Annotated in this window: 208 protein-coding genes, 3 tRNA genes, 3 rRNA genes and 1 pseudogene (2 of these 215 running past the window's edge); 137 read left to right on the plus strand and 78 right to left on the minus strand. The window is 54.9% G+C overall.

The annotated features are described in order from the left end of the window. The 6 genes from hrpB to fhuB all read left to right on the plus strand — a co-directional run. Positions 1-1,527: the 3' portion of an ATP-dependent helicase HrpB gene (gene hrpB / locus AC07WB_RS03630; protein WP_494940051.1), read on the plus strand. It extends 948 nt beyond the left edge of the window; 1,527 of the gene's 2,475 nt are visible here — the last part of the coding sequence; its start codon lies beyond the left edge, outside the window; it ends in the stop codon at positions 1,525-1,527. 98 nt (positions 1,528-1,625) lie between these two features. Further along, positions 1,626-4,163 (plus strand): bifunctional glycosyl transferase/transpeptidase, encoded by a 2,538-nt coding sequence (gene mrcB / locus AC07WB_RS03635; RefSeq protein WP_400457972.1) that lies wholly within the window; start codon positions 1,626-1,628, stop codon positions 4,161-4,163. Between the two features lie 214 nt (positions 4,164-4,377). Further along, positions 4,378-6,594 carry a ferrichrome porin FhuA gene (gene fhuA / locus AC07WB_RS03640; protein ID WP_345827248.1) on the plus strand — a complete coding sequence of 739 codons (2,217 nt, stop codon included), beginning with the start codon at positions 4,378-4,380 and terminating at the stop codon, positions 6,592-6,594. An 88-nt stretch (positions 6,595-6,682) separates the two neighbouring features. Further along, positions 6,683-7,477, plus strand: a complete 795-nt coding sequence (gene fhuC, locus AC07WB_RS03645; protein ID WP_097094888.1) for a Fe3+-hydroxamate ABC transporter ATP-binding protein FhuC — start codon at positions 6,683-6,685, stop codon at positions 7,475-7,477. 8 nt (positions 7,478-7,485) lie between these two features. Next, positions 7,486-8,364: a Fe(3+)-hydroxamate ABC transporter substrate-binding protein FhuD gene (gene fhuD, locus AC07WB_RS03650; protein WP_494940052.1), complete on the plus strand. Its 879-nt coding sequence runs from the start codon at positions 7,486-7,488 to the stop codon at positions 8,362-8,364. Then, positions 8,364-10,340: a Fe(3+)-hydroxamate ABC transporter permease FhuB gene (gene fhuB, locus AC07WB_RS03655; protein ID WP_494941051.1), complete on the plus strand. Its 1,977-nt coding sequence runs from the start codon at positions 8,364-8,366 to the stop codon at positions 10,338-10,340. The genes fhuD and fhuB overlap by 1 nt, the downstream gene beginning before the upstream one ends. A 30-nt stretch (positions 10,341-10,370) precedes the next feature. Here the strand turns inward: fhuB and hemL are convergent, their stop codons facing one another. Continuing rightward, on the minus strand, positions 10,371-11,651 hold the full coding sequence (gene hemL, locus AC07WB_RS03660) for a glutamate-1-semialdehyde 2,1-aminomutase (protein WP_494940053.1): 1,281 nt from the start codon (positions 11,649-11,651) through the stop codon (positions 10,371-10,373). A gap of 200 nt (positions 11,652-11,851) precedes the next feature. On the opposite strand from hemL, the gene erpA reads away from it, so the two are divergent. Continuing rightward, positions 11,852-12,199 carry an iron-sulfur cluster insertion protein ErpA gene (erpA, locus tag AC07WB_RS03665; RefSeq protein WP_013507930.1) on the plus strand — a complete coding sequence of 116 codons (348 nt, stop codon included), beginning with the start codon at positions 11,852-11,854 and terminating at the stop codon, positions 12,197-12,199. Positions 12,200-12,234: 35 nt separating this feature from the next. On the opposite strand, the gene AC07WB_RS03670 is transcribed toward erpA, so the two are convergent. The 3 genes from AC07WB_RS03670 to mtnN all read right to left on the minus strand — a co-directional run bounded on the left by AC07WB_RS03670 (position 12,235) and on the right by mtnN (position 14,093). Next, a complete protein-coding gene (locus tag AC07WB_RS03670; RefSeq protein WP_345827244.1) occupies positions 12,235-12,486 on the minus strand; it encodes a hypothetical protein in 252 nt (83 codons plus the stop codon). A gap of 106 nt (positions 12,487-12,592) precedes the next feature. Then, entirely contained in the window at positions 12,593-13,402 is an 810-nt protein-coding gene (gene btuF, locus AC07WB_RS03675) for a vitamin B12 ABC transporter substrate-binding protein BtuF (RefSeq protein ID WP_494940054.1), read from the minus strand. Further along, positions 13,395-14,093, minus strand: coding sequence for a 5'-methylthioadenosine/S-adenosylhomocysteine nucleosidase (mtnN, locus tag AC07WB_RS03680; protein WP_494940055.1), 699 nt, complete (start codon positions 14,091-14,093; stop codon positions 13,395-13,397). The genes btuF and mtnN overlap by 8 nt, the downstream gene beginning before the upstream one ends. Positions 14,094-14,190: 97 nt before the next feature. Here mtnN and dgt point away from each other — a divergent pair, with 97 nt between their 5' ends. From dgt to AC07WB_RS03700, 4 genes are all read left to right on the plus strand, one after another. Then, on the plus strand, positions 14,191-15,684 hold the full coding sequence (gene dgt / locus AC07WB_RS03685) for a dGTPase (RefSeq protein WP_345827241.1): 1,494 nt from the start codon (positions 14,191-14,193) through the stop codon (positions 15,682-15,684). A 135-nt stretch (positions 15,685-15,819) separates the two neighbouring features. Next, on the plus strand, positions 15,820-17,262 hold the full coding sequence (gene degP, locus AC07WB_RS03690; protein ID WP_097094881.1) for a serine endoprotease DegP: 1,443 nt from the start codon (positions 15,820-15,822) through the stop codon (positions 17,260-17,262). 184 nt (positions 17,263-17,446) lie between these two features. Beyond that, positions 17,447-18,604 (plus strand): CdaR family transcriptional regulator, encoded by a 1,158-nt coding sequence (locus AC07WB_RS03695; RefSeq protein ID WP_097094880.1) that lies wholly within the window; start codon positions 17,447-17,449, stop codon positions 18,602-18,604. Then, positions 18,604-19,836 (plus strand): alginate lyase family protein, encoded by a 1,233-nt coding sequence (locus AC07WB_RS03700; RefSeq protein ID WP_494940056.1) that lies wholly within the window; start codon positions 18,604-18,606, stop codon positions 19,834-19,836. Before AC07WB_RS03695 ends, AC07WB_RS03700 begins: the two co-directional genes overlap by 1 nt. A gap of 42 nt (positions 19,837-19,878) precedes the next feature. Here AC07WB_RS03700 and AC07WB_RS03705 read toward each other — a convergent pair whose 3' ends face one another. The 4 genes from AC07WB_RS03705 to map all read right to left on the minus strand — a co-directional run bounded on the left by AC07WB_RS03705 (position 19,879) and on the right by map (position 25,101). Continuing rightward, a complete protein-coding gene (locus tag AC07WB_RS03705; protein WP_097094878.1) occupies positions 19,879-20,271 on the minus strand; it encodes a DUF3461 family protein in 393 nt (130 codons plus the stop codon). Between the two features lie 293 nt (positions 20,272-20,564). Continuing rightward, entirely contained in the window at positions 20,565-21,389 is an 825-nt protein-coding gene (dapD, locus tag AC07WB_RS03710) for a 2,3,4,5-tetrahydropyridine-2,6-dicarboxylate N-succinyltransferase (RefSeq protein ID WP_049851491.1), read from the minus strand. A gap of 187 nt (positions 21,390-21,576) precedes the next feature. Then, positions 21,577-24,231, minus strand: coding sequence for a bifunctional uridylyltransferase/uridylyl-removing protein GlnD (gene glnD / locus AC07WB_RS03715; RefSeq protein ID WP_097097593.1), 2,655 nt, complete (start codon positions 24,229-24,231; stop codon positions 21,577-21,579). Positions 24,232-24,306: 75 nt separating this feature from the next. Then, positions 24,307-25,101 (minus strand): type I methionyl aminopeptidase, encoded by a 795-nt coding sequence (map, locus tag AC07WB_RS03720; protein WP_097094877.1) that lies wholly within the window; start codon positions 25,099-25,101, stop codon positions 24,307-24,309. 319 nt (positions 25,102-25,420) lie between these two features. Here map and rpsB point away from each other — a divergent pair, with 319 nt between their 5' ends. The 21 genes from rpsB (at position 25,421) to AC07WB_RS03825 (ending at position 49,577) form a co-directional block, all read left to right on the plus strand. After that, on the plus strand, positions 25,421-26,140 hold the full coding sequence (gene rpsB / locus AC07WB_RS03725; RefSeq protein WP_007893898.1) for a 30S ribosomal protein S2: 720 nt from the start codon (positions 25,421-25,423) through the stop codon (positions 26,138-26,140). A 179-nt stretch (positions 26,141-26,319) separates the two neighbouring features. Further along, positions 26,320-27,171, plus strand: coding sequence for a translation elongation factor Ts (tsf, locus tag AC07WB_RS03730; RefSeq protein ID WP_097094876.1), 852 nt, complete (start codon positions 26,320-26,322; stop codon positions 27,169-27,171). A gap of 154 nt (positions 27,172-27,325) precedes the next feature. Further along, positions 27,326-28,051 carry a UMP kinase gene (gene pyrH, locus AC07WB_RS03735; RefSeq protein WP_007893903.1) on the plus strand — a complete coding sequence of 242 codons (726 nt, stop codon included), beginning with the start codon at positions 27,326-27,328 and terminating at the stop codon, positions 28,049-28,051. 143 nt (positions 28,052-28,194) lie between these two features. Then, positions 28,195-28,752, plus strand: a complete 558-nt coding sequence (gene frr, locus AC07WB_RS03740; protein WP_097097592.1) for a ribosome recycling factor — start codon at positions 28,195-28,197, stop codon at positions 28,750-28,752. A gap of 120 nt (positions 28,753-28,872) precedes the next feature. Further along, positions 28,873-30,075 carry a 1-deoxy-D-xylulose-5-phosphate reductoisomerase gene (gene ispC / locus AC07WB_RS03745; protein ID WP_176519198.1) on the plus strand — a complete coding sequence of 401 codons (1,203 nt, stop codon included), beginning with the start codon at positions 28,873-28,875 and terminating at the stop codon, positions 30,073-30,075. Between the two features lie 166 nt (positions 30,076-30,241). After that, positions 30,242-30,994 (plus strand): (2E,6E)-farnesyl-diphosphate-specific ditrans,polycis-undecaprenyl-diphosphate synthase, encoded by a 753-nt coding sequence (gene ispU / locus AC07WB_RS03750; protein WP_097094874.1) that lies wholly within the window; start codon positions 30,242-30,244, stop codon positions 30,992-30,994. An 18-nt stretch (positions 30,995-31,012) separates the two neighbouring features. Further along, complete coding sequence (gene cdsA, locus AC07WB_RS03755; protein ID WP_097094873.1) at positions 31,013-31,870, plus strand: phosphatidate cytidylyltransferase; 858 nt, start codon at positions 31,013-31,015, stop codon at positions 31,868-31,870. A 12-nt stretch (positions 31,871-31,882) separates the two neighbouring features. Then, on the plus strand, positions 31,883-33,232 hold the full coding sequence (gene rseP / locus AC07WB_RS03760) for a sigma E protease regulator RseP (RefSeq protein WP_345827236.1): 1,350 nt from the start codon (positions 31,883-31,885) through the stop codon (positions 33,230-33,232). Between the two features lie 51 nt (positions 33,233-33,283). Next, a complete protein-coding gene (gene bamA, locus AC07WB_RS03765; RefSeq protein WP_345829928.1) occupies positions 33,284-35,695 on the plus strand; it encodes an outer membrane protein assembly factor BamA in 2,412 nt (803 codons plus the stop codon). Between the two features lie 95 nt (positions 35,696-35,790). Then, the gene (locus AC07WB_RS03770) at positions 35,791-36,291 is read left to right on the plus strand and encodes an OmpH family outer membrane protein (RefSeq protein ID WP_097094870.1); all 501 of its coding nucleotides are present in this window, start codon (positions 35,791-35,793) and stop codon (positions 36,289-36,291) included. Positions 36,292-36,294: 3 nt separating this feature from the next. After that, complete coding sequence (lpxD, locus tag AC07WB_RS03775; RefSeq protein ID WP_097094869.1) at positions 36,295-37,320, plus strand: UDP-3-O-(3-hydroxymyristoyl)glucosamine N-acyltransferase; 1,026 nt, start codon at positions 36,295-36,297, stop codon at positions 37,318-37,320. Between the two features lie 192 nt (positions 37,321-37,512). Then, the gene (gene fabZ, locus AC07WB_RS03780) at positions 37,513-37,968 is read left to right on the plus strand and encodes a 3-hydroxyacyl-ACP dehydratase FabZ (RefSeq protein ID WP_007893924.1); all 456 of its coding nucleotides are present in this window, start codon (positions 37,513-37,515) and stop codon (positions 37,966-37,968) included. Positions 37,969-37,971: 3 nt separating this feature from the next. Continuing rightward, a complete protein-coding gene (gene lpxA / locus AC07WB_RS03785) occupies positions 37,972-38,760 on the plus strand; it encodes an acyl-ACP--UDP-N-acetylglucosamine O-acyltransferase (RefSeq protein ID WP_097094868.1) in 789 nt (262 codons plus the stop codon). A gap of 3 nt (positions 38,761-38,763) precedes the next feature. Then, the gene (lpxB, locus tag AC07WB_RS03790; RefSeq protein ID WP_097094867.1) at positions 38,764-39,912 is read left to right on the plus strand and encodes a lipid-A-disaccharide synthase; all 1,149 of its coding nucleotides are present in this window, start codon (positions 38,764-38,766) and stop codon (positions 39,910-39,912) included. Further along, the gene (rnhB, locus tag AC07WB_RS03795) at positions 39,905-40,531 is read left to right on the plus strand and encodes a ribonuclease HII (RefSeq protein ID WP_097094866.1); all 627 of its coding nucleotides are present in this window, start codon (positions 39,905-39,907) and stop codon (positions 40,529-40,531) included. The genes lpxB and rnhB overlap by 8 nt, the downstream gene beginning before the upstream one ends. A gap of 31 nt (positions 40,532-40,562) precedes the next feature. Further along, positions 40,563-44,045 carry a DNA polymerase III subunit alpha gene (dnaE, locus tag AC07WB_RS03800; protein WP_097094865.1) on the plus strand — a complete coding sequence of 1,161 codons (3,483 nt, stop codon included), beginning with the start codon at positions 40,563-40,565 and terminating at the stop codon, positions 44,043-44,045. Between the two features lie 12 nt (positions 44,046-44,057). Further along, positions 44,058-45,017, plus strand: a complete 960-nt coding sequence (accA, locus tag AC07WB_RS03805; RefSeq protein ID WP_097094864.1) for an acetyl-CoA carboxylase carboxyl transferase subunit alpha — start codon at positions 44,058-44,060, stop codon at positions 45,015-45,017. A gap of 265 nt (positions 45,018-45,282) precedes the next feature. Continuing rightward, entirely contained in the window at positions 45,283-47,433 is a 2,151-nt protein-coding gene (locus AC07WB_RS03810; protein ID WP_400457965.1) for a lysine decarboxylase LdcC, read from the plus strand. A gap of 75 nt (positions 47,434-47,508) precedes the next feature. After that, on the plus strand, positions 47,509-47,898 hold the full coding sequence (locus AC07WB_RS03815; RefSeq protein ID WP_097094862.1) for a VOC family protein: 390 nt from the start codon (positions 47,509-47,511) through the stop codon (positions 47,896-47,898). A 54-nt stretch (positions 47,899-47,952) separates the two neighbouring features. Beyond that, positions 47,953-49,254, plus strand: coding sequence for a tRNA lysidine(34) synthetase TilS (gene tilS / locus AC07WB_RS03820; protein WP_494940057.1), 1,302 nt, complete (start codon positions 47,953-47,955; stop codon positions 49,252-49,254). A 14-nt stretch (positions 49,255-49,268) separates the two neighbouring features. Continuing rightward, a complete protein-coding gene (locus AC07WB_RS03825) occupies positions 49,269-49,577 on the plus strand; it encodes a c-type cytochrome (RefSeq protein WP_097094860.1) in 309 nt (102 codons plus the stop codon). 39 nt (positions 49,578-49,616) lie between these two features. Here AC07WB_RS03825 and rof read toward each other — a convergent pair whose 3' ends face one another. Next, positions 49,617-49,877 carry a Rho-binding antiterminator gene (gene rof, locus AC07WB_RS03830; protein ID WP_097094859.1) on the minus strand — a complete coding sequence of 87 codons (261 nt, stop codon included), beginning with the start codon at positions 49,875-49,877 and terminating at the stop codon, positions 49,617-49,619. Next, positions 49,864-50,064, minus strand: coding sequence for a YaeP family protein (locus AC07WB_RS03835; protein ID WP_036622231.1), 201 nt, complete (start codon positions 50,062-50,064; stop codon positions 49,864-49,866). Before AC07WB_RS03835 ends, rof begins: the two co-directional genes overlap by 14 nt. Before the next feature lie 215 nt (positions 50,065-50,279). Between AC07WB_RS03835 and arfB the strand changes: the two genes are divergently transcribed. Further along, a complete protein-coding gene (gene arfB / locus AC07WB_RS03840) occupies positions 50,280-50,690 on the plus strand; it encodes an alternative ribosome rescue aminoacyl-tRNA hydrolase ArfB (RefSeq protein WP_007893949.1) in 411 nt (136 codons plus the stop codon). A 30-nt stretch (positions 50,691-50,720) separates the two neighbouring features. Here the strand turns inward: arfB and proS are convergent, their stop codons facing one another. The 6 genes from proS to metN form a co-directional block, all read right to left on the minus strand. Further along, the gene (proS, locus tag AC07WB_RS03845; RefSeq protein WP_494940058.1) at positions 50,721-52,439 is read right to left on the minus strand and encodes a proline--tRNA ligase; all 1,719 of its coding nucleotides are present in this window, start codon (positions 52,437-52,439) and stop codon (positions 50,721-50,723) included. An 89-nt stretch (positions 52,440-52,528) separates the two neighbouring features. Next, complete coding sequence (gene tsaA / locus AC07WB_RS03850) at positions 52,529-53,236, minus strand: tRNA (N6-threonylcarbamoyladenosine(37)-N6)-methyltransferase TrmO (protein ID WP_345827233.1); 708 nt, start codon at positions 53,234-53,236, stop codon at positions 52,529-52,531. Further along, positions 53,233-53,634, minus strand: coding sequence for an Rcs stress response system protein RcsF (gene rcsF, locus AC07WB_RS03855; protein WP_494940059.1), 402 nt, complete (start codon positions 53,632-53,634; stop codon positions 53,233-53,235). The genes tsaA and rcsF overlap by 4 nt, the downstream gene beginning before the upstream one ends. A 128-nt stretch (positions 53,635-53,762) precedes the next feature. Next, positions 53,763-54,578: a MetQ/NlpA family lipoprotein gene (locus tag AC07WB_RS03860; RefSeq protein ID WP_097094855.1), complete on the minus strand. Its 816-nt coding sequence runs from the start codon at positions 54,576-54,578 to the stop codon at positions 53,763-53,765. Positions 54,579-54,615: 37 nt separating this feature from the next. After that, the gene (locus tag AC07WB_RS03865) at positions 54,616-55,269 is read right to left on the minus strand and encodes a methionine ABC transporter permease MetI (RefSeq protein WP_007893963.1); all 654 of its coding nucleotides are present in this window, start codon (positions 55,267-55,269) and stop codon (positions 54,616-54,618) included. Further along, entirely contained in the window at positions 55,262-56,293 is a 1,032-nt protein-coding gene (gene metN, locus AC07WB_RS03870) for a methionine ABC transporter ATP-binding protein MetN (protein ID WP_097094854.1), read from the minus strand. Before metN ends, AC07WB_RS03865 begins: the two co-directional genes overlap by 8 nt. Positions 56,294-56,481: 188 nt before the next feature. Between metN and gmhB the strand changes: the two genes are divergently transcribed. From gmhB to dkgB, 7 genes are all read left to right on the plus strand, one after another. Continuing rightward, a complete protein-coding gene (gmhB, locus tag AC07WB_RS03875) occupies positions 56,482-57,042 on the plus strand; it encodes a D-glycero-beta-D-manno-heptose 1,7-bisphosphate 7-phosphatase (RefSeq protein WP_097094853.1) in 561 nt (186 codons plus the stop codon). Positions 57,043-57,450: 408 nt separating this feature from the next. After that, positions 57,451-58,991 (plus strand): 16S ribosomal RNA (locus tag AC07WB_RS03880). Between the two features lie 89 nt (positions 58,992-59,080). Then, a tRNA-Glu gene (locus tag AC07WB_RS03885) sits at positions 59,081-59,155 on the plus strand. Positions 59,156-59,369: 214 nt separating this feature from the next. Continuing rightward, a 23S ribosomal RNA gene (locus AC07WB_RS03890) occupies positions 59,370-62,275 on the plus strand. Positions 62,276-62,377: 102 nt separating this feature from the next. Beyond that, positions 62,378-62,493, plus strand: a 5S ribosomal RNA gene (gene rrf, locus AC07WB_RS03895). Together the 16S, 23S and 5S rRNA genes with 2 tRNA genes alongside form the textbook arrangement of a ribosomal RNA operon. A gap of 102 nt (positions 62,494-62,595) precedes the next feature. After that, a tRNA-Asp gene (locus tag AC07WB_RS03900) sits at positions 62,596-62,672 on the plus strand. A 168-nt stretch (positions 62,673-62,840) separates the two neighbouring features. Further along, positions 62,841-63,644 carry a 2,5-didehydrogluconate reductase DkgB gene (dkgB, locus tag AC07WB_RS03905; RefSeq protein ID WP_494940060.1) on the plus strand — a complete coding sequence of 268 codons (804 nt, stop codon included), beginning with the start codon at positions 62,841-62,843 and terminating at the stop codon, positions 63,642-63,644. A gap of 12 nt (positions 63,645-63,656) precedes the next feature. On the opposite strand, the gene yafC is transcribed toward dkgB, so the two are convergent. Further along, positions 63,657-64,565, minus strand: coding sequence for a DNA-binding transcriptional regulator YafC (yafC, locus tag AC07WB_RS03910; RefSeq protein ID WP_494940061.1), 909 nt, complete (start codon positions 64,563-64,565; stop codon positions 63,657-63,659). Between the two features lie 100 nt (positions 64,566-64,665). On the opposite strand from yafC, the gene AC07WB_RS03915 reads away from it, so the two are divergent. Further along, a complete protein-coding gene (locus tag AC07WB_RS03915; protein ID WP_494940062.1) occupies positions 64,666-65,844 on the plus strand; it encodes an MFS transporter in 1,179 nt (392 codons plus the stop codon). 148 nt (positions 65,845-65,992) lie between these two features. Next, positions 65,993-66,796, plus strand: coding sequence for an endonuclease/exonuclease/phosphatase family protein (locus AC07WB_RS03920; protein WP_097094849.1), 804 nt, complete (start codon positions 65,993-65,995; stop codon positions 66,794-66,796). Positions 66,797-66,951: 155 nt separating this feature from the next. Here the strand turns inward: AC07WB_RS03920 and mltD are convergent, their stop codons facing one another. After that, positions 66,952-68,325 (minus strand): murein transglycosylase D, encoded by a 1,374-nt coding sequence (gene mltD, locus AC07WB_RS03925; RefSeq protein WP_097094848.1) that lies wholly within the window; start codon positions 68,323-68,325, stop codon positions 66,952-66,954. Positions 68,326-68,396: 71 nt separating this feature from the next. Next, positions 68,397-69,152 carry a hydroxyacylglutathione hydrolase gene (gene gloB, locus AC07WB_RS03930; RefSeq protein ID WP_097094847.1) on the minus strand — a complete coding sequence of 252 codons (756 nt, stop codon included), beginning with the start codon at positions 69,150-69,152 and terminating at the stop codon, positions 68,397-68,399. A 40-nt stretch (positions 69,153-69,192) separates the two neighbouring features. Between gloB and AC07WB_RS03935 the strand changes: the two genes are divergently transcribed. Further along, positions 69,193-69,927, plus strand: a complete 735-nt coding sequence (locus tag AC07WB_RS03935) for a class I SAM-dependent methyltransferase (RefSeq protein WP_097094846.1) — start codon at positions 69,193-69,195, stop codon at positions 69,925-69,927. On the opposite strand, the pseudogene rnhA reads toward AC07WB_RS03935, so the two are convergent. Then, positions 69,912-70,479 (minus strand): annotated as a pseudogene (gene rnhA, locus AC07WB_RS03940) (ribonuclease HI). The gene AC07WB_RS03935 and the pseudogene rnhA overlap by 16 nt on opposite strands. Between rnhA and dnaQ the strand changes: the two are divergent. Both dnaQ and AC07WB_RS03950 read left to right on the plus strand, forming a co-directional pair. Beyond that, positions 70,433-71,164: a DNA polymerase III subunit epsilon gene (gene dnaQ, locus AC07WB_RS03945; RefSeq protein WP_097094845.1), complete on the plus strand. Its 732-nt coding sequence runs from the start codon at positions 70,433-70,435 to the stop codon at positions 71,162-71,164. The pseudogene rnhA and the gene dnaQ sit on opposite strands and share 47 nt — an antisense overlap. A 134-nt stretch (positions 71,165-71,298) precedes the next feature. Further along, positions 71,299-71,375: transfer RNA gene (locus AC07WB_RS03950), tRNA-Asp, on the plus strand. Between the two features lie 116 nt (positions 71,376-71,491). On the opposite strand, the gene AC07WB_RS03955 is transcribed toward AC07WB_RS03950, so the two are convergent. Next, entirely contained in the window at positions 71,492-72,979 is a 1,488-nt protein-coding gene (locus AC07WB_RS03955; RefSeq protein WP_097094844.1) for an NCS1 family nucleobase:cation symporter-1, read from the minus strand. 145 nt (positions 72,980-73,124) lie between these two features. Here AC07WB_RS03955 and AC07WB_RS03960 point away from each other — a divergent pair, with 145 nt between their 5' ends. From AC07WB_RS03960 to puuE, 3 genes are read left to right on the plus strand one after another with little or no spacing between them, the layout of a single operon-like run. Next, entirely contained in the window at positions 73,125-73,847 is a 723-nt protein-coding gene (locus AC07WB_RS03960; RefSeq protein WP_494940063.1) for a GntR family transcriptional regulator, read from the plus strand. After that, positions 73,844-74,575 (plus strand): allantoin racemase, encoded by a 732-nt coding sequence (hpxA, locus tag AC07WB_RS03965; protein WP_097094842.1) that lies wholly within the window; start codon positions 73,844-73,846, stop codon positions 74,573-74,575. Before AC07WB_RS03960 ends, hpxA begins: the two co-directional genes overlap by 4 nt. 35 nt (positions 74,576-74,610) lie before the next feature. Then, positions 74,611-75,570 (plus strand): allantoinase PuuE, encoded by a 960-nt coding sequence (gene puuE, locus AC07WB_RS03970; RefSeq protein ID WP_345827225.1) that lies wholly within the window; start codon positions 74,611-74,613, stop codon positions 75,568-75,570. Between the two features lie 717 nt (positions 75,571-76,287). On the opposite strand, the gene hpxZ is transcribed toward puuE, so the two are convergent. Genes hpxZ through AC07WB_RS03990 form a run of 4 tightly spaced genes read right to left on the minus strand, consistent with a single transcriptional unit; the run spans position 76,288 to position 79,852 of the window. Then, a complete protein-coding gene (gene hpxZ / locus AC07WB_RS03975) occupies positions 76,288-76,671 on the minus strand; it encodes an oxalurate catabolism protein HpxZ (protein ID WP_494940064.1) in 384 nt (127 codons plus the stop codon). 2 nt (positions 76,672-76,673) lie between these two features. Then, a complete protein-coding gene (locus AC07WB_RS03980; protein WP_097094839.1) occupies positions 76,674-78,071 on the minus strand; it encodes an AtzE family amidohydrolase in 1,398 nt (465 codons plus the stop codon). Continuing rightward, entirely contained in the window at positions 78,068-78,253 is a 186-nt protein-coding gene (gene hpxX / locus AC07WB_RS03985) for an oxalurate catabolism protein HpxX (RefSeq protein ID WP_097094838.1), read from the minus strand. The genes AC07WB_RS03980 and hpxX overlap by 4 nt, the downstream gene beginning before the upstream one ends. 12 nt (positions 78,254-78,265) lie before the next feature. Continuing rightward, on the minus strand, positions 78,266-79,852 hold the full coding sequence (locus AC07WB_RS03990) for a gamma-glutamyltransferase family protein (RefSeq protein WP_400454668.1): 1,587 nt from the start codon (positions 79,850-79,852) through the stop codon (positions 78,266-78,268). Positions 79,853-80,148: 296 nt separating this feature from the next. On the opposite strand from AC07WB_RS03990, the gene hpxU reads away from it, so the two are divergent. The 10 genes from hpxU to katG all read left to right on the plus strand — a co-directional run bounded on the left by hpxU (position 80,149) and on the right by katG (position 89,904). After that, the gene (gene hpxU, locus AC07WB_RS03995; RefSeq protein WP_345827221.1) at positions 80,149-80,988 is read left to right on the plus strand and encodes a MurR/RpiR family transcriptional regulator HpxU; all 840 of its coding nucleotides are present in this window, start codon (positions 80,149-80,151) and stop codon (positions 80,986-80,988) included. Between the two features lie 192 nt (positions 80,989-81,180). Continuing rightward, positions 81,181-81,966 (plus strand): transporter substrate-binding domain-containing protein, encoded by a 786-nt coding sequence (locus AC07WB_RS04000; RefSeq protein WP_494940065.1) that lies wholly within the window; start codon positions 81,181-81,183, stop codon positions 81,964-81,966. Positions 81,967-81,969: 3 nt separating this feature from the next. Next, the gene (locus AC07WB_RS04005) at positions 81,970-82,635 is read left to right on the plus strand and encodes an amino acid ABC transporter permease (protein ID WP_400454674.1); all 666 of its coding nucleotides are present in this window, start codon (positions 81,970-81,972) and stop codon (positions 82,633-82,635) included. Further along, positions 82,632-83,288, plus strand: coding sequence for an amino acid ABC transporter permease (locus AC07WB_RS04010; protein ID WP_007887184.1), 657 nt, complete (start codon positions 82,632-82,634; stop codon positions 83,286-83,288). Before AC07WB_RS04005 ends, AC07WB_RS04010 begins: the two co-directional genes overlap by 4 nt. After that, positions 83,269-84,000 carry an amino acid ABC transporter ATP-binding protein gene (locus tag AC07WB_RS04015; protein WP_064740345.1) on the plus strand — a complete coding sequence of 244 codons (732 nt, stop codon included), beginning with the start codon at positions 83,269-83,271 and terminating at the stop codon, positions 83,998-84,000. The genes AC07WB_RS04010 and AC07WB_RS04015 overlap by 20 nt, the downstream gene beginning before the upstream one ends. A 21-nt stretch (positions 84,001-84,021) precedes the next feature. After that, positions 84,022-85,257, plus strand: a complete 1,236-nt coding sequence (locus AC07WB_RS04020; RefSeq protein ID WP_345827219.1) for a pyridoxal-phosphate-dependent aminotransferase family protein — start codon at positions 84,022-84,024, stop codon at positions 85,255-85,257. Beyond that, positions 85,254-86,513 (plus strand): allantoate amidohydrolase, encoded by a 1,260-nt coding sequence (hpxK, locus tag AC07WB_RS04025; protein WP_400454677.1) that lies wholly within the window; start codon positions 85,254-85,256, stop codon positions 86,511-86,513. The genes AC07WB_RS04020 and hpxK overlap by 4 nt, the downstream gene beginning before the upstream one ends. Positions 86,514-86,523: 10 nt before the next feature. Continuing rightward, complete coding sequence (gene uraD, locus AC07WB_RS04030; RefSeq protein WP_097094833.1) at positions 86,524-87,018, plus strand: 2-oxo-4-hydroxy-4-carboxy-5-ureidoimidazoline decarboxylase; 495 nt, start codon at positions 86,524-86,526, stop codon at positions 87,016-87,018. After that, positions 87,015-87,350, plus strand: a complete 336-nt coding sequence (gene uraH, locus AC07WB_RS04035) for a hydroxyisourate hydrolase (protein WP_097094832.1) — start codon at positions 87,015-87,017, stop codon at positions 87,348-87,350. The genes uraD and uraH overlap by 4 nt, the downstream gene beginning before the upstream one ends. A 355-nt stretch (positions 87,351-87,705) precedes the next feature. Further along, positions 87,706-89,904, plus strand: coding sequence for a catalase/peroxidase HPI (gene katG / locus AC07WB_RS04040; protein WP_097094831.1), 2,199 nt, complete (start codon positions 87,706-87,708; stop codon positions 89,902-89,904). Positions 89,905-89,947: 43 nt separating this feature from the next. Here the strand turns inward: katG and AC07WB_RS04045 are convergent, their stop codons facing one another. Further along, entirely contained in the window at positions 89,948-90,718 is a 771-nt protein-coding gene (locus AC07WB_RS04045; RefSeq protein ID WP_097094830.1) for an amidohydrolase, read from the minus strand. Further along, positions 90,706-91,851 (minus strand): pyridoxal phosphate-dependent aminotransferase, encoded by a 1,146-nt coding sequence (locus tag AC07WB_RS04050; protein WP_176519197.1) that lies wholly within the window; start codon positions 91,849-91,851, stop codon positions 90,706-90,708. Before AC07WB_RS04050 ends, AC07WB_RS04045 begins: the two co-directional genes overlap by 13 nt. Positions 91,852-91,996: 145 nt before the next feature. Between AC07WB_RS04050 and AC07WB_RS04055 the strand changes: the two genes are divergently transcribed. The 3 genes from AC07WB_RS04055 to AC07WB_RS04065 are packed head-to-tail and all read left to right on the plus strand — an operon-like array spanning position 91,997 to position 93,835. After that, a complete protein-coding gene (locus AC07WB_RS04055) occupies positions 91,997-92,611 on the plus strand; it encodes a methylthioribulose 1-phosphate dehydratase (RefSeq protein ID WP_494940066.1) in 615 nt (204 codons plus the stop codon). Beyond that, positions 92,608-93,291, plus strand: coding sequence for an acireductone synthase (mtnC, locus tag AC07WB_RS04060; protein ID WP_097094827.1), 684 nt, complete (start codon positions 92,608-92,610; stop codon positions 93,289-93,291). The genes AC07WB_RS04055 and mtnC overlap by 4 nt, the downstream gene beginning before the upstream one ends. Position 93,292: 1 nt before the next feature. After that, entirely contained in the window at positions 93,293-93,835 is a 543-nt protein-coding gene (locus AC07WB_RS04065) for a 1,2-dihydroxy-3-keto-5-methylthiopentene dioxygenase (RefSeq protein ID WP_097094826.1), read from the plus strand. A gap of 88 nt (positions 93,836-93,923) precedes the next feature. On the opposite strand, the gene mtnA is transcribed toward AC07WB_RS04065, so the two are convergent. Further along, positions 93,924-94,943 carry an S-methyl-5-thioribose-1-phosphate isomerase gene (gene mtnA, locus AC07WB_RS04070; protein WP_494940067.1) on the minus strand — a complete coding sequence of 340 codons (1,020 nt, stop codon included), beginning with the start codon at positions 94,941-94,943 and terminating at the stop codon, positions 93,924-93,926. A gap of 105 nt (positions 94,944-95,048) precedes the next feature. Between mtnA and mtnK the strand changes: the two genes are divergently transcribed. Then, on the plus strand, positions 95,049-96,248 hold the full coding sequence (gene mtnK, locus AC07WB_RS04075; protein WP_097094824.1) for an S-methyl-5-thioribose kinase: 1,200 nt from the start codon (positions 95,049-95,051) through the stop codon (positions 96,246-96,248). 42 nt (positions 96,249-96,290) lie between these two features. On the opposite strand, the gene fadE is transcribed toward mtnK, so the two are convergent. Then, on the minus strand, positions 96,291-98,735 hold the full coding sequence (gene fadE, locus AC07WB_RS04080; protein WP_494940068.1) for an acyl-CoA dehydrogenase FadE: 2,445 nt from the start codon (positions 98,733-98,735) through the stop codon (positions 96,291-96,293). Between the two features lie 243 nt (positions 98,736-98,978). Between fadE and lpcA the strand changes: the two genes are divergently transcribed. Both lpcA and AC07WB_RS04090 read left to right on the plus strand, forming a co-directional pair. Next, positions 98,979-99,557, plus strand: a complete 579-nt coding sequence (gene lpcA, locus AC07WB_RS04085) for a D-sedoheptulose 7-phosphate isomerase (RefSeq protein ID WP_097094822.1) — start codon at positions 98,979-98,981, stop codon at positions 99,555-99,557. A gap of 51 nt (positions 99,558-99,608) precedes the next feature. Further along, positions 99,609-100,376, plus strand: a complete 768-nt coding sequence (locus AC07WB_RS04090) for a class II glutamine amidotransferase (RefSeq protein WP_097094821.1) — start codon at positions 99,609-99,611, stop codon at positions 100,374-100,376. On the opposite strand, the gene dpaA is transcribed toward AC07WB_RS04090, so the two are convergent. After that, positions 100,347-101,090, minus strand: a complete 744-nt coding sequence (gene dpaA / locus AC07WB_RS04095) for a peptidoglycan meso-diaminopimelic acid protein amidase (protein ID WP_097094820.1) — start codon at positions 101,088-101,090, stop codon at positions 100,347-100,349. The two genes, AC07WB_RS04090 and dpaA, sit on opposite strands and share 30 nt — an antisense overlap. A 312-nt stretch (positions 101,091-101,402) precedes the next feature. Here dpaA and AC07WB_RS04100 point away from each other — a divergent pair, with 312 nt between their 5' ends. Next, a complete protein-coding gene (locus AC07WB_RS04100) occupies positions 101,403-102,194 on the plus strand; it encodes an FkbM family methyltransferase (RefSeq protein WP_400454702.1) in 792 nt (263 codons plus the stop codon). A gap of 98 nt (positions 102,195-102,292) precedes the next feature. Next, entirely contained in the window at positions 102,293-103,345 is a 1,053-nt protein-coding gene (dinB, locus tag AC07WB_RS04105; protein ID WP_494940069.1) for a DNA polymerase IV, read from the plus strand. Between the two features lie 32 nt (positions 103,346-103,377). Here dinB and AC07WB_RS04110 read toward each other — a convergent pair whose 3' ends face one another. The 4 genes from AC07WB_RS04110 to pepD all read right to left on the minus strand — a co-directional run bounded on the left by AC07WB_RS04110 (position 103,378) and on the right by pepD (position 108,716). Next, positions 103,378-104,448 (minus strand): sugar ABC transporter substrate-binding protein, encoded by a 1,071-nt coding sequence (locus AC07WB_RS04110; RefSeq protein WP_097094817.1) that lies wholly within the window; start codon positions 104,446-104,448, stop codon positions 103,378-103,380. A 27-nt stretch (positions 104,449-104,475) separates the two neighbouring features. Then, a complete protein-coding gene (locus tag AC07WB_RS04115) occupies positions 104,476-105,474 on the minus strand; it encodes an ABC transporter permease (protein ID WP_494940070.1) in 999 nt (332 codons plus the stop codon). Continuing rightward, positions 105,471-106,976 carry a sugar ABC transporter ATP-binding protein gene (locus tag AC07WB_RS04120; protein WP_494940071.1) on the minus strand — a complete coding sequence of 502 codons (1,506 nt, stop codon included), beginning with the start codon at positions 106,974-106,976 and terminating at the stop codon, positions 105,471-105,473. The genes AC07WB_RS04115 and AC07WB_RS04120 overlap by 4 nt, the downstream gene beginning before the upstream one ends. A 279-nt stretch (positions 106,977-107,255) precedes the next feature. Then, entirely contained in the window at positions 107,256-108,716 is a 1,461-nt protein-coding gene (gene pepD, locus AC07WB_RS04125) for a beta-Ala-His dipeptidase (protein WP_176519196.1), read from the minus strand. Positions 108,717-108,971: 255 nt separating this feature from the next. Here pepD and gpt point away from each other — a divergent pair, with 255 nt between their 5' ends. The 3 genes from gpt (at position 108,972) to crl (ending at position 111,310) form a co-directional block, all read left to right on the plus strand. Further along, the gene (gpt, locus tag AC07WB_RS04130; protein WP_007887137.1) at positions 108,972-109,430 is read left to right on the plus strand and encodes a xanthine phosphoribosyltransferase; all 459 of its coding nucleotides are present in this window, start codon (positions 108,972-108,974) and stop codon (positions 109,428-109,430) included. Positions 109,431-109,551: 121 nt separating this feature from the next. Beyond that, a complete protein-coding gene (gene frsA, locus AC07WB_RS04135; protein WP_345827210.1) occupies positions 109,552-110,799 on the plus strand; it encodes an esterase FrsA in 1,248 nt (415 codons plus the stop codon). A 109-nt stretch (positions 110,800-110,908) separates the two neighbouring features. Further along, the gene (crl, locus tag AC07WB_RS04140; RefSeq protein WP_097094812.1) at positions 110,909-111,310 is read left to right on the plus strand and encodes a sigma factor-binding protein Crl; all 402 of its coding nucleotides are present in this window, start codon (positions 110,909-110,911) and stop codon (positions 111,308-111,310) included. An 81-nt stretch (positions 111,311-111,391) separates the two neighbouring features. Here the strand turns inward: crl and ompC are convergent, their stop codons facing one another. Continuing rightward, positions 111,392-112,483: a porin OmpC gene (gene ompC / locus AC07WB_RS04145; RefSeq protein ID WP_097094811.1), complete on the minus strand. Its 1,092-nt coding sequence runs from the start codon at positions 112,481-112,483 to the stop codon at positions 111,392-111,394. Between the two features lie 246 nt (positions 112,484-112,729). Between ompC and proB the strand changes: the two genes are divergently transcribed. The 8 genes from proB (at position 112,730) to AC07WB_RS04185 (ending at position 120,114) form a co-directional block, all read left to right on the plus strand. Continuing rightward, positions 112,730-113,833 (plus strand): glutamate 5-kinase, encoded by a 1,104-nt coding sequence (proB, locus tag AC07WB_RS04150; protein WP_097094810.1) that lies wholly within the window; start codon positions 112,730-112,732, stop codon positions 113,831-113,833. Positions 113,834-113,843: 10 nt separating this feature from the next. After that, positions 113,844-115,097: a glutamate-5-semialdehyde dehydrogenase gene (proA, locus tag AC07WB_RS04155; protein WP_494940072.1), complete on the plus strand. Its 1,254-nt coding sequence runs from the start codon at positions 113,844-113,846 to the stop codon at positions 115,095-115,097. Between the two features lie 353 nt (positions 115,098-115,450). Continuing rightward, positions 115,451-116,182 carry a S24 family peptidase gene (locus AC07WB_RS04160; protein WP_097094808.1) on the plus strand — a complete coding sequence of 244 codons (732 nt, stop codon included), beginning with the start codon at positions 115,451-115,453 and terminating at the stop codon, positions 116,180-116,182. Positions 116,183-116,597: 415 nt separating this feature from the next. Beyond that, on the plus strand, positions 116,598-116,876 hold the full coding sequence (locus AC07WB_RS04165) for a transcriptional antitermination N peptide (protein WP_097094807.1): 279 nt from the start codon (positions 116,598-116,600) through the stop codon (positions 116,874-116,876). Between the two features lie 185 nt (positions 116,877-117,061). Further along, positions 117,062-117,529 (plus strand): lysozyme family protein, encoded by a 468-nt coding sequence (locus AC07WB_RS04170; RefSeq protein WP_097094806.1) that lies wholly within the window; start codon positions 117,062-117,064, stop codon positions 117,527-117,529. Next, on the plus strand, positions 117,526-117,876 hold the full coding sequence (locus tag AC07WB_RS04175) for a DUF7940 domain-containing protein (protein ID WP_097094805.1): 351 nt from the start codon (positions 117,526-117,528) through the stop codon (positions 117,874-117,876). The genes AC07WB_RS04170 and AC07WB_RS04175 overlap by 4 nt, the downstream gene beginning before the upstream one ends. Next, positions 117,873-118,166 (plus strand): hypothetical protein, encoded by a 294-nt coding sequence (locus AC07WB_RS04180; RefSeq protein ID WP_494940073.1) that lies wholly within the window; start codon positions 117,873-117,875, stop codon positions 118,164-118,166. Before AC07WB_RS04175 ends, AC07WB_RS04180 begins: the two co-directional genes overlap by 4 nt. A 202-nt stretch (positions 118,167-118,368) precedes the next feature. Beyond that, entirely contained in the window at positions 118,369-120,114 is a 1,746-nt protein-coding gene (locus AC07WB_RS04185) for a putative phage tail protein (protein ID WP_494940074.1), read from the plus strand. 126 nt (positions 120,115-120,240) lie between these two features. Here AC07WB_RS04185 and AC07WB_RS04190 read toward each other — a convergent pair whose 3' ends face one another. The 6 genes from AC07WB_RS04190 to AC07WB_RS04215 all read right to left on the minus strand — a co-directional run bounded on the left by AC07WB_RS04190 (position 120,241) and on the right by AC07WB_RS04215 (position 130,582). Continuing rightward, positions 120,241-123,753: an autotransporter outer membrane beta-barrel domain-containing protein gene (locus AC07WB_RS04190; protein ID WP_494940075.1), complete on the minus strand. Its 3,513-nt coding sequence runs from the start codon at positions 123,751-123,753 to the stop codon at positions 120,241-120,243. A 311-nt stretch (positions 123,754-124,064) separates the two neighbouring features. Beyond that, the gene (locus tag AC07WB_RS04195) at positions 124,065-125,135 is read right to left on the minus strand and encodes an ABC transporter ATP-binding protein (protein WP_097094802.1); all 1,071 of its coding nucleotides are present in this window, start codon (positions 125,133-125,135) and stop codon (positions 124,065-124,067) included. Beyond that, positions 125,128-126,897, minus strand: coding sequence for an ABC transporter permease (locus AC07WB_RS04200; RefSeq protein WP_494940076.1), 1,770 nt, complete (start codon positions 126,895-126,897; stop codon positions 125,128-125,130). The genes AC07WB_RS04195 and AC07WB_RS04200 overlap by 8 nt, the downstream gene beginning before the upstream one ends. A gap of 74 nt (positions 126,898-126,971) precedes the next feature. Beyond that, a complete protein-coding gene (locus AC07WB_RS04205; RefSeq protein WP_494940077.1) occupies positions 126,972-128,060 on the minus strand; it encodes an ABC transporter substrate-binding protein in 1,089 nt (362 codons plus the stop codon). 175 nt (positions 128,061-128,235) lie between these two features. Next, positions 128,236-128,937, minus strand: a complete 702-nt coding sequence (locus tag AC07WB_RS04210) for a response regulator (protein ID WP_345827206.1) — start codon at positions 128,935-128,937, stop codon at positions 128,236-128,238. Further along, positions 128,930-130,582, minus strand: a complete 1,653-nt coding sequence (locus tag AC07WB_RS04215; RefSeq protein WP_494940078.1) for an ATP-binding protein — start codon at positions 130,580-130,582, stop codon at positions 128,930-128,932. The genes AC07WB_RS04210 and AC07WB_RS04215 overlap by 8 nt, the downstream gene beginning before the upstream one ends. A 1,031-nt stretch (positions 130,583-131,613) precedes the next feature. Between AC07WB_RS04215 and AC07WB_RS04220 the strand changes: the two genes are divergently transcribed. From AC07WB_RS04220 to AC07WB_RS04235, 4 genes are all read left to right on the plus strand, one after another. Next, positions 131,614-132,591, plus strand: a complete 978-nt coding sequence (locus tag AC07WB_RS04220; RefSeq protein ID WP_345827203.1) for a glycosyltransferase family 2 protein — start codon at positions 131,614-131,616, stop codon at positions 132,589-132,591. A 16-nt stretch (positions 132,592-132,607) separates the two neighbouring features. Continuing rightward, positions 132,608-133,915, plus strand: coding sequence for an oligosaccharide flippase family protein (locus AC07WB_RS04225; RefSeq protein WP_494940079.1), 1,308 nt, complete (start codon positions 132,608-132,610; stop codon positions 133,913-133,915). Further along, positions 133,912-134,907: a glycosyltransferase family 2 protein gene (locus AC07WB_RS04230; RefSeq protein WP_345827201.1), complete on the plus strand. Its 996-nt coding sequence runs from the start codon at positions 133,912-133,914 to the stop codon at positions 134,905-134,907. The genes AC07WB_RS04225 and AC07WB_RS04230 overlap by 4 nt, the downstream gene beginning before the upstream one ends. Positions 134,908-135,364: 457 nt before the next feature. Next, positions 135,365-136,648 (plus strand): HAAAP family serine/threonine permease, encoded by a 1,284-nt coding sequence (locus AC07WB_RS04235; protein WP_494940080.1) that lies wholly within the window; start codon positions 135,365-135,367, stop codon positions 136,646-136,648. Between the two features lie 79 nt (positions 136,649-136,727). Here AC07WB_RS04235 and AC07WB_RS04240 read toward each other — a convergent pair whose 3' ends face one another. The 3 genes from AC07WB_RS04240 to dbpA form a co-directional block, all read right to left on the minus strand. Then, entirely contained in the window at positions 136,728-138,284 is a 1,557-nt protein-coding gene (locus AC07WB_RS04240) for a methyl-accepting chemotaxis protein (RefSeq protein ID WP_494940081.1), read from the minus strand. Between the two features lie 320 nt (positions 138,285-138,604). Further along, positions 138,605-139,567 carry a chemotaxis protein gene (locus AC07WB_RS04245; RefSeq protein WP_345829924.1) on the minus strand — a complete coding sequence of 321 codons (963 nt, stop codon included), beginning with the start codon at positions 139,565-139,567 and terminating at the stop codon, positions 138,605-138,607. A gap of 128 nt (positions 139,568-139,695) precedes the next feature. Further along, positions 139,696-141,075 (minus strand): ATP-dependent RNA helicase DbpA, encoded by a 1,380-nt coding sequence (gene dbpA / locus AC07WB_RS04250; RefSeq protein WP_400454740.1) that lies wholly within the window; start codon positions 141,073-141,075, stop codon positions 139,696-139,698. A 401-nt stretch (positions 141,076-141,476) separates the two neighbouring features. On the opposite strand from dbpA, the gene AC07WB_RS04255 reads away from it, so the two are divergent. After that, entirely contained in the window at positions 141,477-141,674 is a 198-nt protein-coding gene (locus tag AC07WB_RS04255; protein WP_039333073.1) for a hypothetical protein, read from the plus strand. Positions 141,675-141,746: 72 nt separating this feature from the next. Beyond that, complete coding sequence (locus AC07WB_RS04260) at positions 141,747-141,944, plus strand: hypothetical protein (protein ID WP_494940082.1); 198 nt, start codon at positions 141,747-141,749, stop codon at positions 141,942-141,944. Between the two features lie 28 nt (positions 141,945-141,972). Here AC07WB_RS04260 and AC07WB_RS04265 read toward each other — a convergent pair whose 3' ends face one another. After that, positions 141,973-143,334 (minus strand): amidohydrolase family protein, encoded by a 1,362-nt coding sequence (locus AC07WB_RS04265; RefSeq protein ID WP_400454742.1) that lies wholly within the window; start codon positions 143,332-143,334, stop codon positions 141,973-141,975. Between the two features lie 87 nt (positions 143,335-143,421). Next, on the minus strand, positions 143,422-144,282 hold the full coding sequence (locus tag AC07WB_RS04270; protein ID WP_494940083.1) for a LysR family transcriptional regulator: 861 nt from the start codon (positions 144,280-144,282) through the stop codon (positions 143,422-143,424). Positions 144,283-144,369: 87 nt separating this feature from the next. On the opposite strand from AC07WB_RS04270, the gene AC07WB_RS04275 reads away from it, so the two are divergent. The 6 genes from AC07WB_RS04275 to yniD all read left to right on the plus strand — a co-directional run bounded on the left by AC07WB_RS04275 (position 144,370) and on the right by yniD (position 150,066). After that, positions 144,370-145,530 (plus strand): cyanate transporter, encoded by a 1,161-nt coding sequence (locus AC07WB_RS04275; RefSeq protein WP_097094789.1) that lies wholly within the window; start codon positions 144,370-144,372, stop codon positions 145,528-145,530. A gap of 237 nt (positions 145,531-145,767) precedes the next feature. After that, positions 145,768-147,414 carry an L-lactate permease gene (lldP, locus tag AC07WB_RS04280; RefSeq protein ID WP_097094788.1) on the plus strand — a complete coding sequence of 549 codons (1,647 nt, stop codon included), beginning with the start codon at positions 145,768-145,770 and terminating at the stop codon, positions 147,412-147,414. Continuing rightward, positions 147,411-148,199, plus strand: a complete 789-nt coding sequence (gene lldR, locus AC07WB_RS04285; protein ID WP_345827195.1) for a transcriptional regulator LldR — start codon at positions 147,411-147,413, stop codon at positions 148,197-148,199. The genes lldP and lldR overlap by 4 nt, the downstream gene beginning before the upstream one ends. After that, entirely contained in the window at positions 148,196-149,386 is a 1,191-nt protein-coding gene (lldD, locus tag AC07WB_RS04290) for an FMN-dependent L-lactate dehydrogenase LldD (RefSeq protein WP_097094786.1), read from the plus strand. The genes lldR and lldD overlap by 4 nt, the downstream gene beginning before the upstream one ends. 64 nt (positions 149,387-149,450) lie before the next feature. After that, positions 149,451-149,879: an OsmC family protein gene (locus tag AC07WB_RS04295; RefSeq protein ID WP_097094785.1), complete on the plus strand. Its 429-nt coding sequence runs from the start codon at positions 149,451-149,453 to the stop codon at positions 149,877-149,879. Between the two features lie 79 nt (positions 149,880-149,958). Next, a complete protein-coding gene (yniD, locus tag AC07WB_RS04300) occupies positions 149,959-150,066 on the plus strand; it encodes a small membrane protein YniD (protein ID WP_097094784.1) in 108 nt (35 codons plus the stop codon). A gap of 114 nt (positions 150,067-150,180) precedes the next feature. On the opposite strand, the gene AC07WB_RS04305 is transcribed toward yniD, so the two are convergent. After that, complete coding sequence (locus AC07WB_RS04305) at positions 150,181-150,414, minus strand: hypothetical protein (RefSeq protein WP_064740385.1); 234 nt, start codon at positions 150,412-150,414, stop codon at positions 150,181-150,183. A gap of 111 nt (positions 150,415-150,525) precedes the next feature. Continuing rightward, positions 150,526-150,696: a hypothetical protein gene (locus AC07WB_RS04310; RefSeq protein WP_007887091.1), complete on the minus strand. Its 171-nt coding sequence runs from the start codon at positions 150,694-150,696 to the stop codon at positions 150,526-150,528. Between the two features lie 213 nt (positions 150,697-150,909). Between AC07WB_RS04310 and AC07WB_RS04315 the strand changes: the two genes are divergently transcribed. Beyond that, a complete protein-coding gene (locus AC07WB_RS04315; protein WP_176519132.1) occupies positions 150,910-151,077 on the plus strand; it encodes a hypothetical protein in 168 nt (55 codons plus the stop codon). A 141-nt stretch (positions 151,078-151,218) separates the two neighbouring features. Here AC07WB_RS04315 and AC07WB_RS04320 read toward each other — a convergent pair whose 3' ends face one another. After that, entirely contained in the window at positions 151,219-151,599 is a 381-nt protein-coding gene (locus AC07WB_RS04320) for a winged helix-turn-helix transcriptional regulator (RefSeq protein ID WP_097094782.1), read from the minus strand. A gap of 98 nt (positions 151,600-151,697) precedes the next feature. Here AC07WB_RS04320 and AC07WB_RS04325 point away from each other — a divergent pair, with 98 nt between their 5' ends. After that, positions 151,698-152,429 carry an SDR family NAD(P)-dependent oxidoreductase gene (locus tag AC07WB_RS04325; RefSeq protein ID WP_494940084.1) on the plus strand — a complete coding sequence of 244 codons (732 nt, stop codon included), beginning with the start codon at positions 151,698-151,700 and terminating at the stop codon, positions 152,427-152,429. A 36-nt stretch (positions 152,430-152,465) separates the two neighbouring features. Here AC07WB_RS04325 and AC07WB_RS04330 read toward each other — a convergent pair whose 3' ends face one another. Beyond that, positions 152,466-153,113, minus strand: a complete 648-nt coding sequence (locus AC07WB_RS04330) for a CPBP family intramembrane glutamic endopeptidase (protein WP_097094780.1) — start codon at positions 153,111-153,113, stop codon at positions 152,466-152,468. A 217-nt stretch (positions 153,114-153,330) separates the two neighbouring features. Here AC07WB_RS04330 and AC07WB_RS04335 point away from each other — a divergent pair, with 217 nt between their 5' ends. The 3 genes from AC07WB_RS04335 (at position 153,331) to AC07WB_RS04345 (ending at position 157,017) form a co-directional block, all read left to right on the plus strand. Then, positions 153,331-155,916, plus strand: coding sequence for a bifunctional diguanylate cyclase/phosphodiesterase (locus AC07WB_RS04335; RefSeq protein ID WP_494940085.1), 2,586 nt, complete (start codon positions 153,331-153,333; stop codon positions 155,914-155,916). A gap of 311 nt (positions 155,917-156,227) precedes the next feature. After that, positions 156,228-156,527, plus strand: coding sequence for an I78 family peptidase inhibitor (locus AC07WB_RS04340; RefSeq protein WP_097094778.1), 300 nt, complete (start codon positions 156,228-156,230; stop codon positions 156,525-156,527). A gap of 172 nt (positions 156,528-156,699) precedes the next feature. After that, positions 156,700-157,017: a hypothetical protein gene (locus tag AC07WB_RS04345; RefSeq protein ID WP_494940086.1), complete on the plus strand. Its 318-nt coding sequence runs from the start codon at positions 156,700-156,702 to the stop codon at positions 157,015-157,017. Between the two features lie 12 nt (positions 157,018-157,029). On the opposite strand, the gene AC07WB_RS04350 is transcribed toward AC07WB_RS04345, so the two are convergent. Further along, positions 157,030-157,281, minus strand: a complete 252-nt coding sequence (locus tag AC07WB_RS04350) for a biofilm development regulator YmgB/AriR family protein (RefSeq protein WP_097094776.1) — start codon at positions 157,279-157,281, stop codon at positions 157,030-157,032. Between the two features lie 392 nt (positions 157,282-157,673). On the opposite strand from AC07WB_RS04350, the gene AC07WB_RS04355 reads away from it, so the two are divergent. Next, positions 157,674-158,978 carry a multidrug efflux MFS transporter gene (locus AC07WB_RS04355; protein WP_345827190.1) on the plus strand — a complete coding sequence of 435 codons (1,305 nt, stop codon included), beginning with the start codon at positions 157,674-157,676 and terminating at the stop codon, positions 158,976-158,978. On the opposite strand, the gene AC07WB_RS04360 is transcribed toward AC07WB_RS04355, so the two are convergent. Next, the gene (locus AC07WB_RS04360; protein ID WP_494940087.1) at positions 158,917-161,997 is read right to left on the minus strand and encodes a beta-galactosidase; all 3,081 of its coding nucleotides are present in this window, start codon (positions 161,995-161,997) and stop codon (positions 158,917-158,919) included. The genes AC07WB_RS04355 and AC07WB_RS04360 overlap by 62 nt on opposite strands. Positions 161,998-162,259: 262 nt before the next feature. Here AC07WB_RS04360 and AC07WB_RS04365 point away from each other — a divergent pair, with 262 nt between their 5' ends. The 7 genes from AC07WB_RS04365 (at position 162,260) to AC07WB_RS04395 (ending at position 168,681) form a co-directional block, all read left to right on the plus strand. Next, the gene (locus tag AC07WB_RS04365; protein ID WP_345829948.1) at positions 162,260-162,394 is read left to right on the plus strand and encodes a hypothetical protein; all 135 of its coding nucleotides are present in this window, start codon (positions 162,260-162,262) and stop codon (positions 162,392-162,394) included. Between the two features lie 207 nt (positions 162,395-162,601). Continuing rightward, complete coding sequence (gene iraP / locus AC07WB_RS04370; RefSeq protein ID WP_097094773.1) at positions 162,602-162,856, plus strand: anti-adapter protein IraP; 255 nt, start codon at positions 162,602-162,604, stop codon at positions 162,854-162,856. Positions 162,857-162,959: 103 nt separating this feature from the next. Continuing rightward, a complete protein-coding gene (locus AC07WB_RS04375) occupies positions 162,960-163,262 on the plus strand; it encodes a PsiF family protein (protein WP_097097587.1) in 303 nt (100 codons plus the stop codon). Between the two features lie 289 nt (positions 163,263-163,551). Further along, entirely contained in the window at positions 163,552-165,075 is a 1,524-nt protein-coding gene (locus AC07WB_RS04380) for a sodium:solute symporter family protein (RefSeq protein ID WP_345827188.1), read from the plus strand. Between the two features lies 1 nt (position 165,076). After that, entirely contained in the window at positions 165,077-165,850 is a 774-nt protein-coding gene (locus AC07WB_RS04385) for a 6-phosphogluconolactonase (protein ID WP_494940088.1), read from the plus strand. Beyond that, on the plus strand, positions 165,843-167,009 hold the full coding sequence (locus AC07WB_RS04390; RefSeq protein ID WP_494940089.1) for an N-acetylglucosamine-6-phosphate deacetylase: 1,167 nt from the start codon (positions 165,843-165,845) through the stop codon (positions 167,007-167,009). The genes AC07WB_RS04385 and AC07WB_RS04390 overlap by 8 nt, the downstream gene beginning before the upstream one ends. A gap of 145 nt (positions 167,010-167,154) precedes the next feature. Next, positions 167,155-168,681, plus strand: a complete 1,527-nt coding sequence (locus AC07WB_RS04395; protein WP_345827185.1) for an FAD-dependent oxidoreductase — start codon at positions 167,155-167,157, stop codon at positions 168,679-168,681. A gap of 170 nt (positions 168,682-168,851) precedes the next feature. Here the strand turns inward: AC07WB_RS04395 and proC are convergent, their stop codons facing one another. Beyond that, the gene (gene proC, locus AC07WB_RS04400; protein ID WP_097094768.1) at positions 168,852-169,664 is read right to left on the minus strand and encodes a pyrroline-5-carboxylate reductase; all 813 of its coding nucleotides are present in this window, start codon (positions 169,662-169,664) and stop codon (positions 168,852-168,854) included. Positions 169,665-169,812: 148 nt separating this feature from the next. On the opposite strand from proC, the gene AC07WB_RS04405 reads away from it, so the two are divergent. Further along, entirely contained in the window at positions 169,813-170,256 is a 444-nt protein-coding gene (locus tag AC07WB_RS04405; RefSeq protein ID WP_097094767.1) for a YaiI/YqxD family protein, read from the plus strand. Here AC07WB_RS04405 and AC07WB_RS04410 read toward each other — a convergent pair whose 3' ends face one another. Beyond that, the gene (locus AC07WB_RS04410) at positions 170,257-170,958 is read right to left on the minus strand and encodes a DUF2076 domain-containing protein (protein WP_494940090.1); all 702 of its coding nucleotides are present in this window, start codon (positions 170,956-170,958) and stop codon (positions 170,257-170,259) included. It lies immediately after the preceding gene. Positions 170,959-171,243: 285 nt separating this feature from the next. On the opposite strand from AC07WB_RS04410, the gene aroL reads away from it, so the two are divergent. The 7 genes from aroL to ppnP all read left to right on the plus strand — a co-directional run bounded on the left by aroL (position 171,244) and on the right by ppnP (position 176,896). Continuing rightward, the gene (aroL, locus tag AC07WB_RS04415) at positions 171,244-171,768 is read left to right on the plus strand and encodes a shikimate kinase AroL (RefSeq protein ID WP_097094765.1); all 525 of its coding nucleotides are present in this window, start codon (positions 171,244-171,246) and stop codon (positions 171,766-171,768) included. 108 nt (positions 171,769-171,876) lie between these two features. Further along, positions 171,877-172,068 carry a YaiA family protein gene (locus AC07WB_RS04420; RefSeq protein ID WP_097094764.1) on the plus strand — a complete coding sequence of 64 codons (192 nt, stop codon included), beginning with the start codon at positions 171,877-171,879 and terminating at the stop codon, positions 172,066-172,068. Between the two features lie 309 nt (positions 172,069-172,377). Then, complete coding sequence (locus AC07WB_RS04425; RefSeq protein WP_494940091.1) at positions 172,378-173,130, plus strand: IclR family transcriptional regulator; 753 nt, start codon at positions 172,378-172,380, stop codon at positions 173,128-173,130. A gap of 189 nt (positions 173,131-173,319) precedes the next feature. Continuing rightward, on the plus strand, positions 173,320-174,879 hold the full coding sequence (locus AC07WB_RS04430; RefSeq protein WP_345827181.1) for an OPT/YSL family transporter: 1,560 nt from the start codon (positions 173,320-173,322) through the stop codon (positions 174,877-174,879). A gap of 15 nt (positions 174,880-174,894) precedes the next feature. Then, complete coding sequence (locus AC07WB_RS04435; RefSeq protein ID WP_345827180.1) at positions 174,895-175,827, plus strand: DUF1177 domain-containing protein; 933 nt, start codon at positions 174,895-174,897, stop codon at positions 175,825-175,827. 2 nt (positions 175,828-175,829) lie between these two features. Further along, complete coding sequence (locus AC07WB_RS04440) at positions 175,830-176,507, plus strand: AroM family protein (RefSeq protein ID WP_494940092.1); 678 nt, start codon at positions 175,830-175,832, stop codon at positions 176,505-176,507. A 104-nt stretch (positions 176,508-176,611) separates the two neighbouring features. Then, positions 176,612-176,896 carry a pyrimidine/purine nucleoside phosphorylase gene (gene ppnP / locus AC07WB_RS04445; RefSeq protein ID WP_007887052.1) on the plus strand — a complete coding sequence of 95 codons (285 nt, stop codon included), beginning with the start codon at positions 176,612-176,614 and terminating at the stop codon, positions 176,894-176,896. Between the two features lie 32 nt (positions 176,897-176,928). On the opposite strand, the gene AC07WB_RS04450 is transcribed toward ppnP, so the two are convergent. Together AC07WB_RS04450 and rdgC are read right to left on the minus strand one after the other, a co-directional pair. Next, entirely contained in the window at positions 176,929-178,323 is a 1,395-nt protein-coding gene (locus AC07WB_RS04450; RefSeq protein WP_494940093.1) for a hypothetical protein, read from the minus strand. 88 nt (positions 178,324-178,411) lie between these two features. Further along, a complete protein-coding gene (gene rdgC / locus AC07WB_RS04455) occupies positions 178,412-179,323 on the minus strand; it encodes a recombination-associated protein RdgC (RefSeq protein WP_494940094.1) in 912 nt (303 codons plus the stop codon). A gap of 145 nt (positions 179,324-179,468) precedes the next feature. Between rdgC and mak the strand changes: the two genes are divergently transcribed. Then, on the plus strand, positions 179,469-180,380 hold the full coding sequence (mak, locus tag AC07WB_RS04460; protein ID WP_097094757.1) for a fructokinase: 912 nt from the start codon (positions 179,469-179,471) through the stop codon (positions 180,378-180,380). 76 nt (positions 180,381-180,456) lie between these two features. Here the strand turns inward: mak and eat are convergent, their stop codons facing one another. Then, complete coding sequence (gene eat / locus AC07WB_RS04465; protein ID WP_097097586.1) at positions 180,457-181,821, minus strand: ethanolamine permease; 1,365 nt, start codon at positions 181,819-181,821, stop codon at positions 180,457-180,459. Between the two features lie 260 nt (positions 181,822-182,081). On the opposite strand from eat, the gene AC07WB_RS04470 reads away from it, so the two are divergent. Then, positions 182,082-183,086, plus strand: coding sequence for a phosphotransferase enzyme family protein (locus AC07WB_RS04470; RefSeq protein ID WP_097094756.1), 1,005 nt, complete (start codon positions 182,082-182,084; stop codon positions 183,084-183,086). A gap of 151 nt (positions 183,087-183,237) precedes the next feature. Further along, positions 183,238-184,299 carry an AraC-like transcriptional regulator QhpR gene (gene qhpR / locus AC07WB_RS04475; protein ID WP_097094755.1) on the plus strand — a complete coding sequence of 354 codons (1,062 nt, stop codon included), beginning with the start codon at positions 183,238-183,240 and terminating at the stop codon, positions 184,297-184,299. Here the strand turns inward: qhpR and AC07WB_RS04480 are convergent. After that, the gene (locus AC07WB_RS04480; protein WP_097094754.1) at positions 184,259-184,678 is read right to left on the minus strand and encodes a cell envelope integrity TolA family protein; all 420 of its coding nucleotides are present in this window, start codon (positions 184,676-184,678) and stop codon (positions 184,259-184,261) included. The two genes, qhpR and AC07WB_RS04480, sit on opposite strands and share 41 nt — an antisense overlap. Positions 184,679-184,831: 153 nt before the next feature. On the opposite strand from AC07WB_RS04480, the gene AC07WB_RS04485 reads away from it, so the two are divergent. Genes AC07WB_RS04485 through AC07WB_RS04495 form a run of 3 tightly spaced genes read left to right on the plus strand, consistent with a single transcriptional unit; the run spans position 184,832 to position 186,533 of the window. Further along, positions 184,832-185,509, plus strand: a complete 678-nt coding sequence (locus AC07WB_RS04485; RefSeq protein WP_097094753.1) for a CsgG/HfaB family protein — start codon at positions 184,832-184,834, stop codon at positions 185,507-185,509. 11 nt (positions 185,510-185,520) lie between these two features. After that, positions 185,521-185,880 (plus strand): DUF4810 domain-containing protein, encoded by a 360-nt coding sequence (locus tag AC07WB_RS04490; protein ID WP_494940095.1) that lies wholly within the window; start codon positions 185,521-185,523, stop codon positions 185,878-185,880. Beyond that, positions 185,877-186,533, plus strand: a complete 657-nt coding sequence (locus tag AC07WB_RS04495; RefSeq protein ID WP_097094751.1) for a DUF799 domain-containing protein — start codon at positions 185,877-185,879, stop codon at positions 186,531-186,533. The genes AC07WB_RS04490 and AC07WB_RS04495 overlap by 4 nt, the downstream gene beginning before the upstream one ends. 206 nt (positions 186,534-186,739) lie before the next feature. Here the strand turns inward: AC07WB_RS04495 and AC07WB_RS04500 are convergent, their stop codons facing one another. Further along, positions 186,740-190,417, minus strand: coding sequence for an AAA family ATPase (locus AC07WB_RS04500; protein ID WP_494940096.1), 3,678 nt, complete (start codon positions 190,415-190,417; stop codon positions 186,740-186,742). After that, positions 190,414-191,631: an exonuclease subunit SbcD gene (gene sbcD, locus AC07WB_RS04505; RefSeq protein WP_400454795.1), complete on the minus strand. Its 1,218-nt coding sequence runs from the start codon at positions 191,629-191,631 to the stop codon at positions 190,414-190,416. Before sbcD ends, AC07WB_RS04500 begins: the two co-directional genes overlap by 4 nt. Positions 191,632-191,828: 197 nt before the next feature. Between sbcD and phoB the strand changes: the two genes are divergently transcribed. The 6 genes from phoB to proY all read left to right on the plus strand — a co-directional run bounded on the left by phoB (position 191,829) and on the right by proY (position 199,368). Beyond that, positions 191,829-192,518, plus strand: coding sequence for a phosphate response regulator transcription factor PhoB (phoB, locus tag AC07WB_RS04510; RefSeq protein ID WP_007887040.1), 690 nt, complete (start codon positions 191,829-191,831; stop codon positions 192,516-192,518). A gap of 14 nt (positions 192,519-192,532) precedes the next feature. Then, a complete protein-coding gene (gene phoR / locus AC07WB_RS04515; RefSeq protein ID WP_494940097.1) occupies positions 192,533-193,846 on the plus strand; it encodes a phosphate regulon sensor histidine kinase PhoR in 1,314 nt (437 codons plus the stop codon). A gap of 178 nt (positions 193,847-194,024) precedes the next feature. Next, entirely contained in the window at positions 194,025-194,951 is a 927-nt protein-coding gene (locus tag AC07WB_RS04520) for a PstS family phosphate ABC transporter substrate-binding protein (protein ID WP_494940098.1), read from the plus strand. 168 nt (positions 194,952-195,119) lie between these two features. Further along, on the plus strand, positions 195,120-196,223 hold the full coding sequence (locus AC07WB_RS04525; protein WP_494940099.1) for a cobalamin-independent methionine synthase II family protein: 1,104 nt from the start codon (positions 195,120-195,122) through the stop codon (positions 196,221-196,223). Between the two features lie 402 nt (positions 196,224-196,625). Next, entirely contained in the window at positions 196,626-197,945 is a 1,320-nt protein-coding gene (brnQ, locus tag AC07WB_RS04530; protein ID WP_097094745.1) for a branched-chain amino acid transporter carrier protein BrnQ, read from the plus strand. Between the two features lie 67 nt (positions 197,946-198,012). Further along, a complete protein-coding gene (proY, locus tag AC07WB_RS04535) occupies positions 198,013-199,368 on the plus strand; it encodes a proline-specific permease ProY (RefSeq protein ID WP_097094744.1) in 1,356 nt (451 codons plus the stop codon). 83 nt (positions 199,369-199,451) lie between these two features. On the opposite strand, the gene AC07WB_RS04540 is transcribed toward proY, so the two are convergent. The 4 genes from AC07WB_RS04540 to AC07WB_RS04555 all read right to left on the minus strand — a co-directional run bounded on the left by AC07WB_RS04540 (position 199,452) and on the right by AC07WB_RS04555 (position 202,997). Beyond that, positions 199,452-199,877 carry an acyltransferase family protein gene (locus AC07WB_RS04540; RefSeq protein WP_494940100.1) on the minus strand — a complete coding sequence of 142 codons (426 nt, stop codon included), beginning with the start codon at positions 199,875-199,877 and terminating at the stop codon, positions 199,452-199,454. Between the two features lie 292 nt (positions 199,878-200,169). Then, the gene (locus AC07WB_RS04545; RefSeq protein WP_494940101.1) at positions 200,170-201,411 is read right to left on the minus strand and encodes a histidine-type phosphatase; all 1,242 of its coding nucleotides are present in this window, start codon (positions 201,409-201,411) and stop codon (positions 200,170-200,172) included. Continuing rightward, positions 201,411-202,220, minus strand: coding sequence for an inositol monophosphatase family protein (locus AC07WB_RS04550; RefSeq protein ID WP_494940102.1), 810 nt, complete (start codon positions 202,218-202,220; stop codon positions 201,411-201,413). The genes AC07WB_RS04545 and AC07WB_RS04550 overlap by 1 nt, the downstream gene beginning before the upstream one ends. Positions 202,221-202,415: 195 nt before the next feature. Further along, entirely contained in the window at positions 202,416-202,997 is a 582-nt protein-coding gene (locus AC07WB_RS04555; protein WP_494940103.1) for an acyl carrier protein phosphodiesterase, read from the minus strand. A gap of 182 nt (positions 202,998-203,179) precedes the next feature. Between AC07WB_RS04555 and queA the strand changes: the two genes are divergently transcribed. From queA to secF, 5 genes are read left to right on the plus strand one after another with little or no spacing between them, the layout of a single operon-like run. Further along, positions 203,180-204,250 (plus strand): tRNA preQ1(34) S-adenosylmethionine ribosyltransferase-isomerase QueA, encoded by a 1,071-nt coding sequence (queA, locus tag AC07WB_RS04560; RefSeq protein ID WP_494940104.1) that lies wholly within the window; start codon positions 203,180-203,182, stop codon positions 204,248-204,250. Positions 204,251-204,281: 31 nt separating this feature from the next. Next, positions 204,282-205,406 (plus strand): tRNA guanosine(34) transglycosylase Tgt, encoded by a 1,125-nt coding sequence (gene tgt, locus AC07WB_RS04565; RefSeq protein ID WP_097094739.1) that lies wholly within the window; start codon positions 204,282-204,284, stop codon positions 205,404-205,406. A gap of 24 nt (positions 205,407-205,430) precedes the next feature. Further along, positions 205,431-205,763: a preprotein translocase subunit YajC gene (gene yajC / locus AC07WB_RS04570; protein WP_064740429.1), complete on the plus strand. Its 333-nt coding sequence runs from the start codon at positions 205,431-205,433 to the stop codon at positions 205,761-205,763. Positions 205,764-205,788: 25 nt separating this feature from the next. Then, positions 205,789-207,636, plus strand: a complete 1,848-nt coding sequence (gene secD, locus AC07WB_RS04575) for a protein translocase subunit SecD (RefSeq protein WP_494940105.1) — start codon at positions 205,789-205,791, stop codon at positions 207,634-207,636. A 10-nt stretch (positions 207,637-207,646) separates the two neighbouring features. Continuing rightward, complete coding sequence (gene secF, locus AC07WB_RS04580) at positions 207,647-208,615, plus strand: protein translocase subunit SecF (RefSeq protein WP_097094737.1); 969 nt, start codon at positions 207,647-207,649, stop codon at positions 208,613-208,615. Between the two features lie 57 nt (positions 208,616-208,672). On the opposite strand, the gene AC07WB_RS04585 is transcribed toward secF, so the two are convergent. Both AC07WB_RS04585 and lysM read right to left on the minus strand, forming a co-directional pair. Continuing rightward, a complete protein-coding gene (locus AC07WB_RS04585) occupies positions 208,673-209,236 on the minus strand; it encodes a SadB/YajI family lipoprotein (protein WP_494940106.1) in 564 nt (187 codons plus the stop codon). 14 nt (positions 209,237-209,250) lie between these two features. Then, a complete protein-coding gene (gene lysM / locus AC07WB_RS04590; protein WP_097094735.1) occupies positions 209,251-209,688 on the minus strand; it encodes a peptidoglycan-binding protein LysM in 438 nt (145 codons plus the stop codon). 174 nt (positions 209,689-209,862) lie between these two features. On the opposite strand from lysM, the gene nrdR reads away from it, so the two are divergent. From nrdR to pgpA, 6 genes are all read left to right on the plus strand, one after another. Further along, positions 209,863-210,312 carry a transcriptional regulator NrdR gene (gene nrdR, locus AC07WB_RS04595; RefSeq protein ID WP_008103978.1) on the plus strand — a complete coding sequence of 150 codons (450 nt, stop codon included), beginning with the start codon at positions 209,863-209,865 and terminating at the stop codon, positions 210,310-210,312. 3 nt (positions 210,313-210,315) lie between these two features. After that, positions 210,316-211,419: a bifunctional diaminohydroxyphosphoribosylaminopyrimidine deaminase/5-amino-6-(5-phosphoribosylamino)uracil reductase RibD gene (gene ribD / locus AC07WB_RS04600; protein WP_345827164.1), complete on the plus strand. Its 1,104-nt coding sequence runs from the start codon at positions 210,316-210,318 to the stop codon at positions 211,417-211,419. 90 nt (positions 211,420-211,509) lie between these two features. Continuing rightward, a complete protein-coding gene (gene ribH / locus AC07WB_RS04605; protein ID WP_097094733.1) occupies positions 211,510-211,980 on the plus strand; it encodes a 6,7-dimethyl-8-ribityllumazine synthase in 471 nt (156 codons plus the stop codon). 19 nt (positions 211,981-211,999) lie between these two features. Beyond that, complete coding sequence (gene nusB, locus AC07WB_RS04610; protein ID WP_007887007.1) at positions 212,000-212,419, plus strand: transcription antitermination factor NusB; 420 nt, start codon at positions 212,000-212,002, stop codon at positions 212,417-212,419. Positions 212,420-212,465: 46 nt separating this feature from the next. Further along, positions 212,466-213,443 (plus strand): thiamine-phosphate kinase, encoded by a 978-nt coding sequence (thiL, locus tag AC07WB_RS04615; protein WP_097094732.1) that lies wholly within the window; start codon positions 212,466-212,468, stop codon positions 213,441-213,443. Next, positions 213,430-213,921: a phosphatidylglycerophosphatase A gene (pgpA, locus tag AC07WB_RS04620; RefSeq protein ID WP_097094731.1), complete on the plus strand. Its 492-nt coding sequence runs from the start codon at positions 213,430-213,432 to the stop codon at positions 213,919-213,921. Before thiL ends, pgpA begins: the two co-directional genes overlap by 14 nt. Positions 213,922-213,966: 45 nt before the next feature. On the opposite strand, the gene AC07WB_RS04625 is transcribed toward pgpA, so the two are convergent. The 4 genes from AC07WB_RS04625 to xseB all read right to left on the minus strand — a co-directional run bounded on the left by AC07WB_RS04625 (position 213,967) and on the right by xseB (position 218,058). Beyond that, on the minus strand, positions 213,967-214,941 hold the full coding sequence (locus tag AC07WB_RS04625) for an aldo/keto reductase (RefSeq protein WP_494940107.1): 975 nt from the start codon (positions 214,939-214,941) through the stop codon (positions 213,967-213,969). Positions 214,942-215,031: 90 nt separating this feature from the next. Further along, positions 215,032-216,897 (minus strand): 1-deoxy-D-xylulose-5-phosphate synthase, encoded by a 1,866-nt coding sequence (gene dxs, locus AC07WB_RS04630; RefSeq protein ID WP_097094729.1) that lies wholly within the window; start codon positions 216,895-216,897, stop codon positions 215,032-215,034. Positions 216,898-216,916: 19 nt separating this feature from the next. Then, positions 216,917-217,816, minus strand: a complete 900-nt coding sequence (ispA, locus tag AC07WB_RS04635) for a (2E,6E)-farnesyl diphosphate synthase (RefSeq protein WP_494940108.1) — start codon at positions 217,814-217,816, stop codon at positions 216,917-216,919. Beyond that, on the minus strand, positions 217,816-218,058 hold the full coding sequence (gene xseB / locus AC07WB_RS04640; protein WP_097094727.1) for an exodeoxyribonuclease VII small subunit: 243 nt from the start codon (positions 218,056-218,058) through the stop codon (positions 217,816-217,818). Before xseB ends, ispA begins: the two co-directional genes overlap by 1 nt. A 236-nt stretch (positions 218,059-218,294) precedes the next feature. Here xseB and thiI point away from each other — a divergent pair, with 236 nt between their 5' ends. Continuing rightward, positions 218,295-219,743 carry a tRNA uracil 4-sulfurtransferase ThiI gene (gene thiI, locus AC07WB_RS04645; RefSeq protein WP_494940109.1) on the plus strand — a complete coding sequence of 483 codons (1,449 nt, stop codon included), beginning with the start codon at positions 218,295-218,297 and terminating at the stop codon, positions 219,741-219,743. 198 nt (positions 219,744-219,941) lie between these two features. Here thiI and yajL read toward each other — a convergent pair whose 3' ends face one another. Both yajL and panE read right to left on the minus strand, forming a co-directional pair. Further along, positions 219,942-220,550 carry a protein deglycase YajL gene (gene yajL / locus AC07WB_RS04650; RefSeq protein WP_097094725.1) on the minus strand — a complete coding sequence of 203 codons (609 nt, stop codon included), beginning with the start codon at positions 220,548-220,550 and terminating at the stop codon, positions 219,942-219,944. Then, positions 220,504-221,424, minus strand: coding sequence for a 2-dehydropantoate 2-reductase (gene panE, locus AC07WB_RS04655; RefSeq protein ID WP_494940110.1), 921 nt, complete (start codon positions 221,422-221,424; stop codon positions 220,504-220,506). The genes yajL and panE overlap by 47 nt, the downstream gene beginning before the upstream one ends. 125 nt (positions 221,425-221,549) lie before the next feature. Between panE and AC07WB_RS04660 the strand changes: the two genes are divergently transcribed. Beyond that, positions 221,550-222,041 carry a YajQ family cyclic di-GMP-binding protein gene (locus AC07WB_RS04660; RefSeq protein ID WP_097094723.1) on the plus strand — a complete coding sequence of 164 codons (492 nt, stop codon included), beginning with the start codon at positions 221,550-221,552 and terminating at the stop codon, positions 222,039-222,041. Here AC07WB_RS04660 and AC07WB_RS04665 read toward each other — a convergent pair. Continuing rightward, a complete protein-coding gene (locus tag AC07WB_RS04665; protein ID WP_345827159.1) occupies positions 222,038-223,810 on the minus strand; it encodes a sigma-54-dependent Fis family transcriptional regulator in 1,773 nt (590 codons plus the stop codon). The two genes, AC07WB_RS04660 and AC07WB_RS04665, sit on opposite strands and share 4 nt — an antisense overlap. A gap of 289 nt (positions 223,811-224,099) precedes the next feature. Between AC07WB_RS04665 and exaC the strand changes: the two genes are divergently transcribed. Both exaC and adhP read left to right on the plus strand, forming a co-directional pair. Continuing rightward, positions 224,100-225,620 carry an acetaldehyde dehydrogenase ExaC gene (gene exaC / locus AC07WB_RS04670; protein ID WP_345827158.1) on the plus strand — a complete coding sequence of 507 codons (1,521 nt, stop codon included), beginning with the start codon at positions 224,100-224,102 and terminating at the stop codon, positions 225,618-225,620. A 36-nt stretch (positions 225,621-225,656) separates the two neighbouring features. Next, positions 225,657-226,691: an alcohol dehydrogenase AdhP gene (gene adhP / locus AC07WB_RS04675; protein WP_494941052.1), complete on the plus strand. Its 1,035-nt coding sequence runs from the start codon at positions 225,657-225,659 to the stop codon at positions 226,689-226,691. 33 nt (positions 226,692-226,724) lie between these two features. Here adhP and AC07WB_RS04680 read toward each other — a convergent pair whose 3' ends face one another. The 5 genes from AC07WB_RS04680 to cyoB all read right to left on the minus strand — a co-directional run. Beyond that, entirely contained in the window at positions 226,725-228,089 is a 1,365-nt protein-coding gene (locus AC07WB_RS04680) for an MFS transporter (protein ID WP_494940111.1), read from the minus strand. A 131-nt stretch (positions 228,090-228,220) separates the two neighbouring features. Next, a complete protein-coding gene (gene cyoE / locus AC07WB_RS04685) occupies positions 228,221-229,108 on the minus strand; it encodes a heme o synthase (protein ID WP_008103945.1) in 888 nt (295 codons plus the stop codon). 11 nt (positions 229,109-229,119) lie between these two features. Continuing rightward, the gene (locus tag AC07WB_RS04690) at positions 229,120-229,449 is read right to left on the minus strand and encodes a cytochrome o ubiquinol oxidase subunit IV (protein WP_007886986.1); all 330 of its coding nucleotides are present in this window, start codon (positions 229,447-229,449) and stop codon (positions 229,120-229,122) included. Continuing rightward, complete coding sequence (locus tag AC07WB_RS04695; protein WP_007886985.1) at positions 229,449-230,063, minus strand: cytochrome o ubiquinol oxidase subunit III; 615 nt, start codon at positions 230,061-230,063, stop codon at positions 229,449-229,451. Before AC07WB_RS04695 ends, AC07WB_RS04690 begins: the two co-directional genes overlap by 1 nt. Further along, a protein-coding gene (cyoB, locus tag AC07WB_RS04700; protein WP_097094718.1) for a cytochrome o ubiquinol oxidase subunit I crosses the window boundary here: on the minus strand, positions 230,063-230,686 show its 3' portion. Its footprint extends 1,359 nt past the window's final position; the window shows 624 of its 1,983 coding nt (coding positions 1,360-1,983); the start codon falls outside the window, past its right edge; the stop codon is at positions 230,063-230,065. The genes AC07WB_RS04695 and cyoB overlap by 1 nt, the downstream gene beginning before the upstream one ends.

The following is a 230,686-nucleotide window of genomic DNA, read 5'->3' on the forward strand; positions in this document are numbered from 1 at the left end:
GTAACGCGGCTGCAAACGCAGCGCATTAGCCAGGCGTCGATGACGCAGCGCGCCGGTCGCGCCGGGCGTCTTGAACCCGGAATCTGCCTGCATTTACTGCCGCAGGAACAGGCACTGCGTGCCGCGGCGCAGAGCGAACCGGAGATCCTTAACAGCGATCTGACGTCGCTGCAGATCGACTTGCTGCAATGGGGCTGCCAGGAGGCGGCGCAGCTCAGCTGGCTCGACGCACCACCGCCGCGTAATTTGCGCGCAGCGTGCGAACAATTAACCCGCTTAGGCGCGCTGAAAAATCACCAGCTCAACGCGCGCGGTCGCAAAATGGCTGCGCTGGGTAGCGATCCGCGTCTGAGTGCCATTCTGGTTGCTGCCGGGCAAGACAACAACGCCATTGCCAGCGCCGCGCTGCTGGTGGCGATTCTGGAAGATCCCCCGCGCAGCGGCAGCGTCGATCTGCGCGATGCGCTCAACCATCCGCAATCGCATTGGCAACGCCGTGCGCGTCAGTGGCAAAAACGCCTTAACGCCAGCGGCGGCAACATCAATCCCGATCTGTTTCCGCAACTGCTGGCTGCTGGTTTTGCCGATCGTCTGGCGCAGCGCCGTGGCGACAGCGCGCGCTATCAGCTGGCGAACGGCATTGGCGCAATGCTCAACGAGCAGGATGGGTTGAGTCGCTATGAATGGCTGATCGCGCCGGTGCTGTTGCAGGGCGCGAGCGCGGCGGATGCGCGCATGCTGCTGGCGCTGCCGGTGAACATCGACGCGCTAAGCCGCGAGTGCCCAACGCTGATTGAGCAACGCACCGACGTGGAGTGGGATGAGGAGAAAGGCACGTTACGCGCCTGGAAACGCGAACTCATCGGTGCGCTGGTGCTAAAAGCGCAGCCGCAGGCGCGTCCGGAAGCCGAAATATTGCATCCGGCGATGCTGCGCTGGATCCGTGAAAAAGGCTTAGCGGTACTGGGCTGGCAACCGGAGTCCGAACAGCTACGCTTGCGGGTGCAGTGTGCAGCACAGTGGCTGCCGGAAGAGGCATGGCCGCAGCTGGACGATGACAGTTTGCTCGATACGCTGGAAAGCTGGTTATTACCAGAGATGAGCACGGTGCGCGATTTGAAGGGATTGCAGGGCATCAACCTTGTCAGCGCATTATTACATTTGCTGACATGGTCACAACGCCAGCGGCTGGATAGTGTGCTGCCAACTCATTACACTGTGCCGACCGGAAGCCGCCTGCCGATCCGCTACGATGCTGAGAAGCCACCTGCGCTGGCGGTGCGGATGCAGGAGATGTTTGGCGAAGCGCAGAATCCGGCGGTGGCGGATGGCCGCATACCGCTGGTGTTGGAGCTGCTCTCACCTGCACACCGTCCGCTACAGATCACCCGCGATCTGGCAGCCTTCTGGCGCGGTGCCTATCTGGACGTGCAGAAAGAGATGAAAGGGCGCTATCCGAAGCATCCGTGGCCGGACGATCCGGCCAACGCCTTACCCACAAGGCGGACCAAGAAATTTTCATCGTGAAGCGCTTTGGATCGAATTCAGAGGGTTCTGCCATGCGCAGCACGAGAAAGCAGTTAGAGTAACGGCCGCCGCCGTAGCAATGCCTGGAGAATAAAAGCATGTCTGGGAACGATCGCGAACCTATTGGGCGTAAAGGAAAAACGCCAAAGCCACCGCGCAGCACTGCGCGTCGGGGTCGCCGCAGGGAGCTGGATGATGATATCGATCAGGACGATTTTGACGAAGAAGATGAGGAGAGTGGACCAGTGCCACCAAAAGGTAAAGGTAAAGGAAAACGACCGCCACGCGGCAAACGTCGTTGGTTAGGCTGGTTGATTAAACTCTTCCTGGTGTTTGTTGTGGTGATGGCCGCCTGGGGCGTCTATCTCGACTCGGAAATTCGCAGTCGCATCGACGGCAAAGTGTGGCAACTGCCCGCGGCCGTTTATGGTCGCATGGTGAGCCTTGAACCGGGCATGTCCTACGACAAAAAAGAGATGATTGCGCTGCTGGAAGGCACGCAGTATCGCGAAGTGTCGCGCATCACGCGTCCGGGTGAGTTCAGCGTTAAGGGCAACACCATTGATCTGCTGCGTCGTCCGTTTGATTTCCCGGACAGCAAAGAAGGGCAGATTAACGCCCGTCTGACGTTTAGCAAAAATGAGCTGAGCGAGATTAAAAACCTCGACACCGGCCGCGATTTTGGCTTTTTCCGCCTCGATCCGCGTCTGATCACCATGCTGCAGTCGCCAAACGGTGAACAACGTCTCTTCGTGCCGCGCGCCGGTTTCCCGGACCTGTTGGTCAGCACGTTGATCGCCACCGAAGACCGCCACTTCTACGAGCACGATGGCATTAGCCCGTACTCGATTGGTCGCGCGTTCCTCGCCAACCTGACTGCCGGTAAAGCGGTGCAGGGCGGCAGTACGCTGACGCAGCAGCTGGTGAAAAACCTGTTCCTCACCAACGAGCGTTCGCTGTGGCGTAAAGCGCGTGAAGCCTACATGGCGGTGATCATGGATGCGCGCTACAGCAAAGATCGCATCCTCGAGCTCTACCTCAACGAGGTGTATCTCGGCCAGACCGGTAACGATCAGATCCGCGGCTTCCCGCTGGCGAGTTTGTACTACTTTGGTCGTCCGGTGGATGAGCTGAGCCTCGATCAGCAGGCGATGCTGGTCGGCATGGTGAAAGGCGCGTCGCTGTATAACCCGTGGCGTAATCCGAAACTGGCACTGGAGCGACGTAATCTGGTGTTGCGTCTGCTGCAGCAGCAGAACGTCATCGATCAGGAGCTTTACGACATGCTGTCGGCGCGTCCGCTTGGCGTGCAGCCGAAAGGCGGTGTCATCACGCCGCAGCCGGCATTTATGCAGATGGTGCGGAATGAGCTGCAGGCTAAGCTCGGCGACAAAATGAAAGATCTCTCTGGCGTGAAAATTTTCACCACGCTGGATGCGATTTCACAGGATGCCGCCGAGAAAGCGGTGGTGGAAGGGATTCCAACGCTGAAAAAACAGCGTGGCCTGAAGGATCTGGAAACCGCGATGGTGGTGGTTGACCGCTTTAGCGGTGAAGTGCGCGCCATGGTAGGCGGTGCCGATCCGCAGTTTGCCGGTTATAACCGTGCGCTGCAGGCGCGTCGTTCAATTGGTTCGCTGGCGAAACCGGCTACCTATTTAACCGCACTGAGCCAGCCGAACAGCTATCGCCTTAACAGTTGGATCGCTGATGAGCCGATTGCGCTGAAACAGCCGAACGGCACCATCTGGAAACCGATGAATGACGATCGTCGCTTCAGCGGCAAAGTGATGCTGGTGGATGCATTAACCAACTCGATGAACGTACCGACGGTTAACCTTGGTATGACGTTGGGTCTGGATGCGGTCGTGGATACCTGGACCAAGCTGGGCGTGCCGAAAGATCAGCTGCATCCGGTGCCGTCCATGCTGCTGGGGGCATTGAACCTGACGCCGATTGAAGTGGCGCAGGCGTTCCAGTCGATTGCCAGTGGAGGGAACCGCGCGGAGCTTTCGGCTGTGCGCTCGGTGATTGCTGAAGATGGTACCGTGCTGTATCAGAGCTACCCGCAGGCGCAGCGCGTGGAGCCGGCGCAGGCCGCTTATCTCACGCTCTACACCATGCAGCAGGTGGCAGATCATGGTACCGCGCGTGCGCTGGGTGCGCGTTACCCGAATGCCCATCTGGCCGGCAAAACCGGTACCACCAATGACCTGATCGACAGCTGGTTCGCCGGTGTTGATGGCAAAGAGGTGGCGATTACCTGGGTAGGCCGCGACAACAACCAGACATCGAAGCTGTACGGTGCGAGCGGGGCGATGCAACTCTATCGCCGCTATCTCGATAATCAGGCGCCGATGCCGCTGGTGCTGACGCCACCGGAAGATATCACGCAGATGAACGTCGATTCTGCCGGTAACTTTATCTGTGGTAGCGGCAGCAGCACATGGCGTTCTCTGCCGGTGTGGTCGCTGGATCCGAATGCGCTGTGTCAGCAGCAGCAAGAGCAGGTGCAGCAACAGCAGCAGCAGTTGCAGCAGCAAGAACAACAGCAGCAGCAACAGCAGCCGCAAAACGAGCAGAAAGATTCAGACGGCGTGGCTGGCTGGATTAAGGATATGTTCGGCAGCAAATAGCATGCTGAGAAAACAGAGGGCGCTACGGCGCCCTTTTTTCATGCCTGCAACTTTGTTAATCGCGATCATGGATATGCGCGATCTGGTCGCTAACCCCGCGCAATAAGCCATTACAAGTTGCGAATATTGGCGTATTTCGCCTATTATCCGTGCGTCATAATAATCATTCTCGTTTGTATTCGCCTGCATCGACTTTTTTCGAGAGATCTCACTTATGAATACGCGAAGCACTAATCCTTGTTTTTTACGCCCGAGTTCACCCCGTCGACCGCTGGCCTGGCTTATTTCATTGACTCTGGGCACGCTCAGCGCGCAGGCGCTGGCAGAAGATACTGTCGTTGTCAGCGCGGATGGCGGCAGTGCCGTTGCGCAGGAGAGCGCGTGGGGACCGTCACCTACCATCGCCGCCAAGCGTAGCGCTACCGGTACTAAAACCGATACTCCGATTGAGAAGACCCCGCAGTCGATCTCTGTGGTCACGCAGGAAGAGATGGCGATGAAAAACGTCACCAGCGTGAAAGGGGCTTTCAACTATACGCCTGGCGTGTTGACCGGCAACCGCGGCAGTTCCAATGTCATTGATGCCCTGTCGATTCGTGGTTTCAGCGAAACGAATACCAACCAATATCTTGATGGCCTGAAACTGCAGGGTGATAACTACTCAGAGTTTGCGATCGATCCCTATTTCCTGGAACGCGCCGAACTGCTGCGCGGTCCGGTTTCGGTGCTGTATGGCAAGAGCAATCCAGGCGGCGTTGTATCGCTGGTGAGCAAACGTCCAACGCAGGAGACGCTGCGTGAAGTGCAGTTCCAAATGGGCACTGACAACCTCTTCTCCACCGGTTTCGACTTCGGCGGCTCGATTGATGATGACGGCGTGTACAGTTATCGCCTCACCGGTCTGGCGCATAGCGCTGACGCCCAGCAAGATATGAACAAAGAGAAGCGCTATACCATTGCGCCATCATTCAGCTGGCGTCCAGATGAAAATACCCGTTTCGATCTGCTGACCTATTTCCAGAACGAACCGGAAACCGGCTATTACGGTTGGCTGCCGCGTCAGGGAACCGTTGTAGGCATTAAACGTCCTGATGGCAGCGAATACAAATTGCCGACCAACTTTGATGAAGGCGAAGACAGCAACAAGATCTCGCGTAACACCAAGATGGTGGGCTACAACTTTGAGCACAGCTTCAACGATACCTGGACGGTGCGGCAGAATCTGCGCTATGCCGATCTGCGTACCGATTATCGCAGTATTTATGGCAGCAACTTTAATCCGGCCACTTTAGAGATCATTCGCGGCTCTGCCGTTTCCAATGAAAAGCTGAATCAGTTTGCGGTGGATAACCAGGCGCAAGCCAAATTTGCGACGGGCCAGGTTGATCATACACTGCTGCTGGGTGTTGATTTCCAGCGAACCCGCAACGACATTGATGCGCAGTTTGGTACCGCATCACCGCTGAGTGCAGTCAATCCACAATATGGCGACGATAGCGTAACGCCGTTTGATGATCCGTATCAGCATCTTAACAAGCAGCGCCAAACCGGCTTGTACGCGCAGGATCAGATGGAATGGAACCGTTGGGTGTTAACCCTGGGCGGACGCTACGATTACGCCATGAACTCGGTTTACGATCGCGTGACGGATAAGGTTGATCGCCAGAACGATCAGGCCTTCACCTGGCGCGGTGGCCTGAACTACGTGTTCGATAATGGGATCGCGCCATACTTCAGCTATAGCGAAGCCTTCATTCCGAACTCGGGTTCAACCTGGGATGGCCAGGCATTTGATCCTTCCCGCGCTAAACAGTATGAAGCGGGCGTGAAATACGTACCAAAAGATCGTCCTGTTGTCCTCACGGCTGCGGTTTATCAACTGACGAAGACCAAGAATCTGACGGCCGATCCGGATACGGTTAACCACCCGTTTGCCAGTATTCAGAGTGGTGAAATTCGCTCACGCGGCGTTGAGCTGGAAGCTAAAGCGGCTCTGAATGCCAACATCAACATGACGGCGTCTTATACCTACACCGATGCGGAGTATACCGAAGACACCAACCTGAAGGGCAAAACGCCAAATCAGGTGCCGAAGCATATGGCATCGCTGTGGACCGATTACACCTTCCATGAAACGGCGCTTTCAGGCGTAACGGTGGGCGCAGGCGTGCGTTATGTCGGTGAAAGTAAAGGTATCTACAGCCCCAATGACGCGGCTAACGTTAACCAAAACTTTGACGTAGCCGGTTACACCACCGTTGATGCCGCGCTGAAATACGATCTTGCCCGTTTCGGCCTGCCGGGCTCTTCGATTGGCGTGAACGTGAATAACCTGTTCGATCGTGAATACGTTGCCAGTTGCTACCGCGAATACGCCTGCTATTGGGGCGCTGAGCGGCAGATTGTCGGAACCGCGACTTTCCGCTTCTAACGCGTTTGTAGGGTGCGCATTTATGCGCACCTGAGTTTCTGGTCGCCATTAATGGCGACCTTACAATGCCCATTAACCAGGGATTATCATGCAGCATCCGCATCACGCAGAAACCACTTTCAGGCTCGATAACGTTAGTTTTCGGGTGCCTGGCCGCACGCTCCTTCATCCGCTGTCTCTCACCTTTGCGCCCGGCAAAGTCACGGCGCTGATCGGTCACAACGGCTCCGGCAAATCTACGCTGCTGAAAATGCTCGGCCGTCACCATGCGGCGAGTGAAGGGCGTGTACTGCTGAATGAAGATGCGGTGGAAAACTGGGGCAGTAAAGATTTTGCGCGCCAGGTCGCGTATCTGCCGCAGCAGCTGCCAGCGGCAGAGGGGATGACGGTGCGTGAACTGGTGGCGATTGGTCGCTATCCGTGGCACGGCGCGCTGGGGCGTTATGGTCAGGAAGATCGCGATCGGGTGGACGAAGCGATTACGCTGGTGGGATTAAAACCCTTTGCCGGACGTCTGGTGGATAGCCTTTCCGGCGGTGAGCGGCAGCGCGCGTGGCTGGCGATGCTGGTGGCGCAAAACAGCCGCTGTCTGCTGCTGGATGAACCCACGTCAGCGCTGGATATCGCCCATCAGGTTGATGTGCTGGCGCTGATCCAACGACTCAGCCGCGAGCGCGGGCTAACGGTGATTGCGGTACTGCACGATCTCAACATGGCGGCACGCTATTGCGATCGTTTAGTGGCGCTGCGTGGCGGTGAAGTGATTGCCGCAGGCGGCCCCGAAGTGATCATGCAGGCTGATGTGCTGGGCAACATCTACGGTATTCCAATGGGGATTTTGCCTCATCCGCAGGGCGGCGCGCCCGTCAGTTTCGTGTACTGAGGCGCACTATGTTAGACATCTCTCGCCGCCGCCTACTGACGGCGCTGGCGCTCTCACCCTTCATGTCCGCGCTATCGCTGCGAGCGGCATTGCCGGATGCACAACGCATTCTGGCGCTGGAGTGGCTGCCGGTGGAGCTGCTGATGGCGCTCGGCGTGGTGCCACTCGGCGTGGCTGATATGCACAACTACAACGTGTGGGTGGGCGATCCACCACTGCCATCCCGCGTGATTGACTTGGGGTTACGCACCGAACCTAATCTTGAGCTAATGACCCAGCTCGAACCTTCACTGATTCTGCACTCCAATGGTTACGGCCCGGCGCTGGATAAGTTGCAGCGCATTGCGCCAACCATGGGTTTTGACCTCAATAGCGGCGATGGCAAACCGTTAACCACCGCGCGCCACTCGTTACATGCGCTGGGAGCAAGGATTGGGCGAGAAGCGCAGGCAGCTGCGCATCTACAGTATGTGGATGCGCAGCTGGCGGCAGCGCGTGATCGCCTTAAGCCGTGGGCCAATCGCCCGGTGCTCTTGATGTCGCTAATGGATAGTCGCCATGCCATCACCTTCGGTAAAAACAGCCTGTTTCTCGAAGTGATGGAGATCCTCGGGTTGCGGAATGCCTGGCAGGGCGAAACCAACTTTTGGGGCAGCGCGGTCGTCGGGCTGGAGCGGTTGGCGGAGGTCGGTGATGTACAGGTGATTTGCTTCGATCACGACAACGAGCGCGATATGCAGCAAGTCATGAAAACCGCGTTGTGGCAGGCGCTGCCGTTTGTGCGCGGCGGACGTTTCCAGCGCGTTCCGGCGGTGTGGTATTACGGTGCGACCTATTCGGCGCTGAAATTTGTTAGCGTGCTGGAACACGCGCTGGAGTCGCAATGATGCGCAATCGTCTTTTTCCCGTCGCGCTGCTGAGTACGCTATGTCTGCTGGCGCTGGCGCTAACGTTTATTAACTTACGTAACGCATTGCCGATCGAACAGTGGCCGCAGGGATTTTTTGCGCCCGATATTAACAACATCCAGCAAGTGGTCTTTCATCACAGCATGTTGTCGCGTTTGGCGCTGGCGCTGCTGGTCGGTGCGGGCTTGGGATTGGCCGGCTTGCTGTTCCAGCAGGTACTGCGCAATCCGTTGGCAGAACCCACTACGCTCGGCGTATCGTCCGGTGCGCAGCTTGGTATTACCGTGGCAACGCTGTGGCAGCTGCCGGGTGGCGAGCTGACACAGCAGTTTGCAGCGATGGGTGGCGCGGTGATGGTCGGGGTTTTGGTCTTTGGGGTTGCCTGGGGCAAACGTCTTTCGCCGGTGACGCTGATTCTTGCCGGTTTGGTGCTGAGTCTGTATGCCGGTTCGGTGAACCAGATCTTCGCTATCTTCAATCACGATCAGCTGCAGAACATGTTCCTGTGGAGTACCGGTGCGCTCAATCAGCTTGATGGGCACAACGTGGCGCAGCTATGGCCGCGTCTGCTGCTGGCGTTTGTGGTGGCGCTGGCGCTGCTGCGTCCGCTGACGCTAATGGGGCTGGACGATGGTGTAGCGAAAAACCTCGGTCTGGCGCTATCGGCGGCGCGAATTGCCGCATTAGCGCTGGCAATTTTGCTTAGCGCGCAGCTGGTCAATGTGGCGGGTATTATCGGCTTTATCGGCCTGTTTGCGCCGCTGCTGGCGAAGATGCTCGGCGGACGTCGCTTATTTAGCCGCATGCTGCTGGCCCCGCTGATTGGTGCGCTGCTACTGTGGCTGGCGGATCAAGCCGTGCTGTGGCTGACCGGCCACTGGCGTGAAGTCTCTACCGGCACGGCGACTGCGCTGATTGGCGTGCCAATTCTGCTGTGGCTGCTACCGCGACTGCGCACGGGCTCGGTGCCACCTGCGCTCAATCAGGGTGACAATGTGCCTGCCGAGCGGCAGAACGTGTTGCGCTGGTGCCTGACTGGCTTACTGATTCTGGCGCTGTTGAGCTGGATTGGCATCACTTTTGGGCGTGACGCGCAAGGCTTTAGCTGGGTGAGCGGCGATATGCTGCAACAGCTGCTGCCGTGGCGCGTTCCGCGCGTACTGGCCGCGCTGGTGGTCGGGATGATGCTTGGTGTAGCGGGAGCGCTGATTCAGCGGCTGACCGGTAACCCCATGGCAAGCCCGGAAGTGCTGGGCATCAGCTCGGGGGCCGCATGCGGCGTCGTGGTGATGATGTTCTTCGTTCCGGGCGATGCCGTGGCATGGCTGCTGCCCGCCGGCGCGCTCGGTGCGGCCCTGACGCTGCTGGTGATTATGCTGGTGGCGAGTCGCGGCGGGTTCTCGCCAGAACGCATGTTGCTGGCGGGTATGGCGCTCAACAGCGCCTTCGTGACGTTATTGATGGTGCTGTTGGCGAGTGGCGATCCGCGCATGGGCGGCTTACTGAGCTGGATTTCTGGCTCGACCTACAACATCAATATGCAGCAGGCCGTTCAAAGTGCAGTGGTTGGCATAGTGCTGATTGCCCTGGCGCCGCTGGCGAGCCGCTGGCTGACATTGCTACCACTTGGCAGCGCCACTGCGCGTTCGGCAGGCATGGCGCTGACCACATCACGGCTCTGTTTGCTGCTGCTGGCGGCAGCGCTAACCGCCACAGCAACCTTAACCATTGGGCCGCTGAGTTTTGTCGGCCTGATGGCACCTCACATTGTAAGAATGCTCGGCTTCCGCCGCGCGTTACCGCAGGTGCTGATGGCAGGTTTACTGGGCGGCGGATTGATGATCTTCGCCGACTGGTGCGGCAGGATGCTGGCGTTCCCGGATCAGATTCCAGCAGGGCTGATGGCCACCTTCTTCGGCGCGCCGTATTTTATCTGGCTGCTGAGAAGGGCATAGCAGAAGGGCGCCATGTGGCGCCCTTGTCATTTACAGCTGCGCGAAGCTGCGGCGCGCCGCATCGATGGTGCGCTGAATATCTTCCTTACTGTGCGCCAGCGACATAAAGCCCGCTTCGAACGCTGATGGTGCGAGGTAGACGCCTTCTTCCAGCATCAGGTGGAAGAAGCGCTTAAAGCGCTCAACGTCGCACTGCGTTACGTCTTGATAGCACGTCACTTCTTGCGCATCGGTGAAGAAAATACCAAACATGCCGCCAACGTGGTTGATCACCAGCGGGATGTTTTCGGCTTTCGCCGCTGCCAGCAGACCTTCTGCTAACTGCGTGGTCAGATCGGTCAGCGTGCTGTGCGTGCCCGGTTGTGCAATCTGCGTCAGGCAGGCAAAGCCCGCCGCCATCGCAATCGGGTTACCGGACAATGTACCGGCCTGATAAACCGGACCGGTGGGTGCCAGCGCATCCATGACATCACGACGACCGCCAAACGCGCCTACTGGCATACCGCCGCCGATGATTTTGCCCAGGCAGGTGAGATCGGGCGTGACGTCGTAATAAGCCTGAGCACCGCCCAATGCCACGCGGAAGCCGGTCATCACTTCGTCAATGATCAGCAGCGCACCAAATTCGTCGCATAACGCACGCAGGCCCGGCAGGAAGTCTGGCTGCGGTGGAATGCAGTTCATGTTGCCTGCCACCGGTTCCACGATGATACAGGCGATATCCTCAGGATATTGCTCGAACGCGACACGTACGGTGCTGAGATCGTTATAGGTGCAGGTCAGCGTGTGTTTGGCGAAATCGGCCGGTACACCCGGCGAGTTTGGCTGGCCAAGGGTCAGCGCGCCAGAACCGGCTTTCACCAGCAGGCAATCGGCGTGACCGTGGTAGCAGCCTTCGAATTTGATGATTTTGTCGCGATGGGTGAAGCCGCGCGCCAGGCGAATGGCGCTCATGGTGGCTTCGGTGCCGGAGTTCACCATACGTACCATGTCCATGCTTGGCACCAGTTCGCACACCAGCTCGGCCATTTTGACTTCAATCTCGGTCGGTGCGCCGAAGCTCAAACCGCGCGCGGCTGCTTCAATCACCGCATTGCGGATGTTGGCGTTGTTATGCCCCAGCACCATCGGGCCCCAGGAACCGACATAATCGATATAGCCTTTGCCGTCGGCATCATAAAGATAGGCACCGTCAGCGCGTTCGATGAACAGCGGCACACCGCCCACACCGGTAAAGGCACGTACCGGGGAGTTCACACCGCCGGGGATCAGGCGTTGCGCTGCGGCATACAGGTTTTCTGACTTACTCATGGTTCTGCTCCTGCTGTTCGGGAAAAAATCTGGCGCCATTCTACGGGAAGAACGGCTTGCGCTAAAGTTTAGGGTATATACTTTCATGCGCATGCTGCGGCACACAGTGCCAAGCTTGAGACTTGATTGCACTGGACGGCTGGCAGATAATAGCGAAATTAAGGTCGTTTTCTGACCTGGACGTTTACCCGGAGTAAAAGATGAGTGACGACGTAGCAGCGCTGCCTTTGCAATTCACTGATGCAGCAGCTAAAAAAGTAAAAAACCTGATTGCTGATGAAGAGAATCCTGAGCTGAAATTGCGCGTTTACATCACCGGCGGCGGTTGCAGCGGTTTCCAGTACGGCTTCACCTTTGACGATCAAATGAACGACGGCGACATGACCATCGAGAAACAAGGTGTGGCGCTGGTGGTTGACCCGATGAGCCTGCAATATCTGGTTGGCGGCTCGGTGGATTACACCGAAGGCCTGGAAGGTTCACGTTTTATCGTCACTAACCCTAACGCCAAAACCACCTGCGGCTGCGGTTCTTCCTTCAGCATCTAATGCTGCTTCTGGCTGCCGTCCCGGTAGCCAGATCTTTACCACTCAATAGTGACTAAGCGTGCCGATTCACGGCGCTTGGCGTCGCGTTTTAATACGCGTTCGGTGATACGCGGCTGCGCGCTAAAGTGACGACCACAATCAATAGTCGGCAGCGTGTGTTCATTCTGGCGCGAGATGTCGCAACGCGAGAATAGCGTCAACGCGACGGCAATAGAGCCGGTGGACGTTGCTGCACTCAGTGGCGCAGCAATCATAAGCCCTATGGCCAGCAGCAGAGCTCTGGTCATGGTTAGTTCCTGGTGAAGACAAAATTGCGCTACGCGCTAAAGGGGCACAGAGCATACGTGGCTGCAGTGCCTTGTATTCTGATTTTCGACAATTTTTGCCGAATCTTTACTCTTTTTCGGTATTTTTTTTCGTCGGATGTAAAGCTGTACACAGCTGTTTTGCTGCCAGCAGCATACGTGGACCGGGGCGACTTAACCAATCATCATTGATGGCGATCACCGGCACATTGAGCTGGGGCTGCCAGAATCTGGCAATGCTGACGGCGTGTGCAGCGTCTCCCCCCATCACAATCACCTGCGGATGGCGCATCAGCACCTGTTCACGGCTCACCTGCGGCCAGCTCACGCTGCTATCGGCAAAAATATTCTTCCCACCACACAGCTCAATGACCTGATTTTGCAGAGTATTACGTGAAGCCGTAAACAGCGGCTGCTGGCCAAACTGCAGAAACAGCGGAACTGGCGTGCTTTGCTGATACTGCTGTCGTAATTCCGCTTCCTGTTTCCGCAACGCTTGCGCCGCATCAATGGCCTGCTGCGGCCGCGGACTCCACTGCTGTAACGCCGCCAGCGCATCAATCATTTGATCGATGGTCTGCGGATCGATCCACTCAACTTTAATGCCGAAACGTTGCAGCTGTTCGATTTGCCGCTGTGGATTGCCACCGCGCCACGCCAGCACCACGTCCGGCTTGAGTTGCAGAATGCGCTCCACCTTGATGCCTTGCCAGTTCGCCACCTGCTCCAGCCCGTTGGCCTGGGCGGGATAATCAGAGTAGGCGCTGACCGCTACCGGCGTAATGCCAGCGGCGAAGGCCAACTCGGTAAGATGCGGTGAAAGGGTGACAACCCGCGGCGCAGCGGCAAGCAGGCTATTGCACAGCAGCAATAGCCCCAGCAGCACATATTTAGCCACGCGCCAGTTGAACCAGCAGGTTTTCTACCATCAGGGAGGATTGTTTCGCCGCAACGCTGAGAAACTCGTCGAAGCTCAGGTGTGACTCCTGATCGGCAACGTCAGAAATGGCTCGCACTACCACAAATGGTACCTTGAACTGATGGCAAACGTGGCCAATCGCAGTCGCTTCCATTTCCACGGCAATTGCCTGCGGGAAGGTAGTACGAATGCGCGCCAGTGGGTCAGCCCCGTTGATAAACGCATCACCACTCACCACTAAGCCACGCACCGCGTTGAGGTCGAGTTGCTTTATTACTTGCTCAGCGGCGGTAATCAGTTTGCTATCCGCGACGAACGCTGCCGGACAGCCGGCCATCTGGCCAGGCTCGTAACCGAAGGCGGTAACATCAGCATCGTGGTAGCGCACTTCATCTGAAACCACGATATCGCCTACTTTCAGCGTCGGCGCTAATCCGCCTGCGGAACCGGTATTGATCACGACATTCGGCTTGCACAGTTCAAGCAGCAGGGTGGTACCCAGCGCGGCAGCGACTTTACCAATGCCTGATTTCAGCAGTGCCACTTCAACACCGTTCAGCGTGCCGGTGTAAATTTCGCAGCCAGCCAGCGTCAGCGTCTGACGGTTTTCAATTTTGTCACGCAGCAGGGTAACTTCCTGCTCCATCGCTCCAATAATGCCTACTTTCATAACAATCTCGCTAATTTAATGGATGTAGCCCGCAAAAGTGAGGCATAGTCTAACATGGCTGATTGAGGAAGAATTCACGAAAAAATAAGGGGTAATTATGGCGACGATCAATTTCAGGAAGAAGATCAGTTTCACCCGCCCTTATACCAGCCGCAAAGATCCCGAAGGGGAATACTTTATTACGCGCCACTTTGAAAGCGATCGCGGGCGCATTATTAACTCCGCTGCGATTCGGCGTCTGCAACAGAAAACCCAGGTTTTCCCGCTTGAAAGGAATGCCGCGGTACGTTCGCGTCTGACACACTCGTTGGAAGTGCAGCAAACCGGACGCTATATCACCAAAGAGATTCTGCAAGCGCTGAAAACGCAGGGCGGCGGGCTGGCCAATTATGGGTTGGATGAGTTTGAAGGGGCATTTGAAAGCCTGATTGAGATGGCTTGTCTGCTGCACGATGTCGGCAATCCGCCATTTGGACATTTTGGTGAAGCAGCGATCAATGACTGGTTCGACGATAATTTGTCTGCCGAGCTCGTCGACCCGCTGGTGGCGGGCGTTGCCGATGAAGCCGAGCGCTCAGCGTTTGACCAATTAAATGCCATGATTCGTCAGGATTTGTGCCATTTTGAAGGCAATGCGCAAGCCATTCGTCTGGTGCATACGCTGCTGCAGCTTAATCTTAGCTATGCACAGGTCGCCTGTATTCTAAAATACACCGCGCCTGCCTGGTGGCAGGGAGATAAACCTGAGGCATTCAGCGTTCTAATGAAAAAGCCGGGTTTCTACTTATCAGAGCGGGAATATGTAGCTGAGCTGCGTGAGGCGACGAATATTAAAGAACATCACCGTTTTCCGCTGACCTGGATAATGGAAGCCGCTGATGACATCTCTTATTGTATTGCCGACCTGGATGACGCCGTAGAAAAAGATATTTTCCATGTTGAAACATTGTATAAGCATCTCATTGAGGCGTGGGGGCCGGTAAAAAATGGCGATGTATTCAGCCGCACCATTGGTGATGCCTGGAAAGAAGCTAATCAGAAAAAGCGTCGCAGCATTAGCGATCAATTCTTTATGTCGCTACGGGTTAATGTGCAAAACGTATTAGTGAGCCATGCGGTACGTCGTTTTATCGATAACCTTCCTGCGATTTATGAAGGGGATTTTAATCACGCATTGCTGGAAGATGATGGTGAAGAAGGGCGTTTGCTTAAATTATTTAAGACCGTCGCGCGCCAGCACGTATTTAATCATCCGGAAGTTGAGCAGTTAGAATTACAGGGTTATCGCGTAATTAAAGGATTGCTTGAGATATATCAATCTTTGCTGCTACTGGATTATGAACAATTCACCACCCTGATGAACGAGGATTTTCTGGCAAAGCATCCTATTGAAACGCGGTTGTTTCATAAGCTCTCTGGAAAACATCGCAAAGCGTATCAACAGCACATGCGTGCATTAATTGTTGAGCATAAATATGAGCGTTTGTTGTGGGAACGCTATTATCGTGCACGCCTGATTCAGGATTACATTAGTGGAATGACGGACAATTATGCATGGGATGAATATCGCCGTTTAATGGCGGTTGAATAAGCGGAGTTTTGTAAAGATGAAGAACAATTTTTTACCTTTCCCTAAAACTTTATTAGGAACTTCGCGCTACAAACTTAATCTCATCATCACGGCCACAGCAATGGTCTGCCCTAAATCTTAGAGAGACAGAGAAAAATGAAAAAAAGCACCTTAATGTTAAGTGCGCTGGCGCTGAGTCTTGGCATGGCATTGAGCCCTGTGAGTGCGTTCGCGGCGGAGACGGCGTCTTCCTCGAGCCAACAGTTGCCAAGCCTGGCACCGATGCTGGAAAAAGTCATGCCTTCCGTAGTGAGTATCAGCGTTGAAGGCAGCACCACGGTGAAAACGCCGCGCATGCCGCAGCAGTTCCAGCAATTCTTTGGTGATAATTCACCCTTCTGCCAGGACGGCTCACCTTTCCAGAGTTCGCCCATGTGCCAGAACGGCGGGGGTGACGGTGGCGCCGATGGCGGGGCTAACGCGCAGAAACAGCAATTCCGCGCGCTGGGTTCTGGCGTCGTGATCAACGCCGACAAAGGCTATGTGGTGACTAACAACCACGTTGTGGATAACGCCACCAAAATTCAGGTTCAGCTGAGCGATGGTCGTCGCTACGACGCCAAAGTGATCGGCAAAGATCCGCAGTCTGATATCGCACTGATTCAGCTGCAGGACGCCAAAAATCTTACGGCGATTAAGATTGCCAATTCTGACGATCTGCGTGTCGGAGATTACACCGTCGCGATTGGTAACCCTTACGGCCTCGGCGAAACCGTCACGTCGGGGATTGTTTCAGCGCTGGGCCGTAGCGGCCTGAACGTTGAGAATTATGAGAACTTTATCCAGACCGATGCGGCCATTAACCGCGGCAACTCCGGTGGCGCACTGGTTAACCTTAATGGTGAACTGATCGGTATTAATACCGCGATTCTGGCGCCGGACGGTGGCAACATCGGCATCGGCTTTGCTATCCCAAGCTCAATGGTGAAAAACCTGACGGCGCAGATGGTGGAATATGGCCAGGTGAAACGTGGCGAGCTGGGCATTATGGGTACCGAGCTGAATTCCGAACTGGCGAAAGCGATGAAAGTCGACGCACAGCGCGGTGCCTTCGTTAGTCAGGTGCTGCCAAACTCAGCCGCCGCTAAAGCGGGTGTGAAAGCCGGCGACGTCGTGGTGTCAATGAATGGCAAAGCATTGACCAGCTTCGCCGCGCTGCGTGCGGAAGTTGGTTCGCTGCCGGTAGGCACCAAGTTGCAATTGGGCCTGCTGCGTGAGGGGAAACCTGTGAGCGTTACGGTTGAACTGCAGCAGAGCTCGCAGGACAAAGTACAGTCCGCCACCATTTACACCGGCATTGAAGGTGCCGATCTCAGCAACATCGACAGCAACGGCCAGAAAGGCGTGCGCGTTGATAACGTGAAGGCGGGAAGTGCAGCGGCGCGTATTGGTCTGAAAAAAGGTGACGTGATTTTAGGCGTGAACCAGCAAGCGGTGGCCAATCTTGGCGAGCTGCGCAAAGTTCTCGACACTAAACCTTCCGTACTGGCACTGAATGTACAGCGTGGTGATAGTAGCCTGTATCTGCTGATGCAGTAAGTTTCAGGCAGTAAATGAGAGGCGAGCTTCGGCTCGCCTTTTTAATGCCTGTGCAAATGCCCGGTACTGAATGTGACGGCCGCCGCATATTCGGCATTCTCCCTTCGGCTATGGGCAGTTGCACAATGTCAGCGCGATTACGGATGCGTATTCTGTCCGTTCGTCCTTATCTTCGGAGTGATTGATGGCCACCTATCATCTCGATGCGCGACTGGCTCAGGATATTGTTGCGCGCACGATGCAAATTATTGATAGCAACGTCAACGTGATGGATGCGCGTGGTCGTATTATCGGCAGTGGCGATCGTGAGCGTATTGGCGAATTGCACGAAGGGGCACTGCTGGTGCTGTCACAAGGACGCGTGGTGGACATCGACGAAGCCGTAGCAAAACACCTGCACGGGGTACGTCCCGGTATTAATTTACCGCTGCGGATTGATGGCGAAATCGTTGGCGTTATCGGTTTAACCGGGCAGCCAGCAACGCTGCGTCACTACGGTGAATTGGTGTGCATGACCGCTGAAATGATGCTCGAGCAGGCTCGCTTACTGCATATGCTGGCGCAAGATAGTCGACTACGTGAAGAGCTGGTCCTGAATCTGGTGCGCAGTGAAACCCTTTCACCGGCACTGAGTGAATGGGCACAGCGGCTTGGCATCGATCTCAATCAGCCGCGTGTGGTGGCGGTGGTTGAGGTCGATAGCGGCCAGCTTGGCGTGGATAGCGCCATGTCAGAATTGCAGCAACTGCAAACCTTGCTGACGACGCCTGAGCGCGACAATCTGATTGCCATTGTCTCACTCACCGAAATGGTGGTGCTGAAACCGGCGCTCAATGCGCATGGTCGCTACGATCAGGACGACCATCGACGTCGCGTTGATCAACTGCTGCAACGTATGAAAGAGAGTGGCCAGGTGCGCATGCGTATTGCGCTCGGTAACTATTTCACCGGCCCTGGCAGTATTGCGCGTTCGTATCGCACGGCGCGTACCACCATGATGGTGGGGAAGCAGCGTATGCCGGAGCAGCGCAGTTATTTTTATCAGGATCTGGTGCTGCCGGTACTGCTCGACAGTTTGCGCGGCGGCTGGCAAGCCAACGAACTGGCACGCCCGCTGGCTAAACTAAAAAGCATGGATAACAATGGCTTGCTGCGACGTACGCTGGTGGCATGGTTCAGTCATAATGTACAGCCCAGCGCGACGGCGCGCGCGCTGTTTATTCACCGCAATACGCTGGAGTATCGTCTCAATCGTATCTCCGAACTGACCGGACTCGATCTGGGCAACTTTGACGATCGTTTGCTGCTGTACGTGGCGTTACAACTGGATGAGCAAAGTTGATGAAGAACGCCTGGGTTCTGCTGTTGTGGGTTTGTAGTGCACTAAGTTTTGCCAACGATCCGGCTTTCCTCTCCTTATCCGATCTTCAGCGGGTGAAGCAGCAGCTCGCACAACACCAGGCTGCGCCGCCCACGCTCGATAGCTGGCAGCAACTGCAACAGCAGGCGGATAAGGCGCTGAAGCACCCTAATCCCAGCGTTATCGATAAGGGTATGCTGCCACCCAGCGGTTCAAAGCAGGATTATTTAAGTTTAAGCGCCTACTGGTGGCCAGACGCCAGCAAGGCGGATGGCCTGCCTTGGCAGCGCCGCGATGGTGAAGTCAATCCCGCCAGTAAAAACGCGCAAAGCGATGGCGTGCGCCTGGCGCGTTTTACCGCTGACTTCCAGGCGTTGACGCTGGCCTGGTACTTCTCCGGCGAGCGACGCTATGCCGATAAAGCGCTGGCGATGATGCGCCGCTGGTTTATCGAGCCCGCTAGCCGGATGAATCCCAATCTTAATTTTGCGCAAGGCATACCAGGCCGGTCCGCTGGTCGTCATGATGGCGTACTGGATGGGCGCTATTTTGCCACGCGTGTGGTGGATGCATTGACGCTGTTGCGCGCCGCGCCGGGCTGGCAGCCAGCAGATGAAAAGGCGATGCGGCAGTGGTTTACTGATTATCTGCATTGGCTACAGCACAGCCCGCTGGCGCTTGAGGAAGCGGCGGCGGAAAATAACCATGGCAGCTGGTATAGCACGCAGGTGGCCGGGATCGCGTGGTATCTGGACGATCGTGCAACGGTAACCGCGATGGTGCGGCTGGCGCGCAGCAAAATGGCCACGCAAATTCGTGCTGATGGTAGCCAGCCAGCCGAGCTGGCACGTACGCGATCGTTCCATTACAGCTATTTTAATTTGCAGGCGCTGACCGCAATGGCGCAGTTGGCCAGCAAAGCGGGGCTGGGTGATTTATGGCATAGCCGCCAGCAAAGCGGATCGTTGCTGGATGCGCTGGATGCTATAGCGCCGTATAGCGATGAGCAAAAAGCCTGGCCGTGGAAAAACCGCGATCGGGTGAGCCAGCGGCTGATCCCATTACTGTCTATCGCCGACAACAGTTTGCAGCAGCCCCGTTATCAGCAGTGGATCGCGCAGGCGCACTGGTCGACAGATAAAAAGAGCAGGGGAGCGGTGATGCAGGCGCAGCGCGATACCTGGCTGCTTTCGCTGCCTTTTCAGCAGCCATAAAAAAGGCCAGCATCGGCTGGCCTCTTATCAAACACGCTAAAATCAACGACCGTTGCGAGTCAGCTGGTCGAGGTCAGATTCGATCTCCGCGATCTTATTTGACACGACGCTTTCCAGATGACGCAGATCCGCCAGAATTTTACGTTTCAGATCCACTTCAACCTGATCGCGCTGGCAAATCTGGTCCAGCTCATCAATCACATAACGCAGGTTCGGGCTGATTTCCTGCACTTCTTTGTAACCCTGGCTGGTGTGATCGGCGACGACGGTTTTGCGCTGACGCGGATATTTGAATTTCACGCTTTTCGCGAAGAATTCACCTTTGTCTTTGCGGAAGTAGATTTTAAGAATGTCGTTGTTAGCTTCCTGACGCAGGCTGTAACGGTCGATGTCGTCAGGGTTGCTGATACCTAAGCTTTTCAGGTTGTCGTACATAGCGTTTATATTCCATCTAAGAGTGGGTGAGCGCGCAGGACTATCATCATCATTCGGGATGCTGCAGAAACGCGGCAACCGGAACGCTTACGGCATACTTAATCAACTGTAGACACAAAAACCGGGATGAACAGTGCGCGACCGGAGTTAACTTGGCGCGGATTATGAACTGTTTGAAAAATAAACGCACGGGTTAATTCGCGGCGCGAAACAGGTAATTCAGGTGGGAGTGTAAACAAATAATTACGGGCCTGAATACAGGCCCGTTAGGAAGATTTTAAGGCAGGATAAACTTAATCGATGCTGCGCAGCAGTTCGTTAATGCCTGTTTTGCTGAGGGTTTTAGCATCCACTTTCTTCACAATGACTGCGCAGTACAGGCTATAGCTACCATCTTTCGATGGCAGATTGCCGGAAACCACCACCGAACCCGCCGGTACGCGGCCGTAATGCACTTCGCCGGTTTCGCGGTCAAAGATTTTAGTACTCTGGCCGATGTAAACACCCATTGAAATCACTGAACCTTCTTCAACGATCACGCCTTCAACGATTTCTGAGCGTGCGCCAATGAAGCAGTTATCTTCGATGATGGTTGGATTTGCCTGCAACGGCTCCAGTACGCCACCGATGCCTACGCCGCCAGACAGGTGAACATTTTTACCGATCTGCGCACATGAACCCACGGTTGCCCAGGTATCTACCATGGTGCCTTCATCGACGTACGCACCGATGTTGACGTAAGACGGCATCAGCACGGTGTTACGTGCGATGAATGCGCCCTGACGCACGGCAGCCGGTGGTACAACGCGGAAACCGGCGTTTTTGAAGCGCGCTTCGTCCCAGCCGGCAAATTTCATCGGCACTTTGTCGTAGAAACGGGTTTCAGAACCTTCCATCACCTGATTATCGTTAATGCGGAACGACAACAGCACTGCTTTCTTCAGCCACTGATGCGTTACCCACTCACCGTTGATCTTTTCAGACACGCGCAGTTCACCGCTATCCAGCAGGCCGATAACCTGGTTGATAGCATCACGGGTTGCACCGTCTACGCTAGATGGCGTGATGTCGGCGCGGCGCTCAAAGGCAGATTCGATAACGCTCTGTAACTGTTGCATATTTATTTCCTGATTCTGTCATAGCGGAATGCACGCCAGATCGCGTACATAGTAAAATTACCTGGCAAACATCATTCATGATGCAGGAAGGCGGCGACGCAGCGAATCCCCGGGAGCATACATCAGTATGTGACCGGGGTGAGCGAGGAAAGCCAACGCACCTGCAACGTGAATGATATTTGCCAGGTCAGAGTTTATCGTTTGGATTAAGGGCTTCTGTCAACCTCTGTTGCAACACATCGCGCATTTCGACCCCCAGCGCACGCCGCTCGCTATCGGCCAGGATGAAAAGATCCTCAACCCGCTCACCAATTGTACTGATGCGCGCACCGTGCAGCGATACACCCAAATCGGCGAACACTTCTCCCACGCGCGCCAGCAAGCCAGGCTGATCGAGTGCGACTAACTCCAGATAGCTGCGGCGATCGGTATGCGTCGGCAGGAAATTGACCTCGGTATCCACGCTGAAATGCTTGAGACGTGCTGACTGACGGCGCGTACGCGGCGGCACCCACTCAGTTTGCGTAATGGCCTGCTCCAGCGCGTGAATGATCATTGGATGACGGTCAGCGGCCAGTGGGCTGCCATCGGGCTCCAGCACGATAAAGGTATCCATCGCCATGCCGTCGCGGCTGGTAAAGATTTGCGCATCATGCACGCTGAGATTACGACGATCCAATTCGCCTGCCACCGCCGCAAACAGGTGCGGGCGATCCGGGCTCCAGATAAAGATTTCGGTGCCGCCGCGCGTGGCCTGCGGACTCACCAGCACCAGCGGCTTGTTGAGATCGTGATGAATTAAATGACGCGCGTGCCAGGCGAGCTGATTCGGCGTGTGGCGCAGGAAATAGTCGGCGCGGCAGCGGCTCCAGATATGGTGCAGGCGCTCTTCGTCGAGGTTCTCCATGCGCAGCAGCGCCAGCGCTTGCAGCCGATGGTGACGTACCCGCTCGCGCAGATCCGGGCTATTTTCCATACCGCGACGCAGCTGTTTTTCGGTGGCAAAGAACAGCTCGCGCAACAGGCTCTGTTTCCAGCTGTTCCACAAGCTTTCATTGGTGGCGCAGATATCAGACACCGTCAGGCATGCCAGATAACGCAGACGGTTTTCGTTTTGCATCACTTCGGCGAACTGCTGAATTACGGTTGGATCCTGAATGTCGCGACGCTGTGCGGTGACCGACATCAACAGATGATGGCGTACCAGCCAGGCAACCAGCTGCGTTTCACGGGAGTTCAGGCCATGTAATTCGGCGAAATCCAGCGCATCCTGCGCGCCGAGAATCGAGTGATCGCCATTGCGGCCTTTGGCAATATCATGCAGCAGCGCGGCCATCAGCAGCAGTTCCGGCTGTGGCAGACGCGGCCAGAGTTCTACGCACAGCGGATGCATCGGTCGCGTGGCTTCATCGGCAAAGCTCTCCAGCTTCTGCAGCACGCGAATGGTGTGTTCATCAACGGTGTAAGCGTGGAACAAATCGAACTGCATCTGGCCGACGATATTGCCCCACAGCGGCGTATAGGCCCACAGTACGCTATGACGATGCATCGGCACCAGTGCGCGCTTGACTGCGCCGGGATGACGCAATATCGCCATAAAGGTTTCACGCGCTTCAGGAATATGGCACAGCGGCTGTTTCAGATGGCGACGCGCATAGCGCAGCTGGCGCAGGGTGGTGGAGTAAATGCCTTTGATGTTTTCGTTACGCACCATCACGTAAAACATGCGCAGGATGGCTTGCGGTTCGCGCTCAAACAGCGAGGGATCGCGCAGATCGATTAAGTCACCGCGAATCTGGAAGTCATCATCAAGGTTGCGTGGTTTCTCGGTGGTCGATAGCGCCAAAATGGCCTCATCAAACAGCTGCAGCAGCATTTGATTGAGTTCGCCGATGCGGCGCGTAACGCGGTAAAAGTCCTTCATCATGCGCTCAACCGGCTCGTTGACTTCGCCCAGGTAGTTGAGACGTTGAGCTACGGTTAGCTGGCGATCGAACAGCAGGCGATTGTCATAGCGCGGCAGCGTTAAGTGCAGCGCAAAACGAATGCGCCACAGGAACTCCTGACACTCATTGATTTCATTGCGTTCCGCTTCGGTGATAAAGCCGAAACCAACCATCTCATCCATGGTGGTGGCACCAAAGTGACGACGCGCCACCCATTGCAGCGTGTGAATGTCGCGCAGGCCGCCCGGGCTGCTTTTGATGTCGGGTTCGAGGTTATAGCTGGTGCCGTGATAGCGCTGGTGGCGTTCCTGCTGCTCTTCAATTTTGGCAGCGAAAAAGCGCGACGATGGCCAGAAACCATCGCTAAAGATATTCTTTTGCAGCTCGAGAAACAGCGCCACGTCGCCCGTCAGCATGCGCGATTCGATCAGATTAGTGGCGACGGTGAGATCGGATAATCCTTCCAGCAAGCACTCTTCTAACGTGCGCACACTGTGGCCAACTTCCAGCTTCAAATCCCACATCAGCGTTAACAGTTCACTGGTGCGCTGTGCCGCAGCGTCGTCCAGCGGTTGACGACTGAGGATCAGCACATCAATGTCAGAGAGCGGATGCAATTCACCGCGGCCATAACCGCCTACGGCAACCAGCGCGATCTCTTTCAGCCGATCAAAACCAAAGAAGCGCCATAGGCGACGGAGTAAGCGGTCAATAAACAGGGTGCGCGCATCGATCAGGGATTCGATATCGGTGCCCGCATCAAACGCGCTACCGAGATGCTGGTGGAATTGCTCAAGATACTGTTTGAGCTTGTCGCGCGTCAGGGCTTCATCGGGCCAGCTGGCGGGGGAATCGGTCAGGCCTTTGTGTACTGCTTCGGTCACGCTACCACTCATCAACATGCCTCTTCATTACGCGTCAAACATAAAAAAGGCCGGCTATGAGCCGGCCTGGTACTGTCAGGGAGATGATTACGCGACGTTTTCGAGCACCGCTGGAATGGTGTCGTCTTCACGCAGCGTCAGAATCTCACAGCCGTTTTCTGTGACCACAATAGTATGCTCATACTGCGCGGACAAGCTGCGATCTTTGGTTTTCACGGTCCAGCCATCCTTCATGGTGCGGATGCGGTAATCACCGGCATTGACCATCGGTTCGATGGTGAAGGTCATACCTGCTTGCAGCACCACGCCGCTGTCGTCCGCATCGTAATGCAGCACCTGCGGCTCTTCATGGAAGCCTTTGCCGATACCGTGACCGCAATATTCGCGCACCACCGAGAAATCCTGTGCTTCCACATACTGCTGAATGGCACGACCGAGCTCGCGCAGGCGAATCCCCGGTTTTACCAAACGCAGCGCGATATACAGACTTTCCTGCGTGACGCGACACAGGCGCTCGCCCTGAATGGTCGGTTTACCGACGATAAACATCTTTGAGGTGTCGCCGTGATATTCATCTTTGATCACCGTGACATCGACGTTCACGACATCGCCATCTTTCAGCACGCGATCGTCACTCGGAATACCGTGACAGACCACTTCATTCACGGAGATACAGACTGATTTCGGGAAGCCGTGATAACCCAGGCAAGCGGAAATGGCCTGTTGCTTCTGCGTAATATGTTCGTGGCAGAGGCGGTCAAGTTCACCGGTGGTAACACCAGGCACCACGTGCGGCGCAATCATCTCAAGCACTTCAGCGGCAAGACGGCCCGCGACGCGCATTTTTTCGATTTCTTCAGGGGTTTTAATTGAAATAGCCATTAAATTAATCCGCAATCGTCGAAATTTTCGACAATAATGAGTTCTGTGGCAAACATGTTAGCAGCCAGCAAATGGGCTGCCAAATGGGGATTGTCTGCGCCTCTCGCCGCTAACTACTATTGGCGTATTACTGCGCATTGTGGTATAAAGCGCGCCGACGATTCTCTGTCGCCAGGTTATTGGCTGGCAGGAAACGCATAAAACTCATTATGTGTACTAAAACACACATGTATCGACACATACGCCGGGGTGCCTTGAAAGAGGTCGGTCGTATGGGATACATGGAGGCCCAACCCCAAATCAAACTTTAGAGGTAATCATGGCAACTGTTTCAATGCGCGACATGCTCAAGGCTGGTGTTCACTTTGGTCACCAGACCCGTTACTGGAACCCGAAAATGAAGCCATTCATCTTCGGCGCACGTAACAAGGTTCACATCATCAACCTCGAGCAGACTGTGCCAATGTTCAACGACGCGCTGGCTGAGTTGAAAAAGATCTCTTCCCGTAAAGGTAAGATCCTGATCGTTGGTACTAAGCGCGCTGCTGCCGAAGCGGTAAAAGAGTCAGCTCTGAGCTGCGACCAGTTCTTCGTAAACCATCGCTGGTTGGGTGGCATGCTGACTAACTGGAAAACCGTTCGTCAGTCAATCAAACGCCTGAAAGATCTTGAGTCTCAGTCTCAGGACGGTACTTTCGACAAACTGACCAAGAAAGAAGCGCTGATGCGCACTCGCGAACTGGCCAAGCTGGAAAACAGCCTGGGCGGTATCAAAGACATGGGCGGTCTGCCGGATGCACTGTTCGTTGTTGACGCTGATCACGAGCATATCGCTATCAAAGAAGCAAACAACCTGGGTATCCCAGTATTTGCTATCGTTGATACCAACTCTGATCCAGACGGCGTTGACTTCGTTATCCCAGGTAACGACGATGCGATCCGTGCTGTAAGCCTGTACCTGACTGCCGTTGCCACTACCGTGCGCGAAGGCCGTTCACAGGATCTGGCTGAGCAGGCTGAAGAAGCTGCTGAAGCTTAATAAGGTTCGCTCTTTCTAAGAGCCCTTAGACATCAGATGTTATCTGTTAAGGGGGCCGTTCAGGCCCCTTTATTTTATCTAAGTCTGTCACGCTCACATTTGAGAGCGGGGCAGAGTAAATTTCCGCAACAAGTTTCTGACAGTGTGTGAACACACAGAGACGAATCGAGGATTCTGGAATGGCTGATATTACCGCTGCATTGGTAAAAGAACTGCGTGAGCGTACTGGCGCAGGCATGATGGACTGCAAAAAAGCGCTGACTGAAGCGAACGGCGACATCGAGCTGGCAATTGAGAACATGCGCAAATCTGGCGCAATCAAAGCTGCTAAGAAAGCAGGCAACGTGGCTGCTGATGGCGTGATCAAAACTAAAATCGCTGACGGCTACGCGGTGATTCTGGAAGTAAACTGCCAGACTGACTTCGTTGCTAAAGATGGCGGTTTCCAGGCATTTGCTGACAAAGTTCTGGATGCAGCAACTGCTGGCAAAGTTACCGATGTGGAAGCTCTGAAAGCGCAGTTCGAAGAAGAACGCGTAGCGCTGGTTGCGAAAATCGGTGAGAACATCAACATCCGTCGTGTTGCTATCCTTGAAGGTGCTGAGCTGAACAGCTATCAGCACGGCGCACGCATCGGTGTCGTTGTTTCTACTACCGGCGCTAACGAAGAGTTGAGCAAGCAAGTCGCAATGCACATCGCTGCAAGCAAGCCAGAATTCGTTAAGCCAGAAGACGTGTCTGCTGATGTGGTTGAGAAAGAGTACCAGGTTCAGCTGGACATCGCCATGCAGTCTGGCAAGCCAAAAGAGATCGCAGAGAAAATGGTTGAAGGCCGCATGAAGAAATTCACCGGCGAAGTTTCTCTGACCGGTCAGGCTTTCGTTATCGACCCAAGCAAAACTGTTGGCCAGGCGTTGAAAGAGAAAAACGCTGACGTCATCAACTTCATCCGCTTCGAAGTGGGCGAAGGCATTGAGAAAGTTGAATCTGACTTCGCAGCAGAAGTTGCTGCAATGTCCAAACAGTCTTAATGGTCTGAAAGAACCGCCAAAAGGCGGTTCTTTTTTGCCTGCAATTTAGTACAGCACTTTCAGTCTCATCCCAATAGCTTTTCTCGCGTGCTTTACGGATGATCGACCAGATTTTATTTCTCCTTTTCATCATATCTTCCAGGAAGAATCGACCATGGCGACCAACGCAAAACCTGTATATCAACGTATCCTGCTAAAACTGAGTGGCGAAGCACTGCAAGGTGCCGAAGGTTTTGGTATCGACGCGAGCGTGCTTGACCGCATGGCGCAAGAGGTGAAAGAGCTGGTTGAACTGGGCATCCAGGTGGGTGTGGTTATTGGTGGCGGTAACCTGTTCCGTGGCGCAGGTCTGGCACAGGCCGGGATGAACCGTGTGGTCGGCGACCATATGGGCATGCTGGCAACGGTAATGAATGGCCTGGCAATGCGTGATGCGCTGCACCGTGCGTATGTCAATGCGCGTTTGATGTCGGCGATTCCACTGAATGGCGTGTGCGACAACTACAGCTGGGCAGAAGCGATCAGCCTGCTGCGTAATAACCGCGTCGTTATCTTTGCGGCCGGTACCGGTAACCCGTTCTTTACCACTGACTCTGCAGCCTGCCTGCGCGGTATCGAAATCGAAGCCGACGTGGTACTGAAAGCCACCAAAGTAGACGGCGTCTACTCTGAAGATCCGGTAAAAAATCCGGATGCAACGCTGTACGATCAGCTGAGCTATGCAGAAGTGTTGGATAAAGAGCTTAAAGTGATGGATCTCGCGGCGTTTACGCTGGCGCGTGACCATAAACTGCCTATCCGCGTCTTCAACATGAACAAGCCTGGTGCGCTGCGCCGCGTAGTGATGGGTGAAAAAGAAGGCACCCTGATTACGCATTAATACCCGACGCAGGTTAAAATAAGGTATATTCTTTTGCCGCGATGCTCTGTCATCGCGCAGCAATTAGGATGATCGATGTTTATCGATACCGCTTCCGGTTAGCCCGGAAATGGCCAGGTCAAACCGAATCCAAGGGTTTCAACGTGATTAACGACATTAAAAAAGATGCAGACACGCGCATGGAAAAGTGTGTGGATGCATTCAAAAACACCATCAGCAAAGTGCGCACCGGTCGTGCTTCGCCTTCACTGCTCGACGGCATTATGGTGCCTTACTACGGTACACCTACGCCGCTGCGTCAGGTGGCTAGCGTCACGGTAGAGGATTCACGTACGTTGAAAATCAACGTATTTGATCGCTCGCTGAGCGCCGCGGTAGAGAAAGCCATCATGTCTTCTGATCTGGGCCTGAATCCAAGCTCGGCCGGTAGCGACATTCGTGTGCCGCTGCCAGCGCTGACGGAAGAGCGTCGTAAAGATATGATCAAGATCGTCCGTGGCGAAGCTGAGCAGGGTCGTGTATCTGTCCGTAACGTCCGCCGCGACGCGAACGATAAGATCAAAGCGCTGCTGAAAGACAAAGAGATCAGCGAAGACGACGAACGTCGTTCGCAGGACGAGATCCAGAAAATGACCGATGCGCACATCAAAAGTGTGGATGCGGCATTGGCCGAAAAAGAAAAGGAACTGATGGATTTCTAACGCCATCATCTTCTTTTTAAAAACGCCGTTCAGAGACGAGATGTATTCGACTCTGGCGGCGTTTTACATTGTGTCCGGCGCTGTTGCGGTCACAGTCCACGACTTCACAGGGATAGCATGATGAAGCGATTAACTTTGCTGGGATCGACCGGCTCAATTGGCACCAGCACGCTGGCAGTGGTTGCCGCGAATCCTGAGCTGTATCAGGTGACTGCGCTGGTAGCTGGCCAAAATGTGGCGTTGATGGCTGAACAGTGCCAGCAATTCCAGCCACGCTATGCCGCGATGTCTGATGAGGCGTCCGCACAGGCGCTGCGTGAGCGACTGAAAGCACTCAACGTGAATACCGAAGTGCTCTCCGGCGTTCAGGCCGCGTGCGAACTGGCTGCGCTAGATGAGGTGGATCAGGTGATGGCGGCGATTGTTGGCGCCTCGGGTCTGCAACCTACCCTGGCGGCGATTCGCGCCGGTAAAACCGTGCTGCTCGCCAACAAAGAATCGCTTGTCACATGCGGCCGCCTGTTTATGGAGGCGGTGCGCCAACATCAGGCGCAGTTGCTGCCGGTGGATAGCGAGCACAATGCCATTTTTCAGAGTTTACCCGCTTCCATACAGCATCAGTTGGGGTACGCTGATCTGCGGGGGAATGGCATCGAGTCGATTCTCCTTACGGGATCGGGTGGTCCTTTTCGTGACACGCCATTAGCGGATTTAGCCGCGATGTCGCCAGATCAGGCATGTGCGCATCCGAACTGGTCAATGGGACGAAAAATCTCCGTTGATTCGGCCACCATGATGAATAAAGGTCTTGAATACATTGAAGCCCGCTGGCTATTTAATGCAACTGACGCGCAGATGGAGGTCATCCTGCATCCGCAGTCCGTTATCCATTCGATGGTGCGTTATTGCGACGGCAGTGTACTGGCGCAACTCGGTTCACCGGATATGCGAACGCCAATAGCGCACAGCATGGCTTGGCCAGCACGTATCTCTGCGGGTGTAACGCCGCTCGACTTCACTCGAATGAAGTCGCTGACGTTTGCCGAACCGGACTACGAGCGCTATCCCTGCCTGAAGCTCGCGATTGATGCCTGTGCCACAGGTCAGGCCGCTACGACGACGCTGAATGCAGCGAATGAAGTGGCGGTTGCGGCTTTTCTGCAGCACCAGATTCGCTTTACCGACATTGCCGCCATCAACAGCGAAGTGCTGGCATCCCTGACGTGTCAGGAGCCTGGCAGCATCGACGAGGTGATGGAGATTGATCGGTTAGCGCGCGCGCGTGCCAATGAATTGTTACCGCGCTTTCGTTTAGCAGGTTGATAGTTCCCGCTATTTGTTCGCTCTGGGTGAAAATGGTATAGTCGCTCGCTCGCGTTTCACAGCCCGACATTGTTTCGATGTCATCCGGTGTGTTTACCGGAGTTTGCTGCAGGCGCAATGTATTCAGAAACCACAGCATTTCTGATGAAAGGAATTATTACGCGTTATGTCGTCCAACAATCACAATACAATCGATGACGAGTCGTACTGCACGCCACGTCACGTGGCCATCATTATGGATGGTAATGGTCGCTGGGCAAAAAATCAGGGCAAACTGCGTATTTCAGGCCATAAAGCCGGGGTAAAATCAGTGCGTCGGGCTGTTAGCTTCGCGGTCAGTCATAAACTGGAAGCGCTTACGCTGTATGCGTTCAGCAGTGAAAACTGGAGCCGTCCGGTTCAGGAAGTGACAGCGTTAATGGAGCTGTTTGTTTGGGCGCTCGACAGCGAAGTCAAAAGCCTGCACAAACACAATGTGCGTCTACGCATTATTGGTGATATCAGCCGTTTCAATAACCGTATTCAGGAACGCATTCGCCGCGCCGAGGAACTGACTCAGCAAAATAATGGACTAACTCTTAACATTGCTGCCAATTATGGCGGCCGTTGGGATATTATCCAGGGTGCCAGAAAACTGGCTGAACAGGTGCAGGAAGGTTTGCTGCGGCCTGACCAGATTACCGAAGAAAGCCTGGCTCCGTATCTATGCATGCAGGAGCTGGCGCCAGTGGATTTAGTGATAAGGACCGGGGGAGAGCATCGGATTAGCAACTTCCTGCTGTGGCAAATCGCCTATGCTGAGTTTTGGTTTACCGATGTTCTTTGGCCTGATTTTGATGAACACGTTTTTGAAGGTGCACTGAATGCATTCTCTACGCGGGAGCGACGCTATGGCGGTACTGCACCAGGCGGCGCCTAAGCAATTTGGGGGTAACCTTTGCTGAAGTCTCGTCTGATCACCGCGTTAATTTTGATTCCGCTGGTGATCGCTGCACTGTTCTGGTTACCGCTGTACGGTTTTGCGATCACCACCATCATCATCTGTATGCTTGCTGCCTGGGAATGGGGGCAGCTGGCGGGTATGAAGACGCGCCAGCAGCGTATCTGGCTGGCCGTGCTATGCGGCCTGTTGTTGTCCGCAATGCTCTTTAGCCTGCAACCCTACCAACGCAATCTGCACCAATTCCAGATGGAAGGCTCGCTTTGGGCCGCGCTGGGATGGTGGATTGTCGCGCTATTTTTAGTGCTGTTCTATCCCTCCTCTGCGGCGCTGTGGCGCTCATCGCGTCCGCTGCGTCTGCTATTTGGTCTCCTCACCGTGATCCCCTTCTTCTGGGGAATGATGGCGCTGCGTCAGTATCATTACGATACCGATCACTTCGCCGGTGCATGGTGGCTGCTGTTCGTTATGTTCATTGTCTGGGGCGCCGACTCCGGTGCTTATATGTTCGGTCGTTTGTTTGGCAAACATAAACTGGCACCTAAAGTCTCACCGGGTAAAACCTGGGAAGGTTTCTTTGGTGGCCTCCTGTCGTCTGCTCTTATTGCCTGGCTGTTTGCGCTATTAGCGCCACTGTCGATCGCGCCAGGCACGCTGATTATCTGCGCCGTGATTGCCACGCTGGCTTCGGTACTGGGCGACCTTACGGAAAGCATGTTCAAACGTGAAGCGGGCATTAAAGACAGCGGTAACTTGATCCCGGGGCACGGTGGTATCCTCGATCGTATTGATAGCCTGACTGCTGCGGTGCCGGTATTTGCCTGCCTGCTGCTGTTGGTGTTTCGCACCCTCTGAGGATAACAGGCGATGTTGAGTATACTCTGGAGTTTTGCCGCCTTTATCGTGGCGCTGGGCGTGCTAATTACGGTGCACGAATTTGGCCATTTTTGGGTCGCGCGCCGTTGCGGCGTCAAGGTTGAACGTTTCTCGATTGGCTTTGGTAAGGCGCTGTGGCGTCGCACCGATCGTCAGGGCACTGAATATGTTATCGCGCTGATCCCCCTTGGCGGCTACGTCAAAATGCTGGATGAACGCGTTGAGAGCGTCCCCGCTGAACTTCGTCATCAAGCCTTCAACAACAAAACGGTGCTGCAGCGCGCTTCTATCATCGCAGCCGGTCCTATCGCTAACTTCATTTTTGCCATTTTCGCTTATTGGGTCGTTTTCATCCACGGCGTGCCGGGTGTACGCCCAGTGGTAGGTGAAATTCTGAACGGTTCCGTTGCCGCTGAAGCGCAAATTACCTCTGGCATGGAACTTAAAGCGGTAGATGGTATCGAAACGCCTGATTGGGATGCTGTGCGTATGGCGCTGATCGGCAAAATCGGTGACAGCGACGCCACGCTTACGGTCTCGCAATTTGGTGAAGAAGCTACGCAGCAAAAGCAATTAGATTTACGCGAATGGCAGTTTGAACCAGATAAACAGGATCCGGTGGTTGCTTTAGGTATTCGTCCACGTGGGCCGCAGATCGAAACGACCTTAGCTGAAGTTCAGGCAAACTCACCGGCAAGCAACGCTGGTTTGCAAGCGGGCGATAGGATCGTTAAAGTCGATGGTCAGCCATTGTCACAGTGGCAGGCTTTTGCGGCACAGGTGCGGGATAACCCGGGCAAAAACATGGCGCTAGATATTGAGCGCAACGGTGAACCTGTGGCGTTGACGCTGACGCCGGAAGCGAAACCGGGCAAAGAAGCGGAAGGATTTGCGGGAGTTATACCGCGCGTGATTCCGCTGCCCGATGAGTACAAAACGGTAAGGCAGTATGGACCTTTTGCGGCGATCGGCGAAGCCAGTGTAAAAACCTGGCAGCTGATGAAGCTGACAGTTTCCATGCTGGGCAAGTTGATAATCGGGGATGTGAAGCTGAATAATCTGAGCGGGCCAATTTCGATTGCGCAAGGTGCCGGGTTATCAGCAGAGTACGGGGTGATTTATTACCTGATGTTCCTGGCGCTCATCAGCGTCAATCTGGGCATCATTAACCTGTTCCCTCTGCCGGTTTTAGATGGTGGTCATCTGCTCTTTCTGGCGATCGAAAAGATCAAAGGTGGACCGGTGTCCGAGCGAGTTCAGGACTTTAGTTATCGCATTGGCTCAATTTTGCTGGTGCTGTTAATGGGGCTTGCACTTTTCAATGATTTCTCTCGTTTGTAATAGCTGGAACGCATACAGGCGCGGGATGTGTTAGGAAAACGCATAACAACGATGGCGATGAAAAAGTTGCTCATAGCGTCGCTGCTGTTTAGCAGCGCCACCGTTTACGGTGCAGACGATTTCGTAGTGAAGGACATTCATTTCGAAGGTCTACAACGAGTCGCCGTCGGCGCGGCTCTGCTCAGCATGCCGGTACGCGTCGGTGATACGGTGAATGACGATGATGTCAGAAATACCATTCGCTCACTGTTCGCCACCGGTAACTTTGAAGATGTGCAGGTTCTGCGTGATGGTACAACCCTGATTGTTCAGGTGAAAGAACGTCCAACCATTGCCAACATCACTTTCTCCGGCAACAAAGCGGTGAAAGAAGATCAGCTGAAACAGAATCTTGAGGCTTCTGGCGTTCGCGTCGGCGAAGCGCTGGACCGCACCACGCTCTCTTCTATCGAGAAGGGGCTGGAAGATTTCTATTACAGCGTCGGTAAATACACCGCCAGCGTCAAAGCGATTGCCACGCCGCTGCCGCGCAACCGCGTTGATCTGAAATTCGTCTTCCAGGAAGGCGTTTCAGCGCAGATCCAGCAGATCAACATCGTGGGTAATAAAGCGTTTAGCTCTGACGAACTGATCTCGCGCTTCTCACTGCGCGATGAAGTGCCGTGGTGGAACGTGGTGGGCGATCGTAAATATCAGAAGCAGAAGTTAGCAGGCGATCTCGAAACCCTGCGCAGCTTCTATCTGGATCGCGGTTATGCGCGTTTCAACATCGATTCTACCCAAGTGAGCCTGACGCCAGATAAAAAAGGCATCTACATCACCGTCAACATCAACGAAGGCGATCAGTACAAAATTGCCGGCGTGATCGTGAACGGCAGCATGGCAGGGCACTCGGCGGAAATCGAACAGATGACCAAAATTCCATCGGGCGAGCTGTATAACGGCACCAAAGTCACCCAGATGGAAGATGACATTAAGAAATTGCTGGGTCGCTACGGTTACGCCTATCCGCGTGTCGTGACGCAGCCAGAAATTAACGATGCTGATAAAACCGTCAAGCTGCATATTAACGTGGATGCGGGCAACCGTTACTACGTGCGTAAAGTGCGCTTCGAAGGTAACGACACCTCAAAAGATTCCGTACTGCGCCGTGAAATGCGTCAAATGGAAGGTGCCTGGTTGGGCAGCGACCTTGTTGATCAGGGTAAAGAGCGTCTGAACCGGACGGGTTACTTCGAAACCGTCGATGTGGATACGCAACGCGTGCCGGGTGCGCCCGATCAGGTTGACGTGGTCTACAAGGTGAAAGAGCGTAATACCGGTACCTTTAACTTTGGTGTCGGTTACGGTACTGAAAGCGGGGTGAGCTTCCAGGTGGGTGTGACCCAGGAAAACTGGCTCGGCACCGGTAACACCGTGGGCATCAGCGGTACTAAGAACGATTACCAGACCTATGCTGAATTCTCGCTGACCGATCCGTACTTTACGGTCGATGGCGTGAGTCTTGGCGGTCGCCTGTTCTATAACGACTTCAAAGCGGATGACGCCGATCTTTCTGACTATACCAATAAAAGTTATGGTCTTGACGGGACGCTGGGCTTCCCGGTCAACGAAAACAATACGCTGCGCGTTGGTTTAGGCTATGTACATAACGACCTGTCCAATATGCGTCCTCAGATCGCAATGTGGCGTTATCTTGATTCAGTAGGTCGTCATCAGGGCTTGAATGATGACGGTGATTTCTCTGCAGATGACTTCACCTTCAACTACGGTTGGACGTACAACACCTTAGACCGCGGCTTCTTCCCTACGCGCGGTAACCGTACCAACCTGAACGGTAAAGTGACCATTCCTGGCTCCGATAACGCGTTCTACAAAGCGACATTGGACAGCCAGCAATATGTGCCGCTTAACCGCGATGGCACATGGGTGGTGTTAGGCCGTGGTCGTGTTGGATATGGTGACGGACTCGGTGGAAAAGAGATGCCGTTCTATGAGAACTTCTACGGCGGTGGTTCGAGCACGGTTCGTGGCTTCCAGTCCAATACCATTGGTCCTAAAGCAGCGTACCTGAACGATCATTCTTCTACCTGTAATCTGACTGACCCGAACGGCGTTTGTAAGTCGGATGATGCGGTAGGGGGTAACGCGATGGCGATTGCCAGCCTTGAGCTGATTACGCCAACGCCGTTCCTGAGCGAGAAGTATGCGAACTCTGTGCGTACCTCGGTGTTTATGGATGCCGGTACCGTTTGGGATACCAAATGGCAGAACACCGCAGAAACACGTGCTGCGGGTGTGCCAGACTACAGCGATCCAAACAACATTCGTGTCTCTGCCGGTGTGGCACTGCAGTGGATGTCGCCGTTGGGACCGCTGGTCTTCTCGTACGCCCAGCCAATGAAGAAAGTCGAGGGAGACAAGTCAGAGCAGTTCCAGTTTAACATTGGTAAAACCTGGTAAAGCTCTGAGCAGGGAAGTGAAAATACCGTCTTGCAGGCGTGTCGCTTAATAAGATGACACGCTGCAAACACACACGTTGAGGTAAGGAGTTTATAGTGAAAAAGTTGTTCTGTGCCGCTGCTCTGGGTGTTGCATTAGCTGCTTCTGCGGGTGCCCAAGCGGCTGATAAAGTTGCTGTTGTTAACCTGAGCCAGGTCTTCCAGCAGTCTCCACAGCGTGCCGCTGTTGCTAAGCAACTTGAGGGTGAATTCCAGAGCCGCGCCTCTGACCTCCAGTCGCAGCAGCAAAAGATCCAGCAAGAGATTCAGGATCTGCAGCGTAACGCATCGACCATGAAAGCAAGCGATCGTACGAAGAAAGAGAAGCAAATTTCTTCTGAGCGTGCTGCCTTTGAACAAAAAGCGCAGGCTTTTGACAAAGACAACCAGACTCGTCAGATGCAAGAACGTAACAAGCTGCTGGCTAAAATCCAGACAGCCGTTCAGTCTGTAGCGAAAAGCGGAGGATACGATCTGGTGCTGGACTCTCAGGCCGTTCTGTACTCTTCATCTGATGCTAAAGACATCACTGCTGACGTTGTTAAACAGGTTAAATAATTGATGTCATCAATTCGACTGGCTGATTTAGCCCAGCAGTTGGATGCAGAATTGCACGGAGATGGCGATATCGTCATCTCCGGCATTGCTTCTATGCAATCCGCCACAACTGGCCAAATCACTTTTCTTGCAAACAGCCGCTACCGCGAGCAGCTCGCTACTATTCAGGCTTCAGCCGTGGTGCTGACGGAAGCGGATCTGGAGTGGTGTAAAACGGCCGCCCTGGTGGTAAAAAATCCTTACTTAACTTATGCCCGCATGGCACAACTGCTGGACACAACGCCGCAGCCCGCGCAGAATATCGCGCCCAGTGCGGTGATCGATGCAACTGCTAAGCTGGGTAGAAATGTTTCGGTGGGTGCGAATGCGGTGATCGAGTCCGGCGTTGAGCTGGGTGACGACGTCGTTATTGGCGCAGGATGTTTTGTGGGTAAGCAGACGCGTATCGGTCGTGGTTCACGCTTGTGGGCTAACGTCACCCTTTATCACGAAATCCAGATCGGTCAGGATTGTCTGATTCAGTCCGGCACGGTCATCGGTGCCGATGGTTTCGGGTATGCTAACGATCGCGGTAACTGGGTGAAAATTCCGCAGCTGGGTACCGTAGTGATTGGTGATCGGGTGGAAATTGGCGCCTGTACCACCATTGATCGCGGCGCACTGGATAACACTCTGATCGGCAATGGTGTTATCATAGACAACCAGTGTCAGATTGCGCACAACGTTGTGATTGGTGATAACACCGCGGTTGCTGGTGGTGTGATCATGGCGGGTAGTCTGAAGATTGGACGTTACTGTATGATTGGCGGCGCCAGCGTCATTAACGGCCATATGGAAATCTGTGACAAAGTGACCGTAACGGGCATGGGCATGGTAATGCGCCCCATCACAGAACCAGGGGTATACTCGTCGGGTATTCCACTGCAACCCAACAAAAGCTGGCGTAAAACAGCAGCGCTGGTGATGAATATCGATGACATAAGCAAACGCTTAAAAGCCATCGAACGTAAGGTCGGCAAAGACGACTAAACGCATCCCACGCTATTCGCTTTCATAATAAAAAGCGTACTTTCTTTCCGCTCAGGGCAACCCGAGCGCGGCAGCAGGTATCTTAGGTAAGCGAAACGCCCCCGAACTGATTTGCGGCCTGCGGAAGATCATTTTGATCGGTGCAGGCCGTGTTATTGTTGCCATCAGATTTTTTAGGACAGGAAGAGTATTTTGACTACTGAAACGCATACTCTGAAAATTGAAGAGATTTTAGAACTGCTGCCACACCGCTATCCTTTCTTGCTGGTTGATCGCGTGCTGGATTTTGAAGAGCATAAATATCTGCGCGCGGTGAAGAACGTTTCTGTTAACGAACCGTTTTTCCAGGGACATTTCCCTGGTAAGCCGATTTTCCCAGGCGTTCTGATCCTGGAAGCGATGGCGCAAGCGACCGGTATTCTGGCGTTCAAAAGCGTTGGCAAACTGGAACCCGGCGAACTCTATTACTTCGCCGGTATCGATGAAGCCCGTTTCAAACGTCCGGTTGTCCCGGGCGATCAGATGATCATGGAAGTGACATTCGAGAAAACCCGTCGTGGCCTGACGCGCTTTAAAGGCGTGGCAACCGTTGATGGCAAAATTGTCTGTGAAGCGACCATGATGTGTGCCCGTAGCCGGGAGGCATAATAAGTGATTGATTCAACCGCCAATATCCATCCCAGTTCTGTCATTGAAGAAGGTGCCGTCATCGGTGCCAATGTTCATATCGGCCCGTTTTGTTTTATCGGCGCTCATGTGGAAATTGGTGAAGGGACAGTACTTAAATCGCACGTAGTCGTAAACGGCCATACGCGAATCGGTAAAGACAATCAGATCTATCAGTTTGCTTCCATTGGTGAAGTGAATCAGGATCTGAAATATGCCGGTGAACCCACGCGCGTTGAAATTGGCGACCGCAACCGCATCCGCGAAAGCGTCACGGTTCATCGTGGCACGACTCAGGGCGGTAATGTGACGAAGATTGGCAGCGATAATCTGCTGATGGTGAATGCTCACATCGCGCATGATTGCGTGATTGGCAACCGCTGCATCTTTGCTAACAATGCTACGCTGGGTGGGCACGTTACCGTTGATGATTTCGCTATTATTGGCGGCATGACAGCGGTTCACCAGTGGTGCACCATTGGTGCTCACGTGATGGTTGGCGGTTGTTCAGGCGTCGCGCAGGATGTACCACCGTACGTCATTGCGCAGGGCAATCACGCAACGCCGTTTGGGATCAATATCGAAGGTCTGAAGCGTCGCGGCTTTAGCAAAGAAGCGCTGCATGCCATTCGCAATGCTTACAAGCTGCTGTACCGCAGCGGCAAAACGTTGGATGAAGTGAAGCCAGAGATTGAAGAGCTGGCGAAACAACACAGCGAAGTGCAACCTTTCTATGACTTCTTTGCTCGTTCAACGCGTGGATTGATTCGTTAATCCATGTCATCGCGTCCTCTAACGATTGCCCTGGTCGCCGGAGAAACCTCCGGCGATATTCTTGGTGCAGGCCTCATCCGTGCGTTAAAAGCACGCCATCCCGATGCTCGCTTTGTTGGCGTGGCCGGCCCGCTGATGCAAGCCGAAGGCTGCGAAGCCTGGTATGAGATGGAAGAGCTGGCGGTGATGGGCATTGTCGAAGTATTGGGGCGCCTGCGCCGCTTGCTAAAAATTCGCCGCGATCTAACGCAGCGCTTTAGTGAACTCAAGCCCGATGTTTTCGTCGGCATTGATGCGCCGGATTTCAATATTACGTTGGAAGGCAATCTCAAGCGCGCGGGCATTCGCACGATTCATTACGTCAGTCCTTCCGTATGGGCGTGGCGTCAAAAGCGCGTGTTTAAAATTGGCCGCAACACCAATCTGGTGCTGGCCTTTTTGCCGTTTGAAAAAGCTTTCTATGACCGCTTTAACGTACCGTGCCGCTTTATTGGCCACACCATGGCCGATGCGATGCCGTTGCAGCCTGATAAGCTGGCGGCACGCCGCGAATTAGGCATCGCGGATGACGCGATTTGCCTTGGTTTGCTGCCGGGCAGCCGCGGTGCTGAAGTTGAAATGCTCAGCGCCGATTTTCTGCGCGCCGCACAGCTGCTTCGCCAGCGTTATCCGACGCTGGAAATCGTCGTGCCGCTGGTGAACGTCAAGCGCCGCGAACAGTTCGAGCAGATTAAAGCGGAGGTTGCACCTGAACTGCCGATGCATCTGCTGGATGGTAAAGGTCGTCAGGCGATGCTGGCCAGTGATGCCGCTATTCTTGCCTCCGGGACTGCCGCGCTAGAGTGCATGCTGGCAAAATGCCCAATGGTGGTCGGCTATCGCATGAAACCGTTTACCTTTTGGCTGGCAAAACGCCTGGTGAAAACACCGTATGTTTCGCTGCCTAATTTGCTGGCGGGCCGCGAACTGGTGAAAGAGCTGCTGCAAGATGAATGCCAGCCTGAAGCCCTGGCTGCAGCGCTGGAGCCGTTGCTGCATGCCGGACCTGAACGCGAAGCGCTGCTGAACACGTTCACCGAACTGCATCAACAGATTCGCTGGAATGCCGACGAGCAGGCGGCGGATGCGGTGCTGGAGATCATCAATGGCTGAATTTATCTATCCCAACGCCCAGCTCATTGCAGGCGTTGATGAAGTCGGGCGCGGCCCACTGGTGGGTGCCGTCGTAACGGCTGCGGTGATTCTCGATCCCGCCAACCCAATTGTAGGGCTGGCGGACTCAAAAAAGCTCTCCGAGAAGCGCCGTTTAGCGCTGTATGACGAGATCAAAGAGAAGGCGCTGGCATGGAGTCTTGGCCGTGCTGAACCTGAAGAGATCGATCGGCTCAATATTTTGCACGCTACCATGTTAGCGATGCAGCGCGCGGTGGCGGGTTTACCCATCGTGCCGGATTTTGTGCTGATTGATGGCAACCGCTGTCCGGCATTATCCATGCCATCGCAGGCGGTGGTGAAGGGCGATAGTCTGGTGCAAGAGATTAGCGCGGCTTCGATTATCGCCAAAGTCACGCGCGATCGGGAAATGGCCGAGCTGGATCTGCTGTTCCCTCAATATGGTTTTGCGCAGCACAAAGGTTATCCTACTGCGCTGCACATGGAAAAGCTGACACAGCATGGCGCCACACCTCACCATCGTCGCAGCTTTGCGCCGGTGCGTAATGCCCTGATTGATGCCGACGTGCTGGCCGCGCGCCAGCCAACTACGCTTTAATAGCCTGACGCTGTTTTAACCGGAAACTGATATGGCTGAACCTCGTTTTATACATCTGCGCGTCCATAGCGATTACTCCATGGTTGATGGTCTGGCGAAAACCGGACCTTTGGTCAAGAAGGCGGCTGCGCTGGGTATGCCGGCAATCGCGATTACCGATTACATCAACCTCTGTGGGCTGGTGCGTTTTTACGGCAGCGCGCACGGCGCGGGGATCAAGCCGATTGTTGGTGCTGACTTCCACGTCGCCAGTGAATTAATGGGCGACGAGCTGACGCAGCTAACCGTGCTGGCAGCGAATAATACCGGTTATCAAAATCTCACCCTGCTGATTTCGCGCGCTTATCAGCGCGGTTATGGTATTGCAGGGCCGATTATCGATCGTGACTGGCTGATTGAGTTAGGCGAAGGTTTGATCCTCCTGTCCGGCGGACGCCGTGGTGATGTCGGTCGTAGCTTGCTGCGCGGCAACAGTGCCATGGTGGCGCAGTGCCTGAGCTTCTATCAGGAACACTTCCCCAATCGCTATTACCTTGAGCTGATACGCACCGGCCGCGCCGATGAAGAAGCCTATCTGCACGCTGCCGTGGAGCTGGCGATTGCCGAAGGCGTGCCGGTCGTTGCCACCAATGAAGTCTGTTTCCTGAATGAAGAAGATTTTGATGCGCATGAAATCCGCGTAGCGATTCATGACGGCTATACGTTGGACGATCCGAAACGTCCGCGTCATTACAGTCCTCAGCAATATATGCGCAGTGAAGAGGAGATGTGCGAGCTGTTTTCGGACATCCCGGAAGCGCTGGAAAATAGCGTAGAGATTGCTAAGCGCTGTAACGTGACGGTGCGCCTCGGTGAATATTTCCTGCCGCAGTTCCCCACCGGAGAGATGAGCACCGAAGATTTCCTGGTGGCGAAATCGCGTGAAGGGTTGGAAGAGCGACTGGAATTTCTCTTCCCCGATGCCGCAGTACGCGCCGAGAAACGCGTGGAATATGACGAACGTCTGGAAATTGAACTTACCGTTATCAACCAGATGGGGTTCCCCGGTTACTTCTTGATCGTGATGGAGTTTATCCAGTGGTCGAAGGACAACGGCATTCCCGTTGGCCCAGGCCGCGGCTCGGGTGCGGGTTCGTTAGTGGCGTATGCGCTGAAGATTACCGATATCGATCCGCTGGAGTTTGACCTGCTGTTCGAACGCTTCCTTAACCCGGAACGTGTGTCGATGCCCGACTTCGACGTCGACTTCTGCATGGAGAAGCGCGATCAGGTTATCGATCACGTTGCCGAGATGTACGGACGTGAAGCGGTATCGCAGATCATCACCTTTGGTACCATGGCGGCGAAAGCGGTAATCCGCGATGTTGGACGCGTGCTGGGTCATCCGTATGGTTTCGTCGATCGTATCTCCAAGTTGATCCCGCCGGATCCGGGCATGACGCTGGAAAAAGCCTTCCTGGCTGAACCGCAGCTGCCGGAGATTTACGAGGCAGACGAGGAGGTTAAAGCGCTGATTGACATGGCGCGCAAACTGGAAGGTGTCACGCGTAACGCCGGTAAACATGCCGGTGGTGTGGTGATTTCGCCGACTAAGATTACCGATTTTGCCCCGCTGTACTGCGATGAGAACGGACAGTTCCCGGTTACCCAGTTTGATAAGAATGACGTGGAGTACGCCGGGCTGGTGAAGTTTGACTTCCTCGGCCTGCGTACGCTCACCATCATCGACTGGGCGCTGAAGATGATTAACCCGCGCCGTGAAAAGCAGGGATTGCCGCCGATCGATATCGCCGCCATCCCGCTGGATGACAAGAAAAGCTTCGACATGCTGCAACGCTCGGAAACCACTGCGGTGTTCCAGCTTGAATCGCGCGGCATGAAAGATCTGATCAAACGTCTGAAGCCTGACTGCTTCGAAGACATGATCGCACTGGTGGCGCTGTTCCGTCCGGGTCCGCTGCAATCCGGCATGGTCGATAACTTCATCGACCGTAAGCACGGCCGCGAAGAGATCTCTTATCCGGATATTCAGTGGCAGCACGAAACCCTGAAGCCGGTGCTGGAGCCGACCTACGGCATCATTCTGTACCAGGAACAGGTGATGCAGATCGCACAGGTGTTGTCCGGCTATACGCTGGGTGGCGCAGATATGTTGCGTCGTGCGATGGGTAAAAAGAAACCGGAAGAGATGGCGAAGCAGCGTTCGGTGTTCCAGGACGGGGCGGAGAAGATGGGCGTCGACGGCGAACTGTCGATGAAAATCTTCGATCTGGTAGAGAAGTTTGCAGGTTATGGCTTCAACAAGTCACACTCCGCGGCTTACGCACTGGTTTCCTACCAAACGCTGTGGCTGAAAGCGCACTATCCGGCAGAGTTTATGGCAGCGGTAATGACCGCCGATATGGATAACACCGAGAAAGTGGTCGGTTTGGTGGATGAGTGCTGGCGCATGGGCCTTAAAGTGCTGCCACCTGACATCAACTCAGGCCTCTATCCGTTCCACGTTAATGATGAAGGTGAGATCGTTTACGGCATCGGCGCGATCAAAGGCGTGGGCGAAGGCCCGATTGAAGCGATCATTGATGCGCGTAACGAAGGCGGCTACTTCAAAGAGCTGTTCGATCTCTGTGCGCGCACTGACACCAAGAAGATCAACCGTCGCGTGATGGAAAAACTGATCATGTCGGGGGCGTTTGATCGTCTGGGGCCGCATCGTGCGGCGTTGATGAGTGCGCTTGGCGATGCGTTAAAAGCCGCCGATCAGCACGCCAAAGCCGAAGCCATCGGCCAGGCCGATATGTTTGGTGTGCTGGCAGAAGAGCCGGAGCAGGTGGAGAAATCCTACGCCAGCATCACGCCCTGGCCAGAGCAGGTTCAGTTGGATGGCGAACGTGAGACGCTCGGTTTGTATCTTACCGGCCATCCGATTAATCAGTATTTGAAAGAAATTGAGCGTTACGTCGGCGGCATGCGGCTGAAAGACATGCATCCGACAGATCGTGGTAAAGTAACCGTCGCAGCGGGGCTGGTGATTGCCGCCCGGGTGATGGTGACTAAGCGCGGCAACCGAATTGGTATTTGTACGATTGACGATCGTTCTGGTCGTCTTGAAGTGATGTTATTTACCGATGCGTTAGATAAATACCAGCAGTTGCTGGAGAAGGACCGTATCCTGATCGTCAGTGGACAGGTCAGCTTTGATGACTTTAGCGGTGGCCTTAAAATGACCGCCAGAGAAGTTATGGACATCGACGAAGCGCGGGAAAAATACGCGCGCGGACTTGCTATCTCGCTGACGGACAGGCAAATTGATGACCAGCTTTTAAACCGTCTCCGCCAGTCTCTGGAGCCTCATCGCTCCGGGACCATTCCGGTGCATCTCTACTATCAGAGAGCCGATGCGCGGGCGAAGCTGCGCTTTGGTGCAGCGTGGCGAATTTCGCCCAGCGATCGTTTACTCAACGATTTGCGGTCGTTAGTAGGATCGGAGCAGGTGGAACTGGAGTTTGACTAAAACAGGAACATTATGAGTCTTAATTACCTGGATTTTGAACAGCCAATCGCAGAGCTTGAAGCGAAAATCGACTCGTTAACATCGATTGGTCGTTCGGATGAAAAACACGATATTAATTTGGATGAAGAAGTGCAGCGTCTGCGCGAAAAAAGCGTCGAGCTGACCCGTAAAATCTTCTCTGATTTAGGCGCCTGGCAAGTGGCGCAGCTTGCGCGTCATCCGCTGCGTCCTTATACACTGGACTATATCCGCAACGCGTTTGATGATTTCGACGAACTGGCTGGCGATCGTGCTTACGCCGATGATAAAGCGATTGTCGGCGGTATTGCGCGCTTAGACGGTCGTCCAGTGATGGTCATTGGTCACCAGAAAGGTCGCGAAACTAAAGAGAAAATCCGCCGTAATTTCGGTATGCCAGCACCAGAAGGTTACCGTAAAGCGCTGCGTCTGATGGAAATGGCTGAACGCTTCAAGATGCCGCTGATCACCTTCATCGACACGCCGGGTGCGTATCCGGGCGTGGGCGCAGAAGAGCGCGGCCAGTCTGAAGCGATTGCCCGTAACCTGCGCGAAATGTCTGGCCTGAAAATTCCGGTGATTTGTACCGTCATCGGTGAAGGCGGTTCCGGTGGTGCGTTGGCCATCGGCGTGGGTGACAAGGTGAACATGCTGCAGTACAGCACTTATTCGGTGATTTCACCGGAAGGCTGTGCGTCAATTCTGTGGAAAAGCGCCGATAAAGCGCCGTTAGCTGCAGAAGCGATGGGCATCACCGCTGAGCGCTTAAAAGAGTTGAAACTGATCGATTCCATCATTCCAGAACCGCTGGGTGGTGCGCATCGTCATCCGCTGGACATCGCTGCCAGCCTCAAGCAGCAGCTGTTAGCGGATCTGGCCGATCTTGATGTGCTGAGCACCGAAGAGTTGCTCAACCGTCGTTATCAGCGCCTGATGAATTACGGCTACGCTTGATACATTAGGCTTAGCAAGAAGCGGACCTCGGTCCGCTTTTTTTATGCCTTCGATACGCCTGATTTTGAATCGGTCGTCATAAATGGCGCCCCCTGCAAAACCGCACCGCCTTCCGTAGGGGCGTCATTTATGACGACCTTTTATACGCCCACATCATTAACGTTAGGATAAAAGGATAACCGGGTAACAGCAGAGCATTCCAGGTCCATCCTTGTCCGCTTTTCGCTATCCTTATTCAGTGCCACAACACCACAGGAGGTGAGCAGTGAATATTATTGCGATCATGGGACCGCACGGCGCTTTCTACAAAGATGAGCCTATTCGCGAACTGGATGCCGCACTGAAACAGCAGGGCTTCCAAACCGTTTATCCCAATAATGCCAGCGACCTGGTGAAACTGATCGAACACAATCCGCGCATCTGCGGCGTGATTTTCGACTGGGACGAATACAGTCTGGCGCTATGTAGCGACATCAATCAGCTCAACGAATATCTGCCGCTGTACGCCTTCATCAACACCCATTCACAAATGGATGTCAGCATCAACGAGATGCGTATGGCGCTGCACTTCTTTGAGTACGCCTTAAGCGCAGCCGACGACATCGCATTGCATATCCGTCAGTACACCGATGAGTACATCGATAACATTACGCCGCCGCTGACGAAAGCCCTCTTCACCTACGTCAAAGAGGGCAAATACACTTTCTGCACGCCTGGTCATATGGGCGGTAGTGCCTTCCAGAAAAGTCCGGTCGGCAGCCTGTTCTATGATTTCTTTGGCTCGAACACCTTAAAAGCCGATGTTTCGATTTCGGTAACAGAATTAGGTTCGTTACTCGACCACACCGGTCCGCATCTGGAAGCGGAAGAGTATGTCGCGCGCACCTTTGGTGCTGAGCAAAGCTACATGGTGACCAACGGCACCTCGACCTCAAACAAAATCGTCGGCATGTACGCGGCTCCCGCCGGCAGCACGGTATTGATTGACCGTAACTGCCATAAATCGCTGACCCATTTACTGATGATGAGCGATATTATCCCGATCTGGCTCAAGCCGACGCGTAACGCGCTAGGCATTCTTGGTGGTATCCCGCAGCGTGAATTTACGCGCGACAGCATTCAGCAAAAGGTCAACGCCACGCCGCGCGCCAGTTGGCCTGTGCATGCGGTGATCACCAACTCAACTTACGATGGCCTGCTGTATAACACGCAGTTCATCAAGCAAACGTTGGATGTGCCGTCGATTCATTTCGATTCAGCATGGGTGCCGTACACCAATTTCCATCCGATCTATGCGGGAAAAAGCGGCATGAGCGGCGATCGTATTCCCGGCAAAGTGATCTATGAAACGCAATCGACGCACAAACTGTTGGCGGCGTTCTCGCAAGCTTCGCTGATTCACATCAAAGGCGATTACGACGAGCACACTTTCAACGAAGCCTACATGATGCACACCACCACATCGCCGAGCTACGCGATCGTGTCATCGATTGAAACGGCGGCCGCGATGCTGCGCGGCAATCCGGGCAAGCGGCTGATCAATCGGTCTGTTGAGCGCGCGCTGCATTTTCGCCGTGAGATTCAGCGCTTACGCGAAGAATCCGATGGCTGGTTCTTTGATATCTGGCAGCCCGAGCGGGTCGATCAAGCTGAATGCTGGCCGATCCAGCCGGGCGAAGAAGACTGGCACGGCTTCACCAACGCCGACCGCGATCACATGTATCTCGATCCGATCAAAGTCACCATCCTGACGCCGGGCATGAGTGAGCTCGGAAAGATGGCGGAAGAGGGCATTCCCGCCGCGCTGGTGGCGAAATTCCTCGACCAGCGCGGCATCGTGGTGGAGAAAACCGGACCCTACAATTTGCTGTTCCTGTTCAGCATCGGTATTGATAAAACCAAGGCGATGAGCGTGCTGCGTGGTCTTACCGAATTTAAGCGCGCCTACGATCTCAATCTGCGGGTAAAAAACATGCTGCCGGATCTCTACGCTGAAGATCCCGATTTCTATCGCAATATGCGTATTCAAACGCTGGCGCAGGGGATTCATCAGCTGATTCTGCAACACGATCTGCCGCGTCTGATGCTGAAGGCATTTGACGTGCTGCCTGAGATGAAAATGACACCGCATCAGGCCTTTCAGCGTCAGGTAAAAGGCCAGGTTGAAACCGTTGATATTGGCGAGCTGGTGGGACGTATCTCGGCCAACATGATTTTGCCATACCCACCAGGCGTGCCGGTCGTGATGCCGGGCGAGATGATCACCGAAGAGAGCCGTTCAGTGCTCGATTTTCTGCTGATGCTCTGTACCATCGGGCGCCATTATCCCGGCTTCGAAACCGATATCCACGGCGCAACGCTGACCGAAGATGGCCGCTATCTGGTGCGCGTATTGCGTGAAGAAGACGATCGCTAACTTAGGATAATCCCCTCTTTCCATTGCCGCTTTTGCCACGTAGGGTAAGCGGCTGATGTGACAACCGGAGCCGCTATGCTACAGATTAAACAGATCCACCACATTGCCATTATTGCCACCGATTACCAGCGCAGTAAGGCGTTTTACTGTGACGTGCTGGGCTTTGAACTTTTGGGTGAATATTATCGCGCCGAGCGCGACTCCTGGAAAGGCGACCTCGGCCTGAATGGGGTGTACACCATTGAGCTTTTCTCATTCCCATCACCACCTCCGCGCGTCAGCGGGCCGGAAGCCTGCGGCCTGCGCCATTTAGCATTCTGCGTGGATGATGTTGAGCAGTCGATTGCCGCGCTGGCGGAGAAAGGCGTGATGTGCGAACCGATTCGTATCGATGCGCTAACGGGCAAAGCCTGCACCTTTTTCCCCGATCCGGACGGTTTGCCGCTGGAGCTGTATCAGGCGTAAACTAGCGTCCGCCGCGAGCCGCAATTCGGTGGCTCGCCTGGACGGAACGCACTCATGTCTTTATCTCATCTTGCTTCGCTACTGACACCCGACGCCCGCTGTGTGCTGGCGTTCAGTGGCGGACTCGATTCAACCGTGCTGCTGCATCAGTTGGTCTGCTGGCAACGTCAGCAGCCGCAGCTGCGCGTGCGTGCGTTACATGTTCATCATGGCTTAAGCCCCAATGCTGATAGCTGGGCGCAACATTGCCAGCAGATTTGCCAGCAGTGGCAGATTCCTTGTGAGATTCTGCGTGTACAGGTTGATGGCCGCCACAATGGCATTGAAGCGGCAGCACGCGAGGCGCGCTACCAGGCGCTGTTTCAGCAGCTACAACCCGGTGAGCACTTACTTACTGCACAGCACCTCGACGATCAGGCTGAAACGCTGCTGCTGGCGTTAAAACGCGGCAGTGGACCGGCCGGTTTGGCGGCGATGCCGTCGCAGCGCAGCGTTGGCGATCGCGTGCACCTGCGCCCGTTGCTCGATATCCCTCGGCAGCAGCTGGAAGCCTACGCCGCGGAACATCATCTGCGCTGGATTGAAGATGAAAGTAACGCTGATAGCCGCTATGACCGCAACTTCCTGCGCCAGCAGATTTTGCCGCTGCTGCAGGCGCGCTGGCCACATTTCAGTGCCGCCAGCGCACGTAGTGCCGCACTCTGTGGCGAGCAGGAGCAGCTGTTGGATGAGCTACTGGCGGAACAGTTGGTGCAGCTTACCGATGGGCGCGGTGCCCTGCATTTCCCGCCGTTGGTTACCATGAGTGAAGCGCGGCGCCATGCGCTGTTACGCCGCTGGATTGCCCAGCAGGGCGGCGCAATGCCCTCGCGCGAAGCGCTCAAACGTATCACCGATGAAGTCATCAACAGCCGTGAAGATGCCAGACCCTGTCTGCGTTTTGGCGCTTTTGAACTGCGCCGCTATCGCCAGCAACTCTACTGGCTAAGGCCGCAGCCATCGCTGAGTCAGCACTCGCTAACCTGGCAAGACCGCACGCAGCCGCTGGTTTTACCGGCAGATTTAGGCGCGCTACAGGCGAACGGAGACGTTGCCGCGTTACGACAGCCTGATGCGGATGAAGAGATCACTATTCGCTTCAAGGCACAAGGCTATTATCACCTGCTGGGTCGCGCGGGTGGCCGCGAGATCAAAAAGCTGTGGCAAGAGTTGGGCGTTGCGCCCTGGCAACGCGAACGTATCCCCTTGATTTACTACAACCAGACGCTCATTTGCGCGCCGGGACTGTTTATTACGCGCGAAGGCGCAGCCAGTAATAAGCAAGGCTGGCAGGCGATCTGGTTACCACAACAATAAAATGGAGAGCAATGATGAAGTATTTGATTGCTGCGCTTTTATGCGCTGCGACGCTGCCGGCGTTTGCCGAGGGCGATGTCAATGCTGGTGCGCAAAAAGCGGCAAGCTGTATGGCATGTCACGGCGCGGAGGGCAATAGTGCAGTGCCGCTTTATCCGAACCTGGCGGGGCAACATGCGCCTTATCTGCTGCACTCGCTGCAGGCCTACAAAAAAGGCGAACGCAGCGGCGGCCAGGCGGAAGTAATGAAAGCCTTTGTAGCGGGATTGAGCGATCAGGATATGGAAGATTTGTCGGCGTATTACAGTTCGTTAAAGCCTTAAGCGAGGTGGGCGGGATAGGATTCCCGCCCTGAGAGAGGTTTACTCTTCGCTAACGACGACGGTGCCCAGCTCCGGATGGGTGAAGCTGGCGATGTGGTCGAGCCGCACTTCGCGGGTCTCGCCGGAGAGATCGACGGCAAGGTACTCGACGTTTTTACGTGAGACCATGTCCACGGCTTTCGCCTTGATCTGATCGCCGTTTTTTAACTCCAGCGACAGCGTCCAGTTTTTTTGGCAGGCGAGTTCGAGGTTGTCGTAGTCATCGCAGTTGATGGGTTTGTAGGCTTCATTCGTCAACATAGTCGCTCACCAATAAGTTTGCAGCGGCATACGCTGCTTGTTCCCTGAGAGAAGAGTTTAGCGCAGAATCAGCGGCAATATCATTGAGAGCCTTTAACGCACAACCTATCGCGTCTGGCACATACCCAAGGTCGCCGCTACCAATTTCGGCATACTTCTGGCGAACTAACTCACAATACTTTTGCACATACACCTCCTCAGCAGAGCTTGATACTCTGGATGATAGGCGACTATATCACAGGGAATTCATGGAAATCAGCCCGGTCGTCACGGGAATGATGCAAACAGCAGGACAAAAGTGACACATTGCGCTGGTCTTACACGCTCTGCATGCGCACAAAAGGTTAAGTTGATGAACAGGTTATTACGCGTCATAGCGTCGAAACAAACGGTAGGTGACAGATGATTGTGCTGTCTCGTTCGGTTTCACTGGCCGATAATGAAGTGGAACTCAGTGCCATCCGGGCACAAGGTGCCGGCGGGCAGCATGTGAATAAAACCTCAACGGCTATTCACCTGCGGTTTGATATTAATGCGTCGTCGCTGCCGCCATTTTACAAAGAGCGGCTGCTGGCGGCGAGCCACCATTTGATCACGGCGGAAGGTGTGGTGATCATCAAAGCGCAGGAGCACCGCAGTCAGGAAATGAATCGCGAAGCGGCTGTGCAGCGTCTGATCAACCTGATTCAGGAGTTAACCACGGTGGAAAAAGTCCGGCGCGCCACGAAACCGACGCACGGTTCTAAAGTGAGGCGACTGGAAGGCAAAACGCGGCGCAGTAACGTGAAGGCGATGCGCGGAAAAGTGCAATAAAAAACGCCTCCGTTTGGAGGCGTTTCAGTGTTACTTGTTGAGCGCTTGCACAAGGAAGTCGACGATGTCGTGCTGCTTAATCATCTGCTTCTCGCTGGCGGTACGCGCCTTGTACTCAATTTCCTGGTTATCGAGATTACGATCGCCAATCACGATAGTGTGCGGTACGCCGATCAGCTCCATATCCGCAAACATCACGCCTGGACGCTCTTTACGGTCATCCAGAATTACGTCGATGCCTTTTGCACGCAGCGTGTTGTACAGCTCTTCTGCCAGCTCTTGCACGCGGAAAGATTTGTGCATGTTCATCGGCAAAATGGCGACTTCGAACGGTGCCAGCGCTGCAGGCCAGATGATGCCGCGCTCATCGTTGTTCTGCTCAATTGCCGCTGCCACCACGCGCGTGATACCGATGCCGTAGCAACCCATGGTCATCACCTGGTTACGGCCATCTTCGCCCTGTACCGCCGCTTTCATCGCTTCCGAGTACTTGGTTCCCAGCTGGAAGATGTGACCGACTTCAATACCGCGTTTAATCTGCAGCGTGCCTTTACCGTCCGGGCTAGGGTCACCTTCAACCACGTTACGGATATCTTCCACGCGGGGTTCTGGCAGATCGCGACCCCAGTTGATGCCGCTCAAATGCTTGCCATCGATGTTCGCGCCGGCGCAGAAGTCGCTGGTTTTCGCCACGGTACGATCGGCAATCACGGGCATGGTCAAACCAACCGGACCGAGTGAGCCCGGGCCTGCGCCTAACAATGCGCGAATCTCTTCTTCGCTGGCCATTTCCAGCGGTGCTGCCACGATATCCAGCTTTTCAGCTTTGATTTCGTTTAGCTGATGATCGCCGCGCAGCAGCAGGGCAACCAGCGTGTGGCCGCTCTCTTCGGTCGCTTTTACGAACAGAGTTTTAACGGTTTTTTCAATCGGCAGCTGATGTTGCTCAACCAGCTCGGCGATAGTCTTGGCATTTGGCGTATCGAACTGCGTCATCGCCTGTGTTGCCTGCGGACGCTCGCCAGCCGGCGCTAAGGCTTCAGCCTTCTCAATGTTGGCCGCGTAATCAGACTCACTCGAGAAGATCACATCGTCTTCACCGCTCAACGCCAGGACCTGGAACTCGTGCGATGCGCTACCGCCGATCGAACCGGTATCCGCCTGTACCGCGCGGAAATCCAGACCCATACGGCTAAAGCTCTGGCTATAGGCGCGGTACATCGCGTCGTAGGTTTCCTGCAGCGATTCCTGCGTAGTGTGGAACGAGTAAGCATCTTTCATGATGAACTCACGTGAACGCATCACACCAAAACGCGGGCGCACTTCATCACGGAATTTGGTCTGGATCTGATACAGGTTAAGCGGTAACTGCTTATAAGAGCTCAGCTCGTTGCGGATCAGATCGGTTACGACTTCTTCATGGGTTGGACCCAATACGAAAGGACGCTCATGGCGATCTTTAACGCGCAGCAGCTCCGGGCCGTACTGCTCCCAGCGGCCACTCTCTTCCCACAAATCGGCAGGCTGAACCACCGGCATGGAGATCTCAATCGCACCGGCGTTATTCATCTCTTCACGCACGATATTTTCAACTTTTCGCAATACGCGAATACCGGTTGGCAGCCAGGTATAGAGACCGGAAGCCAGTTTGCGGATCATGCCGGCGCGCAGCATCAGCTGGTGGCTGATCACTTCTGCATCGGAAGGTGTCTCCTTCAGAGTGGAGAGCAGATATTGAGTAGTACGCATTGATTACGATTCCAGTTATACGGAAGGAAACTGACAAAATTTTTCTGGCGGCTAGTGTACCAGTGAGATCAATCACTCAAAAGCGCGTTTTAGCGTGGATCGAGGGCGATCACCTCGGTTCCTGCCTCATCAATGCGCCAGCGCACGTTAAAGTCGAGTAGCCATGCGGCATATTCACGATCCTGCGTTTCACCTTTACGGTAGGCGGGACGTGGATCCTGCGCCAGTACGTCGGTGATAAAACGTGCCAGCTGCGGGTATGTTTTCAGGTGCTGCTCAAGCTGGCTCTGCGCCAGCGGCGAAAAGCGTACCGGCATAGTGGCATCCGGAGCGGCCTGGGCAAAACCGGCGCGCGCATCAGGTAGCGCTTCGGCAAACGGCAGGTAGGGTTTGATGTCCACCACCGGCGTGCCATCGACTAAGTCGAGGCTGCCAAGCTGTAAAATGACCTGCTGCTTCTCACAGCGAATGCCTTTTAGCTCAACCAGCGACATGCCAATAGGATTGGGGCGGAAGGTCGAGCGGGTGGCGAACACGCCCATGCGCGCATTGCCGCCGAGACGCGGTGGGCGCACCGTCGGACGCCAGCCACCTTCCATGGTTTGATGAAAGATAAACAGAATCCACAGATGGCTGAAATCTTCCAGCCCGCGTACCGCTTCCGGCTGGTTGTAAGGCGGTAAGAGATGCAACTCGCCGCCGCCATCCTGCACCAGACCGGGCTGGCGCGGGACGGCAAACTTCTCTTTCCACGGTGAACGAATCACGCCGATTTGCGCGCAGGCAAACTCACTCATTGATTCGAAACTTTAAGTGCGGAACCCTGGCAAATGGCCTGGCGATAACAGCCGGGCGTACTCGAGACAATTTCACATTTATGCAGCAGCACGGCGTTAGCTTTCATGCCAGCCGCTTTGATCTGCAGACGCTTACGTGCGGTGTTAATGTTCGGGGGGGAATCCTGGTTGCTGCTTTGGCAATCTTCGCCAGAAACTTCACCTAAATCGCGAAACGGGTTGCTAACCAGGTCGGTCGCATCGGTGTAGATCTTTACCGGTGCGGGACGTGCCGCAGGCTTGCGTTCTGGTAGGTTGGATGCCTGTTGCGGTCGAGATGGAGCACTGCTTATCGGGTGATATTCACGCACACACCCAGTTAGCATCAATGCCAACAAGCAGAGCGGTAAAAAACGCATGGCAACATCCTCAAGTAATAAAAAGTGGCGTTATTGAAACAAGGACGACAATAAATAACAAGTCAGGTGCAATTTATGGCAAAAGAAAGGGCGGCCGAAGCCGCCCTGCAAGGCATGAAAGGTGAAAATTACCAGCCTTTCACGGCACCACCGTTGAAGATCTTGTTGGCCGCTTCAGACACTTCGTCTGACTGGTAGGCCTGAACAAACTTCTTCACGTTCTCAGCGTCTTTGTTGTCTTCACGGCTCACAATCAGATTCACATACGGTGAATCTTTGTCTTCCACGAAGATGCCATCTTTGGCTGGCGTCAAGCCAATCTGGCTGGCGTAAGTGGTGTTGATCACCGCCAGTGCAATCTGCTGATCGTCCAGTGAACGTGGCAACTGCGGCGCTTCCAGCTCAACAATCTTCAGGTTTTTCGGGTTTTCTGTGATATCCAGAGAGGTTGGCAGCAGACCAACGCCATCTTTCAATTTAATCAGGCCTACTTTTTGCAGCAGCAGCAGGGAGCGGCCAAGGTTAGTCGGATCGTTCGGGATAGCGACCTGAGAACCATTCTGCAACTCATCCAGCGATTTGATTTTCTTGGAATAACCTGCAATTGGGTAAACGAAGGTGTTGGCAACAACGGCCAGCTTGTAGCCACGGTCTTTGATCTGTTGATCCAGATACGGCTTATGCTGGAAGGCGTTCACGTCGATATCACCCTTGCTCAGCGCTTCATTCGGCAGCACGTAATCGTTAAAGGTCACCAGCTCAACATCGAGGCCATATTTCTCTTTAGCGACTTTCACTGCAGTTTCAGCAACCTGCTGCTCAGCACCGACGATTACACCCACTTTGATATGGTTTGGATCTTTTGCTTTCTGATCGCATCCTGCCAGCGCAATCACGCCAATCAGAGCACCCACAGCGGCAATCTTTTTAAATGTAAAAGACATATCCCTTCCTTAATAGAGGACTATTGATGTTGCTTGCTTACTTATGGGACACAGCACGCACGATGCGGTCGCCACAGAATTGGATTAAATACACCAGAACGACCAGTAGGATCAGTACGGTGTTCATGACGGTGGCGTTATAGCCGATGTAACCATATTGATAGCCAATCTGGCCCAGACCGCCAGCACCCACTGCGCCACCCATTGCAGAGTAGCCGACCAGCGTAATCAGCGTAATTGTAGCGGCATTCACCAGACCCGGCAGGGCTTCTGGCAGCAGGACTTTACGCACAATCTGCAGCGGCGTTGCGCCCATGGCGCGCGAGGCTTCAATCAAACCGGTTGGCAGCTCCAGCAGTGCGTTCTCGACCATACGTGCAATAAATGGCGCGGCCCCCACGGTCAGCGGCACGATGGCGGCTTGCAAACCAATGGACGTGCCGACGATGGCGCGCGTGAAGGGAATCATCCACACCAATAAGATAATGAATGGGATCGAACGGAAGATATTCACCAGCGCTGACAGCACGCGATAAAGCGCATTGTTGGCCAGAATCTGACCCGGACGCGTCACATACAGCAGCACGCCAACTGGAAGACCGAGGACAAAACCAAAGAAACCGGAGACAAAGGTCATCATCAGCGTTTCCCAGACGCCGCGCGTCAGTAACCACATCATCGCTTCAGACATAACCCAACACCTCTACTTTCACATGATTTTCTTTCAGCCAGGCAATTGCGGCTTGTGTATCTGTTTCACTGCCATCCATTTCGGCCAACATGATGCCGAACTTCACGCCACCGGCGTAATCCATCTGCGCACTGATAATGTTGTTGTTAACGTTAAAGCGGCGTGCCGCTTCGGAGAGCAGCGGGGCATCAACCGATTTACCGGTGAATTCCAGACGCAGCAACGGCACACTCTCGGCTGTTGCCTGTGGCACCATGCGTTGCTGGTAGTCGTCGGGAATATCAAGATGCAAAGTAGATTGAATAAATTGCTGCGCCAGCGGTGTTTTTGGATGTGAGAACACTTCGCTAACGCTGTCTTTCTCGATCAGCTCACCATTGCTGATTACCGCAACCTGATCGCAGATACGCTTCACCACATCCATTTCGTGAGTGATCAATAGAATGGTAATACCGAGACGGCGATTAATGTCTTTCAGCAGCTCCAGAATGGAACGTGTCGTAGCGGGATCCAATGCACTGGTGGCTTCATCGCACAGTAAAACCTTGGGATTACTTGCCAGCGCTCGGGCAATAGCCACACGCTGTTTTTGTCCGCCAGAGAGATTTGCCGGCCAGCTATCGTGCTTGTCGGATAAGCCCACCAGTTCGAGCAGCTCGGTGACGCGCTTTTTAATTTGCTCGCGCGAAAGATTACCTAGCTCCAGGGGCAGTGCCACATTGCCGGAAACGGTACGTGAGTTCATCAGATTAAAGTGCTGGAAGATCATGCCAATCTGACGGCGCGCCAGTGTCAACTGACCTGATGAAAGTGTGGTTAGCTCTTGATCATCAACCAGAACACGACCAGAGGTTGGACGCTCCAGCAAATTGACGCAGCGAATAAGGGTACTTTTACCGGCACCGGATGAACCGATGACGCCGTAAATCTGCCCAGCAGGCACGTGCAGGCTGACATTTGACAGCGCCTGAATAGTGCGTGAGCCCTGCTGGAACACTTTGGTTATATTCTCAAGTTTAATCATTAGGTTATTTATTATCGTGTTGCATGGTCCGTGGTGTGTCAGGATTCACTCAGCCGGGCTGAACGAAATTTGGATGGATGTTAAGGCATCCAGACGGCTAAATCAATCGTAGTCATTCAATCTGCCATTCTCTCGCTGCACGCAATCATGCGATACTTAGCAGCTCTATTTGCAGCAGGAGTTTCTACGTGGCGAACAAAGTCCCGGCTATTTTCCTTGATCGTGATGGCACCTTGAATGTCGATCACGGCTATGTCCATGAAATCGATAATTTTGAATTTATTGATGGCACCATCGAAGCGCTGCAGGCGCTGAAGAAGATGGGCTATGCGCTGGTGTTGGTGACGAATCAGTCGGGCATTGCGCGTGGCATGTTTACTGAAGATCAGTTTATGCAGCTTACCGAATGGATGGATTGGTCGCTGGCCGATCGTGATGTTGATTTGGATGGCATCTATTTCTGCCCGCATTTACCTGATGCTCCGGTAGAAGCCTATCGCCAAAACTGTGATTGCCGTAAACCGCAGCCGGGTATGTTGCTCTCCGCACAGCAGCATCTGGATATCGATATGGCTGCTTCTTATATGGTAGGCGACAAAATAGAAGATATGCAGGCGGCGCAAGCGGCAGGCGTGGGTACTAAAGTGCTGGTGCGTAGCGGTAAGCCGGTAACGGCAGAAGGCGAAGCTGCAGCAGATTGGGTTATTAATAGCCTGGCAGAGCTGCCTGCGCGCATCAAAAAGGCCTAAAAGCGGGCTCTTTGTGCAAATTTCAAGCGAACGGCAAAAAAGTTGAAATTTGCACTTGTCAGCTCCGAATAACTCCCTATAATGCGCCACCACTGAGACGGCAAAGCGGCAACGCAGGCGGCTCAGCAGGGAGTGAAGAAATTCATCCCGCCGGATGAAAACGCTGAAAAAAGTGTTTGACTCTGAAGAGGGAAAGCGTAATATACGCCACCTCGCGACAGGCGGTTAACCCGCTGCTCGCAACGCTCTTTAACAATTTATCAGACAATCTGTGTGGGCACTCGCAGGATTGATATCAGCGTCTTTGGACGCAACAAAATATCAAGTCTCACGAGTGAACACATAATGAAATTCATTATGACGTTTTACAGATGAGCATCGCTTAACTTGTTTAAGCAAATCAAACTTAAATTGAAGAGTTTGATCATGGCTCAGATTGAACGCTGGCGGCAGGCCTAACACATGCAAGTCGGACGGTAGCACAGAGAGCTTGCTCTCGGGTGACGAGTGGCGGACGGGTGAGTAATGTCTGGGAAACTGCCCGATGGAGGGGGATAACTACTGGAAACGGTAGCTAATACCGCATAACGTCGCAAGACCAAAGTGGGGGACCTTCGGGCCTCACACCATCGGATGTGCCCAGATGGGATTAGCTAGTAGGTGGGGTAATGGCTCACCTAGGCGACGATCCCTAGCTGGTCTGAGAGGATGACCAGCCACACTGGAACTGAGACACGGTCCAGACTCCTACGGGAGGCAGCAGTGGGGAATATTGCACAATGGGCGCAAGCCTGATGCAGCCATGCCGCGTGTATGAAGAAGGCCTTCGGGTTGTAAAGTACTTTCAGCGGGGAGGAAGGCGGTAAGGTTAATAACCTTACCGATTGACGTTACCCGCAGAAGAAGCACCGGCTAACTCCGTGCCAGCAGCCGCGGTAATACGGAGGGTGCAAGCGTTAATCGGAATTACTGGGCGTAAAGCGCACGCAGGCGGTCTGTCAAGTCGGATGTGAAATCCCCGGGCTTAACCTGGGAACTGCATTCGAAACTGGCAGGCTAGAGTCTTGTAGAGGGGGGTAGAATTCCAGGTGTAGCGGTGAAATGCGTAGAGATCTGGAGGAATACCGGTGGCGAAGGCGGCCCCCTGGACAAAGACTGACGCTCAGGTGCGAAAGCGTGGGGAGCAAACAGGATTAGATACCCTGGTAGTCCACGCCGTAAACGATGTCGACTTGGAGGTTGTTCCCTTGAGGAGTGGCTTCCGGAGCTAACGCGTTAAGTCGACCGCCTGGGGAGTACGGCCGCAAGGTTAAAACTCAAATGAATTGACGGGGGCCCGCACAAGCGGTGGAGCATGTGGTTTAATTCGATGCAACGCGAAGAACCTTACCTACTCTTGACATCCACGGAACTTGGCAGAGATGCTTTGGTGCCTTCGGGAACCGTGAGACAGGTGCTGCATGGCTGTCGTCAGCTCGTGTTGTGAAATGTTGGGTTAAGTCCCGCAACGAGCGCAACCCTTATCCTTTGTTGCCAGCGGGTAATGCCGGGAACTCAAAGGAGACTGCCAGTGATAAACTGGAGGAAGGTGGGGATGACGTCAAGTCATCATGGCCCTTACGAGTAGGGCTACACACGTGCTACAATGGCGCATACAAAGAGAAGCGACCTCGCGAGAGCAAGCGGACCTCATAAAGTGCGTCGTAGTCCGGATCGGAGTCTGCAACTCGACTCCGTGAAGTCGGAATCGCTAGTAATCGTAGATCAGAATGCTACGGTGAATACGTTCCCGGGCCTTGTACACACCGCCCGTCACACCATGGGAGTGGGTTGCAAAAGAAGTAGGTAGCTTAACCTTCGGGAGGGCGCTTACCACTTTGTGATTCATGACTGGGGTGAAGTCGTAACAAGGTAACCGTAGGGGAACCTGCGGTTGGATCACCTCCTTACCTGAAGATACCTTCCCGCGAAGTGCTCACACAGATTGTCTGATAGAAAAGTAATGAGCAAGACGGCTGCGAAGTCGTGACACTACCGTGTCCCCTTCGTCTAGCGGTTAGGACTCCGCCCTTTCACGGCGGCAACAGGGGTTCGAATCCCCTAGGGGACGCCACTTGCTTGGTGACAGGTGAAAGGTGTCTCCACGACGTATCTCAAAACTGACGTAACCGTCATGTTTGAGATACTGCTCTTTAACAATCCGGAACAAGCTGAAAATTGAAACGACGTGTTGGTTCATTTCTCCGTAATAAGAAATGAATAACAACATGTTCGAGTCTCTCAAATGCTTACAGTCTGCAGCGTTGCAAAACGCCTGTGGGTTGTGAGGTTAAGCGACTAAGCGTACACGGTGGATGCCCTGGCAGTCAGAGGCGATGAAGGACGTGCTAATCTGCGTAAAGCGTCGGTAAGGTGATATGAACCGCTACAGCCGACGATGTCCGAATGGGGAAACCCGGTGCACCCAGTGCATCATCGCAACATGAATACATAGTGTTGCGAGGCGAACCCGGGGAACTGAAACATCTAAGTACCCGGAGGAAAAGAAATCAACCGAGATTCCCCCAGTAGCGGCGAGCGAACGGGGAGCAGCCCAGAACCTGAATCAGTTTGTGCATTAGTGGAAGCGTCTGGAAAGTCGCACGACACCGGGTGATAGTCCCGTACACGAAAGTGCACATTCTGTGAGTTCGAAGAGTAGGGCGGGACACGTGGTATCCTGTCTGAATATGGGGGGACCATCCTCCAAGGCTAAATACTCCTGACTGACCGATAGTGAACCAGTACCGTGAGGGAAAGGCGAAAAGAACCCCGGCGAGGGGAGTGAAACAGAACCTGAAACCGTGTACGTACAAGCAGTGGGAGCCTCTTTATGGGGTGACTGCGTACCTTTTGTATAATGGGTCAGCGACTTATATTCTGTAGCAAGGTTAACCGTATAGGGGAGCCGCAGGGAAACCGAGTCTTAACTGGGCGTTAAGTTGCAGGGTATAGACCCGAAACCCGGTGATCTAGCCATGGGCAGGTTGAAGGTTGGGTAACACTAACTGGAGGACCGAACCGACTAATGTTGAAAAATTAGCGGATGACTTGTGGCTGGGGGTGAAAGGCCAATCAAACCGGGAGATAGCTGGTTCTCCCCGAAAGCTATTTAGGTAGCGCCTCGTGAACTCATCCTCGGGGGTAGAGCACTGTTTCGGCTAGGGGGCCATCCCGGCTTACCAACCCGATGCAAACTGCGAATACCGAGGAATGTTATCACGGGAGACACACGGCGGGTGCTAACGTCCGTCGTGAAGAGGGAAACAACCCAGACCGCCAGCTAAGGTCCCAAAGTCATGGTTAAGTGGGAAACGATGTGGGAAGGCACAGACAGCCAGGATGTTGGCTTAGAAGCAGCCATCATTTAAAGAAAGCGTAATAGCTCACTGGTCGAGTCGGCCTGCGCGGAAGATGTAACGGGGCTAAACCATGCACCGAAGCTGCGGCAGCGACGCGTATGCGTTGTTGGGTAGGGGAGCGTTCTGTAAGCCGTTGAAGGTGGCCTGTGAGGGTTGCTGGAGGTATCAGAAGTGCGAATGCTGACATAAGTAACGATAAAGCGGGTGAAAAGCCCGCTCGCCGGAAGACCAAGGGTTCCTGTTCAACGTTAATCGGAGCAGGGTGAGTCGACCCCTAAGGCGAGGCTGAAAAGCGTAGTCGATGGGAAGCAGGTTAATATTCCTGCACTTGGTGTTACTGCGAAGGGGGGACGGAGAAGGCTAGGTTATCCGGGCGACGGTTGTCCCGGTTTAAGCGTGTAGGCTGACACCTTTGGTAAATCCGGGGTGTCTTAAGGCTGAGGCGTGACGACGAGCCACCACGGTGGTGAAGTAACTGATGCCCTGCTTCCAGGAAAAGCCTCTAAGCTCCAGGTAACACGAAATCGTACCCCAAACCGACACAGGTGGTCAGGTAGAGAATACCAAGGCGCTTGAGAGAACTCGGGTGAAGGAACTAGGCAAAATGGTGCCGTAACTTCGGGAGAAGGCACGCTGGCGCGTAGGTGAAGGGACTTGCTCCCGGAGCTGAAGCCAGTCGAAGATACCAGCTGGCTGCAACTGTTTATTAAAAACACAGCACTGTGCAAACACGAAAGTGGACGTATACGGTGTGACGCCTGCCCGGTGCCGGAAGGTTAATTGATGGGGTTATCCGCAAGGAGAAGCTCTTGATCGAAGCCCCGGTAAACGGCGGCCGTAACTATAACGGTCCTAAGGTAGCGAAATTCCTTGTCGGGTAAGTTCCGACCTGCACGAATGGCGTAATGATGGCCAGGCTGTCTCCACCCGAGACTCAGTGAAATTGAAATCGCTGTGAAGATGCAGTGTACCCGCGGCAAGACGGAAAGACCCCGTGAACCTTTACTATAGCTTGACACTGAACATTGAGCCTTGATGTGTAGGATAGGTGGGAGGCTTTGAAGCGTGGACGCCAGTCTGCGTGGAGCCAACCTTGAAATACCACCCTTTAATGTTTGATGTTCTAACGTAGGCCCGTAATCCGGGCTGCGGACAGTGTCTGGTGGGTAGTTTGACTGGGGCGGTCTCCTCCCAAAGAGTAACGGAGGAGCACGAAGGTTGGCTAATCCTGGTCGGACATCAGGAGGTTAGTGCAATGGCATAAGCCAGCTTGACTGCGAGAGTGACGGCTCGAGCAGGTGCGAAAGCAGGTCATAGTGATCCGGTGGTTCTGAATGGAAGGGCCATCGCTCAACGGATAAAAGGTACTCCGGGGATAACAGGCTGATACCGCCCAAGAGTTCATATCGACGGCGGTGTTTGGCACCTCGATGTCGGCTCATCACATCCTGGGGCTGAAGTAGGTCCCAAGGGTACGGCTGTTCGCCGTTTAAAGTGGTACGCGAGCTGGGTTTAGAACGTCGTGAGACAGTTCGGTCCCTATCTGCCGTGGGCGCTGGAGAATTGAGGGGGGTTGCTCCTAGTACGAGAGGACCGGAGTGAACGCACCACTGGTGTTCGGGTTGTCATGCCAATGGCACTGCCCGGTAGCTAAGTGCGGAAAAGATAAGTGCTGAAAGCATCTAAGCACGAAACTTGCCCCGAGATGAGTTCTCCCTGACTCCTTGAGAGTCCTGAAGGGACGTTGAAGACTACGACGTTGATAGGCCGGGTGTGTAAGCGCAGCGATGCGTTGAGCTAACCGGTACTAATGACCCGTGAGGCTTAACCTTACAACGCCAGAGGCGTTTTGGTGAGAGAGACCAGAGATTTTCAGCTTGTTTATGGATTGGTTTGCGGTGCCTGACAGGGCTTCGTGAACGAAACAGAATTTGCCTGGCGGCTTTAGCGCGGTGGTCCCACCTGACCCCATGCCGAACTCAGAAGTGAAACGCCGTAGCGCCGATGGTAGTGTGGGGTCTCCCCATGCGAGAGTAGGGAACTGCCAGGCATCAATTTAAGACCCGTTATCGGGTCGTGACCTTCCCGGTGACGCGGAAAGGGTGAAACACCTGAAATCAGAACGATTTTCTGATATCAGTACAGAATCGGTGGAGCGGTAGTTCAGTTGGTTAGAATACCTGCCTGTCACGCAGGGGGTCGCGGGTTCGAGCCCCGTCCGTTCCGCCACTTAATTGATAAGCCCTGACTGCAAAGTCAGGGCTTTTTCATGTTTATAATTCAGCCGTTATTGTTGATTGTTAATCAATATTCTTCTGCTTATAAGCCGATTTTTCAGCAACAATAAACCTGCCAGAATGTTCTCATCGAAGCACAACACAATCCGATGAGGAAATCATGACAATCCCCGCTTTTGGTTTAGGTACTTTCCGTCTGCAAGACGATGTTGTAATCCATTCAGTTAAGACCGCGCTTGAGCTTGGTTACCGCACGGTTGATACCGCTCAAATCTATGAAAATGAAGCAGCTGTGGGTCAGGCGATCGAAGAAAGCCGCATAGATCGTAATGAACTGTTTATTACGACTAAGATTTGGATAGAAAATCTCTCTGCAGATAAGTTAATCCCGAGTTTAAAAGAGAGCCTAACAAAGCTGCGTACCGAATATGTCGATCTTACATTGATTCATTGGCCCTCGCCTGGCTCGGCAGTTTCGGTAAAAGAGAGCATGCTGGCATTGATGACCGCAAAAGAAGCGGGACTGACGCGTCAGATTGGTATTTCGAATTTCCCCATTGCCTTGATGAAAGAGGCTATTGAAGCCGTTGGTGTAGAAAACATTGCCACTAACCAAATTGAATTGCATCCCTTCCTGCAGAATCGTCAGGTGGTCGACTTTGCTAAACAGCAAGGTCTGCATATCACTTCCTATATGACGCTGGCTTATGGTGAGGCGCTGAAGGATGACGTGATTAATGCAATTGCAGAAAAGCATCAAGCCACTCCGGCTCAAGTTGTTTTGGCCTGGGCGATGAAGTTGGGTTATGCGGTGATCCCGTCATCCACTAAGCGTGAAAATCTGGCCAGCAATATGGCTGCGAGGGATCTAACGCTGGATCAAGAAGACATGGCAAGTATTGCAGCGCTGGATCGCCAGCAGCGATTAGTTAGCCCGGAAGGTCTGGCACCAGACTGGGATTAATCTCCTCGGTATTCAGCCCTGCACTCGCCAGGGCTGATCTTTTACCCATTCACTGAGAAAATCGATAAAAGCGCGCACGCGCTGGCTTACCCCTAAATCACTGTAATATACCGCATTAAAAGGCATCTCTACTGCCACTCGCTGCTCAACTAATAATTCGATAAAAGTGCCATCTGCTATTTCACTGTCCACCATAAAATCCGATAAACAGGCAATGCCTTGAGCGTCTAAACACAATTGCTTGAGCGTCTCACCACTGTTAGATGATATCCCAGCAACGATATCGTAAAGCACGCCGCTTTCGTCGGCCACGGGCCAGCGATTTAAGCGTGGTGTTTCAACGAAGCCAAGACATTCATGATGTGCCAAATCAGCAACGGATGTTGGAACGCCATACGTTGCCAGATAAGCCGGCGTAGCCACTAATTTACGATAGCTCGTAAAAAGCCAACGAGCACGTAGTGTGGAATCCACCAGGTTTCCTGCACGAATCGCAACGTCAACTTTGCGTTCAATAAGATTGATAAAACTCTCAGAGGAAATCAGCGAAAGCGTGACATCTGGATAACGTTCGCGAAAGGGCTTGATCATAGGCAGCAGAAGATGAAGAACCACAGGCGTTGCGGCATCAATGCGCAGTATGCCCCGCGGAGCCATCTGACGCTCTAACAATTCACTCTCGGCCGTAGACATCTCCTGCATTAACTTTTGCACGCGACGAAAGTAGTGCTCGCCTTCGTGGGTTAACGCTAGCTGACGAGTCGTACGAGTCAATAGGGCAACACCCAGTTTGTTTTCCAGCTTTTTTACAGTACGGCTCACAGCAGAGTTGGCCATGTGCAACTGTTCCGCAGCACGACTGAAACTACCGCTCTCAACCACGGCAATGAATACCTTCAGCTCTTCTGATGATGCTTTCATTATTCCCTCATGGGCAAAAGTCTATTCTCATTTTGCATCTTTTTGTCATTAAAGCATGAAGTGATACTAACGCCCATCAAAACCTCAATGGGAGTCAATCATGCCACTTGCACTTTGGGCGCTTACTATCAGTGCCTATGCGATCGGAACCACCGAGTTCGTTATTGTCGGACTCATTCCGACCATCGCTGAACAGCTCAGTATTACGCTACCTTCGGCGGGAATGCTGGTATCCATTTATGCATTGGGTGTGGCCGTTGGTGCCCCAGTGCTCACTGCTTTAACCGGTAAATTAGCGCGTAAGCAATTATTGATGGGGCTGATGGTGCTCTTCACCGTCGGTAATCTGGTTGCCTGGCTGGCACCCAATTATGAAACGCTGGTGATTGCGCGCTTGCTCACAGGACTTGCGCATGGCGTTTTCTTCTCAGTCGGTTCGACGATTGCAACGAGTCTGGTGAGTAAAGAGAAGGCTGCGAGCGCCATCGCGATTATGTTTGGTGGTTTAACGGTAGCGCTGGTGACCGGTGTTCCATTGGGAACATTGATTGGGCAACATTTCGGCTGGCGTGAAAGCTTCCTCGCCGTATCGTTACTGGGCGTTATTGCTCTGGTAGCAAGCCAGGTGCTCATTCCGCGCAATATTGCTCAACCACCTTCTACTACGCTAGCACAGCAGGCGAGGGTAATGGTTAATCCTCGTTTGTTGCTGATCTATGCAATTACAGCTCTCGGTTATGGTGGCGTATTCACCGCTTTTACTTTCCTTGCGCCAATGATGCAGTCGCTGGCAGGTTATTCACCTACTGCGGTGAGCATGATTCTGTTGGGATACGGCATTTCTGTTGCCATAGGCAATATATGGGGCGGTAAACTGGCCGATCGTCGCGGTGCAATTCCCGCACTGACACTGATCTTTATGGCACTGGCCATTTTACTGATGGTGTTCCAGTTCACCGCGAGTATGCACATCATGTCACTGGTAACCGTATTGCTCATGGGAATCTTTGCCTTTGCCAATGTGCCTGGTCTGCAGGTGTATGTGGTGCAGAAAGCAGAACACTATGCGCCAGGTGCGGTTGATGTCGCTTCAGGTTTAAATATCGCGGCCTTCAATATTGGTATTGCTCTGGGATCCACTGTAGGGGGCTATATCGTTGAGCACTATGGTCTGGCGCAAACACCATGGGTAGGCGCAGTGATTGTGCTGGGCGCATTGTTGCTGGTGCGACTGAGTGGCCAGCTCGATAAACCGAAGAGGGCGATAGCAATGGAATAATCTACACAATAGCCTGCCAACCGGCAGGCTATTGCATGGGTATGCTGTGAGGTGAATTCCGACAATTACCAACACCAATTGAAACCCCGCACTAAAATCCCTATAACAGTCAGGTGAAGTAGTAGTCGTAAATCAGCCAGGCGGGAAAGTGCGGAAAAAAACTTATTCAATGCGTTATGTAGCAGGTCAGCCAGCTGAGCGAATCTTTCCGCCAGGGGCAATGCTGCATCTTGGACAGGCACTGCCGCCTGGCGCGCCCCTGCCAGCGGATCCCACTTTGCGGGTTTTAGTCTGGAATATCTTTAAACAGCAGCGTGCCGATTGGATGTCAGTCCTGCAAGGCTTCGGCAAGCATGCCCATCTGGTATTGCTGCAGGAAGCACAGGCAACCCCTGAGCTGGTCAAATTCGCCACCAGCAACTATCTCGCGGCCGATCAGGTGCCTGCCTTTGTCTTACCGCAACATCCTTCTGGCGTCATGACGTTGGCTTCTGCGCATCCTGTGTATTGCTGTCCTCTACGTGAGCGCGAACCGCTGCTGCGCCTTGCCAAATCGGCGCTCGTTACGGCGTACCCATTACCCACCGGTGAAATGCTGATGGTAGTAAATATCCACGCGGTCAATTTTAGCCTGGGTGTCGATGTCTACAGCAAACAGCTGGGGCCGATTGGCGAACAGATTCAGCATCATCGCGGACCGGTGATTATGGCAGGCGATTTCAATGCCTGGAGCCGCCAGCGTATGAATGCGTTATATCGCTTTGCGCGGGAGATGTCGCTGCGTGAAGTTAATTTCACTGACGACCACCGCCGGAAAGCCTTTGGCCGACCGCTTGATTTCGTTTTCTATCGTGATATGAAGGTGAGTGACGCTTCTGTACTGGTAACACGAGCTTCCGATCACAACCCGTTGCTGGTTGAATTCAATTCTCTCTATGGCATTGAGCGTTAACTAAAGGCGCTCAGGCTCCCACTCTGCTACAGCCGAAAATGGTCAGAACCGAGTACAGCTGATGAGTTAGCTAAAGGCTGGAGAGTCGGGGAAGTACACAATTTGGCAAAAGCTGAAAATGAAAAAGGCTGACAAAAGTCAGCCTTTTCGACGCATTAGGTATCAGGTGTTGCGCTATTCTTCACAAACAGCGTGAGCTTATCGCCCGGCTGGATGTCTTTAGCGTCACTGTTCCAGCGCATCACATCTTTGGTATTCACACCATGACGTTTTGCAATACTGGCAAAAGAATCACCCTTACGTACACGATAGGTGATGCTGTTGCCGTTATCAGCCAATTGCGTGGACGCTTTGCCGCTTACGGTCAATGTTTGACCCGTGCGAACTGAAGCGCTGCGCAGATTGTTCTGCTGTTTCAGTGTGCTGACGCTTACGCCAAGCTTGCTGGCAATACCAGACAAGGTGTCGCCTTTGCGCACCGTGTAGCTATTTCCTGCCGCGCTGGCTTTCGCCATCTCGGTAGGCTGCACGGAAGCAATATCACCGGAAGCCAGTGAATCTCGCAGCTTAGCAACATTGGACTTTGGCACCATAATGTAGTGCGGTCCATTAGGCGCCGTCGCACCGTTTTTATAACCGGCATTGAATGTCTTCAGTTTACTGAGAGACATACCGGCCATATCTGCGGCTTGCGTCAGTTCCATTTGCTGTCCCACCTCTACGCGAGCTAACGCACGGCTCTCGTTCGGGGTCGGCAGTTTGATACCGTAACGCTTGTTGTTCTTGAGAATTTCACTCAAGGCCAACATTTTAGGTACATAGACCGTCGTTTCGCGTGGTAACGATAAATTCCAGAAGTCAGTCGGCTTGCCGCGCGCCTTATTCTGTTTCATCGCTTTCAGCACTCGTCCTTCACCGCTGTTGTAGGCGGCGATGGTCAGTAACCAGTCACCGTCAAACATACCGTTAAGACGCTGCATCATATCCAGCGCTACTTTGGTCGAGGCCACCACATCGCGGCGTCCGTCATACCATTGGTTCTGTTTCAAACCATAGTTTTTGCCCGTTTGTGCAACAATCTGCCAGATGCCGGCGGCATTGGAAGACGATGTTGCGTGTGGGTCAAAAGCGCTCTCCACTATGGGTAGCAGTACCAGTTCCATCGGCATTTTACGTTTCTGTATCTGCTCGACTATCCAGTACATGTACGGCTCTGCCCGTAATGTTACATCGTGGAGATAGCTCTTATTTTTTAAAAATTTTGTTTTTTGTTCGCGGATCCGGCTGTTTTCCGGAATCCCCATCTTCAACTCGTCACTAATGTGATTCCAGAGATCAGTATCTTCTGCGAGGCTTGTTCCATCATCCTGCCATCGCGGCGACAACAATCGATCTCCGTACTTTCCATTTTCACCTTGACCAGCTGAAGACAGACTCTGTGCATGCTGTACGGGGATATTGGCGTCATTCCTTGATGCCTGACATCCTACCAGCAAGACCGAGGCGAGTAATATCGCTTTAGCCTTCATGTGTGTGTCAATAGTTCGCTTAAAAGACGAGCAACTATACGTGACGGTCCGCCACAACACAACCTCAAAAATTAAAAGCGGTCTTTCTTCTCGCGTAGATCGGCGAAAGTTTGCCATAACGCCGACGATGAGACATTACCGCCTAAAGCCTGTTGTAAATCAGGATCTTGCGTGCGTAAAAATAAATTTATTTCTCGCTCAAGGGCCAGTTTTGTCGGTAAAGTAATGCGATTTTCTGCGCGTAAGTCCTTAATTTGCTGATACCTTGCCAAAATTTTCGGGTCATGAGGCAAAATTGCTGCCGCAAACTTCATATTGGATAAAGTGTATTCATGCGCACAGCAAATAAGAGTATCTTCAGGGAGCTGATTAAGCTTTTGAAATGAATCAAACATTTGTTCTGCAGTGCCTTCAAAAAGACGCCCGCAGCCACCAGAAAACATCGTGTCGCCACAGAAAAGATAAGGAGAACTGAAATATGAGATATGTCCTAAAGTGTGGCCGGGGGTGGCGATGACACAGAAGTTTAGTCCAAGCAGCGTAAATTCATCTCCTTCAGCCACAATACGTTTTGCACCTTTATCTGCCGTTTCCTGTGGGCCGAAAACCTCCAGATCGGGATAGTGCTGCAACAGCTCCTCCACGCCGCCAACATGATCGTGATGATGATGGGTCAATAAAATCGCGACCGGTTGCCACCGATTGGCCTTAATTTTATCCATTACCGGCTGTGCTTCGCCGGGATCGACAATCAGGCACTTGTTATCCTCGTCCGTCAGTGTCCAGATGTAGTTATCCTGCAATGCGGGAATGCTGGTAAGATTCATAAACACCTCTCAGGTCGTAGAAAAAGGAAAATGGTAGAGCATGAAGCCGGCTAAAACACGCCAAATCCTGACTGCACCGCGCTCCTGGCGCGATATGCCTATGGGAGATTATTTTCGCGATGCGCTCACGCAGCAACTGCAGCCCTACCTCGGAAAGCTGTATGGCTTTCATATGCTTAAAATTGGCAGTCTTAGCGCAGAAATCAATACGAGTCAGTGTGCCATATCGCACCAGGTGAATGTGGGCATTGAGGGCGATGAGTTGCAGGTTATCGCCAATAACACACAATTACCCTTTGAATCTAAATCGATTGATGCCTGCTTACTCGCGCACACGCTGGCCTGGAGTCAGGATCCACATCGTGTGTTGCGCGAGGTGGATCGGGTATTAATCGATGATGGCTGGATGATCATCAGCGGCTTCAATCCCTTCAGTTTACTCGGTATCAGTAAAGGCATTCCGGGCTTGCACTCGCGCGCGCCGTGGAGTGGACGCATGTTCAGTCAGGTTCGTCTGCTCGATTGGCTAAGCCTGCTCAATTATGAAGTAGTATATCGCACGCGTTTTCAGGTGGTGCCGTGGCATCGGCAAGGCGGCCGAGTGATTAGTGCGCATTTACCTGCGCTGGGCTGTCTGAATATTGTGGTGGCACGTAAGCGCACGTTCCCGCTAACGCCCACCAAAATGAAGAAGAGTCTGAGTCAAAGCCAACTGCGCCAAACCGTCAACGTGACGCGCCAGTTTCGTGAAGTGAAGGATCAGGACTCAACCTGATACCCAATATCATCCTGGGTTGGGTTGCCCGCCGCGCTGCGTGCTAATTCGTCGCAGCGTTCGTTTTCTGGATGACCGGCATGGCCTTTTACCCATTCCCACTTAATTTCATGATTGCTGAGCGCCAGATCGAGGCGTTTCCACAAATCGACATTCTTCACCGGCTTCTTATCGGCCGTTTTCCAGCCGCGCTTCTTCCAGTTATGGATCCAGCTGGTGATCCCCTGGCGTACATATTGGCTGTCGGTGCTGATTACCACGTCACACGGCTGCGTCAACGCTTCAAGCGCCACAATCGCCGCCATCAATTCCATGCGATTATTGGTCGTGAGACGATAGCCAGTGCTGAATAATTTTTCGTGTTCGCGATAGCGGAGAATGGCACCATAACCGCCGGGACCGGGATTGCCCAGGCAAGATCCATCGGTGAATATTTCTACCTGTTTGCGCATCTCTGGTAGACTTCCTTCTGACAAAACGCCAAGTCTGACATAAAACGAGTCCTATGAGCACTGCAAATAACCGCCAGATTGTCCTCGATACTGAAACCACCGGCATGAACATGATCGGTGTGCATTATGAAGGGCATCGCATCATTGAAATTGGTGCGGTTGAGGTGATCAACCGTCGCCTGACCGGCAACAACTTCCACATGTATCTGAAGCCCGATCGGCTGGTAGATCCCGAAGCTTTCGGCGTGCACGGCATCGCCGATGAGTTTCTCGCGGATAAGCCGCTGTTTGCAGATATTGCCGACGAATTCCTTGAGTACATTCGCGGCGCGGAGCTGGTGATCCATAACGCCTCGTTCGATATCGGTTTTATGGATTACGAATTCGGCATGCTGAAGCGGGATATCGGCAAAACCGAGACCTTCTGCCAGATCACCGATAGCCTGGCAATGGCGCGTAAGATGTATCCCGGCAAGCGCAACAGCCTTGATGCGTTGTGCAACCGTTATGAAATAGACAACAGTAAACGTACGCTGCACGGCGCACTGCTCGATGCCGAGATTTTGGCAGAAGTGTTCCTGATGATGACCGGTGGCCAAACCTCACTCTCGTTTTCACTGGACGGTGAGCAGAACAATCAGGGCTCCGGTGAAAGTATTCAGCGCATTGTGCGCCCGAGTTCGGGCTTGCGCGTGGTGAGCGCCAGTGATGAAGAGATCGTTGCGCATGAAGGTCGTCTGGATTTAGTGCAGAAGAAGGGCGGCAGCTGCCTGTGGCGCGCGTAAAACGGTTGGTTTTGCACGCATAATCGACGTTAAGCTGAAAAAAGCGGCAAACGAAACATTCCCACAGAAAAAGCGTTGACGGGTGTGGAAGCTGCTATTAATATGCGCCTCGTTCTCGACGGGGAACAAAGCGCGGAGCGGTAGTTCAGTTGGTTAGAATACCTGCCTGTCACGCAGGGGGTCGCGGGTTCGAGCCCCGTCCGTTCCGCCAATCTATTTAAAGAAGCCGATGCAGAAATGCATCGGCTTTTTGCTTTTTCTGGCTGACATAAATGCCAGCCCTACACATCCAGCGTAGGGTCGCCATTCATGGCGACCAGCACACAATTAATCTTTCTGCACCGCCACGTGATACGTCGCCACAGATTCTTCACGGTCGGCGCGCGCCAGCCAGCGGTAGCAGCCGGCGCCCAACGCCACGCCGATAAACCAGCTAAAGTTCGCCACTGCATGCAGTGAGGGAATAAAGCTAATCACTAAACCGATGCCCACCGACGGCAGCAGCGCAGCAATTGCTTTCGGGTTGAAGCCGCCGCGATACCAGTAACGCCCTTTCGGCGTGTCATCAAACAGATCGTCAACGTACACTTTGCTGCGTTTAATCAGGTAGAAATCAGCAATCAAAATTCCGAACAGCGGTCCAATGAACGCGCCCAGTACATCCAACGTATAGTGAATCAATTCCGGTGACTGAAACAGGTTCCACGGCGTCAGCAACACCGAGCCGACGGCGGCAATCATGCCACCGGTACGGAAGCTAATTTTCTGCGGCGAACAGTTAGAGAAATCGAACGCGGGCGAAACAAAGTTGGCCACGATATTAATGCCGATGGTGGCGATAATCATGGTCAGCAGACCAATCGCTACCGCCACGTCGTTACCTACCATGCTCACGGTCTCAATCGGATCGGTGATCATTCTGCCGAACAGCGATTGCGTGCCGGAGACAATGACCACGGTGACAATCGAGAACAGCAGGAAGTTGAACGGCAAGCCCCAGCGGTTACCGCGACGAATTTCACCCATACTTTTGCCGTAGCGCGAGAAGTCACCAAAGTTGAGCAGCGGACCGGAGAAGTAAGAGACCACCAGCGCGGTAGCGGTGATCATCTGCCAGGTTTGCTCGCCGGTGCTCAACTGTTTGCTGGCCAGCGTAAAGGAGATGCCGTCAAAACCGGTTTTGTATACAATCCAGCCGGCCAGTGCCACCATCACTACGTATACCGCTGGACCCGCGACATCGATAAAGCGTTTAATCGCGCTCATCCCATGCCAGAACACCATTGCCTGCAGTAACCACATCACGCCGAAACAGCACCAGCCAAGCTGCGATAAGCCGAGCCAGCTACTTTGCGTCATGCTGCTAAGCGTCGGGAAGAACTTCAGCAGCACCAGCATCAGGGCGTTGGCCGCCAGATAAGTCTGGATGCCATACCACGCGAAGGCGATCAGCCCGCGAATGATGGCCGGGATGTTGGCACCGAATACGCCAAACGCCTGACGCGAAATCACCGCGTACGGCACGCCCGCCATCTGGCTTGGTTTGGCCACCAGATTGGCACACAGCTGCACGATGCAGATGCCCACTAACAAACACAGCAGAACCTGCCAGCTCGCCAGGCCTAAGGTAAAGAAGCTGGCGGCAACGACATAGCCGCCCATGCTATGCACATCCGACATCCAGAAAGAAAAGATGTTGTACCACGACCAGTTCTGATCGCGCGTTGGCGCCAGATCGTCATTGCACAGGCGCGGACTGTATTGCGCGTTGGCTTCAGAGGCCACCCGCGAGGTCACTTCAGAATGTTTTGGCATGAAACCTGCTCCTCTCAACATCATGGAAAAATAATCACAGCGTGAAACGGTATTGCAGGATCCAGGCCAGAATTGATTTCTTGTATACAAAAAATTAATTTCACGTATACGATGTGCAGCACACAGGCACTTACCGGAGCAGGTAATGAAGAGTGAAACAGGCCAGAAAACGGCTGCCGATCTGACCGATCGCGATGAACCCATCTACCAGGCGCTTCTCACCGCCATCGTTGAACATCAACTGCCGCCGGGCAGTAAATTGCCGGAAGAAGCCTTATCCGAAGTATTTGGCGTCAGCCGCACCGGCATTCGTAAAGTGCTGCAACGCCTCGCCGCGGTGCAAATGATCACCTTGTCGCCCAGACGTGGTGCACAAGTGGCGACGCCGGGCGTGGATGAAGCACGCGATATCTTCACCACCCGCAGTTTATTGGAGTGTGCAAATCTGCCGGCGGTGCTGAGCCATGTGCAGCAACCGCATTTGGCTGCGCTGGCCGATCTGATTGAGTCCGAACAGCAGGCGCACCAGCAGCACGATGGTGCCGCCGCGATCCGCTTATCCGCCGCCTTCCATATTCAGCTGCAGGCGATTTCCGGTAATGCAGTGCTTACCGATATGGTGACGCGTTTAACGCAGCGCTCGTCGCTGGTGATCGCCGCTTACGGCGCGCCGTGGCAGCGCGGCTGCCGTTGCGATCATCACGATCGGCTCGTGGATCTGCTACGAAAAAAAGATCTGCCGGCGTTAACCGCCGCTCTGCAGCACCACTTTGAGCACATTGTTAGCAGTCTGCACTTTGAGCGCAGCGGCGAAACGTTACCCGATTTCTTCCGGTTATTTGCCGGTAACAAAGGAGCGGCATCATGAGCCTGATCCAGGTGATCAATCCCAATACCAGCCTGGCGATGACGGAAACCATTGGCGCCGCCGCCCGCGCGGTCGCGGCCCCGGGCACCGAGATTCTGGCGGTATGTCCAGACCACGGCGTGCCGTCGATTGAAGGGCATTTTGATGAAGCCATTGCGGCAATTGGCGTGCTGGAGCAGGTGAAGCGCGGTAAAGAGCAGGGGGTTAGCGGCCATATTATTGCCTGCTTTGGCGATCCGGGATTACTGGCGGCGCGCGAACTGGCGAGCGGACCGGTGATCGGCATCGCAGAAGCGGCGATGCACACTGCCACGCTGGTGGCAACGCGCTTCTCAATCGTCACCACCTTGCCGCGCACGCTGGTAATTGCCCGCCATTTGCTGCAGCAATACGGTTTTACCCACCATTGCGCTGCGCTGCACGCCATCGATCTGCCGGTGCTGGCGCTGGAGGACGGTAGCGGTGTGGCGCAGGAGAAGGTGCGTCAGCGCTGCATTCAGGCGAAACGTGAAGATGGCAGCGGTGCGATTGTCTTAGGTTGCGGCGGCATGGCATCGCTGGCGCAAGAGTTAACCAAAGAGCTTGGATTGCCGGTGATCGACGGCGTAAGCGCCGCGGTGAAAATGGTGGAGTCGCTGGTGGCGCTAGGCTTCGGCACCAGTAAGCATGGCGATCTCGATTATCCGCTCGAAAAACCGCTCAGCGGGGCATTTCAGCACCTAAACTAAGTGCTGGTTGAGGACTGACGACAGGAACTTGCAGAATGAATGATGTATCTGAAAAGAAAGAGTACAGCTTCAACAAGAACTATCCACGCGATCTGATCGGCTATGCCGGCAACCCACCGCATGCGCAGTGGCCAGGCAAGGCGCGGGTGGCGGTGCAGTTTGTCCTCAACTACGAAGAGGGTGCCGAGAATAACGTGCTGCACGGCGATGCCGGTTCCGAGCAGTTTCTTTCCGATATTATCGGTGCGGCCAGCTACGCCGATCGTCATATGTCGATGGATTCGCTGTATGAATATGGCTCACGCGCCGGTTTCTGGCGCATCCATAATGAATTTCAAAAGCGCGGTTTGCCATTAACGGTGTTTGGCGTGGCGATGGCGCTGGCGCGTCATCCGGAAATCGTCAACGCGATTAAAGCGGCAGATTACGATGTAGTCAGCCATGGCTGGCGCTGGATCCACTATCAGGCGATGGACGCGAAAACCGAGCGCCAGCATATGCAGCAGGCGGTTGATGTGTTAACCGATCTGTTTGGCAAAGCGCCGACCGGCTGGTACACCGGCCGCGACAGCCCCAACACGCGTCGCTTAGTGGTGGAGCAGGGCGGATTCAGCTACGACAGCGATTATTACGGCGACGACCTGCCATTCTGGACGCAGGTCACCTGTCAGGACGGCACGGTAAAACCGCATCTGATCATTCCCTACACGCTGGAGTGCAACGACATGCGCTTCGCCTCGCCGCAGGGCTTCAACACCGCAGAGCAGTTCTTCACCTACCTGCGTGACACCTTTGATGTGCTGTATGAAGAGGGCGAAACCGCGCCGAAGATGATGTCGATTGGCATGCACTGTCGCCTGCTGGGGCGTCCGGGGAAATTCCGCGGACTGCAGCGCTTCCTCGATCATATTCAGCAGCATGAGGATGTATGGGTGTGTACGAGGCAGCAAATTGCCGACCATTGGATTAAGACGCATCCCGCGCCGGATGCTTGATGGGCGCTGGCGGGCTGCCAGACCGCTTTTTAAAAGCCTTTAAGGGCTTTTCAAGGTCAAGGTCAACTTCAAGGTCAACTTCAAGGTCAACTTCAAGGTCAACGGCGGTTTCGATTGTCCTGCGGACAACCGACCCAGGGGAGGCAGTCGCCCCTCCCCTGGGGACCCGGTCTCTTTGTCGGCAGAATTGCCGCTGCGCGGTCCCCTCACTTCAGGTGAATTCCTGACGGACCGGCTGCGATTCGCTCCTGCTCAGCGCAGCCTCTCGCCGCCGTCCTGGCGGCTCATCCTGGAATCCCCCCTCCGTTCGGCAATTCTGACGACACTCTCCCGCTGCAAAACCTCTGCACCAAAAAAGAGATCGCATCGCGATAAGAATATTTGATTTTATTAAAAATCTTGCCGCGGGGGTGTTGAGTCGGCATCACTTTCGCCGAGGAGAAGCCTGCTTCCAGGATGAGCCGCCAGGACGGCGGCGAAAGGGCCTGCTGAGCCAGGATGGCGAATCAGGGCCGGTCCGTCAGGAAGTGGGATTTGACGAGGGAACCCGCGTAGCGGGCGATAGTGCTGCCGAAAAGCCCGGGTTCCCAGGGGAGGGGCGACTGCCTCCCCTGGGTCGGTCGGCTGAAAGCCGATCGAAACCGCCCTTGACCTGGCTCTTGAAGTGGAACTTGAAAAAAGCAGTCTGATTGCCAATCAGGGCGAAACGCTGCGCCCTCAGCTCATCAAGCTGACCTGTGCTGCAACAATCCGCCACCCTTCCGGCATCCGGACCCACGTCTGTTGTTGACGCCCAATCTTCTCCACGCCCGCGCGCGTAAACTCAGTACTGCACACCGCATAATCATCACCAAAGGTAGTGATCACCGTATTGCGCAGCGTACGATCCAGGCCTTTTGACGGGCGCGCGGCGCGAAACGCGCGGATCTCGTCAATGCCATATAAATTCTCACCCGCACCCAGGCGCACGGTGCGTGGGTCGTGCCAGAACAGCTCATCCAGCACCGCGATGTCATTGCTAATCAGCGCTTGCTCGTAGCGATAAAAGGCGGCGGTGACGTCGGCGAGTACCGCCGGGCGGTCGATATCTTCAGGTGTCATCTTCAGGCGTCCATTAAGGTGGTTTGTGGCAGCGTCAGCCCCTGCTGTTGCAGCGCCCAGGCGGCGCGCAGTGCCAGATGTTCTTTAAACGGTGCGGCGATCAATTGCAAACCAATTGGCAAGCCGCTGGCGGTGTGCAGCGGTACGGTGCACACCGGTAAGCCGAGGAAGGAGATCGGCTGGGTGAGCATGCCCATGCTGGCGCGCGTCGGCAAATCCTGGCCGTTGATGTGAATGGTTTCCTGGCCGATGGTAGTGGCGGTGCACGGCGTGGCAGGGGCGATCAGCACGTCGAACTGCTCAAACAGCGGCAGCACCTGCTGCTGGAAGTGACGGCGGAAACGCTGTGCCTGCACGTACCACGCCGAAGGCAGCATTGCGCCAGCCAGCAAGCGTTCACGCGAGTTCGGCTCGAACTGCTCCGGCTGGCTACGCAGCGCAGGTAAATAGTGATTGCCACCTTCGGCAGCGGTCATGATAAAGGCCGCCGAACGCGCGATTTCAGCATTGGGTAAGCTGACTTCCTCCACGGCATTTAACGCTTTGGCGACCACTGCCACAGCGGCGCGCGCTTCATCGCTGCACCAGGTTGAGAAGAAACCACCGAGCACTGCGCTGCGCACGCCTTCTGCGCCGTGGCGCAGTAAATCGCTGACCGGCGCAACCGGCTGTGCGGCCTGGAAGGCATCGCTGGCGTCGGCGCCTTGCAGAGTGTCATACACCAGGCTCAAATCTTCCACCGACCGGGCAAACGGGCCGATGTGATCGAGACTGGCGACAAACGGATGGCTGCCGCTGCGCGACAGGCGACCAAAAGTGGGTTTTAAACCGAAGATGCCGCACAGCGAAGCGGGTACGCGGATCGAACCGTTAGTGTCGGTGCCGAGTGAAAAGTGCACCAAACCCGCTGCAACCGCCGCCGCCGAACCGCCGGACGAGCCGCCCGCCACGCGGGTTAGATCTCGTGGGTTGTGCGTCGCGCCATAATGGGTGTTTTCGGTGGTAAAGCCGTAAGCGTAGGCATCCATATTCAACATACCGGAGAGCAGCGCGCCGGACTGACGCAGTTTGCTCACCGCCCAGGCATCTTCGCGTGCCGCGGCGCGATCGCTGAACAGGCTGGCACCGGCTAAAGTGCTGTGTCCAGCGACATCAAACAGATTCTTTACCGCATACGGAATGCCGGCCAACGGCGCTAATGTCTCGCCGCGCTGGCGTTGCCGATCGAGTTGCTCGGCTTCACGCAGCATGCGTTGGCCGGTCACTTCGGTCCAGGCGTTGAGCGCCGGGTTATGTTGCTCAATCGCTGCCAGCGTCGTTTGTGCGATCTCGCGGGCGCTAATTTCACCCAGGCTGAGCGCCTGATGCAGGGCGTTAATCGATAATGACGACAGTTTCATGGATGGAACACTCCCGCCACTTCCAGCCGATCGTCGAGCGGCAGCGCCATCAGCGGCTCGGCCATCGCGGCGATGCGATTAAATTGCGTCAGCAATTCGGCACGGCGCGCATCGTCCAGCTCCAGCGCCAGAATCTGCTCCATTTGGGCGATATAGGAGGCCCAGTCCGGTTGTGAACTCATCAATAATCTCCGTTAGAAACCGGCGGCGCTGCCGTTGCTGCGCGGATCGAACGCGCCTTCCAGCATGCCGTTGTTATGTCGAACGATGGCACCCGCATGGCCGACCACTTCACTGAAATCAGGCAGCAGTTCCACCTCATGGCCGAGCGCGCGCAGCTGCTGCACCGTTTCCGGTGCGATGCGGGCTTCAAGCTTGAGCGAGTCCGATGATTGTCCCCAGGTGCGGCCCAGCAGCCAGCGCGGCGCGCTCACTGCCTGTTGCAACGGCTGCCCCTGAATCACATGGCGCGTGAAAATCGCCGCCTGGGTTTGCGGCTGGCCGTCGCCGCCCATTGAGCCATACACCATGGTGCGGCCATCTTTAAGACGCGCGGCGGCGGGATTAAGCGTGTGGAAAGGCTGTTTGCCCGGCTGCAGCGCCAGTAGATGGTCGGGCTGCAGGCTGAACGCAGCGCCACGGTTTTGCCAGGTGATGCCGGTGCCGGGCAATACCACGCCGCTGCCGAATTCGTGGTAGATGCTCTGGATAAAGGAGACCGCCAGCCCGCTGCTGTCCATCACGCCCATCCACACCGTGTCGCCGGGTCCGCGCCCGGTGCCCCACGACGCGGCTTGCCTGTCGTCTACCTGTGCCGCCAGCGTGCTGAGATGTTCGGCGTCCAGCAGGCTCTGCACATTAATGTCGATGTGGCGCGGATCGGTGATGTGCTGGTCGCGCAGCGCGAAGGCTTTTTTGGTGGCTTCAACGATGCGGTGCACGGTTTGTGCCTCATCGGCGTCTGCCATAGCGAGCCGATCGGTAATGCCGAGGATCGCCAGCGACACCAAACCCTGCGTCGGCGGCGTCATGTTCCAGATATCGCCTTCGCTGTGTGCCAGATGCAGTGGCGTGCAGCGCCGCGCTTGGTGGGTTTGCAAATCTTCCAGGGTGATCGGCATCCCAAGTGCGGTCATTTCGCGCGCCAGATGGTGCGCCAGTTCGCCGCGATAAAAACTCTCCAGCCCGTGATCGCACAGCATGCTCAGCGTATTGGCCAGCGCCGGTTGGGTAAAGCGGCTGCCCGCAGTCGGTACGTTGCCATCTGGCAGGAACGTGGCGGCGAAACCGGGCTGATGCTGTAACTCCTGCTGCTTGGCAGCAGTAGCGGCGGCTTGCGAAGCGGTGACCGGAATGCCGTCGGCAGCGTAACGAATCGCATCGCGCAGCAGGCGCGTTAACGGCAGCGGCGCGGCACCGAGTTCCTGCGCCAGCGTTAAGGCTTCCTGCCAGCCGCTCACGGTGCCGGCAACGGTTAATGCCGCTTTCGGCCCGCGATGCGGAATATGGGTTTCGCCGTGATAGAAATCGACATGCGCCAGCGAACCGGCCGCGCCGCTGGCGTCAATGGCGATGGGATCGCCGTTAGGTGGCACCACCAGCCAGAAGCCGTCGCCGCCCAAACCGTTCATGTGCGGATAGACCACGGCGATGGTGGCGGCCGCAGCCACCATCGCTTCAATTGCGCTGCCGCCTTCACGCAGCACCGCTAACGCGCTTTCGCTGGCAAGATGATGCGGCGTAACGGCCATGCCTAACGGCGCCATATTGCTCTGTATCATAGTGAACTCTTTCTCTGTAATTACTTGTAGGGTGCATCTGACAGGGGTCGCCATAAATGGCGACCCTACAACAGCACGGTGCAGGTTTTGTAGGGTGCGCATTTATGCGCACCTGGCCGCTGTTCGCCACGAATGCGACCCTACAACAGCACGGTGCAGGTTTTGTAGGGTGCGCATTTATGCGCACCTGGCAGATCCTGCATAAACCTAAGCAAGAGCTGTTCCAGTTTTGCTCGGACATCAATCTGGATCGATTTATGCTAGCTTGTGATGAAACAAAAGTTACAGGACCGATGATGAAACAACTTGATGAACGACTTCGTAGTCACTATCCGCAACTGTCGCCGCAGGAGCAGCGCATTGCCGACTTCGTATTTGACCATTTTGATGACCTGATCAGCTACAACAGCGCCGAGCTGGCGCGATTGAGCGGTGTCTCAAAGGCCACGGTCAGTCGTTTATTCAAGCGTCTCGGTTACGAAAAATACAAGGACATGCGCGATGAACTGCGCATCCTGCGCCAGAGCGGCATGCCGCTCACCGACAATCGCGATGCGGTGCAGGGCAACACCTTGCTGTCGCGCCACTATAAGCAGGAAATGGCCAACCTCACGCAGTGGGTCAACAGCATCGATCCGCAGCAGTTCGGTGAGGTGATTGCGGCGCTGGGCGTGGCTAAACGGGTGTTTATCATCGGCATGCGCAACGCGTATCCGGTGGCGCTGCACCTGCGTCAGCAGCTGATGCAGGCGCGTCCACAGGTGCATGTCCTGCCGCAGCCGGGCCAGACGCTGGGCGAAGAGCTGGTGGACATCACGCCGGAGGACATTGTAGTGGTGATGGCGTTTCGCCGCCGCCCGCGCATCATTCGTCCGCTGATGCAGCAGCTGCAGCAGAGCAACATTCCGGTGCTGGCGCTGTGTGAGCCGCAGGCGCAGGGCATCATTACGCTGGCGCGCTGGCAGCTGTGTGCATCGCTCGATAGCGTTTCCGCCTTTGATAGCTACGCCTCCGCCATGAGCCTGATTAATCTGCTGGCCAACGCTTTGCTACATGAAATGTTGTCGCAGGGGCGTCAGCGCATCCATCAAATCGCCGATCTTTATCAGCATCTCGACGAGCTGGAACACCGTTAACGGGCGCCATTTTGGTGCGTTGCACTGTTTTAGATCGTTAACTTCCACGGGCGCTATGCCCGTTTTTTTCGCCTTGTATTCAGTAAAACCTCATTTTTTCCTCTTTCTTTCCCTGACGCTGCGGTTGGCACATTAGTTGCAGAATGATTCATCAAGAATCTTTTGTTTCACGTAAACTCACCGGGGTGCATAATGAAAAAAGTATTATTAGCGGTAGCGGGCGCGGCTTTGCTGATGGCGCAGGTCGGTAGCGCGATGGCCGATCAGTTGCAGGATATCCAGAAGCGTGGCGTGATTCGCGTGGCGGTACCGCAGGATTTCCCGCCGTTCGGCTCGGTGGGCACCGATTTGCAGCCGCAGGGCTACGATATTGATATGGCGAAGTACCTCGCCAAACAGATGAAACTGAAGTTGCAGCTGGTGCCGGTTTCCAGCGCCAACCGCGTGCCCTATCTGCAAACCGATAAAGTCGATCTGGTGATTTCCAGCATGGGCAAAAACGCCGAGCGCGAGAAAGTGATCGATTTCACCCGCGCCTACGCGCCGTTCTTCCTCGGCGTATTTGGTCCGAAAGGCGACACGCTGAAGGATGCGGCGGCACTCAGCGGTAAATCCATCGGTGTGACGCGCGGTGCGGTGGAAGACATGGTGTTAAGCGATATCGCGCCAAAAGACGCGCAGGTGAAGCGTTATGAAGATAACAACACCACGCTGTCAGCTTATCTCTCAGGTCAGGTGCAGTATGTGGCAACCGGCAACCTGGTTGTCGCCGCGATTGCGCGCCAAAATGCCGATAAAGCGCCGGTTGCCCAGTTCATGTTGAAAGATTCGCCGTGCTACATCGGCCTGAAAAAAGATGAGCCGGCGCTGAAAGAGAAAGTGAATGCGCTGATTGAGCAGGGCATCAAAGACGGCACGCTGAACACGCTGTCGGAAGAGTGGCTGAAAGCGCCGCTGCCCGCCAACCTCGGCGCATAAAACATGGGGCAACTTAACTTTGCCGATCTCTGGCCACATTGGCCAGAGCTACTGGCCGGGCTGTGGGTCACGATTCAGATCACCGTGCTCGCCACCGTGGGCGGCGTAAGCCTCGGCATTTTCGGCGCGGCGCTGCGTAGCGGCAAACCGAGCTGGGCGAGCCGCATCTGGGGCGTATACGTTGAACTGATTCGTAATACGCCGTTTGTGGTGCAGCTGTTTTTTATCGTCTTTGGTTTGCCCAATCTTGGTCTGAAACTGACGGCGGGCGAAGCCGCGCTGCTGGCGATGTTGATTAATCTGGGTGCCTACAGCACCGAAATTATTCGCGCCGGGATTCAGGTGACGCCGCGCGGCCAGTGGGAAGCGGGGCGTGTGCTGGGCTTAACCCGCACGCAAACCTTTATCCGCGTGGTATTGCCGCCGTCGCTGCAGCGCATTTATCCGGCGCTGGTGAGCCAGTGCATCATTGTGATGCTCGGCTCATCGGTGGTGTCGCAGGTGTCGTACGAAGAGTTGACCTTCGCCGCCAACCTGATTCAGTCGCGCACCTTTTTGAGTTTTGAAGTCTATTTCGTGACCACGCTGATCTATCTGGCGTTGTCGATTGCCATGCGCCAACTGCTGCTGGCGCTGGGACGTAAATGGTTAGGAGCGCAGCCGGCATGACGACGTTTACCGACTGGGACATCCTGCGCAACCTGCTGCTGGCGGCGCGCTGGACAATATTACTCTCGCTGGTGGCGTTTTTCGGCGGCACGCTGGTGACCTTGCCGCTGCTGTTTATGCGCTTGCTGAAACGCAAATGGCCAATGCGGCTGGTGCGCGCTTACACCGAACTGTTTCAGGGCACGCCGCTGCTGATGCAGCTGTTCCTCGCCTTCTTCGGCGTCGGTTTGTTCGGCATTGACGTAGCGCCCTGGACCGCCGCCTCGCTGGCATTAACGCTCTACACCAGCGCGTTTCTGGTGGATATCTGGTACGGCAGCATTCGCGCGCTGCCAAAAGGGCAGTGGGAAGCGTCGCGCTGTCTCGGCCTGACCTTTGGTCAAACGCTGTTTCGCGTGGTCGCGCCGCAGGCGATTCGTATCGCCATCGCGCCTACGGTTGGGTTTGCCGTGCAGGTGATTAAAGGCACCGCGCTGGCCTCGATTATCGGTTTCGTCGAGCTGACCAAAGCCGGCACCATTTTGAATAACGTGACGTATGAGCCGTTCAAGGTGTTTGGCCTGGTGGCGCTCGGTTACTTCCTGATGTGTTATCCGCTGTCGCGTTACAGCCAGTACCTGGAGAAAAAATTCAATGCCGCTCATCACCATTAATCAGGTACAGAAGTACTACGGCGATAATCACGTGCTGAAAGGGGTCGATCTCGATGTCGATCACGGCGAAGTGATCTCGATTATTGGCCGCAGCGGATCGGGCAAAAGTACCTTGCTGCGCTGCATGAATGGGCTGGAAGGCTATCAGGACGGCAGCATCAAACTGGGCGGCATGACCATTACCGATCGCGAATCGCAGGCGCGGGAAATCAGCCGTTCGGTCGGCATGGTATTCCAGAACTTCAATCTGTTCCCGCACATGACGGCGCTGGAAAACGTGATGCTGGCACCGCGCCGCGTGCTGAAGAAAAGTGAAGCCGAATGCCGCGCGCTGGCCACGCAGATGCTGGAAAAAGTCGGCCTTGGTGAGCGCATCAATTACTACCCGGCCAATCTGTCTGGCGGCCAGCAACAGCGCGTGGCGATCGCCCGTGCACTGGCGATGCAGCCGAAAGTTTTACTCTGTGATGAGATCACCTCAGCGCTCGATCCCGAGCTGGTGGGCGAAGTGCTGAAAGTGCTGGAGCAGCTGGCCGCCGAAGGCATGACGCTGATTCTCGTCACCCATGAAATGAACTTCGCCCGCGACGTGGGCGATCGCGTGGTCTTTATGCATCAGGGGCGCGTCTGGGAGCAGGGCGACAGCAAAACGCTGTTCGCCAATCCGCAAACCGCGGAGCTAAAGCAGTTTATTTCCACGGTCCGCCTCTAGGTTTTCATTAAGGAATACAACATGGATATCAGCCAATTTTCGCAAATCAATCCACCACAGCGTCTGCTGATGGGACCGGGCCCGATCAATGCCGATCCGCGCGTGCTGCGCGCCATGTCGAGCCAGCTGATTGGTCAGTACGATCCGGCGATGACGCACTACATGAACGAAGTGATGGCGCTGTACCGTGGCGTATTTCGCACTGAAAACCGCTGGACGATGCTGATCGACGGCACCTCGCGCGCCGGAATCGAAGCGATCCTGCTGTCGGCGATCCGTCCAGGCGACAAAGTGCTGGTGCCGGTATTTGGCCGTTTTGGTCACCTGCTGTGTGAAATTGCCCGTCGCTGCCGCGCGGAAGTACATACCATTGAAGTGCCGTGGGGCGAAGTGTTTACCCCGGATCAGATTGAAGATGCGATCAAAAAGGTGCAGCCGCGCCTGCTGCTGACGGTGCAGGGCGACACCTCCACCACCATGCTGCAGCCGCTGGAAGAACTGGGCGCGATTTGCCAGAAATATGGCGTGCTGTTTTATACTGATGCCACCGCCTCGCTCGGCGGTAACGCGCTGGAAACCGATGCGTGGGGCCTTGATGCGGTCTCCGCTGGCATGCAGAAATGCCTTGGCGGACCGTCCGGCACTTCGCCGATCACCCTCAGTCCGCAGATGGAAGCGGCGATCCGCAAGCGTAAGTGCGTGGAAGAGGGCATTCGCACTGCCGATCATCAGGATGGCGACGACGAGATGATCTACTCCAACTATTTCGATCTCGGCATGATCATGGATTACTGGGGACCGGAACGCCTCAATCACCACACCGAAGCCACCACCGCGCTGTTTGGCGCGCGTGAATGTGCGCGGCTGATGATGCAGGAAGGAGTAGATAACGGCATCGCGCGCCATAAGCTGCACGGCGATGCGCTGCTGAAAGGCATTCAGGGCATGGGCCTGGAAACCTTCGGCGATCTTAAACACAAAATGAATAACGTGCTCGGCGTGGTGATCCCGCAGGGCGTGAATGGCGATCGGGTACGTAAACTGGTGCTGGAAGATTTCGGCATCGAAATCGGCACTTCGTTTGGGCCGCTGCACGGCAAAGTGTGGCGCATCGGCACTATGGGTTACAACGCGCGCAAAGATTGCGTGATGCAAACCCTCAGCGCGCTGGAAGCGGTGCTGAATCACGTGGGTTTCCGCACCACGCAAGGCGCCGCGCTGCAGGCGGCGTGGGATCTCTACGGGAGCCGCGCATGACACAAAGCCTGATGAGCGCCAGCGAGGCACAATCTGCCGCCGCGCGCGTCATGGCGCGCTGTGACACGTTAGCGGCGATCAGTGAAAGCGAAGAGGGGCTGACGCGCGTTTATCTGTCGCCGGAACAGCTGCGCGCTAACGCACGCGTGGCTGAGTGGATGCAGGCTGCGGGCATGACGACGTGGCAGGATGCGGTGGGCAACATCTGTGGCCGCTATGAAGCGGCGCAGCCGGGCGCGCAGGCGCTGCTGCTCGGTTCGCATCTTGATACGGTGCGCAATGCCGGTCGCTATGACGGCATGCTCGGGGTATTAAGCGCCATCGAAACCGTGCAGTGGCTGCACGATCGTCAACAGCGTTTGCCGCTGGCGATTGAGATTGTCGGCTTTGGCGATGAAGAGGGCACGCGTTTCGGCATTACGCTGCTCGGCAGCCGTGGCATTACCGGCAGCTGGCCCGAAAGTTGGGTCACGCATCCGGATGGCAACGGCATCACCGTGGCGGAAGCGATGCAGGATGTCGGTTTCGATGCGGCAAAAATCCTCGACGCGGCGCGCGAGGTGAATGACATCGCGGCGTATCTGGAATTGCATATTGAACAAGGTCCGTGTCTCGAGCAGGAAGATTTGGCGCTCGGCGTAGTTACCGCGATTAACGGCGCGCGTCGTCTGAACTGCAGTTTTGTTGGCGAAGCGGGCCACGCCGGCACCGTGCCGATGACGCATCGCAAAGATGCGCTGGCCGCTGCTGCCGAATGGATGGTGTTTATTGAACACACCACGCAGCAGCAGGATCCGCAGCTGGTGGCGACGGTGGGCACGCTAAGCTGCTTGCCGGGTGCGGTTAACGTGATTCCCGGTGAAGTACAGCTTTCGCTCGATGTGCGCGGTCCGCAGGATGAGCCGCTGGAGCGCTTGCTCTCGACGCTGCTGACTCAGGCGCAGGCGATTGCGCTGCGTCGCGGCTTAACCTTCAGTGCCAACGAGTATTACCACATTGCCGCCACCGCCTGTGATGCGCGCTTGCAGCAGGCGCTGAGCCATGCGGTGGAAACCGTGCAGGGGCGCAGCCTGTCGCTGCCAAGCGGCGCGGGTCATGATGCGATTGCTATCGCCGAGCGCTGGCCGGTGGGGATGCTGTTTGTGCGCAATCATCGCGGTATTAGCCATCATCCGGCGGAATCGGTGCAGGCTGACGATGTGGCGCTCGGCGTACAGGCCTATCTGCAAGCAGTTTGCGATATCGCCCGCGTATAAAGGAACAAATATGGATTTGGTCAGCTTTAATCAGTTGCCACCCGAAGCTGCACAGGCGGCGATTGCACACTGCGTGGCGATTCCGGCCTGGCAACAGGCGCTGGTGGCAGCGCGACCTTTTGCCGACATGGCGGCGCTGCAGGCAACCGCCGATCGTCTGGCACAGCTGTGGCAGGCTGATGAGTTGAGTCAGGCGCTGAGCGCCCATCCGCGCATTGGTGATAAGGTGGCGGGGGCAGATAAAGATGCAGCGCTGTCGCGCAAGGAGCAGTCAGCGATGCAGCAGGCTAGCGGCGCACTGCAGCTGGCGATGCTGGCGGGCAATCAAACCTACGAGCAGCGTTTTGGTCGGGTATTCCTGATTCGCGCCACAGGGCGCAGCGGCGAGGAGATGCTGGCGGAATTACAGCGCCGGCTGAACAATGATGCGGAGAGTGAACAGCGTGAAGCGCTGGCGCAGCTGCGCGAAATCACCCTATTACGCCTGAAGGAGAGCATCAGATGAGCACCATTACTACCCACATTTTGGATACCGCGCTGGGAAAACCAGCGATTGGCGTGGCAGTTTCGCTCGAGCAAAACAGCCCGGAAGGCTGGCTGCCGCTGGTGGAAGGCGAAACCGACAGCGACGGGCGCATCAAAGATCTAACGCCCGAGCCGCTCGCGCCCGGTCATTATCGTTTGACGGCAGAGATCGGCGATTATTTTGCGGGTGCTGGACGTGATGCGTTGTATGTGAGTGCGCAGATCGATTTCGTGATTGGCGCAACGGGCAGCCACTATCATCTGCCGTTTCTGATTTCGCCGTGGTCGTGGTCGACGTACCGCGGTAGTTGATCCGCGCTGTAGTACGCCTGGTGCGCATCAATGCGCACCCTACAAAAACCGTCGGGTCGCCATTCATGGCGACCAATTGCACAAATGCGCACCTGACAAACGTGGCTGCGGCGGTCGTAGGGTCGCCATTCATGGCGACCAATTGCACAAATGCGCACCTGACAAACGTGGCTGCGGCGGTTGTAGAGGCGCCATTCATGGCGACCAATTGTATAAATGCGCACTGCATCACACGGCTGCGCTTGAAAGCCAGTAACTATCAAAACCTTCGGTTCATCCAAATATATTCTTGGCTCAAGTGCGGCTAATCTTAGTCGCATTAAAGAAAGCAATGTGAAGCCAATGGAGCCGAAAAATGAGCACGCACGACAATAACGATAATGCAGCAGCCTCAGGTAAATGCCCCTTTCATCACGGGGCTTCAGAAGAGAAGAGCGTATTAGCACGCGGCGCCGGTAGTGGGACATCTAACCGCGATTGGTGGCCCAATATGCTGCGTGTCGATCTGTTAAACCAGCACTCCAACCGTTCCAACCCACTCAGTGATACCTTCAACTACCGCGACGAATTCAGCAAACTTGATTACTCCGCATTAAAAGCCGACATCCGCGCCATTCTCACCGATTCGCAATCCTGGTGGCCAGCCGACTGGGGCAGCTATATCGGGCTGTTCATTCGCATGGCGTGGCACAGCGCGGGCACCTATCGCACCATCGATGGTCGCGGCGGTTCAGGGCGTGGGCAGCAGCGTTTTGCCCCGCTTAACTCGTGGCCGGATAACGTCAGCCTTGATAAAGCGCGTCGTCTGCTGTGGCCGGTGAAACAAAAATACGGTCAGAAAATTTCCTGGGCCGATCTCTACATTCTGGCGGGTAACGTCTCGCTGGAAAACGCCGGCTTCCGCACCTTCGGCTTTGGTGCCGGTCGTGAAGACGTGTGGGAACCGGATATGGATGTGGATTGGGGCCACGAAACCGAATGGTTGGCACATCGCCATCCCGAAGCGCTGGCTAACGCTCCGCTGGGCGCGACTGAAATGGGTCTGATCTACGTTAACCCGGAAGGTCCGGAAGCCAGCGGCGATCCGAAATCCGCCGCACCGGCCATTCGCGCCACCTTCGGCAACATGGGCATGAACGATGAAGAGATCGTCGCGCTGATCGCCGGTGGTCATACGTTGGGTAAAACCCACGGCGCGGCTGCGGCCAGCCATGTGGGTGTCGATCCGGAAGCCTCACCGATTGAAGCGCAGGGCCTTGGCTGGAGCAGCAGCTACGGCAGCGGCGTGGGTAAAGATGCCATTACTTCTGGCCTGGAAGTGGTGTGGACACAAACGCCAACGCAGTGGAGCAACTACTTCTTCGAAAACCTGTTCAAATACGAGTGGGTACAGACGCACAGCCCAGCAGGCGCGATTCAGTTCGAAGCGGTGGATGCCGAAGCGATTATCCCGGATCCGTTTGATCCCGAGAAAAAACGCAAACCGACTATGCTGGTTACCGATCTGACGCTGCGTTTTGATGAAGAGTTCGGCAAGATCTCGCGCCGCTTCCTCAACGATCCGCAGGCGTTTAACGAAGCCTTTGCTCGCGCCTGGTTCAAACTGACGCACCGTGATATGGGGCCGAAAGCGCGTTACATCGGTCCGGAAGTGCCGAAAGAAGATCTGATCTGGCAGGATCCGTTACCGCAGGCCATTCATCAGCCAACGCCGGCGGATATTAGCGATATCAAAGCGCGTATTGCGGCGTCAGGTTTGAGCGTAAGCCAGCTGGTTTCTGCCGCCTGGGCTTCGGCATCAACCTTCCGCGGTGGTGACAAACGCGGCGGTGCAAACGGTGCGCGTCTGGCACTGGCTCCGCAAAACGGTTGGGCGGTCAACGCCAGCGTTATTAGTGATGTACTGCCGATCCTGCAGAAGATTCAGCAGGAATCGGGCAAAGCTTCACTCGCTGACGTGATTGTGCTGGCGGGCAGCGTCGGTATCGAGCTGGCTGCAGCTGCGGCGGGTGTGGCGACACAAGTTCCGTTTACGCCAGGCCGCGTTGATGCGCGTCAGGATCAAACCGATATCGAGTCGTTCAACTTCCTGCAGCCGCTGGCGGATGGCTTCCGTAACTATCGCCGCATCGCCAAAGGTTCTTCGACGGAAACGTTGCTACTGGATAAAGCGCAGCAGCTGACGCTGAGTGCGCCAGAGCTGACGGCATTGATTGGCGGTTTGCGCGTGTTAGGGACTAACTTTGACGGCGGCCAGCATGGCGTATTCACCGATCGCGTTGGCGTGCTGAGCAACGACTTCTTCGTTAATCTGCTCGACATGCGTACCGCATGGAAAGCTACCGATGAGAGCGAGGAGCTATTTGAAGGTCGCGATCGTCTGACGGGAGAAGTGAAGTTCAGCGCCACACGTGCCGACTTGGTGTTTGGTTCGAACGCTATTTTGCGCGCCCTGGCAGAAGTTTACGCCAGCAGCGATGCGAAGCAGAAATTCGTGGCCGACTTCATCGCTGCCTGGACGAAAGTGATGAATCTGGATCGGTTCGAGCTGTAATTCAATAAACCAAAATAAACCCCCGGCTAGCCGGGGTTTTTTATTACTTCAACATATAAGCATCCGCATCGCGCCACGCCGGGAAGCGTTCGCGGTAGGCTTGTAGCTCTTCCAGTGACAGCTCAGCGTCGAGGCGTGCACGTGCAAAAGGCTCACCGCTCGCCAGAATCTCACCCTGTGGCGAAATAATCCGGCTATCGCCGCTGTATTGATGCTGATTGCCATCGCTGCCAACGCGGTTGCAGCCGGCGACGTAAGCCTGGTTCTCAATCGCACGCGCCAGCAGCAGTGATTGCCAATGCAGCGCACGCGGCGCTGGCCAGTTGGCGACATACAGTGCCAGATCGTAATCATTATGATTGCGCGAAAATACCGGAAAGCGCAGGTCGTAACATATTTGCGGCAGAATGCGCCAGCCGCGCCATTCAAACACTTCGCGCGTTTCACCCGCCACATAGTGCTGATGTTCATTGGCCATGCGGAACAGATGGCGTTTGTCATATTGATGCAGCGTGCCGTTGGGTTCCACCAGCAGGAAACGGTTAACCGCGCCTTTCGCCGTCTGAATTGCTGCGCTACCGCCGACTAAAGCATTGCTGGTTTGCGCGTGTGCGTGCAGCCACGCCACCACGTCATCCTGCGGCAGCGAGCCTTCGGCGGCTTCCATGGCAAAGCCGGTGGTAAACATCTCTGGCAGCAGAATGATGTCGCGGCCTTCAATACCTTTCAGTACGCCATCAAAATGGTGCAAATTAGCCGCGCCATCCATCCAGCTCAGCGTTTCCTGCAGAACGGTAATTTTTAAAGCTGACATAAGCGCTCCGCAGCGGCGTCGAGCGTCGCTTCCTGTTTGGCAAAGCACAGGCGAATCAGCTTGTGCGAGAAAGGATCGGCGCAGAACACCGAAAGGGGGATGGCCGCCACGCCGACCTCTTTGGTCAGCAGCTGGCAGAAACTCACGTCATCCAGATCGGAAATGGCGCTGTAATCCACCAGCAGGAAGTAGGTGCCTTCACACGGTAACACCTTAAACCGGCTGCCTGCGAGTGCCGCGATCAGCCGATCGCGGCGGCCTCGGTAGAACGCTGACAGCTCACGATAGTGTTCGGGTTCCTGGCGCAGCATATCGGCAATCGCCAACTGCGCTGGCGTGTTGACTGAAAACGTCAAATACTGATGCACCTTGCGGATTTCGGCGCTGATCGCGGCTGGTGCGATGCAATAACCCACTTTCCAGCCGGTCATATGGAAGGTTTTACCAAATGACGACACGGCAATCGCGCGCTGACGCAGGTCGGCATGCGCTAATACGCTGGCGTGACCTTCATCGGCAAAGCAGATGTGTTCATAGACTTCATCGCTCAGCACATAAATTTCCTGCTCTGCAATCGCCTGCCACAGTTCGGCATAATCGCTTTTATGCCATACGGTGGCGGAAGGGTTGTGCGGCGTATTCAGAATCACTAAGCGGGTTTTGGCGCTTAGCAGCGTGCGGAATTCAGACCAATCAACGCGAAATTCTGGCGGCTGCAGCGCGATGCGTTTTAACACGCCGCCGGCGAGCTGAACAGCAGGTGCATAGCTGTCATAGCTGGGATCGAAGCAGATCACTTCATCGCCCTGGCGTACCAGCGCGGTGATCGCGGCGTAGAGCGCTTCGGTAGCGCCGGCGGTCACGGTAATGTCGCTGTTAACGTCGGGCGTGTGGCCATAAAGTTCGGCGGTTTTCTCTACGATGGCTTGACGGAGTGGCAGCGCGCCGATCATCGGTGCATATTGGTTCGCGCCCTGGCTAACGTGATAAGCCAAACGTTCTTGCAGATAGCGTGGACCGTCGAAGTCGGGAAAGCCCTGCGAAAGATTGATAGCGTTGTGCTGCTGCGCTAACGCGCTCATTTGCGTAAAAATGGTGGTGCCGAGCGCCGGTAATTTGCTCTCGGGGATCAGGTTGGGCTGCGTCATTATTTGTGGCCTTAAGCGCGAATGTCGTTGCGGAGAAACCCTGTGTTGCTGCCACTATAAACAGGATGTTAATATTTGGCAATCGAGACGCTTAGACGTCTAAACTAACCTGCGGAGCCTGTATATCGCTATGACGGATTTTCTCCCACTGGAGCATTTAGTGGCCGCCTGCCACTGGATTGGTGGCAAAGGCTGGGCACCCGCCACCGGCGGTAATATGTCGGTGCGGCAGGACGCAGAATATTGTCTGCTGAGCGCGTCAGGGAAAGATAAAGGCAGCCTGACGCGTGATGATTTTATTCAGGTAGAGATTGCGAATAACGCCGTGCCATCCGGGCGCACGCCATCGGCGGAAACCGGTTTGCATACCTTGATTTATCGCCTTTTCCCCCAGGCTGGCGCGGTATTGCATACTCACACCGTCAACTCCACCGTGCTGTCGCGCGTTGAGCAGGGAGATGCGCTGCGGTTAAGTGGCTATGAAATGCAGAAAACGCTGGCCGGCCAGCAGACGCACCTTAATACCATTGCCATTCCTTTATTCGATAACGATCAGGATATTGACGCGCTGGCACAGCGTATTGCCGCCTTTGCAGCAAACACCCCGCTGCAATATGGCTTTTTGCTGCGCGGCCACGGCTTGACCTGCTGGGGCAAAGATGTGAATGAAGCGCGCTGCCACCTGGAAGGGCTGGAATTCCTGTTTGAATGTGAACTGCAACGTCGCCTGCTGGAGGCTAAATGATCCGCGCCATTGTTACCGATATTGAAGGCACCACCAGCGATATCCAGTTCGTGCACAGCGTTTTGTTCCCCTATGCCCGCCAGCATTTGGCCGCCTTTGTGCGCGAGAAGCATGCAGATGAAGACGTGGCTGCCGCACTAAACGCGGTGCGTGACGAAGCGGGCACACCGCAGGCCACGCTTGATCAGCTGATTACCACGCTGATGGGTTATATCGATGAAGATCGCAAGTCGCCGGGCCTCAAGGCATTGCAGGGGATGATCTGGCGCGCGGGTTATGTTGACGGCCAGTTTACCGGCCACCTTTATCCCGATGTGCTGCCGGCGTTTGAACGCTGGCAGCAGCAAGGTATTAGCCTGTATGTTTATTCCTCCGGATCGATCGCCGCGCAAAAACTGTTATTTGGCTACAGCGATGAAGGTGATTTAACCTCGCTGTTTAGCGGCTATTTTGATACCGGCGTTGGCGCGAAACGTGAAACGCAATCGTATCGCACTATCGCCGAAAAAATCGGCCACGCGCCGGGTTCGTTGTTGTTCCTGTCGGACATCCATCAGGAACTCGACGCGGCGGCGGAAGCGGGCTGGCACACGGTGCAGTTAATTCGTGGCGAGGCGGATAACGCCAGTCGTCATCACCAGGTAAATGATTTTTCCCAGATTAAACCGGAGTCGATTTAACATGAGCGCATTGACCATTTTTACCGATACCGAAGCCCATCAGCCGGTGTGGCACAGCACCGATGCCTCAGCGATTCGCGACCGCCTGAATGCTAAAAACGTGCGCTTTGAACGCTGGGAAGCCGATCGTGATTTGGGGGCGAATCCCGATGCAGAGACGGTGATTAACGCCTATCAACATGCGATAGATCGACTGGTCGCTGAGAAGGGTTATCAGAGCTGGGACGTGCTGAGCATGCGGGCGGATAATCCGCAGAAAGCGGTGTTGCGCGCTAAGTTTCTCAATGAACACACGCACAGCGAAGATGAGGTGCGTTTCTTCGTTGAGGGTTCAGGGCTGTTCTGCCTGCATTTGGATGGCGAGGTTTATCAGATTCTGTGTGAGAAGAACGATTTGATTTCCGTGCCAGCCGGTACCGCGCACTGGTTTGATATGGGATCTGAGCCGCACTTTACTGCGATTCGTATTTTCGATAACCAGGAAGGCTGGGTAGCGAACTTTACCGGCGACAAGATTGCCGATGCCTATCCGCGCCTGGCGTGATCATGGGGCGGCATGAATACCGCCCCTACAACCATGCGCCAACCGTAAGGTCGTCATTTATGACGACCCCTAATCAACAGCAATCAGCTTACGGCTGAAAAATCCCTTCCTGAACTTGCGCTGGCGTGACCACACCAGTATCCAGCACCCAACCGCTAATCAGCGCTGCAGGCGTGACGTCAAACGCCGGGTTATACACCGCTGCGTTGGCGGGTGCCCACTGCACGCTGCCAAAACTGCCCGCTACGCCCGTCACTTCGCTGGCGGCGCGCTGTTCAATCGGTATTGCGCCACCGTTCGGACATAAGCGATCCAGCGTGGTATGCGGTGCCGCCACATAGAAGGGAATGCCGTGATACTGCGCCAGCACGGCCAGGCTGTAAGTGCCAATCTTATTCGCCACATCGCCATTGGCAGCGATGCGATCCGCACCCACCCAAATCGCATCGACCACGCCGCGCGCCATCAAACTGGCGGCCATCGAATCGGTGATCAACTGATAGGGAATATTCAGCTCGCCAAGTTCCCACGCGGTTAAACGCCCACCTTGCAGCAGCGGTCGGGTTTCATCTACCCAGACATTTTTCACCAAGCCCTGCTGATGGGCATAGGCAATCACGCCGAGCGCCGTACCGACGCCCGCCGTCGCCAGCCCACCGGTATTACAGTGCGTCAGCAACTGGCTATCCGGTTTCACCAGTGTGCTCCCGGCGCAAGCGATGTTGTCGCATAGCTGTTTATCTTCCGCCACCAGCCGCAGTGCTTCGGCACTGAGCGCCGCGCCATAATCGTGCTCAGCGAGTGCCGTTTTCATGCGATCAAGATTGTTCATTAAGTTCACCGCCGTTGGACGAGCGGCGCGCAGCACGTTAAGCGCTTCAGCCAGTTCGGGGCGCGTTGCACCTTGCTCGGCGAGCAGCGCCAGCAGCAAACTGGCGGAGAGGCCAATCAATGGCGCTCCGCGCACGCGCAGGGCGTGAATATGATCAACCAGCTGAGCAACGCTATGCGCAGGCTGCCAGTTTTTCTGTTGCGGCAGCGCCTGCTGGTCAAGGATCCACAGTTGATTATTGCGGACCTCAAGGCTGGTGGTGCGAAGTGTTTGCATGATGTGAAATCCCTGTTGCGTTGATGCTGGCTATTGTGCCAACATGCTGAACGGATGTATAGACGTCTGAACGGCTTATTACTATCGAAACTCGAGGAACAGGCAATGTCGCAATACCGTACGTTCACCGCTGCCGATGCTGTGGAATATGCTAAAAAATTTGGCGGTGTTGACGACCCGTCCACGCTGGTGAGCGCTGAAGAGATCGGGGATGGCAATCTCAACCTGGTATTTAAGATTTTCGATAATCAAGGCCGTAGCCGTGTGGTCGTCAAGCAGGCGCTGCCGTATGTGCGCTGCGTGGGCGAGTCATGGCCGCTCACGCTGGATCGCGCGCGTCTGGAGGCGCAGACGCTGGTTGAACACTACAAATATTGTCCTCAGCACACCGTTAACATCACGCATTACGACGCAGACTTAGCGGTGATGGTGATGGAAGATCTCTCCAGCCATCGCATCTGGCGCGGCGAGCTGGTGAAAGGCGCCTACTACCCGCTGGCGGGCCGTCAGGTAGGGGAATATCTGGCACAGACGCTGTTCCATACTTCCGATTTCTTTCTGCATCCCCACAAGAAAAAAGCGGAAGTCGCGCGTTTTATTAATCCGGAAATGTGTGAAATTACAGAAGATCTGTTCTTCAACGATCCCTTTACCGATCACGAACGCAACAGCTATCCCACCGCGCTGGAATCGTTGGTGGTTAGCCTGCGCACCGACGACGCACTCAAAATCGCCGTCGCGGGACTGAAGCACCGCTTTTTCGCTGATGCGGAAGCGCTGCTGCACGGTGATGTTCATAGTGGCTCGATCTTCGTGGCAGATGGCAGCCTGAAAGTGATCGATGCCGAGTTTGGCTACTTTGGACCGATCGGCTTTGACGTCGGCAGCGCTATTGGCAACCTGCTGATTAATTACTGCTGCCTGCCGGGCCTGCTGGCCCCGCGTGAAGCGGCGGAAGGGCGTGAGCGTCGCTTGAGTGACGTACACGATATCTGGAGCCACTTTGCTAGCCGCTTCCTTGAGCTGGCACAGGAAAAAACCACCGACGTGGCGCTGGCTTATCCCGGCTATGCCGCATCGTTCCTGCAAAAAGTCTGGCGCGACACCATTGGCTACTGCGGCACTGAGTTGATTCGACGTACCGTAGGTATGTCACATGTTGCGGATTTCAAACAGATTGAAGATGTGACGATGCGCACTGAATGCATCCGCAGCTGCATAACGCTGGGACGCACGCTGATTTTAGCCGCCGATCATGTTGCGGATGTTGATGCGTTGATTGCACGGATTCGCCAGGCGGGCTGAATTTCTGATAAAAAAAAGCCTCCCGAAGGAGGCTTTTCGTTTTTATGCGGCTTCACTTGCTCGTGGGTTAGGCTTGCTTTGCGTCTTGGGGACCGCCAGCGCCTCGGGAGCAAAATCATCCACGTTAATCGCTTTCAGGCGGCTTGCTTCAGCGCGCACCAGTACCTGGGCTTCGCTCTCATCAATCCATCCCTCTTGCAGCGCACGCTGCGCCAGCGCATCCAGCCGGGTAAACGGCAGATGTTTTTTCTGCTGCTGGCACAGGCGATCGTGAATCACTTCTGCTGCCATGACATCCTGCAGCGCTTGCTCCAGCTGACCGGCCGGATTGTGCGCGCTGGGTGCCAGATACTGGCCGCGGCCTAAACGGGTGCGCGTGGCGGAGGGCAGTTGCAGCAGTTTCGCCAGTTTATGATCCAGCTTATCTGATGGTGCAGGGCAGTGATGACCGCCAGCGAAAATCACCAGACGCAGCGCACCGGCTACCATGCGATTTGGGAAGTTGCGCAGCAGATCATCCATCGCTACCTCGGCCTGATGCAACGCATCATGCACCCCCCAATGCACCAGCGGTAAATCAGCCTCGTTACGGCCTTCATCGTCATAGCGTTTCAGCGTGGCCGATGCCAGATACATTTGGCTGAGTACATCGCCGAGGCGCGCCGAGATGCGTTCGCGACGCTTCAGGCTGCCACCCAGTACCGCCATCGATACATCCGACAACAGCGCGAGGTTGGCACTTAAACGGTTGAGATGCTGATAATAGCGGCGCGTAACGTCGCGGGTTGGCGTGGCACTGGTACGGCCGCCGGTTAAACCCAGCCACAGGCTGCGTACTTTATTGCTGCCCACGTGGCCGATATGGCTGAACAGCGCACGGTCAAAGGTAATCAAATCGTTTTTCGCCGCGGCGTTCATCTCTTCCAGCACCCATGGATGGCAGCGAATGGCGCCCTGACCAAAGATAATCATGCTACGCGTCAAAATGTTGGCGCCTTCCACGGTGATGGCGATCGGCGCGCCCTGGTAAGCGCGGGCCAGGAAGTTGTTTTCGCCCAGCATGATGCCTTTACCACCGGCGATATCCATCGCATCGATGATGGCGCGCTGGCCGCGATGGGTGCAGTGATACTTCACAATCGCTGACAGCACCGCCGGTTTCTCACCGAGCATGATGCCGCTGGTGATAAGCGTCGCAGCGGCGTCCATCACGTAGGCGTTGCCGGCGATGCGTGCCAGCGGCTCTTCAATCCCTTCCATCTTACCGATGGAAAGTTTGAACTGGCGGCGAATGTGCGCATAGGCACCGGTTGCCAATGCCATACTCTTCACGCTGCCGGTAGAGTTGGATGGCAGCGTAATACCACGGCCTACAGACAAGCACTCCACCAGCATACGCCAGCCCTGGCCGGCCATCGACGGACCACCGATGATGAAATCGATGGGTACGAAGATATCTTTACCGCGAGTTGGGCCGTTCTGGAACGGCACATTAAGCGGGAAGTGACGCTGACCAATCTCCACACCAGGCGTGTGCGTAGGGATCAGTGCACAAGTAATCCCCAGCTGTTCCGTCTCGCCCAGCAGATGGTCCGGATCGGAAAGCTTAAACGCCAGGCCGAGTACGGTCGCGATCGGTGCCAGCGTAATATAACGTTTGTTCCAGGTAAGGCGCATGCCCAGCACCTGCTGACCTTGCCATTCACCCATGCACACGACGCCGGTATCAGGAATAGCGCCGGCATCAGATCCGGCTTCCGGGCTGGTCAACGCAAAGCAGGGAATTTCGTCACCGCGTGCCAGACGCGGCAGATAGTGATCCTTCTGCTCATCGGTACCGTAATGCTGCAGTAACTCGCCTGGGCCAAGTGAGTTTGGTACGCCGACGGTAATCGCCAGAATGCCGGAAACGCCGGCCAGTTTTTGCAGCACGCGCGCCTGCGCATAAGCTGAGAACTCCAGGCCGCCGTACTCTTTCTTAATGATCATGGCGAAGAAGCGATGCTGCTTCAGATACGCCCACAGCTCCGGCGGTAGATCGGCCATTTCATGGGTGATTTCGAAGTCGTTCGCCATGCGGCATGCTTCTTCCACCGGGCCATCAATAAAGGCCTGTTCCTCTTCGGTCAGTCGCGGTTGCGGATAGTTGTGCAGCTTCTGCCAATCCGGCTTTCCGCGGAACAGATCGCCTTCCCACCAGGTGGTGCCCGCGTCAATCGCCTCTTTTTCGGTACGTGACATCGGTGGCATCACTTTCTGGAAGCTGCGCAGCGCCGGTTTTGAAAACATGCTGCGGCGCAGTGCAGGCAGGTTAAACGGCAGCAGGATAATCGCCAGCGGCACCAGCAGCCACGGGGTCCAGAGGCCAGCGGCCGCGAGTGCGCCGGTCCATAGCAGCAATATGACGCTGCTCAGCTGCAGGGAGATTTGGTGGTAAAACAAGACGCTAAGTAAAATTAGCGTCGCAACAATTGAGGCAACCAACATAATGAACCACTCCATAAGTAGTAAGAGGTCTGACCTGTTATGGGTGTAGGTTTAGAATAGCGGGCAAAATTTATCAATCTGTTTACATCGCAATTACAACCTAACTCACAAATTCATTGCGTGTACGGCAACAACTGCCAAACTTCCTTCAGCCATCGCGCTTTTCCTCGGTGCTGGCGCTTTGCGGCTTAGCCCCATTCCGTTAAACTTGCTGGGTCAATCTTTCCTCTAAAGGACATCCCTATGTATCAGGACATTATTCGCTCAGAACTCAATGAAGCAGCCGATACGCTCACTACGTTCCTGAGTGACGAAGCCAATATTCATGCGATTCAGCGCGCTGCGGTTCTGCTTGCCGATAGCTTTAAAGCAGGTGGCAAAGTGCTCTCCTGCGGTAACGGCGGCTCACACTGCGATGCCATGCATTTTGCTGAAGAGTTGACTGGGCGCTATCGTGAAAATCGTCCTGGTTATCCAGCCATTGCCATTTCGGATGTCAGCCATCTCTCCTGCGTCAGCAACGATTTCGGCTATGACTATGTGTTCTCACGCTACATCGAAGCGGTGGGCCGTGAAGGGGATGTGGTGCTGGCGCTCTCTACCTCGGGTAACTCCGCCAACATTATTAAAGCAATTGAAGCTGCCCGCGCCAAAGGGATGAAAGTGATCACCCTGACCGGCAAAGATGGCGGCAAGATGGCGGGCTCGGCGGACATCGAAATTCGCGTGCCGCACTTTGGCTATGCCGACCGCATTCAGGAGATCCACATTAAAGTGATTCATATCCTGATGCTGTTAATCGAAAAAGAGATGGTTAAGTAATGACGTGTTCCTCTCGCCGCTTGCGAGAGGGACTCATTTAAGGCGGTTGCTATGTGCGAATTGCTCGGGATGAGCGCCAATGTCCCTACGGACATCTGTTTCAGTTTTACCGGTCTGGTGCAGCGTGGCGGTGGAACCGGGCCGCACAAAGATGGCTGGGGCATCACCTTTTACGAAGGCAAAGGTTGCCGCACGTTCAAAGATCCGCAGCCGAGCTTTAACTCGCCAATTGCCCGTTTGGTGCAGGAATATCCCATCAAATCGCATTCGGTGGTGGCGCATATCCGCCAGGCGAATCGCGGTGAAGTGTCGCTGGAAAATACCCATCCGTTTACGCGTGAGCTGTGGGGCCGTAACTGGACTTACGCCCATAATGGGCAGCTGAAAGGCTATCGCCAGCTGGATACCGGGCCCTTCCGTCCTATTGGCGAAACCGACAGTGAAAAGGCGTTTTGCTGGATTCTGCACAAACTTACCGAGCGCTATCCGCGCACGCCGGGTAACTGGCCTGCGGTGTTTCGCTATATTGCAGAGCTGGCTGCAGAAATGCGTGAGAAGGGCGTATTTAACATGCTGTTATCGGATGGGCGTTACCTAATGGCCTTCTGCTCAACCAATCTTTACTGGATCACGCGCCGCGCGCCGTTTGGCAAAGCGACGCTGCTCGATCAGGACGTAGAAATTGATTTTCAGCAGCAGACTACGCCGCAAGATGTGGTGACAGTGATTGCCACACAGCCATTAACGGGGAATGAAACCTGGCACCGGATAGTGCCAGGCGAGTGGGCGTTATTTTGCCTGGGTGAGCGCCAGGAATGATTTCGAGGCAGCATCCGGTGTCGATATCACCGGCGTGTTGTTCACCGCATATTGGCCGGTTGCCGTCACGTTCACCGTTGGCGGCACGCGGTACTTCACAAAGTAGGCATAGCCCGGCTGCAGTTCACGCCAGAAATTAATATCGCTTGAATAACGATGGCGCTGCATGTTGCTTTCCGTCATGCGGAATGGATAGATGTTGACCTGAATCTCCTGCTGACCATTACGCAGCGCGGCGTTGGTATAGTTGAAGATCTCATCCATTGACGCATTGGTCATCGCGTAGCAGCCAATCGATACGCAATCACCGTGAATCATCAGAAACTTACCGTCATAACCTTTAGCGCGATCGTACTGGTTAGGGAAACCGGTATTAATGGCGCGGTAAAAACGGCTATCGGGTTTTAACTGGTTAAGCTTAACGTTATAAAAGCCTTCCGGACTTTTAAAATCGCCCTGACGACGTTTAGGTCCTAAACCGCCAGAAAAATTACAGATGCGATAGCTGTCCAGCAGACGATATTCATTACCGATTTTGCCGTACAGTTCCAGCGTACGCTCTTCCTTGAAAATCTGAATAAAAACCGGGGTTCCAATCAGTTGTTTCTTTAACTCTTTGCTCACCGGAGCCAGCGGTTGCGTAGGCTCGGGGTTAATTGCCCAGCTAAGGAGCGGCATAAGAATCATCGCAAGCAATAATGCGATTCTGCCCATTCTGTAGATACCTTGATGTGAAGAGAGACGATGACGCTGCGCGTCTGGGTATTGCATTATCGGAAATATCCGCTATCGCTGCGCAACATTAACATTGTCTGGCTTTTAATCAAGCCAGTGTCCGAGAAAATGGCGCGTTCCTAAAGGGAATGCGGCCATAAATTTGTAAACTTTAATTAGTCCGACAAAAATTTCGCGCATTTTGTACGAAGGTTAAAATTTATAATCCGAGCAGCAAACAAGAACGGTCTTGTCGGAAGGGGTCAGCCACCTCCTTATACTGCGCCAAACCCTTTCAGCAGGAAAAAATCTATGAATCTCTCGGTGGCCCCTTCGGTTTATCAGGTTGAGGATCTTCATTATATGTTGTCGCCCGGTCCTGACCTGATTAATCGGCATCTCAGGAATGGCACCCCATGGGAACCGGCAATGGTCTCTCTCTCAAAATTACTCATCAAAGGGATAGATCGCCCGGTGTTGATCGATGTCGGGGCCAATTTGGGGGCCTGGTCGGTGCCGATGGGTGACCATATTCGTGAGCAGGGCGGCACGTTATATGCCTTCGAACCTCAGCGGCAGGTGTTTTATCAGCTGTGCGCCAATCTGTTTATCAATCAGCTGTTTCATTGTCATGCAAGGCAGATGGCAATAGGTGATACCAATGGTGAAATTGATGTTCCGGTGCTGGATATGCAAACCGAGATTAATGTTGGTGCGCTTTCTCTGGATGCTGAAATTCGTGCCCAAAGGCAGGTATTAAGTACCAAATTAACCGAGAGTGAATCTGTACGTATTGCAACGCTGGATAGTCTGGAATTGCCTGGCGCGCACCTCATTAAAGTGGATGTTGAAGGTTTGGAGCTTGAAGTACTCAGGGGCGCTCGGCACTGGCTTGAAACGTCTGCTTATCCGCCCATTTTATTCGAAGTCTGGCGAGAGCAGCTCAAAGCATTCGTTCCAAAACGTAACCGCTTGCTGGACTTTGTGCGCGGGGAATTGGGCTATGAAGTCGAGCTGTTTGGTGAGCTTGCTATCGCACAACATCCCTCTAACAAACGTTTAAATATCACCATCAGCGATAAAGGAATGGTGATTAATCCCTGAAATTAATCCCACATGCGCGCTCTGTGAACACTTTTGCATCTGTACAAATATCCAGTATTATAATGAGGTCTTATTTTTAATCTGGGTTAGTTACACACGTGAAAATCATTCATGTCGATATGGACTGCTTTTATGCGGCGGTGGAAATGCGCGATGATCCCTCATTGCGTGATATCCCCATTGCAATTGGTGGTAGCCGTGAGCGACGTGGCGTGATCAGTACCGCCAACTATCCCGCCCGTAAGTATGGCGTGCGCAGCGCGATGCCCACCGGCATGGCGCTAAAACTTTGCCCTCATCTGCGTTTATTGCCCGGTCGCTTTGATGCGTATAAAGAAGCTTCGCACCAGATTCGCGACATCTTCGCGCGCTATACCTCGCTGATTGAACCGCTCTCGCTGGATGAAGCCTACCTTGATGTTACCGACAGCCTGCATTGCCAGGGCTCGGCAACGCTGATGGCGCAGGCCATTCGTGCGGATATTCTGCGCGAAACCGGATTGACCGCTTCTGCCGGTATCGCGCCCATCAAGTTTCTTGCCAAAATCGCCTCCGATCTCAACAAGCCCAATGGGCAATATGTGATAACGCCTGACGCCATGTCTGATTTTTTACTGACGCTGCCGCTGAGTAAGATCCCCGGCGTTGGCAAAGTCGCCACCAAAAAGCTGGAAGAGATGGGCTTACGCACCTGCGCCGATGTGCAGCAGGCCGATCTTGCCCTGCTGCTCAAGCGCTTTGGCAAGTTTGGCCGCATATTGTGGGAACGCAGCAACGGCATTGACGAGCGAAATGTCGTGGTGGAGCGTGAGCGTAAATCCCTCGGCGTTGAGCGCACGTTAATGGAAGATATTCATCACTGGGAGCAGTGCCTGGAAATTATTGATTTTCTCTACGCTGAGCTGGAGCGTCGCTTAACCGCCATCAAGCCGGATAAGCAGATTGCCCGCCAGGGCGTTAAGCTAAAGTTTAACGATTTCCAGCAGACCACGCAGGAACATGTCTGGCCGGTGCTGAATAAAGAGGACATGATCGCCGTCGCGCGTCAGGCCTGGAATGATCGTCGGGCAGGGCGCGGTGTCAGGCTGGTGGGATTGCATGTCACCATGGTGGATCCGCAGCTGGAGCGGCAGCTGGTGCTGGGGTTATAACTGGGCGCGCTGGTGCACGCCCTGCCAAAGTATTACTTCTTAGCGTACTTCGCTTCCAGCGTGGCAAACCAGGGCGCGACGAAATCACTGTTCTCGCCCCAACCTGGGATGATGTTATTCAGTGAAGCCATGTTAACTGCACCCTGCTGGCTGTTCAGCTGCTGCTGCGAAATCGACGCCGCTTTGAACTCATAGGTTGCGGGCGTTGCTTCGCCGCCAATCTTATTCGCCACCAGGCGCATATTGACCGCGCCAATGGTTTTTGGATCCACCGCGACCGTTTGCACCCACGGGCTGTTCTTCTCATGCATCAGCTGCAGATCCTGATTGGATACGTCGATGCTATAGAGTTTGATCTCGGTACGGCCGTTCTCCTGCAACGCTTTGTAAGCGCCCTGGCTGAAGGCATCCCACGATCCCCAAATGGCATCAATCTTACCTTTCGGGTATTTGGCCAAAATGGCGCCAATCTTGTTGGCGGTATCGCCTTGCACATCAGAGGAAACCGCACCAATCGATTCCAGTTGATGAATGCCAGGATTCGCTTTTAACAGCTTCTCATACACCACCTGCCGGCGATCCATCGCTGGGAAACCCGCCACCCATAGCTTGACGATGTTCGCCTTGCCGTTGAAGTCTTTGATCAAGCTGCCGAGTGATTCTTGCGCTAGCGAGGCGTCGTTTTGTGCCGTTACGGTTACGCCCTCCACCGGGGTATTAACCGGCGTATCAAACACGGAAAGCTTAATGCCGGCCGCAGTGATACGTTGCACCAGCGCGGTAGAGTAAGGATCTTTACCGTGCGACAGAATAATGCCGTCATATTTCTGGCTAATCGCCTGATTAACGAAATCCTGGAAACGCGCATCGTCACCGTTGCTTAGGAAAGTACTGACTTTAAAGCCCAGCTTGCGTCCCTGCTGGATTGCCCCGGCAACAAACTGCGTGGTGTTATCGTCTGAACCGAGGTTACGGATAATCGCAATGCGCACCGGACCTTCGTGGTTGGCGATCGCCGCAGGCACGGGTGTGACGGTGTCGGCGAAGGCGATGCTGGTATTGAGCAGGCTAACGGCCAGCAGCGAAAGGGTGATTTTTTTCATTATGATCTCTTTCTGGTTTAACGCGCCTTAGCGGCGCTGGATGTAAGTGATGGCCAGCGCCAGCGCCAGCACCAGGCCTTTGATAATGTCCATGGCGTAATAGGGTACTGACAGCATCACCAGCCCGTTTTGCAACACTCCGAGGATCACGGCGCCCACTAAGGTCCCGAGCGCATTAGGTTTGCCGGAACCGGCCAGCGAGAAGCCAATCCACGCTGCGGCCACGGCATCCATTAAATAGCCACCGCCAGCATTCACCTGCGAGGAGCCAATACGCGAAGCCAGTAAAATGCCGCCCAATCCCGCCAGCAGCGATGCCAGCACATAGGCCAGCACGCGATAGCGTGTAGTGCGAATACCTGACAGGCGAGCCGCTTCCGGGTTGCCACCCAGCGCATACATGCGACGACCATGCTTCGTTAGCGACAGCGCCAGCTGCGCCACAATCGTTACCACCAGCATGATAATCACGATAGTTGGCACCTGGCCGAGCAGACCAAAGGCGGCAGGAATGGTGCCCTCGGCCATATCGCCGCTGGGCAGCACCATGTTTTCAGTGATCGAGCCGCCAAAGCTGTAGGTCATTGCGACGCCCTGAATCACAAACAGTGTGGCCAGGGTGGCGAGCATGTCGGGAATCCGCAGAATCACAATCAGGAAGCTGTTGAACAGCCCGACCAGCGTGCACAGCAGCAGCGTAATGATGATAGCTTCGGTAGTGCCAAAGCCGTGCCACACGAACAGCGATATCACCAGCGCATTGGCTAGTGATGCCGTAGAGCCCACCGACAGGTCAAAGCCGCCAACCGTCAGCGAAAGGGATACGCCAATCGCGATCACCGTAACGATGGCAATCGATCGCAGGATGTTGATGATGTTGGTCGGTTCCAGAAAGCTATCTGAGGCGAGTCCAAATGCCGCAATCAGGATGACAACCGTCAGCAACATGCCCCATTTATAAAGGAACTCGAAGAGTTGATGGCGCAGACAAGGCCGCGGGTTTAGGGATAATTCTTTGCTGCTCACGCAGGTGTTCCTCCGGTGGAATAAAGCAGAAGCGTCTCTTCTGTAGCTACATCGGCGTCCATTTCTGCCACGATGCGCCCATCCCAGAGCACACAAATGCGGTCGCATAGGCCGACCAGTTCAGCAAACTCACCCGAGGCATAAATGATGCCTTTACCTTCGCGCGCTAAGCCATCAATCAGGCTGAACAGTTCGGTTTTAGCTTTGATATCCACGCCTTTGGTGGGCTCGTCAAAAATCAGGACATCGGCGTTATTACGCAGCCATTTGCCAATCGCCACCTTTTGTTGATTGCCACCCGACAGACGTCGCAGGATCTGCGCCGGTCCGGTGGTGCGTACATTCAGGCGCTGAATCATCTCTTCAGCCCAGCGCCATGCCTGACGATGACCAAACAGGCTCCAGCGTGAAAAGCTGTTATCGGCGCTGATACTCAAATTCATGCTCACCGGCTCATCAATGAAAATACCCTCTTTACGACGCTCTTCCGGCACCAGCGCCATGCGGTTTTCCACCGAATCATGCGGCGAACGCGGTCGCCACGGCTTGCCATGTAACTCGCCTTTCTCAACCCGGCTTTTGCTGGCACCAAACAACGCTTTGCACAGTTCGGTCTTCCCGGCACCGGCTAAACCTGCAATGCCAAGGATTTCGCCTTTATGCAGGCGCAACGAAATATCTTGCAGCAGACGATCGTCATGTAAGCCTTCAACCGACAGGAGCAGCGGCTGCGCCTGATGTATGCGGCGCGGTGGAAAGACATCGTCGAGCTGATGTCCCAGCATCTTCTCAACGATTTGCTCGCCGCTTAGCGCCGCCATCGGACTACTTTCGATCAGGCGTCCATCGCGCAGCACCGTCAGCCGATCGCAAATCGCTTTAAGTTCATGAATGCGGTGCGAGATGAATACCACGCCAATGCCGCTCAACTGTAAGCGGCGCACGACGGCAAACAGGCGCTCGCTTTCATGCTGATCGAGCGGGGCGGTGGGTTCATCAAGAATCAGGAAGCGGCAGTGGTGAGATAGCGCACGCGCCAGCAAGATTTGCTGCTTCTCCGCCAGCGAACAGCGCTCAACCAAACGGTTCACATCCAGGTTGACTTCCAGCTGTGCCAGCAGCGCGCGCGCCTGATGGCGCGTTTCATGCCAGTTGTAGCCATGGCCCGGCTCCGCTAAGCGGTCGAGCAGAATGTTCTCCGCTACGCTGAGTTGCGGCACCAGCGCCACGTCGACTTCCTGCTGAACCAGATGAATGCCAAGCTTTTTGGCATCACGCGGCGAGCGCAGGGCGACGGGAACGCCATCCAGCAAAATTTCCCCGCTGTAATGGGTGTGCGCTCCAGCTAGCACCGCCATGAGCGTCGATTTCCCCGCGCCGTTGGCGCCCGTCAGGGCATGTACTGAACCGCCTTCAGTCAGAAAATCGACCTGCGATAGCGCGGCAAAACCGCCAAAAGCGATGGAGATATTACGCATCTCCAGGCGGTTGATCGCCGTCATGCAGCCGTGCCTTTAATTATTTGAGTTGGGGGCATTTTTTCCTGAACCCTCGCGCTGGGCAACAAACGAAAGGGCATAAGCTAGCACGAAATCTTATTAGCCATCCAGACATCTGGATGTAATGGTGGCTAACGCTGGCGCAAGGGAAAGCGGTGGTTTAACTACGAGGCGTTATGGATAATGGGTAGAGTATTGTGCTGCTGAAGGCGATAGGCGGAAACGAGTGGCTTAGGCATAAAAAAACCAGGCCGTAGCCTGGTTGATAGGTCAAACGTAAACTTACGCTTTTTCGGGTACCACGTTCAGCAGCGCTGTCAGCAGTTTCCAGTAAAGACCAACGCTCTCAATGTGTACCTGCTCATCCGGTGAATGCGGGCCGGTGATAGTGGGACCGATCGAAACCATATCCATGTTCGGATACGGTTTCTTGAACAGGCCACACTCCAAACCGGCGTGAATCACCTGGATGTTTGGCGTTTTGCCAAACAGCGCTTCATAGGTTTTACGCGTCAACGCCATAACCGGTGAATCGGCATCGGGCTGCCAGCCTGGGTAGCCGCCTTTGGGTGCCGTTTGCGCGCCAGCCAGTTCTCCCAGCGAAGTCAGCACTTCAACCACCCAATCTTTACCGGTATCGATCAGTGAACGAATCAGACAGATGATTTCGGCATTGTCCTGATCCATGCTTACCACGCCAACGTTCAGCGAGGTTTCTACCACGCCTTTGGCGACGTCGGAGTTACGAATCACACCGTTTGGCGTGGCGTTTAGCAGATTCAGGAAGCGATCGCGGCTATCGCTGCTCAGCGCCTGGCCCTGATGCGCCAGCGACTCGGTCACGACCGCGATATTCTTCTCTTTTGCTCCCAGCTCGTTCAGCAAGGTTGCCTGGAAATGGGCCGCAGCCGATTTCAGAGCATCCACTTTATGGCTGTCGATCGCCAGCGTCGCGAAGGCTTCACGCGGGATAGCGTTGCGCAGCGTACCGCCGGTGAATTCAATCAGGCGCACATCGAGATCGCGCGCGTGTAGCGCCAGAAAACGCGCCAGCAGTTTATTGGCGTTGCCCAGACCATGATGAATGTCGGCACCGGAGTGACCGCCTTTTAGGCCTTTCAGCGTCAGCTTCAGGGTTTCATAACCCGCTGGAATGGCTTCACGCGTCAGCGGCAGGGTGGTGATGAAGTCGATCCCCCCGGCGCAGCCCATGTAAATCTCACCTTCCTCTTCGGAATCGGTGTTGATCAGGATGTCGGCCTGCAGCCAGTTTGGCTGTAAACCAAATGCCCCGTCCATGCCGGATTCTTCGGTCATGGTCAGCAGCACTTCCAGCGGACCGTGCGTCAGGCTGCTGTCAGCCAATACGGCCAGCGCAGACGCCATACCAATGCCGTTATCGGCGCCGAGCGTGGTGCCGCGCGCTTTTACCCAGTCGCCATCAACGTACGGCTGAATCGGATCTTTGGTGAAGTCGTGCGCCGTGTCATTGTTCTTCTGCGGCACCATATCAAGGTGTGCCTGCAGCGCCACCGGCGTGCGTTTTTCCATGCCGGCGGTAGCGGGTTTACGAATCAGGATGTTGCCAACCTGATCGCGCTCAACCCAAAAACCTTGCTCTTTGGCCCAGCCAACAACGTATTCGGCCAGCGCTTCTTCGTGGTAAGAAGGGTGTGGAATGGAACAAATTTTGGCAAAAATATCCCACAGCGGTTGGGGTGAAAGTTGCGACAATTCAGACACCATGCGTCTCCTGTGTCAGCGTGGCGGACATACCGCACGCACGCGGGTTTCCAGTAAAAATCGTCGTCAGAACATCTGACGTGATGGGGCTGAGAATATCACTGTTTCTCACCGGGTGCGTAATCAGGCGCGCTAAAAACCTGCAACCAGTAAGACAGATGCTGGTTTTTAAGGCGTCAGATCCTTATAATCTCGCGCAACCTTTTCCCCCTTGCATATTTTTTAAGCCAAGTTTATTGGTTGGGATTCCTTCATATGAGCGAAAAATACGTCGTAACCTGGGACATGCTGCAGATTCATGCCCGTAAACTGGCCCAGCGCCTGCTTCCTGTGGAACAGTGGAAAGGTATTATCGCGGTGAGCCGCGGTGGTCTGGTTCCGGCATCGCTGCTGGCGCGCGAACTGGGTATTCGCTATGTCGATACCGTGTGCATCTCCAGCTACGATCACGATCATCAGCGTGAAATGAAAGTACTGAAGCGTGCCGAAGGCGACGGTGAAGGATTCATCGTAATTGACGATCTAGTGGATACCGGCGGCACCGCGCAGGCGATCCGCGATATGTATCCAAAAGCGCGTTTCTGCACCATCTTCGCTAAGCCAGCAGGCCGTGCGCTGGTGGACGACTATATTGTCGATATCCCGCAGAACACCTGGATCGAGCAGCCCTGGGATATGGGCGTGGTGTATATCCCGCCTATCGTTAAAAGCTGATTGATGCATCGCAAACAACGCCCGGTTATGCCGGGCGTTGTGCTTTCTGCGTCTCGCGCGCGTATGACGTGTGCAGTACACTCTTAGCCATCGCTGTAACGTTGGCAGGAGAATCACTAAAATGTCTGATAAAAACCTGAGCGAAGAACTCTTTAAACCCCGTTTTAAACACCCGGAAACCTCTTCACTGGTGCGGCGTCAGCATCACACGCCAGCGCAGGTGCATAACGCGTTGGAAGGGGATACCCAGCGCGGCTGGTATCGCATGCTGAATAAGCTGCTGTGGACGTGGCGTGGGTTATCGCCGCAGGAGATCAGCGAAGTGCTGGCGCGCATTGCGGTGAGCAACTTTGAGCGCACCACGGAATCTCTGCTGGATACCGTGATTGGCTATCGCGGCGGCAACTGGAATTATGAGTGGTCAAAACAGGCGGCAATCTGGCAGCAGCGCGCGATGCAATCTGAAAATCACGACGAAGCCGGACAACACTGGCTGCATGCCGCCAATTTATTCAGCCTCGCGGCCTATCCTTATATTAAAGGCGATGAGCTGGCCGATCAGGCGCAGGTGTTAGCCAATCGCGCCTATGAAGAGGCCACGCAGCGTTTGCCGGGTGAACTGAAATCACTGACGTTCCCGATAAACGGTGGCGCGCCGGTGACCGGCTTCCTGCACATGCCTGCGCAGGCTAAAGCGCCGTATCCCACCGTGTTACTGTGCGGCGGTCTCGATTCGCTACAAAGCGATCACTATCGCTTGTTCCACGATTACCTGGCACCACGTGGCATTGCTATGCTGACGCTGGATATGCCGTCGGTGGGTTTCAGCAGCAAATGGACGCTGAATCAGGACACCAGCCAGCTGCATCAGCAGGTGCTGCGCGAGCTGAGTAACGTGCCGTGGATTGATCATACCCGCGTTGCGCTGCTGGGCTACCGCTTCGGTGCCAATGTGGCAACACGGCTGGCGTATCTTGAAGTGCCGCGCGTGCGTGCCGTCGCCACGCTGGGGGCGATGGTGCACAATGTATTTGTTGATGCGCAGCAACAGCAGCAGTTACCGGATATGTATATGGATATGCTGGCGAGCCGTCTCGGCATGTCATCCACCTCCGACAGTAATCTGCGTATCGAGCTCAACCGCTATTCCCTGAAAGTGCAGGGCTTGCTTGGTCGCCGCACGCCAACGCCAATGCTGGCAGCGTACTGGCCGGATGATATTTTTGGTCCGGAAGAGGATGCGCAGTTGATCGCGAATTCCTCTGCGCAAGGTAAGACGCTGGCAATTGCAGGCAAGCCGGTTTTTGCCAGTTTCGACAAAGCCTTAAACCAAATTTGTGACTGGCTGGCAAAACAGTTGCAAAACTAACTGGCGAAACCTCAAACCTCTGCTACTACTTATATCCGGGATTTTCCATTTTTAGTTTCATGGGAAGCTAAAAATGCATTTGATGCGGTTTATTTGAGGGAGAGTTTGCATGACGTTACCGAGTGGTCACCCCCGTAGTCGCCTGCTTAAGCGCTTCACCGAATTGGGGCCGTACATCCGTGAAGGAAAATGCGAAGAGACGCGTTTCTTCTTTGATTGCCTGGCGGCCTGCGTCAACGTCAAGCCTGCGCCGGAGCTGCGTGAATTTTGGGGCTGGTGGATGACGCTGGAAGCGCACGAAGATCACTTCACCTATGAATATCACTTTGGTCTGTTTGATAAAGCCGGCGATTGGGGCACCGCAACCATTAAGGGCAAAGAGAACAATGCCAAAGTGGAGAGCACGCTGCGTAATTTCCACGAGCGTCTGAAAGCGATGCTGTTAGAGCAGAAGTTGGATCTGAAACCGGCGGAAGGGTTTAAAGACGAGCCGGTAAAATTGAGCGCCTGACACTCTCGCGCGTGAATAAATAAGAAAGAGCCGGTGATGAGCCGGCTCTTTTTTTATCGACACAGCAAGGGTAATACGCAATCAGAATTGGTAAGTCAGACCCACGGCTACGATGTCATCGTTGTTCAGGTTCAGCTTGTTGTTATCATCCAGCTGGTTGATTTTGTAATCAACAAAGGTCGACATGTTTTTGTTGAAGTAGTAAGTCATGCCCACGTCGATATATTTAACCAGATCTTCATCACCGATACCTTCGATGTCTTTACCTTTGGTCTGGATATAGCCAAGGGACGGACGCAGGCCGAAGTCAAACTGATACTGCGCCACCACTTCGAAGTTTTGCGCTTTGTTAGCAAAGCCACGTGTACCGATTGGCGTCATATTGCGGGTTTCGGTGTAGATAGAGGCCAGGTAGATGCTGTTGGCATCATACTTAATGCCCGCGCCCCAGGAATCTGCTTTATCGCCATGCCCCAGCGCCTGTTGCTGCTGCTGAATGGTGCGATCGGAAGAGGTGATAGCCGACATCAGGCTGACGCCGGTATCACCAATGGTGTAGCCCAGTGACGCACCGTAACCGTCACCGTTCTGGCGAGAGGTATCGGTGATGCTGCCACGGGCGTTGGCGCTGGTCGCATCGTTTTTGCCCTGATATTGCAGCGCGAAGCGCAGGCCATCAACCAGACCGAAGAAGTTGCTGTTGCGGTACGTGGCCACGCCGGTAGCACGCGCGGTCATGAAGTTATCGGTACGCGCTGTACCGTCACCCCCAAACTCTGGGAATACGTCCGTCCAAGCCTCTACGTCGTAGAGCACGCCGTAGTTACGACCGTAATCGAATGAACCGTATTGACCGAATTTCAGACCGGCAAAGCCCAGACGGGTTTTGTTGCCGGCGTTCGCGTCAGAACCTTCAGAGTTATTGACGTTGTACTGATATTCCCACTGGCCGTAACCGGTCATCAGGTCGTTGATCTGCGTCTGACCTTTGAAACCGATACGAACGTAAGATTTGTCGCCGTCCTGGCTCGCATTATCGCTGAAGTAATGTTCAGCTTTAACGCGGCCGTAGAAGTCGAGTTTATTACCATCTTTGTTATAAACTTCTGCGGCGTTTGCGGTGGAAGCCAGCGCCAGCGCTGAAACGACTAATGCCAGTGTGCTTTTCTTCATTTTGCTATCAATCCCAATGAGTAAAATTTGTTGTACCCGTGAAAGGTTTTGTAAAACACGGGACTTTTTACCGGGTGGCGATGAACTTTTTATGACAGTTTTTCGGATTTCTTGTTAATTGCGAACTTTTGGTCTAGCGCATTGTCAGCGGATTTTTGTGCTTTTCCCCTTGCTGCTGTTGGCTTCCTTGCTCACTCCTGATAAAACGTCCCTTCGCAGATTTTTTTCTTATATGGCAGGAAAAACATGAGTGGCAGTCAGACCCTTGTGGTCAAGTTGGGTACTAGCGTCCTCACCGGCGGTTCGCGTCGGCTGAATCGGGCGCACATGGTGGAGCTGGTTCGTCAGTGTGCACAACTGCACGCGGCGGGCCATCGCATTGTTATCGTTACCTCCGGCGCGATTGCCGCTGGGCGCGAACACCTTGGTTACCCCGAACTGCCGCCTACCATCGCCTCAAAGCAGCTGCTGGCTGCGGTGGGGCAGAGCCGTTTGATCCAGCTGTGGGAACAGCTGTTTTCGATTTACGGTATCCACATTGGGCAGATGCTGCTGACGCGCGCCGATATGGAAGATCGCGAACGCTTCCTCTACGCGCGCGATATGCTGCGTGCGCTGCTTGATAACCACATCGTGCCGGTAATCAACGAGAACGATGCGGTAGCCACCGCCGAGATTAAAGTCGGCGACAACGACAATCTGTCGGCGCTGGCGGCGATGCTGGGCGGCGCCGACAAACTGCTGCTGCTCACCGATCAGCAAGGGCTATTCACCGCCGATCCGCGTACTAATCCTGAAGCGTCGCTTATCAGCGACGTGCACCAGATCGACGACGCGCTACGCACGCTGGCGGGCGGCAGCGTTTCCGGCCTCGGTACCGGCGGCATGGCCACCAAGCTGCAGGCGGCGGACGTGGCTTGTCGCGCCGGCATTGATGTGATCATTGCCGCAGGCAGTCGTCCAGACGTGATCAGCGACGTGCTGTATGGCAAACCGGTGGGCACGCGCTTCCACGCGCAGCAATCGCCGCTGGAAAACCGCAAGCGCTGGATCTTTGGCGCACCGCCTGCCGGAGAAATCACCATTGATGATGGGGCACTGGCGGCGATGCTGGAGCGCGGCAGCTCGCTGCTGCCGAAAGGGATTCGTGAGGTGCAGGGCAACTTCTCACGTGGTGAAGTGATCCGCATTCGCAGCCTGCAAGGGCGGGATATCGCTCACGGCGTGACGCGCTACAACAGCGATGCCATGCGCATGATCGCCGGTCATCACAGCCAGGAAATTGGCGAGATTCTCGGTTACGAATATGGCCCGGTAGCGGTGCACCGCGACGACATGATCGTCAGTTAAGGAGTGGATGATGTTAGACGAAATGGGTAAAGCGGCGCGTGCAGCGTCGTACAAGCTGGCGGAACTCACCACCGAACAAAAAAATCAGGTGCTGCTCACTATCGCCGATCGCCTTGAAGCCGAAAGCGCCGAGATTCTGGCTGCGAACCAGCAGGATCTGGCCGATGCGCGGCAAAACGGCATGAGTGAAGCGCTGCTCGATCGTTTGACGCTTAATCCGCAGCGCCTGAAAGGGATCGCGGATGATGTCCGCCAGGTCTGCCGCCTGGCCGATCCGGTGGGGCAGCTGATGGATGGCGGCCAGCTGGATAGCGGTCTGCGCATTGAACGTCGTCGCGTACCGCTCGGCGTTATTGGCGTGATCTATGAAGCGCGTCCGAACGTCACCGTCGATGTCGCCTCCCTTTGCCTGAAAACCGGCAATGCCGCGATTCTGCGCGGCGGTAAAGAGACGTATCGCACCAATGCGGCCACGGTGCGGGTGATTCAAAATGCCCTGACGCAGCACGGTTTACCGGCGGGTGCGATCCAGGCGATTGAAAATCCCGATCGCGAGTTGGTTAATCAGCTGCTGAAGCTCGATCGCTACGTCGATATGCTGATCCCACGCGGCGGCGCAGGTTTACACAAGTTGTGTCGTGAAAATTCGACCATCCCGGTCATCACCGGCGGCATCGGCGTTTGCCATCTCTATCTGGATGAAACCATGGAGACCGAGGCGGCGCTGGAGGTGATCGTCAATGCGAAGAAACAGCGGCCAAGCGCCTGCAATTCGCTGGAAACGCTGCTGATTCATCGCGATCGGGCGGAGCGCTTTATCCCGGCATTCCTGCAGCGCATGGCGCAGGAGAAGATCGTGCTGCACGGCGATGAAAACGTGCTGGCGCTGCTGCAAAACGGCCCCGCTGACGTGGTGGCCGTGCAAGCGGAAAACTACGACGACGAATGGTTGTCGAACGATCTGAACGTCAAACTGGTGGCCGATATGGATGCCGCCATCGCGCATATTCGCGAGCACGGTACGCAGCACTCCGACGGCATCCTGACGCGCAGCCTTAGCAACGCCAATCGCTTCGTCAACCAGGTTGATTCCTCTGCGGTCTACGTTAATGCCAGCACCCGTTTCACCGACGGCGGCCAGTTTGGCCTGGGTGCCGAAGTGGCAGTCAGCACGCAGAAGCTGCACGCGCGCGGTCCTATGGGTCTGGAAGCGCTAACCACCTACAAATGGATTGGTTGGGGCGACAATACGCTACGTCGCTAATGTTCGCTCCTGCATGACAATGGGCACCGAAAACGGTGCCCATTTTTTTCGCTTTCGATCCAGTTATTTCCAGAGGTTTTTGATTTATTTCTGTCATCTATGGCGGGGTCACGGCTTTTCACCCATTTTTTCCTTTAGATACTGGTCTTACTGCTACAGAACAATCCTGAAAACCCCTGTCAGAACAAGCGATATGGCATTGTTCACTGGTTTCGGCATAACCGAAGGGGATAATGATCATGCAGCCTCATTGATAAAAGCGGTTGGGTAGTAAACTGACGGTAATATAAAATGAACTGGTAGCAAAAATGAAAATAACATTCAGTCTTTTACTGAAGGCAGATTATTAACTGATGGTTAAAAAAGAAAGTACCAGACAAGGGTTTACTGCCAGGCTGATTGCCGCGTGTGAAAGCGCGGGAATTGTCGGACATGGACGGAACAAACAGGTTGCGCTTGCTCTGCAGGAGAGGGGATGCAAGATCTCAACGCCGGGGGTTTGGAAATGGTTTAACGGACAATCGATTCCTGACGATAACAATCTACTGGCGCTCAGCCAGCTGTTAGACGTGCGCGTTGAGTGGCTGCAATTTGGTATGGAAAAACCAGCTGCCTTACTCACGCATCACAGTCTCACCCCTCCGCAGCATTTATTTCGCGTCGAGAGTCTGGATATTGGACAACATGGCGTCCGCAGCAGCAGCACGCGTGATGAACTGGTCGAAACCATTCAAGCCATTGAATACGGTCTGGAAGAAGCGCGCGTGCTGTTTAATGGCCGTCCGGCCGAAAACATTCGCCTGATTGCGCTCAACAGCGATTCGATGGCGGGCACTTTTGCGCCACGCGATCAGCTGTTTGTCGATATCAGCGTGCATCGCTTTGATGGCGATGGCATTTATTTATTCACGCTTGACGATCAACTCTATCTCAAACGCCTGCAGTTACAGCACAAAAAGGTGGCGGTGATCTCCGATAACAAGCGTTATGAAACCTGGTATTTAACCCTCGACGAAGCCAAAACATTGCAAGTGGTGGCGCGGGTCATCATGAGCCAGGCGCGCGATTACCAAATCCTGGGCTGATCGCATCACCTCAGCCACGGGCAAAAAAATATTGTGGCTGAAATCAAAAATTTAACTGATGGTAAATAAAAAATTAACCATTGGTGTTTGCCAATGTATTAGATCCTGTTAATAATTTGAGCATAGAAGGACGACACACCTGCTCCCGGATGAGCCCGCTCTTAAACAATTGAGGCGCTGCACAAGCGCGATGCATACCACCCAAAGTTAGTGAACTTTGGGATGGGGTGGATACGCACTTTGCAGCGTTGTCAGTTGCCCTCTGTTTTTCACTCTCCTCTACTTCACCCTGGCCGTTAATACTGCCGGGCGAGTTGACGTCGAGTATTTTTCAGAGGAACAGCGGACGCTTCGGTTTAAGCCGAGTTGCCGTGCCTGCCACCCCATCGCCAAAGACTCATTCACAGGAGGAGTTATGGCGATTATCCAGTACGGAAAATCAGTATTTTCAGGTAATACACGCACGCGCCGCCATCGGCGGCGTCAATCCATCAGCCGCCTTAAGCGCAGCATCGACAGCGCTCTCGGCATCGAACCCGATAACATCACCTTGCGTACCGCTGAACGCATCTGTCAGCGCCAGACGCACTCACGCGTAGATTGCGCCGTTCTGGCGCCGACGCGCGTTCAGCAGGAACAAGCCAGCTTTGATAACTGCTGTTTACCTCATGTGTATTTGTACGCCGTGCGCTAATCCTTTCATCTCTTTTCCCCAGTTTTAAACGGGACGTTTCTTTGTTGCTCACTGTTTAAGCATCCTTGAGCGTTTCGCTTATCAAATGACGCGCTCAAGCCGGTGAAGGATCAGCGTGATTTATGTTTGTTTGCCGTTTTGCGCAGCCCATTTCAGGCCGTTGCGCCCGTCAAAGAGGAACGACTATGAGCCAGATTATTGCCATCCTGAATTTTGAAGAGGGTTACCGCGAAGCGCCTTACCTTGACACCCTGGGGTTTCCCACCGTCGCGGGGGGAATTCGTATTGGCCCGAAAGGTGCCTCGCTCAGCAATTACATCTTTCAGGTGCCACGGCCCGTGGGCGACGTGTGGAAGCAGTGCATTGTCGAGGGCAAGGTGCAGCAGATGAATCAGCGTGCGCTGGTGCAACAGGCGCTCGCCAAATGCAACGAAGCGCGCTGCGATGTGTTGATCAGCATGGGCTATCAACTCGGTATTGATGGGCTGGCGATGTTTCGCGGCATGCTGACGTCCATCACCCAAGGTGACTTTGACGCTGCTGCCAACGCCATGCTCGATAGCCTGTGGGCGCGCCAGACCTCAGGACGCGCGCGGCGGCATGCGGAAGTGATGCGTAGCGGCACCTACGACATCTATCGGGGGTTGCTATGAACCTGAAACTACTGATTTTTATCATTGCTGTGCTGCTGGTGATCATTGTGGTGCTGATCATGCAGCGCTTCACCACGCTGGAGTTCGTGAAGCATGCGCGCCTGCTGTTTAAAACCTGGTCGGTGTGGCTGGCGTCGCTGGGTTCAATGCTGAGCGCATGGGTGCAATCTTTCCCCTCCGCGGCGCTTGATGCGTGGAACAACATGCCACCAGACGTGAAAGAGATTCTGCCGCATAACTACCTTGGGCTGATTGGCGCGTTCATGGTGGCGATGGGCGTGATTGCTCAGTTCATTCGTCAGAAGAGCCTTAACCAACAGAAAACGGCGCTGGAGGAAAAAGCATGACGTTTCTTATGACATTGCTCGGCGGCAGCTGGCACTGGCTGGCCGCGCTGGCGGGCGTGATTGCCGCGCTGGCCGCCAGCTACTTCGGCGGCAAGAAGATCGGCAAGATGCAGCAACAATCTCAATCCGCAGTGGAAAGCGCCGACAAAGCGGCGGCACAGGCGGTGGCAGTTAATCAGCAGCAGCAGCAGCTGCGCGAGGAGGCCAAACGTGTGGAAGCCAGCAATCTTAATCTTGATGACGCTGCTGCTCGCGACAAGCTGCAGCAATCGAAATACCACCAACCCTGAAGCCCCCGTCGTTATCGACTCTGCCTGTACGCTTTTTTCCCCGATTTATACCCACGGCAATGACGCCGAGCGCATGGACGTTCGCACCGTGCGCGCCATTAACAACCACAACGACCTTTGGGATCGGCACTGCGGCCAACCGGCCCCCTAACGCTGCTCTCACGCATTTGCATTACCTACCTGAAAAGCCGAGGAGGCTATGATGATCGAAGTTAACTCTTATGCAGAACTGCGCACCACTGTACCGACCAAAAACGGCGATCTGGCATTCTTACGTCGCTACAACGCCGACTCCACCTTCCACGGCGGCGGTGACTTTACCGGCTTTATCGGCAGCACCACGGCCGCCGATGATGGCGGTACGCTGGCGGTGGGGAACGGGTTTTACTGGAAACGTGTGATTAACGATCCTTCCGATATCAACGTGTATCACTTTGGTGCCAAAGGTGATGGTTACGCCAACGATACCGATGCGTTCAATCGGATGCTGGCGTGGACGCAAAATTATTCAGGAAATATTGCTGCCTTACCGGTGCGTTTCCCTGGCGGTCGGTTCTTGATTAACCCCATTGACATTAGCGGCACCGAGCGCGCCTATTTTGGTTTACAAGGCGATGACGTGGAGCTGGGCTCTTTACCGCGTACGACCATCATCTCTGACAAAAGCCCCAACACGGTATTTAAGGTGAAGGCGCGCCGCACGTCGATCCGAGGCATTGCGTGGAACGGTCAGGCTTCAGCGGACGTCACCACCAACAAAAGCACCATCACCGCCGATATGTGCAGCAACGTGCAGCCGTTCTTCGAGAATACCTGTATCGAAGGCACCACCGTCAATATCTACTGTTTCCGCGCGCAGAATAACGGCGGTACGGTGATCAAGCTGCTGGATACGCTGGACAGTAAATTTGACCAGATTTACACCCTGTATACCTACGGGCGCGTGTTTGATGTTGGCTGGTCGAACTCGCCAAAGGGCGCCTGGGATCACTCCACGGCAATTGAGATCTGTAACTGTAACTTCCAGACCGGTTATGCGGATGCCACGATCTACATGCCGCGCGTGACGCAGGGGATTTTGCGTAACGTGTGGATCGAGCATACGCGCAATCCGGGCGATCTCTCCGACGGCGGCTGGACCATTGATACGCTGAATATTGAGGACTGCGGTAATCCGTTTAACCTCAACAACGCGCGCGTCACTATCCGCCAGCTCAACCTGCAATCGGGCGCTAAAGTGAGTACCGATGCCGCCGCCGGACGCTGGTTATCCACCTTTGAATATGGCTACCGCCGTGATGAAAGCTACGGCAGCTTCCTCACCGGATCGCTGCGTGCCGGCTATTTCAGCGGCTACAAAATCACTAACAATACCGACACCGATAACTGGTATCGCCTGGGGCAGCTGTTCTTCCCCAACGCCAACCAGCAGTGGGTGATGGAGTTTATTGGTAAGGCGGATGCCACTCAGCCAACCGGTACCGCGGGGTCGCCGGTGAATGTGGCGGCGACCGGGAAAACCTGGATCAACCTGCAGCGACTGGAAACGGTCTGGGCCGATGTCTATCACATGGGACAGCCAGCGGTGCTGGATATCCGCTACAGCCGCGTGGGCACCACCTATGCGGCGGTGTGGGTAAAGCTGCGCGCCAACAGCGGCGACACCATGATGAACCTGAAATGCACCGGTCCAACGCGTTTCGATAGCGGTTCATGCTCGCTGTTCCAGCAGGACTTCTCGGTAGTGACCGATACCACCAAGCTGGGCGGCTTTAAACCGGCGGCGCGCTTCGGTCTGCATAACGGATTGGCGGGCATTGGCGCCAATGAGAAAGGGGTGCTGACAGTGGCGACGGCGGCCGGTACACCAACCAATGCCACCGCTCCGACGGGCTTTGTGCTGGTCAATATCAACGGTGTCGATCGTAAGCTTCCCTATTACGATTGAGGTCCAGCACCTGTTTGGCGAGGCCTTTGGCCTCGCCTTTTTTTGTTTGTGGGGGAAGAATCCAGGCCATAAAAAAAGCACCGCTGTTTCCAGCGATGCTCTGATTAAGACAGGCCGATTGCGCGATTAAAAACTGACGTTGACGCCCAGAGAGGCGCTAGATTCACTAAAGCCTTTACCGCCAACCTGTTGTGCCACGCCGCCCCAGACACCCACGCGATCGAGCACTTTAGCCTCCATGCCGAGCTTCACTTCACCGATATTGCGCGCGCCGGCCTGCTCGATCTTCACGCCGTCTAGCTGGCTACCGTAGCGCTGCGTGTTGTGCAGCCAGTTCACTTCTGCATAGGGCTCAACGATAGCGCTCTTCATCGCAGCACGCACGCCAGCGCGGGTTTGCACATTATTATTGCCGGTGGCGCTGACGTGCGTCCCGTTTTGTTCGGTGTAATCACCCGGTTTCACACCCATCCATACTGCCTGTGCTTTTGGCTGCAGGCGATATTGCTGCTGCTCACCGAACGCAAAGGTATAGCCACCTTCCAGTGATGCGCTGAGGCCGTGCGACTTATAGCTCTCCTGACCGATACCGTCACCTTTCACGCTGTTGTTGAATGTGCTGTAAGCCAGCCAGCTGTCGGCATAGGCACCGGTTTTTGACACGCTGTCCTGCTGCCAGTTTGCGTAAACACCACCGCTGTAACCATTAATCTGGCCCCTGGCGGTGTAGCCGGTGATGGTAGATTTGGTATGGCTTTTCGCATTACCGTAGCCGGCCATCACGCCAAGGCTGAAACGGTCACTGCCGTTTAGACTCCACTGCGCCACGTCACCGCCCAGCTGTGTCATAGCGATATTGGTGGTGCTCTTCAGCTGGCCGGTGCTGTCGTCAAAGCGATTGTGCGACGCTTTATTGCGCAGCCACAGCGTAGTTTTTTCCACTTTGCCGGTCATCGGGTCTCGATATTCGGTGATACCGGACCGATCTGCGGCACTCAGCGTAAACAGATTGTTTGCCGCTGCCAGATTGGCGATATAGCTGCCAACTTCAGGACGTGCGCGCGGTGCATGCTCAGGCGGTGTGATTCCTGGATCAACAGGTATTGTGGGATCAACCGGCGTGGTGGGATCAACCGGCGACCAGCTCGTCAGCTGCCATTTGCCGTTATCGCCTTGCACCAGATCGTAATCCCACGCGCCGCCAACAATGCGGCCATCCTGTTCAAATTTGCCCGCTGCGTTGCCGTCAACCTTGATAAGCTCAATGCCTTGCAGCGTGGCATCACCTTTGCCGCCAGCATTATGCACCTGAACTTTGGTGGTGCCGCTGCTGTCGCCAGTGATATGCAGGTGGTCCGTTGCGGAGTTGTCATCGCCCAGCGCCAGGTTCATTACCAGCTTAGCGTTGTCAGCGTGGTAATTGCCGTTAACGGTCAGGTTTTTAAAGCTTCCGTCGCTGTGATCAAAACTGATGATGCTGTCTTTTGCTGTCAGGTTGTCAACCGTGGAGTCGCCGGTAATATTCCAGCTACTGTTGTCGCCCAGCGTCAGGTTTTGCAGGTCATGAGCCGCGCCGCGCCAGATCGAACCGGCGTTCAAAGAGAGAGTGCTATTTAACGTTTTGCTGCGTTCAATATTGATATCGCCCTGCAGCAGAGAATGATTGCTGGCGTTCAGCGTGATGCCTCTGACATCGGCTCCCGCATCTTCGCCGGATGCCAGCTTACCCGCTTCCAGCAATGTACTGCCGGACAATACGCTATTATCCAGGTTGATAGTGGTTAACGCGGCATTGTAGGCAAGCACGGCGGGTCCATTTTCAACGGTCAGCGACGTGCTATTCAGATTAATATCGCTTTCAGTATAACGGGTTAGGATACCAATCCCATTATCACCTTTAACGTTTAAAGTGGAGTTATTAATGCTAGCTGTAGGATTGTTAGAGCTTAAATAAGCATTGCCGGTGTGAATTGCAATAGTCTCTATACCCGAATTATTGCTGTTATTCAGGTTCACCAGCATGTTGTCAGCGGTAAGAGATGAACCGCTTTGCACAGAAAATGCAGTTCCGCCACTTAAACTGGTTATTGTTGAATTTGAGACTTTTAATTTGCCATCATAGGTTGATTTGGTCCCGATGCCGCCATGGGTGATTTCAATATCAACATTATTAGCATCAATGGCACTTGAATACTGTGAAGTAAGCCCACTGTTATTTTCACCGGATGATATTAGCTTACTATTGCTAACCGTTGCGGAAGCACCCGCGCCTGAAATATAAACTGCACCTTCGCCATTTTTGCTACCAGAAATAGTGCTATTGTCAATTTTTATTGAGGTGCCATCTCCGGTTCCATAGATGCCAGATGACTGCGCATCGATATTCGCATTGCTGACGTCAAGCGTTGATTTGTTAGCGTAGAGCCCATAACCCGTTGAAGCAACCTGAATATCCTTAATAAGAATTTTTGCGTTATCGAGTGCAGCAATACCGTAACTTGCCGCACCATGGGTTGTTACGCGCGTATCGCTGATAGTCAGTGTGGAACCTTGGCCACTGGCATAAATGGCGTAGGCTTTATCACCGGTCGTTTCAACATTGACATGATTCAATATTCCGCTGGCACCTTTTTTAAAGGAAACGGCTTCTGCGCCATTGTTCATACTTAATATATCGGTATGTTCAATATTGAATATCGCGTTGCTTCCCGTGGCATAGATACCTGAAGAGCCTGAAGTAATATGCATATTCTTGAGCGTTACAGCCGAGTTTTCACTGTAAACCCCCCAGCGTGCGGAGTTTACCGTTACGCCATCGGCATGAAGAATACCGCTACCTTTAGTATAAATACCGTAGCTTCCCGCACCGGTGGCGGTAATCGAACCGCCAGTAATATCCAGCTGTGAACCACCGCCCACCCAGCCACCATATGATTTTTCACCGCTGGTGATGTAGTCAACGTTCGTGCTGGAGACTTTTCCGCTGGTCTCTGCTGCAACGGCATAGGCACCATTTCCCGCCACGTTAACCGTGCTGTCTGCGATGTCCACGAGTGCACCTTTACCTAAACCATGTACGCCAAATCCCGCGGCGTTCACATTCAGATTTTTAGCTTTAATCGTTGCTGCGTTCGCGTACACCCCTTTACCCGAACTATTGATAGTGATATCGCTGGCCGTCAGGTTACCGCTTTTACCCGCAACTAACCCATGTCCGGCTGCGCCTGTGGTGGTAACGCTTCCTCCGGATACATTAATATTTGAGCCTGCGCCAGTAACATAAACGGCGTAAGCACCACTACCGGAAGTGTTAAAATTCACATTGCTACTATAAGCAGTGGCATTTTTTTCAACGAATAAACCATGAGCATCAGCACCAGTGGTATTGACATCTTTATCTTTAATATCGAGGATGTTTCCCTGACCGGATGCGTATTCTCCGTAGGCGGGAGCGGCGAATGCGGGTTGAATAAAGAGCCCTACTGCTGCTGCCGTAATTAAGGCGCCCAGTGCTCCGCGGCGAATAACCTGAATGACAGATGCTGAGGAGGATGATTTAACTTTTCCGCGCGCAAGTTCTGAGGTTACCACATAATTACCCTGGCTATGATTCCAGATAACGCGATAATTTTTGTTCATTTTTTATTCCCGCAAGCAAATTACGCGCGAAAAATAATTTCGTGCGCTGAATGGGGTGGTTGGTGGTTGAGATTAATATGGGTAAGTCGATGCTTTGCGGGAGGGATGATATTTGAATTACACAGAAAATATAATTGAGACTGGTCTTGAATTATTCCATTAACGATAGTTATTACTTATGGGTGAAAAGGGCGCTTGATTTTATTGTTTTTGTTGCCGTGATGGCTTGGCTAATTTTTTATCGGGATGGAGAATCAGTAAGTATTGAGAGCCTACCCAGCAGGGAGCGGCAAAAACCGCTCCCAAACACCTCACCCTTTCGGGAAAATCCATACGTGGTTTTCCGGCAATGCCAGATGGCAGTGCTGCGGATCGCGCACCTCGGTGCCGTAGGCGCGAATCACAAAATCGTCGCCGACGGTGCGGAACAGATATTCCCAGCGGTCGCCGAGATACATGCTGGTGAGCAGCGGCAGTTCCAGCTGGTTTTCGCCAGGGCCATCAACCAACCTCACGCGCTCCACGCGAATCACCGCCGTGGCATCCTGCCCCTGTTGCACACCTTCACCCGCTAACCCCCATAACGCCCAGCCTTTACCTTCGATCCGCGCTTTGCCGTCGCGCAGCTCGGTGATTTTGCCGTGCAGCCGGTTATTGCTGCCCATAAACTCGGCGGTAAACAGGGTTTTCGGCGAGCCGTACATCTCCTGCGGCGTACCCTGTTGCTCGATCTTGCCGTTATTCAGCAACAAAATACGGTCGGAAATCGCCATCGCCTCATTTTGATCGTGCGTCACCATCAACGCCGACAAGCCCAGCTTGATGATCAGCTCGCGCAGGAACACGCGCGCCTCTTCACGCAATTTGGCATCCAGGTTTGAAAGTGGCTCATCCAGCAGGATCACCGGCGGGTTGTAAACCAGCGCGCGACCAATCGCCACGCGCTGCTGCTGCCCACCGGAAAGCTGATGCGGATGGCGTTTACCCAAATGGCCAAGGCCAAGCTGCGAGAGAACATCATTCACCCGCTGGGTGATTTCAGCGGAGGCCACTTTGCGCAGTTTCAAAGGGTAGGCGACGTTCTCAAACACCGTTTTGTGTGGCCACAGCGCGTAAGACTGGAACACTAATCCCAGATTACGTTCCTCTGCGGGGATCTCGCTGCGCGGCGTGCCGGCGTAAACCTGGTTTTTGCCGATGATAATCGTGCCCTGAGTCGGCTTCTCCAGCCCGGCGACCGCGCGCAGCAGCGTGGTTTTACCGCTGCCGGAGGGCCCCAGCAGGGACACCACTTCACCACGCTGCAGGTTCATTGAAACGCCTTTCAGCACCGGGTTGTCGCCGTAGGTTAAGTGCAGGTTCTCGACCGATAATTCAATCATGTAATTTCACTCCAAAGCGTAAAGCGATACCCAAGCCGACGACCACCAGCAGGATATTAATAAAGGAGAGTGCGGCGACGATATCAATCGCGCCTGCCGCCCACAGAGAAACCAGCATTGAGCCGATGGTTTCTGTACCCGGCGAAAGCAGATAAACGCCCGTTGAGTATTCGCGTTCGAATATCAGGAACATCAGCAGCCAGGAGCCAATCAGGCCGTAGCGGGATAATGGAATGGTCACGTGACGCGTAATCTGTCCGCGCGTGGCGCCGGTGCTGCGTGCCGCCTCTTCCAGTTCCGGACCCACCTGAAGCAGGGTGGAAGAGATCAAACGCAGGCCGTACGCCATCCACACCACGGTGTAGGCCAGCCAGACGCTGAAGATGGTGCTGCGCAGCGATCGCAGCCAGACCACCAGGTTATCGCGCAGCCACTGCGACCAGGCGAAATCGGAAAGCCAGCCTGATTTCAGTGCGTTGTCCAGCCACATTGGCAGGAACAGGAATACCCAGAGAAACGCCAGGCCCGCCAGCAATCCCGGCACCGCGCGCGGCACCAGCACGCTGTAGTCAAGGAAGCGCGTGGTGTTGTCCGGTTTGCGGTGCATAGCGATGCCGATAAACAGATAACAGCCTACCGCCACGGCACCGCCAATGACGCCGATCGCCATGGAGTTGACGATGGCGCGCAGCAGGTTGGGCTGCGCCCAGATGGTCTGGAACGTTTTGATCGACAGCTCATCCCACAGCGAGACGCCAACGCCCCAGTTGGAGATAAAGGCGCGCAGCACCACGCCGAGCAGCGGAACACCAATGGTTACGGTCAGCCAGAAGGCGACCACCGCACCGGCCACCCAGCGCCATTTGCCCAGCGGCAGGGCGCGCGCCTGCGACGCTTTCCCTTTGACGGTGACAAAGCGGTTGGCGGTGCGCATCAGGCGGCGTTGCAGCATCACCAGCGGCACCGTGATACAAATCAGCACCACGGCCACTGCGGCCATCAGGTGGTAGGACGGTGTGCCGAGTTTATTAGTGAGCTGGTAGAGATAGGTTGCCAGCACCATGTTGCCTTCAGGATCGCCTAGCACTAGCATCAGGCCGAACACTTCCAGCCCGAGGAAAAACAGCAGCACAATGGCATACAGGATTGACGGACGTACCATCGGCAGGCTCACGGCCGTCATCACCTGCAACGGCGAGGCACCGGCGATACGTGCGGCTTCTTCCACATCCGACCCCACGCTGCGCAGGGCTGATGAGATGTAAAGATAGGCGTGGGGCACGTGGGTTAACCCGGCAATCACCACGATGCTCGACATGTCGTAGATATTCCACGGCAAAAATCCCAGCAGCGACTGCGCCCACAGCGAGAAGAATCCCACCGGCCCGGCCGCCACCACATAACCAAAGCCCAGCACCATCGGCGAGACAAAAATCGGTACGAGGATCAGTGGCTCAATAATGCGTCTGCCGGGGAGATCGGTGCGCACCATTAAGAACGCCAAAATGCCGCCCAGCGGGATGGCGATGATCACCAGGCCGAAGGCCAGAATAAATCCGCTTCGCAATGCCTTGTAGAAATCGGGATCGGTAAAAATAAATTCGAATGCTTCCAGGCTCCACGCTTTCGACGGAGAGAAGAACGGGGCGGAGAGAAAACTTTGTATCACGATGAACGACAGCGGCACATAGATAACCAGCGCGGTTATCAGCACCACGACGCCGCGCGGCAAGCTTTGCCACTTTCTGCGCAATGTACTCATAATGAGACCCTGAATGGCGAAATCAGATAAGAGAAAGAGAAGCGCGACGCAGCCGCCGCGCTTGCTTACTGCCGTTATTTACCGGCGGCCGTGCGCCACTGTTTGATGTAATCGAGACGTTTTTTCGGCTGCAGATATTCCAGCAGGCTCTCGTCAACCGGGATCGGTTTCAGCGCTTTGCCTAACATTTTGGTCATGCCATCAATATCGTTTTTGCCTTCGATATCGTTACGCAGGGAAGGGATATCGGCCTGATTGGCCAGAATGCTTTGTCCTTTCTCCGACAACACGTAATCGAGCCAGAGTTTGGCCGCATTGCTGTTGTGCGCCTGCTGGCTGATAAAGGAGACGCGAGACAGGACCAGGGTGTAATCCTTCGGATAGGAAATACCCAGTGAAGGATCGGTTTTGGCGCGGGCTTCCGCGTAGGAACCGAGGATGTTGAAACCGATCAGGTTTTCGCCGGATGACACCCTTTCCATCATGGTGCCGGTAGAGGATTGTACAGCTAACCCACCTTTGGCGACGTCAGCCAGGGTGGTGAAATAGTGAGGATCGGCTTTGTCATCCTGCACCGAAAGCATGAAGCCAAGGCCCGATTTTTCAATATCGTAGGTGGTGACTTTACTCTTGAATTTGTCCGTCTGGCTGGCAATAAGCTTGGCCAGCGCGGTATGTGAATCAGGCACGTCAGCGGCGGGAATCAGGCGTTTGTTGTAAATGAAAACCACCGGTTCGTAGGTGGTGCCGTAGGCCTTATTATTCCACACCGCCCACTTAGGGATCTGGCTCAACTCTGGCGATTGATACTCCTGCGCATAGTCGGTCGCCAGCTTCAGGCCGGTGTCCATTGAGGAGCTCCACACCACATCGCCGCTGCTGCCGCCTGAAGCCTGCTCGCTGATAAAGCGGTTATACAGCTCGGTGCTATTCATATCGTTATATTCCACTTTGATACCCGGATAAGTGGATTCAAAGCCCTGAATAAGCGGACCGGCCGCTTTGGTGTCGGTGGTGGAGTAAACCACCACTTTGCCCTCTTTTGTCGCCGCATCTATCACGCTTTGATAGTTAGCCGGATAGCCCTGCGGCGGGGCGGCGAAGGCAGAAGCGGCGAGCAGGACAGTAGTAGCAACCAGAGAGAGATGGAAAGTGTTCGACATTATAATTAACCTTTTAGTTACATTTTAGGAACTAAAGGTCAACATAGCCGATCGGTTTTGTCAGACAAGAGGTGACAGATCGTTATCTTCACGAAGTGTGATTGTTGGCGCTGTTTAGCCAATTAACACCATTAAAACCACGCAGACGGCGGCCCGGCATTTGCGCTCGGTCACACTATTCCGCCTGCGTGATTTTACGGTAGAGCCGACGCGGATGGCCGATATTGCCATACTGCATCTCCACGCCAATAAAGCCGATTTCGACACAATATTCCAGGTAACGGCGTCCAGTGGTTTTGCTGATTCCCACGCTCTCCACCACTTGCTCCACCGACCAGCTGGCGGCGGGCGCAGCGCTAAAAAAGTGCTTAACCCGTTCCAGCGTGATGGTTTCTATCCCCTTCGTCGAGGGGGCAGCGGGCACATCGCTGGTGGGCAAATTGAACAGCTTATCCAGCGCGTGCTGATCAACATTCGTCATCTGGCGCATCGTCTGGACCAACAGCATAAAGCGTTCCAGCGAGGCGCGCAGGCGATGAAAAAACACCGGTTTTAGCAGGTAATCGAAAGCGCCGCTGCGCATCGCGTGGCTGCAGGTTTGCATATCGCTGGCGGCCGTGATGAAAATCACTGAGCACTCAAATCGCTTCAGGAGAGGATCGTCAATCAGCGTGACGCCCTGGCCATCCGGCAAGTAATTATCGAGTAGCACCAGGCGCGGCTGATGCACGCGAATAAGATCCCGCGCCTGCTGCAGCGTGGCGGCAATACCTACCACGCGCAGATGAAAATGTTGCTCGATAAATTCGCGATGCAAATCGGCCAGATGGGGTTCATCTTCCACAATGACGACATCAAGTGCTTTGGCGTTATTCATGGGATAGTCCTGTTGAAACCTCGGGCTGGAACGGAATGAAAATGGAGAAAATGGTGCCCTGTGGCGCGTTTTCGCTGATCTCAATGCTGCCGCCCGCCTGATGAACATAACCCGCCGCCAGGTAGAGGCCGATGCCGTGTTCGGAACCCAGCATATCGTCGCCGCTGGTGGGTTTGCTGGTCACGCCTTGCTCAAACAGATGCGGTTTTATCGCCTCATCGACGCCGCAGCCCTGGTCGGCGACTTCAATTAACAGCTCGTGATTTCTGTCTGAAATATAGAGCTCGATAGGGTTGGCCGGTGGCCTAACGTTCAGCGTGGCATCCACGGCGTTATCCAGCACATTTCCCACCACGGACATGAGCGCCGTTTCACTCAGCGCGGCGGGAAGACGCGTAAGCTGGCAGGCCGGATCGAATTTCAGCTCGACGCCTTTCTCTCTGGCACTAACATATTTCCCCAGCAGCAGTCCGCAGAGCGCGGGCGAAGTAAAGCGCGCCGAGACAAAATCCAGGACCTGCTGCGCGCCCGCAGATTGCGCATGGATATAGCGCATGGCATCGTCATAACGCTGCATTTGTAGCAGGCCGACCAGCGTCGCCGTCCAGTTCAGCTGTTCATGGCGCATGATGCGTAAATTATCCGCGTAGCGCTTCACCTGGCTTAGTTGGCTGCTCAGCGTATTGATGTCATTTTTATCGCGGAAGCTGCATACCCAGCCGCTGGGCTCGCCGGGCTCCAGCTCAATCGCGACCCGATTAACGATCACCTGGCGCTGATTCAGTACGGTAATCTGGTCATGATGACGACTTGGCTCATGTACGTCACGTTGGCTGAGAAACGCGGGGTGTATCTGCAACACCGCATCAAGCGGTTTCCCCAGCAGCTCTTTTTCACTCTGCTGCAAATCCAGTAATTCCCGGGCGGCACGATTGATCAAAATCAGCTGTTTTTCTGCATTCACGGCAAACACGCCTTCATACATCGCCTCCAGCAACGCTTTTTGCTGCAGCACCAGTAGCGCAATATCTTTTGGCTCAAGCCAGAACATCTGTTTTTTCAGGTTGCGACTAAACACCCATGAAAAAATAAACAGCAGCAGCAGCAGGGCCACACCGTAGAGGCTGGCTTGCCACAGCAGGCTGGCATTGATATTGGCAATATAGGACGTGAGATAACCCACCGAGACAATGCCAATCACCTGATGCTGCGCATCAAAAATGGGGGCTTTGCTGCGCAGGGAAACGCCGATGCCACCTTTGCGTACGGAAATGATGGTTTTGCCTTGCAGCACCTCGGCATTGTCGCCGCCAATCAAGGGCAGATTAAGGCGCTCGGGCGATTCCGAGTGGTAAAGATGTTGTTCACGCACGTCACCTATCACGATGTAACTGGCATCACTTTGGTCGCGCAGCGGCTGAATCAACGCGGCAATCCCCGCGATATCCCGACGCGCCACCTTATCCGCCAGGCCCGGCATCAGCGCAATTTCGCTGGCCTGCACGCGTGCGCGCTGCCCAAGATCGTGATGCAACTGCCTGTCGATAAAATGAAACAGAATTGTGCCCAGCAAAGCCAGCAGCAGGCAGGAAAAAAGCACCAGAGAGAGAAAGAGTTTTACCTGAAAAGGGAGTCTGCGTTTCATACGGCCTGCAGTAAGGAAAACTGGAGAGTGGCATCCAGGCAGACTAGCACGCGAAAATGCAGGCGGTGATCGACTAACGCCAGAGTTGTGAGCTGGCTACAATCTCCTCGCGACGTAAGGGGTGGTTTGTGCTGGTACATTGAGATCGGGCTTCCCCCTCTTATTCCTGGCCTATCGAGTTGCTGGCGCTAATCAATGGCGTAAATATTCATTCATCACGGCTAATCTATAGGCTTAAAATTTATCAATGCTGCCCCTGAGTAAATTCCGTTTTGGTCTGGAAGCCATTGACCTTATAACCACTACTGGTGAGAATGCCGCTATAAGTTTTGAACCAGATCGCAAATTTTGGGCCTTATGCCCGTTGCAGTGCGGCTGCGAGAGCCGCACTGGATTAACGCCACTTGCACTTATCGGCTAGCGAAAGACGCACCGAGGTAATAAAAGTGCAGGGCATACAGCAAATATCGTTAATGTCGTCACGTGGGTTGAAAAGGCCCGTTTTTTGATGCGTCTTTTCACCGCCGATCGACATGTCTTGCGTTACGTAATGGGTGCAATAAAGCGCCAGCGTTTTTTATTCTCATTACATAAAAGATAAAAATTTAATTTAAGTACACATTGATGAATGCGGTATCTGCGTAATGCAAAAATCGCCGCATGAAAGCGTAACTTGCTGAAAAACAACTGAACTCCTGTGAGTGCAGCGCAGCTTCTTTACGCCAAAAAAAAGAGTTAACTGTTTTCAGTACACGGGTAGCTGTAAGCCTGGGGCGGTAGCCTGCCTATTTTAGCAGCTGAAAACAGAATGAGATTGCTCAGTTTATATGGCGATTATCTTATTACGCTTTTTTTATAGCCAGCATTTCCCGGCTTTTTTAATTAGCCTGAGGAAACTCTGAAATACCTATCCCATAAATGTTAAGCAGGGCGAAAGCAACGTGTAGTGATAGTTATCGATTAATCACCATTGCGTTCACCGATGTTTTTATCCGCCCGCAATTTTAAAGTCGACAGAGTCCAGAGGTCATATGCAAAATCCCGTTAACGACGTTTTACTCAGCGTCATTGTGCCGGTGTATAACGCCGCAGCGTATCTGGAGCGATGCATTGATAGCCTGCTAAAGCAGGATGAAACCCGTTTTGAAGCCATCTTCATTAATGACGGTTCCAGCGATAACTCGCTCGCGATATTACAGCATTACGCCCATTACCCGCATTTTCACATTATCGATAAAGCCAACGGCGGCGTCTCTTCGGCACGCAATCAGGGTATTCGCGCCTCGCGCGGCAAACTGCTGTGCTTTTTAGATGCGGATGATTTTCTGCCGCCCAGCGCGTTTGCCACCTATGTGCACCTGATGCAAAACCCGGTCGCGCTGGTGGTGGGGGAGTCGCAGCACTTCACGCCGCAGGGGCAGCCTCTTGATTTCCCGGCCAACGCCACCGATACGCGCCAGCTGGCGGCATCTGCGGCTATCAACGATTTGCTCTATTTCAATCCCCGCCACGGCATCTGCGATAAGGTGTTTCGCGGCGATGTGATTCGTCAGCATCAGCTTAGCTTTAATGAAGAAATTTATAACTTTGAAGATCTGCTGTTTGTGATTAATTACCTGCATCTGCAACAGGATCGCCAGGTGATATTTACGCAACGGGTGGTTTATCACTATGTGGTATCGGATAACTCCGCGACGCGCTCGGCACTGCGGGAAAAGCACTTCTCCTTTGCGCGCTCCTTTAATGGTATGCAGGCGTTTTTATCTGCACAGCACAGCCGTTGTTATTACCATCTCTATTTAAAAGTCACTTCCTCTTATATCTATAAAGCGTTGTACAGCGACGGATTTAGTCGCGCCTTTGTTGATGAATATATCTCACTCTACCGCCGCAGCTTTAAGTCTTATTTCACATCAGGATTGATGCTCAATCCGTGGAGTCTGTACTTTGCGCTGTTTTTCGTCAGTCCACGACTGGTATCGCGTCTGCGCCGGCTGGCACAGAAATAAACGCTGAGGTTGAGTTGTGAAAGATAAATTAAAAAACTCCATGTGGATGATCGCTGAAAAGCTGATTGCGGTGTTCGGTCTGATATTTGTCACTTCCTATGTGGCGAAATATGTAGGTCCCACCACCTTCGGCATTATCTCGATCTCGATGCTGGTCTTTCAGTTCATTCAAAGCATCGCGCTGATGGGCAGCGATGTCATTCTGCTGAAACGTATATCGCAAAACCGGCACTCCGGTATGCGCTTAATGATGGCCACGTTCCTGCTGGTGTTGGTGATTTACTGCGTGCTGGCAGCAACGGGTATGCTGATTATGGGCGAGGAGTGGAGTACTGAGGCGCTGGTATTTATCTGTGCGGCGGCCATTGCCTGTCTCTTCTCGTCACTCGATTTGGTGAATATCTACAATGAGGCGATGCTTAATGCCCGCCTGAATGTCATCGCCAACCTGGCGGGGTTGGCAATCAGTTTAACCGTGCGCTTCTTTATTTCCTGGTTTGAACTGGACGCCAGGTTATTGGCTATTCCTATCGTGCTGGCCACCTTTATTCCGTTCGTCATTAAGCTCGCCATCTTTCTTAAATATCATCGTCAGGTGCCTATTCCGGCCATTCGTCAGATGAAAAAGTATTCACGCTATATGGTGGCCTCGGGTATTTCCCTGGTGTTTTCCGTGATTGCTGTCGCGATCTATACGCGTGTTAACCAAATCAGCGTCTCCTATTTCCTTGGTGTTAAAGAGGCGGGCATTTTCTCGGTGGCGCTGACGTTAGCCACCGCGTGGGTATTTTTACCCAATGCCTTGCTGGCTTCATTTTTCCCTGCGTTCTTTGCCGAACGTGATGATGAGCAGTCGATTATCAAGGCGCAGAAATTACATTTGCTGGTGATTGGCGTCTCATCAATGGTGATTCTGGCTATTTGGTTGCTGTCCGGATGGTTCATCCGCGACTTTTACGGTGCCGAGTATCTCGATGCGGTAGCGCCAACGTTATTACTCAGCGTGGGGGCGATGTGCGCGGTGCTTAGTAGCGTCATGGATCGCTTTATTATTAAGTACAACGGTTATCGTTATTTGGTGAAGAAAACCTTCGTCGTATTAGTTATCTGCGTGGCGTCATCACTGTTATTGGTACCGTATTTTGGTTTAAACGGCGCGGCAATGAGCGTGGTATTAACCGAGTTCCTCTCCTTCTCGCTACTTAATTACTTTTTCCCGGCTCAGCCAGTTATGCGTATTCATCAAGTGTTTATCAACCCCAGGAAACTATGGCTGTTATTTAGCAATATCAAAACCTCAGACAGTAAAGAGAGTTTATCATGAATGAAAAACCCCTATTTAGTCTTATCATTCCCGTCTATAACTCACAAAAAACCATTAAGCGTACTTTGCTGAGCGTACTTAAACAGACGTTCAGCAATTATGAGGTTATTGTCGTTAATGATGGCAGCAGCGATACAACCCCGAAAATACTGGAGGAGTTTAGCGCTTATTCGCAAGTCACCGTTATTCACCAGGTTAATGGCGGTGTTAGCGCGGCGCGCAATAGCGGAATGCAACAGGCGCGTGGTGAATATGTACTCTTTCTCGATGCGGATGATTGGGTGGATGATAACTTCCTAATGATCTTCAAACAGAATCTTGATGCCTGGCCAGCTGAAACTGTCGATTTGATGGTAGGAAACCTCAATGATAACCGCGTGGGGAAGGTATCGCAGGCGGGCTTCTTCAGTAATGAGGATATTCCCTACGTGCTCGGTGAACTGGAGATGAGTGATAACATCGGTTATCTGCATAACAAATGTTATCGCCGTCAGATCATCGAAGAACTGAATCTGCGCTTTTTAGAAGGCATCTCAATGAGCGAGGATTTATTGTTCAACCTGAAGTTCTTTAGCTGTATTAACAATTTCCTGGTGACACCGGGCGCGGCTTATCACTATGAAGATGTGGAGGCATCATTATCCAAGCGTAAGGTGCAATACAGTGAACTAAAAGTGAGAAAGCAGTTTCTGACGGCACTTTATGACGCTATTATCAGTAAATATCACTCCAGCGATCTCGATTATTTCCTGAAAGGCATTTCAAAACGCGTATTAGCGTTAGATATGCAAATCGTGACCGCAATGTATCACTCTTCGTTTTCACCTGCGGATATTGCCCAGGAAATTAATGAAATTAAGCGGGGGAAATACTCAAAAGGTATTTTCATACTGCTAAATAAAAATGAAAAACTGAAGTACATGATTATGAATTTGAATACTCTCACAGCGTACTATTTTCTTTATGCTCTCTACAGGATGCGCGCATTCTGATTCTCCCTTCATACTTCACGCTGCAGGTGCGTTGGCTGCGTGAATCATTTGGGAGAAAACCGCTATCAGTGGCAACAACTCACCGTTGCCACTTTCGCTTGTATCCAGGTGCGCATAAATGCGCACCCTACGAAAACCCCGCTCATCAAACGTAGGGTCGCCATTCATGGCGACCGATTAACGCAACTGACCTACCTTTCCCCACGCTTACCAGACCTTTCTGCTTCCTCTCCGTGACTCCTTCTTGCACTCATCCCGCGTCTCATGTCAAATAGCGCCCCATGCAATCGATTGCGCGCATGTTTCGTGCATTTACTGCGGCGCAAAACATCAGGACGCGTGAAATTGTGGTCTTTAAGCGTCATCCTTTGCGCAACGGCAGAGCTGCAAAGCCCGCGCCATAATTGGCAGCCACCGTTTGGCTGCGTTGATTAAGCTTTAACTTGTGGAGAGACAGATGGACAACTCACAAACCGGTACGCTTGGCACCGTTGAAACGGTAGCTAAGGGCTGGCGCAAGAGTGATACCGTGTGGATGCTGGGTCTGTACGGTACGGCGATTGGAGCGGGCGTGCTTTTTTTACCGATTAACGCCGGTGCAGGCGGGCTGATTCCGCTGATTATTATGGCGATTCTTGCCTTTCCAATGACCTATTATGCGCACCGCGCGCTGACGCGCTTTGTGCTTTCCGGTAAAAATCCCGGCGAAGACATCACCGAAGTGGTGGAAGAGCACTTTGGCGTCGGTGCCGGCAAGATCATCACCTTGCTCTACTTCTTTGCTATCTATCCGATCCTGCTGATGTACAGCGTGGCGATCACCAATACCGTCGATAGTTTTATCGTGCATCAGCTGGGCCTGGTTTCGCCGCCGCGTGTGCTTCTGTCGCTGATTTTGATCATCGGCATGATGACGGTGGTGCGCTTTGGCGAGCAGATGATTGTGAAAGCCATGAGCGTGCTGGTGTTTCCGTTTGTGGCCGTGCTAATGCTGCTGGCGGCTTATCTGGTACCGCACTGGCATGGCGCGGCGCTGGAAACGTTGTCCCTGAGCCAGAGCGGCAGTGGTATCTGGATGACGCTATGGCTGGCGATTCCGGTGATGGTGTTTTCCTTCAATCACTCGCCGATCATCTCCTCTTTTGCCGTCGCCAAGCGTAATGAGTACGGCGATGGCGCTGAGAAGAAATGTTCACGCATCCTGGCGAATGCCCATCTTTTGATGGTGTTTACGGTGATGTTCTTTGTGTTCAGCTGTGTGCTGAGCCTGTCACCTGCTGATTTAAAGGCGGCGAAAGATCAAAACATCACCATTCTCTCCTACCTGGCGAACCACTTTAATGTGCCGATGATTGCGTGGATGGGGCCGATCGTGGCGATGGTCGCCATTACCAAATCGTTCCTCGGCCACTACCTGGGCGCCCGTGAAGGTTTTAACGGCATGGTGGTGAAATCGCTGCGCAGCCGCGGTAAAAGTGTCACGCCGCAGCGCCTGAATCGTCTGACGACCGGCTTTATGCTGCTGACCACCTGGCTGGTGGCGACGTTGAATCCCAGCATCTTGGGGATGATTGAAACCCTGGGCGGGCCGATTATTGCGATGATTCTGTTCCTGATGCCGATGTACGCCATCCAGAAGGTGCCGGCAATGCGTCAGTACAGCGGTAAGATCAGTAACGTATTTGTGGTGATGATTGGCGTGCTGGCGATTTCTTCTATCGCGTATTCATTGGTGAATTAATCTTCGTCATCAACAAGGTGCGCATTAATGCGCACCTTACAATTTGGTAGGGTCGCCATTTATGGCGACCTGGCAAATCTTAAACCGCAGCCGTTTTAAACACGCTCATTGACTGCGCCAAACGATCCGCCTGCTCCTGCAACGCCTGTGATGCCGCTGAGGCTTCCTGCACCAATGCGGCGTTCTGCTGCGTTACCGCTTCCATCTGCGTAATCGCAGAGTTTATCTCGCTGATCCCGCTGCTCTGTTCGCTGCTGGCAATGGTGATTTCGCTCATAATATCCGCCACGCTCTTTACGCTGTTGACCACTTCACCAATGGTGGAACCCGCATGCGTCACCAGACGGCTGCCTTCATCCACTTTCGCGACAGAATCCTCAATCAACACCTTGATCTCTTTAGCCGCAGAAGCAGAACGTGCTGCCAGATTACGCACTTCGGTGGCGACCACGGCAAAACCGCGACCTTGTTCACCCGCGCGCGCCGCTTCGACGGCAGCATTGAGGGACAAGATGTTGGTCTGGAAGGCAATGGAGTCAATCACGCTGATAATATCGACGATCTTCTTCGATGACAGGGTAATGGCTTCCATTTTCTCAATCACCTGTCCCATCACCACGCCGCCTTCTTTGGCTACGCTCGAGGTATTGGCGACCAGTTGATTGGCTTCGCGCGCATTCTCGGCATTGTGTTTCACCGTGGCGGTCATCTGCTCCATGGCGGAAGCCGTCTCTTCCAGCGAGCTCGCCTGCTGCTCGGTACGTGAGGAGAGATCGATATTGCCGCTGGAGATCTGATTTGACGCCACCGCGATGGTATCGGAACCCGCGCGCACGTCCGAGACGATGGTCAAAAGATTGTCGTTCATCGCCTGCAGCGCCTGCATCAGCACGGCGGTTTCATCTTTGCCGGTGACTTCAATGTGTGAGCTCAGATCGCCCGCCGCCACTTTCCCGGCAACTTCTACCGCTTCGTTGAGCGGACGCACAATTGAACGCGTCAGCATAAAGCCCAGTACGATAGCGGCAGCAATGGCGATAGCGGAAAAGATCAGCGTCATTTCAATCGCCGATGAACCGTTATCAATAATTTTTGTGCCTTCCTGTTCCAGCTGTGCCGATTGAGAATTGGCAAAGGCTATCGCGCTATCCAGAAACGCGTTTTGCGTTTCGGTGATGGATTTCAGCACATAGGTGCTGGCCGCATCCGCATTGCCCGCGCGCACCAGCTCCAGCAACGCCTTTTTCTCTACTTCGAACTTGTCACTGGCGGCCAGCAACCCGGCAATTTTCTTTTTACCCACTTCAGTTACCTGAACCGCTTTGATTTTATTCATCGCGCTATTGGTATGTTCGGTGGCATCGGCGAGTTGCTGATAGCGTTTGACATTATTTTCGGGGCGCGTGGTATCAATCACGATGCCGCGCAGGTATTTAATCTGATCGTTGACGCCATCACGCACATCAAAACCGAGGCGCACTTTCACATAGCGATCTTCCACGATTGATGTGATGCCGGTTTTGATAGTGTTGATTTTGCTAATTGATGTCACACCGACGATGACGAGCAGTGCCACCACTAAACCAAAGGCGATGCCCAGACGGACGCCGACCTTCATATTCTTTAAGCTCAACATTGGATCTCCCCGTAATGCCAAAAATTGATGTTTCAAGATGGAAGCGCAGGCAAGGCGCCCACAGCAGGTTGATGTTTTTAAAGGTGAAAATAATTACGCAGCGTGACAAAACTGGTATGGCAGCACCGGCGCAAGCGCTTTCTGTTATCGGTTGTTAATGTTTTAACTTTAATTTTTTAGAGGTAGGTCACAGTTTGGTGAATGGTGTAAACGAGGATTTTTGGCTGGCATTAGATATGTGCGTATGAGGTTGCCATAAATGGCGGATGCGGATTTCGTAGGGTGCGCATTTACGCGCACCGGGAAAAGGGCGAAAGGATTTAACGCGGCGTTTTCAGCACGCTGTGGATCACACTGGAGAGCTCATTGATTTCGAATTTTGCTACGTATCCATCGGCGCCCACTTTGCGCACGTGATCTTCGTTGGCGCTGCCGGAGAGCGACGAATGGATCACCACCGGGATATGGCGCAACACGTTATCGCGCTTGATATTACGCGTTAAGGTAAAACCGTCCATCTCTGGCATTTCGAGATCGGTCAGTACTAACGCGATCTTATCGTGGATCGACTCCCCGTTAGCCGCGGCTTCTTTTTGCATCTCGGTAATTTTGATCCAGGCTTCAAGCCCGGTGTTATGCATGATGGCCGGTATGCCCATGCTTTTCAGACCCTGCTCCAGCAGCTGGCGCGCCACTTTGGAATCTTCCGCCACAATAGCAACCTGACCCGGCTTCAAATTGAAATCTTTGGCCGTCTCTGCGCTTGGCTCAACGCCACGCACGGAAGGGATCACGTCATAGAGAATCTGCTCAACGTCCAGTACCATCGCCAGATTATTGCTCTGACCATCGGTATCCAGGCAGGCGATACTGGTGATGTTACGGCTACCAATGCCCGCTTCCGCAGTATGCACCTGGCTCCAGTCGAGACGGACAATATTCTCCACGGATTCAACGGCAAACGCCTGGGTGCTACGGGCATATTCGGTCACCAGCAGCAGATTCAGTCCGGTCTCTGGTTTACAGCCGGTCACCGCAGGCAGATCGATTACCGGTATAAACTGACCACGAATGCTCGCCATGCCCAGCAGCGGTGATTGCATACCTGCCGCGCGCGTAATGGTTGGCATGGGCACAATTTCACGCAGCTTAAAGACGTTGATGCCATATAGCTCAGATTTGCCTTTCAGCTGATCGGAACCCAGGCGGAACAACAGCAGTTCGAATTTATTGGAAAGCGCAAGATTGGCGCGTTCATCGATCTCTTTCTGAAAATTATCCATCATGGCCTCGGGGCTGAATCTGGGCAGGGCAAAATCGCCATGATTAACTTATCGGCAGAAGGGCGAAAAAATGAAGGGAAAGGGGATGAAATTTTAGCGTGAGAGCGACGCCCTCACGCTTGAGGAGATTACTTCAGCAGGATGGCACGCACGCTTTTGCCTTTGATCTTGCCCTCTTTCAGCTTGATCAGCGCTTTTTTCGCCTGTGCGGCATCAATAGCAACATAGGCATGCGTTGCGGTCATGTCGATCTTGCCAATCTGATCGCCGCTGAATCCGGCTTCACCGGTCAACGCGCCGAGGATATCACCCGGACGGATTTTCGCTTTGCGGCCGCCATCAATGCACAGCGTCATTTTCGTGGCGGGCAACGGCGTCGCGCTGCTGCCTTTCAGCGTGCTGGAGGAAACCCAGTTGAGTTTCTGCTGCAGATACTCCTCCAGCGCATTCGCGCGCACCATTTCGTCGGGAGCCACAAAGCTCACCGCCAATCCCTTTTCACCCGCGCGCCCGGTACGACCGATACGGTGAATGTGTACCTCCGGATCCCACGCCAGCTGGAAGTTCACCACTAAGGCCAGCGATTTAATATCCAGACCGCGCGCGGCCACGTCGGTGGCGATCAACACCCGGATGCTGCCGTTAGCGAAGCGAATCAGCACGCGTTCACGATCGCGCTGCTCGAGATCGCCATGCAGCGCCAGAGCACTGATGTTGCGTTCATTTAGCGCAGCGGCGATGTCATCGCATTCACGTTTGGTATTACAGAACACCACGCACGATGCCGGCTGCTGCTGGCTGAGCAGGGCTCCGAGCAGGCTGTGACGCTCTTTGGCGCTGGCTTCAATAAACTGCTGCTCAATGGCCGGCAGTTCAGACTTATCTTCAGTGGCCACCGCCAGCGCATCGCGCTGGAAACGCTGGCTGAGGCTGGCAATGGTATCTGGCCAGGTTGCGGAGAACAGCAGCGTTTGCCGTGTTTCGGGGGTGAAACCAATAATCGCTTCCATATCGTCGCGGAAGCCCATCTCCAGCATGCGATCCGCTTCGTCCAGCACCAGCGTTTGCAGCTGGCTGAGATCGAGATTGTCGCGCTTGAGGTGATCGAGCAGACGGCCCGGCGTGCCCACCACGATATGCGGCGCATGGACCAGCGAGTCGCGCTGCGCGCTCATCGGCTGGCCGCCACACAGCGTCAGGATCTTAATATTGCGGGTAAAACGTGCCAACTGGCGCAGAACGTTACTCACCTGGTCGGCCAGTTCGCGCGTGGGGCAGAGGATCAGCGCCTGCGTATGAAACTGGCTGTTATCGATGCGGTTCAATAAGCCGACACCAAATGCGGCGGTTTTGCCGCTGCCGGTTTTCGCCTGCGCACGCACGTCGCGCCCTTCCAGAATGGCGGGCAGGGAAGCGGCCTGAATCGGCGTCATGGCGTCGAAACCCATCTCGCGCAGGTTATCGAGTTGGCTGGCAGGCAGTTGCGTCAGGGTAGAAAAAGCAGTCACGGAAATGTCTCTAATTGCGGGTAGGATTGCGGCGGTCAGTCTGGCAGAAAGGGCGGTGATCGGCAATGGCAAAAGCGCAGGTGGTTTACCCCGGAAACCAGTTAGCCTTGCCACCTCATTGTTTAGATTATGAGCGAAAACTATCGCATAGTTCTAATGTTTTTGCGGTTGATTTTGTTGCGCCATGAGGGGGGTAGCATCAGACATCTTTAGCCAGTTGGGGTGATTAGCAAGAATTTGCCGCTTATTCAGCGCTTATTCGCCACCCTTTTGCAGGCGTTATGCTTATGTGTGCCTAAGGGCTGGGAAAATTCTGATTAAAGATTATGGTCGATTTGCTTTATATTTAGCGCGCCATTTGGCGAACGATTAAAACCCAAGATACTTCAGAGGTCATTTCATTGAGTCATTATGTCCAGGGACAAAACGAAGACATTCTGAAAATCGTCGGCCGCGCCGTGTTAACGCTGCATCTGCATGGGGAAACGTTATCTTCGGATAAAGTGAGCTCTATGATTGCCTGTTACGCGGAAGAAGAGCCTGTCAGCGACGATGAAAACCAGCGATTGTATGCGCTGGCGATTCAGATGCTTTCGTAAATCCAGCACTCATCGGGTGCGCGCATGCCACCCTTTTTATGTCGTACGTAAAGCCTCCTTGCGGAGGCTTTTTTGTTGCTGGCAGGACTCGAATGCGGGACGGTCGCCATCAATGGCGTCAATCTGATTCGCGCAATGATTGGGAAGGTCGCCATTAATGGCGTCAATATGATTCGCGCATTGATTGGGACGGTCGCCATAAATGGCGTCAATCTGATTCGCGCATTAATTGGGACGGTCGCCATAAATGGCGACCCTACAACACTGTAGGGTGCGCATTTATGCGCACCTGGGAACATCAGGCGCTGAACACCGGCAATCCGCGCTGGAAGGTGGCGCGCACCGGGGAAATGCGTGCCACGGCTTCGGCGGAACAGCTGGCCTCGACCAACATCATGCTGGCTTCATCGTCCAGCTGGGGCCACTGCCGCTCGCCCTGATTCGACAACGGCAAAATTCCGCCGGTGGCTATGTGCAGCGCACGACTTAAGCCAAACTCATCAGAACCGCGATACAGCTGCGCATACACATTGGCTTTTTCCAGCATGCTGCCGCTACCAAACGGCGACCAGTGATCGATCACGCTATCGGTACCGGTCATCACCGTGATGCCCGCCGCCTGGAGCTGCGGCAGCGGCATGGTCAGCTTACCGATTGGGATGGTAGAAGCCACGCTCATCTGCTGCTCGGCCATGCCGGCAATCATCTGATCCAGCGCTTTGCCTTCAAGCGTTGCGAGCGCAAAGCCATGGCTCAGCGTGACTTTGCCTTTCAGCTGTGGATTTTTCGCGATGGTATCGATCATGTACTGAATGGCCGCCACGCCGGAGGGCGAGGTTTCGTGCAGGTGGATATCTACGCCGCGCTGGAAATCAAGCGCTATCTGGAACATCGCATCCAGCGACGCCTGCATCGCGCCATCCACGTTGGTTGGATCGAGTCCGCCGACGAACTCGACGCCCATCTGCATCGCTTCACGCATTAATCCATCAACCTTCGAGTGCAGCAAACCATGCTGCGGAAAAGCGACAATCTCACACGGGAATTGCGGATGGTTAGCCAATGCCAGCTTGAGATGCTCAAGACTTTTCAGGCCGCTAACCGGATCGATATTGCAGTGGCTGCGCGCTTCGGTGGTGCCTTTACTGTGCAACAAGCCAATGATCGCTTCGGCGCGTGCCTGTGAGGTGGGCAGCAGCTGCGGGATCAGCACCTGTTCCCGGGCAATCATATCCATGATGGTTTTGCCCTGACGCGGACGTGGTGCTTGCCACGGACCGCCGTAGAAGGTTTTGTCGAGATGGATATGCATATCGCGGGTGCGCGGCAGCAGCAGAGCGCCGTTGGCATCCCACTGGGGTAGCGCGGCATTACGGGCCTTGCCTGCCGGTTCAATCGCGGCGAATTTGCCCTCTTTGACGGTGATGTCATACAGCGCGGTGCGCGTGGCAATCACGTCGTTACCGTCGCGCTCAAAACCCTCTTCGAGGCGCACATTGAGCAGCTGGTAATGGGCGACGCGCGGGGGTGGAGTATGAGGCTGCGTTTTTTCAGGCAATAACGGTGAAGCTTGTCCGGCGTAGCTGATACCGGCTGCCAGCAGGCTACCGGCGGCGGTCAGACTAAGAAATTCGCGACGGCTGGGAGAGGTGAGTTGCATCAGAGGCTCCATCAAATGAAAACGCCTAATCTGGCAAAACCCGGCGCGGGGCGCTGCGATATTTTCCACTGACTGGCAGTGGGAAAATCACTGCCACTGCAAATGGCAAAACCTGACCAGCGCGGCGGACAGTGCCTGTTGCAAATCGTCCTGCGGCGAACGGCAAAACAGTGCCAGTTCAAAATGGCTGATGTCAGGTAAACCTTCAGCTTCGCCTAATACGCGATGTTCAGGCAGGCGACAGCTGGCGGGCAGCAGGGTGACACCCAATCCGGCGGCGCTGGCGCTGGCAAGCGCGACGAGGCTGGCGCTGCTGTAGCTGATGCGCCAGCCGCGGCCAAGGTGATCCAGCGTCTGCGCCATCTCTTCGCGATACAACCCGAGCTGCGGGAACACCACCAGCGGTACCGGCGTTTGCTCAAAGCAGGGATGCGCGGCGCTATCCAGCCACAGCAGCGGCTCCGGGCGCGAGGCCAGCGGCCGCTCGCCGCCCGGCTGCTTGATCAACATGATATCCAGCTCTTCGCGCTGCCACGCGCGGTGTAGATCGACATACATGCCGCTCATGACATCCAGCCGTAGCTGCGGATGCTCGCGGCTGAATTCCGCCAGCAAACTGGCCGTGGGCGCGGCGAAATCTTCCGGTACCCCCAGGCGCAAAATGCCATCGCGCCATTTGTCGCTCAACACATCGTGCGCTTCGCCGTTCAGGGCAATAATGCGCCGCGCATAACCGAGTAGTTTTTCCCCCTCTTCGGTTAACGCCACCTGATGCGACGTCCGCTCCAGCAGCGCTTTACCTATCATCTCTTCCAGACGGCGTACTTGCTGGCTGACGGTAGATTGCGAAAGATGCACGCGCTCTGCGGCGCGGGTAAAGCTGGTGGTTTCGCATACCGCCACAAAACTGAGCAGCTGCTGCGGAGTAAACATCGGTTGACGATTCATTTTTCCACTGGTCGCTATGGTGTTATTTCATTTCCAAATAGTACTGACTGCTGCGATGCTGGCAACCTTTTCACTATTGGATTGCGTATGAACCGACATTCCAACGGACTGACGCTCGCCGCTTTAGTGCTGGCTGGGCTGAATATGCGTCCGTTACTGACTTCAATTAGCCCGCTGCTCGGCCAGTTACGCCAGGCGATGGGGCTCTCTCCGCTGGCCGCCTCACTGCTGCCCGCCGTGCCGATGGTGATGATGGGGGCGGTTGCGCTGCTCAGCGCCTCGCTGATGCAGCGCGTGCCGCTGCAACGATTATTATTGGGCGGCTTAATCCTGTTATTGCTGGCGCTGCTGGCACGTGGCGTGATCCATGACGGCAGTTGGCTGGTGATCAGCGCCTTGTTCGGTGGACTTGGCGTGGGCGTGGTACAGATGGCGATGCCGGGATTGATCCGTCAACGCTTTGCCCAGCGTAGCGCACCGGTGACCGGCTTATGGGCCGGCGCGCTGATGGGCGGCGGCGGGCTGGGAGCGGCGCTGTCGCCATGGCTCAGCGCGCAGTTCGGCTGGTCGCTGGCGCTAACGGGCTGGGCGCTACCGGTGCTGCTGGCAATAGCATTGTGGCTGTGCGTGCGCGTGCCTGCCGCAGCCAGCAGGGAGAAGATTGTGCTGCCAGCGCTGTGGCGCAAGCCGCGCGCCTGGACGCTGGCGCTGAGCTTCGGGCTGGTGAACGGCGGTTATGCAACCTGTGTTGCCTGGTTGCCGGATGCCTACCATCATCTTGGCTGGTCGGCGCAGGCCGGTGGCTCGCTGCTGGGGGTGATGATTCTGTGTCAGGTGGCTGGAGCGTTATTGATGCCGCTGCTGGCGCGCAAGGCCGATCGCCGTCCACAGCTGATTATTAGCCTGATTTGTCAGTTGCTCGGCATGAGCGGCTTTCTGTTTGCACCGCTGCTGGCACCGTGGCTGTGGGCCGCAATTGCCGGTTTTGGCCTGGGCGCGGCGTTTCCGCTGGCGATGGTATTGGCACTCGATCACCTGCCGCATCCACAGGCTGGCGCACGGCTGGTGGCGTTTATGCAGGGGGCGGGTTTTATCATCGCCGGCTGCATGCCGTTTATCGCGGGCCAGCTTCAGGCATTCACCCACAGTTTCAGCAGCGTCTGGCTGATGCAAACCCTGGTGACAGTTGGGCTAATTGTGCTCAATCTGCGCTTCCATCCCCGCAGTTATGGTCGGGCCTTTGGTTGAATTAACGATAATTGGTCCTACCAAAATCGTTAAATGTTGCCATATCGTCACATAACACGAAAAATCACACCTGCTTCGTTGCTTTAGGTTAACAATGCATTAACTATCTGGAGCCAGAAAGCCCGGCGCCCTGAATGTGGTCCTACCAATTCAGGGCAGAACAGGGCAATAGCGGCGGCGCTCACCTGCATTAGCCGATGCGCCGCCCCCCTTCTGGTCACCTCTGGAGTAAACGGCATGCAGGTATGGCAACAAAACTACGATCCGCTCGATAATTTGTGGCTCTCCAGCCTTGTGGCGGTGATCCCGATTGTGTTTTTCTTCTTCGCGCTGATTAAGCTCAAGCTAAAAGGCTATCAGGCGGGTACCGCCACCGTGGTGATTGCGCTGCTGGTGGCGCTGTTCCTGTACGGTATGCCGTTAGGCCAGGCGCTGGCATCCGTGGTCTACGGATTTTTATACGGTTTGTGGCCCATCGCCTGGATTATCGTCGCGGCGGTGTTTGTCTACAAAATCTCGGTAAAAACCGGCCAGTTCGACATCATTCGCGCCTCGATCCTGACGATAACGCCCGATCAGCGTTTGCAGATGCTGATCGTCGGCTTCTGTTTCGGTGCCTTCCTCGAAGGTGCGGCGGGCTTTGGTGCGCCGGTGGCGATCACCGCCGCGCTGCTGGTGGGTTTGGGTTTCAATCCGCTGTATGCCGCAGGGCTTTGCCTGATTGTGAACACCGCACCGGTGGCGTTTGGCGCGATGGGCATTCCGATTATTGTTGCCGGGCAAGTGACCGGAATCGACAGCTTCCAGATTGGACAGATGGCGGGGCGTCAGCTGCCGTTCCTCACCATGATTGTGCTGTTCTGGATCATGGCGATCATGGATGGCTGGCGCGGCGTGAAAGAGACCTGGCCGGCGGTGATCGTCGCAGGCGGATCCTTTGCCATCGCCCAGTTCCTAAGCTCTAACTTTCTTGGCCCGGAACTGCCTGACATTATCTCCTCACTGGTATCGCTGGTCTGCCTGACGCTGTTTCTGCGCCGCTGGCAGCCGGTGCGCATTTTCCGCTTTGAGCAGGCCGCGGTCGATGCGAACAATACGCAGCAGCGCTACAGCCTGGGCCAGATTGTGCGTGCATGGATGCCATTCCTGTTTCTCACCGCCACCGTAACGCTGTGGAGTATTCCGCCGTTTAAAGCGCTGTTCGCCAAAGGCGGCGCGATGTATGACTGGGTGTTCACCGTGCCGGTGCCGCTGCTGAATGAACTGGTGGCGCGCATGCCGCCGGTGGTGAACGCGGCGACGCCATATCCGGCGCTGTTCAAGTTTGATGTGTTGTCGGCCACCGGGACGGCTATTTTGCTGGCGGCGGTATTGTCTGTCATCTGGCTGCGCATGAAGCCGAAGGCGGCAATCGAGACCTTTGGCGAAACGCTGAAGGAGCTGGCGCTGCCGATTTACTCCATCGGTATGGTGCTGGCATTTGCCTTTATCTCCAACTATTCCGGCCTGTCGGCGACCTTAGCGCTGGCGCTGGCGCATACCGGTAATGCCTTTACTTTCTTCTCGCCGTTCCTTGGCTGGCTCGGCGTGTTTCTTACCGGTTCAGATACCTCATCGAACGCGCTGTTTGCTGCGCTACAGGCAACAACGGCGCAGCAGATTGGCGTGTCGGATGTGTTGCTGGTGGCGGCGAATACCACCGGCGGGGTAACCGGCAAGATGATTTCACCGCAGTCGATTGCCATTGCCTGTGCCGCCGTTGGGCTGGTGGGCAAAGAGTCGGATCTGTTCCGTTTCACCGTCAAACATAGCCTGATCTTTACCTGCATGGTCGGCGTGATTACCACGCTTCAGGCTTATGTCCTCACCTGGATGATTCCATGACTGAAAACACGCCGCGCTCAGCGGATACGCTACGGGCGCGCCTTTGCGCCTGGATGAGTGAACGCCAGCTTGAGCCGGGGATGCGTTTACCCTCGGAACGTGCGCTGTCAGCCGAATTGGGTGTTTCGCGCTCGTCGCTGCGCGAGGCGATTCAGCAGCTGATCAGCAGCGGCGTGTTAATCAGTAAACGCGGCGGCGGCACCTGGCTGTGTCAACCGCAGGAGCCGTGGCCGGAGCAGCGTATCGTTGAGCCGATTCGTCAGCTGCTGGCCGCCGATCCCGATTATCGCTATGACATTCTGGAAGCACGCCACGCTATTGAAGCCAGTACTGCGTGGCATGCGGCGTTACGCGCCACGGAATCTGACAAAGAGAAGCTGCGTTACGCCTTTGACGCGCTGCTGAAGATGCATGAGAGCGACGATCCCGATCTCGCCGCGCAGGCCGATCTGCGCTTCCATCTCGCCATCGCCGAAGCCTCACATAACGTGGTGCTGCTGCAAACCATGCGCGGTTTTTTCGATCTGCTGCAATCTTCGGTGCTGCACAGCCGTCAACGCATGTATACCCATCCGGTGATTTTCAATCGCCTGCACGAACAGCATCAGGCGATGTTTGATGCGGTCATGGCCGGCGACGCTGAAGCCGCGCGCCAGGCGGCGATGGATCACCTCGGTTTTGTGCACACCACCATGAAAACTCTGCATGAAGATGAAGCGCGGCAGGCGCGGATTACGCGTCTGCCGGGCCATGATTTACCTCAGCATAAGGAAAAAAACGGATGATCATTTCAGCTGCCAGTGACTATCGCGCCGCGGCGCAACGCATCTTACCCCCGTTCCTGTTTCACTATCTGGACGGTGGCGCCTATGCCGAGCACACGCTGAAGCGCAACGTCGCCGATCTCTCCGATGTCGCGCTGCGCCAGCGCGTGCTGAAAAATATGTCGGAACTGAGCCTTGAGACCAAACTGTTCAATGAAACTTTATCGATGCCGGTGGCGCTGGCACCGGTGGGACTGTGCGGCATGTATGCGCGACGCGGCGAAGTGCAGGCGGCACGTGCCGCGGCGCTGAAAGGCATTCCCTTTACGCTCTCTACGGTCTCGGTTTGCCCAATCGAAGAGGTGGCACCGGCGATTAACCGTCCGATGTGGTTCCAGCTCTACGTGCTGCGCGATCGCGGCTTTATGCGCAATGCGCTGGAGCGTGCCAAAGCCGCCGGTTGTACCACGCTGGTATTCACCGTTGATATGCCGACACCGGGCGCGCGCTATCGTGATGCGCACTCGGGGATGAGCGGCCCGAATGCGGCCATGCGCCGTTACTGGCAGGCGGCAACGCATCCGCAATGGGCGTGGGATGTGGGGTTACATGGCCGTCCGCACGATCTTGGCAATATCTCTACCTATCTTGGCAAACCGACCGGGCTGGAAGATTACATTGGCTGGCTGGCGAACAACTTCGATCCGTCGATCTCCTGGAAAGATCTGGAGTGGATCCGCGAATTCTGGGATGGACCGATGGTGATCAAAGGCATTCTCGATGCCGACGATGCGCGCGATGCGGTGCGCTTTGGCGCCGACGGCATTGTGGTGTCAAATCATGGCGGGCGCCAGCTGGACGGCGTGCTCTCTTCAGCGCGCGCGTTACCGGCAATTGCCGATGCGGTAAAAGGTGACATTACCATTCTGGCCGACAGCGGTATTCGTAGCGGATTGGATGTGGTGCGCATGATCGCGCTTGGTGCCGATAGCGTGCTGTTGGGCCGCGCTTTTGTGTATGCATTGGCAACGCATGGTCAGCGCGGCGTGGAGAATTTGCTCAATTTGATTGAGAAAGAGATGAAAGTGGCGATGACGCTGACCGGTGCGAAATCCATTCACGAGATTACGCAGGCGTCGCTGGTGCAGGCCAATGCGCTGCTGAGCGAGGCAGGATTGAGCCCGGCACGGCCGCGCGCGGTGAGCTAAGCGCCAGCAAAATCAGGGAGGTTGTCTATACTCATTACCTGTCGAACTAAACAGGAGGAATGACATGACCATTCATAAGAAAGGATCGGCCCATTGGGAAGGCGACATCAAAGGCAAAGGAACGGTAAGTACTGAAAGCGGCGTGTTGAGCAATCAACCGTACGGTTTCAACACCCGTTTTGAAGGGCAGAAGGGTACCAACCCGGAAGAGCTGATTGGTGCAGCACATGCCGCTTGTTTCTCCATGGCATTGTCGCTGATGTTGGGCAATGAAGGACATAAAGCGACCAGTATCGATACCACTGCTGATGTGTCGCTGGATAAAAAGGGCGAGGGTTTTGCCATCACCAAAATCGCGCTGACCAGCGCCATTGTGCTGCCAGGCATTGAGGATGCGAAGTTCGATGAGATTATCCAGAAAGCCAAAGCGGGCTGCCCGGTGTCTCAGGTACTGAACGCTGAGATCACGCTCGACTATACGCTGAATAAATAATCGCCCTTCCGGGTGACCAGCGTTAGAATTAACAATGCGCCTCAGGGCGCATTGTTGCTTTCTGTCATCTGGAGGGTGCGTGGCAAAAAAACTGGCTGCAACCAAACACTGGAAAATGATAGTGGTGCTGTTATGCATCTGTGGCGCGCTGATGCTGATTCGCTGGGCGGCCATGTTATGGGGCTAAAAGACTGGATTTGCAGCCACAAGCTCGGCGTGCTGGTGATGGTGATTTTAGTGCTGGAGCTGCTGCACTATCTGCTCACGGCGTCGTGGTTCCCGTGGCAGATTAGCTAATCAATCAGGCGTACTCGCCGTCTGTCTGGCGTACGTTACGCACGCTGCTGCGCGCAATGCGATAAGCCTTGCGTGGATCGCCCGCCACAAACTCAAAGGTTGGCGAGAAGTAAAACGGCAGCCAGCCGCCGAAGCCGCTCTCCCATTCCCAACGCACGGGGCAGGGCCAGAGAATGCCATCATACAAAATGTAATAAACCCAGCGTCCGTTTGGACGACGGGGGCGAGATGTTTTCATTGGATTCACAACGGTAATAGTGAAAAGCAGCTTATATTTTGAACGCTACAACCCATTCTTGCAATGCCGTCTGGCTGTTTTTTGCGCAACTGTAATAAAACTGGCACCGAATTAACGGTGCACTTCGCCACAAAGTAAGACCACGTTAGGCCGAACTTTATGGATGCGATCGGCCATTTGCTCACAGGCCACTTTGGTTGGGTAAATCCGCTCCGATACCGGCAACGCATCGCAGGCATCATGCCCACACGCGCTCACTAACAAAACAAAACCAATCAGCATACTCAGACTCCTTTAACACCTTCTCGCTGGTACGGAATGTGTGGCTGGTCGTTCCCTTTTTTGATCCAGTATAGCTAAACGCGTCGGGAGTCAATTATCACCCTGAGCGGCTTTCTTGTTCGGTCGGCAAGATTATACCCATCGTGGCGCGCATCAGCAGCGTAATCTGGGCTAAACTGTGCGGCCCTGACAATAATGATGAGTGAGTAAACCATGTCTAACGAAATTGCCCATCCGGCCAGCAGCCCTAAACAAGCCGCCCTGCAGCTGGTGATTGAACTGGTCCGCGCGGGAAAACTGAGCCCGCTGCACGGCGATGCGTCAAATATGATCTCCATTTACGAGCAGTTCAAAAACCATTTCGAAGCGGAAAAAGCGTAGTTTTTCTGGTCAGCGATCGCCATGAATGGCGTAATGCCGCTCATTTAAGCCATAAAAACCGCGTTATGCAGGTGCGCATGAATGCGCACCCTACGAAAACCCTACGGTTAACTGACGACCATTACGCCATGCATGGCGGCCCTACAACAGCGCTTCTGCATGAGTGCGATCATACTCTGCCTGCGCGCGTTCCAGCGCAGGGCCATGCTCCAATGCCCAATCGTACAGCGCGATAAACGGCTGCTGTAGCGTCTGCGCCAGCGGCGTCAGGCTGTATTCCACCCCGATGGGTGCCGTGTTCAGCACCTCACGATTCACTAACCCATTGCGCTCCAGACGCTTTAACGCATCCGCCAACGCTTTATGAGTAATGCCATCCAGTCGCCGGCGAATTTCATTAAACCGCGCAGGCTGAGTGCAGAGCACGGTGAGAATTAAAATCGACCATTTATTGGTGATGTGCTCCAGGATTGGACGCGTTTTTCCTACCTCTCTCAAGCTGTTACCGTTGATTTCTGCCATGGCGATATACTCCGCGATATCTGGTATAAATAAAGTGCGTAATTGATATCAAGTATAAAATATATACCATAAGCTTTCTACCCAACCGGAGAAAGCAAATGAGCAGATTGGAAAAAAAAGTGGCCGTCGTCCTGGGCGGTGCAAAAGGGATTGGGCTGGCAATCAGCCAGCGTTTTGCCAGCGAAGGCGCGACAACCTGGTATACCTCGCGTCGTGATGAAGAATTACAGGCGGCCGGCAGCACCATTACCAGTAATGCGCACCCGTTGCGTGCCGATGTGAGCCAGCAAAGCGAACTCACCCGCATTATGGAGACGATCAAGACCGAAGCCGGGCAGCTGGATGTGCTGGTGATTAACGCGGGCATGGCCGAGTACGCCACCATTGATGAGATCGGCGCGGAGCATTTCGATCAGATCTTCGGCCTCAATGTGCGCTCGCCGGTCTTCGCTTTGCAGGCAGCGCTACCGCTGCTGAAACCTGGCGCCAGCGTGGTGCTGATTGGTTCGATCGCCGATGTCATTGGTACGCAGGGTTATGGCGTTTACAGCGCCAGTAAAGCGGCGCTGCGCTCCTTTGCGCGCACCTGGACGCGTGAACTCTCCGCGCGTGGCATCCGGATTAATGTGGTGGCGCCTGGGCCCATTGATACCGATATGATGCAGGCGGCTTCTGAAGAGGTGCGCACGGGCATCACCAGCACCATTCCGCTGAGCCGCATGGGCAAGCCAGAAGAGGTCGCTAACGCGGTACTGTTCCTCGCCAGTGACGAGAGCAGCTATATTGCCGGGGCAGAGATCTGTGTGGATGGCGGTTTAACGCAGGTGTAAGGCGCTAGGTTTACGGCCATCGTATGATGGCTGTTTTCAGGCGAAATACCAGGCGGGCAGGATCGCAATCAGGTTATTCAGCGTATGCAGGAAAATCGGGAGCGCGAGGCTATTGCTGCGCAGGCGCGCATAGCATAATAGCAGCGAAAACAGCGTTAAGGCGACCAGCGTTTCCCAGTGCACATATTGGGTATGCATGGCGGCGAACAGCAGGGATGTCAGCAGCATGCAGGCAAAACGGCTTTTTGGCGCCCACAGTAGAAAACCTTGCAGTAAGAATCCGCGAAACAGCACTTCTTCAAACACCGGTGCCAGCAGCACCGCCGTCAGCAACAGAATTAGCATGGAGCTGCGTCCCTGCTGGGATTGCGCAATCAACCAACCTTCCGGCTGCAAAAACTGGGTTTGTGCCACCATCAACGCAAACAGCAGGCCAATAAACAGCAGCGCCTGCAGCGGACGCACATAGCCAAGCGGAATATCGCTACGACGCTGGCAATAAAAGCGGTAGAGCGGGTAGATCACGGCGAATTCAAATAAGCAAAGTACCGGCATCAGCAAGCCATCGTTACGCAGCACCCCATAGTTGGGAAACAGCGTAACAAGCATGGTCACAAGGTAATAGACCACAAAGCTACCAACGTAGAAGAGCGTTAACGTAACTTTGTCGGATTGCGTATCCATAGGCGACTCAGCGGACAGAGGAGAGCGCATAGTAGCAACGGCGGTGATCGCTGTCGAGGTGGTGTGCTGCACATTTGCGCTGTTCAAATATTCCACCGCCAAGGCTAAATCTGCGACGGCCAGCGCCGATAACCGATCAAACCTTACAGGGTGGAGAGGGGCGGTTGTTGCCCCTCATCCGCCTCTTTTCGCCGCCTGCATTTTACGAGCAATGCGCATGAATTCTGAGTATCACCGGCACCCGGCGTTAAACGCCAGGGCCAATATGGAGGCACATACGGTTCGGGTGACGCGGCGCAGTCTTCGCACCTTATCCTCGCTGCTGTTTGGCGTACTGCTTCTCTCTGTTGTAATGGTGCTGGTTATCGCCCATCGACAAAACCGCGACGCGATCCGCCAGGACGTCAATTTGATGCGTCAGGCGTGGCAGCAACAGCAGCAGGAGATGATTGTTGATGCGCGAGATTACGCCAACTGGGGCGAAGGCTGGAAAAACCTGCATCTCACGGTAAACAAAGTCTGGGCCTGGGATGAAGAGAACTTTGGCGCGGGGCTTTACAAGGAGTATCACTACGACGGTGTCTTTGTTGTCGATGGTGCCGGTAAAACCCGTTATGCGGTGGTTCGCGGCAAATTATCCGATGTGTCACTTGAGAGTTGGTTAGGTGCGCAAAGCGCGCTGTTATTGAACTCGGCGCGCACCCTGCGTGACGGAGTGGCGCGCAACGTTATCATAGATAACAACCCGGCGATTATGGTGGCCGCCCCCATTACGCCGGGAAAAGTCCCCGATTTACCAAGCCTTCCCGGTCCCGCTTCGGTGATGGTGTTCATCAATGTGTTTACCCCGGATAAACTGCAGGCGCTGGGTAAATCGCTAAATGTAATTGCGCCGCGTATCGCTGCGGATGTAGCCGATGCGCGGTATGAGCCGCGGCTGGTAGAGCCGGTGTTGCAGGGTGAAGCGATGGTGATTCGCTGGCAGCCGAAAGATCCGGGCTTTGGGGTGATCTGGCTGATGATGCCGCTGCTGCTGTTCACGGCGCTGGCCGTGACGCTAGTTACGCGTCGGGTGCTGCGCCATGCTTTGCACAATGCCGTCATCTCCGATCGGCGCTTTGCATTGCTGGCCATCAGCCAGCGCGAATTGGCTGACAGCGAAGAACGCTTTCGCGATCTGGCGGAAGCCGCGTCGGACTGGATTTGGGAAATCGACGATCGCGGGTGTCTCTGCTATCTCTCGTCGCGTTTTGCCGTGGTAACCGGCCATGAAGTGAAAAGCTGGATGGGGCGCCCGCTCGATCAGCTCCTCAGTCATCCTAGCCATTCGCTGGTCTCCTGGCTGATGCGTCAGGGAGAAGAGGTGCAGCATGTGCCGCTGCGCTGCCAGTTTATGTCAGCCAGCGGCGAGCGACGTATTGGACAGCTGATGGCGAAGGCTATTCGCCGCAGCGGCCTGCGCACGGGGTTTCGTGGCACGGTGTCAGATATCACCCATGAAGTGGATGCAGAAGCGCGCATTCAGTTTTTGTCACGCCACGACATGCTGACGGGATTGGCCAACCGCGTCCAGCTGCAGGAGTATTTAACCGCGTATCTGGAGCGCGTCAGTGAAGAAGATCCGCTGTTCATCATCAGTTTTGATATCGACCAGTTCAAGCCCATCAACGATACCTGGGGCCACGCGGTGGGAGATGAGGTGCTGAATGAGGTTTCACAGCGCTTAAAAAGCCTGCTGGCACCCAATGAGCTGGCGGCGCGTCTTGGCGGCGATGCTTTTATTCTGCTGCTGCGTGAAAACAGTCGCGCGGGGGTGGAATATCGCTGTCGGGCACTGCAACACATCGTTCATCAACCGATTTTCAGTGGCTCGCATCAGATCAGTTTGACCGCCAGTATGGGCATTGTTTCTGCGCCACAGGATGCGGCACAGCCGGAAGCGCTGCTGCGGCTCGCGGATATTGCATTGAGCCAGGCCCGCAGCGCCGGTCGCGATCAATGGATGTGGTACTCCAGCGATATGGCGAATCACCTGCAGTCAAAACGCGAAATGGTGCAGGCGATTGAACAGGCGCTGCAGTCAAACGCGTTTACGCTGCACTATCAGCCGCGTTATCAGCTGCAAAGCGGGCAGCTGGCGGGGGCTGAAGCGCTGATACGCTGGCAGGTCGCGGCGGGACAATGGATCACACCTGACCGCTTTATTCCTCTGGCGGAAGAGAAAGGGTTAATCACCGCCATCAGCGACTGGGTGCTAATGCGTGCCTGTCTCGATGCCTGTCACTGGGGCGAACATCGCTATGTTTCGGTGAATATTTCGCCGGTGGAGTTCCGTAATAGTGATTTGGTCAAGCGCGTCGCGCATGCGCTGGACATCAGCGGATTACCCGCGACGCGGCTGGAGCTGGAAATTACCGAAAACGTCACTTTCGAAAACCCGGATCGCGCGCTGGAGATCATGCAAGGTCTGCGCGCGCTTGGCGTGCGTTTAACCGTGGATGATTTTGGTACCGGCTATGCGGCGCTCGGTTATCTGAAAGCCTTCCCGTTCAATGGCTTAAAGATTGATCGTTCGTGGATGAAAGAGTTCCCAGAGTCGCAGCAGGCACAATCGGTGGTGGCCGGTATTGTGGGGCTGGCACGCGCGTTTGCGCTCACCATCACCGCAGAAGGGATCGAAACCGAAGCGCAGTTAAATGCGCTAAAAGCACTTTCTTGCGAGGAGGGACAGGGATATTTCCTGGGGCGTCCGATGCCGTTAGCGGCGTTTAATGCGCGGTTACAGGAGGAAGTTGCATCGTAGGGTCGCCATTCATGGCGACCAACCACATGCAGTGACTCAACGCACTCTAATCGCTACAAACGTCATCAATGCGGCGAAGCCAACAAAAATCACCAGTTCCATAATGACCTCCTCTAAGAATTGTCTTAGGTAATTTTAGTGGCTGAAGGATTGTTTTTTAGACAGTGCGTGCGATTAATCTTAAAAATTGAGAAGAAGATCGCGCTTTAAAGCCGATCCAGACCCACTATCTGCTGTAAAAATTTTCGCTTCACGGTCGTGCTTTGTTACTCTCACCCACCGGTTGTCTATTTATCCAGGAGGAGAAACTTGTGACCCATTATGGAAAAGCGCTGCTGGTTACGGCCTTGTTTGCCCTGACCGCCTGCCAGTCTGCCAGCAAACCTGACACCAGTGCGGCGGCCAGCCACGATCCGGAAACCGATCAGTGTGGCGCATCGCAATATCAGAACTATGTTGGTCAACCGTTATCGACCCTCGACAACAAGCGCTTTGCCGTTCCGGTACGCGCGATTCCCTGGAATTCAGCGGTAACGATGGATTTCAATCTGCGTCGGGTGAATTTCGCGGCGGATCAGAGCGGTAAGATTTCACGGGTTTACTGCGGATAACACTAAACCGACATTGCATTGTCATCCGGCTGTCACAGCGCCGGGCGAGGATAGCTGCGCACTACGGAGATTTCCTCGTCACTCTCGAATATGCAATGCTCGTCTTATTTCTTCCCGCTTCGGCGGGAATTTTTTTATCGGTTGGCGTAATGCCGCCAATTGAGGAGTGATGATGAGACATACCAAAAAATTACTGTTGTTAGCCCTGCTGGTAAGCCCGCTGGCGCAGGCATCAAGCGAAGCGGCCTGGCAGCAGAACGACAACAACAGACTACAAAGCTGTCTTAAGGCCAGTGGTCTGAAGAGCGTGAAAGTGGTCGGCAAGCCGATCCAGTATGACGACCGCGTCGGTATTGATGCGCTGCTGCTGGAAGGCCGCTATCCGCAGAAGCATATGAAGAACCAGGTCGGGCGCGAGCTGTGCCTGTATCAGCGTCAAAGCGGTAAGGCGTTTGTCAGCGAAGCCGACCAGCTGCGCGCGGTGAAATAATCCTTCGGGCTGCTACTTCTGCGGCCCTGATTCCAGCAGTTTTGCCAGCAGCGCACGATAGCTTTGCAGCTGCTGCTCATCTCCGGCAAATTCCAGCTTATCGATTACGCGCGCAATAATGGCTTTGCTGGTCGCTGGCTGCCCTTCATCCATCATTTCGCGCATGATTGCCGCCAGCAAATCGCTCTCATGAGGCGCATGCCAGGCCGGACTGTTGAAGTAGTCGGTAATCGCCCGACTGGCGCTGTTTGGTTGGGTTCTCATGGCTGACCTCCGCAGAGACAACGATGCCCGCCGCCTGAGAGTAGCAGCATGGGGAAATAAGGTTTAAGCATGCGGACTGTCCAGAACGGGCAGTACGTCGCCAGCGATGGCTGGTTGTTTTTTAAACATAGATGCGGTGATGACGATTGTCAGTAACGAGTAGACATATTTTTTCACGTTTGCCGGTCATCAGGATGCGCTTATCTTGCGGGGAAAGAGGTTTCAGCACATAAAGCCACTAAAAAAACGCTCTCTTGCATGATTTGCTGTGAGCAGAATCACGCTCAACAGCGTAAAACTGCGTTTTTACCCCGATGCCATGTTTTGCCGTCCAGTAATGTTACGGGATTGTTAGACTGAACCCTCGTTTCATTCTTCTGACGCTCACGCCCATGTTACGCTCCATCGAGTCCTGGAAAGTTAATCTGATATCGGTCTGGTTTGGCTGTTTTTTTACCGGTCTTGCCATCAGTCAGATCATTCCCTTCCTCCCGCTGTATGTTGAAGAACTCGGGATTCATGGCGGTAATGCGCTTAGCGTTTGGTCAGGGCTCACCTTTAGCGTCACCTTCATTGTGTCTGCGGCCGTTGCGCCGTTGTGGGGCAGCCTGGCAGACCGTAAAGGGCGCAAGCTGATGCTGCTGCGCGCCTCGTTTGGCATGGGCGCAGTGATCTTAATGCAGGCTTTTGTCACTCAGGCGTGGCAGTTGCTGCTGCTGCGCGCACTCATGGGGCTGACCTCCGGCTATATTCCAAATGCGATGGCGCTGGTGGCGGCGCAGGTGCCGCGTGAACGCAGCGGCTGGGCGCTGAGCTGTGTATCTACCGGTCAGATTAGCGGGGTGATCCTTGGCCCGATGATTGGCGGCCTGTTGGCGGACTGGCTCGGATTACGCATGGTGTTTATTGTCACTGCGGTATTGCTGATGGTGAGCTTCCTGGTGACGCTGTTCCTGATTAAAGAGACCGGTTATACCCCGGTCAGCAAGAAAGACAAATTAAGTGGACGTGAGGTGTTTCGCAGCCTTGATAACCCGCGTTTGATGCTGTGCTTATTTATCACCACCATGGTGATCCAGATGTGCAACGGCTCGGTAAATCCAATCCTGACGCTGTTTGTGCGCGAACTGGCACCGAATGCGCAGAACATCGCCTTTCTCAGCGGCGTGATTGCTGCGCTACCGGGCTTCTCAGCGCTGATCTCAGCTCCGCGGCTCGGTAAATTGGGCGACCGTATTGGCACGCAGCGCATTCTCATCGCCACCATGATCGCCTCGCTGCTGCTGCTGGTGGCGATGTCATTTGTCACCAGCGCCACTCAGCTTGGTGTGCTGCGTTTCTTGCTGGGATTCGCCGATGGCGCCATGATGCCAGCAGTGCAAACGTTGCTGGTACGCCATTCACGCGATAACGTCACGGGCCGCATCTTCGGCTATAACCAATCGTTTATGTATCTGGGGAATGTGGCGGGGCCGCTGCTGGGGGCTGCAGTTTCGGCAGCCACCGGCTATCGCTGGGTCTTCTTCGCTACGGCGATGGTGGTATTCGCCAACGTGGTGTTGCTGCGTCGTTTTTATCGCCGCCCGAAAACCACGCTGACTCCACCGTTGAGCCAGCGTGATACAGCGGAAAAACCTACTGATGCAGCGTCAACGCGTAGTACCAGCGCTGCTGAGAAAGCAAAAACTCCGGGCTAACGCTCGGACTCCAGGAATCATCACCGCCGACGCCCATATGGAAGCCATCGAGATGCAGCCAGCAGCCATCCTCTTCCTGTAATAAGTGGCGATGCGAAGTTGCGCGCAGCTGTTCAAGGCTGTAACGACTGAGCGAGAAAGCGAAATCACCGCTGACCTGTAACCCATTGCACATTAAATGACGCGTGCCACAGCGCAAGCCATTTTCCCCCGGAAACACATACGCGGTGCTGAGCGCCGCCAGCGGAAGCTGCCAGCGGGAAAACTGCGCTGACAGCTGGCGATCCGGATAGTTTTCGTGTGGTCCCAGACCGAGCCAGTTCACCTGCTGTGGTGCTTGTATCAGCTGGCAGCGCAGGCCGATGCGAGCCGGAGGCGGTAAGCCCGGCGCCTGTTCCACCTGCACGCTTATCGACAACTCACCATTGCCACCAATTTGATAGCGTTTGTGACTGGTGAAAACCACTTCTCCGTGAGCCAGCCACTGATGCCAGGTTTCAATCAGCACGCTATGTTTCAGGCTATCGACCTGCATATCCACCAGCACCGCTTCTAGCGCATCGTAGCCCGCTCGTTTCCAGCGCTCGACCCACGCGTTGGGGTCAATGTTAGCGGCTTCGCTGGTGCCGATATCGTTATCAATCGGCGCACGAATAAAGCACTCCTGCAGCGGCGTCAGAAGCGTTTCTTCATCATCTACCCACCATTGCAGCAGCTCGCCGCTGCGGCGGGAGAAGTGCCAGCACTGCTGCGGCAACACCACCGCCACCAGCTCGTGATTGGCGATAAGCTCAGGTGCGGTGGCGCTGAGCGTTGGCGCGCGCGCAGGCAGTGCCGCAGGCAGCGGCCACTGATCCCAGGCGACGCGGGCATCCGCTTCGGACCACGGGGTGGCGTTACGTTGATAAACCGCCACGTTGAGCCAGGCATTGCCCTGCAGATTCTCACTGACTGGCAGCGTAAACGACTGGTGACCTTGTGCCGCGAGATCGAGCGGCCATTCACCGCTGGCCAGGGCGATGCCGTCCTGCTCAATCGACCAGCGCAGGAGCTCGTTATCGCTGCGGCGGAACAGATATTCGCTGCTGACGGTAAAGCGATACGCATTGGTAGCATCTGGCTGGAACTGGAAGAATTGCTGCGCTCGCTGCGCCTCAAACAGCGCCGGATGCGGCGAGCGATCGGCAAAAACTAAGCCGTTCATACAGAACTGACGATCGTTGGGCGTATCGCCAAAATCGCCGCCGTAGGCTTGCCATGCCGCGCCGTTATCGTCATAGCGCGTCAGGCTTTGGTCCACCCAATCCCAGACGAAGCCGCCCTGCAAGCGCGGGAACTGCCGGAAGGCTTGCCAATACTTTTCGAAGCCGCCGAAGCTATTGCCCATCGCATGCGCATATTCACACAGGATCAGCGGGCGCGTTTCGCCAGGCAGGCCAATCCACTTCTTCAGCGACCATTTTGGTACGGCGGGGAAGGGCTGATCCTGATCGACGCGTGCATACATGGGGCAGACGATATCAGTGGCGGCCGTGTTTGCGCCGCCACCTTCGTACTGTACCGGACGGGTGGGATCGCTGCTTTTCACCCATTGATAGAGCGCATCGTGCGTGCTGCCGTGGCCGGATTCATTCCCCAGCGACCAGATAATAATGCAAGCATGATTGCGGTCGCGCTGCACCATGCGCGTCACGCGTTCGCTGTACGCGGCAAACCAACGCGGATCGCTGGAGAGCCGATTCATTGGCTGCATGCCGTGGGTTTCAATGTTGGCTTCATCCACCACGTACAAACCGTACTCATCGCATAGCCGATACCACAACGGATGATTGGGGTAGTGCGCGCAACGTACGGCGTTGAAGTTATGGCGCTTCATCAATTCGATGTCGCGGCGCATGCTGGCTTCATCCACCACCTGGCCGTTTTCCGGATGGTGCTCGTGGCGGTTAACGCCGCGGATCAGCAGCGGCTTGCCGTTCAGGCACAGTTGGCCGTTCTCAATGCTGACGCGGCGGAAGCCAACGTCATAGGCTTCGGCCTCCAGCAGCATGCCATTTTCATCCAGCAGGCTAACCACGGCGCGATAGAGATGCGGCGTTTCGGCACTCCACAGCAGCGGTTGGTGAACCGGCAAGATCAGCAACGCGCGCTCTGGATAGTGACCGCGCTCGTCGATGATAGCGCTGCCGGGTGCTTGTTCTTGCTCCACAATACAGCTTTCGCCGCGCCACAAACTGACGCGCAAACGGCACTGCGCAAGCTGGCGAGTGCCCGCATCGATTTTGACGCTAACGCGCAGATCGCCGCGCAGGTATTCCGGGCTGAGCGCGGTTTCAATTTGCACGTCTGCCAGCTGCGTTGCTGGTTTATGCAGCAGCGTGACGTCCCGGAAGATGCCGCTCATACGCCACATATCCTGATCTTCCAGGTAGCTGCCATCGCTCCAGCGCAGCACCATCACGGCTAAGCGGTTTTGGCCCGGCTGTAACGCTGCGCTGAGATCAAATTCAGCGGGCAGGCGGCTGTCTTGCGAATAACCGATCCAGTGGCCGTTACACCACAGGAAAAATGCCGAGTTGACGCCATCAAAAATAATGCGCGTTTGACCCTGTTGCAGCCAGCCATTATCCAGATTAAATGTGAGCGAATAACATCCTGTGGGGTTTTCCTGCGGTACATATGGTGGCGTCACCGCAATCGGATATTGTACGTTGGTATAAATCGGGGTATCGAAACCATGCAACTGCCAGTTAGCGGGTACGGGCAGGGCGCGTGCATCAGGCTGATCCTGCTGCAGCCAGCTTTGCGGCACCGCTTCAGGCTGGGTGAAGTAGCTGAAGGTCCATTGACCGTTAAGCGACATGCGCGAGGGCGATGGGCGATCGTCGCGCGCATCCAATTCATCGCGCCAGCTGGCAAACGGTGGATGCGCATCCAGCCGGTTAAGGCTGGTGATCACCGGATTTTCCCAATCCCGGCGCGCCAGAATTTCACTGAGGGAAACAGCAGATAACTTCATGATAAGATCTCATTTATTGTAATGCGCTCACATTGCGTGAATTTGCGTCAGCTGTAAAGTGAACGACAGTGATTTTGCGAGAGCCATCGGCTGACTTGCATGCCAGCTGTGTGATGTTTTTGCCGGGGTAGTGCCAGTAAATTGTTAAGCGTGGTGAGCAGAGATGAATAGCGCGGGGTTGCGGAGAATTCTGTATTGTCGCGCCCGATGCGGCCTCATACACTCAGCCCGATTTCACCATTCTGAGGTAATTATGGTTCGTATGATTAAACTCGCCGCAGTTGTGGCATTGGTTACCGCGTTGAGCGGCTGTATTTTCCCACCGCCGGGCGGCGGTTGGGGTGGCGGTCATGGCCATGGCGGCGGACCGGGACGCGGATTTGTCGGGCCTCATTAATGCGCCTTAGGATTATTTAACTTTTAAGCGAAACGTTTCAATAAATAGGCTTCACGTCAGTGAAACGTTTCGCCGTTAGATATTGAAATACATTTCTTTTTTCGCGTCGCAGCGCGTCTTTTTTTTCTCAAAAATACTGAAAATTTCTTGTTGTTTTAATCTGCTCAGTGCTAACGTCTTTTTTTCTTCTCTCAATGAGCTTGTCGCATGAAAAACCTGATTGCGGAACTCCTTCTAAAGCTGGCTGAAAAAGAAGAAGAGTCTAAAGAATTAGTGGTTCAGGTTGAGGCGTTAGAAATCGTGTTAACGGCGATGCTGCGCAAACTGGATCCACAACAGTTCCATGACATTGCGGCGGGTATTAAATTAGCCATGCCGCCCGTTGCCCCCGCTGCTGAAACGCCTGATACCACCCTGCTGCGCAATTACGTTGAAAAACTGCTGGATCATCCCCGCGTTTAACCCTGTTTCGCCTGTTTTTGCAGGCGATTTTCATTATTGATTTCTCGCATTTGCTTATTCCGTGCCATGCTTAACAGGCAATAATGCTATGGAGAATCCGGTAATGAAATCGTGTCTTTTGGCAATAATGGCAGCAGGCTTGCTGTTGGCAGGCGGTGCGAGTGCGGCCGAAAAAACCGCACAGCAGGAAAAAATGACCATGTGTAATCAGCATGCAGGTTCGCAGAATTTGAAAGGTGATGCGCGTAAAAGCTTTATGAGTGACTGTCTGAAAAAAGACAGCAAAATGGGCAGCATGTCACCGCAACAAATGAAGATGAAAACCTGTAATGCCGACGCGGGCGATAAAAAACTCACCGGCGACGCACGTAAAACTTTTATGAGTTCCTGTTTAAAGAAGAGCTGATTTAATTCCCGCGAACCTACTCGTCGCGTGTAATTAATGGCAAAGTAGAGGTAAAAAGGGTTCATGGTAAACATGAACCCTTTTTTTATCTTGATGATGCGCTCATCGAAATATTCAACTTCTCTTATCACGTCAGAGGAAAAACTCATACCAGGATGCACATCACAAAATAAGGCTAACAACACTGGCAGGATGCATTAGTCCTAATTAGTGACTAATTAATTCGAATCTTTTTAATCCCCGCGAAGCCAGACCGTTCGTTGGGCAGCCTTTACCTGTGGAGTCTGCTATGAATGTGCTTGATTATGCAGTGATGGCGCTATACGCGCTGATGATTGTAGCGATAACCCTGTGGGCGATGCGCAAGGTGGGCAGCACGCGCGATTTCTTTGCTGCGGGTGGCAAAATGCCGTGGTGGCTGTCTGGCGTATCGCACCACATGTCGGGTTACAGCGCCGCTGTGTTCGTGGCCTACGCTGCGGTGGCTTACAACATGGGCATCACCATCTACTTTTGGTGGGCCTTTCCCATTGCGATTGCCGTGCTGTTGGGATCGCGTCTGTTTGCGCCGCGCTGGGCGCGACTGCGCATTTATATGAACATCGAATCACCGATGGAGTATCTCGCCACGCGCTATAACCTGCCGACGCAAATGATATTGGCGTGGAGTGGGGTGCTGCTGAAAACCTTTGATGTGGGAGCAAAGTGGGCGGCAATTGCGGTAATCATTAACGTTTTCACCGGACTCGATCCGCTGGTGGGCATCTGCGTATCGGGTGCGCTGAGTTTGTTTTATACCGTGATGGGCGGGTTGTGGGCCGATGCCTGCAACGATTTCGGTCAGTTTGTCGTACAGTTTGTTGCCGCCATAGTGATGGTGGTGGCGGTGGCAATGCATCTGGGCGGTTTTGCTGAGCTGTTCACCATCTGGCAACGCCTGCCATCCACGCACACACAGATTATTCAGGAACCGTATTCGCTCGGCTTTATCCTCGCCTATTTTGTGATTTATACCCTGAGTTACAACGGCGGGACGTGGAACCTGGCTCAACGATTTATTGCCGCACCCGCTGGCCGCGATGCCCGCAAAGCGGCGCTGCTTTCTGCGGCACTCTATCTCATCTGGCCGCTGATTCTGTTCTGGCCAATGTGGGCGGCGCCGCTGCTGTTTCCCGGTCTGAGCGACCCGTCGCGATCCTATTCGATGATGGCGATGGAGCTGTTGCCGAATGGCCTGGTGGGGTTGGTGCTGGTGGCGATGTTCACTCATACACTATCGATGACCTCCTCTGACGCCAACGCCATCACCGCCGTCGTCACGCGCGATATTCTGCCGGGCATGCTGCCAAAACGCTTTCAGCGCGGTAACAGCTCGCTGCTGGTAGCGCGACTCACCGCCTTTCTGTTCATTATCACCACGCTGGTGATTGCCATCAATGCCAGCCACTTTGGCGGCGTACTGTCGCTGCTGATCGTTTGGTTTGGCGGCCTGGTCGGCCCGATTTCGATTCCGATGCTGCTCGGTTTACTACCCGCTTTTCGTCGCAGCGGCAGTGCCGCCGCGCTGGTGAGTTGGGCAGTCGGCGTTGGGACTTTTTTCTGCGTGAAATTCGTTTTTGCCGATGTCAGCACCGCCACCGTGGTGGCTGCACCGGTGATGTCATCGCTGGTGCTTTTCGTGGTGATGGGCTGGCTGCGCCGCGCACCGGTACGTCCGGAAGTGGACCAGTTGCTCAACGCACTTAATCAGGATCAGCATGTGCCCGGCGATCAGCGCTGGCCGCAGAAAACCAATATTTCTCAGGAGGGATAACATGACGCTATTACAACAGGGGAAAAGAGATCGTCTATGGGTCAAACGCTTCGCCAGCCGCGCTGCGCTGGGAGTCGCGGCTGCACATGACGTTGCGGCGCATTTGCGTCAGCTGTTGAGCACACAAGATGCAGTGCGCATGGTATTTGCTGCTGCGCCGTCGCAAAACGAGTTTCTCGCTGCGCTGATTGCGGAAAACGATATCGACTGGTCGCGTATTCACGCCTTCCACATGGATGAGTACATTGGACTCGATCGCGCGGCCCCGCAGCGTTTTGGTCAGTTTCTATGTCAACACCTGTTTGATGCGGTGCGGCCGGGTGAGGTTCATCTGATTCCTTATGAGGGCGAACCGGCGGCAATTTGCGCCGGTTACAGCCAAAAACTCCACGCTGCGCCGATTGACGTGGTGTGCCTCGGCATTGGCGAGAACGGGCATTTAGCCTTTAACGATCCGCCAGTGGCTGACTTCAACGATCCTTTCACCGTCAAGGCGGTGCAACTGGATGCCGCCTGCCGTCAGCAACAGGTCAACGATGGTTGCTTCGCGACGCTGGACGCGGTGCCAACACAGGCGGTGACGCTGACCATTCCGGCCCTGATGAGCGGGGCGCGCCTGTTCTGCATGGTGCCTGGGGCCAGCAAACGTGCGGCGGTAAACGCAACGCTCAATGATGAACTCTCCACCGCTTGTCCGGCAACCCGGCTGCGCCAGCATCCGCACTGCACGCTGTATACCGATAGCGAAGCCTGCGCGGAGGTGACGTTTGACTAGTTCCATTTTGCGCGGCCGTGATTACCGCACGCTGCAACCGATTGAGCTGGAGATTGAGCACAGTTGCATCATCAAGATTCGTTCCCTGCGTGACGTTGAGGAGGATGTCATACTCGCGCCGGGTTTGGTGGATCTGCAGGTTAACGGTTTTCAGGGCGTGGATTTCAACCATTTTCCGTTCAGTGAACTGGATGTGCTGCATGCTACACGCGCGCTGTGGCAGCAGGGCGTGACCAGCTATTTGCCGACGGTCATTACCGCCATGCCAGAAGCGATCGACCAGGCCATGCAGCGTCTTGCCAGCGCCTGTGAACATTACGCGGACGTGGCGCGCGCGGTGCCGGGCTTCCACCTGGAAGGACCGTTTTTATCCCTGGAGGATGGTCCGCGCGGTGCACATCCGCGTGAGGCGATCTGCGCACCGGATATCGCCCTGTTCGACCGCTGGCAGCGCGCAGCACAGCGGCGTATCCGAATGCTGACGCTATCGCCGGAGTGGCCACAAAGCGGGGCGTTGATTCGGCATTGTGTGGCGCAGCAGGTGCGCGTCGCGATTGGCCATACTGCGGCAACGTCGGAACAGATTCATACGGCGGTGGAAGCCGGCGCCACGCTTTCTACGCATCTCGGCAATGGTGCGCATCTGCAACTGCCGCGTCATCCGAATTACATCTGGCAGCAATTGGCGGAAGACGCGCTGACGGCAACGCTAATTGCCGATGGCGATCATCTGCCGCCAGAGGTGCTAAAAGTATTTCTGCGCGCGAAAGGGGAGCAGGCATTGCTGGTGAGTGATGTGACCTCGTTTGCCGGACAGCCGCCGGGCATCTACCACACCGCTATTGGTGGCCGCGTGCAGCTTAGCGCCAGCGGACGTCTCAGCATGGCGGATGCCCCGCAGCTGCTGGCGGGCTCAGCGCGCGGGCTATTGGACGGCGTAAACGTTCTCTTGCGCCACAAGCTCGCCACGCTGGCGCAGGCGATAGAGATGGCATCGCTGCGGCCGGCGCGCCAGCTTGATCTGCCACAGCAGCAAGGTTTAGCGTGCGGCGCTCCCGCTGATGTGCTGCTGCTGGCGCCGTTGGCGGACGGGAGCGTGACGCTACGCGGCTGCGTAAAACAGGGCGCTCGGGTGTGGAGTCATGACGCAGCGGCGTAACAGTCGCGGATTATCTTTCTCAATTAAACAACCACTTATCCACCGCTGCGCTTTGTTGTTGCGGACAAATCACGACGTTTTGCCAGGCTTACTCTTTGTAGGGATTTGTTGTCTACATCAAAAACCAGAAGAATGGAGGCCTATCGTGAGCTATCAAACCGTCGTGGAACTCAAGTCGCTGGCGCAGCGCAAACCCACCAAATTTACCGTGGGTGATACCGATGTGGTGTTGATTCGTGACGATGAGCGGGTACAAGCGTTTCAAGCCAAATGCCCGCATGCGGGTGCGCCGTTAGAGCAGGCCGCAGTATGTGGCGACAAGCTGGTGTGCCCGTGGCATAAAGCGGTGTTTCAGCTGCAGGATGGTCAGATGTGCGAGCCGCTGGCGCTGGCTCATCTGAAGCGTTATCCGGTGCGCGTTGAACAGGGCAAAGTGCTGGTCAATCCGCAAGCGATGTCGCCCGCCAGTTCGCCTTCTCCTCAAGGTCAATCCCCGGTTTGCGTGATCCTGGGTTCCGGTGCTGCCGGTAGCGCTGCGATTTGGACGCTGCGTGATGAAGGCTTTAACGGACACATCGTCTTGATCGAGCGCGAATCACCGGCGCCTTACGATCGCACGGCTTTGAGCAAATTTGTGCCGTCGGGAAAAATGGCGATTGAGGATGTGCCAAAACTGTTAAAGCAGGATGTGCTGGGCGCGGTGGAGCGGATTCAGGGAGAAGTAGAACAACTCAAAGCACATGAGCAAACCTTGATTCTCAAGGGCGGCCAACAGGTTAAATTCGATCAGCTGCTGATTGCCAGCGGTGGCGTGCCGAAGCCGTTGGACATTCCAGGCAAAGATCTGGACGGCGTGCATCTGTTGCGCTCGCTCAATCAGGCCGATGAACTGCTGAAAGAGATAGATAAAACCGAGCAGCTGGTGATCATTGGCAATAGCTTTATTGGTATGGAGATGGCGGGATCGCTGCGCAATCGTGATGTGGATGTCACGGTGATTGCGCGTCATCCGCTGCCCTTTGCCAAACAGTTTGGCGAAGAGATTGGCCGCCACTTTTACGATCTGCACCGCAGCAACGGCGTGAAGTTTGTTGAGGGCGATCCAGTGGCGCTGGAGGGCGAGGGCAAGGTAAAGGCGGTGCGGTTAAAAAGCGGCAACACGGTGGAGGCCAGCCTGGTGCTGTTTGGAACCGGCGTGGTGCCTGCCACGCAGTTTATTCACGACCTGCCGCTCGAAGAGGATGGCAGTTTGCTGACGGATAGCCAGCTGCGTGTGGCTGACAACATTTGGGTGGCCGGTGATATTGCCAGCTATCCTTCGGTGCGCGGCCCGCAACGTATTGAGCATTATCGCGTGGCACATCAGCAGGGGCGCATTGCCGCACTGAATATGCTGGGCAAACAGATAATGTACGATCGCGTGCCGTTCTTCTGGACCGCACATTACGGTACGCGCTATGAATATTTAGGCCATGCGGAAGAGTGGGATGATTATCGTCTGCTGGGATCGCTGCAGGATAAGCGCTTTATCGCCTTCTATTGCCGCGAAGGAATGATTGCGGCGGTGTGTTCTGCCGGGCTGTATACGCTGACGGCAGCGCTGGTGCAGCAGATGCAGCAGCCAATGACGCTGGCGCAGGGGATTGCGCTGTATGAGGCGAGTCAGGGGTAAAGTGCGCGCAGCCCCCTCATCCCAACCTTCTCCCGCCAGCGGGAGAAGGGGGCCGTCCGAGCTAACTATTTCCTCTCCCGCCTGTGGGAAAGATAGATGCTGCAACATGCTCGATCGGTTCCCTCTCCCGCTGTCGGGAGAGGGTTAGGGTGAGGGGCAAGCCGCTCCGATTATTGCTTACTCAACGCCTCTGACTTCGCCATGCAGGCCTGCATCGCGTTGATCACCGCAGCGCGGAAGCCTTTCTCTTCCAGCACTTTTACCGCTTCAATGGTGGTGCCGCCTGGCGAACACACCATATCTTTCAGCTCGCCCGGATGCTTGCCGGTTTCCAGCACCATCTGCGCCGAGCCTTTAACCGCCTGCGCGGCAAACTGGTACGCCTGCGCCCGCGGCATGCCGCCAAGCACTGCCGCATCGGCCATCGCTTCAATAAACATAAACACATAGGCGGGCGCCGATCCGCTCACGCCAACCACCGCGTGAATCAGATATTCGTTCACCACCGCCGCTTTGCCGAAGCTCTCGAAGATGCTGACCACTTCATCCACTTCATGCGGTTCAACCAGCGCGTTTGGCGTCACCGACGTCATGCCTTCATTCACCAGCGACGGCGTATTGGGCATCACGCGAATGATTTTACGATCGTGGCCCAAGACTGAGGCTAACGAATCCAGCGTCACGCCTGCGGCAATCGATACGACCAGCACGTCTTTTTTAAGTTGGCCGGCAAGATCTTTCAGCACTTTGAGGATGACGTTGGGTTTTACCGCGCCAAAAAGAATATCGACTTCACGCGCCATGCTTTCAACGCTTGCGGCGGCGGTTACGCCGTATTGCTGCGCCATCTCCTGGTTGGTTGCCGGCTTACGGTCACACACCCAGATATTGGCCGGGGCGATTTTTCCACTATTGACCAGTCCGCTGATGATGGCTTTTGCCATATTGCCGCAGCCAACAAACCCGATTTTTTTCTCCAGCATCGCATTATCCTTCACGTGGTTCATTTTTCTGTGGGGGTAAGCTTACGTTAGCGGCCATGAATAACAAGGCTGGCAGTTATCAAAAACAGTTGCCATTCTTCAGCAGCACGGCAAGATCAGCCACATTCTCCGCGAAAAAGGATTCACTATGTCGATTTGGGTTGATGCTGATGCCTGCCCCAATGTCATCAAAGAGGTGCTCTACCGCGCCGCCGAGCGCGCCAAGGTTACCGTGACGTTCGTCGCCAACCAGCCGTTACGTGTGCCGCCGTCGCCGTGGCTCAAGACGCTACAGGTCGCCGCCGGTTTTGACGTGGCTGATAATGAGATTGTAAAACGCGTGCAGCCCGGTGAGCTGGTCATTACTGGCGATATTCCGCTGGCGGCGGAAGTGCTGGAGAAAGGGGCGGCGGCGTTGAATCCGCGTGGGGAACGCTACTCGGCGGATACGATTCGTCAGCGCTTGACCATGCGTGATTTTATGGAAACCCTGCGCGCCAGCGGGATTCAGAGTGGCGGCCCATCGACATTGAGCCAACGCGACCGCCAACTGTTTGCTAACGAACTGGATAAGTGGCTACGTCAGCGGTAATCAGACGAAGCTGTCATCGTCATCAAAGTCGCCGCCACTGCCAAAGTCGCCAAAATCATTGTTATCCGCCAGGTTGTTGTCCCAACCTGAGTTATCGTTCAGGAAGGCACTGTTGCTGTCGTTACCGTTAAAGGTATCGAGGCTGTTATCCACCTGCGGCAGCGCGGGTTCATTGATAATGTTCACGATCTCTTCCGGCTGCGAGTGGTGGAACATGCTGGTCAGCATATCCGCCATGACCACGCCTCCGGCCACGCCCACCGCCGTCTGCAATGCGCCGCCCAGGAAACCGGTACCGCGCGCCGGCGCTGCACCATATTGCTGCTGCGGCGGTGGTGCATACTGTTGCTGAGGCTGCGGCGGTGGATTGCCCCATGCCGGTTGCTGCTGTTGTGATGCTGCCGGGCGTGAGCCGCCGCCAAACAGGCTAGAGAGAAAACCGCCGCTGCTCTGCTGCGGCGCCTGTTGCTGCTGCGCCTGCGCCAGACGATTTTCCAGATCGGTGACCTGCGCATTAAGCTTTTTCAGCGCGGCCTCCTGAATCAAAATCGCCTGCGACATGTAGTAGGGCGCGCCCGGCTGGTTCTGTAAATGCTGTTTGATTAATTGCTCGGCACCCACATCACGCGGGCCGCTTTGCGTCTCAGCCTGTTTCAGACGGCTGAACAGACTTTCAATGAGTTGTTGTTCTTCGCTTTGCATGGGGAATCCTCCGTTTGCGACTTATCACACTATATGAGGGTGCGAACAGAGAAAGTAAATCAACGGCCTGGTAAGGAAATGTTGCCTGCTCTTACATTTAGCCTGATGCACGTTTCACGCATTGTTTTTCTTTTATTTAACAAAGAAGTAGCTCAGCCAGGCGCTGAAATATGCGTAAATCGTGCCTGGCGGGTGGCTGATAAAATAAAATCTAGGTATTATGCGACGCATTATTGACCTGATGACGTTGCCCGTGCGGCACATTACGGCGGAGGATGAGCCCGGATGTCATTACCCATCTATCTGATCGGCGCACGCGGTTGCGGTAAAACCACTGTTGGCCAGGCGCTGTCGCAAGCGTTGGGCTATGCCTTTAACGATACCGATCACCATCTGCAACTCAGCACGCAGCGTAGCGTGGCGGAGATTGTAGCGTCTGAAGGTTGGGAGAGTTTTCGCGCGCGTGAAACTGAATCGCTGCGCGCCGTCACTGCACCTAACACCGTCATCGCCACCGGCGGCGGCATGATATTGGCTGAGTTCAACTGCCGCTTTATGCGCGAACACGGCCAGGTGATTTGGCTCAATGCGCCATCGGATGTGCTGGCTGAACGGCTGGAACATCAGCCGGAAGCGGCGCAACGTCCCACCTTAACCGGGCGTCCGATTGCCGAAGAGATGGGCGATATTCTGCGCGAGCGTGCGCATCTTTATCGTCAAACGGCGCATCACGAAGTCAACGCCATGCAATCACCCGATCGCGTGGTGGAACAAATACTGCAGTCGCTTTCGCTCGCCCGCGCCAGCTAAACCCTCAGATTTCTCTCTCTTTTTTTGCAGCGATCCTCCGTTGTCTATACTGAATGGTAGGCAGAGGATCACTGCTGCCCGTGGACAACTGATAGAAGAGGGAAAATTATGCCAACTAAACCACCCTATCCGCGTGAAGCGCGCATCGTCACGGTTGAAAAGGGGTCGGCGGATCAAACCGTCACCTGGTATGAATTACGCGCCGACCATCCCAAACCCGATACCCTAATTAGCGAACACAAAACGGAAGCCGAAGCGCAAGATGCGAAAGAGCGCTATGAGGATGCTGGCAAAGATTGATTAACGTCGAAAAAGATTAACGTCGGCTGGCAAGGATGCTAGCACATAATTAATTACCGCCTGTCACTACATGCTTTTTTATATTTCCGCAAACGCGCTGTCATCCTTAAATAAATCTGCATACTTTCCTGCTAACTATTTATCTGGCCTGATAACATCTTTCAATTTTCTTTTTCCACCGTATTTTCTGCTGTCCTAAATTTAGTGGCAACGGCGCGGCTCAAAATTTGCGCTTGACGCATAAAGCCGTGCGTTTTACTTTCGAGATCTTGATAGAGGAACTCAGTTCCACATAGTGAAACAGGCGCCATGACCACACTCGAAAATGCCTCTGCCGTATTAAAGCTGTTCCAGCGCTTTGGCGTGACGCAAGGCCATCCGGGCCTCACCTTTACCGAGGTGGTTGACGCATTGGGTTTGCCAAAAAGTACGGTGTCGCGCCTGCTGGCAACCATGGAAAATGAAGGCTTGCTTGAGCGTGATGTCGAGAACCGTTGCTTCCAGATTGGCCGCGTTCTGCTCTCGGTGGCTGGTCACTATCTGTCAACGCCGCTGGTAGATAGCGCTTCAGCACCGATGGCGCGTCTGGCAGCCAGCAGCGGCTGCATGGGCTATATCTCGGTGCTGGATGGCGACGATGTGCTGGTCATGCGCATGTATCACGGTCGCTTCTTTACCCAGCTGGTGACGCCGCCGGGCACGCGAGTTTCATTAACCGGCACCTCGACCGGACGCGTGCTGCTTGCACAGCTCAGTGATGAGGAGGTGCGCGACCGTTTTGCCAGCCACTGGCAGGCGGCTTCGATGAACTCACCGCTCACGCTGGATGATTTATGTCGTGAACTGGCTGTGATTCGCCAGCAGGGCTGGGCACTGGCGCGCAATGAGACGCTGCCGGGCATCAGCTCTTTGGCCGTTGCGGTAACCAATAAACATCGCGGTGAAAGTGCCGCGCTCTGTCTCTCGTTTTTATCGCAAGAGGCGGCGCCCGGTTATCCGGAGACGCTGCTCAGTGAACTACGCGCAACGGCTGCACTGATGGCCGAAAAATACGGCGCATAATCCTGTCTAAACAGGAAAACCCTATTTTTGTTTTAAAGGCGTTTATTCGCGCCACACCAGGGAAATAACAGGTCTTCGGACCTGCTTATTTCAATAATCAGGGAACGATTAAATAAATATGTGGATGTCCCGCGTGTCGGGCGTTGCATTTTAAATGCGTTTTCTTCAGGGTGAAAATACGGGGATATCATGCGTCAAAATAATCCAATAAAAAGTGTTGGCGTTGCCTTAATGCTGGTTCTGCTTTCTGTTGCAGGGGCCATTATTGGGGTTCAGCTTATTACCACCATTGGGGTAACACCCAATACGTCTATTATTGGCGCGCTGTTTGCCATGCTGCTGGCGCGTATTCCTCTGCAATGGTTTCGTCGCTACCGTTCGATAGAAGTCCAAAACCTGGCGCAGACCGCGATCTCCTCAGCCACCTTCGGCGCAGCCAACAGCCTGCTGATGCCGATTGCCGTGCCGTGGGCGCTGGGTGAACCGCAATTGGTGCTGCCGCTGTTTGTCGGCGTCAGTGCAGCGATGCTGCTGGATGCCTATTTACTCTATCGCCTATTTGATACGCGCGTGTTCCCGGCCAGCAATGCGTGGCCACCGGGCGTGGCGGCAGCCGAAGCGATCAAAGCCGGTGATAAAGGCGGTCGTCAGGCGTGGCTGCTGGTGGTGGGGATTGTCGGTGGCATTGTCGGCTCAATGTTGAAAATCCCCATGTCAGCGTTTGGTACTGCATTTATCGGCAATATCTGGGCGCTGAGCATGCTCGGATTGGGGTTCCTGCTGCGTGCTTATGCGCAACCGGTTGCCGGTATTGACATCAACGCACTCTATATTCCGCACGGCGTGATGGTCGGTGCTGGTTTGGTCGCGCTGATTCAGGTGGTGCAGGTGATTCGCAGCCGCCGCAACGATCAGGTTAACGTCAGCCGCAGCGACAGCGAAGTGAAGCGTTCGCTCGGTTTCGGCACCGTGGGTTACATCGTCATCTCCACGCTGCTGGCGCTGGCGGGCGGATTATGGAGCCAGATGGGGCTGCCGATGCTGGTGCTGTTTATTGTTTACGCCGCGTTTGCTGCCTTTGTGCATGAACTGATTGTTGGCATCGCCGCCATGCACTCGGGCTGGTTCCCCGCCTTTGCGGTGGCGCTGATCACGCTGATTCTTGGGATCCTGCTCGGCTTTCCGCCGCTGGCGCTGTGCCTGCTGTGTGGTTTCACCGCCGCCACCGGCCCGGCATTTGCCGATATGGGCTATGACCTGAAAGCCGGCTTTATTCTGCGCGGTAACGGCGCGGATGTGCAGCAGGAGCTGTGGGGCCGCCGCATTCAGCTGATCGCCGCGATGATCGCCTTTGTCATCTGTATTCCGGTGGTGTGGTATGCGCACACCATTTTCTTTGCCGAAAATCTGCTGCCGCCGGTGGCGCGCGTCTATGCCAAAACGATTCAGGCCGGCGCGGAACCGGGTATCGCCGGTAACCTGCTGATGTGGGCGATTCCAGGCGCCATCATTCAATTGATCGGTGGGCCGAAACGTCAGCTTGGCGTGCTGCTGGCAACCGGTTTGCTCATTAACAATGCCGCTGCCGGTTGGGCAGTGATGGTAGGCATCGCGCTGCGTATCCTGATCCTGCGCGTGTGGGGCGAGCGTGGACGTTCACCGATGGAGGTGATGGCCGCTGGATTTATCGCGGGCGATGCGCTCTACAGCTTCTTCCATTCACTTTTTGCCAGCAGCACCAAGAAATAATCCAGGGAAATTATTATGAGTTTACAGCAGACACTGCAGGTTTTTGAGTTACTCGACAGCGCCTACATTGATGGTCAGCAGATCGTGGATCTCTTTGCGGCTTATCCCGGTGTGACGGCGAGCACCAAACGCGTCAGCGGGCCGAAAGGGCGTACCGATTTCGTGCGCATCGATATCCCCGGCGCGCAGGGCAAAAGCAACGGCGGCAACGCGCCGACGCTGGGAATTATTGGTCGCCTCGGCGGCATCGGTGCGCGCCCAACGCGCATTGGCATGGTCTCTGATGCCGATGGCGCGGTGGCGGCGGTGAGCAGCGCGCTGAAGCTGGCGCACATGCAGACCAAAGGCGACGTGCTGGCGGGTGACGTGATCATCACCACCCACATCTGTCCGGATGCGCCAACCCGTCCGCACGAACCGGTCGATTTCATGGATTCGCCGTGCGATGACATCACCATGAATGACAATGAAGTGATTGCGGGCGTCGATGCGATTCTCTCGATCGATACCACTAAAGGGAATCGCATCCTTAATCACAAAGGTTATGCGCTGTCGCCGACGGTGAAAGAGGGCTACATCCTGCGCGTCTCGGAGGATTTGCTGCGCATTATGGAGATGACCAGCGGCAAACCGGCGGTCACTTTCCCGATCACCACGCAGGACATCACGCCTTACGGCAACGGGGTTTATCACCTCAACAGCATTCTGCAGCCCTCCACCGCCACTGATGTGCCGGTGGTCGGCGTGGCAATTTGTGCCGAATCGGTGGTGCCGGGCTGCGGTACCGGCGCCAGCCATGAAGTGGATATCGCCTCTGCGGTGAAGTTTGCGGTAGAAGTGGCGAAGGAGTTTGGGCGTGAAACCTGCCACTTCTATGACCCGCAAGAGTACGCGCTGCTGCTATCTTTGTATGGTAGCCTCAGCCACCTGCGCAACCGGAAAGCCTGATAATGAATACGTCTCTGGTCACACTTACGATTGGTCAATCACCGCGCAGCGACATTCTGCCGCTGCTGCAGGAGCATTTACCCGCTGAACAGGTGGCACATGCTGGACTGCTCGACGGCCTGACGCTGGCCGACGTTGAAAAGCAGTACGCGCCCGCGCCGGGCGACAAAGTATTGGTCTCGCGCATGACCAGCGGCGAGCAGGTGCGCCTGTCGGCACCCAAAGTGGAGCAGGGACTGCAGCGAAAAATCAACGCGCTGGAACAGCAGGGTTACGACACTATTCTGCTATTGTGCACCGGCGAGTTCGGCACGCTGAAAACGCAATCCGCCTTGCTGCTGGAGCCGGATCGCATCATTCCGCCGCTGGTGCGTGCAATTGTGCAGGAGCACAAAGTGGGCATTGTGGTACCGGTCAAAGAGCAGATTGCCGAGCAGGCCAGTAAATGGCGCAATCTGAACTGCCCGCCGTGTTTTGCGGTTGCCAGCCCTTACCTGGCAGAGCAGTCGGATCTGGTGGAAGCAGGATTGTCGTTGCAGGAGCAGGGGGCGGATGTGGTGGTACTGGATTGCATCGGTTACCACCAGAAGCACCGTGATTTCCTGCAGAAAATGCTGGGTATTCCAGTACTGTTATCGAACGTGCTGGTGGCCAAGCTGGCAGCAGAATTGATCGTCTAATGCGAAGAGATCACAACTTGCGATCTGTGGCGCTATTTCGCGTGACAGATCAGCGAGTTCCTTAGTAATCTGCCAGTCACGATAATGTGCTGTGAGGAAGTAATATGCTCAATACGAGTGAGTATTTCGACGGAAAAGTGAAATCCATTGGTTTCGACAGCGTCACCATTGGCCGTGCCAGCGTCGGCGTGATGGCGGAAGGTGAATACACCTTTGGCACTGCTCAGCCGGAAGAGATGACGGTAGTCAGCGGTGCACTGAAAGTGCTGCTGCCGGGCGAAACCGAGTGGAAATGGTACGAAGCCGGTTCCGTTTTCAGCGTACCGGGCCAGAGCGAATTCCATTTGCAGGTGGCCGAGCCTTCTTCATATCTGTGCCGCTACTTGTAAGACTTAAAATGGCCGCGCGATGCGGCCATTTTTTAACGCCAAATCTTCACATCAAGCAGTTGTGTCTGTTCATCAGGCTTGTCACCTATCTTCGCACTGATTGGAACCATCACTTTCAAATCATCGATCCACGCCTGACGTGACACGAGTGCCGGCTGTTTATCAGATTCAATCAGGCAATCCACGCGTAAATAGTGACCGCTGAACGCGGGGTTAATTTCGTGAGCGTTGCCGCCTTCGTAAACATTGCAGGTTTCACTTTGATAACTTTCGCTGACCCTTTTCACCGGGTCCTCATTGATCAGCACACTTTTATACTGCTGCCCGGCATGCAACGGGTAACGTAGCGTGGTGTCCAGCTTTTTAAGTCGAGTCGGATAGGAAGCTATCGACATGGCAAATTCGAGTTGTGTGTCGTTTGCTAACGATAACCGCTGTAGTTTCCAGATACCGTAATCTTCAAGTTTGCGAATAAAGCCTTGCTCGTCTACATCCATGCGTACTTTGACTTCACCGCTACGATTTTTCTCTACCCAGCTGATCTGACGAAAACGTGGCGTCGCCCAAGGATGAATAATCGATTTTGCCTGCTGCTGCACTGAGGCAGATAAAGGAAATCTTGCCATGACAGAGGAAGGATTAGCGCTTAGGTCGGGTAGCACAGGCATGGCTGTTGTGCTGAGAGGCTTGTGTGTAGCGGCGGTAAAGCGCCCCAGCGCGCGAAAGTGCTGCGGATCGGCCAGCGAGCAAAGCTGAATGAAGTTTTTTTCCAAAAGCGTTGTTAACGGAAAAGAGGATTTTCGCCGCTCAATATCTGCACTATCGAGCGAGTCAGTCACATAGCCATTTTCATCAATATCCTGCGCAGACACAGGAATATGTAATTGCGTTTTACAGTTAAAGCGGTAATTTTCAACTTTCAGCGCATAAGGTGCATCGTATGGTGGATCGAAGTCCTTAGCTGCATAATCGTAACCAACACGTACCTGCAATTCATCGCCATCGCGCTTTAGATTAGCGATGTCAATCAACGCTGTGCTGCCATACTTATCTTCGGTTTGAATTTTTTCCCACACGACAGCTCGCTCGGGTAGCGAGCAAATCCGTTTAATGATTTCAGGATCCTGGTTTGGGCCGGGCTGTGGGGCCAGATAGTGGCTGAATTCAGAACCATAAAAGCGGCCTTTTGTCGCCCCATCATTATCCAGGAAGTTACGATAGAGTGCTTCAGCGCGTAGCGTTTTACAGTCGTAGGCTTGCCACACTTGCATGGCGCCGCCTTGTTTTCCGGCCAACGCAACCATGACATTAAGACGATCACCAATACGCACTGCATTGAGTCGGGTAATGACTGGTTCGCTGAAACTACTGACGGTGAATAGTGAGAGTGCGCCGAATAATACCGCGCGTTGAATTGAAGAAGACATATGCAGACTCCCTTTGCCGAAAGAAGAGGCTATCGGCAGCGCAGGGCAAAACTTAAGGAAGACGTTTTGCCCTGCATTGTCATCGTCGTTAACGCTTCGCTTCGCCGCCTAACGCTTCCACCAGATTAGCGATCAGCGCGGCCAGTTCGCTGGTCATCAAAATGAAATCGGCATCGAAACGCTGAGCGAAATCATCGCGGTCAATGTCATCATTCTGCTCACGCAGCGTGTCGCTAAACTTCAGGCGTTTCACCGAAGCATCATCGGCGATGACAAACTGAATGCGTTCCTGCCAGTCGAGCGCCAGCTTAGTGACCACTTTACCGGCTTCAATATGCGTGGCGATTTCATCGGAGAGCAGATCCTGCTTCTTGCAGCGGATCACGCCGCCATCTTCCAGCATCGCCTTCAGCTCGGCTTCATCCATCAGGGCAAAACCGGCCGGCAATTCACCGGAACGCACCCATTCAGTCAGCGTCAGCTCGATCGGATTCTCCAGCGTCAGCGGCACCACCGGCAATGAACCGAGGCTTTTACGCAGCAGTGCCAGCGTATCTTCGGCTTTTTTGGCGCTGGCGCAGTCAACGATGATCAGGTTATTGACGGTATCGATCCACATAAACGTCTGGCTAAAGCGGCTAAACGCGCGCGGCAGCAGGCTATGCAGCACTTCATCTTTCAGCGAGTCTTTCTCGGTCTTCTTCAGCTTGCGGCTCTGTTCCGCCTCCAGCTTGTCGATTTTGGCTTCCAGCGCCTGTTTCACCACCGGCGATGGCAGGATCTTTTGCTCGGTGCGCGCGCAAATTACCATCTGACCGTTGATTTCATGCGTCAGCGCTTCGCTGCGGTTGCCCATCGGTGAAACCCAACCGGTTTTCGCCATATCCTGGCTGCCGCACGGGGAAAAGGTGAAGGCGTCGAGCTGCTTTTCCAGATCGTCTGCGGACAGCGGAATGTCACGATTCAGACGATAAACCATCATATTTTTAAACCACAACATCGGGATTCCTTACCGTGGGTGCGATCGGGCGCACAAGTCTCAAAGTCAGCGCGCATGATAGCGAAACATCGGATTCGTTTCATTGCCTTTCCCGATTCAGCCTTCTACTGTATTGGTCACCAGAACGAATAATGAGGAATAAATCGTGCGGATTGGGATTGATTTAGGCGGCACTAAAATTGAAGTGATTGCACTCTCCGATCGGGGACAAGAGTTGTTCCGCCATCGCGTCAATACGCCGCGTGATGACTACGCTGCCACGGTTCAGGCGATTGTCGATTTAGTGCTGTTAGCGGAAGAGAAAACCGGGCAGCAGGGTACCGTCGGCATCGGCATTCCGGGCACGATTTCGCCTTACACCCAGCGGGTGAAAAATGCCAACTCCACCTGGCTAAACGGGCAACCGCTGGATAAGGATTTGGCGCAGGCGCTGAATCGTGACGTGCGCATCGCCAATGACGCGAATTGTCTGGCGGTTTCCGAAGCGGTGGATGGAGCAGGCGCCGGAAAGTCGCTGGTGTTTGCGGTGATTATCGGTACCGGTTCAGGCGCGGGCGTGGCGATTGGCGGCGAGTCGCGCATCGGCGGTAACGGTAACGCCGGCGAATGGGGCCACAATCCGCTGCCGTGGATGGATGAAGATGAGCTGCGTTACCGCGCGGAAGTGCCGTGTTATTGCGGGTTGCAGGGATGTATTGAGACGTTCGTGTCTGGCACCGGTTTTGCCATCGATTACCAGCGTTTGAGCGGTAAGGCTTTGAAAGGGGCTGAGATCATTAAGCTGATTGAGCAGCAGGATCCCGTGGCAGAGCTGGCGATGAATCGCTACGAAATGCGCCTGGCGAAATCGCTGGCGCAGGTGGTGAATTTACTTGATCCGGATGTGATTGTGCTGGGCGGCGGAATGAGCAATAACGATCGTCTGTATCAAACCGTGCCGGCGCTGATGAAGCAGTGGGTATTTGGCCGGGAGTGTGAAACCCCGGTGCTGAAAGCGGTGCACGGTGATTCAAGCGGCGTACGCGGTGCGGCGTGGCTGTGGCCGGTGAAGAGTTAACAGAGGTCGCCATGAATGGCGACCCAACACAACCCGTATATGCCGTAGGGTCGCCATTTATGGCGACCTGCAAACATCACTCACCTATTAACATCGAATCCTGCGGCGCGTTATCGCGTTGTGATTTGGTGGCCAGGAAGTAGACGTAACCCACCGCCATAATCGCCACGAACAAGCCACCGATCACCGGGTTAAACCACAGCATTGCCACCAGACACACCAGCGACAGCACCAGCGCAATGCCCGGCACAATCGGATAGCCCGGCGCGCGGAAGCTGCGTTCCATTTCGGGTGCCGTGCGGCGCAGTTTAAACAGGCTCAGCATGCTCATCAGGTACATCACAATCGCGCCGAACACCGCCATGGTGATCATCGCGGCGGTTAACGTCATGCCCTGCAAATTGACGAAACCATCGCTGTAAATCGCGGCGATCCCTATTAAGCCACCGGCGATAATCGCGCGGTGCGGCGTCTGGAAGCGTGACAGTTTCGCCAGGCTTTGCGGCAGATAACCGGCGCGGGCGAGGGCGAAAAACTGGCGGGAATAGCCCAGAATAATGCCGTGGAAGCTGGCGATCAGGCCAAACAGACCGATCCATACCAGCATATGCATCCAGTTAGAGTGCTCACCAACAATCATCTTCATCGCCTGCGGTAGCGGATCGTTGATGTCGGACAGCTTGCGCCAGTCGCCCGCGCCGCCAGCCAGCAGCATCACGCCAATCGCCAGCACCACCAGCGTCATGATGCCGGTGATGTAGGCTTTAGGAATGGTTCGTTTGGGATCTTTGGCCTCTTCGGCTGCCATTGCGGCACCTTCAATGGCCAGGAAGAACCAGATGGCGAACGGAATGGCAGCGAAGATACCTGAAAGCGCAGGCATGCCAAAGTGATCGCTACCGGCCCAGCCGTTGGCGGCGAAATTGGCGATGCTGAAGCCCGGCGATACCACGCCCATAAACACCAGCAGTTCAAGTACCGCCAGCACGGTGACCACCAGTTCGAACATCGCTGCCAGTTTCACGCCCAAAATATTCAACGTCATAAACACCACGTAAGCACCCACCGCAGCGGTTTTCGGATTGAGATCGGGATATTGCACGTTGAGGTAGGCGCCAATCGCCATCGCGATAGCGGGCGGTGCGAACACGAACTCAATCAGTGTGGCCAGGCCGGCAATCAGGCCGCCGGTTTCACCGAAGGCGCGGCGGCTATAGGCAAACGGGCCGCCGGCATGCGGAATCGCGGTGGTCAGTTCGGTAAAGCTGAAAATGAAGCAGGTATACATAGTGGCGATCATCGCGGTGGTGATCAAAAATCCCAGCGTGCCCGCCACGCCCCAACCGTAACTCCAGCCAAAGTATTCACCGGAAATCACCAGTCCAACCGCGATGCCCCACAAATGCAGGGTGCCCAGCGTGGGTTTGAGCTTAGTCGTCATCATCTTCTCCCCGTCGTCATTGTTGGTGCGGCAGCTTCACCGCGCTTTTTTATTGTTTGCGCTACAGTGAAGTGATAATGCCGCCGCCTTATGCGGGAAAACTTGACGCGGGTGCAGTGAGTTTTGTCCTCCACGGTCAACTCTGCGGCAAGAAAAGTGCCAGATGCACGCTGCGGTCAACTTTGGGTTGTCTGCGGTCAAGCGGTCAGGACGACGTCATTCCATGCTGATAACACGTGCTTGATGCTGGAGACTGATGAATGAGTGCCGAACAATCCGATACCTTAACCGATGCGGAAATCACCTTATTGGCGCACCAGGCGCTGGCCCGCTTTCCTGCCGCGCTCTGCGGGGAGCTGAAGCTCCTGTGTCGTTCTGAAAATGCCACTTTCTTATTGATGGCGGCGGGCAAGCGTTATGCGCTGCGGCTGCATCGTCCTAATTATCACAGCAAAGCAGATATTCTGAGCGAACTGCTGTGGCTGGATGCGCTTCGCGATACCGGGATTATGGTGCCGCAGGCGATCCCCACCAGCGAGGGTGAAACCGTGCTGACGCTGCCGATGGCGGATGGCGGCGAGCGCTACGCGGTGCTGTTCCATTGGATCGAGGGGGAGATGCCAACTACCGATGTCGATCCCAAAGCCTTTCAGCAGCTGGGACAGATTACCGCCCGCCTGCATCAGCACAGCCGTAGCTGGCAGAAACCGGCCGCTTTCCAGCGCATCATTTGGGATCATCACACCATGGTCAGCGATCGCAGCCATTGGGGACGCTGGCAGGATGCGCCGAATCTTAATCCGGCCGATCACGGCATCGTTGCGGAGGCGGTGGCGCGAGTGGGGCAAGAGCTGCAGGGCTTTGGCAAAGGCGCGGATCGTTATGGTTTGATCCACGCCGATCTGCGTCTAACCAATCTGCTGCTGCACAAGGGCGAAACGCGGGTGATCGATTTTGATGACTGCGGGCTCGGCTGGTATCTGCACGATCTGGCGGCGGCGGTCAGTTTTGTCGAGCACCATCCACGCGCTGCCGAATGGGTAGATAACTGGATCCTCGGCTATGAAAAAGTGGCGCACATCAGCGATGAAGAGATGGCGCTGGTGCCGACGCTGCTGATCCAGCGGCGTATTCAGATGACAGCGTGGATGGGATCGCACGCGGAAACCGACATGGCGCGGAGTCTGGGGCCGCAGTGGGCCGATCATTCGGTACGGCTTTGCCGTCGTTATCTGGAAACCAATCAGCTGCCGCTCGGCGTTTGATGCACCAGCAGTGAGCAGCTTTGCGCTGTCACTGCGCAATTGAGGTCGCCATCAATGGCGACCCTACGACAAAACCCGCAGATCATCCGCCTGGTATGAAAATTGCTGTAATCCTCCACCTGTTTCATTCACGCCACCCTGTGAGGTTCTAATGCAATCAATGATGACACCGACGGCAGCGTTTAGCGCGTTATCCGTCAGCGCCAGCAACCGTGGTGTGCTGGCGGCGGCGGCCACTGGACTTAGCGCGTTTATTACGGACAAGGGCGGCGATGTCGATCGCATCTTCGGTATCAGCGGGATTAACTCAGAGCTGTTGGCAAGCCCAACGTTAAGTCTGGGGTTGGTGAACTATTGTCGCGTGATGGAGGAGGCGGCACGTCACTCCGGTTTTGATAACTTCGGTTTGCATTACGGCAAGCAGTTCAAACCGCAGTCATTAGGCCTGATTGGTTATATCGGCCTGTGCTCGCCGACGCTGGAGCAGGCGCTGCATAACGTAGTGAATGCCTTTCCGTGGCACCAGCACGATACGCTGACGCGGCTGGTGGATAAGGGCGACTGCTGGCGACTCGATTACCAGGTGCGCCACGGTGCCATTCTGTCGCGGCGTCAGGATGCAGAGCTGACGCTCGGCATGTTCCTCAATTTGATCCGCCACGTTGCGGGGAGAAACTGGGCGCCGCGCGAGGTACATTTCGAACATCCGCGTCCTGAACAGTGGCACGAGCACTGCAAAGTCTTTGATGCGCCCGTGTGGTTTGATCAGCCGTTTAACTCCTTATTGATCCCGAAGCGCGATCTGTTGCGCACCATGCCAGAGCAGGATCCGATGCTGCTGATGGTGATGCAGGATGCCATTCGTCGCCTTAACAGTTCTGCCAGCCTGCAAAGCGTGGTGGAACAGGCGCGCTCGCAGATCCATCTCTCATTGATGCAGGGCGAACCGGTGCTGGAAGAGATTGCTGAAAAAATGGGGCTGTCGAGCTGGTCGCTGCAACGGCGACTGCGCGAAGAGGGGATCAGCTTCACGGCGCTGGTGGATAAGGTGCGCTGTGAGATGGCCACGCATTATCTGCAACAAAAGCAGCTGCCGATCTCGGAAATGGCGCTGCTGCTCGGTTACTCCGAAGTCAGCGCCTTTTCACGCGCCTTCCGCCGCTGGTTTGGCATCAGCCCGCGCCAGTGGCGCCAGGATGGGCTGGCGAGCTAGGGGCAAAACCGAACCACGCCGGTTGTTTGCGATCGGGCGGGGGCGGTAGATCTTTGGTTTGGCCAATTAGTTGCCAGGCGCGCAGGCACAGCGTTTCATCGCCTTGCGTCTGGGTCACCGCATAGCGCCCGCTGGTTTGCCACTCCAGACGCACCAGACATTGCTGACCAGCATAACGCGGGGCATCGCGGAAATGCTGGTTAAGCTGATGCTGCATCTCATCAGCCCATTTACAGGATGCGCTGCCCGGCTCGCTCTGCGGCTGGCACAGATTGACGATGCTATCCTGTTGCTTTGGCTGAGAATGCTGGCAGGCACTCAGTAAAGCAATAATCATTAACCCGCCCAATAATCCCGTCATTCTATTAATTAAATTCATTAATATGCCTATTTTTCACTAAAGGTTTTCTCTCGCTCTGCCGACAGTCTACAGACCGACTCAATCAATGCTATGGCATTACTCTGACAGTCGGCAGAACCAGAATTTGCCGCAGTCTTGCGGTGTTATCCCTTCTTGATTCATGGATTAGAAATGCAGAAAAAATATGCCCTTGCGGCACTCTCCTTGTTAAGCGCGACGCTGATTAGCGGCTGTGCCACCGAATCGTCACGCGCCATTGAAGCGCCACAGGTACGTGCGGCCAGCCAGCCTGCGTATCAAGGCGTACGCAGCCCGATTGCCGTCGGACAGTTCGATAACCGCTCCTCGTATATGAATGGCATCTTCTCAGATGGTGTTGATCGTCTCGGCAATCAGTCAAAAACCATTCTGGTTACGCATTTGCAGCAGACCAATCGCTTCAACGTGCTGGATCGTAGCAACCTGAAAGAGTTGCAGCAGGAAGCGGGCTTTAAAAAGAGCGAGCAGAATATCAAGGGTGCCAGCTACATCATCACCGGTGATATTACTGAGTTTGGTCGCAAAGAAGTGGGCGATCAGCAGCTGTGGGGCATCCTTGGTCGTGGTAAGAGCCAGGTCGCGTACGCCAAAGTGAACCTGAACGTGGTGGATGTGACCACGTCCGAAGTGGTGTATAGCGCGCAAGGTGCCGGTGAATACCAGCTGTCGGCACGTGAGATCATTGGCTTTGGTGGCACCGCCAGCTACGACTCTACGCTGAATGGCAAAGTGATGGATTTGGCGATCCGTGAAGCGGTGGATCACTTAGTGGATGGCATTAACAGCGGCGCATGGCGTCCAGCGAAATAAGGATATTGAGCATGAAAATGTTGCAACTGAGTGCGGCACTGATCGCCGCAGGCGTGCTGGCGGGTTGTGCACCTAAAGCACCGGAGCCGACCTATTACTGGGGTGATTACCAGCAGCAGATCTACAGCTACTACAAAAAAGATAGCGATCCGCAGAAGCAGATCGACGCGCTGAATCTGGATATCGAAAAAGCCAGGGCCGTTAATAAGCCGGTCGCACCGGGTCTGCACGCGCAGCTGGGGCTGCTTTATGCCAAAACCGGTGCTACCGATAAAGCCTTCGGACAGTTTGCTACCGAAAAACAGCTGTTCCCGGAATCTGCCCCCTATATGGACTTTCTGATGAAGAAAAAACAAGGAGTTGCACAATGAAGAAACTCATTGCTGCTTGTGGCGTGCTGGCGGCACTGCTGCTGACCGGCTGTGCACCGCATAAAAAACCCTACGACTACAGCGCATTCCGCGCCAGCAAACCCGCCTCTATTTTGGTATTGCCGGCAGATAACAAAGCTCCTGATGTGAACGCGGCGAGCAGTTTCACGTCGCTGGTAACCGAACCGCTGGCAGAAGCGGGCTATTACGTGTTTCCGGTCGCGGTGGTGGATGAAACTTTCCAGCAGAATGGATTGACTAACGGTCATGAAATTCAAGCGGTTAGCCCACAGCGCCTGCACGATATTTTCCATGCGGACAGTGCACTTTATATTTCCGTTAACGATTACGGCAGCAGCTATCAGGTGATCCAGAGCGTCACTACCGTATCGGCGACGGCGCGTCTGGTGGATTTGCGCACGGGTAAAGAGATTTGGCAGGGCGTTGCCACCGCCAGCGATGCGGAAGACAACAACAATAACAACGGCGGCCTTATCGGCATGCTGGTGTCGGCTGCCATCAAGCAGATTTCCAGCAATGTCTCGGATAAAGCCCATACCATTGCCGGCGTTACCAGCGCTCGCCTGTTAGCGCAAAACGAGCAGGGCGGTTTACTGGTCGGCCCGCGCTATAAGTTGGCGACCGTGAGGTAAAAACCAGGTGCGCAGCAATGCGCACCCTTCGTAAGGTCGCCATTTATGACGTAATGCCGCTCACTTAAGCAAAAAAATGCCTGTTTATGCAGGTGCGCATGAATGCGCACCCTACGAAAACCCGGCGATATTCACGTAGGGTCACCATTCATGGTGACCGATTCACGCTTAACTGACGAGCATTACGCCATTTATGACGACCTGGTTTACTCGCCCGGCAGCTCCAGCTTGCTGTAACCCAATCCGTTCATCTTGCGCACTCTAATCTGCACGGGAATGCGCTCTTTCATCGCTTCAACATGGCTAATCACGCCGATGGTTTTGCCGCTGGCGTTTAACGCGTCGAGCGCATCCAGCGCGGTATCCAGCGTCTCGGCATCCAGCGTGCCGAAGCCCTCATCGAGGAACAGCGATTCGATACGCGTTTTATGGCTGACCAAATCGGATAACGCCAGCGCCAGCGCCAGACTTACCAGGAAACTCTCACCACCCGACAGCGTGCGCGTATCGCGCGTGGCATCCGCCTGCCAGGTATCCACCACTTGCAGCTCCAGCTCCTCGCTGATGCGGCGCTGCAGCAGGTAGCGACCATGCAAACGATCCAGCTGCCGGTTCGCCAGCCATACCAGGTGATCAAGCGTCAACCCCTGCGCGAAACGGCGGAATTTATCGCCTTTAGCCGAGCCGACCAGATCGTTCAGGCGACCAAGCTGTGCAAGCTCCACTTCCCCGGCGGCGATGTGTGCCAGCAGCGCCTGCTGCTGTTGACGCTGTTCGGCATCGCTCTGCAATTGCTGCTGCGCTTCACCCTGCTGACGGGCATTGTCGCGCAGCGCAATACGCAGCTGTTCCAGCTGCTGCTGGATGTTGGCGGCGGTGTCATCGCGGAGATCCGCCGGACGCTGCTGCTGATGTGCGGCTTGTCGCAGGGTGAGCTGCTCGTGTAGCGTGAACTGCTGCTGACGCTGCTGCTCAAGCGTTTGCAGCCGCTGACGCAGCTGCTGCACCTCGCTTTCCTCCAGCAGTGCGGCACGCAGTGCGGCTTCATCAGCAAAATCACTCTGCTGTAGCGCCGCCTGCAGGGCGGCTTCAGCCGCGGCTACGCGATCATGCAACGTCTGCTGCTGCGCAGCAATTTCCTCACACTGCCCCTTCAGGCCGTGCAGCGCGCTTTGCGCCTGTTGCCATTGCTGCAACTGCTGCGCCAGCACCTGTTCACACTGTTGCAGGGCGGCATGCTGCTGCTGACGCGCTGTCGCCACTGATTGCTCGCCAAACAGCTGCTGACGTTGCTGCTGCAATTGCTGCTGCTGTTGCTGCAAGGCGCTGAGCGTTTGCTGTAGCTCAGCGCTGCGCCGCTGTTCACGTTCCAGATTCTGTTGCAGGTTGCTGCGTTCGCTCTCGGCTTTTGCCAGCTGTGGCTGCAATTCAGCTAGCAACCGCTCACTATCCTGCCATTTCCTCCAGCGCTGCTGTAGTGCGTCGAGCCAGCTATCGCGCGCGGTCGGCTCCGGCTGGCTGAGCTGATGCTGCTCTACCTGGTGTGACAGCTGCTGCACCAGCTGCTGATGCGCATGGCGTTCGCTGCTTTCATGCTGGCTATGTTCTTCCAGCACGTGCTGGATATTGGCGATCTGCTGCTGCGCCAATAGCTGCTGGTTTTGGTGCTGTTGCCACTGCTGCTGCTGTTGCAGATGCGCATCCTTCGCCTGCTGTGCGGCGCGCGCCGCGTCTTCCCGCGCCTGAAGCTGCTGCTGTTGAGTCAGTTCCTGTGCATCCTGCTGCTGCTGCCATTGAGCAAATTCGGCCTGCTGCTCCAGCGTGCAGGTAAGTGCCAGCTCACCACACAGCGCTTGCCACTGACTGGCTGCCGTCGCAATCTGCCGATCGTATTCGCTGATTTCCTGCTGCAATGCCTGCTGCTGTTGCAGTGACAGTTTCTGCTGCTCGCCTTTGGCCGTACCGGATTCTTTTAGCTGCGCCACGCGTGTTTCCAGCGCGTTCAGACGCTGCTGATTTGCGCCAGGTTCAAGCTGCTGATATTGCGCAATCGCCGGATGCTGACATGAGCCACACAGCGGGCAGGGCTGATCTGGCTGCAACTTTGCACGTTCCTCGGCCAGCTGCGCAATGGTGCGCTCCAGCTCGCAGATTCTGCGCACATCAAGCAGCGCCTGATGTTCCCGCTTATAATCCTCGCGCAGCTCTTGCAACGCCTGCTCTGCTTGCTGATGCTGTTGCTGCAGCTGGACTAACTTCTGCTGACGCTGTAAGCGTTGCGGTTGTAGCGATTGCCACTGTGCGGCGAGCAGAGTGAGCTGTTGGCGCGCTGGACGCTGTTTTTGATGCTGGGCAAGGGCGGTCCGCAGCTGCGCGCTGCTGAGTTCATTCTCAAGCGAAGTCAGTACTTGCTCTGCTTGCAGCTGCTGCAGTGCGGCCTGTGCTTCAGCCTGTTGCAGAGGCTGCGCGGCCTGCTCGCGCTGTGCCTGCGCCTGTTGCAGCTGTTCAAGCTGGCTGCGCTGCTGCAGCTGTTTTTGAGCCAGCTGTGTCAACGCCTGTTCGCGTTCGGTCAACCGGGCAATGTCGGCCTGCCAGCGGGTTATTTCTGCGCCCCAATGGGCCACCGCCGCTTCGCGGCTACGATATTCCTGCTGCTGCGCCAGCTGCTGCTGTAAATGTTCACTTACCTGCTGTTGCAGGGTGAGTGCGCTTTGGCTGTTTTGCAGCGTCAGTTGCTGCTGGGCATGCAGCCGCTGCTGTTCCTCAAGTTGTTGCGCCGTATGTGCGATGTTGTGATCGAGTGGAATGACCTGCTCGGTGAGCAGCGTTTCCAGCTGCTGCTGCTGTTGTAGCGCTTGCTCACGCGCCTGTTGTGCTGCCTGATAGTGGTTCTCGCTCTGCTCTAGCGTCGCTTTGGCTTGCTGCTGCTGGCTCTGCAACTGCTGTGAGTGTTGTTCCAGAGCCTGCCGATCGGCTTGCAGCCGTTCGCGCTGCTGGAGTTTATCGCGCAGCTTTTCCGCCGGTTCCGCGCGCGCCAGGCGCTGACGATCGCTATCGGCCTGCTGCCATGCCTGCTGGGCGCTCAGCAGCGCCTGTTCGGCCTGCTGCTGTTCCTGCGCCAGCTGCTGTGACTGCGTCAGCCACTGCTGCTGCAGCTGGGCCTGTATTAGCTGTTCGCTTAACGCTTTTTCCTGGGCGCTCAGCTCCGCCAGCTGCTGCGTCAGTTCTGCCCGTCGCGCTTCATCCAGCAGCAACATGCCGCCCGCGCGGGCGCGCAGCGTCTCCAGCTCGCCACGTGCGCTGCGCCAGCGTTCGTAGATTTGAATCGAAATTTGTCCGTAGATCTCGGTGCCGGTGAGCTCTTCCAGCAGCTCGGCGCGTTCGCCAGGTTTCGCATTGAGGAAGGCGGCAAACTGGCCCTGTGACAGCATCATTGAGCGGGTAAAGCGGGCGAAATCCAGCCCTGATAAGGTTTCGATCGCTTTTAACTTGTCGCCCACTTTATCGGCGATGATTTGATTATCGGCGACGCGGGCCAGCTCGACGCGCGGCGCCTGCAATTTGCCGTCAACCAGACCGCGCGCGCGGTTTTGGCTCCAGAAGGCGCGCCAGGCTTCGCCTTTGATTTCGAATTCCACTTCTGCCAGACATTCGGCGGTGTCACGGGTGATCAGCTCATTCTGCGTTTGCGACAGCACGCCAAGGCGCGGCGTCTGGTGATAAAGTGCCAGGCAAATGGCATCAAGCAGCGTCGTTTTGCCCGCGCCGGTGGCACCGGTAATGGCAAACAGGCCGTTGCTGGCGAAAGGCTCGCGACGGAAATCGATAAACCATTCGCCGCGCAGCGCATTGAGATTTTTAAATCGGAGCGTCAAAATTTTCATGCGGATGGATTCTCCAGCGCTGCAAGCTGGCGGCGGAACATCAGCGTCAGCTGCTCGGCCTGCTCAGCATCCAGCTGCTCTTCCTGCGCCAGGCGGCGGGCAAAAACCTCTTCGACTTTTAATTCGCTCAGGGTTTCGTTTTCCAGACGTTCCAGGCTGCGCTGCCGCTGCTCGCGGCTGCGGCGCACCAGCAGCACTTCAACCGGTAGATTTTCTGTTAATGCTTCGATGCGGCGCTGCAAATCGCTGAGATATTCCTGCGTAGTGATCTCAATATCCAGCCAGGTAGGATGTTCGCTGGCGCGCTCGCTGAACTGCGCCAGCTGATGTTCGATCTCCGCCATTGAGCCTTTAAGCATCTGCATCGGCTGGAATAGTGGAATGGTCAACGGCGTAACGGCATCAAGCGTGGCGCTGAACTCCAGTAGAAACACGCTCTTTTCACGCCCAAGTTCGTCAAAGCTGAGCGGGATCGGCGAGCCGCTGTAGCGAATATGGTCGCTGTTAGCGATGCGCTGTGCGCGATGAATGTGGCCGAGCGCAATGTAATCAGCCGGTGGAAACGCCTGCGCCGGAAAGGCATCCAGCGTGCCGATATAGATGTCGCGCACCGAGTCACTTTTGGTGACGCCAACGGTGGTGAGATGGCCGGTGGCGATAATAGGCAGTTTGTTCGTCAGCGCCTCGCGCTGCGCCAGGGCGGCGGCAAAGCACTGCTGATAGTGCTGCTCGATCGCTTCCAGCAGCGAAAGCTGTTTCTCGCGCCCGGATTGTCCGGCCTGGCTGCGCAGAATATCGCGCGGGCGCAGGTAAGGAATGGCGCACAGCAGCGCGCCCGGCGCGCCATCGCGCTGCTTCAGCGTTAGCACCTGCTGCTCGCCCTGCGGTGTGGCGCTGGTGATCACCTGGGTATTCAGGCAGGCCAGCAGCTCGCGCGATTCATTCAGGGTGGCAACCGAATCGTGATTGCCCGCCAGCACCACCAGCTGACAGCCGCAGGGCTGCAGCGCCACCACAAAGCGGTTAAACATTTCACGCGCATAGCTCGGCGGCGAACCGGTATCAAACAGATCGCCGGCGATAATCAGCGCATCCACCTGATGCTGCACAATCTGATCCAGCAGCCAGTCGAGAAACGCCTGATGTTCCCTGGCGCGACTTTTACTGTAAAAGAACTGGCCAAGATGCCAGTCAGCGGTGTGAATGATGCGCATGTATGCTTCCTGCTAAATAAAAACAATGCGCAAGTATAACGGCTTCAGTAGCAAACGAAAAAAGGGGATTTTGCTTGTCACATTTCTGTTTTTTATCTATTTATCACGGGGCGGGGTTTTCATAAAAGTGTCATAAAACTGACGCATAATGGCGCCGCAAATCCCAGTGACACGGTGTCACACTAGCAGGAGTTACAATGGCTAAGCGCATTTTGGTTGTGGAAGACGAAGCTCCCATCCGTGAAATGTTATGTTTCGTGCTGGAACAGAATGATTACCAGCCTATTGAGGCGGAAGATTATGACAGCGCGATTGGTAAGCTGATCGAACCCTGGCCTGATTTAATTCTGCTGGACTGGATGTTGCCCGGTGGCAGTGGCATTCAATTTATTAAACATTTGAAACGCGAAGCGATGACGCGCGACATTCCGGTGATGATGCTGACAGCGCGCGGTGAAGAGGAAGATCGCGTGCGTGGCCTGGAAGTGGGCGCGGATGATTACATCACCAAGCCGTTCTCGCCGAAAGAGTTGATGGCGCGTATCAAAGCGGTCATGCGCCGAATTTCACCGATGGCGGTGGAAGAGGTGATTGAGATGCAGGGTTTAAGCCTCGATCCCTCCTCGCATCGCGTGATGTCCGAAACCACGCCGCTGGAGATGGGACCGACCGAATATAAATTACTGCACTTCTTTATGACCCACCCGGAACGCGTCTACAGTCGCGAGCAGCTGTTGAACCACGTCTGGGGCACCAATGTGTATGTCGAAGATCGTACCGTCGATGTGCATATTCGCCGTTTACGCAAAGCGCTGGAGCTCACCGGCCACGATCGCATGGTTCAAACCGTTCGCGGAACAGGGTATCGTTTCTCTGCCCGCTACTAAACGGAGTTTTTACCGTGCTGGAACGACTCTCCTGGAAGAGATTGTTGATTGAGCTGGCGCTGGTGTGTTTACCTGCGCTGGTGCTCGGTCTGTTGTTCGGTTATCTGCCGTGGCTGCTACTGATTGCCGTCACCGGCGTGTTGTTTTGGCACTTCAGGAATCTCATGCGCCTGTCGCACTGGCTATGGGTCGATCGCTCCATGACGCCGCCTGCCGGGCGCGGTAGCTGGGAACCGCTGTTTTACGGTTTGTATCAGATGCAGCTGCGTAACCGCCGGCGTCGGCGCGAGCTGGGTAACCTGATCAAACGTTTCCGTAGCGGCGCAGAATCGCTGCCGGATGCCGTGGTGCTTACCACCGAAGAGGGCACCATTTTCTGGTGTAATGGCCTGGCGCAGCAGCATCTGGGCTTGCGCTGGCCAGAGGATAACGGGCAGAACATCCTCAACTTACTGCGCTATCCCGAGTTTTCCCGCTATATCCGTCAGCGCAATTTTGACGCGCCGCTGACGCAGATCCTCAATAATCAGCATCATATGGAATTCCGCGTGATGCCTTACAGTGAAGGGCAATGGCTGATGGTGGCGCGCGATGTCACCCAGATGCACCAGCTGGAAGGCGCGCGACGTAACTTCTTTGCCAACGTTAGTCATGAACTGCGCACGCCGCTCACCGTGTTGCAGGGTTATCTGGAAATGATGGATGACGCAGTGATGAACGAGCGCACGCGCAGCAAAGCGCTGCACACCATGCAAGAGCAAACGCGCCGCATGGACAGCCTGGTAAAACAGTTGCTGACCTTATCGCGTATTGAAGCGGCGCCGGCCATCGATCTGAAAGAGACGGTAGATGTGCCGGGCATGCTGCTGCTGCTGCAGCATGAAGCAGAAACGTTGAGTCAGGGACGTCATACCCTCCATTTCCATACCGATCCGCATCTCAAAGTATTTGGCAATGATGAGCAACTGCGCAGCGCCATTTCCAATCTGGTGTACAACGCGGTGAACCACACGCCGGAAGGGACGCGTATCGACATCAGCTGGCTGCGTACCAAACAAGGCGCGCAGTTTAAGGTGTGCGATGACGGCCCCGGCATCAGCGAGCAGCACTTGCCGCGCCTGACTGAACGCTTCTATCGCGTGGATAAAGCACGTTCGCGCGCCACCGGCGGTAGCGGGCTAGGGCTGGCGATCGTGAAACACGCGTTGGGCCATCATAATGCGCGGCTGGAGATCACCAGCGTGCCGCATCAGGAAACCTGCTTCAGCTTTCTTCTGCCACCACGGTTGATTGTGGCTAACGTGGCTCAAGAGCGTGTTAACACCTAGTGAGTCAATTTATTGCCTATGCATTCAGGTGCGCACCCTACGAAAACCCAGCTCCGCAAACGTAGGGGCGCCATTCATGGCGACCTATTCGCGCCTCGCTGGCTGCCATGACGCATTTAATTGCGCGATAAATCGCGCCGCGACAGAATAGAGCCCTTATTGAATTGCGGAACCACTCATGAAATCGCTGTTGCTCTCCTGCTTGCTGCTTTGCTCTGCTTTAGCGCACGCCCAACAAACTATGCTGACGGGTAATCTCAGCAGCGTGGGATCGGATACGCTAGGTTACCTGATGACGTTGTGGGGGGAAGATTTCAGCCGCCAGTCACCGGGTGTGAACGTGCAGGTACAGGCGGCGGGATCCTCAACGGCGCCTACCGCACTGGCGGCGGGTGCGGCGCAGCTGGGGGCAATGAGCCGTCCGATGCAGAGTGATGAACGTCAGCTGTTTATCGCCCGCTACGGCTACCCGCCGCTGGCGGTTCCGGTGGCGATGGATGCGCTGGTGGTGGTCGTTAATCAGGACAATCCGCTGTCGCACATCGCGCCGCAGCAGCTTGATGCGCTGTTTTCCATTACCCGACGGTGTGGCGCGCAACAGGTGCCGCAGCACTGGGGCGATCTCGGCTTGAGTCGCGGCGCATGGACGACGCGCAGCATTCAGCGCTACGGCCGCAACTCAGCTTCAGGTACCTGGGGATTTTTTAAGCAGCAGGCGCTGTGTAACGGCGATTTTCGGGCGGATGTCGCTGAATTTCCCGGTTCCGCAGCGGTGGTACAGGCCGTCGCCGCCACACCGAACAGCATTGGCTACGCTAGCTTTGGCTTTCATCTCAGCGGTGTGAAAATGCTGCCGGTGGATACGCCGGCGGGCGAAAGCGTGATGCCGGATGCCGAATCCATTCGTAGCGGCCGTTATCCGTGGTCGCGTCCGCTGTATATCTACGTGAATAAAGCGCCGGGCAAACCCTTACCGCCGCTGGTCAATGCCTTCCTGCATCAGGTGCTTTCACCACAAGGACAGCGGCGGGTGAGCGAAGCCGGTTATCTGCCGTTATCGGACAGCCAAATGGCACAGGCGCGTGCCGCCATTGAAGGAAATTGAAGAACGTGCATCTGATCATGAAATTCCTTCATGTGAGCTGAAATTTCTTCTATTGCCGGGATGAGCATAGCGTGGCACTCTTCTTGGACATGTAGCCATCCAGATGGCTAAAATAACCCAATGAAATTATACCCTGTCGTAATTATACGTGGGGTTAAAGGAGTGAAGATGCCAGCTCAAGCCCCGTTCCGTGCCGATACCGTGGGGAGTTTCTTGCGTCCTGCCGCTATCAAGCAGGCGCGCGAGCAGTTCGCCAAAGGTGAAATCAATGCTGACCAACTGCGTCAGGTTGAAGACCGTGAAATCCGCAATGTCGTCGAGCAGCAGCGCGCCAATGGCCTGCAAATCGTTACCGATGGTGAATTCCGTCGTGCATGGTGGCACTTCGATTTCTTCGGCGATCTGCTCGGCGTTGAGCTGTTCGAGGCGGAGCAGGGCATTCAATTCAATGGCGTACAGACCAAAGCCCACGGCGTGAAAGTCACCGGCAAAGTGGCTTTTAATCCGCATCACCCAATGCTGGATCACTTCCGTTTCCTGCAAAGCATTGCGGGCGATGCGGTGGCGAAGATGACCATTCCGAGCCCAAGCGTGCTGCACTTCCGCGGCGGCCGTAAGGTGATTGATGCCACGGTTTATCCCGACCTTAAGCAATACTTCGCCGATCTGGCGCAAACCTACAAAGATGCTATCAAAGCGTTTTACGACGCAGGCTGCCGTTATTTGCAGCTGGATGACACGGTGTGGGCCTATCTGTGCTCTACCGAACAGCAGCAGCAGATCCGTGAACGGGGTGAAGATCCACAGGAACTGGCGCGCATCTACGCTCACGTACTGAACAGCGCGCTGGAAGGCAAACCAGCAGATCTGACCGTTGGGCTGCATGTGTGTCGCGGCAACTTCCGTTCAACCTGGATCTCTGAAGGCGGCTATGAACCGGTGGCCGAAGTGCTGTTTGGCGGGGTAAATATTGATGCCTTCTATCTGGAGTATGATAACGAGCGTTCGGGTGGCTTTGAACCGCTGCGCTTCCTCAAGCCTGGCCATCAGCAGGTGGTTCTTGGGCTGATTACCACCAAAACCGGCGAGCTGGAAGACGTGCAGCAGGTGAAAGCACGTCTGCAGGAAGCGTCGCAGTTCGTAAGCCTGGAGCAGATTTGCCTGAGCCCACAGTGTGGTTTTGCCTCAACGGAAGAGGGGAACAGCCTGAGCGAAGCGCAGCAGTGGCAGAAGATTCGTCTGGTGGTCGATATCGCCAAAAGCGTTTGGTGATGCTGTAAACCTGAGCAAACAGGCGCGTAAATCGCGCCTTTTGTGCATTTTCAGGCGGATTTATGCAAAGAGATCTTTCGCTGTGAGGAAAGTTTAAGCAAATCATCTGGGGTGTTTTACCGCTAATCCGCCGTGATTCACTGCTTTATGCCGCTATCTTGTTATATCCTTCTGGTTTTCCGATCCTGTATTGCCTTTCTTCGCTATAAACGTTCTAATTTGCGCCGTTGTCGATTTATCCCTCTGCGAACAGAAGAAAAGTAGTTTAAATCACCTGCGCTTTGGCGTTTTGACCGGTATAACACGCTGGTCTTGTCAGTTAAGCCCTTGTTTTAGCGCATCCAGAGGACAACACGAACCCAACTTCCACCGCAACATCAGCTACAGGCAGTACAGAAGTTTATGACACACCGTTTAACCTCCAAGGATATCCTGGCGCTGGGCTTTATGACGTTTGCCCTGTTCGTTGGCGCAGGAAATATTATCTTCCCACCGATGGTGGGTATTCAGTCTGGCGAACACGTTTGGGTGGCTGCTCTCGGCTTCCTGATTACTGCTGTAGGTCTTCCGGTGATCACCGTTATTGCGCTGGCGCGCGTTGGCGGCGGCATTGATGCGCTGAGCTCACCGATTGGTAAAGCGGCTGGTTTGCTGCTGGCAACCGTCTGCTACCTGGCCGTTGGACCGCTATTTGCGACTCCGCGTACGGCCACCGTCTCCTTTGCCGTGGGTATTGCTCCGCTGACAGGCGATGGCGCCATGCCGCTGTTTATCTACAGCCTGATTTACTTCGCGCTGGTGATCGGCATTTCGCTTTATCCGGGCAAATTGCTGGATACCGTGGGCCATTTCCTCGCACCGCTGAAAATTCTGGCACTGATTGTACTTGGCGTTGCCGTACTGATCTGGCCAGCTGGCGGCCTGTCGCCGGCCACTGAAGAGTATCAGCGTGCGGCTTTCTCCAGCGGTTTCGTCAACGGTTATCTGACCATGGATACGTTGGGCGCACTGGTGTTCGGTATCGTCATCGTCAATGCGGCGCGTTCACGCGGTGTTGAAGATGCCAAATTGCTGACGCGCTACACCATGCTGGCTGGCATCATCGCGGGTATCGGTTTAACGCTGATTTATCTGACGCTGTTCAAACTCGGCAACGATAGCGGTGCATTGGTGGCGCAGAGCGCCAACGGTGCAGAGATTCTGCATGCTTACGTACAGCAGACGTTCGGCGGCATGGGCAGCTTCTTCCTTGCGGCGCTGATCTTCGTGGCCTGCATGGTGACGGCGGTTGGACTGACCTGCGCTTGTGCAGAATTCTTTGCGCAATACCTGCCACTGTCGTATAAAACGCTGGTATTTATTTTGGGTCTGTTCTCCATGGTGGTGTCGAATCTCGGCCTGAGCCATCTGATTCAGATCTCGATTCCGGTGCTGACGGCGATTTATCCGCCATGCATCGTGCTGGTGGTATTGAGTTTCACCCTGAAATGGTGGAATAAAAGCACGCGTATCATTGCGCCGACCATGCTGATAAGCCTGCTTTTCGGTGTCGTGGATGCGATTAAAACCACCAGCTTTAAAGATGTGCTGCCGCTGTTCAGCCAGCATCTGCCGCTGGCCGATCAGGGGCTCTCCTGGTTGCCGCCGTCACTGGCGATGCTGGTGATTGCCGCAGTGGTCGATCGGGCCAAAGGACGTGAACAGGTCGCTGTGCATCAGTAAGCGACACTGCTGTTAATTTCGACCACGGGCTCGCCCGTGGTTTTTTCATTTCAAGGTACTGAGTGTTATGCAAGAAACCAATAAGCTCAAACGCGGACTGAGCACGCGCCACATTCGCTTTATGGCGCTGGGATCGGCAATTGGTACCGGGCTGTTTTACGGCTCGGCTGATGCCATCAAAATGGCGGGCCCTAGCGTGCTGCTGGCGTACATCATCGGCGGTGCGGTGGCGTACATCATCATGCGCGCACTGGGTGAGATGTCGGTGAACAATCCGCAGGCCAGCTCCTTCTCGCGCTATGCGCAGGACTATCTCGGCCCGCTGGCGGGGTACATCACCGGTTGGACCTACTGCTTTGAAATCCTGATTGTGGCGATTGCCGACGTAACGGCTTTTGGTATCTACATGGGCGTGTGGTTCCCCGAGGTGCCGCACTGGATATGGGTGCTGAGCGTGGTGCTGATTATCGGTGCCATTAACCTGATGAGTGTGAAAGTGTTTGGCGAAGTGGAGTTCTGGTTCTCGTTCTTCAAAGTCGCCACCATCATCATTATGATCATCGCGGGCTTCGGCATGATTTTCTGGGGTATTGGCAACGGTGGGCAGCCGACCGGTATTCACAATCTCTGGACGAACGGCGGCTTCTTCGCCCACGGCATCGTTGGCATGCTGCTTTCGCTGCAGATGGTAATGTTTGCCTACGGCGGCATTGAGATTATCGGCATCACGGCCGGTGAAGCCGACGATCCAAAGACCTCAATTCCACGTGCCATCAACTCGGTACCGATGCGCATCCTGGTGTTTTATGTCGGCACGCTGTTCGTGATCATGTCGATTTATCCATGGAATCAGGTTGGCACCTCAGGCAGCCCGTTTGTGCTGACCTTCCAGCATTTGGGCATTGCCGCCGCGGCCTCAATCCTTAACTTCGTGGTGCTGACGGCGTCGCTGTCAGCGATTAACAGCGATGTGTTTGGTGTAGGGCGTATGCTGCACGGCATGGCGCAGCAGGGCCACGCACCAAAGGTGTTCCAGAAGATCTCTAAGCGCGGCATTCCGTGGGTCACTGTTGTGGTGATGATGCTGGCGATGCTGGTTGCGGTGTATCTGAATTACCTGATGCCGGAAAAAGTGTTCCTGGTGATCGCCTCGCTGGCGACCTTTGCCACCGTTTGGGTGTGGATCATGATTCTGCTGTCGCAGATCGCTTTCCGCCGCAAGATTGGCAAAGAAGAAGCCGGTAAGTTGCAGTTTGCCATGCCGGGCGGCAGCGCCACGGCGTGGTTCGGCGTGCTGTTCCTGGCGTTTATCATCGGGTTGATTGGTTATTTCCCGGATACGCGCGTGTCGCTGTATGTCGGTTTCGCGTGGATTGTGTTGCTGTTACTGGCGTGGCCGCTGGTGAAAAAGCATAAGCGCTAATGTTGTTATTCCAGGTGCGCATTTCTGCGCACCTGATTGCCATGAATGAGCGCAGCGGATCGACATCCACCGAGGGCGCATCCTCAATCAGTGTGTTTTTTTGCCCGCCTGACGGAATCACTGCTAAAATAGTCACCGCTTTTCAGCAATAACATATTGGGTACGGAGATAAATACCGCCACGCTGTATTTCGCCAGCTGGCTGAACTCCAGCGGTGAAAGCAGAATAAATCCGAGCAGCAGCAATATCGTCATCATAAAAAATAGCGCAGGGGCGATACGACGAATACGGCGCAAATAGAATTGATAAAACGAGAAACGCCCTTCGGCTATTTCTTTACTAATAATCCCACCAATTAAAAAGCCAGAAATAACAAAAAACACATCAACACCGATAAAGCCGCCATGCAGCGTGGTGACGCCGGAATGAAACAGTACCACCAGGATAATGGCCACGGCACGCAGGCCGTCGATGTCCGCCCGATAGCGGTGAGAGGCAGTCGCAGTCATAATAGTGATCCAAATTGATATTAATGATTTGGGCTTGGACGAATACAGGGCGTTAAAAAATAAATCGGCGCATCCTGTCGCCGAAAAAACTGCAAAAAAGAGAAAATGAGTATTACTAAGGGATGTTTGACTTGCGCAGCATATCCTATTTTTATTGGCGCCGGGATAGAGAAAGCTAAAAGGAGAAAAGTCGCAGCCGGAATGAGATCGTTACTTACGCTGAGCTTGAGTAATTTTTCAGGAAAGTTAAGCCCGCATCATTTATCGAGCTTAAGCGTAATTGAAATCAATCTTAGGGTTGAGGGTAATCCACCGTACTTAATGCATGGCGATCGATGGCTTGGTTCAACTGTTGCAGGGTTGATTGATAAGGGCAAAGCGTACCCACCTTGGTTTCACGACAGTTTTGCTGATGCCACTCTGCGCGTAGTAACGGATGTTGTGCATCGATCGGCGTGAGATGGCGCAGATCGTCCAGGCTTTGTGCCTGAAAATAGATACGCAGGAAACGCGTGTTATCAGTGGTGTCCCGCCAGCGCTCGAATACTAAACTGCTGCCGGGCGGAATATTGCCGCGCGCATAGCCGGGCAGCTGCCAGCTGAAATGCATCAGCGTACGTAGCATAGCAATGTTGGTATCATGCGCGACCAGCAGCAGCCAGCGGGTATTTGGCGAATCAGCGCGGTTATCTAACCCTTTTACAATCGCATCGAGCAGGATTGAACCGCGCTTTTGGGCGATGTAGGGCACGTCATTGCTGAGATCGTAATTGGTGGTGAGCAACGGCAGCAGGGCGCTGATTTGCTGCGCCGAGGTGATGTTTCCCCACGCCAGCTGGCTGAGCGGCAAATTCTCGCTCCAGCCGAGCCGTAGCGTTTCCACCATGCTCGCCAGCACGCTCAAACCCTGCACATAAGTGTGGCCGCTTTTGGTCTGCCGCAGTTGCCAGGGTCGATCAAAAAAGGCGCAGTCGCTACTGCAGACGGCCTGTTTCAATTGCTGAACTTCGGGCTGTAAACGCTGTTGTAACGCCGCAAGATCGCCCGCTCTCGCGGCAATGGCCTCTTTTTCCTGCGTGGGATCGAGCTGCGCGAACGGCAGCTTATTACTTTGGAATAACGGATCGATATCGCCATCCACATGATGGATCTGAACGCCGCAGCCCGGAAAGGCGCCGTCTACCAGCGCATCGGCGGTGGCGCGCGTGCGCTGCAGAGGGCTGGCACGCACGTAGATCTGCGCACTATCCGGACAACCAGTGGTTAGCAGCCCGAGTTGGCGATAGTGCTCGCCTTGCCAGCGCCCTTTATTCACAACTGCCGCATAGCCATGCCCGGTGAGATCGCCATCAGCGGTATTCCACTGCGGCCAACTCCGTGCCGTTGCGGCTTCAATCTCTTTGCGATTGCCTGGCGTCGGGGGCCTGACGCCGTGGCGGCTGATCTCTACCACTTTTTCCAGCTGATAGCGCTCGTCGGCGGCTGCCTGCGTCGCCAGCAAGCAGAAGATCAAGGCGAGAAACAGGCGTGCCATCACAGACTCTGGTGCGCAGGCAGCAGCGCTTTCAGCTGGGGGTAAATGACCGCATTCGCCAGCAGAACAGGGTTGCCGTGCTGAAGTCCGTCGTGGCTAAGGTAATCGTTGGTGATCCCACCCGCTTCGCGCATCAGGACAATGCCTGGCAAGCCATCCCACGGATTCATATGTGCTTCGTAGTAACCGATCAGGCGACCGGCAGCCGCCCAGGCGCTCATTAATGCACCGGAACCATTACGGATAAACATTCCGCCCTGCGTCAGAAGTGCACCAATAAACCGGGTAAGAGGTTCAATCGGTTGGCTGTTCGAACTGCTAAGGCCAAGCACGCCTTGATCGAGCCGCTGCGCGTCATGCGCATGGATGCGTTGGTCATTGACCCACGCCCCTTTACCACGGCAGGCATGAAAGGTTTCCTGATGATTAGGATCGCATACCACACCAATCACCGGTTCGTTTTCGCACACCACTGCCAGCGAAACGCACCAGTTGTGGAGCCCATTGAGGAAGCTGCTGGTGCCGTCGATGGGATCAATCACCCAGATGAAACGTGCGTTAGCGGTTTCACCGCCGCTCTCTTCGCCGAGCACCGCATCCTCAGGAAAGCGTTCATCGATCAGGTGCTTGACCAGCTCCTCCACGTTACGATCCGCCTCGCTCACAACATCCTGCAGATTCTTTTTATGCTCAATCACTAACTGATGGCGTTGCTGATACCAGGATAAGGCGCGACTGGCGGCGGCTTTCGCCACATCGCGGGCGAATTGATAACGAGCGTCGAGTTCGGTAAGCGAAGCTGATGACATCTTTCCCTCTTATGATTTCAGGCCGGAGAAGCAACATCAAACGCCAAAAATGGCGCATTGGCTGTGTGACAGACTTAACAAAAGTTAAGAAAGGCTTCATTAAGCCGCAGATGACTGCGGCTGACAAGAGGGCAGGGCGGGACAGCAGGAAATTTCGCACGCGTGGTGTGTAAAGCGGCGAACGCGGCGTTGCACTTACAGTCGCTGCGCGCGCGCGTCGGCCATCAGGCGGGGATAAAACTGGAAGAAAAGCGGTTCAAGTTGATCGTAGTGATCGACAAAATCCTGATAGGAAGCGCGTAACGCCGCCAGGCGTGGACGGCGATGTGCCATGCCGCTTAATACGCGCGCCAGCCGCGTCGGCTCAGCGTAATGCTCAAACCAGCGCTCGCGCCACATCACCGCGTTTAGCTCGATAAAGCCTTCCGGCGTACCCGCCAGCTGCGGCACGATGTCGCGCTCGGCCGCGGCGGTGAATGCGACCAGCGATTGCGTAGGGTGAAATTTATCCCAATGCAGCGCAAGGAAATGATCCCAAATTACATCCAGCGTGATCGGCGCCACGCGGCGCGTTTCAGGGCGAAACAGTTCACGTGCAATACGCACTTCGGGCAGATTGTCGGTCAACACGTCGATGCGGCGATGCATGGCAATGCCATCCACCACGGGAGCAGGCCATTGCGATTGCACGTTGCCGCGCACGAAGTCGGCCATGAGATTACCCAGCAGTGAGCTGTTTGCCAGCTGCGCCAGGTGAAGGTGAGCGAGAAAGTTCATGGCGCATTATATACACGTCAGACTTCAAGTTACAGGTGCGCTGGCTGCTCTCGCTCACCCGAATCACTGACTCGAATTATGGTGTGTATAGGCAGAATCACAGAAGCACAGCCAGTTGTTCAGAATTTGCCGCTTTTCCGCTAGACTATGCCGCCTGATTTTAAGTCCTGAAGAAGTGAAGCATGCGCGTAGCCGATTTTACCTTTGAGTTGCCTGAATCCTTAATCGCCCATTATCCGCAGGCGCAGCGAAGCGGTTGTCGCTTGCTGTCGCTGGATGGCCCAAGCGGTGTGTTAAGCCACGGCGTATTTACTGACGTGATGGATAAGCTCAATCCGGGCGATCTGCTGGTGTTCAATAACACCCGCGTGATTCCGGCGCGCGTCTTTGGCCGTAAAGCCAGCGGCGGGAAAATCGAGATGTTGGTTGAGCGCATGCTGGACGATAAACGCGTGCTGGCGCACGTGCGCGCCTCGAAAGCGCCAAAGCCAGGCGCAGAGTTACTGCTTGGCGATGACGAAAGCGTCAAAGCAACGATGGTGGCGCGTCATGACACGCTGTTTGAAATTGCCTTTGAAGACGATCGCGCGGTGCTGGATATTCTTAACAGCGTCGGCCATATGCCGCTGCCGCCGTATATCGATCGTCCGGATGAAGATGCCGATCGCGAGCTGTACCAAACCGTGTATGGCGTGCGCCCGGGTGCTGTCGCCGCGCCAACCGCCGGTTTGCACTTCGACGAACCGCTGCTGGAGGCGCTGAAAGCCAAAGGCGTAGAGATGGCGTTTGTCACGCTGCACGTTGGTGCCGGTACCTTCCAGCCGGTGCGCGTGGAAACCATCGAAGATCACATCATGCACGCTGAATACGCCGAAGTGCCGCAGGATGTAGTCGATGCCGTGCTGGCGTGTAAAGCGCGCGGCAATAAAGTGGTTGCCGTGGGCACCACCTCGGTAAGGTCGCTGGAGAGCGCGGCGAAGGCCAGCCAGGACGCGCTGATTGCACCGTTCTTCGATGACACGCAGATTTTTATCTATCCCGGCTATCACTATCAGGTGATCGATGCGCTGATCACCAATTTCCATCTGCCGGAATCGACCCTGATTATGCTCGTATCGGCCTTTGCCGGTTATCAACACACCATGGCGGCTTATCACAGCGCGGTGACAGAGCAGTACCGTTTCTTTAGCTACGGGGATGCGATGTACATCACCCGTAATCCACAAGCACCTGACGAAAGTGTCGGGGCATAAAAAGTCAGACTGTCTTTCTGATGAGGTTAATGTGAAATTTGAATTAGATACTACCGACGGGCGCGCGCGCCGTGGCCGTCTGGTCTTTGATCGTGGCGTTGTCGAAACCCCGGCCTTTATGCCCGTCGGCACCTACGGCACGGTAAAAGGCATGACGCCGGAAGAAGTGAAAGAGACCGGCGCACAGATCCTGCTGGGCAACACCTTCCACCTGTGGCTGCGCCCAGGCCAGGAGATCATGAAGCTGCATGGCGATCTGCACGATTTCATGAACTGGCAGGGCCCAATCCTCACTGATTCCGGCGGCTTTCAGGTATTCAGCCTTGGCGACATCCGTAAGATCACTGAAGCGGGCGTGCACTTCCGTAACCCGATCAACGGCGACCCGATTTTCCTCGATCCGGAAAAATCGATGGAGATTCAGTTCGACCTCGGTTCTGACGTGGTGATGATTTTCGACGAATGTACGCCTTATCCTGCCGATTGGGATTATGCCAAGCGTTCAATGGAGATGTCGCTGCGCTGGGCACAACGCAGCCGCGACCGTTTTGATTCGCTCGGCAACAAAAATGCGCTGTTCGGCATTATTCAGGGCGGTGTTTACGAAGATTTACGAGATGTCTCGGTTAAAGGTCTGGTAGAGATTGGCTTTGATGGGTACGCTGTGGGCGGCCTGGCGGTGGGTGAACCTAAAGAGGACATGCACCGTATCCTGGAGCACGTCTGTCCGCAAATTCCGCAAGACAAACCGCGTTATTTGATGGGCGTCGGCAAGCCAGAAGATCTGGTGGAGGGCGTTCGCCGCGGTATCGATATGTTTGACTGCGTCATGCCAACGCGCAATGCGCGTAACGGTCATCTGTTTGTTACCGATGGCGTGGTGAAAATTCGTAATGCCAAGTATAAAGATGACACCGCAACGCTTGATGCTGAGTGTGATTGTTACACCTGTCGCAATTATAGCCGTGCCTACTTGCATCATCTTGATCGCTGTAACGAAATACTGGGCGCACGCCTGAATACGATTCACAATCTGCGCTATTACCAGCGTTTGATGGCAGGTTTACGCAATGCCATCGAAGAGGGTAAATTAGAGCACTTTGTTAGCGAGTTCTACCAACGGACGGGGAAAGCGGTTCCTCCGCTGAACGTCTGATAATTCATCAATGAGGGAAATTTAATGAGCTTTTTCATTTCTGACGCCGTAGCCGCAGCAGGCGCACCGTCGCAGGGAAGTCCGTATTCTCTGGTGATCATGCTGGTGGTCTTTGGTTTGATCTTCTACTTCATGATTCTGCGCCCGCAGCAGAAGCGTACCAAAGATCACAAGAAGCTGATGGATTCCATCTCTAAAGGTGATGAAGTGTTGACCAGCGGTGGCCTGGTTGGCCGTGTGACCAAAGTGGCAGAAACTGGCTATGTTTCTATCGCCCTGAACGACACCACTGAAGTAGTTGTTAAACGTGATTTCGTGGCCGCCGTTCTGCCGAAAGGTACTATGAAGGCGCTGTAATTTTTTCTTCCCGAAGGGAACTGCCGTGTTAAACCGTTATCCTTTGTGGAAGTACATCATGCTGGTCGTCGTGATTTTCGTCGGCCTGCTCTATGCGCTTCCTAACCTTTATGGTGAGGATCCGGCCGTTCAGATCACTGGTGCGCGCGGTGGCGCCGCCAGTGAGCAAACGTTGGATCAGATCCAGACCGTATTAAAACAAGACAATATTGAGAGCAAATCTCTTGCTCTGGAAAATGGTGCCATTCTGGCCCGTTTTTCTACTCAGGATGTGCAGCTGCGCGCGCGTGATGCAATCACCACCGCGCTGGGCGAAGACTACGTTGTGGCACTCAACCTCGCGCCGGCCACGCCACGCTGGCTGACCATGCTGGCCGCAGAACCGATGAAACTCGGTCTTGATCTGCGCGGCGGCGTTCACTTCCTGATGGAAGTGGATATGGATACCGCGCTGGGCAAACTGCAAGAGCAGAATGCCGACAGCCTGCGCAGTGATCTGCGCGACAAAAGCATCCCGTATACTACCGTTAACAAAATCGCGAACTATGGCGTAGAAGTGCGTTTCCGTGACGGCGCTAGCCGTGACGCGGCAATCAGCTATTTGTCATCCCGTCATCGCGATCTGGTGATTTCGAGCGTTGGCAGCGATACGCTGCGTGCCGTCATGAGTGATGCGCGTCTGAGCGAAGCGCGTGAGTATGCGGTTCAGCAGAACATCACTATCCTGCGTAACCGTGTGAACCAGCTTGGTGTCGCCGAACCGCTGGTGCAGCGTCAGGGTTCTGACCGCATCGTGGTGGAGCTACCGGGTATTCAGGATACCGCGCGCGCCAAAGAGATTCTGGGTGCAACCGCGACGCTGGAGTTCCGTCTGGTTAACACCAGCGTAGACCCAAGCGCGGCGGCAAGCGGCCGTGTGCCAGGCGATTCAGAAGTGAAGAAGACGCGTGAAGGGCAGCCCGTGGTGCTGTACAAACGTGTGATTCTGACCGGTGACCACATCACCGATTCCACTTCAAGCATGGACGAGTACAACCAGCCGCAGGTGAACATTTCGCTGGATGGCGCGGGCGGCAACATGATGTCGAACTTCACTAAGGACAACATCGGTAAACCGATGGCGACCCTGTTTGTGGAGTACAAAGACAGCGGTAAGAAAGATGCCAACGGCCGTGCCATTTTGGTGAAACAGGAAGAAGTGATTAACGTGGCGAACATTCAGTCGCGCCTCGGCAATAGCTTCCGTATCACCGGCATCAGCAATCCAAACGAAGCACGCCAGCTGTCGCTGCTGCTGCGCGCGGGTGCGTTGATTGCGCCGATCCAGATTGTAGAAGAGCGTACCATCGGTCCAACCATGGGCCAGCAGAACATCACACAAGGCCTTGAAGCCTGCCTGTGGGGTTTGATCGCCTCTATCATCTTTATGGTGGTGTTCTACAAGAAGTTTGGTCTTATCGCGACCAGCGCACTGCTGTGTAACCTGGTGCTGATTGTCGGCATCATGTCACTGCTGCCAGGCGCGACGCTCACCATGCCGGGTATTGCCGGTATTGTGTTGACGCTGGCGGTGGCGGTCGATGCTAACGTGTTGATTAACGAACGTATTAAAGAAGAGTTGCGTAACGGACGCTCGGTACAGCAGGCGATTCATGAGGGCTATAAAGGCGCCTTCTCCAGTATCGTCGACGCCAACGTCACCACGCTGATTAAAGTCATCATTCTTTATGCGGTCGGTACCGGTTCAATCAAAGGCTTTGCGATTACCACAGCTATCGGTATCGCAACCTCGATGTTTACCGCTATCGTCGGCACCCGTGCCATCGTTAACCTGGTGTACGGCGGCAAACGCATCAACAAGCTGTCTATCTGAGGAGTGCGTTGTGGCACAGGAATATAGTATTGAGCAGCTCAATCACGGGCGTAAAGTCGTCGACTTTATGCGCTGGGATCGGCTGGCTTTCATCATCTCCGGTTTGCTGATTGTGGCTTCTATTGCCATCGTTGGTGTGCGAGGCTTCAACTGGGGCCTCGACTTTACCGGCGGAACGGTGATTGAGATTAACCTGGAAAAACCGGCGGATCTGGATGCGCTGCGTGAAGGGCTGGTGAAGGCGGGCTTTGAAGAGCCGCTGGTGCAGAACTTTGGCAGCAGCCGCGACGTGATGGTGCGTATGCCGCCAGCCACCGGCAATGCCGGTACGGAACTGGGTAATAAAGTGCTGGCATCCATCAGTCAGACTACGCAACAGAACGCCACCGTGAAGCGTGTCGAGTTCGTTGGACCCAGCGTGGGTAGCGATCTGGCGCAGGCCGGCGCAATGGCGCTGCTGTCGGCACTGATTGCGATTCTGATCTACATCGGCTTCCGCTTTGAGTGGCGTTTAGCGCTCGGTACCGTGCTGGCGCTGGCGCACGACGTGATTATCACCTGCGGCATTTTGTCGCTGGCGCATGTTGAGATCGATTTGACCATTGTCGCTTCACTGATGTCGGTGATTGGTTACTCGCTTAACGATAAGATCGTGGTATCTGACCGTATTCGTGAGAACTTCCGCAAGATTCGTCGCGGTTCCTCTTACGACATTACTAACGTGTCGCTTACCCAAACGCTGAGCCGCACGTTGATCACCTCACTCACCACGCTGGCGATGATCCTGATTCTGTTCGTGTTTGGTGGTGCGTTGCTGAAAGGCTTCTCACTGACCATGCTGATCGGTGTCACCATCGGTACCATTTCGTCCATCTACGTTTCTTCAGCGCTGGCGCTGAAACTCGGTATGAAGCGCGAACACATGCTGGTGCAGAAAGTGGAAAAAGAGGGCGCCGATCAGCCTTCTATTCTGCCTTAACGCTACGTGAAAAAGTAAACGGGCTGCCAGTGGCAGCCCGTTTTTTTATGCCTGCGATCAGGGCGTGATGGTGTTCGCCGCGGGACGCTCAACATCGTGCACGCGTACGTAGCCGAGCTGATCCGGCGCTAAGCCGCTCAGCCGCAGCGGTACGGTCACCGTGCTACGCGGCATCAAGCTAGCCGGAACGTCGATGGTCTGGCTAAGACTCTCTGCATTAAGCGGTTTGCCGCTGGCCGGATCCATTTCACCCCAGACAACGGTAGCGCGCAGCGCCGGAATCGGCTGGTCATCGGTGGCGCGGATATTGAGGTTGGCACGACTGCCGTTGGCTTCACCCGCCACCTGAGTAAGCGATAAACGCAGCTTGCCGAGCTGTGTTTGCAACTCCACCGGCGTGTTTGCCTGCGGTAACAGCCATGCGCCTTGCGTCGACTGGCTGTTCAGCTGTCCCTGAATTTCCAGTGCCGTTGCCTGATTCGTCAGCTTGCGCATCTGTTGATTAAGCTGACTCACTTCCTGATGCAACTCTTTGACCTGCGGTGAAACCGGCGTTGAACTGCAACCACTTAGCACCAGCATTGAGAGCGCCGCTGGCACCATAAACCTCCTGATCGTCATGCAATATCCTTCTGTTATTTGGGAATGCGTAAAACCTGACCTGGATAGATCTTATCAGGATGCGTCAGCATTGGCTTGTTTGCTTCGAAAATCTTGTTGTATTCATTAGGATTTCCGTAGACGGCTTTTGATACCGCACTCAAGGTATCGCCTTTTTTCACCGTGTAGAATTCGGCTGGCGTGGCGGAATCGGTGGTTTTTACCTGATCGTCTACTTTAGTAATCCCTGCCACGTTCCCCGCCGCTACCAGAATCTTCTCTTTCAGCTCCTGGGAAACGCCATCGCCGCTGACCGTAACGGTGTCGCCTTGCACATTCACCTTCACTTTATCGCTGTCGGGTAAACCCAGTTTATTGATGTGATCCTGCAGTTTCTTACTCGCATCATCGCCGCCACTGACGGCATCCCACAGTTTTTCTCCAGCTTCTTTCACGAAATCGAACAGACCCATAGAAACCTCCTGAAAATGTGCCGGATTGGCTCTTAAAGCGTAGTGGTTTTTTACCGTTTGCTGGCATGCTGATGCCATGTCTGTGAAGGGGATGCAGATTCCGCGCCTTGTATTTAGTTGCAACCGAGATCGCGCTACACTGTGTGACCTAATTATCTCGCGACAGGAAACGTCATGCATTGCCCATTCTGCTCCGCTGTGGACACCAAAGTGATTGATTCGCGTCTGGTCAGTGAAGGCTCTTCGGTGCGCCGCCGCCGCCAGTGTTTGGTGTGTCACGAGCGTTTTACCACCTTTGAAGTGGCTGAACTGGTGATGCCGCGCGTAGTGAAAAGCAACGATGTACGTGAACCCTTCAACGAAGATAAGCTCAGCAGCGGCATGATCAAGGCGCTGGAAAAACGCCCAGTGAGCGCCGATGCGGTGGAAAGCGCGGTAAATCATATAAAAACCCAGCTGCGTGCCACCGGCGAACGTGAAGTACCCAGTGCCCTGATTGGTAATCTGGTAATGGATGAGCTGAAAAAGCTCGATAAAGTCGCTTACATCCGCTTTGCCTCGGTCTACCGCAGCTTTGAAGATATTCGCGATTTTGGCGAAGAGATTGCCCGTTTACAGGATTAATCCATGACTGACGAACGCTACATGGCGCGCGCGCTGGAACTGGCGCGCCGCGGACGCTTTACCACCACGCCTAATCCTAACGTTGGCTGCGTGATTGCGCGCGCGGGCGAAATTGTCGGCGAAGGCTGGCATCAGCGCGCGGGCGAACCTCATGCGGAAGTGCACGCGCTACGTATGGCGGGCGAACGTGCCAAAGGCGCAACCGCCTATGTCACCCTGGAACCTTGTAGCCATCATGGACGCACGCCGCCCTGTTGCGATGCGCTGATTGCCGCAGGCGTCACACGCGTGGTCGCCGCGATGCAGGATCCCAATCCGCAGGTGGCAGGGCGCGGACTGTATCGTTTACAGCAGGCGGGCATCGATGTCAGCCATGGCGTCATGATCAACGAAGCGGAAGCGCTGAATCGCGGTTTTCTGAAACGGATGCGCACCGGCTTCCCGTGGATTCAGCTGAAACTTGGCGCATCCCTTGATGGGCGCACCGCGATGGCGAGCGGCGAAAGTCAATGGATCACCTCGGCAGCGGCACGGCGCGATGTGCAACGTCTGCGCGCCCAGAGTTCAGCTATCCTTAGCACCAGCGCCACCGTGTTAGCCGACAATCCCTCGCTGACGGTGCGCTGGAATGAACTGAGTGCCGATGTCCGTGCACGGCTCGATGAAAACCAGCTGCGTCAGCCGGTGCGGGTGGTGATTGACAGCCAACAGCGCGTTACGCCGCAGCATAGTTTGATCGACCAGCCCGGCGAAACCTGGCTGATGCGCAGCGAACCCGATCGCCAAACGTGGCCTGCTAGCGTTACACAGATTGCGGTGCCGCAACGCGGCGAACAGCTCGATTTGGTCGCCATGATGATGTTGCTCGGCCAGCGCCAGATTAACAGCGTTTGGGTTGAAGCGGGTGCCAGCTTAGCCGGCGCGCTGCTGCAGGCGGGGCTGGTGGATGAGTTGATCGTGTATATGGCACCGAAGCTGCTGGGCAACGCCGCGCGTGGCCTGTGCGAGCTGCCCGGACTGGAACAATTGACGGATGCGCCCGCCCTGAATTTTAGCGATGTGCGCCGGGTCGGCGAAGACCTGCGCTTAACGTTAACCCCGCGTTGACAGCGCGCGGAAAAGCCTGAGCGCGTCGCCAAAGAGTATGATAGAATCCGCCCCCTTCTGCGGGGCCATAAAACAACCCAAAGGATATGTATGAAAGTTATCGAAGCTCCTGTTGCCACGCCTGATGCAAAGATTGCCATCGTAATTGCGCGTTTTAACAACTTCATTAATGACAGCCTGCTGGACGGCGCGGTGGATGCACTTAAGCGCATCGGCCAGGTGAAAGCAGATAACATCACCGTTGTCTGGGTTCCGGGCGCATACGAACTGCCGCTGGCAGCACGCGCACTGGCGAAAGCCGGTAAGCACGACGCCATTGTCGCGTTGGGCACTGTCATCCGTGGCGGCACCGCACACTTCGAATATGTGGCCGGTGAAGCCAGCTCGGGCATTGCGCACGTCGCCATGTCCAGCGAAATCCCGGTGACCTTCGGCGTGTTGACCACTGAAAATATCGAGCAGGCGATTGAACGCGCCGGCACGAAAGCAGGAAATAAAGGTGCCGAAGCGGCCCTGACTGCACTCGAAATGATCAACGTATTGAAAGCCATCAAAGCCTGATTTTTGTAAGGGGAATTTTGTGAAACCTGCTGCTCGTCGTCGCGCCCGTGAGTGCGCTGTTCAGGCGCTTTACTCCTGGCAGCTGTCTAAGAACGACATTGCCGATGTGGAATACCAGTTTCTGGCGGAACAAGACGTCAAAGACGTCGATATTAGCTATTTCCGCGAATTGCTGGCCGGTGTGGCGACTAACAGCGCGTACCTGGACGGTCTGATGAAGCCTTACCTGTCGCGTCAGCTGGAAGAGCTGGGCCAGGTAGAAAAAGCCATCCTGCGTATTTCGCTGTATGAGCTGAGCAAGCGTTCTGATGTGCCTTACAAAGTGGCCATCAACGAAGGCATTGAGTTGGCCAAAGTGTTTGGTGCTGAAGACAGCCACAAATTCGTCAACGGTGTCCTCGACAAAGCTGCCCCGCAAATTCGACCCAATAAAAAATAGTAATGAAGGCCGGTTTACCGGCCTTTTTCTCATTGAGACCTGACTTATGTCTTGTGGTGAATTCGAACTGATCGCACGTTACTTTAACCGCGTCACCAGCTCCCGCCGCGATGTGGAGAAAGGAATTGGTGATGACTGCGCGTTACTCAACGTGCCAGAAAAACAGACCCTCGCCATCAGTACCGACACGCTGGTGGCGGGCGTCCACTTCTTACGTGACATCCATCCTGCCGATCTCGGCTACAAAGCCGTTGCCGTCAACCTCAGCGATTTAGCCGCCATGGGCGCCGATCCTGCCTGGCTAACGCTGGCGTTAACGCTGCCCGAGATCGATGAAAGTTGGGTGGCTGCCTTTAGCGATAGCCTGTTTGAGCTGCTGGATTATTACGATATGCAGCTGATTGGCGGTGATACCACGCGCGGCCCGCTGAGCATGACGCTCGGCATTCATGGCCTGGTGCCGGTGGGCAGGGCACTGAAACGCTCTGGTGCCAAGCCAGGCGACTGGATCTTCGTCACCGGTACGCTGGGCGATAGCGCTGCTGGTTTATCGCTGCTACAGCATCGCCATCGCCTGAACGATCCTGCGGTGCACGAAGCGTTGATTAAGCGCCATCTGCGTCCGATGCCGCGCGTACTGCAAGGGCAGGCGCTGCGCGGTTTGGCGACCTCGGCGATCGATATTTCAGACGGTTTGATTGCCGATCTCGGGCATGTGCTGACCGCCAGCCGCGTGGGTGCGCGCCTTAATCTTGACGCGTTACCGCTTTCTCCGGCGCTGCGCGACCACTTCGAACCTGAGCTGGTGCTGCAATGGGCGCTGAGCGGTGGCGAAGATTACGAGCTGTGCTTTACCGTGCCCGAAGTTAACCGTGGCGCGCTTGACGTGGCGCTCGGTCATTTTGGCGTGCCTTATACCTGCATTGGCCAAATTGCTCCGGAATCAGAAGGGCTGAACCTGCTGGAGAACGGTAAGCCGCGCAGCGTCAATCTAAAAGGATTTGATCACTTTGCTAGCAAGTAAAGATGTTGCTAAAAGTCGCCTGCGCTTGCGCAATCCCTGGCATCTGCTGGCAACGGGGTTTGGCAGCGGGTTAAGTCCGTCAATGCCGGGCACCGTTGGCTCGGTTGCCGCCATCCCTTTCTGGTGGCTGCTGACCTTCCTGCCGTTCCAGATCTATACGCTGGTGCTGTTAGTGGGGATCAGCGTCGGCGTCTATCTGTGTCACCGCACCGCCAAAGATATGGGCGTGCACGATCATGGCAGCATCGTCTGGGATGAGTTCATTGGCATGTGGATTACGCTGATGGCAATTCCGGCCATGAGCTGGCAATGGGTGGTGGCGGGATTTGTGATTTTCCGCATTTTCGATATCTGGAAACCCTGGCCAATTCGCTGGTTCGATCAGAATGTGCATGGCGGCATGGGAATTATGGTCGACGACATTATTGCTGGCGTGATTTCTGCGGTAATTTTGTACGGGCTGGGATTGGCCTTTTAGCCGAAAACCGCATCCTCTCCCGCTGGCGGGAGAGGATGCGGGACATCACTCAAATCCGACGGTCGGATGCGGTTGATACACCGTTTCCAGCTCTGCAATTTCATTCGTACTCAACTCTACATCGACGGCCTTCACCAGCTCAGCAAACTGCTGCTCGCGCGAGGCGCCAATGATCGGCGCGGTGACGGCAGGTTTATGTAGCAGCCATGCCAGCGCCACCTGCGCGCGCGTCACGCCTTTATCCGCAGCAACGTTAGCCAGCCGTTCGGCGATCGCTGCATCGTTCTCTTCGGTGCCGGTATACAGCTTTTCCATCACATTGTCTGATACGGAGCGGGCGGTGGTTTCGCCCCACGGACGCGTGAGTTTACCGCGTGCCAGCGGGCTCCACGGCAGCACGGCAATCCCCTCACGCTGACACAGCGGATGCATGTCATTCTCTTCTTCACGCTGAATCAGGTTGTACTGATCCTGCATGCTGACAAAGCGTGCCCAGTTGTTTTGCTTCTGTAGTTCCAGCGCCTGAGCAAACTGTGATGCATGCATCGACGAGGCGCCGATATAGCGCGCCTTGCCCGATTTCACTACCTCATGCAGTGCTTCCAGCGTCTCTTCAATTGGCGTGTTGTAATCCCAGCGGTGAATCTGCAGCAGGTCGACATACTCCATGCCGAGGCGTGTCAGGCTGTCGTCAATCGATTGCAGGATGTTTTGGCGCGACAACCCCTGTGACAAATTGCTCAGCGGGAAATAGACTTTGGTGGCGACCACCACCTGATCGCGGCGGGCAAATTCTTTCAGCGCGCGGCCCACGATCTCTTCGCTGCTGCCATCGGAATAGCTGTTGGCGGTATCGAAGAAGTTAATGCCAGCCTCCAGCGCTTGTTTGATCAGCGGTCGGCTGCTCTCTTCCGGCAGCGTCCAGGCGTGATTACCGCGCGTGGGATCGCCGAACGTCATACAGCCTAAACAGAGACGCGAAACCTGTAAGTCGGTTTGGCCTAAGGGAATAGTTTTCATGTGGGCTCCTGCTCTTATGCTTGAGGTAAATCGTTCCCTAAGCATAGCAGCAGGCTCGCTCACCGGGCGGTGAGCGAGGAGGACTGAAGATTATTGGGCGAGCCAGTCAGCGATTTGTTGCTGAATACCGGCGGCATCCAGTTGGTAATCCTGGCGTACTTCTTCCTGCGTGCCCTGTGGAATGAACTCATCCGGCAGGCCGAGGTTGAGTACCGGTACGCGCAGGCGTTTCGCCATCACGTATTCGTTAACGCCGCTGCCGGCGCCGCCTTTGATCGCCCCTTCTTCCAGCGTAATCAGCGCGTCGTGGCTGGCAGCCAGTTCGGCAATTAACGCTTCATCCAGCGGCTTCACAAAACGCATATCCACCAGCGTGGCATTCAGCGCTTCCGCCGCCGCCGCTGCTTCTGGCAGCAAGGTGCCGAAATTGAGGATGGCCAGTTTCTCGCCACGACGCTTCACAATGCCTTTGCCCAGCGGCAAACTTGCCAGCGGTTCCAGCACTGCACCGGTGCCGGTGCCGCGTGGATAGCGCACTGCGCTCGGGCCATTTTGATAGTGATAACCCGTATAGAGCATCAACCGGCATTCGTTTTCGTCGCTTGGCGTCATGATCACCATTTCTGGCACACAGCGCAAAAAGGCGATATCAAACGCGCCCTGATGGGTTTGGCCATCGGCACCGACAATGCCGCCGCGATCGATAGCAAACAGTACCGGCAGTTTCTGGATCGCAACATCGTGGATCAGCTGATCGTAGGCGCGCTGCAGGAAGGTCGAGTAGATCGCCACAATCGGCTTATAACCACCAATCGCCATGCCCGCCGCGAACGTTACCGCATGCTGTTCAGCAATCGCCACATCAAAATATTGCTGCGGATAGTCGCGGGAATAACTCACCATGCCCGAACCTTCGCGCATCGCTGGCGTAACGGCCATCAAACGCGGATCGTCAGCGGCCATTTCACTCAGCCAGTTGCCGAAGATCTTCGAATAGCTTGGCAGGCCCGGTACGCTTTTTGGCAGCGACAGGCTAGCGGGATCGAACTTCGGTACCGCGTGCCAGGCGATCGGATCCTGTTCCGCCGGAGCATAACCTTTGCCCTTTTTGGTCATGATGTGCAGGAACTGCGGGCCTTTCAGATCGCGCATGTTCTTCAGCGTACTCACCAGCGTCAGCACGTCGTGACCATCCACCGGTCCGATGTAGTTGAAGCCCAGCTCTTCAAACAGCGTGCCCGGCACCACCATACCTTTCAGGTGCTCTTCGGTGCGTTTCACCAGCTCTTTGATCGGCGGTAATCCGCCCAGCACACGCTTGCCGCCTTCGCGCAGGCGAGAATAGGTTTTGCCAGAGAGAATCTGTGCTAGCCGATTGTTGAGCGCACCGACGTTCTCAGAGATCGACATTTCGTTGTCGTTGAGGATCACCAACATATCCGGCTTGATATCACCGGCGTGGTTCATGGCTTCAAACGCCATACCCGCGGTGATCGCGCCATCACCGATGATGCAGGCGGTGCGGCGACCTTTGCCTTCACGCTCGGCGGCAACCGCCATGCCGAGACCGGCGCTGATCGAAGTTGAAGAGTGGCCGACGCTCAGCACGTCGTATTCACTCTCACCGCGCCACGGGAAGGGATGCAGGCCATTTTTCTGGCGGATGGTGCCGATGCGATCGCGGCGTCCGGTCAGAATCTTGTGTGGATAAGCCTGATGGCCCACGTCCCACACCAGATGGTCAAATGGGGTGTTATAAACATAATGCAGCGCCACGGTTAGTTCGACGACGCCCAGACCCGAGGCAAAGTGACCGGAAGAACGGCTTACGCTGTCCAGCAGATACTGACGCAGTTCGTCACACAGCTCCGGAAGTTTTTCTTTCGGTAATAAACGTAATTCCTGAACCGTGTTTGCTAACGCCAGTGTCGGGTATTTTGCAATATCAAAACTCATCAGAGACTCATTATGAAAGTTATTTATCGCGTTCAATTATGAAGCTTGCCAGCGCTTGTAAGGCGATTGTGTTATAAGACTGTGCCGCCAGAATATCGAGCGCGCCGAGCGCTTCTTGATAGAGGTCCCAGGCTTTACTGCGGGCATTTTCTAATCCCATCAGCACCGGATAGGTGCTTTTACCTAACGCCTGATCCGAGCCCTGCGTTTTCCCTAACACGGCAGTGTCACCAACAACATCAAGGATGTCGTCCTGCACCTGAAACGCCAGTCCGATGGCGTTGGCATAGATATCCAGTACCGGTAATGCGGCGCGGCCACGTTCTCCGGCGGCTAATGCGCCAAGACGCACCGCTGCGCGAATTAACGCGCCGGTTTTATGACGATGAATCTGCTCAAGCTGTGCCAGATCGATACGTTTGCCTTCTGCCGCTAAATCCAGTGCCTGACCGCCGCACATGCCCGCAACGCCGCTGGCCTGTGCCAGTTCAGAAATCATCGCAATACGCGCTTCGGCGTTAACGCCAGGCATCGGCTCGTCGGCCAGAATCGAAAATGCCAGAGTTTGCAAAGCATCGCCGGCGAGAATCGCCGTGTCTTCACCATATTTAATATGGCAGGTTGGCTGCCCGCGGCGTAACGCATCGTCATCCATCGCCGGCAGATCGTCATGAATCAGGGAATATGCATGAATACATTCAACGGCAGCAGCCGGCACATCCAGGCTGGCCGCGTCGGCCTTTAGCATTTCGCCTGTCGCGTACACCAGAAAGGGGCGCAGACGCTTACCGCCTAATAATGCCCCATATTCCATGGCATTCACCAGAGGAGAACTCTGAAAAGGAAGTGGATCTATTAAGCGCGTCAACGCCTGATTAACGCGTTGATGGTACGCGCTCAGCAGTTTGGCGAAATCCATTACTCATTTTCCGGGGTAAAAGGGGTGAGGGCGGCATCTTTCTCGTCGCTAAGCAGGATTTGCACCCGCTGCTCTGCCTGTTGCAGGGTTTGCTGACCGGTACGTGCCAATTGTACGCCGCGTTCGAATTCATTCAGCGCCTGTTCCAGCGGCAGCTCGCCACTTTCCAGGCGGCTGACAATCTGTTCCAGCTGCTGCAATGCGCTTTCAAAACTGGCTGGCGCTTCGGCTTTTTTCGGCATATTCAGTGTCGACTCACAGGTTAGGACATTATCTTGCAATCGGTCATGGTAGCCGACGAGGATTAATTAGCAAAATAATGAATGTGACTGCGGTAGCAGAAGCAGTCACCCCTCAAAGGTGATATACTTTTGCGCCTCGGATGCGGGGGCTCCTGAATCAACCCGCAATTACATGATTTTAACAGCTAAGTGCCGATGCTTTTAGCACTTATTTGCCCAAACGAACCCCTGTCGCCATGAAGTTTATCATCAAGCTGTTCCCAGAAATCACCATCAAAAGTCAGTCGGTGCGTCTGCGCTTTATCAAAATCCTCACCAGCAGCATTCGTAATATCCTGCGTACCGTCGATGAAGAGATCAAGGTCGTGCGTCATTGGGACCACGTTGAAGTGCGTTCCAAAAATGAAGCGCTGCGTGAAACCATCGTCACTGAACTGACGCGCATTCCCGGCATTCATCACGTGCTGGCGGTGGAAGATCGCGCGTATAGCGATATGCACGATATCTTCGAGCAGACGATGGCGTTGAACCGCGAGCGTCTGGAAGGCAAAAGTTTCTGCGTGCGCGTAAAGCGTCGCGGAACCCACAGCTTCAGCTCGCAGGACGTTGAGCGCTACGTTGGTGGCGGCCTCAATCAGCACATCGCCAGCGCGCGCGTGCAGCTCAATCGCCCGGATGAAACGGTGAACCTGGAGATCGAAGACGATCGCCTGCTACTGATCACCGCACGCTATGAAGGTTTGGGCGGTTTCCCGATTGGTACCCAGGAAGATGTGCTGTCGCTGATTTCCGGTGGTTTCGATTCCGGCGTTTCCAGCTACATGCTGATGCGTCGCGGTTGCCGCGTGCATTACTGCTTCTTTAACCTTGGCGGCGCGGCGCATGAGATTGGCGTTCGTCAGGTCGCGCATTATCTGTGGCAGCGCTTCGGTCGTTCGCACCGCGTACGTTTTGTGGCGATCAATTTCGAACCCGTGGTGGGTGAGATTCTGGATAAAGTTGACGACGGTCAGATGGGCGTGGTGCTGAAACGTATGATGGTGCGTGCGGCGTCAATGGTGGCGGAACGTTACGGCGTGCAAGCACTGGTGACCGGTGAAGCGCTGGGCCAGGTGTCCAGCCAGACGCTGACCAATCTGCGCTTGATTGATAACGCATCTGATACACTGATACTGCGTCCGCTGATTTCCCACGACAAAGAGCACATCATCGATGTGGCGCGAAAAATTGGCACCGAAGATTTTGCCCGCACCATGCCGGAATATTGCGGTGTGATTTCGAAAAGCCCAACTGTGAAGGCGGTGAAGGCGAAGATCGAAGCGGAAGAGCTGAATTTCGATTTCGAGATCCTCAATCGCGTGGTGCAGGAAGCCAACAACGTCGATATCCGTGAAATCGCCGAACAAACCGAAGAAGAAGTGGTGGAAGTGGAAACCGTCGACTCCTTCACCAGCAACGATGTGGTGCTGGATATTCGTTCGGCGGATGAGCAGGATGCGAAGCCGCTGATCGTTGAAGGCGTTGAGGTCAAACCTTTGGCGTTCTACAAACTCAGCACCCAATTCGGCGATCTGGACCAGAGCAAAACCTGGCTGCTGTATTGCGATCGCGGTGTGATGAGTCGCCTGCAGGCGCTCTATCTGCACGAACAGGGGTTCAAAAACGTGAAGGTCTATCGCCCTTAAAGTCTGCTGACGTTTGTCGCAGCGGCGCCATTTTGGGCGTAATGCTCGTCAGTTAAGCGTGAATCGGTCACCATTCATGGTGACCTTACGTGGATATTGCCGGGTCTTCGTAGGGTGCGCATTCATGCGCACTTGCTTAAAGAGGCATTTTTTTACTTGAGTGAGCAGCATTACGCCATTTAGGGTGCCCCCTGCAAATTAACGCTCTTCAAATTCCTGATAATTATAAATTCCTGCCGCCAGCACCAGCTGCGAAGCCACTTCGCGTGCTTTCTCTTTATCTACCAGCAAATCAATCAGCTTCAAGGCAAAATCCATTGCGGTGCCTGGCCCCTGGCTGGTGAGTAGATTAACGCGCGGATCCCACACCACACGACGCTCCATCCATTTATTGTCTGGAATGGTGTCGCGTAAGCCGGGGAAACCGGTCATATTGCCGACCGGGAAAAGATCGTGTGGCACCAAAACCGTACCCGGCGCGGCACAGATCGCCGCCACAATTTTGCCTGAAACATGGAACTGGCGCACGGTCTCCACCAACAGCGGACTGTCGCGGAAGGTTTCGGCACCTTTTAGGCCACCGGGCAGCACTATCGCGTCGTATTCATTATCGGCCACTTCAACCAGTGGTGCATCCGCCAGTAAGCGGACGCCGCGTGAACAGACAATTTCACGGGTGCCATCGCTCTCCACGCTAGCGGTGGTGACGCTTAATCCGCCACGCACCAGCAAATCGATAGTGGTGACCGCTTCGGTCTCTTCACTGCCATGTGCCAGGCAAACCAGAACCGATGCGTTCGCGCTCATAGTGGGACTCCTTACGTTTAATCAGATCGTACAGACGGGTGTTTTCTGGCAGCGAAATCCCTTGCGCCCGGGCGCGGCGTAACAGGTAGCCAGTGATGTAATCAATTTCAGTCAGACGCTGTGCCCGCACATCCTGCAGCATGGATGAGACATTCGCGGCGGTGCTATCAATCACGTCATAGATAATGTCGCGCAGATTATCCACGGCGATATGCTGGCCTTCGCGCTCCATAACCCACGCGATTTCTTCACATAAGGTTGCGATTTGCTGTGGCCAAGCACGCAACGCGCCGTTCTGACAATTGTGCTCCACGGTAAGCGGATTGATGACGCAGTTGATCGCCAGCTTACGCCAGCTGGCTGCAGCGATATTGTCATGCCAGGCCACATCTGGCAGGGCCTGATGCAGAATATCGGCGATATCGCTCAGCGCGGCACTTTCCCGGCTGACGGGGCCAATATGGGTAATGCCCTGAGCGATATGTTTGATGACCGTTCCATCACGCATGGCGGCATGCGTTGTGATCCCCCGCAGCAGCGGCTGACGCAGATCTTTCAACTCGTCCAGCGTCCCCATGCCGTTATGCAGCAGCAGAACCGGTGTATGTGCGGGCAGCACGCTTTGCAGGTTTTTCACGGCCGGAGAGACTTGCGGTGCTTTGAGCGTTACCAGCAACAGCTGGCTTTCAGCGAGGAATAGCGGATCGTTGGCAATAAAAGTTTGATTACTTACGTGACCCTGTAGATCAACCACATTCACCGAGCAGTACGGCTGCGGCACACGTAACCAACCCTGGACCTCATGTCCCTGGCGGGCGAGAGCCGCGAGCCAAATCTGACCCAGAGCGCCGCACCCTAGCACGGTAATTTTCATTTTTCCTCCCGTGGGTGGGTTCCTGTTTGCACGTCATCGGTAAGTATAGCTTTCCGCGTATCGTGTTTTATTAGCGCCTCAAGACGCGTATTATGCATGTCACTTTAGTATCAGGAGAAGAAAAGATGCCATCTTTCGATATCGTTTCCGAAGTCGAATTGCCGGAAGTGCGAAATGCCGTGGAGAATGCGAGCCGCGAGATCTCAACCCGTTTCGATTTCCGTAACGTGAGTGCAACCATTGAGCTCAACGAAAAGAATGAGACCATCAAAATCAGCAGCGAATCTGATTTCCAGGTAAAACAGCTGGTGGATATTCTGCGCGAAAAGCTGCTGAAGCGTGGCATTGAAGGCGCGGCGATTGACGTGCCAGAAGAGATTGTGCACAGCGGTAAAAGCTGGTCTGTTGAAGCCAAGCTGAAAAAAGGCATCGAAAGTGATGTGGCTAAAAAGCTGGTAAAACTGATCAAAGACAGCAAGCTGAAAGTGCAAACGCAGATTCAGGGTGAAGAGCTGCGCGTAACCGGCAAGTCACGTGACGACCTGCAAGGTGCGATGGCGCTGGTGCGCGGTGGCAACCTTGGTCAACCTTTCCAGTTTAAAAACTTCCGCGACTAATCGCGTTTATCGCGCGCAGCACGGCGATAGATTGTGCTGCGCGCAACGCCTAATGCCTCTGCTGCTTTGCTGATGTTGCCATTGAAACGCTGTAGCGTTTCGTTAATCAGCCGCTCATCATGACTCTGCCGATTTTCCTGAGAAGGCCTCGTCGCGCGACGATATTCCGCAGGTAAATGTACGTCTGTCACTTCCTCACCTTCATCCGCCAGCGCTAAGAGTACGCGTAGCAAGCTGCGTAGTTGTCGCACATTACCTGGCCACGGGAGCTGAGCCAGAGAAGTTAGCAGCGCAGGCGAGAGCTGAATATCGCGCTCGCCACCGCCTAACTCCAGCCATAAACGGCTGATAAATCCTTCCACATCTGGCCAGTCGCGCAGGGGTGGAATGGTCATAGAAAACTCCTGCAGCCGATAGAGCAAATCTTCCCGGAATTCCCCAGCGGCAACACGTGAGGCTAAATCACGGTGCGTGGCGCAGATGACGGCAAAATTCACCGGCCAGCTGCGACTGGACCCGAGCGGTGCCACTTCTTTCTCCTGCAACACGCGCAGTAAACGTGTTTGCAGCGCCAGCGGCATATCGCCAATCTCATCAAGAAACAGCACGCCGCCGTCCGCCTCACGGATCTTACCGATGTAGCCCTGTTTGCTGGCACCGGTAAAGGCACCGGGCTGATAGCCAAACAGTTCAGATTCGATTAGCGCTTCGGGAATCGCTGCGCAGTTGATGGCGACAAATTTACCGGCCTGCCAGCGACTCTGCTGATGCAACGCCCGGCTCACGTACTCTTTGCCACTGCCGGTTTCGCCGTGAATACACAGCGATACGCCAGCATTGAGTAGCCGCACCATTTTTTCGCCATCGCGACGCAGGGAGAAAGGTAAATCACGGGTGGATTCACTCGGTATAGCGAAATGGTTGCGATGCGGAGCGCGCAGGCGGAAATAGTAGCGCTGCGTGGCGTACTCGAGCGGAGCGGGAACGGTGTTGTCTTGTTGCTGCTGTTGTGGAAACAGCTGCTGGAAAGTCAGGGTGCCCAGCTGCTCCGCACTCAGCGCCAGCTCACGCATCGCCAGTCGATTAGCGGCAGTTAACACGTTGTCGGAGAACACCAGCAGCAGTTCATCGCGAGTATCAATACCCTGCGGCTGACAATGCAAACTCATCAACCACTGCTGTGGATGCAGGCTTTGCTTCACCCAGAGGTATTCAATCTGTTTAGCGGCTGCTTTCACCCAACTAAAGGTTTGCGGATGTGGGAAGTGGGCAGGACCGGAAATGTCCAGCACGCCAGCAATCTGACCATTTGGCATTTGTAGCGGCATCGCTGCGCAGTACAGGCCTTGATTGAGCGTAAGGAAATGTTGATGGCCGGCGATTTCACAGCCGTCATCAATCGCCAAAGCGGTACCAATCGCATTGGTGCCGCGGCCGCATTCACTCCATAAATTGCCGGGCGCGAGCGCATAACGCTGGGCTTTCTCCATTGAAGGCATGTCGCCAAAGGTATTAAGCACCATACCGGTGGCATCCGACAGGATCAGCACTGACTGCTTTTCAGCCAGTTTCTGCGCCAGCTGCTTGATGACCGGCTGAGCAAACTGCTGAAGCCCGGCGTTACTGGCGAGTAAATCTGCCAGTTCACCCTGGCGAACGCGCGGAAAATCATCGGCGGTGCGGTCGAGGCCATACAGCTGGCTACGGAACCAGGAGTCGCTTAACAGCGGATTGCCGTTAGCGGCAGACGCGGATGGATTTCCCTGCATTGTTGACCTCGTGTGCTGATAAATGTGTTGCAGCATTGTAGCGGTTCAGTTTCCGTACTGTTGCGATACGCAACACAGATGACGAACTTTGCTGCGTTAATACCCATTATAAGAATGCTTATTTTTTATTAATTTCTTGAATTAAATCGTTTTTATTTCATTTTTCGCCAATTGGGAAAAGCTGGCACGCGCGCTGCAATAGCTTACGCGACGGCGATTGACTCAATGAGAAGCCACAGGGCTGACGCTGTCCGTTCAGATTATCTGACCCTACATTAAGGAGTTTGCGATGCGTTATGCACATCCCGGTACGACCGGCGCTTTGGTTTCCTTTCAAGCGACGTACGGCAACTATATTGCGGGCAAATTCGTCGAGCCGCTGAGCGGCCAATACTTTACTAACACCTCACCGGTGACTGGCGGCGATATCGCACAGTTTCCTCGCTCGGATGCACGCGACATCGATTTAGCACTGGATGCCGCTCATCAGGCAGCGGAAGCCTGGGGGAAAACCAGCGTCCAGCACCGCGCCAACATCCTGTTGCAGGTGGCGGATCGCATTGAGGCGAATCTCGAGAAACTGGCGGTAGCGGAGAGTTGGGATAACGGTAAACCGATTCGTGAAACCCTGAATGCCGACCTACCGCTGGCGGTGGATCACTTCCGCTATTTTGCCGGTTGCTTGCGCGCACAGGAGGGCAGCACCGCAGAAATCGATGAAACGACCGTGGCGTATCACTTCCATGAACCGCTGGGCGTGGTGGGACAAATTATCCCGTGGAACTTTCCGCTATTAATGGCGGCGTGGAAACTTGCGCCGGCGTTGGCTGCGGGGAATTGTGTGGTGTTAAAACCGGCGGAACAAACGCCGCTGGGTATTACGCTGCTGATGGAAGTGATTGGCGATCTGTTCCCGGCGGGCGTGCTAAATGTGGTGCAGGGTTTTGGCCGCGAAGCCGGTGAGGCGCTGGCGACCAGCAAGCGTATCGCCAAAATTGCCTTTACGGGTTCTACGCCGGTAGGTCGTCACATCATGGCGTGTGCTGCGGAAAACATCATTCCCTGTACCGTCGAGCTGGGTGGCAAATCACCGAACATCTATTTCGCTGATGTCATGGACGGCGAGGACGATTTTATTGAAAAGGCGGTGGAAGGTTTGGTGCTCGGCTTCTTCAATCAGGGCGAAGTCTGTACTTGCCCGTCGCGCGCGTTGATTCATGAATCGATCTATCAAGCCTTCATGGATCGCGTGATGGCGAAGGTGGCAAATATCCGCCGAGGTGATCCGTTGGATACCGACACCATGATTGGCGCGCAGGCTTCGCGTCAGCAATTCGACAAAATCCTGTCTTATATCAACATCGCACGCGACGAAGGTGGGCAGATTCTGACGGGGGGCGATCGTGCAAACGTCGCTGCTGAGCTGAATAACGGATTTTATATTCAGCCTACCTTAATCAAAGGAACCAACCAGATGCGCTGTTTCCAGGAGGAGATTTTTGGGCCGGTGATTGGCGTCACCACCTTTAAGGATGAGGCAGAAGCGCTCGCCATCGCCAACGAAACGCAGTTTGGTCTCGGCGCTGGCGTATGGACACGCGATACCAATCTGGCGTATCGCATGGGACGCGGTATTAAAGCTGGGCGCGTCTGGACCAACTGCTATCACATCTATCCCGCTCACGCGGCATTCGGCGGCTATAAGCAATCGGGTGTGGGTCGTGAGACGCACAAGATGGCGCTGAGCGCCTATCAACAAACCAAAAATCTGCTGGTCAGCTATGGCACCGCGCCTTTGGGTCTGTTCTGAGTCCGCATCCGATCAAATGGAGAGTGAAAGATGAATATGCAAATCAAAACCACCATGAAAGCCGCCGTTGTAAAGTCTTTTGGTGAACCGTTAGTGATTGAGCAGGTACCGGTGCCGCAGGTTGGACCGGGGCAGATTTTGGTGAAGATCGCGGCAACCGGCGTGTGCCATACCGATTTACATGCGGCGGAAGGAGACTGGCCAATCAAGCCCAATCCGCCGTTTATTCCCGGTCACGAAGGGGTAGGGCAGGTTGTGGCGCTAGGGGAAGGGGTTAAACATCTGAAGATGGGCGATCGCGTAGGTGTGCCGTGGCTCTATTCGGCATGCGGTCACTGTGAACACTGTCTGGATAGCTGGGAAACACTGTGTCTGTCGCAAAAAAATGCCGGTTATTCAGTAAACGGTAGCTTCGCAGAATATTGCCTCGCCGATGCCAACTATGTTGGCATCATTCCGGATAACGTTGATTACAATGAAATTGCGCCGATCCTCTGCGCGGGGGTCACCGTCTACAAAGGCCTGAAGATGACTGACACCAAGCCTGGCGATTGGGTGGTGATTTCTGGTATCGGTGGATTGGGGCATATGGCGGTTCAGTATGCGGTGGCGATGGGGCTCAACGTGGCGGCGGTAGACATCGACGACGAGAAGCTCGAGTTTGCGAAACGCCTTGGTGCCAGCGTGGTGGCCAATGCGAAAAATGTCGATCCGGCGAAGGTGTTCCAGGAGAGTTTCGGTGGGGCGCACGGCGTACTGGTCACTGCGGTTTCACCAAAAGCCTTCGAGCAGGCGATTGGCACGCTGCGTCGCGGCGGCACCATGGTGCTAAATGGTTTACCACCGGGCAAATTCGATCTGTCGATCTTTAATATGGTGCTGGATGGCATCACGGTGCGCGGTTCTATCGTCGGTACGCGTAAAGATTTGCAGGAAGCATTAGATTTTGCCGGCCGTCACAAAGTGAAAGCCACCGTGGCGGTGGAACCGCTGACCAACATCAACGATATTTTTGCACGCATGCACGCCGGTAAGATTGAAGGGCGCATTGTGGTGGATATGTCGTTGTAATAAAAAGCCCGACGCTAGGGTCGGGCATGTTTTTTAGCAGCTGGCGAGCAGCGCTTCAAGTTCGACGCGGCTCGTCACTTTACTGTCGATCTTGATGTAAGCACTTTTCTCTTCCGGCACGATAAATACCGATGCTACGCCGGGCTGCGCTTTCAAACGTTTCTCAAGGTTTGGCACCGCCAACACCGCATCACTGAGCATGATGCGCAGGCTGCTGACGTAAGGTGGCTCCTGCATCGACATCGCCAAAAACAGCCACGCTGCTGCGACAATCGCACCCACCAGGAATACGGTTTGTGCATCTACGTGCCCAAAGATCCAACCGCCCATACTGCCGCCAATCGCCACACCAATGAACTGGCTGGTGGAGTAGATACCCATTGCGGTGCCTTTATAGCCCGCGGGCGACTCTTTACTGATCAAGGATGGCAGAATTGCTTCCATCAGATTGAAGGCGAGAAAGAATAGCTGCACGCCAATCACTAACGTCCAGAAGTGGCCCGCAGCGCCCCATAGCACGATCTCCGCGACGATAATGGTTGCTACGCAGCCGACAAACACGCGCTTCATGCGGCGCTTCACTTCGGCATAAATAATGAAAGGCACCACAGCGACAAAGGCGATCAGCATCGTGACCAAATAGACTTTCCAGTGTTCTGCCGCGGGCAAACCGGCCTGTTCAAACTGGCCTGGCAGCGCCACGAAACTCGACATCAGCAGAATGTGCAGGCAGAGGATACCGATATTCAGTTTTAACAATCTTGGATTGGCCAACACCGCGCGGATGCTGCCTTTTACCATACCCGATTCGCGATTGAGTACGTGGTTCGGCGCCGTTGGTACCACTAACAAGGTAATCACGATGCCGAGCGTGGCGAGGATGGCAATCATCCAGAACAGCGCGTGCAGGCCCAGCGCATGGGTGACAATCGGGCCGACCACCATCGCAATAGCAAAGGTAACGCCAAAACTGATACCGATGAACGCCATGGCTTTGGTGCGGTTCTGTTCGCGAGTTAAATCTGACAGCAGCGCCATTACCGCAGCGGCGATCGCGCCGGAGCCTTGCAAGGCGCGGCCTAAAATCACGCCCCAGATGGAATCGGAAGTGGCGGCAATAACGCTACCAAAGACAAAGAGTAGCAGCCCGCCGACGATCAGCGGCTTACGGCCAACGCGATCGGAGAGGAGACCGAAGGGAATCTGGAAAACGGCTTGTGCTAAACCATAGATACCGATTGCGAGACCAATCAGCGTTTCACTGGCGCCCTGTAACGCCATGCCGTACGTGGTGAGTACTGGCAAGACCATAAACATTCCCAGCATGCGCAGGGAAAAAACGGTGCCTAAACCCCATGTAGCGCGAAGCTCTACTGGCGTCATTTTATTGTCGTTCATGTTTACCTCAAAATTATACTGTGCCCATTTTAGGCAGCAGGGCAGGGCGGGTAAAACATTTGTTCTTAAGCAGTGGTAACAAAAAGAAAGGGCGCGAAATTCGCGCCCTTTACTCCATTTGCGGTGCTGTATTACCAGACGTAAGTCAGCAGATCTTTTGACGCTGGCGTCATGAAATCAACCGACATCATCACGCTCAATGCGGTGATTGCGACAATTGAGAACACAAACAGTTTACGCGCCCAAACTTTATCGTTTGAGGTTTTGTAACCTGAGAGCGCCATGCCGAGCCACCACACGCTCACGGCTGCAGCCACCACCAGATATTTGTAGCCCGCGTAACCGCCAAGCGTCAGCATCAGCGTGGCAATCATGAACGCCAGGATATACAGCGTAATATGATTTTTTGCCACCGAGATGCCTTTCACTACCGGCAGCACCGGAATGTTGGCAGCCTGGTAATCTTTAAAGCGGAAGATGGCAATCGCATAGGAGTGCGGCATCTGCCACAGGCTAAAGATAGCCAGTAAAATCAACGCGCCAGCATCAAACTGGTTGGTCACCGCGCAGTAGCCAATCACTGGCGGCGCAGCGCCAGAGAGGCTACCAATCAGCGTGCCGTAGACCGAGTTACGCTTCATATAGAGGCTGTAAACGCCTACGTAAACCACGAAGCCCATCACCGCCAGCCACATGGCCAGCGGATTAGCGCCGAAATACAGCAACGCAAAGCCAGCAATACCCAATGCGGTTGCATAAACCAGGCTTACTTTCGCCGAGATCAGGCCTTTGACCAGAACACGGTTCCGCGTTCTCTCCATTTTGATGTCGATATCGCGGTCAATCACGTTGTTGAAAACACAACCTGATGCGACAACCAGCGATACGCCAACCAGTGAGGCGAGAAACAGGGTGTAATCAATGCTGCCTTTCGAAGCCAGCAGGAATCCACCGATCACAGAAATTAAATTGCCGAAAATAATTCCTGGTTTTGTTACTTGCAGGTATTGCTTAATCATTACGCGACTCTTTAGTGGGCCATCATGTTGTAGTTGAGGTTCCACATAATCCACAGTGAGCCTACAACAACAATCAAGATGATGAGTGCTGAGAAGACGATGGCCACCATGTTCCAGCCACCTTCTGATTTGCTGTCTAAGTGCAGGAAGTAGACCAGGTGAACCAGCACCTGAACCACCGCACACACCAGAACCACACCCAGAATGGTGCCGTGTGAAGCGCCGCCATCCATCACCATCCAGAACGGAATACCGGTCAGGATGATCGAGAGGACGAAGCCGATCATGTAAGACTTCACGCTACCGTGCGAAGCGCCATGTTCGTTAACAGAATGACTCATTACATGGCTCCCATCAGGTAGACAACGGTGAATACGCAGATCCACACCACATCCAGGAAGTGCCAGAACAGGCTGAGGCACATGATACGGGTGCGGTTGGTTGCAGTCAGACCACGTTTAGAAATCTGGAACATCATCACTGCCATCCAGATCAGACCAGAGGTCACGTGCAGACCGTGTGTGCCGACCAGCGTAAAGAACGCTGACAGGAAGCCGCTGCGGTCAGGACCGAAGCCTTCCTTGATCAGGTGATGGAATTCATAGATTTCCATCCCGATGAAGCCTGCACCGAACAGGAAGGTCAAGGCTAACCAGCTGATGACCGAGCCCTTGTTCTGGTTGTTCATCGCGATCACTGCCATGCCATAAGTAATGGAGCTGAGCAGCAGCAGCGCGGTTTCGACCAGAACGAACGGCAGTTCAAAGATGTCTTTACCTGCCGGGCCACCGGCAGTGTTATTGACCATAACTGCATAGGTCGCAAACAGGGTTGCGAAGATAATGCAGTCACTCATCAGGTAGATCCAGAAGCCAAAGACTTTATTGGCTCCTGCATCGTGATGCCCATGCTCCGCATGGGCGTCGTGGTGGTGTTTTGCAGTTTCAGTTGACATTATTTCAGACCTGCTTTGCTGATTTCGTCAAAGTGCTTCTTCTCGATCTGCTCGACTTCGGCAACCGGTACGTAGTAATCCACGTCTTCATCGAAGCTCTTCACAATCCAGGTCACGATAGTACCCAGGAAGGTGAGGCCAGCCAGCCACCAGATATGCCAGATCATTGCGAAACCGAAGACAGTCATCAGAGCCGCGATAACAACAGCTGCACCGCTGTTTTTCGGCATATGAATTTCTTCATATTTTTCTGGCTGCTTGTACGCTTCGCCTTTCTCTTTCATTTCCCAGAACGCATCACGCTCGTGAATCTGTGGGATAACGGCAAAGTTATAGAACGGCGGTGGTGAAGAAGTTGCCCACTCCAGCGTACGGCCACCCCACGGGTCACCGGTCAGATCGCGGTTCTGGTCACGGTCACGCACTGAAACGTAGAACTGGGTAATCTGGCACAGGATACCGCAAGCGATCAGCGCCGCACCGCCTGCTGCAACCACCAGCAGAGTGTGGAACTGAGGATCGATGTCCTGGCTGATACGACGCGTCATACCCATGAAGCCCAGCGCATACAGCGGCATGAATGCCACGAAGAAGCCGATGATCCAGAACCAGAACGCGCGGAT

It is taken from the genome of Pantoea sp. GW821-FHT03E06 (genome assembly GCF_059420725.1).

What these genes read in the sequence shown, in the direction of transcription:
- mrcB (WP_400457972.1), top strand. Translation starts at nt 1,626, where the DNA reads ATGTCTGGGAACGATCGCGAACCTATTGGGCGTAAAGGAAAAACGCCA.
- fhuA (WP_345827248.1), top strand. Translation starts at nt 4,378, where the DNA reads ATGAATACGCGAAGCACTAATCCTTGTTTTTTACGCCCGAGTTCACCC.
- fhuC (WP_097094888.1), top strand. Translation starts at nt 6,683, where the DNA reads ATGCAGCATCCGCATCACGCAGAAACCACTTTCAGGCTCGATAACGTT.
- fhuD (WP_494940052.1), top strand. Translation starts at nt 7,486, where the DNA reads ATGTTAGACATCTCTCGCCGCCGCCTACTGACGGCGCTGGCGCTCTCA.
- fhuB (WP_494941051.1), top strand. Translation starts at nt 8,364, where the DNA reads ATGCGCAATCGTCTTTTTCCCGTCGCGCTGCTGAGTACGCTATGTCTG.
- hemL (WP_494940053.1), bottom strand. Translation starts at nt 11,651, where the DNA reads ATGAGTAAGTCAGAAAACCTGTATGCCGCAGCGCAACGCCTGATCCCC.
- erpA (WP_013507930.1), top strand. Translation starts at nt 11,852, where the DNA reads ATGAGTGACGACGTAGCAGCGCTGCCTTTGCAATTCACTGATGCAGCA.
- AC07WB_RS03670 (WP_345827244.1), bottom strand. Translation starts at nt 12,486, where the DNA reads ATGACCAGAGCTCTGCTGCTGGCCATAGGGCTTATGATTGCTGCGCCA.
- mtnN (WP_494940055.1), bottom strand. Translation starts at nt 14,093, where the DNA reads ATGAAAGTAGGCATTATTGGAGCGATGGAGCAGGAAGTTACCCTGCTG.
- dgt (WP_345827241.1), top strand. Translation starts at nt 14,191, where the DNA reads ATGGCGACGATCAATTTCAGGAAGAAGATCAGTTTCACCCGCCCTTAT.
- degP (WP_097094881.1), top strand. Translation starts at nt 15,820, where the DNA reads ATGAAAAAAAGCACCTTAATGTTAAGTGCGCTGGCGCTGAGTCTTGGC.
- AC07WB_RS03695 (WP_097094880.1), top strand. Translation starts at nt 17,447, where the DNA reads ATGGCCACCTATCATCTCGATGCGCGACTGGCTCAGGATATTGTTGCG.
- AC07WB_RS03700 (WP_494940056.1), top strand. Translation starts at nt 18,604, where the DNA reads ATGAAGAACGCCTGGGTTCTGCTGTTGTGGGTTTGTAGTGCACTAAGT.
- AC07WB_RS03705 (WP_097094878.1), bottom strand. Translation starts at nt 20,271, where the DNA reads ATGTACGACAACCTGAAAAGCTTAGGTATCAGCAACCCTGACGACATC.
- dapD (WP_049851491.1), bottom strand. Translation starts at nt 21,389, where the DNA reads ATGCAACAGTTACAGAGCGTTATCGAATCTGCCTTTGAGCGCCGCGCC.
- glnD (WP_097097593.1), bottom strand. Translation starts at nt 24,231, where the DNA reads ATGAGTGGTAGCGTGACCGAAGCAGTACACAAAGGCCTGACCGATTCC.
- map (WP_097094877.1), bottom strand. Translation starts at nt 25,101, where the DNA reads ATGGCTATTTCAATTAAAACCCCTGAAGAAATCGAAAAAATGCGCGTC.
- rpsB (WP_007893898.1), top strand. Translation starts at nt 25,421, where the DNA reads ATGGCAACTGTTTCAATGCGCGACATGCTCAAGGCTGGTGTTCACTTT.
- tsf (WP_097094876.1), top strand. Translation starts at nt 26,320, where the DNA reads ATGGCTGATATTACCGCTGCATTGGTAAAAGAACTGCGTGAGCGTACT.
- pyrH (WP_007893903.1), top strand. Translation starts at nt 27,326, where the DNA reads ATGGCGACCAACGCAAAACCTGTATATCAACGTATCCTGCTAAAACTG.
- ispC (WP_176519198.1), top strand. Translation starts at nt 28,873, where the DNA reads ATGAAGCGATTAACTTTGCTGGGATCGACCGGCTCAATTGGCACCAGC.
- ispU (WP_097094874.1), top strand. Translation starts at nt 30,242, where the DNA reads ATGTCGTCCAACAATCACAATACAATCGATGACGAGTCGTACTGCACG.
- rseP (WP_345827236.1), top strand. Translation starts at nt 31,883, where the DNA reads ATGTTGAGTATACTCTGGAGTTTTGCCGCCTTTATCGTGGCGCTGGGC.
- bamA (WP_345829928.1), top strand. Translation starts at nt 33,284, where the DNA reads ATGGCGATGAAAAAGTTGCTCATAGCGTCGCTGCTGTTTAGCAGCGCC.
- lpxD (WP_097094869.1), top strand. Translation starts at nt 36,295, where the DNA reads ATGTCATCAATTCGACTGGCTGATTTAGCCCAGCAGTTGGATGCAGAA.
- lpxB (WP_097094867.1), top strand. Translation starts at nt 38,764, where the DNA reads ATGTCATCGCGTCCTCTAACGATTGCCCTGGTCGCCGGAGAAACCTCC.
- rnhB (WP_097094866.1), top strand. Translation starts at nt 39,905, where the DNA reads ATGGCTGAATTTATCTATCCCAACGCCCAGCTCATTGCAGGCGTTGAT.
- dnaE (WP_097094865.1), top strand. Translation starts at nt 40,563, where the DNA reads ATGGCTGAACCTCGTTTTATACATCTGCGCGTCCATAGCGATTACTCC.
- accA (WP_097094864.1), top strand. Translation starts at nt 44,058, where the DNA reads ATGAGTCTTAATTACCTGGATTTTGAACAGCCAATCGCAGAGCTTGAA.
- AC07WB_RS03815 (WP_097094862.1), top strand. Translation starts at nt 47,509, where the DNA reads ATGCTACAGATTAAACAGATCCACCACATTGCCATTATTGCCACCGAT.
- tilS (WP_494940057.1), top strand. Translation starts at nt 47,953, where the DNA reads ATGTCTTTATCTCATCTTGCTTCGCTACTGACACCCGACGCCCGCTGT.
- AC07WB_RS03825 (WP_097094860.1), top strand. Translation starts at nt 49,269, where the DNA reads ATGAAGTATTTGATTGCTGCGCTTTTATGCGCTGCGACGCTGCCGGCG.
- rof (WP_097094859.1), bottom strand. Translation starts at nt 49,877, where the DNA reads ATGTTGACGAATGAAGCCTACAAACCCATCAACTGCGATGACTACGAC.
- arfB (WP_007893949.1), top strand. Translation starts at nt 50,280, where the DNA reads ATGATTGTGCTGTCTCGTTCGGTTTCACTGGCCGATAATGAAGTGGAA.
- proS (WP_494940058.1), bottom strand. Translation starts at nt 52,439, where the DNA reads ATGCGTACTACTCAATATCTGCTCTCCACTCTGAAGGAGACACCTTCC.
- tsaA (WP_345827233.1), bottom strand. Translation starts at nt 53,236, where the DNA reads ATGAGTGAGTTTGCCTGCGCGCAAATCGGCGTGATTCGTTCACCGTGG.
- rcsF (WP_494940059.1), bottom strand. Translation starts at nt 53,634, where the DNA reads ATGCGTTTTTTACCGCTCTGCTTGTTGGCATTGATGCTAACTGGGTGT.
- AC07WB_RS03860 (WP_097094855.1), bottom strand. Translation starts at nt 54,578, where the DNA reads ATGTCTTTTACATTTAAAAAGATTGCCGCTGTGGGTGCTCTGATTGGC.
- AC07WB_RS03865 (WP_007893963.1), bottom strand. Translation starts at nt 55,269, where the DNA reads ATGTCTGAAGCGATGATGTGGTTACTGACGCGCGGCGTCTGGGAAACG.
- metN (WP_097094854.1), bottom strand. Translation starts at nt 56,293, where the DNA reads ATGATTAAACTTGAGAATATAACCAAAGTGTTCCAGCAGGGCTCACGC.
- dkgB (WP_494940060.1), top strand. Translation starts at nt 62,841, where the DNA reads ATGACAATCCCCGCTTTTGGTTTAGGTACTTTCCGTCTGCAAGACGAT.
- yafC (WP_494940061.1), bottom strand. Translation starts at nt 64,565, where the DNA reads ATGAAAGCATCATCAGAAGAGCTGAAGGTATTCATTGCCGTGGTTGAG.
- AC07WB_RS03915 (WP_494940062.1), top strand. Translation starts at nt 64,666, where the DNA reads ATGCCACTTGCACTTTGGGCGCTTACTATCAGTGCCTATGCGATCGGA.
- mltD (WP_097094848.1), bottom strand. Translation starts at nt 68,325, where the DNA reads ATGAAGGCTAAAGCGATATTACTCGCCTCGGTCTTGCTGGTAGGATGT.
- gloB (WP_097094847.1), bottom strand. Translation starts at nt 69,152, where the DNA reads ATGAATCTTACCAGCATTCCCGCATTGCAGGATAACTACATCTGGACA.
- AC07WB_RS03935 (WP_097094846.1), top strand. Translation starts at nt 69,193, where the DNA reads ATGAAGCCGGCTAAAACACGCCAAATCCTGACTGCACCGCGCTCCTGG.
- dnaQ (WP_097094845.1), top strand. Translation starts at nt 70,433, where the DNA reads ATGAGCACTGCAAATAACCGCCAGATTGTCCTCGATACTGAAACCACC.
- AC07WB_RS03955 (WP_097094844.1), bottom strand. Translation starts at nt 72,979, where the DNA reads ATGCCAAAACATTCTGAAGTGACCTCGCGGGTGGCCTCTGAAGCCAAC.
- AC07WB_RS03960 (WP_494940063.1), top strand. Translation starts at nt 73,125, where the DNA reads ATGAAGAGTGAAACAGGCCAGAAAACGGCTGCCGATCTGACCGATCGC.
- hpxA (WP_097094842.1), top strand. Translation starts at nt 73,844, where the DNA reads ATGAGCCTGATCCAGGTGATCAATCCCAATACCAGCCTGGCGATGACG.
- puuE (WP_345827225.1), top strand. Translation starts at nt 74,611, where the DNA reads ATGAATGATGTATCTGAAAAGAAAGAGTACAGCTTCAACAAGAACTAT.
- hpxZ (WP_494940064.1), bottom strand. Translation starts at nt 76,671, where the DNA reads ATGACACCTGAAGATATCGACCGCCCGGCGGTACTCGCCGACGTCACC.
- AC07WB_RS03980 (WP_097094839.1), bottom strand. Translation starts at nt 78,071, where the DNA reads ATGAAACTGTCGTCATTATCGATTAACGCCCTGCATCAGGCGCTCAGC.
- hpxX (WP_097094838.1), bottom strand. Translation starts at nt 78,253, where the DNA reads ATGAGTTCACAACCGGACTGGGCCTCCTATATCGCCCAAATGGAGCAG.
- AC07WB_RS03990 (WP_400454668.1), bottom strand. Translation starts at nt 79,852, where the DNA reads ATGATACAGAGCAATATGGCGCCGTTAGGCATGGCCGTTACGCCGCAT.
- hpxU (WP_345827221.1), top strand. Translation starts at nt 80,149, where the DNA reads ATGAAACAACTTGATGAACGACTTCGTAGTCACTATCCGCAACTGTCG.
- AC07WB_RS04000 (WP_494940065.1), top strand. Translation starts at nt 81,181, where the DNA reads ATGAAAAAAGTATTATTAGCGGTAGCGGGCGCGGCTTTGCTGATGGCG.
- AC07WB_RS04005 (WP_400454674.1), top strand. Translation starts at nt 81,970, where the DNA reads ATGGGGCAACTTAACTTTGCCGATCTCTGGCCACATTGGCCAGAGCTA.
- AC07WB_RS04010 (WP_007887184.1), top strand. Translation starts at nt 82,632, where the DNA reads ATGACGACGTTTACCGACTGGGACATCCTGCGCAACCTGCTGCTGGCG.
- AC07WB_RS04015 (WP_064740345.1), top strand. Translation starts at nt 83,269, where the DNA reads ATGCCGCTCATCACCATTAATCAGGTACAGAAGTACTACGGCGATAAT.
- AC07WB_RS04020 (WP_345827219.1), top strand. Translation starts at nt 84,022, where the DNA reads ATGGATATCAGCCAATTTTCGCAAATCAATCCACCACAGCGTCTGCTG.
- hpxK (WP_400454677.1), top strand. Translation starts at nt 85,254, where the DNA reads ATGACACAAAGCCTGATGAGCGCCAGCGAGGCACAATCTGCCGCCGCG.
- uraD (WP_097094833.1), top strand. Translation starts at nt 86,524, where the DNA reads ATGGATTTGGTCAGCTTTAATCAGTTGCCACCCGAAGCTGCACAGGCG.
- uraH (WP_097094832.1), top strand. Translation starts at nt 87,015, where the DNA reads ATGAGCACCATTACTACCCACATTTTGGATACCGCGCTGGGAAAACCA.
- katG (WP_097094831.1), top strand. Translation starts at nt 87,706, where the DNA reads ATGAGCACGCACGACAATAACGATAATGCAGCAGCCTCAGGTAAATGC.
- AC07WB_RS04045 (WP_097094830.1), bottom strand. Translation starts at nt 90,718, where the DNA reads ATGTCAGCTTTAAAAATTACCGTTCTGCAGGAAACGCTGAGCTGGATG.
- AC07WB_RS04055 (WP_494940066.1), top strand. Translation starts at nt 91,997, where the DNA reads ATGACGGATTTTCTCCCACTGGAGCATTTAGTGGCCGCCTGCCACTGG.
- mtnC (WP_097094827.1), top strand. Translation starts at nt 92,608, where the DNA reads ATGATCCGCGCCATTGTTACCGATATTGAAGGCACCACCAGCGATATC.
- AC07WB_RS04065 (WP_097094826.1), top strand. Translation starts at nt 93,293, where the DNA reads ATGAGCGCATTGACCATTTTTACCGATACCGAAGCCCATCAGCCGGTG.
- mtnA (WP_494940067.1), bottom strand. Translation starts at nt 94,943, where the DNA reads ATGCAAACACTTCGCACCACCAGCCTTGAGGTCCGCAATAATCAACTG.
- mtnK (WP_097094824.1), top strand. Translation starts at nt 95,049, where the DNA reads ATGTCGCAATACCGTACGTTCACCGCTGCCGATGCTGTGGAATATGCT.
- fadE (WP_494940068.1), bottom strand. Translation starts at nt 98,735, where the DNA reads ATGTTGGTTGCCTCAATTGTTGCGACGCTAATTTTACTTAGCGTCTTG.
- lpcA (WP_097094822.1), top strand. Translation starts at nt 98,979, where the DNA reads ATGTATCAGGACATTATTCGCTCAGAACTCAATGAAGCAGCCGATACG.
- AC07WB_RS04090 (WP_097094821.1), top strand. Translation starts at nt 99,609, where the DNA reads ATGTGCGAATTGCTCGGGATGAGCGCCAATGTCCCTACGGACATCTGT.
- dpaA (WP_097094820.1), bottom strand. Translation starts at nt 101,090, where the DNA reads ATGGGCAGAATCGCATTATTGCTTGCGATGATTCTTATGCCGCTCCTT.
- AC07WB_RS04100 (WP_400454702.1), top strand. Translation starts at nt 101,403, where the DNA reads ATGAATCTCTCGGTGGCCCCTTCGGTTTATCAGGTTGAGGATCTTCAT.
- AC07WB_RS04110 (WP_097094817.1), bottom strand. Translation starts at nt 104,448, where the DNA reads ATGAAAAAAATCACCCTTTCGCTGCTGGCCGTTAGCCTGCTCAATACC.
- AC07WB_RS04120 (WP_494940071.1), bottom strand. Translation starts at nt 106,976, where the DNA reads ATGACGGCGATCAACCGCCTGGAGATGCGTAATATCTCCATCGCTTTT.
- gpt (WP_007887137.1), top strand. Translation starts at nt 108,972, where the DNA reads ATGAGCGAAAAATACGTCGTAACCTGGGACATGCTGCAGATTCATGCC.
- frsA (WP_345827210.1), top strand. Translation starts at nt 109,552, where the DNA reads ATGTCTGATAAAAACCTGAGCGAAGAACTCTTTAAACCCCGTTTTAAA.
- crl (WP_097094812.1), top strand. Translation starts at nt 110,909, where the DNA reads ATGACGTTACCGAGTGGTCACCCCCGTAGTCGCCTGCTTAAGCGCTTC.
- ompC (WP_097094811.1), bottom strand. Translation starts at nt 112,483, where the DNA reads ATGAAGAAAAGCACACTGGCATTAGTCGTTTCAGCGCTGGCGCTGGCT.
- proB (WP_097094810.1), top strand. Translation starts at nt 112,730, where the DNA reads ATGAGTGGCAGTCAGACCCTTGTGGTCAAGTTGGGTACTAGCGTCCTC.
- proA (WP_494940072.1), top strand. Translation starts at nt 113,844, where the DNA reads ATGTTAGACGAAATGGGTAAAGCGGCGCGTGCAGCGTCGTACAAGCTG.
- AC07WB_RS04160 (WP_097094808.1), top strand. Translation starts at nt 115,451, where the DNA reads ATGGTTAAAAAAGAAAGTACCAGACAAGGGTTTACTGCCAGGCTGATT.
- AC07WB_RS04165 (WP_097094807.1), top strand. Translation starts at nt 116,598, where the DNA reads ATGGCGATTATCCAGTACGGAAAATCAGTATTTTCAGGTAATACACGC.
- AC07WB_RS04170 (WP_097094806.1), top strand. Translation starts at nt 117,062, where the DNA reads ATGAGCCAGATTATTGCCATCCTGAATTTTGAAGAGGGTTACCGCGAA.
- AC07WB_RS04175 (WP_097094805.1), top strand. Translation starts at nt 117,526, where the DNA reads ATGAACCTGAAACTACTGATTTTTATCATTGCTGTGCTGCTGGTGATC.
- AC07WB_RS04180 (WP_494940073.1), top strand. Translation starts at nt 117,873, where the DNA reads ATGACGTTTCTTATGACATTGCTCGGCGGCAGCTGGCACTGGCTGGCC.
- AC07WB_RS04185 (WP_494940074.1), top strand. Translation starts at nt 118,369, where the DNA reads ATGATCGAAGTTAACTCTTATGCAGAACTGCGCACCACTGTACCGACC.
- AC07WB_RS04190 (WP_494940075.1), bottom strand. Translation starts at nt 123,753, where the DNA reads ATGAACAAAAATTATCGCGTTATCTGGAATCATAGCCAGGGTAATTAT.
- AC07WB_RS04195 (WP_097094802.1), bottom strand. Translation starts at nt 125,135, where the DNA reads ATGATTGAATTATCGGTCGAGAACCTGCACTTAACCTACGGCGACAAC.
- AC07WB_RS04200 (WP_494940076.1), bottom strand. Translation starts at nt 126,897, where the DNA reads ATGAGTACATTGCGCAGAAAGTGGCAAAGCTTGCCGCGCGGCGTCGTG.
- AC07WB_RS04205 (WP_494940077.1), bottom strand. Translation starts at nt 128,060, where the DNA reads ATGTCGAACACTTTCCATCTCTCTCTGGTTGCTACTACTGTCCTGCTC.
- AC07WB_RS04210 (WP_345827206.1), bottom strand. Translation starts at nt 128,937, where the DNA reads ATGAATAACGCCAAAGCACTTGATGTCGTCATTGTGGAAGATGAACCC.
- AC07WB_RS04215 (WP_494940078.1), bottom strand. Translation starts at nt 130,582, where the DNA reads ATGAAACGCAGACTCCCTTTTCAGGTAAAACTCTTTCTCTCTCTGGTG.
- AC07WB_RS04220 (WP_345827203.1), top strand. Translation starts at nt 131,614, where the DNA reads ATGCAAAATCCCGTTAACGACGTTTTACTCAGCGTCATTGTGCCGGTG.
- AC07WB_RS04230 (WP_345827201.1), top strand. Translation starts at nt 133,912, where the DNA reads ATGAATGAAAAACCCCTATTTAGTCTTATCATTCCCGTCTATAACTCA.
- AC07WB_RS04235 (WP_494940080.1), top strand. Translation starts at nt 135,365, where the DNA reads ATGGACAACTCACAAACCGGTACGCTTGGCACCGTTGAAACGGTAGCT.
- AC07WB_RS04240 (WP_494940081.1), bottom strand. Translation starts at nt 138,284, where the DNA reads ATGTTGAGCTTAAAGAATATGAAGGTCGGCGTCCGTCTGGGCATCGCC.
- AC07WB_RS04245 (WP_345829924.1), bottom strand. Translation starts at nt 139,567, where the DNA reads ATGGATAATTTTCAGAAAGAGATCGATGAACGCGCCAATCTTGCGCTT.
- AC07WB_RS04265 (WP_400454742.1), bottom strand. Translation starts at nt 143,334, where the DNA reads ATGCAACTCACCTCTCCCAGCCGTCGCGAATTTCTTAGTCTGACCGCC.
- AC07WB_RS04270 (WP_494940083.1), bottom strand. Translation starts at nt 144,282, where the DNA reads ATGAATCGTCAACCGATGTTTACTCCGCAGCAGCTGCTCAGTTTTGTG.
- AC07WB_RS04275 (WP_097094789.1), top strand. Translation starts at nt 144,370, where the DNA reads ATGAACCGACATTCCAACGGACTGACGCTCGCCGCTTTAGTGCTGGCT.
- lldP (WP_097094788.1), top strand. Translation starts at nt 145,768, where the DNA reads ATGCAGGTATGGCAACAAAACTACGATCCGCTCGATAATTTGTGGCTC.
- lldR (WP_345827195.1), top strand. Translation starts at nt 147,411, where the DNA reads ATGACTGAAAACACGCCGCGCTCAGCGGATACGCTACGGGCGCGCCTT.
- lldD (WP_097094786.1), top strand. Translation starts at nt 148,196, where the DNA reads ATGATCATTTCAGCTGCCAGTGACTATCGCGCCGCGGCGCAACGCATC.
- AC07WB_RS04295 (WP_097094785.1), top strand. Translation starts at nt 149,451, where the DNA reads ATGACCATTCATAAGAAAGGATCGGCCCATTGGGAAGGCGACATCAAA.
- AC07WB_RS04305 (WP_064740385.1), bottom strand. Translation starts at nt 150,414, where the DNA reads ATGAAAACATCTCGCCCCCGTCGTCCAAACGGACGCTGGGTTTATTAC.
- AC07WB_RS04310 (WP_007887091.1), bottom strand. Translation starts at nt 150,696, where the DNA reads ATGCTGATTGGTTTTGTTTTGTTAGTGAGCGCGTGTGGGCATGATGCC.
- AC07WB_RS04315 (WP_176519132.1), top strand. Translation starts at nt 150,910, where the DNA reads ATGTCTAACGAAATTGCCCATCCGGCCAGCAGCCCTAAACAAGCCGCC.
- AC07WB_RS04320 (WP_097094782.1), bottom strand. Translation starts at nt 151,599, where the DNA reads ATGGCAGAAATCAACGGTAACAGCTTGAGAGAGGTAGGAAAAACGCGT.
- AC07WB_RS04325 (WP_494940084.1), top strand. Translation starts at nt 151,698, where the DNA reads ATGAGCAGATTGGAAAAAAAAGTGGCCGTCGTCCTGGGCGGTGCAAAA.
- AC07WB_RS04330 (WP_097094780.1), bottom strand. Translation starts at nt 153,113, where the DNA reads ATGGATACGCAATCCGACAAAGTTACGTTAACGCTCTTCTACGTTGGT.
- AC07WB_RS04335 (WP_494940085.1), top strand. Translation starts at nt 153,331, where the DNA reads ATGAATTCTGAGTATCACCGGCACCCGGCGTTAAACGCCAGGGCCAAT.
- AC07WB_RS04345 (WP_494940086.1), top strand. Translation starts at nt 156,700, where the DNA reads ATGAGACATACCAAAAAATTACTGTTGTTAGCCCTGCTGGTAAGCCCG.
- AC07WB_RS04350 (WP_097094776.1), bottom strand. Translation starts at nt 157,281, where the DNA reads ATGAGAACCCAACCAAACAGCGCCAGTCGGGCGATTACCGACTACTTC.
- AC07WB_RS04355 (WP_345827190.1), top strand. Translation starts at nt 157,674, where the DNA reads ATGTTACGCTCCATCGAGTCCTGGAAAGTTAATCTGATATCGGTCTGG.
- AC07WB_RS04360 (WP_494940087.1), bottom strand. Translation starts at nt 161,997, where the DNA reads ATGAAGTTATCTGCTGTTTCCCTCAGTGAAATTCTGGCGCGCCGGGAT.
- AC07WB_RS04365 (WP_345829948.1), top strand. Translation starts at nt 162,260, where the DNA reads ATGATTAAACTCGCCGCAGTTGTGGCATTGGTTACCGCGTTGAGCGGC.
- iraP (WP_097094773.1), top strand. Translation starts at nt 162,602, where the DNA reads ATGAAAAACCTGATTGCGGAACTCCTTCTAAAGCTGGCTGAAAAAGAA.
- AC07WB_RS04375 (WP_097097587.1), top strand. Translation starts at nt 162,960, where the DNA reads ATGAAATCGTGTCTTTTGGCAATAATGGCAGCAGGCTTGCTGTTGGCA.
- AC07WB_RS04380 (WP_345827188.1), top strand. Translation starts at nt 163,552, where the DNA reads ATGAATGTGCTTGATTATGCAGTGATGGCGCTATACGCGCTGATGATT.
- AC07WB_RS04385 (WP_494940088.1), top strand. Translation starts at nt 165,077, where the DNA reads ATGACGCTATTACAACAGGGGAAAAGAGATCGTCTATGGGTCAAACGC.
- proC (WP_097094768.1), bottom strand. Translation starts at nt 169,664, where the DNA reads ATGCTGGAGAAAAAAATCGGGTTTGTTGGCTGCGGCAATATGGCAAAA.
- AC07WB_RS04405 (WP_097094767.1), top strand. Translation starts at nt 169,813, where the DNA reads ATGTCGATTTGGGTTGATGCTGATGCCTGCCCCAATGTCATCAAAGAG.
- AC07WB_RS04410 (WP_494940090.1), bottom strand. Translation starts at nt 170,958, where the DNA reads ATGCAAAGCGAAGAACAACAACTCATTGAAAGTCTGTTCAGCCGTCTG.
- aroL (WP_097094765.1), top strand. Translation starts at nt 171,244, where the DNA reads ATGTCATTACCCATCTATCTGATCGGCGCACGCGGTTGCGGTAAAACC.
- AC07WB_RS04420 (WP_097094764.1), top strand. Translation starts at nt 171,877, where the DNA reads ATGCCAACTAAACCACCCTATCCGCGTGAAGCGCGCATCGTCACGGTT.
- AC07WB_RS04425 (WP_494940091.1), top strand. Translation starts at nt 172,378, where the DNA reads ATGACCACACTCGAAAATGCCTCTGCCGTATTAAAGCTGTTCCAGCGC.
- AC07WB_RS04430 (WP_345827181.1), top strand. Translation starts at nt 173,320, where the DNA reads ATGCGTCAAAATAATCCAATAAAAAGTGTTGGCGTTGCCTTAATGCTG.
- AC07WB_RS04435 (WP_345827180.1), top strand. Translation starts at nt 174,895, where the DNA reads ATGAGTTTACAGCAGACACTGCAGGTTTTTGAGTTACTCGACAGCGCC.
- AC07WB_RS04440 (WP_494940092.1), top strand. Translation starts at nt 175,830, where the DNA reads ATGAATACGTCTCTGGTCACACTTACGATTGGTCAATCACCGCGCAGC.
- ppnP (WP_007887052.1), top strand. Translation starts at nt 176,612, where the DNA reads ATGCTCAATACGAGTGAGTATTTCGACGGAAAAGTGAAATCCATTGGT.
- AC07WB_RS04450 (WP_494940093.1), bottom strand. Translation starts at nt 178,323, where the DNA reads ATGTCTTCTTCAATTCAACGCGCGGTATTATTCGGCGCACTCTCACTA.
- rdgC (WP_494940094.1), bottom strand. Translation starts at nt 179,323, where the DNA reads ATGTTGTGGTTTAAAAATATGATGGTTTATCGTCTGAATCGTGACATT.
- eat (WP_097097586.1), bottom strand. Translation starts at nt 181,821, where the DNA reads ATGACGACTAAGCTCAAACCCACGCTGGGCACCCTGCATTTGTGGGGC.
- AC07WB_RS04470 (WP_097094756.1), top strand. Translation starts at nt 182,082, where the DNA reads ATGAGTGCCGAACAATCCGATACCTTAACCGATGCGGAAATCACCTTA.
- qhpR (WP_097094755.1), top strand. Translation starts at nt 183,238, where the DNA reads ATGCAATCAATGATGACACCGACGGCAGCGTTTAGCGCGTTATCCGTC.
- AC07WB_RS04480 (WP_097094754.1), bottom strand. Translation starts at nt 184,678, where the DNA reads ATGAATTTAATTAATAGAATGACGGGATTATTGGGCGGGTTAATGATT.
- AC07WB_RS04485 (WP_097094753.1), top strand. Translation starts at nt 184,832, where the DNA reads ATGCAGAAAAAATATGCCCTTGCGGCACTCTCCTTGTTAAGCGCGACG.
- AC07WB_RS04490 (WP_494940095.1), top strand. Translation starts at nt 185,521, where the DNA reads ATGAAAATGTTGCAACTGAGTGCGGCACTGATCGCCGCAGGCGTGCTG.
- AC07WB_RS04495 (WP_097094751.1), top strand. Translation starts at nt 185,877, where the DNA reads ATGAAGAAACTCATTGCTGCTTGTGGCGTGCTGGCGGCACTGCTGCTG.
- AC07WB_RS04500 (WP_494940096.1), bottom strand. Translation starts at nt 190,417, where the DNA reads ATGAAAATTTTGACGCTCCGATTTAAAAATCTCAATGCGCTGCGCGGC.
- sbcD (WP_400454795.1), bottom strand. Translation starts at nt 191,631, where the DNA reads ATGCGCATCATTCACACCGCTGACTGGCATCTTGGCCAGTTCTTTTAC.
- phoB (WP_007887040.1), top strand. Translation starts at nt 191,829, where the DNA reads ATGGCTAAGCGCATTTTGGTTGTGGAAGACGAAGCTCCCATCCGTGAA.
- AC07WB_RS04520 (WP_494940098.1), top strand. Translation starts at nt 194,025, where the DNA reads ATGAAATCGCTGTTGCTCTCCTGCTTGCTGCTTTGCTCTGCTTTAGCG.
- AC07WB_RS04525 (WP_494940099.1), top strand. Translation starts at nt 195,120, where the DNA reads ATGCCAGCTCAAGCCCCGTTCCGTGCCGATACCGTGGGGAGTTTCTTG.
- brnQ (WP_097094745.1), top strand. Translation starts at nt 196,626, where the DNA reads ATGACACACCGTTTAACCTCCAAGGATATCCTGGCGCTGGGCTTTATG.
- proY (WP_097094744.1), top strand. Translation starts at nt 198,013, where the DNA reads ATGCAAGAAACCAATAAGCTCAAACGCGGACTGAGCACGCGCCACATT.
- AC07WB_RS04540 (WP_494940100.1), bottom strand. Translation starts at nt 199,877, where the DNA reads ATGACTGCGACTGCCTCTCACCGCTATCGGGCGGACATCGACGGCCTG.
- AC07WB_RS04545 (WP_494940101.1), bottom strand. Translation starts at nt 201,411, where the DNA reads ATGGCACGCCTGTTTCTCGCCTTGATCTTCTGCTTGCTGGCGACGCAG.
- AC07WB_RS04550 (WP_494940102.1), bottom strand. Translation starts at nt 202,220, where the DNA reads ATGTCATCAGCTTCGCTTACCGAACTCGACGCTCGTTATCAATTCGCC.
- AC07WB_RS04555 (WP_494940103.1), bottom strand. Translation starts at nt 202,997, where the DNA reads ATGAACTTTCTCGCTCACCTTCACCTGGCGCAGCTGGCAAACAGCTCA.
- queA (WP_494940104.1), top strand. Translation starts at nt 203,180, where the DNA reads ATGCGCGTAGCCGATTTTACCTTTGAGTTGCCTGAATCCTTAATCGCC.
- yajC (WP_064740429.1), top strand. Translation starts at nt 205,431, where the DNA reads ATGAGCTTTTTCATTTCTGACGCCGTAGCCGCAGCAGGCGCACCGTCG.
- AC07WB_RS04585 (WP_494940106.1), bottom strand. Translation starts at nt 209,236, where the DNA reads ATGACGATCAGGAGGTTTATGGTGCCAGCGGCGCTCTCAATGCTGGTG.
- lysM (WP_097094735.1), bottom strand. Translation starts at nt 209,688, where the DNA reads ATGGGTCTGTTCGATTTCGTGAAAGAAGCTGGAGAAAAACTGTGGGAT.
- nrdR (WP_008103978.1), top strand. Translation starts at nt 209,863, where the DNA reads ATGCATTGCCCATTCTGCTCCGCTGTGGACACCAAAGTGATTGATTCG.
- ribD (WP_345827164.1), top strand. Translation starts at nt 210,316, where the DNA reads ATGACTGACGAACGCTACATGGCGCGCGCGCTGGAACTGGCGCGCCGC.
- ribH (WP_097094733.1), top strand. Translation starts at nt 211,510, where the DNA reads ATGAAAGTTATCGAAGCTCCTGTTGCCACGCCTGATGCAAAGATTGCC.
- thiL (WP_097094732.1), top strand. Translation starts at nt 212,466, where the DNA reads ATGTCTTGTGGTGAATTCGAACTGATCGCACGTTACTTTAACCGCGTC.
- AC07WB_RS04625 (WP_494940107.1), bottom strand. Translation starts at nt 214,941, where the DNA reads ATGAAAACTATTCCCTTAGGCCAAACCGACTTACAGGTTTCGCGTCTC.
- dxs (WP_097094729.1), bottom strand. Translation starts at nt 216,897, where the DNA reads ATGAGTTTTGATATTGCAAAATACCCGACACTGGCGTTAGCAAACACG.
- ispA (WP_494940108.1), bottom strand. Translation starts at nt 217,816, where the DNA reads ATGGATTTCGCCAAACTGCTGAGCGCGTACCATCAACGCGTTAATCAG.
- xseB (WP_097094727.1), bottom strand. Translation starts at nt 218,058, where the DNA reads ATGCCGAAAAAAGCCGAAGCGCCAGCCAGTTTTGAAAGCGCATTGCAG.
- thiI (WP_494940109.1), top strand. Translation starts at nt 218,295, where the DNA reads ATGAAGTTTATCATCAAGCTGTTCCCAGAAATCACCATCAAAAGTCAG.
- yajL (WP_097094725.1), bottom strand. Translation starts at nt 220,550, where the DNA reads ATGAGCGCGAACGCATCGGTTCTGGTTTGCCTGGCACATGGCAGTGAA.
- panE (WP_494940110.1), bottom strand. Translation starts at nt 221,424, where the DNA reads ATGAAAATTACCGTGCTAGGGTGCGGCGCTCTGGGTCAGATTTGGCTC.
- AC07WB_RS04660 (WP_097094723.1), top strand. Translation starts at nt 221,550, where the DNA reads ATGCCATCTTTCGATATCGTTTCCGAAGTCGAATTGCCGGAAGTGCGA.
- AC07WB_RS04665 (WP_345827159.1), bottom strand. Translation starts at nt 223,810, where the DNA reads ATGCAGGGAAATCCATCCGCGTCTGCCGCTAACGGCAATCCGCTGTTA.
- exaC (WP_345827158.1), top strand. Translation starts at nt 224,100, where the DNA reads ATGCGTTATGCACATCCCGGTACGACCGGCGCTTTGGTTTCCTTTCAA.
- adhP (WP_494941052.1), top strand. Translation starts at nt 225,657, where the DNA reads ATGCAAATCAAAACCACCATGAAAGCCGCCGTTGTAAAGTCTTTTGGT.
- AC07WB_RS04680 (WP_494940111.1), bottom strand. Translation starts at nt 228,089, where the DNA reads ATGAACGACAATAAAATGACGCCAGTAGAGCTTCGCGCTACATGGGGT.
- cyoE (WP_008103945.1), bottom strand. Translation starts at nt 229,108, where the DNA reads ATGATTAAGCAATACCTGCAAGTAACAAAACCAGGAATTATTTTCGGC.
- AC07WB_RS04690 (WP_007886986.1), bottom strand. Translation starts at nt 229,449, where the DNA reads ATGAGTCATTCTGTTAACGAACATGGCGCTTCGCACGGTAGCGTGAAG.
- AC07WB_RS04695 (WP_007886985.1), bottom strand. Translation starts at nt 230,063, where the DNA reads ATGTCAACTGAAACTGCAAAACACCACCACGACGCCCATGCGGAGCAT.